The 179,693-nt window shown below is 48.8% G+C and carries 139 protein-coding genes, 1 tRNA gene, 5 rRNA genes and 7 pseudogenes (1 of these 152 running past the window's edge); 70 read left to right on the forward strand and 82 right to left on the reverse strand.

Features of this window, described 5'->3' with window-relative positions; translation table 11 throughout:
* Positions 1-1,046 carry the 5' portion of an NADP-dependent succinate-semialdehyde dehydrogenase gene (gene gabD, locus DYD62_RS18035; protein ID WP_115228777.1) on the reverse strand. It extends 409 nt beyond the left edge of the window, so the window shows 1,046 of its 1,455 coding nt (coding positions 1-1,046); its start codon is at positions 1,044-1,046; its stop codon lies beyond the left edge, outside the window.
* Between the two features lie 275 nt (positions 1,047-1,321).
* Here gabD and DYD62_RS18040 point away from each other — a divergent pair, with 275 nt between their 5' ends.
* On the forward strand, positions 1,322-2,470 hold the full coding sequence (locus DYD62_RS18040) for an IS481 family transposase (RefSeq protein ID WP_115228778.1): 1,149 nt from the start codon (positions 1,322-1,324) through the stop codon (positions 2,468-2,470).
* A gap of 361 nt (positions 2,471-2,831) precedes the next feature.
* Here DYD62_RS18040 and gabT read toward each other — a convergent pair whose 3' ends face one another.
* From gabT to DYD62_RS18055, 3 genes are all read right to left on the reverse strand, one after another.
* A complete protein-coding gene (gabT, locus tag DYD62_RS18045; protein ID WP_115228779.1) occupies positions 2,832-4,088 on the reverse strand; it encodes a 4-aminobutyrate--2-oxoglutarate transaminase in 1,257 nt (418 codons plus the stop codon).
* 186 nt (positions 4,089-4,274) lie between these two features.
* On the reverse strand, positions 4,275-5,684 hold the full coding sequence (locus tag DYD62_RS18050) for an aspartate aminotransferase family protein (protein WP_115228780.1): 1,410 nt from the start codon (positions 5,682-5,684) through the stop codon (positions 4,275-4,277).
* 199 nt (positions 5,685-5,883) lie between these two features.
* Positions 5,884-7,212, reverse strand: coding sequence for a glutamine synthetase family protein (locus tag DYD62_RS18055; protein WP_115228781.1), 1,329 nt, complete (start codon positions 7,210-7,212; stop codon positions 5,884-5,886).
* A gap of 136 nt (positions 7,213-7,348) precedes the next feature.
* On the opposite strand from DYD62_RS18055, the gene DYD62_RS18060 reads away from it, so the two are divergent.
* Positions 7,349-8,128: a type 1 glutamine amidotransferase gene (locus tag DYD62_RS18060; RefSeq protein WP_115228782.1), complete on the forward strand. Its 780-nt coding sequence runs from the start codon at positions 7,349-7,351 to the stop codon at positions 8,126-8,128.
* Positions 8,129-8,596: 468 nt separating this feature from the next.
* On the opposite strand, the gene DYD62_RS18065 is transcribed toward DYD62_RS18060, so the two are convergent.
* A complete protein-coding gene (locus DYD62_RS18065) occupies positions 8,597-9,349 on the reverse strand; it encodes a gamma-glutamyl-gamma-aminobutyrate hydrolase family protein (RefSeq protein WP_115228783.1) in 753 nt (250 codons plus the stop codon).
* A 256-nt stretch (positions 9,350-9,605) separates the two neighbouring features.
* Here DYD62_RS18065 and DYD62_RS18070 point away from each other — a divergent pair, with 256 nt between their 5' ends.
* Positions 9,606-10,151, forward strand: coding sequence for a cupin domain-containing protein (locus tag DYD62_RS18070; RefSeq protein WP_115228784.1), 546 nt, complete (start codon positions 9,606-9,608; stop codon positions 10,149-10,151).
* 25 nt (positions 10,152-10,176) lie between these two features.
* Here DYD62_RS18070 and DYD62_RS18075 read toward each other — a convergent pair whose 3' ends face one another.
* The gene (locus DYD62_RS18075; RefSeq protein ID WP_115228785.1) at positions 10,177-10,794 is read right to left on the reverse strand and encodes a LysE family transporter; all 618 of its coding nucleotides are present in this window, start codon (positions 10,792-10,794) and stop codon (positions 10,177-10,179) included.
* A 118-nt stretch (positions 10,795-10,912) separates the two neighbouring features.
* On the opposite strand from DYD62_RS18075, the gene DYD62_RS18080 reads away from it, so the two are divergent.
* Positions 10,913-11,827 carry a LysR substrate-binding domain-containing protein gene (locus DYD62_RS18080; RefSeq protein ID WP_115228786.1) on the forward strand — a complete coding sequence of 305 codons (915 nt, stop codon included), beginning with the start codon at positions 10,913-10,915 and terminating at the stop codon, positions 11,825-11,827.
* 38 nt (positions 11,828-11,865) lie between these two features.
* Here the strand turns inward: DYD62_RS18080 and arcC are convergent, their stop codons facing one another.
* The 4 genes from arcC to arcD form a co-directional block, all read right to left on the reverse strand.
* Positions 11,866-12,795, reverse strand: a complete 930-nt coding sequence (gene arcC, locus DYD62_RS18085) for a carbamate kinase (RefSeq protein ID WP_115228787.1) — start codon at positions 12,793-12,795, stop codon at positions 11,866-11,868.
* Between the two features lie 250 nt (positions 12,796-13,045).
* Positions 13,046-14,056 (reverse strand): ornithine carbamoyltransferase, encoded by a 1,011-nt coding sequence (locus tag DYD62_RS18090; protein ID WP_115228788.1) that lies wholly within the window; start codon positions 14,054-14,056, stop codon positions 13,046-13,048.
* Between the two features lie 475 nt (positions 14,057-14,531).
* Complete coding sequence (gene arcA / locus DYD62_RS18095; RefSeq protein ID WP_115228789.1) at positions 14,532-15,788, reverse strand: arginine deiminase; 1,257 nt, start codon at positions 15,786-15,788, stop codon at positions 14,532-14,534.
* A gap of 13 nt (positions 15,789-15,801) precedes the next feature.
* Positions 15,802-17,229 carry an arginine-ornithine antiporter gene (gene arcD / locus DYD62_RS18100; RefSeq protein ID WP_115228790.1) on the reverse strand — a complete coding sequence of 476 codons (1,428 nt, stop codon included), beginning with the start codon at positions 17,227-17,229 and terminating at the stop codon, positions 15,802-15,804.
* Between the two features lie 1,489 nt (positions 17,230-18,718).
* On the opposite strand from arcD, the gene vioA reads away from it, so the two are divergent.
* Genes vioA through vioE form a run of 5 tightly spaced genes read left to right on the forward strand, consistent with a single transcriptional unit; the run spans position 18,719 to position 26,088 of the window.
* A complete protein-coding gene (gene vioA / locus DYD62_RS18105; RefSeq protein WP_115228791.1) occupies positions 18,719-19,999 on the forward strand; it encodes a flavin-dependent violacein biosynthesis tryptophan-2 monooxygenase VioA in 1,281 nt (426 codons plus the stop codon).
* Positions 20,000-20,056: 57 nt separating this feature from the next.
* Positions 20,057-23,083 (forward strand): iminophenyl-pyruvate dimer synthase VioB, encoded by a 3,027-nt coding sequence (gene vioB, locus DYD62_RS18110; RefSeq protein WP_115228792.1) that lies wholly within the window; start codon positions 20,057-20,059, stop codon positions 23,081-23,083.
* A gap of 3 nt (positions 23,084-23,086) precedes the next feature.
* Positions 23,087-24,376: an NADP-dependent violacein biosynthesis oxygenase VioC gene (gene vioC, locus DYD62_RS18115; protein WP_115228793.1), complete on the forward strand. Its 1,290-nt coding sequence runs from the start codon at positions 23,087-23,089 to the stop codon at positions 24,374-24,376.
* Positions 24,376-25,506 (forward strand): flavin-dependent violacein biosynthesis monooxygenase VioD, encoded by a 1,131-nt coding sequence (gene vioD, locus DYD62_RS18120; RefSeq protein WP_115228794.1) that lies wholly within the window; start codon positions 24,376-24,378, stop codon positions 25,504-25,506. Before vioC ends, vioD begins: the two co-directional genes overlap by 1 nt.
* The gene (vioE, locus tag DYD62_RS18125) at positions 25,507-26,088 is read left to right on the forward strand and encodes a violacein biosynthesis enzyme VioE (RefSeq protein ID WP_115228795.1); all 582 of its coding nucleotides are present in this window, start codon (positions 25,507-25,509) and stop codon (positions 26,086-26,088) included. It abuts the gene before it with no gap.
* Positions 26,089-26,206: 118 nt separating this feature from the next.
* Here the strand turns inward: vioE and DYD62_RS18130 are convergent, their stop codons facing one another.
* Complete coding sequence (locus tag DYD62_RS18130; protein ID WP_207916769.1) at positions 26,207-27,517, reverse strand: MATE family efflux transporter; 1,311 nt, start codon at positions 27,515-27,517, stop codon at positions 26,207-26,209.
* 547 nt (positions 27,518-28,064) lie between these two features.
* Between DYD62_RS18130 and DYD62_RS18135 the strand changes: the two genes are divergently transcribed.
* Complete coding sequence (locus tag DYD62_RS18135) at positions 28,065-28,448, forward strand: DUF6394 family protein (protein WP_115228797.1); 384 nt, start codon at positions 28,065-28,067, stop codon at positions 28,446-28,448.
* 2 nt (positions 28,449-28,450) lie between these two features.
* Positions 28,451-30,154 carry a potassium channel family protein gene (locus tag DYD62_RS18140; protein WP_115228798.1) on the forward strand — a complete coding sequence of 568 codons (1,704 nt, stop codon included), beginning with the start codon at positions 28,451-28,453 and terminating at the stop codon, positions 30,152-30,154.
* A 387-nt stretch (positions 30,155-30,541) separates the two neighbouring features.
* On the opposite strand, the gene yaaA is transcribed toward DYD62_RS18140, so the two are convergent.
* The 8 genes from yaaA to DYD62_RS18180 all read right to left on the reverse strand — a co-directional run bounded on the left by yaaA (position 30,542) and on the right by DYD62_RS18180 (position 39,736).
* Complete coding sequence (yaaA, locus tag DYD62_RS18145; RefSeq protein ID WP_115228799.1) at positions 30,542-31,306, reverse strand: peroxide stress protein YaaA; 765 nt, start codon at positions 31,304-31,306, stop codon at positions 30,542-30,544.
* A gap of 174 nt (positions 31,307-31,480) precedes the next feature.
* On the reverse strand, positions 31,481-32,095 hold the full coding sequence (locus DYD62_RS18150; RefSeq protein WP_099397985.1) for a response regulator transcription factor: 615 nt from the start codon (positions 32,093-32,095) through the stop codon (positions 31,481-31,483).
* Positions 32,085-34,331 carry a PAS domain-containing sensor histidine kinase gene (locus DYD62_RS18155; RefSeq protein WP_115228800.1) on the reverse strand — a complete coding sequence of 749 codons (2,247 nt, stop codon included), beginning with the start codon at positions 34,329-34,331 and terminating at the stop codon, positions 32,085-32,087. Before DYD62_RS18155 ends, DYD62_RS18150 begins: the two co-directional genes overlap by 11 nt.
* A gap of 166 nt (positions 34,332-34,497) precedes the next feature.
* On the reverse strand, positions 34,498-35,070 hold the full coding sequence (locus DYD62_RS18160; protein ID WP_115228801.1) for a histidine phosphatase family protein: 573 nt from the start codon (positions 35,068-35,070) through the stop codon (positions 34,498-34,500).
* A 40-nt stretch (positions 35,071-35,110) separates the two neighbouring features.
* Positions 35,111-36,103 carry a 2-hydroxyacid dehydrogenase gene (locus DYD62_RS18165; RefSeq protein ID WP_115228802.1) on the reverse strand — a complete coding sequence of 331 codons (993 nt, stop codon included), beginning with the start codon at positions 36,101-36,103 and terminating at the stop codon, positions 35,111-35,113.
* 293 nt (positions 36,104-36,396) lie between these two features.
* Positions 36,397-36,654, reverse strand: a complete 258-nt coding sequence (locus DYD62_RS18170; protein WP_115228803.1) for a hypothetical protein — start codon at positions 36,652-36,654, stop codon at positions 36,397-36,399.
* A gap of 35 nt (positions 36,655-36,689) precedes the next feature.
* Positions 36,690-37,622, reverse strand: coding sequence for a complex I NDUFA9 subunit family protein (locus DYD62_RS18175; RefSeq protein WP_115228804.1), 933 nt, complete (start codon positions 37,620-37,622; stop codon positions 36,690-36,692).
* 215 nt (positions 37,623-37,837) lie between these two features.
* On the reverse strand, positions 37,838-39,736 hold the full coding sequence (locus tag DYD62_RS18180; protein ID WP_115228805.1) for a lytic transglycosylase domain-containing protein: 1,899 nt from the start codon (positions 39,734-39,736) through the stop codon (positions 37,838-37,840).
* 455 nt (positions 39,737-40,191) lie between these two features.
* On the opposite strand from DYD62_RS18180, the gene glyQ reads away from it, so the two are divergent.
* From glyQ to DYD62_RS18210, 6 genes are all read left to right on the forward strand, one after another.
* A complete protein-coding gene (glyQ, locus tag DYD62_RS18185) occupies positions 40,192-41,088 on the forward strand; it encodes a glycine--tRNA ligase subunit alpha (RefSeq protein WP_099399385.1) in 897 nt (298 codons plus the stop codon).
* 5 nt (positions 41,089-41,093) lie between these two features.
* Positions 41,094-41,576 (forward strand): surface-adhesin E family protein, encoded by a 483-nt coding sequence (locus tag DYD62_RS18190; RefSeq protein WP_132038732.1) that lies wholly within the window; start codon positions 41,094-41,096, stop codon positions 41,574-41,576.
* Positions 41,577-41,581: 5 nt separating this feature from the next.
* Positions 41,582-43,654, forward strand: a complete 2,073-nt coding sequence (gene glyS, locus DYD62_RS18195) for a glycine--tRNA ligase subunit beta (RefSeq protein WP_165928771.1) — start codon at positions 41,582-41,584, stop codon at positions 43,652-43,654.
* Between the two features lie 154 nt (positions 43,655-43,808).
* The gene (gene gmhB / locus DYD62_RS18200) at positions 43,809-44,357 is read left to right on the forward strand and encodes a D-glycero-beta-D-manno-heptose 1,7-bisphosphate 7-phosphatase (protein WP_115228807.1); all 549 of its coding nucleotides are present in this window, start codon (positions 43,809-43,811) and stop codon (positions 44,355-44,357) included.
* A complete protein-coding gene (locus tag DYD62_RS18205; protein WP_115228808.1) occupies positions 44,358-45,092 on the forward strand; it encodes a lysophospholipid acyltransferase family protein in 735 nt (244 codons plus the stop codon).
* A complete protein-coding gene (locus DYD62_RS18210) occupies positions 45,089-45,763 on the forward strand; it encodes a M48 family metallopeptidase (protein ID WP_115228809.1) in 675 nt (224 codons plus the stop codon). Before DYD62_RS18205 ends, DYD62_RS18210 begins: the two co-directional genes overlap by 4 nt.
* Positions 45,764-46,196: 433 nt before the next feature.
* On the opposite strand, the gene DYD62_RS18215 is transcribed toward DYD62_RS18210, so the two are convergent.
* The 4 genes from DYD62_RS18215 to DYD62_RS18230 all read right to left on the reverse strand — a co-directional run bounded on the left by DYD62_RS18215 (position 46,197) and on the right by DYD62_RS18230 (position 51,442).
* Positions 46,197-47,654 carry an NAD(P)H-hydrate dehydratase gene (locus DYD62_RS18215; protein ID WP_115228810.1) on the reverse strand — a complete coding sequence of 486 codons (1,458 nt, stop codon included), beginning with the start codon at positions 47,652-47,654 and terminating at the stop codon, positions 46,197-46,199.
* Complete coding sequence (locus tag DYD62_RS18220) at positions 47,651-48,391, reverse strand: flagellar brake protein (protein WP_115228811.1); 741 nt, start codon at positions 48,389-48,391, stop codon at positions 47,651-47,653. The genes DYD62_RS18215 and DYD62_RS18220 overlap by 4 nt, the downstream gene beginning before the upstream one ends.
* A gap of 152 nt (positions 48,392-48,543) precedes the next feature.
* Positions 48,544-49,125: a nucleotidyltransferase family protein gene (locus DYD62_RS18225; protein WP_115228812.1), complete on the reverse strand. Its 582-nt coding sequence runs from the start codon at positions 49,123-49,125 to the stop codon at positions 48,544-48,546.
* 13 nt (positions 49,126-49,138) lie between these two features.
* Positions 49,139-51,442: a penicillin-binding protein 1A gene (locus DYD62_RS18230; RefSeq protein WP_115228813.1), complete on the reverse strand. Its 2,304-nt coding sequence runs from the start codon at positions 51,440-51,442 to the stop codon at positions 49,139-49,141.
* A 302-nt stretch (positions 51,443-51,744) separates the two neighbouring features.
* Here DYD62_RS18230 and DYD62_RS18235 point away from each other — a divergent pair.
* The 7 genes and pseudogenes from DYD62_RS18235 to aroB all read left to right on the forward strand — a co-directional run.
* A pseudogene (locus DYD62_RS18235) lies at positions 51,745-52,674 on the forward strand (pilus assembly protein PilM); the annotation flags it as partial.
* A gap of 68 nt (positions 52,675-52,742) precedes the next feature.
* Positions 52,743-53,339, forward strand: coding sequence for a PilN domain-containing protein (locus DYD62_RS18240; protein ID WP_115228814.1), 597 nt, complete (start codon positions 52,743-52,745; stop codon positions 53,337-53,339).
* Between the two features lies 1 nt (position 53,340).
* The gene (locus tag DYD62_RS18245; protein ID WP_115228815.1) at positions 53,341-53,973 is read left to right on the forward strand and encodes a type IV pilus inner membrane component PilO; all 633 of its coding nucleotides are present in this window, start codon (positions 53,341-53,343) and stop codon (positions 53,971-53,973) included.
* The gene (locus DYD62_RS18250) at positions 53,970-54,515 is read left to right on the forward strand and encodes a pilus assembly protein PilP (protein ID WP_233702966.1); all 546 of its coding nucleotides are present in this window, start codon (positions 53,970-53,972) and stop codon (positions 54,513-54,515) included. The genes DYD62_RS18245 and DYD62_RS18250 overlap by 4 nt, the downstream gene beginning before the upstream one ends.
* Entirely contained in the window at positions 54,512-56,617 is a 2,106-nt protein-coding gene (locus tag DYD62_RS18255) for a type IV pilus secretin PilQ (protein WP_115228816.1), read from the forward strand. Before DYD62_RS18250 ends, DYD62_RS18255 begins: the two co-directional genes overlap by 4 nt.
* Before the next feature lie 64 nt (positions 56,618-56,681).
* Complete coding sequence (locus DYD62_RS18260; protein ID WP_115228817.1) at positions 56,682-57,218, forward strand: shikimate kinase; 537 nt, start codon at positions 56,682-56,684, stop codon at positions 57,216-57,218.
* 81 nt (positions 57,219-57,299) lie between these two features.
* A complete protein-coding gene (gene aroB, locus DYD62_RS18265; RefSeq protein WP_115228818.1) occupies positions 57,300-58,385 on the forward strand; it encodes a 3-dehydroquinate synthase in 1,086 nt (361 codons plus the stop codon).
* Between the two features lie 41 nt (positions 58,386-58,426).
* On the opposite strand, the gene DYD62_RS18270 is transcribed toward aroB, so the two are convergent.
* Positions 58,427-59,584, reverse strand: a complete 1,158-nt coding sequence (locus tag DYD62_RS18270; RefSeq protein ID WP_172476524.1) for a YihY family inner membrane protein — start codon at positions 59,582-59,584, stop codon at positions 58,427-58,429.
* Between the two features lie 126 nt (positions 59,585-59,710).
* Between DYD62_RS18270 and wrbA the strand changes: the two genes are divergently transcribed.
* A complete protein-coding gene (gene wrbA / locus DYD62_RS18275) occupies positions 59,711-60,307 on the forward strand; it encodes an NAD(P)H:quinone oxidoreductase (RefSeq protein ID WP_115228820.1) in 597 nt (198 codons plus the stop codon).
* On the forward strand, positions 60,304-60,675 hold the full coding sequence (locus DYD62_RS18280; RefSeq protein WP_115228821.1) for a DUF2069 domain-containing protein: 372 nt from the start codon (positions 60,304-60,306) through the stop codon (positions 60,673-60,675). The genes wrbA and DYD62_RS18280 overlap by 4 nt, the downstream gene beginning before the upstream one ends.
* A 180-nt stretch (positions 60,676-60,855) precedes the next feature.
* Here DYD62_RS18280 and DYD62_RS18285 read toward each other — a convergent pair whose 3' ends face one another.
* From DYD62_RS18285 to DYD62_RS18295, 3 genes are all read right to left on the reverse strand, one after another.
* Positions 60,856-62,640, reverse strand: coding sequence for a 2-isopropylmalate synthase (locus DYD62_RS18285; RefSeq protein WP_115228822.1), 1,785 nt, complete (start codon positions 62,638-62,640; stop codon positions 60,856-60,858).
* 185 nt (positions 62,641-62,825) lie between these two features.
* Positions 62,826-63,593, reverse strand: a complete 768-nt coding sequence (pssA, locus tag DYD62_RS18290) for a CDP-diacylglycerol--serine O-phosphatidyltransferase (protein ID WP_115228823.1) — start codon at positions 63,591-63,593, stop codon at positions 62,826-62,828.
* Between the two features lie 157 nt (positions 63,594-63,750).
* Positions 63,751-64,131 (reverse strand): DUF6697 family protein, encoded by a 381-nt coding sequence (locus tag DYD62_RS18295; protein ID WP_115228824.1) that lies wholly within the window; start codon positions 64,129-64,131, stop codon positions 63,751-63,753.
* Positions 64,132-64,372: 241 nt separating this feature from the next.
* Between DYD62_RS18295 and asd the strand changes: the two genes are divergently transcribed.
* Positions 64,373-65,212, forward strand: coding sequence for an archaetidylserine decarboxylase (gene asd, locus DYD62_RS18300; protein WP_115228825.1), 840 nt, complete (start codon positions 64,373-64,375; stop codon positions 65,210-65,212).
* A gap of 89 nt (positions 65,213-65,301) precedes the next feature.
* On the opposite strand, the gene DYD62_RS18305 is transcribed toward asd, so the two are convergent.
* The 4 genes from DYD62_RS18305 to ilvB are packed head-to-tail and all read right to left on the reverse strand — an operon-like array spanning position 65,302 to position 69,247.
* Positions 65,302-65,841, reverse strand: a complete 540-nt coding sequence (locus DYD62_RS18305) for a GNAT family N-acetyltransferase (RefSeq protein ID WP_115228826.1) — start codon at positions 65,839-65,841, stop codon at positions 65,302-65,304.
* A gap of 59 nt (positions 65,842-65,900) precedes the next feature.
* Complete coding sequence (gene ilvC / locus DYD62_RS18310; protein ID WP_115228827.1) at positions 65,901-66,917, reverse strand: ketol-acid reductoisomerase; 1,017 nt, start codon at positions 66,915-66,917, stop codon at positions 65,901-65,903.
* Between the two features lie 59 nt (positions 66,918-66,976).
* Positions 66,977-67,468 carry an acetolactate synthase small subunit gene (gene ilvN, locus DYD62_RS18315; protein WP_046351917.1) on the reverse strand — a complete coding sequence of 164 codons (492 nt, stop codon included), beginning with the start codon at positions 67,466-67,468 and terminating at the stop codon, positions 66,977-66,979.
* Positions 67,469-67,480: 12 nt separating this feature from the next.
* On the reverse strand, positions 67,481-69,247 hold the full coding sequence (gene ilvB / locus DYD62_RS18320; protein ID WP_115228828.1) for a biosynthetic-type acetolactate synthase large subunit: 1,767 nt from the start codon (positions 69,245-69,247) through the stop codon (positions 67,481-67,483).
* A 569-nt stretch (positions 69,248-69,816) separates the two neighbouring features.
* Between ilvB and DYD62_RS18325 the strand changes: the two genes are divergently transcribed.
* A complete protein-coding gene (locus DYD62_RS18325; RefSeq protein WP_099398863.1) occupies positions 69,817-70,341 on the forward strand; it encodes an RDD family protein in 525 nt (174 codons plus the stop codon).
* 20 nt (positions 70,342-70,361) lie between these two features.
* On the opposite strand, the gene lnt is transcribed toward DYD62_RS18325, so the two are convergent.
* The 12 genes from lnt to DYD62_RS18385 all read right to left on the reverse strand — a co-directional run bounded on the left by lnt (position 70,362) and on the right by DYD62_RS18385 (position 83,391).
* Positions 70,362-71,861: an apolipoprotein N-acyltransferase gene (lnt, locus tag DYD62_RS18330; protein WP_115228829.1), complete on the reverse strand. Its 1,500-nt coding sequence runs from the start codon at positions 71,859-71,861 to the stop codon at positions 70,362-70,364.
* Between the two features lie 324 nt (positions 71,862-72,185).
* Positions 72,186-73,052: a CorC family transporter gene (locus tag DYD62_RS18335; protein ID WP_115228830.1), complete on the reverse strand. Its 867-nt coding sequence runs from the start codon at positions 73,050-73,052 to the stop codon at positions 72,186-72,188.
* A 180-nt stretch (positions 73,053-73,232) separates the two neighbouring features.
* Positions 73,233-73,703: an rRNA maturation RNase YbeY gene (gene ybeY / locus DYD62_RS18340; protein ID WP_115228831.1), complete on the reverse strand. Its 471-nt coding sequence runs from the start codon at positions 73,701-73,703 to the stop codon at positions 73,233-73,235.
* Between the two features lie 121 nt (positions 73,704-73,824).
* Positions 73,825-74,625 carry a hypothetical protein gene (locus tag DYD62_RS18345; RefSeq protein WP_115228832.1) on the reverse strand — a complete coding sequence of 267 codons (801 nt, stop codon included), beginning with the start codon at positions 74,623-74,625 and terminating at the stop codon, positions 73,825-73,827.
* A gap of 464 nt (positions 74,626-75,089) precedes the next feature.
* The gene (locus tag DYD62_RS18350) at positions 75,090-76,061 is read right to left on the reverse strand and encodes a PhoH family protein (RefSeq protein WP_115228833.1); all 972 of its coding nucleotides are present in this window, start codon (positions 76,059-76,061) and stop codon (positions 75,090-75,092) included.
* A 64-nt stretch (positions 76,062-76,125) separates the two neighbouring features.
* Positions 76,126-76,743: a UPF0149 family protein gene (locus DYD62_RS18355; RefSeq protein ID WP_115228834.1), complete on the reverse strand. Its 618-nt coding sequence runs from the start codon at positions 76,741-76,743 to the stop codon at positions 76,126-76,128.
* A 224-nt stretch (positions 76,744-76,967) separates the two neighbouring features.
* Positions 76,968-78,302: a tRNA (N6-isopentenyl adenosine(37)-C2)-methylthiotransferase MiaB gene (gene miaB / locus DYD62_RS18360; protein WP_115228835.1), complete on the reverse strand. Its 1,335-nt coding sequence runs from the start codon at positions 78,300-78,302 to the stop codon at positions 76,968-76,970.
* Between the two features lie 110 nt (positions 78,303-78,412).
* Positions 78,413-78,739 carry a hypothetical protein gene (locus tag DYD62_RS18365; protein ID WP_115228836.1) on the reverse strand — a complete coding sequence of 109 codons (327 nt, stop codon included), beginning with the start codon at positions 78,737-78,739 and terminating at the stop codon, positions 78,413-78,415.
* A 230-nt stretch (positions 78,740-78,969) separates the two neighbouring features.
* Positions 78,970-80,118 carry a glycerate kinase gene (locus DYD62_RS18370; RefSeq protein ID WP_233702967.1) on the reverse strand — a complete coding sequence of 383 codons (1,149 nt, stop codon included), beginning with the start codon at positions 80,116-80,118 and terminating at the stop codon, positions 78,970-78,972.
* A 12-nt stretch (positions 80,119-80,130) separates the two neighbouring features.
* Positions 80,131-81,387: a GntP family permease gene (locus tag DYD62_RS18375; RefSeq protein WP_115228838.1), complete on the reverse strand. Its 1,257-nt coding sequence runs from the start codon at positions 81,385-81,387 to the stop codon at positions 80,131-80,133.
* A 149-nt stretch (positions 81,388-81,536) separates the two neighbouring features.
* Positions 81,537-82,682 carry a sugar diacid recognition domain-containing protein gene (locus DYD62_RS18380; protein WP_115228839.1) on the reverse strand — a complete coding sequence of 382 codons (1,146 nt, stop codon included), beginning with the start codon at positions 82,680-82,682 and terminating at the stop codon, positions 81,537-81,539.
* A 22-nt stretch (positions 82,683-82,704) separates the two neighbouring features.
* A complete protein-coding gene (locus DYD62_RS18385) occupies positions 82,705-83,391 on the reverse strand; it encodes an ArsR/SmtB family transcription factor (RefSeq protein WP_115228840.1) in 687 nt (228 codons plus the stop codon).
* Between the two features lie 177 nt (positions 83,392-83,568).
* Between DYD62_RS18385 and DYD62_RS18390 the strand changes: the two genes are divergently transcribed.
* From DYD62_RS18390 to DYD62_RS18410, 5 genes are all read left to right on the forward strand, one after another.
* Positions 83,569-84,699, forward strand: coding sequence for a cytochrome P450 (locus DYD62_RS18390; protein ID WP_115228841.1), 1,131 nt, complete (start codon positions 83,569-83,571; stop codon positions 84,697-84,699).
* Between the two features lie 99 nt (positions 84,700-84,798).
* Positions 84,799-85,137, forward strand: coding sequence for an antibiotic biosynthesis monooxygenase family protein (locus tag DYD62_RS18395; protein ID WP_115228842.1), 339 nt, complete (start codon positions 84,799-84,801; stop codon positions 85,135-85,137).
* A 116-nt stretch (positions 85,138-85,253) separates the two neighbouring features.
* Positions 85,254-86,405 (forward strand): macrolide transporter subunit MacA, encoded by a 1,152-nt coding sequence (gene macA / locus DYD62_RS18400; RefSeq protein WP_233702968.1) that lies wholly within the window; start codon positions 85,254-85,256, stop codon positions 86,403-86,405.
* Positions 86,406-86,407: 2 nt separating this feature from the next.
* Complete coding sequence (gene macB / locus DYD62_RS18405) at positions 86,408-88,360, forward strand: macrolide ABC transporter ATP-binding protein/permease MacB (RefSeq protein ID WP_115228843.1); 1,953 nt, start codon at positions 86,408-86,410, stop codon at positions 88,358-88,360.
* A 2-nt stretch (positions 88,361-88,362) separates the two neighbouring features.
* Complete coding sequence (locus DYD62_RS18410; protein ID WP_115228844.1) at positions 88,363-89,715, forward strand: efflux transporter outer membrane subunit; 1,353 nt, start codon at positions 88,363-88,365, stop codon at positions 89,713-89,715.
* A gap of 522 nt (positions 89,716-90,237) precedes the next feature.
* Here the strand turns inward: DYD62_RS18410 and DYD62_RS18415 are convergent.
* The 3 genes from DYD62_RS18415 to DYD62_RS18425 all read right to left on the reverse strand — a co-directional run bounded on the left by DYD62_RS18415 (position 90,238) and on the right by DYD62_RS18425 (position 94,436).
* Positions 90,238-91,941, reverse strand: a complete 1,704-nt coding sequence (locus DYD62_RS18415) for a methyl-accepting chemotaxis protein (RefSeq protein ID WP_115228845.1) — start codon at positions 91,939-91,941, stop codon at positions 90,238-90,240.
* A gap of 688 nt (positions 91,942-92,629) precedes the next feature.
* Positions 92,630-93,004, reverse strand: coding sequence for a hypothetical protein (locus DYD62_RS18420; RefSeq protein ID WP_115228846.1), 375 nt, complete (start codon positions 93,002-93,004; stop codon positions 92,630-92,632).
* A 199-nt stretch (positions 93,005-93,203) separates the two neighbouring features.
* A complete protein-coding gene (locus tag DYD62_RS18425) occupies positions 93,204-94,436 on the reverse strand; it encodes a TIGR03862 family flavoprotein (protein ID WP_115228847.1) in 1,233 nt (410 codons plus the stop codon).
* Between the two features lie 308 nt (positions 94,437-94,744).
* Here DYD62_RS18425 and DYD62_RS18430 point away from each other — a divergent pair, with 308 nt between their 5' ends.
* A complete protein-coding gene (locus tag DYD62_RS18430) occupies positions 94,745-95,650 on the forward strand; it encodes a prohibitin family protein (RefSeq protein ID WP_115228848.1) in 906 nt (301 codons plus the stop codon).
* Between the two features lie 9 nt (positions 95,651-95,659).
* Here the strand turns inward: DYD62_RS18430 and DYD62_RS18435 are convergent, their stop codons facing one another.
* From DYD62_RS18435 to DYD62_RS24480, 4 genes are all read right to left on the reverse strand, one after another.
* Positions 95,660-97,537 (reverse strand): flagellin N-terminal helical domain-containing protein, encoded by a 1,878-nt coding sequence (locus tag DYD62_RS18435; RefSeq protein WP_115228849.1) that lies wholly within the window; start codon positions 97,535-97,537, stop codon positions 95,660-95,662.
* Between the two features lie 348 nt (positions 97,538-97,885).
* Positions 97,886-99,409, reverse strand: coding sequence for an IS66 family transposase (tnpC, locus tag DYD62_RS18440; protein WP_115226546.1), 1,524 nt, complete (start codon positions 99,407-99,409; stop codon positions 97,886-97,888).
* Between the two features lie 59 nt (positions 99,410-99,468).
* Positions 99,469-99,861, reverse strand: a complete 393-nt coding sequence (gene tnpB, locus DYD62_RS18445; protein ID WP_207916847.1) for an IS66 family insertion sequence element accessory protein TnpB — start codon at positions 99,859-99,861, stop codon at positions 99,469-99,471.
* Positions 99,804-100,235, reverse strand: coding sequence for a transposase (locus DYD62_RS24480; RefSeq protein ID WP_115226548.1), 432 nt, complete (start codon positions 100,233-100,235; stop codon positions 99,804-99,806). Before DYD62_RS24480 ends, tnpB begins: the two co-directional genes overlap by 58 nt.
* A 244-nt stretch (positions 100,236-100,479) precedes the next feature.
* Here DYD62_RS24480 and DYD62_RS23695 point away from each other — a divergent pair, with 244 nt between their 5' ends.
* Positions 100,480-100,647 carry a hypothetical protein gene (locus tag DYD62_RS23695; RefSeq protein WP_165928793.1) on the forward strand — a complete coding sequence of 56 codons (168 nt, stop codon included), beginning with the start codon at positions 100,480-100,482 and terminating at the stop codon, positions 100,645-100,647.
* Positions 100,644-100,793, forward strand: a complete 150-nt coding sequence (locus DYD62_RS23700; protein WP_165928794.1) for a hypothetical protein — start codon at positions 100,644-100,646, stop codon at positions 100,791-100,793. Before DYD62_RS23695 ends, DYD62_RS23700 begins: the two co-directional genes overlap by 4 nt.
* A 206-nt stretch (positions 100,794-100,999) precedes the next feature.
* Here DYD62_RS23700 and DYD62_RS18455 read toward each other — a convergent pair whose 3' ends face one another.
* The 7 genes from DYD62_RS18455 to DYD62_RS18485 all read right to left on the reverse strand — a co-directional run bounded on the left by DYD62_RS18455 (position 101,000) and on the right by DYD62_RS18485 (position 109,521).
* Positions 101,000-102,679: an ATP-binding protein gene (locus tag DYD62_RS18455; RefSeq protein ID WP_115228945.1), complete on the reverse strand. Its 1,680-nt coding sequence runs from the start codon at positions 102,677-102,679 to the stop codon at positions 101,000-101,002.
* 19 nt (positions 102,680-102,698) lie between these two features.
* Positions 102,699-103,910 (reverse strand): DUF4297 family anti-phage-associated protein, encoded by a 1,212-nt coding sequence (locus DYD62_RS18460; protein WP_115228850.1) that lies wholly within the window; start codon positions 103,908-103,910, stop codon positions 102,699-102,701.
* Between the two features lie 94 nt (positions 103,911-104,004).
* A protein-coding gene (locus DYD62_RS18465; protein WP_115228851.1) for an IS3 family transposase occupies positions 104,005-105,092 on the reverse strand; the annotation gives its coding sequence in 2 pieces (ribosomal slippage) (positions 104,005-104,840 and positions 104,840-105,092; 1,089 coding nt in all).
* 1,213 nt (positions 105,093-106,305) lie between these two features.
* Positions 106,306-106,382, reverse strand: a tRNA-Met gene (locus DYD62_RS18470).
* A 78-nt stretch (positions 106,383-106,460) separates the two neighbouring features.
* A complete protein-coding gene (locus DYD62_RS18475; protein ID WP_115228852.1) occupies positions 106,461-107,789 on the reverse strand; it encodes an ATP-binding protein in 1,329 nt (442 codons plus the stop codon).
* Positions 107,782-108,315: a heme NO-binding domain-containing protein gene (locus DYD62_RS18480; protein ID WP_115228853.1), complete on the reverse strand. Its 534-nt coding sequence runs from the start codon at positions 108,313-108,315 to the stop codon at positions 107,782-107,784. The genes DYD62_RS18475 and DYD62_RS18480 overlap by 8 nt, the downstream gene beginning before the upstream one ends.
* Positions 108,316-108,363: 48 nt before the next feature.
* Complete coding sequence (locus DYD62_RS18485; RefSeq protein WP_115228854.1) at positions 108,364-109,521, reverse strand: class I SAM-dependent methyltransferase; 1,158 nt, start codon at positions 109,519-109,521, stop codon at positions 108,364-108,366.
* A 120-nt stretch (positions 109,522-109,641) separates the two neighbouring features.
* Here DYD62_RS18485 and DYD62_RS18490 point away from each other — a divergent pair, with 120 nt between their 5' ends.
* Positions 109,642-110,379: a pteridine reductase gene (locus DYD62_RS18490; RefSeq protein ID WP_115228855.1), complete on the forward strand. Its 738-nt coding sequence runs from the start codon at positions 109,642-109,644 to the stop codon at positions 110,377-110,379.
* Positions 110,380-110,438: 59 nt separating this feature from the next.
* Here DYD62_RS18490 and DYD62_RS24090 read toward each other — a convergent pair whose 3' ends face one another.
* Positions 110,439-110,876: a LysR substrate-binding domain-containing protein gene (locus tag DYD62_RS24090; RefSeq protein WP_233702978.1), complete on the reverse strand. Its 438-nt coding sequence runs from the start codon at positions 110,874-110,876 to the stop codon at positions 110,439-110,441.
* Positions 110,876-111,343 carry a LysR family transcriptional regulator gene (locus DYD62_RS24095; RefSeq protein ID WP_233702969.1) on the reverse strand — a complete coding sequence of 156 codons (468 nt, stop codon included), beginning with the start codon at positions 111,341-111,343 and terminating at the stop codon, positions 110,876-110,878. Before DYD62_RS24095 ends, DYD62_RS24090 begins: the two co-directional genes overlap by 1 nt.
* A gap of 122 nt (positions 111,344-111,465) precedes the next feature.
* Here DYD62_RS24095 and DYD62_RS18500 point away from each other — a divergent pair, with 122 nt between their 5' ends.
* The 9 genes and pseudogenes from DYD62_RS18500 to DYD62_RS18540 all read left to right on the forward strand — a co-directional run bounded on the left by DYD62_RS18500 (position 111,466) and on the right by DYD62_RS18540 (position 120,832).
* The gene (locus tag DYD62_RS18500; RefSeq protein WP_115228856.1) at positions 111,466-112,332 is read left to right on the forward strand and encodes a pirin family protein; all 867 of its coding nucleotides are present in this window, start codon (positions 111,466-111,468) and stop codon (positions 112,330-112,332) included.
* Between the two features lie 57 nt (positions 112,333-112,389).
* Positions 112,390-113,016, forward strand: coding sequence for an isochorismate family cysteine hydrolase YcaC (gene ycaC, locus DYD62_RS18505; RefSeq protein WP_115228857.1), 627 nt, complete (start codon positions 112,390-112,392; stop codon positions 113,014-113,016).
* Between the two features lie 61 nt (positions 113,017-113,077).
* The gene (locus tag DYD62_RS18510; protein ID WP_115228858.1) at positions 113,078-113,491 is read left to right on the forward strand and encodes an OsmC family protein; all 414 of its coding nucleotides are present in this window, start codon (positions 113,078-113,080) and stop codon (positions 113,489-113,491) included.
* Between the two features lie 68 nt (positions 113,492-113,559).
* Positions 113,560-114,646 (forward strand): annotated as a pseudogene (locus tag DYD62_RS18515) (IS3 family transposase).
* Positions 114,647-114,912: 266 nt separating this feature from the next.
* Positions 114,913-115,068, forward strand: a pseudogene (locus DYD62_RS18520) (tRNA 2-thiocytidine(32) synthetase TtcA); the annotation flags it as partial.
* A 76-nt stretch (positions 115,069-115,144) separates the two neighbouring features.
* Complete coding sequence (locus DYD62_RS18525) at positions 115,145-116,461, forward strand: tyrosine-type recombinase/integrase (protein WP_207916811.1); 1,317 nt, start codon at positions 115,145-115,147, stop codon at positions 116,459-116,461.
* Complete coding sequence (locus DYD62_RS18530; RefSeq protein WP_115228859.1) at positions 116,458-118,116, forward strand: hypothetical protein; 1,659 nt, start codon at positions 116,458-116,460, stop codon at positions 118,114-118,116. The genes DYD62_RS18525 and DYD62_RS18530 overlap by 4 nt, the downstream gene beginning before the upstream one ends.
* Positions 118,106-120,424, forward strand: a complete 2,319-nt coding sequence (locus DYD62_RS18535; protein ID WP_115228860.1) for a hypothetical protein — start codon at positions 118,106-118,108, stop codon at positions 120,422-120,424. The genes DYD62_RS18530 and DYD62_RS18535 overlap by 11 nt, the downstream gene beginning before the upstream one ends.
* On the forward strand, positions 120,425-120,832 hold the full coding sequence (locus DYD62_RS18540; RefSeq protein WP_115228861.1) for a hypothetical protein: 408 nt from the start codon (positions 120,425-120,427) through the stop codon (positions 120,830-120,832).
* A gap of 386 nt (positions 120,833-121,218) precedes the next feature.
* Here DYD62_RS18540 and DYD62_RS18545 read toward each other — a convergent pair whose 3' ends face one another.
* From DYD62_RS18545 to mblB, 3 genes are read right to left on the reverse strand one after another with little or no spacing between them, the layout of a single operon-like run.
* Positions 121,219-122,397 carry a patatin-like phospholipase family protein gene (locus DYD62_RS18545; protein WP_115228862.1) on the reverse strand — a complete coding sequence of 393 codons (1,179 nt, stop codon included), beginning with the start codon at positions 122,395-122,397 and terminating at the stop codon, positions 121,219-121,221.
* Positions 122,398-124,722 carry an anti-phage 6A-MBL system cap2_3 protein gene (cap2-3, locus tag DYD62_RS18550; protein ID WP_115228863.1) on the reverse strand — a complete coding sequence of 775 codons (2,325 nt, stop codon included), beginning with the start codon at positions 124,720-124,722 and terminating at the stop codon, positions 122,398-122,400.
* Positions 124,723-125,859, reverse strand: a complete 1,137-nt coding sequence (gene mblB / locus DYD62_RS18555; protein ID WP_115228864.1) for an anti-phage 6A-MBL system MBL-fold protein — start codon at positions 125,857-125,859, stop codon at positions 124,723-124,725. It lies immediately after the preceding gene.
* 121 nt (positions 125,860-125,980) lie between these two features.
* Between mblB and DYD62_RS18560 the strand changes: the two genes are divergently transcribed.
* From DYD62_RS18560 to DYD62_RS18570, 4 genes and pseudogenes are all read left to right on the forward strand, one after another.
* Positions 125,981-126,913 (forward strand): BrxR family transcriptional regulator, encoded by a 933-nt coding sequence (locus tag DYD62_RS18560; RefSeq protein ID WP_115228865.1) that lies wholly within the window; start codon positions 125,981-125,983, stop codon positions 126,911-126,913.
* 324 nt (positions 126,914-127,237) lie between these two features.
* Complete coding sequence (locus DYD62_RS18565; protein ID WP_115228866.1) at positions 127,238-128,185, forward strand: ComEC/Rec2 family competence protein; 948 nt, start codon at positions 127,238-127,240, stop codon at positions 128,183-128,185.
* 79 nt (positions 128,186-128,264) lie between these two features.
* On the forward strand, positions 128,265-128,507 hold the full coding sequence (locus DYD62_RS23485) for a hypothetical protein (protein ID WP_132038757.1): 243 nt from the start codon (positions 128,265-128,267) through the stop codon (positions 128,505-128,507).
* A 276-nt stretch (positions 128,508-128,783) separates the two neighbouring features.
* Positions 128,784-129,026 (forward strand): annotated as a pseudogene (locus tag DYD62_RS18570) (ATP-binding protein); the annotation flags it as partial.
* A 559-nt stretch (positions 129,027-129,585) separates the two neighbouring features.
* Here DYD62_RS18570 and DYD62_RS18575 read toward each other — a convergent pair.
* Positions 129,586-130,875, reverse strand: coding sequence for a Y-family DNA polymerase (locus tag DYD62_RS18575; RefSeq protein ID WP_207916813.1), 1,290 nt, complete (start codon positions 130,873-130,875; stop codon positions 129,586-129,588).
* Positions 130,854-131,303 carry a LexA family protein gene (locus tag DYD62_RS18580; protein ID WP_233702970.1) on the reverse strand — a complete coding sequence of 150 codons (450 nt, stop codon included), beginning with the start codon at positions 131,301-131,303 and terminating at the stop codon, positions 130,854-130,856. Before DYD62_RS18580 ends, DYD62_RS18575 begins: the two co-directional genes overlap by 22 nt.
* 55 nt (positions 131,304-131,358) lie before the next feature.
* Between DYD62_RS18580 and DYD62_RS18585 the strand changes: the two genes are divergently transcribed.
* From DYD62_RS18585 to DYD62_RS18595, 3 genes are all read left to right on the forward strand, one after another.
* A complete protein-coding gene (locus DYD62_RS18585; RefSeq protein WP_115228867.1) occupies positions 131,359-132,030 on the forward strand; it encodes an SOS response-associated peptidase in 672 nt (223 codons plus the stop codon).
* A 99-nt stretch (positions 132,031-132,129) separates the two neighbouring features.
* On the forward strand, positions 132,130-132,321 hold the full coding sequence (locus DYD62_RS23730; RefSeq protein ID WP_115228868.1) for a hypothetical protein: 192 nt from the start codon (positions 132,130-132,132) through the stop codon (positions 132,319-132,321).
* Between the two features lie 247 nt (positions 132,322-132,568).
* Entirely contained in the window at positions 132,569-132,799 is a 231-nt protein-coding gene (locus tag DYD62_RS18595; protein WP_115228869.1) for a type II toxin-antitoxin system Phd/YefM family antitoxin, read from the forward strand.
* Between the two features lie 760 nt (positions 132,800-133,559).
* Here the strand turns inward: DYD62_RS18595 and DYD62_RS18600 are convergent.
* The 4 genes from DYD62_RS18600 to DYD62_RS18615 form a co-directional block, all read right to left on the reverse strand.
* Positions 133,560-134,282 (reverse strand): hypothetical protein, encoded by a 723-nt coding sequence (locus DYD62_RS18600; RefSeq protein ID WP_115228870.1) that lies wholly within the window; start codon positions 134,280-134,282, stop codon positions 133,560-133,562.
* A gap of 197 nt (positions 134,283-134,479) precedes the next feature.
* A complete protein-coding gene (locus tag DYD62_RS18605) occupies positions 134,480-135,055 on the reverse strand; it encodes an Imm43 family immunity protein (RefSeq protein ID WP_115228871.1) in 576 nt (191 codons plus the stop codon).
* An 8-nt stretch (positions 135,056-135,063) separates the two neighbouring features.
* Positions 135,064-139,602: an RHS repeat-associated core domain-containing protein gene (locus DYD62_RS18610; protein ID WP_115228872.1), complete on the reverse strand. Its 4,539-nt coding sequence runs from the start codon at positions 139,600-139,602 to the stop codon at positions 135,064-135,066.
* 79 nt (positions 139,603-139,681) lie between these two features.
* Complete coding sequence (locus DYD62_RS18615) at positions 139,682-142,804, reverse strand: type VI secretion system Vgr family protein (protein ID WP_115228873.1); 3,123 nt, start codon at positions 142,802-142,804, stop codon at positions 139,682-139,684.
* Positions 142,805-143,088: 284 nt separating this feature from the next.
* Here DYD62_RS18615 and DYD62_RS24485 point away from each other — a divergent pair, with 284 nt between their 5' ends.
* Positions 143,089-143,298, forward strand: a complete 210-nt coding sequence (locus DYD62_RS24485) for a helix-turn-helix transcriptional regulator (RefSeq protein ID WP_207916815.1) — start codon at positions 143,089-143,091, stop codon at positions 143,296-143,298.
* A 252-nt stretch (positions 143,299-143,550) separates the two neighbouring features.
* Here the strand turns inward: DYD62_RS24485 and DYD62_RS18625 are convergent, their stop codons facing one another.
* Positions 143,551-144,030, reverse strand: coding sequence for an HAD domain-containing protein (locus DYD62_RS18625; RefSeq protein ID WP_207916817.1), 480 nt, complete (start codon positions 144,028-144,030; stop codon positions 143,551-143,553).
* 229 nt (positions 144,031-144,259) lie between these two features.
* On the opposite strand from DYD62_RS18625, the pseudogene DYD62_RS18630 reads away from it, so the two are divergent.
* Positions 144,260-144,574: pseudogene (locus DYD62_RS18630) on the forward strand (integrase core domain-containing protein); the annotation flags it as partial.
* A 72-nt stretch (positions 144,575-144,646) separates the two neighbouring features.
* Here the strand turns inward: DYD62_RS18630 and DYD62_RS18635 are convergent.
* The 11 genes from DYD62_RS18635 to DYD62_RS18680 form a co-directional block, all read right to left on the reverse strand.
* A complete protein-coding gene (locus DYD62_RS18635) occupies positions 144,647-145,534 on the reverse strand; it encodes a DUF6602 domain-containing protein (protein WP_115228874.1) in 888 nt (295 codons plus the stop codon).
* A gap of 426 nt (positions 145,535-145,960) precedes the next feature.
* The gene (locus DYD62_RS23490; RefSeq protein WP_147288280.1) at positions 145,961-146,107 is read right to left on the reverse strand and encodes a transposase; all 147 of its coding nucleotides are present in this window, start codon (positions 146,105-146,107) and stop codon (positions 145,961-145,963) included.
* 321 nt (positions 146,108-146,428) lie between these two features.
* The gene (locus DYD62_RS18640) at positions 146,429-147,136 is read right to left on the reverse strand and encodes a YgjP family zinc-dependent metalloprotease (protein WP_115228875.1); all 708 of its coding nucleotides are present in this window, start codon (positions 147,134-147,136) and stop codon (positions 146,429-146,431) included.
* A 1-nt stretch (position 147,137) separates the two neighbouring features.
* Entirely contained in the window at positions 147,138-150,431 is a 3,294-nt protein-coding gene (locus DYD62_RS18645; RefSeq protein ID WP_115228876.1) for a type I restriction endonuclease subunit R, read from the reverse strand.
* Positions 150,428-151,270 (reverse strand): OST-HTH/LOTUS domain-containing protein, encoded by an 843-nt coding sequence (locus DYD62_RS18650; protein WP_132038758.1) that lies wholly within the window; start codon positions 151,268-151,270, stop codon positions 150,428-150,430. Before DYD62_RS18650 ends, DYD62_RS18645 begins: the two co-directional genes overlap by 4 nt.
* A gap of 88 nt (positions 151,271-151,358) precedes the next feature.
* Complete coding sequence (locus DYD62_RS18655; protein WP_115228878.1) at positions 151,359-152,387, reverse strand: hypothetical protein; 1,029 nt, start codon at positions 152,385-152,387, stop codon at positions 151,359-151,361.
* A 58-nt stretch (positions 152,388-152,445) separates the two neighbouring features.
* The gene (locus tag DYD62_RS18660; protein ID WP_115228879.1) at positions 152,446-152,673 is read right to left on the reverse strand and encodes a hypothetical protein; all 228 of its coding nucleotides are present in this window, start codon (positions 152,671-152,673) and stop codon (positions 152,446-152,448) included.
* Positions 152,674-152,705: 32 nt separating this feature from the next.
* Positions 152,706-152,969: a hypothetical protein gene (locus tag DYD62_RS18665; RefSeq protein ID WP_115228880.1), complete on the reverse strand. Its 264-nt coding sequence runs from the start codon at positions 152,967-152,969 to the stop codon at positions 152,706-152,708.
* A 55-nt stretch (positions 152,970-153,024) separates the two neighbouring features.
* Positions 153,025-154,323: a restriction endonuclease subunit S gene (locus DYD62_RS18670; protein WP_115228881.1), complete on the reverse strand. Its 1,299-nt coding sequence runs from the start codon at positions 154,321-154,323 to the stop codon at positions 153,025-153,027.
* Between the two features lie 64 nt (positions 154,324-154,387).
* Entirely contained in the window at positions 154,388-156,001 is a 1,614-nt protein-coding gene (locus DYD62_RS18675) for a type I restriction-modification system subunit M (RefSeq protein ID WP_115228882.1), read from the reverse strand.
* Between the two features lie 306 nt (positions 156,002-156,307).
* The gene (locus tag DYD62_RS18680; RefSeq protein WP_115228883.1) at positions 156,308-156,799 is read right to left on the reverse strand and encodes a hypothetical protein; all 492 of its coding nucleotides are present in this window, start codon (positions 156,797-156,799) and stop codon (positions 156,308-156,310) included.
* Positions 156,800-156,983: 184 nt separating this feature from the next.
* Between DYD62_RS18680 and DYD62_RS18685 the strand changes: the two genes are divergently transcribed.
* Positions 156,984-157,229 (forward strand): helix-turn-helix domain-containing protein, encoded by a 246-nt coding sequence (locus DYD62_RS18685; RefSeq protein ID WP_115228884.1) that lies wholly within the window; start codon positions 156,984-156,986, stop codon positions 157,227-157,229.
* On the opposite strand, the pseudogene DYD62_RS24110 reads toward DYD62_RS18685, so the two are convergent.
* Positions 157,180-157,380, reverse strand: a pseudogene (locus tag DYD62_RS24110) (integrase core domain-containing protein); the annotation flags it as partial. The gene DYD62_RS18685 and the pseudogene DYD62_RS24110 sit on opposite strands and share 50 nt — an antisense overlap.
* 385 nt (positions 157,381-157,765) lie before the next feature.
* On the opposite strand from DYD62_RS24110, the gene ttcA (DYD62_RS18690) reads away from it, so the two are divergent.
* The 8 genes and pseudogenes from ttcA (DYD62_RS18690) (at position 157,766) to DYD62_RS18725 (ending at position 166,667) form a co-directional block, all read left to right on the forward strand.
* Positions 157,766-158,677, forward strand: coding sequence for a tRNA 2-thiocytidine(32) synthetase TtcA (gene ttcA / locus DYD62_RS18690; protein ID WP_207916819.1), 912 nt, complete (start codon positions 157,766-157,768; stop codon positions 158,675-158,677).
* A gap of 125 nt (positions 158,678-158,802) precedes the next feature.
* Positions 158,803-159,585: pseudogene (ttcA, locus tag DYD62_RS18695) on the forward strand (tRNA 2-thiocytidine(32) synthetase TtcA); the annotation flags it as partial.
* On the forward strand, positions 159,585-160,367 hold the full coding sequence (locus tag DYD62_RS18700) for a fused MFS/spermidine synthase (protein ID WP_115228887.1): 783 nt from the start codon (positions 159,585-159,587) through the stop codon (positions 160,365-160,367). The pseudogene ttcA (DYD62_RS18695) and the gene DYD62_RS18700, both read left to right, overlap by 1 nt.
* Positions 160,368-160,466: 99 nt before the next feature.
* The gene (locus DYD62_RS18705) at positions 160,467-160,982 is read left to right on the forward strand and encodes an RNA pyrophosphohydrolase (RefSeq protein ID WP_099399856.1); all 516 of its coding nucleotides are present in this window, start codon (positions 160,467-160,469) and stop codon (positions 160,980-160,982) included.
* A gap of 57 nt (positions 160,983-161,039) precedes the next feature.
* The gene (locus DYD62_RS18710) at positions 161,040-162,626 is read left to right on the forward strand and encodes a sensor histidine kinase (RefSeq protein ID WP_115228888.1); all 1,587 of its coding nucleotides are present in this window, start codon (positions 161,040-161,042) and stop codon (positions 162,624-162,626) included.
* A gap of 130 nt (positions 162,627-162,756) precedes the next feature.
* The gene (locus DYD62_RS18715; protein WP_115228889.1) at positions 162,757-164,106 is read left to right on the forward strand and encodes a sigma-54-dependent transcriptional regulator; all 1,350 of its coding nucleotides are present in this window, start codon (positions 162,757-162,759) and stop codon (positions 164,104-164,106) included.
* 54 nt (positions 164,107-164,160) lie between these two features.
* Positions 164,161-164,739 carry a 1,6-anhydro-N-acetylmuramyl-L-alanine amidase AmpD gene (ampD, locus tag DYD62_RS18720; RefSeq protein WP_207916821.1) on the forward strand — a complete coding sequence of 193 codons (579 nt, stop codon included), beginning with the start codon at positions 164,161-164,163 and terminating at the stop codon, positions 164,737-164,739.
* A 32-nt stretch (positions 164,740-164,771) separates the two neighbouring features.
* Positions 164,772-166,667 (forward strand): potassium transporter Kup, encoded by a 1,896-nt coding sequence (locus DYD62_RS18725; RefSeq protein WP_115228891.1) that lies wholly within the window; start codon positions 164,772-164,774, stop codon positions 166,665-166,667.
* Between the two features lie 81 nt (positions 166,668-166,748).
* Here DYD62_RS18725 and DYD62_RS18730 read toward each other — a convergent pair whose 3' ends face one another.
* Entirely contained in the window at positions 166,749-167,345 is a 597-nt protein-coding gene (locus tag DYD62_RS18730; protein ID WP_115228892.1) for a 6-pyruvoyl trahydropterin synthase family protein, read from the reverse strand.
* Positions 167,346-168,019: 674 nt separating this feature from the next.
* Between DYD62_RS18730 and DYD62_RS18735 the strand changes: the two genes are divergently transcribed.
* The 6 genes from DYD62_RS18735 to DYD62_RS18765 all read left to right on the forward strand — a co-directional run.
* Entirely contained in the window at positions 168,020-170,854 is a 2,835-nt protein-coding gene (locus DYD62_RS18735; protein ID WP_115228893.1) for a glycosyl hydrolase family 18 protein, read from the forward strand.
* Between the two features lie 389 nt (positions 170,855-171,243).
* A 16S ribosomal RNA gene (locus tag DYD62_RS18740) occupies positions 171,244-172,777 on the forward strand.
* A 304-nt stretch (positions 172,778-173,081) separates the two neighbouring features.
* A 23S ribosomal RNA gene (locus tag DYD62_RS18745) occupies positions 173,082-175,969 on the forward strand.
* A gap of 135 nt (positions 175,970-176,104) precedes the next feature.
* A 5S ribosomal RNA gene (rrf, locus tag DYD62_RS18750) occupies positions 176,105-176,218 on the forward strand.
* Between the two features lie 949 nt (positions 176,219-177,167).
* A 16S ribosomal RNA gene (locus DYD62_RS18760) occupies positions 177,168-178,701 on the forward strand.
* Positions 178,702-179,005: 304 nt separating this feature from the next.
* Positions 179,006-179,693 (forward strand): 23S ribosomal RNA (locus DYD62_RS18765); the annotation flags it as partial.

The raw sequence follows: 179,693 nt of genomic DNA on the forward strand, positions 1-179,693 counted from the left end.
TGCTCCAGCGCATCCTTGATATGTTCTTCTACTTTTTGCACGGCTTTGTCGTCGATCAGCGGGCCTTGGGTCACGCCTTCTGCTGTGCCAACGCCGACTTTGAGTTTGGCAACGGCTGCACTGAGTTTGGCGGCGAAGGCGTCGTAAACGCTGTCTTGCACATAGATGCGGTTGGCGCAAACGCAGGTTTGCCCGGCGTTACGAAATTTGGAGATCATCGCGCCTTCTACTGCGGCGTCCAGATCGGCGTCGTCAAACACCACAAACGGCGCATTGCCGCCCAATTCCAGCGAGACTTTTTTTACCGTGTCGGCGCATTCCCGCATCAGCAATTTGCCGATGTCGGTGGAGCCAGTAAAGCTGAGCTTGGCTACATCGGGGTTTCTAGTCAGCTCGCCACCAATCTGGCTGGCGGTGCCGGTAATCACATTAAATACGCCAGCGGGAATCCCCGCCTCTGCGGCTAATACGGCCAGAGCCAGCGCAGAAAAAGGCGTTTGTGTGGCGGGTTTTAGCACCATCGCGCAGCCTGCAGCCAGCGCAGGCCCAGCTTTCCGGGTAATCATGGCATTGGGGAAATTCCAAGGGGTGATGGCGGCGACTACGCCAATGGCTTGTTTGATGACCAGCAGGCGTTTGTCGGCTTGCGGCGCGGCAATGACATCGCCGTAAACGCGCTTGGCTTCTTCCGCAAACCACTCAATAAAGCTGGCCCCATAGGCAGTTTCACCGCGTGCCTCGGCCAGCGGCTTGCCTTGCTCGGCGCTTAAGATTTGAGCGAGGTCTTCCTGATTAGCCAGCATCAGCTCAAACCAGCGGCGCAAAATAGCGCTGCGCTCTTTGGCTGTTTTCTTTTGCCAGGCGGGCATGGCGAGTTTGGCGGCAGCAATGGCCTGAGCCGTTTCGGACGTGCCCATTTTGGGGATATGTCCGATGATCTCGCCTGTGGCGGGGTTAGTCACCGCGATTTTTTCCGCAGCATCCTGCCATTGGCCGTTGATATAGCAGGCTTGTTTTAACAGGGCAGGGTTGTTGAGGTGGAGCATGGGGTTTCCTTATTAGGGGTGGCACAGTAATCGTAGGGTGGCTTAGGCCGCCCTCAATGCTCATTAGGGTGCTGGTATATTCCGGCCGTAACCCGCCATGGCACTACAAAAAGATCTTTTTAGTGCCTTCGGCACGTTGATTTTGGAGCGGTTAGCCACCGCGGGGGCCTTCCTTTCTTGAACGGCTGTATAGACCATAGACATGGGTAACACTTGTACGAGGACATAGGTAACACTTTGGCGGTGTTTTTAACCGCTTGGGATGCCTACTTACCATGCCTTGGATGCCCGTGAATATCATGTCTATTCGCTCAGAATTTGTACTCCTTACACTGCAAGATAACTGTAATTTTAAAGCGCTTTGCCAGCGTTTCGGCATCTCAACTAAAACAGGTTACAAGTGGCGGCAGCGCTATCTGAATAACCCCCAAGAAGGTTTTCAAGATCGATCTCGCCGCCCCAAATCATCGCCAACACTGACCACCGCAGAGATTGAAGCCCTCGTTGTAGACCTGCGCCAGAAGCACCCTGTTTGGGGAGGGCGCAAACTCCATCGAAGACTGTTGGAGCTGGGCCATGTGGATGTTCCTGCGCCAAGCACCATCACCAATATTCTGCATCGCCATGGCTTAATTTGCGCCAAGGCGAGTGAGCAAGCCCAACACTGGCTACGTTTTGAGCATGATCAGCCGAATGCTTTATGGCAGATCGACTTCAAAGGGAACTTCAATACGGCTCAGCAAATGTGCTTTCCCCTCACTTTATTAGACGACCATTCTCGCTTTAATCTCACCTTAACTGCTTGTGGTCAAACCACGGCAGCCATTGTCCAGACTCACTTAACGGATGTATTTCTTCGCTATGGCTTGCCTGCTCGTATCAACGCTGACAACGGTTCTCCATGGGGAAGCCCCAGTGATGCCAGCCATGGCATCAGCCAGTTATCTATCTGGCTGATCTGCTTGGGTATCCATGTTAGCCATAGCCGCCCAGGGCATCCGCAAACTAATGGCAAAGAAGAACGCTTTCATCGCACGCTAAAAGCCGAAGTATTAAATGGCCGGGCATTTCGCGATTTAGCCCATGTTCAGCATGCATTTAACGACTGGCGCACGGTCTATAACGAGCAGCGCCCGCATGAAGCCTTAGGGCTAGCCACACCGATTACCCGCTATAAACCGAGCTTAATTGCCATGCCTTCTGCTTTGCCTGAAATTGAATACGGCCCCAACGATCAAGTCATTACTGTGGGCTGGGGCGGCGCAGTAAAATTACAAAATCATAAATTTAAAGTGTCTAGTGCCTTACATCGTTTACCTATTGCACTGCGTGCAGATAGTCTGAACGACGGGGTGTTTGACCTCTATTTTTGCCATCAGCACTTCGGAAGAATCGATTTGAATACCTTGCAGTTAAACAACTAAAATGTGTTACCCATGTGTCCGCACGTGTGTTACCTATGTCTCCGGTCTATACAAACGGCCAAGAAACGAAGCCAAAGAAGGCCGCCCCGATCAGCACGAAATCCCCTCACTGCGGACAATCGAGGTGGCGTCAATTCAACTCGCTTCGCTCAAACACGAATTGACGACGGCCCCACCCCGCTTGTTCCTCGCTTCGGCGTGCTTCAAGGGGAGATTTAAGCCCCGTACTGGGAATCGCGATATAAATCTATTTTTGCTGAGGTTGAAATGACTCCAAAGCCAATAAACAGCTCATTTCTAAATGGTTTTCTCCGTGAAACTCCGTGTTCTCTGGGGCCGAAGTGGTTAAAGATTTGGGTTTTCAGATCTTTGCTGCACTCTTGATCGCCATCTCAAGCATTCCTAAAGCCTCATCCAGCACGCTGTCTTCTATGGTGAGCGGGCAGAGGAAGCGGATGACGTTACCGTACATCCCGCAGCTGAGTAGGATCAAGCCTAAGTTTTGCGCTTGTGTTTTTACTCGGGTGGTGAATTCGGGGGATGGTTGGCCATTTTCGGTGAACTCCACCGCCACCATGGCCCCTAGGCCGCGGATATCGTGGATTTGCGGGGTGCTGGGTTTTAATCCTTCTAGGCAGGCTTTAATTTTGCTGCCTATCCTATTGGCGCGGGTGCAGAGCTGTTCTTCTTCGATAATTTCTAGTACCGCCAGTGCGGCGGCAATGCCGATCGGGCTGCCGCCGTAAGTGCCGCCAAGCCCACCGGGGGCGGCGGCGTCCATCAGCTCGGCACGGCCAATCACGCCGGAAAGAGGAAAGCCGCCGGCTAAGGATTTGGCCACGGTGATTAAATCTGGCTCAACGTCGAAATGCTCCATGGCAAATAATTTGCCAGTGCGGGCAAAGCCGGTTTGGATTTCGTCAGCGATCAGCACAATGCCGTGCTCATCGCAAGTTTGCCGCAAGCCCTGCATAAATTCGCGCGGAACGGGGTAAAAGCCGCCTTCGCCTTGTTCGGGTTCGATGATCATGGCGGCGATGCGTTTGGGGTCTACGCTGCTTTTAAACAGTGCTTTTAAGCAGGCCAATGCCGCGCTGCTGCTGATGTCGCCAGCTGGAAAAGGCGCGTGATAAATATCGGCAGGAAAGGGGCCGAAGCCGATTTTATAAGGGGCCACCTTGCCGGTGAGCGCCATGCCCAGCAGCGTTCTGCCATGAAAGCCGCCAGAAAAAGCGATCACCCCAGCTCGCCCCGTGGCCACGCGGGCAATTTTGATGGCGTTTTCAACGGCTTCTGCGCCTGTGGTGAGGAAAAAGCTTTTGCATGGGGCGCTGATGGGGGCAAGTTGGTTAAGCTTTTCTGCCAACGCCACATAGCTGGTGTAAGGCATGACCTGATAGCAGCTATGCGAAAAAGCCTCCAGCTGGGCGCTTACCGCAGCCTTGATTTTAGGGTGCAAATGGCCGGTATTGAGCACTGCAATGCCAGCGGCAAAGTCGATATAGCGTCGCCCGTCAATATCCCACACCTCGGCATTCTTCGCCTTGGCGATAAAAACCTGCGTGCTGATGCCTACACCACGTGGGGTTGCGGCAAGGCGGCGATCATTCCAGTCCATATATTCACCTGTGGGTAAGACGGTAAAAAAGGGGCAGAAATCTAAGCCTCCCCCTTTGTAAAAGGGGGATTGAGGGGGATTTGTTTTTGAATTAGCTTTGCTTTTTTATAAAAAGACGCAAAGCTAAATCCCTCCTAGCCCCCCTTTTTCAAAGGGGGGAACTCATTCGTTCTCATGTCTCTGTGTCTACAGATCTTTTCTTATCCCCAATTCCCGCGCATATTCATCAATGCATTGCTTGGCTAATCTGACGAATTCTTCTGCTTGTGAGCGGCTCATCACGAGTGGGGGGGCGGCGATCATGCTGTCGCCGGTGGCGCGCATGACTAGCTGGTTTTTCAGGCAGATATCACGGCAGCGCAGGGCCATGCTGCTGCCGTGCTCGAAACGCTTGCGGCTGGCTTTGTCTTCTACCAGAGTGAGGGCAAAGAAAAAGCCTAGGCTGCGTACGTCGTCTACCAGCGGGTGATGATCGAATGCGTCGTGCCAGAGCTGGGCAGCGTAGGGGGCAACGTCTTCATTCATGCGCTCGATAATGCGTTCTTTTTGCAGAATGCGGATATTGGTGGCGGCCACGGCGCAGGCGACGGGGTGGCCTGAGTAAGTAAAGCCGTGGTTAAAATCGCCGCCATCAATCAGCACTTTGGCCACGCTATCGTGGATTAAAACCCCGCCAATTGGGATATAGCCCGAGCTTAAGCCTTTGGCGATGGTCATCAGATGCGGGCGGATGCCGTAGTGTTGGCTGCCAAACCATGAGCCGGTGCGGCCAAAGCCGCAGATCACTTCGTCGGCAATGAGTAAAATTCCATACTGATCGCAAATGCGCTGGATTTCTGGCCAGTAGCTGGAGGGCGGAATAATAATCCCACCCGCGCCTTGCACCGGCTCGCCAATAAAGGCTGCGACGTTTTCAACGCCTAGCTCCAGAATTTTCTGCTCCAGCGCCCTTGCGGCTTTCAGGCCGTACTCCTTGGGGCTAAGCTCACCGCCATTGGCGTACCAATAGGGCTGTTCGATATGGGCAATACCGGGGATGGGTAAATCGCCTTGCTCGTGCATATAGTGCATACCGCCCAAGCTTGCCCCGCCTATGGTGGAGCCGTGATAGCCGTTTTCGCGGGCGATGATAGTTTTCTTTTGTGGCTGGCCGAGTGTGGCCCAGTAATGACGCACCATGCGGATAATGGTGTCGTTTCCTTCAGAGCCGGAATTAGTATAAAAAACGTGGTTAAAGCCTTCGGGGGCCACTTGCGCCAGCAGGCTGGATAGCTCGATTACCGGCGGGTGGGTGGTTTTAAAAAAGGTGTTGTAGAAGGGCAGCTGCAGCATTTGCTGGTAAGCCGCTTCGGCTAGCTCCTGCCTGCCATAGCCGATATTCACGCACCAAAGCCCGCTCATGGCGTCAAAAATTTTATTCCCGTCAGAATCAAATAAATAAATCCCCTCGGCATGGGTAATCACCCGCGATCCATGGGCGTTGAGCGCGGCGGTATCCGAGAAGGGGTGGATGTGGTGGGCAGCATCCAGCGCCTGGTATTGTGCCGTGCTCCGGCCAGGGCTGGAGTGGCCCGGGCTGATGGGATTTGGATTCATCGGGTGTCTCCTTGTTGCGGGGTCTTGTAGGGCGGGTGCAACCCGCCGTTTATATGCAATCAAAACTGTATTTTTATTAAGAGCCTTCGGCAAGCAGCTTCCCCCTTTGTAAAAGGGGGATTAAGGGGGATTTGCCTTTTAAAAATATGCAATGCGAAATCCCCCCAGCCCCCCTTTTGCAAAGGGGGGAATAAATGCATTAAACATGCAGCAGTAAATGCTTCCTTTCCCATGGGCTGATCACTCTGGCGTATTCCACGTATTCGGCTTCTTTTACCGCGCAATAGGCTTGGATAAAGGGCTCGCCTAGGACTGCGGCTATGGGTTTGCAATCGCTGAGGATTTGTGTGGCGGCATCCAGCCCCCGGGGGAAGGCGAAGGGCAGGGTGTAGGCGTCGCCGGTAAGGGGCTCGCTAGGGGCAAGCTGCTCTTCTATGCCCAGCCAGGCGCAGGCCAGTGTGGCGGCGAGGGCTAGGTAGGGGTTGCAATCCACGCCGGGCAGGCGGTTTTCTATACGGCGGGCCACGGGGTCGGAGTGCGGCACGCGGATGCCGCAGGTGCGGTTGTCAAAGCCCCATTGCACATTGATCGGCGCGGCGTAGTAGCGGGTCAGGCGGCGGTAGCTGTTTACAAAGGGGGCGAACAGCGCGATCACTTGCGGGAAGTATTTTTGCATGCCCGCTACCGATTGATAAAACACCTCACTGGGCGTGCCGTCCACATTTGAAAACACATTTTGGCCGCTGACTTCATCTATCACGCTCATATGAATATGCATGGCCGAGCCTGGCTCGTTTTCCATGGGTTTGGCCATAAAAGTGGCGTACATATTGTGGCGAATCGCGGCTTCTCGCACTGTGCGTTTAAATAGGAAAACCTGATCGGCCAGCTCCAGTGCATCACCGTGCAGAAAATTGATTTCCATCTGGCAAGCGCCAATTTCGTGGATCAGCGTGTCTATCTGCAGGCCTTGTGCATCGCAATAGTCGTAAACGTCTTCGAACAGGTCGTCATATTCATTGACTGCATCGACAGAATAGGCTTTTCGGCCTGTTTCCGGGCGGCCGGTGCGGCCCACGGGCGGTTGCAAGGGTAAATCCGGATCTCGGTTGATATCGACCAGATAAAACTCCATCTCAGGTGCAACGACTGGCTTCCAGCCACGGTCTTCGTAGAGCTTGAGCACGCGGCGCAGCACATAGCGGGGCGATAGCTCAACCGGTGTGCCGTCAAAATGAAAGCAATCATGAATCACCTGCGCTACCGGGTCTTTGGCCCAGGGAATAATGCGGATGGTGTTGGGATCCGGAATCAGCAGCATGTCGGGATCGGTGATGGGGGTGATGTGTTCGGCGTATTCACCGGTCACGGTTTGCACCAGTACGGTAACGGGCAGGCGCATGCCTTCGTCTTCGCTGAATTTTTCTTTGGGCACGATTTTGCCGCGGGCAATGCCGGTGAAATCGGGCGTGACACATTCAACTTCAGTGATTCGACGTTCTCGCAGCCAGTCGCTGATTAAGCTCATGGTTGACTCCGTGTTTGAGCACTTCGTTAAGCGGGCATTTTTATAGAAATTTAATAACTGCGCTGTGTGTTTTTACGTTTTCTTTCTTTGGGATTGCTTAGGCTTGATGTGTTGATTACTCCTTTGGAAATCCGTCGTGAAACCCATTGCAATCTGTCGTCATGAAGCTATTCAGGGGCCGGGTTATTTACAGGCTTTTTTAGAAAAGCATGCTATTCCTTACCGTGTATTTGCGATTGATGCGGGGGATACGCCTCCTCGTTGTGCTGCCGAATTTAGCGGCGTGGTGGTTTTAGGCTCCAATGCGGGGGTGAACGATGGTCTAGCCTGGATTAAAAGAGAGGAGGCTCTGCTTAAGGATGCTTTAAGGCTGGAGCGCCCGATTCTTGGCCATTGCTTTGGCGGGCAGCTGTTATCCAAAAGCCTGGGGGGCCAAGTACGTCGTAATACGGTGCCGCAAATCGGCTGGGGCAAGGTGCTGGTGACCAAGTTTGATGAGTCGCGCCACTGGATGGGAGAGAAGCGTGAGCTGGATATGTTTCACTGGCACTTCGATACCTTTGAAGTGCCGCGCGGCGCTAAGCGCACCCTGTTTGGCTATTACTGCATGAATAAAGGCTTTGCACTGGGCCCGCATCTGGGCTTGCAATCGCATCTGGAAGTTACGGCGCAAAGTATTCGCCAATGGTGCGCTGAGGACAGACAAGTGTTGCAGCAGTGGCAGGGGCAAAGCTCGGTGCAAAGCGAGGCGCAGATTCTGCATCATCTGGATGAAAAAGTAGCCGCCCTGCATCAAACTGCCGATCATGTTTATGAACAATGGTTGTGCGGTATTTCTGGTGTATTGCATGCACACTTTCGCCAGCCGAAACGCCCGCATGGTGGTGAGGGATGGCTGGAGGTTTTGAAGCGTTAGGTTTGTGGATAGCGGCATGGTGGTGGCTTTGTTGGGGTTGTATGTAGTTGCTTCGTCAAAAGTCCTTAGGGGTAAGCCACGTGCAGGCTAACTAAATTCAAAAAGCTTGTTTTAGTGCCTTCGGCACGTTGATTTAGGTGCGGGCGTCCCGCTGGACCTTCCTTTCTTGCGCGCCCAAGAAACGAAGCCAAAGAAGGCCGCCCCTAAAACACGACATCCCCTCGCTGCGGACAATCGAGCCGGCGTCAATTCAACTCGCTTCGCTCAAACACGAATTGACGACTACCCCGTCCCGCTTGTTCCTCTCTCGGCGTGTTTTCAGGGTGGGTAAAGGCCCCGTGCTGAGAGCATGGTTATTACATTTTTTCGTTGTTTGCAGATAAAAAATAAAGTGGTTAGTTCATATGGGATTTCACCCGCCCTACAAAATCATTTTGTGGTGGCTCAAGATGTTTTTTTTAATATCTGCTATTGATTCAGCATCCTTGCCAAGTGGCGTTTTTTGCAGGCTGCGCCAAAGCCTGCGAGCAGGGCGAGGGACAGCGGGTTGTTTTGGAATTTCCACTCTGGGTGCCATTGCACTGCAATTGCGAAGGCGGTGTTTTTGACGCTGAAGGCTTCGATCAGGCCATCGGGGGCGAGGGCTTCGGCTTGCAGTTTGTCGGCGAGCTTGGCAACGCCTTGGTGGTGCAGTGAATTCACTCTGGCGGTGCTCTGGCCATAGAGTTGCTCCAGCAGGCCTCCTGCTACCAGCTGAATATCGTGTGCTTCCTCGTACATTTCATCGGTGCTGCCGTCTTTTTCACGGTGATCCAGCATGCCGCTTTGCTGGTGGACGGCTTGCTCTAGCGTGCCGCCAAAGGCCACATTCATTTCCTGTGCTCCCCGGCAGATCCCAAATACTGGGATGTCCAGAGCCACTGCCGCACGGATCAGTGGCAGGGTGGTGGCGTCTCTTTGCGGGTCGTTAAAATCATCTTCTAAGAGCTTGCCGTGGTAGTGCTGTGGCTCGATATTGGATTGGCTTCCGGTCAGTAGCAGGCCATCAATGGTGCTTAATATTTGCGCAATTTGGCTGGCGTCCCCAAGGGCGGGAATCAGCAGTGGAATACCCCCCGCCGCCAGTGCCGCATGGATATATTTCTCACCCGCAAGGTGAAAAAAATGGCTGTCTTTTAACCACCAGCGACAGCATGGAATACCGATAACAGGCTGAGTCATAACAGGCCCCGGTTTACATGTGATGCACAGAGCGGGCACAGACGATGCCTGCCCTATATCGTTTTAAGCTTAGTTCGTTAATTATATTTGACAAGTTTTTGCGCATATTCGGGCTGTAATGATTTTCCTGTATGTGAAATGCTGCCTGGCAGGTCTGTTCTGTGATGCTGTAGTAAAAGTTAAAGGCCTTTCTGGCTAATTGGCCGTGTGTGGCATATTTTTACAGTGTGTTGATTATTTTGAACGGGCAGAGCCAATGGATGTTGGGGCAAGGCTTAAAGTAGTGCGGGGCCGGTTTGCTTTATCTCAGCGCGAATTAGCCAAGCGGGCGGGGATGACCAATGCCACTGTGTCTTTGATCGAGCAAAATCGGGTTAGCCCATCGATTAGCTCATTAAAAAAGCTGCTGGAAGGGTTTCCAATGTCTCTTGCTGAGTTTTTTACTTTTGAGCAAGAAAGCACCGTGCCCAGCTATATTTTTCCTGCTGGTACTCAGCCCAATTTAGGTAATGCGGCTGTGCAAATGCATTTAATTGGCTCAGGGGTTAGGGATAGGCAAATTGGCCTGCTGCGCGAGCAATATCAGCCGGGGGCCGATACCGGCAGTGAGATGCTGCAGCATGAGGGGCAGGAGTGTGGGGTGCTGGTCAGCGGCCAGATGGAGCTGACCATAGATGGCCAGGTACATCTTTTGCAAGCGGGGGACGGCTATTATTTCCCCAGCAACTTGCCGCATCGCTTCCGCAATATCGGTGATGGCGCTGCCGAAGTGATCAGCGCCAATACGCCGAGTTCTTTTTAAATTTGGGTGCAGAGACTTCTTGGGTTTAATGAGTGAGCGGGGTAAAGGCAAGCGCTGCTCCCAGCCCAAGCAGGGCACTGCCGATGATTTTATTGAGCAGGCTTTGCCCACTAATCATGGCGGATCTTAAGGTTGGGTGAGAGAAAAACAGCGCCACCAGCGAAAACCAAACGCCGTGCGCTAGAGACATAAATAAGCCATAGGCAATTTGCTGCGTCAGTGGGGTGCTTGGGTTGATAACTTGGGTGTAGGTGCTCACTACAAAAAGCGTGGTTTTAGGGTTAAGCGCATTAGTTAGAAAGCCGTTTCTTAATGCAGCAAAAGGGCTTAAACCCGTATCAGCGCTTAAATCTAAATTGAGCTTACTTTTGCTGGTAAAGGTTTTGTAGCCGATATAAATCAAGTAAAGAGCACCGGCTATTTTGATCACCGTAAACAATGCTGGCGATTGTGAAATGATTAGCCCCACTCCCAGCATGGTGTACATCACATGGATTTGTACGCCCAAGGCAATTCCTAGTGCGGCCAATAAACCGGCTTTTCGGCCATAGAGATAGCTGTTACGAGTGACCATTGCAAAATCAGCGCCGGGGCTGATAACGGCCAGAATGGTGATAAGAGCGACGGCAAAAATTTCATTCATAGACTAGGCCTAAAGAAAGTTGAAAGTCAGTTTTGTGATTTATTCCTCTATTTTGGCTGTCTTGTTGTTTCAGTAAAATCGATTTATGCTCATGAAAATACATGAGAAAAAGTCAACTATGAGCGCCAGAATCCCTTCACTCAATGCCTTGCGAGTCTTTGAGGCCGCAGCGCGTCATCTCAGCCTGATTCGTGCTTCAGAAGAGTTGTTTGTGACGCAGGGAGCGGTAAGCCGCCAGATTAAGCAGTTGGAAGAAAGCCTAGGTGTGTTGTTATTTGAGCGCCGTAATCGGGCGATTTTTTTGACCAGAGAAGGCGAGCTATTAAAAAACACCTGCCAGGAGATGCTGGCACAGCTGACACTTACATTGCAAAAACTCAAGGGAAATCCTTATGACAGACCCTTAGTGGTGTCGTGTGAGCCGACCATTGCCATGCGCTGGCTGATTCCTCGTTTAAGCGATTTTCATACTCGTTATCCGGCGATTCAGCTGCATTTATTTACGGCGGGTGGCGTGGTTGATTTTCAGGGTGGGCATATTGATTTAGCGATCAGGCGCAATGATTTCAACTGGGGAAAAGATTGTTACTCGGAAGAAATAGGGCAGGAAAAAGTGGGGCCGGTGTGCGTGCCTGAGCAGCTGCAAGGTGGGCAGATTCATCTTGAGCAGAGTCGCCTTTTACACACCCGTACTCGCCCAGATGCTTGGGCGCGTTGGGGTGTGCTGGCGCAGCAAGGGGTAACGAGTCATCAAAATTCATATTTTGAACATTTTTATTTAAGCCTGCAGGCTGCAACGGCAGGCCTAGGCGTGGCGATTGCTTCGGCCTATATGATAGAAGAAGAGCTAAAAAATGGCCGCCTGATTGCCCCCTATGGCTTGCTGCCCGATGGCTCCAGCTATGTTGTTTTGTCTGCAGAGCCCTTTGCTCAAGATGAACGGCGCTTGGTGTTTTTGGATTGGCTAAGGCAGGAGTTTCACAAATCAGATGAGATGTTGGCTTGTTTATTAGCGGGTATTGAGATGCCGTAACGCATTGCGCTACGGCTTGGGGGCTAAAAGAATTAATCTCAACGGTAGCTTAGTTCGGTTGCCTGTATTGAAACCCGCGTGCCTGCCGTGCCTTGCACAATGGCTTCGATATCATTGAGCGAACCGATGACCGCTACTTTGCCGGTATTGCGGGCAAATTCGCAGGCGGCTTGTACCTTGGGCCCCATCGAGCCTGCGGCAAAGCCGAGACGTTCTAATTCATCAGGATGGGCGCTGGCGATGGCTTTTTGGGTGGGTTTGCCATAGTCAATAAATGTGGCGCTGACATCGGTGGCAATCACCAGTAAGTCGGCGCTTAGCTCTTCTGCCAGTAAGGCGGAGCAGAGGTCTTTGTCGATAACCGCCTCAATGCCATGCAATTTTCCTTCTTTATCGTAGCAAGTTGGAATCCCGCCGCCACCCGCGCAAATTACGATGGTGCCTTGCTCCAGCAGCCATTTTACCGGGCGAATTTCAAAAATTCGTTTAGGCCTTGGGCTGGCCACCACACGGCGGAATTTGTCGCCATCAGGCGCAATTGACCAGCCTTTTTCGCTAGCCAGTCTGTTAGCGTCTTCTTTGCTGTAAACCGGGCCGATGGGCTTGGTCGGGTTTTTAAAAGCAGGGTCGGCAGCGTCAACTTCTACCTGGGTCAGAATGGTGGCGAAAGGCGTTTCGACGGGTAGCAGATTGCCCAGCTCCTGCTCAATCATATAGCCGATCATGCCCTCGGTTTCGGCGCCTAATACATCCAGCGGATAGGGGCTGACCTGGCTGTAGGCGGCGTTTTGTAAGGCGAGCAGCCCCACTTGCGGGCCATTGCCATGGGCGATAACCAGCTCATTATTTGGGGCAACGCGGGCGATTTGTTTGGCGGCAATGATGACGTTTTCACGCTGATTATCAGCACTCATGGCTTCGCCTCGACGAAGCAGAGCATTGCCACCCAAGGCGATGACGATACGCATAATAAATCCTTTATTGTTGTTTATACCGCAATTTTTAGTGCCTTCGGCACGTTGGTTTAGGAGCGGTAGCCACCGCTGGTATAAGTATCGGCACAACTTTTTGCCAACAATTGCATGCCACACCTCCCCCTTTTTCAAAGGGGGGAATGCGCACAGCAACCTTTGCAAATATTTATGCACCGCGGGGTCGTGTTCTCTGGTGCCGAAGTGGTTCAAGATTTGGGTTTTGCTATGCCCGCGTCAGGCAGAATCAGATATCCCCCAAGGTTGAAACCAGAATGGCTTTGATCGTGTGCATGCGGTTTTCTGCCTGCTCGAAGGCGATGTTGGCTGGGGATTCGAACACTTCTTCGGTGACTTCTACGCCGTTGGCGAGGAAGGGGTATTGTTCGGCGATTTGCTTGCCCATTTTGGTGTCGCTATTGTGAAAAGCAGGCAGGCAGTGCATAAATTTGGTGCGCGGGTTGCCGGAGGCTTTCATCATGGCACTGTTGACCTGATAGGGCAGCAGTTGTTTGATCCGCTCTGCCCATGCTTCAACCGGCTCGCCCATTGATACCCAGACATCGGTGTGGATAAAATCGACGCCTTTTACGGCTTCTAGCGGGTCTTCGGTTAGCGTGATGCGCGCGCCGGATTCAGTTGCAAATTGCTGGCACTGGGCGACGAAATCTTCGTGTGGCCAGAGTGCTTTGGGTGCTGCAACGCGCACATCCATACCCAGTTTTGCGCCGATCAGTAGCAGCGAATTGCCCATATTATTACGGGCGTCGCCTAGGTAGGCGTAGCTGATATCGTGCAGCGGCTTGTCGCTGTGTTCGCGCATGGTCAGCACATCGGCCAGCATTTGGGTGGGGTGATATTCGTCGGTCAGGCCGTTAAAGACCGGCACATCGGCAAAGGCGGCCAGCTCTTCAACAATTTCCTGGCTATAGCCACGATATTCGATGGCATCGTAAAGCCGCCCAAGCACGCGGGCGGTGTCTTTCATGCTTTCTTTGTGACCAATCTGTGATGAGCTTGGGTCGATATAGGTGACGTTTGCGCCCTGATCGTAAGCGGCTACTTCAAAGGAGCAGCGGGTGCGGGTAGAGGTTTTTTCAAAAATCAGCGCGATGTTTTTGCGTTTTAGATGCTGCTGTTCGGTTCCAGTGTATTTAGCGCGCTTCAGATCCCGGGATAAATCCAGCAGATAGCGCAGTTCACGTTGGGTGTGATGCATCAGGCTAAGCAGATTACGGTTATGCATATTGAAGGACATGATTTTCTCCAGCAAACGAAAGAAATACAAAAGAACCTGGCGGTATTGGGATTCCGCTGATTTCCTATGAGCAAAGCAAAAAAGATCGTTTAAGTGCCTTTGGCACGTTGGTTTAGGTGCGGGATTCCCCCGCGTGGGACTCCCTTTCTTGAACGGCCAAGAAAGGAAGCAAAACCGCAACCTCGAGAGCACGAAGGCTCCTTCTGCGGTCCAATCGAGTCGGCGGCGGGCGGGATCAGCTCGTTCCTCGCTCCCTGGCCGAAACCCCGCCCCGCTTGTTCCTCGCTACGGCGTGTTTCAAGGGGAGGGTAAAAGCCCCGTGCTACTAGCCGCGATGTGAATCCTAATTGCTGGGTTTTAAAATACTTAAAACTTACAAAACAATTTAATTCAAGCCTTGGTTTTCTCCGTGAAACTCCGTGTTCTCTGCGCCCTCCGTGGTTCAAGATTTGGGTTTTCTAAAAACTCCCAACAATCAGTAATCAACCGGATCACGAATAATTGGGCAGGTCATGCAGTGGCCACCGCCTCGGCCTCGGCCTAGTTCGGCGGAGCTGATGGTGATGACTTCTACGCCGGCTTTACGCAGCAGGGTGTTGGTGTGGATATTGCGGTCGTAAGCTAAGACCACCCCGGGTTGCAGGGCGACGACGTTGTTGCCGTCGTCCCATTGTTCGCGTTCGGCTTCGAATGAATTGCCGCCGGTTTGCACTACGCGCAGGGCAGGTAATTTGAGCGCTTCGGCAACAACATCCAGGAAGGGTTTACTTTCGCGGCGCAGGTCGATGCCGTTGGGTTTGCTTTCGTCCGGACGCAGGCTGAAGGCAACGATTTGTTTGACCACTTCAGGAAAGATGGTGACCAAATCTCGATCGCAGAAGCTAAATACGGTGTCGAGATGCATGGCAGAGCGGGATTTTGGCAGGGCGGCCACGATCACTCTTTCGGCAGCACCGGCTTTAAATAAAGACATCGCTACCTGGCCGATGGCTTGATGCGAGGTACGCTCGCCCATACCAATCAAGACTACACCGTTGCCAATTGGCATGACATCGCCGCCTTCCAGCGTGGCGCTGCCATGATCGACATCGGGGTCTCCCCACCAGACTTTGACATCGGCGGCGGCAAAATCGGGGTGAAACTTATAAATAGCAGTAACAAGCAGTGTTTCTTGTCGTCGTGCCGGCCAATACATCGGGTTGAGCGTTACGCCACCGTAAATCCAGCAGGTGGTATCACGGGTAAATTGGGTATTCGGCAGCGGTGGCAGGATAAAACTGGCATTGCCAAAGTTTTCACGGAAGATGCTCAGCACTTCAGATGGGGTTTCTACTGGCAAATCAGGAGCAACCACTCCGCCCATCAAGTATTCGGCCAGATGGCGGGGCTCTAATGAATCCAGCCAGCTGCGTACTTCATCTAGTAAACCAATCCCGACCAAATCTGCGGTGATTTTACGATCGAGTATCCATTTTTTGGCTTCAGGAATCGCCACGGTGGTGGTCAGCAGATTATGCATTTCTATCACGTCGACACCGCGTTCACGCATCTTGGATACGAAGTCAAAGTGATCACGCTTGGCTTGGCTTACCCACAGCACATCGTCAAATAATAAAGAATCACAGTTATTGGGGGTGAGCCGCATATGGGCCAGCCCTGGCGAGCAAACCATTACACGTCTTAACATGCCAACTTCAGAGTGAACGCCTAGTTTTAGATTTTCGGTACTCATCACATAGCTCCAGTTAAAGCTTTAGAAATCCGGTGTAAAGGCCGTAACTTGCCGCAATGGCCCCGATTACAGCGGCTGCAAAAATAAACTTTTCGATGGTGGTAAAAACAATCTGCCCGCTTTCTTTACGCGCCTTGGTATAAAGAATGGCGCCGGGTGCATACAGCAGGGCGGATAGCAGCAAGAATTGCACCCCTGCTGCGTAAATCAGCCACATGCTGTAGAGCGCAGCCACTACGGAAATAATTAAGTCTCTATTGCGATTGCCTCCATGCTCTGCATAGCCATCGCCCTTATAAGCCACCATCACGCCATAAGCGGTAGATAAGAAGTAGGGCACTAAAATCATCGAGGTGGCGAGCAGCAGCAGGCTGGTATAGGTGCTGGCGGCAAACAAAGTAATAATCAGAAAGAATTGCACTGCGCCGTTAGATAACCAAAGTGCATTGGCTGGCACGCCATTGGCGTTTTCTTTATGTAAGAAGCTGGGCATGGTCTGATCGCGGGAAGCAGAAAACAGAATCTCGGCGCAAAGCAATGTCCATGAAAGCAAAGCACCCAGTAGCGAAATCACCAGCCCTATCGAGATAAACACCGCACCCCAGTGGCCAACAATATGCTCCAGCACATAGGCCATGGATGGGTTTTTCAGCCCTGCTAATTCTGGCTGGCTCATCACCCCAAGTGACAATACATTCACCAGCACCAAGAGCAGCAGGGTACTGAGAAAACCAATCACGGTAGCGCGGCCTACATCTGCGCGTTTTTCGGCACGGGCAGAGTAAACACTTGCGCCTTCAATACCGATAAACACCCAAACGGTGACCAGCATCATATTGCGTACCTGATCCATCACGCTGCCCAGCTTGATATTGCCCCTGCCCCAAAAGTCGGTGGTGAACACATCCAGCTTAAAAGCCACGGCGGCCAAGATAATAAACATCAGTAGCGGCACAATCTTGGCCACAGTGGTGACCTGGTTAATAAACGCAGCCTCTTTTACCCCGCGCAATACTAAAAAGTGCACTGACCAAAGCAAAATGGATGCGCCGATGATGGCCGGTACGGTATTGCCATCGCCAAACATGGGGAAGAAATAACCCAATGTGCCAAACAGCAAAACAAAGTAGCTGACATTGCCCAGAAAGGCGCTAATCCAATAGCCCCACGCTGATGAAAACCCCATGTAATTACCAAAGCCTGCTTTGGCATAGGCATATACACCGGCGTCTAATTCTGGTTTTTGGTTGGCAAGGGTCTGAAATACAAAGGCCAGCATTAGCATCCCCACCGCCGTGATAGCCCAACCTATCAGCGTGGCTCCCGCACCGGCGCTTTGCGCCATATTTTGTGGCAGAGAAAAAATCCCCCCGCCAATCATTGATCCGACCACCATCGCGGTGAGCGCGGTCAGTCTTAGCTTATGGGACGATTGCGTCATGATTAGAGCCCTCGGTGCAAAATGAGATAAACGCTACTTTTACTGGCTTTACGCCCAATTTTGTAAGTAATGGAGATGCTGAAACAAAGGCATTCTCTATGTGTTGTAAGCTTGTTCTTTTTAGGTTTGAGCATGGTTCACAGCAGTAGGTGTTTGTAGTCTGTTCTTTTCTGACTACATGTTTTTTGATGAAAAACAAAATTGATATTCTTTGGCTGATTGATGTTTTCCCTGGAAAAATAAAATGCATAGCAATCATGGTCTTAGTGGTTTTGATCTGTTTTTATTGAAATGAAAAAATATTATTTTGCTTTGTTTTTATAAAAACAATTGAAATGCATTTGGTAAAAATTTTTACAAAACAGCGTATAAACAATGACTTAGCTATCATTTTTTGATTTTTGTTAATGGAAATGTAGCTGGGGATATTTTAAACGGCACCATGCAATACAGTGTTGTAGTTATTAGTAGCATCAATCTTTGAGAATAGACAATGTATAAGTGAATATGGGCATAGGTACTTTTACGTTGTTAATATCATTCGTGTAGTTTTGTATTTTTAGTTACGTATTTTTATGGATGACAAGAAAAAGCGGCTCTCTTCTTCTCCCCTGCAGGTAGGGCTGTATTAGTCATTTCCTGACAAGCATTCTGATGAAATTAGGGGTGTTTTTCTACGGATATTGTAAGTATTCGAAGGTCTGGTCGCTTATGAGACTTGCCTATGGAAGAGCGTATTTATAGCCTGATCGTGCGGGAATACTTTAAAAAGCCCGGGGCTTAGCTGCATTGAAATAAGCAAACTAGCCATTGGCTGGATATGGGGGCTGGCGTGCTGAAGTGAACAGCATGCGTGCTGCAGAATAAGCATGCTTTTTTGTCTGTGCTGTAAAAGCAGCATACAAAATGAAAATTTTCCGTTCAGGAAATGGGGCTCAGCCAAACAGCAGTAGTGAGTTGTAAATAGCTTTGGCATGGAGCAAAAGGTGTTTCTTTGTTTATAAACTGGCGTACTGGCTTATTTTTTGGGCAGTTTATACTCTTTTTGATGTAAATGCTTACGGCATAATTACAAATACTTTTGTTAATCTTTTGTTAAATTTTCGTTGTATTTACAACAAGTCCATTTCTTGTGTTTACAATCATCACGTTGTTGTTCTACATTCTCACTTCATTAGTTAATTCTAACGTAATAAAAGTGAAGCTTTGCCCGGAAATTTACACATTTGCACCAAGATGCAAAGTCAAATGAAATAAACCACAACCCATATTGGGTAAATAAAAGCCGCAATTTTTTTCGGCTGAGTGGTATTGCTGCGCCTGATGTTATTGCAATTATTGTTGCCAGAATATGAATGATCCAGATCATTGGACTTTGTACATATGACGTAATTGAATTTTAACATTTTCCTTTTGTGGCATAGCTCTGAGTATTTTATTAAATACGAAAGATAAATATTCCTTTTGATTTACATTGAGGTATTTGACTGTGTTAAACAACAAAGTAATCTCTATAGTAGGTGCCGGGATATCAGGGCTAAGCTGTGCTTTAAAATTAGCGGGTTCAAAGCTAAGCAAAGGCTATACGATACGCATTTTTGAAAACGGGGAAAGAACAGGGGGCAGGGCTCATTCAATTAAAGTGAATGATTTCAGCATAGACCTTGGAGCTGGGCGGTTTTCGCCTGTTTTGCATCCGAATGTTTCCAAACTTGTGAATGAGCTGGCAGAGAAAACAGAAGTTTTTCCTTTTACAAAAATTGTATGTCCTCATCCGCAGCACAATGGCTTAAAAGAAATACTCGCGCAATTAAAGCCAAAAATTGTCAGTAGTTACAATGAATCCTTTTTTCAATTTCTGTGCAATCATCTAGGAAATGAAAAATCCCATGCCATTATTAATGGCCTAGGTTATGACTCGCTGTATTTGCCCCAAATCTCACCTGAAATTGCATACGATATTATTGAAAAGCACCCGGAAATTCAGTGCTTTTCAGAAAATGCAGGTTATGAGTGGTTTAATCTAGTCGATGGTTTTGCTGCGCTGGTAAAAAGCTTATATGAAAGAGCTGCCATACTAGGGGTTGAGTTTCATTTCGAACATCAATTAGTTAGCCTGCAGACAAAATCAAATAGCACCTTGCTTGAATTTTCTGGCCGCGATCAGCAGGAAATCTGGCATAACAGCAACTACACTGTATTGGCGCTCCCGCCTACGGCTATGGCCTCGCTTGATCTGGATTTTCCTAGCCACTGGAGTGATTTTACCTACGGATCTATTCCCTTATTTAAAGGTTTTATATTCTTTGATCACCCCTGGTGGCAGGATTACGATTTAGAAAACAAAGTTACAATTATAGATAATCCATTAAGAAAATTATATTTCAAAAGTGATAAATATATATTCTTTTATACAGACAGTGCCTATGCAGATTTTTGGCATGAAGAAACAAAGAAAAGTGATGCTGAATATATAAATACGGTGATGAATTTAATTAGTATGGCATTAAATATTCCAATTAATGAACTGCCATGGCCGGTAGCAAATAAATTTAAATACTGGCCCAGTGGTGTTGAATTTGCCATAGAAACTTCGCCAGAACACCCCCCTGTTTTATCAAAAAATAATGGCACAATTATTGCCGCATCTGATGCATATACACCCCATTGTGGCTGGATGGAGGGCGGCATTCTTGCGGGCCGGAATGCGGCAGATTATCTGTTAAAGCAATTAGAAAAAACAGGAGTGGCAGAGGTGGAAATAAATTAATTTCACAGCTGCTGCTGGATATCCCTTTTTTTCATTTCTGACAGGTATATATATTTAATGAGCATTTTGAATTTTCCACGTATTCACTTTAAAGGTGCTGCACGGCTGAATGTTCCGACTGGGAATAGAAATATTGCCGGTACTTTAGATATTGCAAATAATCGTGTGTATCAGGATGGCGTACTGTTTGATTTAAAAAAGCACCCAAGTGAGTTTCATCGGTATTTAAGGCAATTGCCACCAAGATTTAATTTGCAGGGCTTGCCAGATGATGAGGGGGTTTTTAACCAGGCCGCTGGACATAATTTCATGGGAAACAACCATTTCTCATGGGAAAACACCCAGATTACCGCGTTGCAAACAGAGCCCGGGCAGCTGCTGGAAAAGGATTCATTGCTCGGTTGCAAGCTGGAGCTCTGGGGGCATTACAATGAATATTTGCGTACAACCTTTAACCGGGCTAGGTGGGTAGATATAGACCCAAGCCGCAATGATTCTTCTCAAATCTATGCAGGGCAGCTATGTATTAAAGAAGCGGCTGCTGCAGCCAATGCCCCCTGTTTATTTTCTTCAGATATTGATTGTGTGCACTCTGTACGCAGCTATGGTGAGAATCATATTCTGCAAAAACAGGCCCATTTTTTAGAGCCGGAGTTTTCTAAAACAAGAGTGTTTCAGTTTTCGGTAAGTAAAGACTCAGAGCAATTTAATCTTCAGCAACTATCGCTTAAATCCGAGTTTATTGAGTGTTTGCAGCAGGCATTAAAAAGAGATGATGTACTAGGGCTAAGTATTCAGTACAGCGTATTTAATATGTCTGCGCCACAGCAGCCAGATACACCGGTTTTTTATGATTTAAGCGGCACAATTGGCTTATGGCTGAAGCAGGATATGGCCACGTTTGCCAACGACAGGGTTTTATATCCTGATCAGCATCAGGGCTTTGGGCCTGTTGCAATTAAAATTCAGGGTGAATGGGCAAGTATCAGTATGCCTTGCAGCATTCCATTTACCAGCCGGGAGGCTCAATGTAGAGCGCCGCAGCTCACACATGCGCTGGGGCCAAAATATTCATTGGGCACATTAGAGCTAAGAGCAAAATCCGGAGTGCTGCTGGCCAGAGTGCCCGAATCGGTTTATCTGCCTTATTGGAAAACTGCCGGAGTGATTGATGTCCCTCTATTAAATTTTGCCACAGATGATTCATTAATACTGCGTGGTGAGGGGAATCAATGGGAAGAATCAGACTGGCTGATTCAGGCTGAGGAAAATATTATTTCTTTAGAGGCCCCGGACAAAAGAAATCATACTTTTTTCTCTAAAGAGCTGAAAATATTCAGTTATTACCGAGGCCAGCCCAAACAGAAAAAAGACATCAGTGTATTTATTGAAAATAAATCGATTGTCAGTACTTCTCAGCTCACCATCAGCAGTAATGAATGCGGAGTGGCTGCGCTGACTCTTACCAGCCAGGAACCAGGTGTCAGCGAAGTTTTTGTAGGTGATTACAGGGGGAAAATATTAGTCCGCGTGCTTTCTGATGATTGGGCACTTTTGGATATTCCAGATCACCAGGTGGATTACACTTTTCTTTATGAGCAGGTGATGAGCTATTACGAGCTTATTTACCCGTTTATGGCGGATAAAGTATTCAGCATGGCTGATCAGTGCAAATGTGAAACCTACGCGCGATTAATGTGGCAAATGTGTGATCCACTGAATCGTGATAAAAGTTATTACATGCCAAGTACCAGAGAAATGTCTTATGCAAAATCGATGCTGTTTCTCAAGTATTTAAGTAATGTTGAGGCGTCTGCTTTAAATGATCAAAAAAAATTATCTGTAGAAAAAAATATAAAAAATGGTGAAGTGAGCAGTAAAGAAGAATTAGTTCAGGTATTAAAGCAAGCCGTAAATTTAGAGCTTTCTATTATGCTGCAGTATATTTATGCAGCCTATTCCTTACCAAGCTATGCGGCTGGCGAGCAATTAGTGGCGAGTAAAAAATGGAGCGAAGAACAATTAGCTCTGGTTTGCGGTACAGCCGATCGAAGACAAAATTCTGGCTGGCGGGGCACGATTTTAGAAATTGCCCACGAAGAAATGATTCATTATTTAATTGTGAATAATTTACTGATGTCTTTGGGCGAGCCATTTTTCCCCGGTACGCCTTTATTTGGCTTAAAGGCAGCTGAAGAATTTGGCCTTGATACTGAGTTTTCTTTTGAGCCATTTTCTGAAAATGTGCTGGCAAGGTTTGTCCGGTTTGAATGGCCTCATTATTTCCCTTCTGCAGGAAAATCGATAGCCGATTTTTATGCCTTAATTCGCAGGGCATTTGCAAATATTCCTGATTTATTTAGCAGCGAATCAGCTAAAACAAGCGGTGAGCATCATTTGTTTCTTAATGAGCTGACGAACCGAAAATTCCCTGCTTATCAATTAGAAGTAAATAATCGAGAAACAGCGGTATTTGCTATTGATTTTGTTACCGAGCAGGGTGAAGGGGCTGCTGCAGACTCACCCCATTATGCCCAAAGCCATTTTAAGCGGCTGAGAGAAATATCGCGCACGCTGCTCGCTAGTGAAACGCCATTTGAGCCAGCCATTCCTGTTTTGAAAAATCCTGTATTAGATCCAACTCCGGGCTGCAATACGGTATTAAATCCGGAAGCCAGACAGCTTATGTTTTTATATAAGGGATGTCATGAGCTTACCTTTCATATGATGATTCAACACTTTGGACAAAAACCTTTAGGCAGCTTGCGCCGCTCAAGAGTAATGAATGCGGCTATTGATATTATGGCTGGCATATTAAGGCCATTGTCGGTGCAAATTATGTCCATACCCTCAGGTATTCCGGGTCGTAATGCCGGGCCACCTGTACCGCAGGCCATTCAATTTAATCCGATTGCTGATTTTCAGGCCGCTTGTGAGGCACTCGCCTTGCAATGCCGTGCGCTTGCTCAATACGCCAGAGAGATTAAAGGAATTAAACCAGCAGCGGCGTTAATTGAATTACTTGAGTTTTATGATAAGCAAATGATGGAACTTGCAACCGGAAAACTTTCACGGGAAGGCTGACAAATGAAAAAAATCATTATTGTGGGAGGTGGCTTAGCGGGTGGTTTAGCTGCCATTTATTTAGCCAGACGCGGTCACGATGTGCATGTTTTTGAAAAGCGTGGCGATCCATTTTTGGCTTATTCAGATTATATAGATCAGGTTAGCTCGCGGGCCATTGGTGTAAGTATGACGGTACGCGGGATTCAGGCCGTTTTAAATGCAGGCATTCCTAAGGAAGAGCTGGATTTATGTGGCATCCCTATTTCAGGAATGTCATTTTGTATTGCGGGTAAATTTAAAACCAGAGAATTAGCCCCTGTTGATTCATTATCTCCGCTTTCATTAAGCAGGGCAGATTTTCAGAAATTATTGAATAAGTATGCTGCAATCAATAATGTGCATTATCACTATGGCCAGCGCTGCCTAGAAGTGAATCTGGACGATAAAACAATCACTGTAAAAGATAATGAGGGGCTGATTGTTGAGCACAAAGGAGATTTGCTGATTGGTGCAGATGGTGCCCGCTCTGCTGTGCGGCAGGCCATGCAAAATAATTGCCGCAGATTTGAATACCAGCAATCATTTTTTAAACACGGCTATAAAACGCTAGTTATTCCTGATGCCAGCAAGTTAAATTTAAGAAAAGATTTAATCTATTTTTTTGGTATGGATTCCGGTGGTTTATTTGCCGGGCGGGCGGCCACTATTCCTGATGGCAGCATCAGCTTTGCCGTGTGCCTGCCTTACCAAGGAGATATTAGTTTACAAGCAAAAGACGCTACAACCATGGGGCGCTTTTTTGATAAGTATTATGCAATGCTGCCTGAAGAAACCAGAAAAGAAATGTTATCGCAGTTTATGGAAAAACCGAGTAATGATTTAATTAATGTTAAATCTTCTGTTTTTCATTATAAGCAGAATGCGCTGATATTAGGAGACTCTGCCCATGCTACTGCGCCATTTCTGGGGCAGGGAATGAATATGGCGTTGGAAGACGCTTATATTCTGGATGGATTATTTGAGAAATACGGTGAAGATTTTGCAAAAATGCTGCCTGAATTTACGCAGTTAAGAAAAGCAGAGGCCGATGCAATGCAGGATATGGCCATTAATAATTATGAAGTGTTGAGTAAGTCTGACCCCGTTTTCTTTATGCGCTCAAGATATACCCGTTATATGAGCACTAAATTCCCATCCAGCTATCCTCCGGATATGGCTGAAAAGCTTTATTTCACCTCGATGGCTTATAGCGAGCTAAGAGATATTCAGCAGAAGCAAAATGTTTGGTACAAACTAGGGAGAGTAAACTAATGAAAATTTTAGTCGTTGGAGCCGGGCCAGCGGGCCTTATGTTTGCCAGTCAGTTAAAGAAAATTAAACAAGACTGGGATATCGCCATTGTAGAAAAAAATACAGTGGATGAAATTGTAGGGTGGGGGGTCGTTTTACCCGGCAGGGCACCGCAGCATCCTGCAAATCCATTAAGTTATTTGTCAAATTATGAAGAGATTGACGCGCAGTATATTGATGAGTTTTGTCTTGTGCATCAGGGGGAGCATGCAAAGGCAAGCACAGGTATTACATTGTGTGGTGCAGAAAGACGCGCTTTAGTAGGGGCATTAAGAGCACTTTGCAGCGACTTGCATATTCCAATCAGCTATTCTTCGCCATTATTTGATGGAGAAGGCCTAGATACAGAGGCTTATGATTTAATCGTCATTGCCAATGGCATTAATAATATTTCTAATCATTTTAATGAAGCATTAACGCCAGATGTTGAGTTTGGTAAGAATCGTTATATGTGGTATGGCACACCACAAATCTTTGATTCAATGAATCTTATTTTTAAAGCAACAGAGCACGGCGTCTTTATTGCCCATGCTTATAAGTATTCCAGCACTATGAGTACTTTTGTGGTTGAGTGTAGTGAAGAAACTTATCACGCTGCGGGTATTGAATCTTTAACGGATGAAGAAGCAAAAGTATTGATTGCCAATATTTTTAGCGCAGAGCTTGAGCAGCAAGCGGTTGTTGTTCAGCCCGGTTTGCAATGGCGGAATTTTGTAACGCTTAGCCACAAAAAAGCATATGAAGGTCATTTAGTGCTGATCGGTGATGCATTGCAAACGGGGCATTTTTCTATTGGCCATGGCACAACAATGGCGGTGGTTGCGGCGCAAATGCTGGTAAAAGCGTTATATGATCACGATGTGCTTGATTCTGCCTTAGAAGATTTTAATGAGAAGGTTATTCCGCTTATGCAATTATTCAGCGGGCACGCGGGTATCAGCCGTACTTGGTTTGAAACGGCAGCAGAAAGAATGGATTTAAGTGCTGGCGAATTGGCAAAGAGTTTTGCAGAGCGTCGCGAGCAGCTGCCCCCTCTGCCTGCCGCTCTGGCTCAGGCGCTGGGTGCCGCGTTATCGCGTAAGGAAGCTTAAATGATTTCAGAAAAAATTGTACCGCCACGCTTACCCGAGCAATGGAGCAGCAGCTATATTTCTTACTGGCAACCCATGCTGAAAGATGACCAGATTACTTCCGGCATCTGCTGGTTTGATTATGAGCAAAACCGCTGCCGGATTGATGGTTTGTTTAATCCATGGTCTGAGGAAAAAACAGGCCATCGCCTTTGGATGTCAGAAATTGTGACGGCGAGCGAAGGTAAAACAAAGAAATCTAAAATTGCTTATTATCGGGAGCCGGCTGAGCGTGATACGGAATATGAAGCCGTTGTGCTAGATGATGATTCAGAAGTTTGCCATGAAGTTTTATTAACGCAGGATGTTTTACTGCAATATCAGGCCAGCTACGCAGGAAGTCAGAATTTGCTGGGCAGAGAAACCGAAGCGTGGACATTTACAAAGCCAGGTAAAGGACCTTCAACCTATTATTTTGTAAAAGGCACTAACCAACTGATCAGGATGGTGACGGGGGACCCTGCAGTACACGCATCTGTGCGTGATTTTCCCAATTTTACAACGCACGTTATTGCCGACGAAATATTTTCAGATATCGTTTAAACGGGTTTTTTAATTAAAAAGGCAGGGCAATGATTGCCCTGCCTTTTTTTATTGGATGAAAGGGCATCAGGTATTGATATGTGATGCCCCTCAAGATGGCCGCGATGATTAAATAAAATCAGTGCTCGCCTGATTTTATTGTTTTGGTCAGCTTCATTAAATAGCGGCTTGAGAATGTAAGTGCGATGGTTCCGCCAATAAAATCAGCAATTGGGAAAGAGATCCAGATACCCGTGCTGTGAAAAAATATGGGTAGTATAAAAATAAGCGGAATAAGCAGAATATAGGTTCTGGCCGCATCGAGCAGCATAGCGGGCAGTGCTTTTCCCATTCCCTGAAATAAGCCGCTGGACATCATGCATACTCCGGATGCAAGAATACCAAGAAAGCAAATAGCGGCGATCTTATTTCCTTCCGTAATTATTTCTTGGTTCTGTGTAAAGAGCTGTAACAGCCATTCAGTATTAAAGCAAAGTAGTGCCGTTACAATAAGCCCCCATGCGGTACTACAAATAAGAGCAGAAATATATGCCTTCTGCACTCTTTTAAATTGCCGCGCACCATAGTTAAATGCGGAAAGCGTTTGCAAAGCAATCATCATTCCAATAATTGGAAGAAATAAAAACATATAGCAGCGCATTAAAATACCGTGCGCGCTGATGAGTGTGGCGGATTGCTCTGGTATGACAATAGAAATAGAGTAAACCGATATGGCCATGATGATTGAAAAACCACCATGCGAGAGCAAAACAGGCATGCCAAAGCTAATAATATCGGTATAAATCTTTAATTTGGATATAAGATATTGTGGTTTAAATTTTGCGGCATTATCACCTTTGCGTTGCAGTTGTAATGCTAAAAGCAGGGCTAAGGCCATTGCACAGGCTGTAGCCCATGCTGCTCCTGCAACGCCCCATTTAAAAACAAAGATAAAGAGCGCATCAAAAACAATATTTAAAACAGACCCTGTCGATAATACCTGCATCATTGCTTTGGGGTTGCCTGATGCACGAAAACTTTCGGTGATCTGATTACTGATAAATCCAATCACAGAGAAAATAAGTACCGGAACCAGATAGCTATCTGCCTCAGGTATAAAATGATGGGGTACAGCTAATAAGGCATAAATGGCTGGCCTGAAAATTAAAAACAGGGCTGAAATAATAATGGCACTGCTGGCGGCAAGCAGGAGCGATGCAGAAAAAACGCGGGAAGCTTCTTCCTGCTGTTTTGCTCCTAAATGCCTTGAAATAATGGAGGCCATCCCACTGCCTTGCATGGTGCTAATTGCAAGCAGAAACATTTGAATTGGAAAAACGGCAGAAACGGCCCCCATTGCATGAGGTCCAATGCCGCGCGATATAAATAAACCATTTACAACGATATACATGCCATTTATGACCAGACCCACAATAGTGGGAAGTGCCATATATAAAAATTGCTGAAAAACAGGTGATTTTAAAAGTGGGGAGTCACTGTTTATATGCTTATTATCTATATACGCCAATTCCATAGACATGGTGGGCCTTTGTTGAGTATGTTTTATATCGGGGATAAAGCCTGGCTGGGGAATGGTGGCTTATCGATTATAAAAAGACGCACAGACTGTAGCTGTTTCTTATGTAAATACAATTACAGATAATAAAATATAAGAATGAAGTTGTCGTGAAATTTAATTAAATCGTTGCAAAAATGTAATTGTGTCCGGTGTAATTATTTTGTGTAAGTCTTTGCTTGTTTTAGTCAATATAGTTATATCGGTGCTATCCTTAAACAGACTTGTGTGTACGTGTTCTGTAAAACTAGGCCATCGCTTGCAGAGGCGTGTCGGCTTTGTGTGTGCAGACCTGTTTTGGGTATTTACTACTGAATAGTGTGAACTAAATATCTGGATATATTAAAAAGTAAAGATATACATTGTGATATATCTTCTATGATTTATCATGCCTTGATTACAGCCATGGGTTATATGTAGTATGAATATTGAAAAAGTAGTTTTTGGATTTTTTATCTTACTGGCATTTACGTTGAATTTTGGCTTTGTAATGGGGCAAATTGATGTGCCACATCAGCACGATGTATTTGAGCTATTTTGTGCCATGGTGGTCAGCTTTATTGCGACGGTCATTAAATTTGGTGACCGCACTCAAGTTGGGGCGCTGCATTTAGCTACCAGCTTGGTGGCTGATTTGCAATTAGTTGCGGCGGCTTTGGTATGGGGTAATGCCATGTATGTAAGCCAGGTTGGCATGACTCCGGGAGTGACTTCGATGGTGGTTTCTTTTTCTGCCGGTGCATTGGCCGCTAATGTGGTTTCGGTGGTCTTGCTGATTGGTGAAACCTTGCAGCATCGTCGCTGATTATGCCGAATATTTTTTTTATGGTGATGCGGCGCATGCGTGCGCCGATTATCACGCTGATTCTTATTTATTCAATTGCTGTTTTGGGCCTAGTGCTGATTCCCGGTGTGGATGATCAGGGACGCCCCTATCAAATGGGTTTTTTCCACGCTTTTTATTTCATCAGCTATACCGCTACCTCGATTGGTTTTGGTGAAACGCCTTATGCGTTTTCTTATTCTCAACGCCTGTGGGTTTTATGCTGTATTTATTTATCAGTTACGGGCTGGGCTTATAATTTAGGGGCCATTTTTACTTTATTTAATGATCAGGCGTTAAAGAAAGCAATTCAATACGCTCGGTTTAATAATAAAGTAAGACGTTTGCGTGAGCCCTTTTATTTAATCTGTGGTTATGGGCAAACGGGGCGTTTGCTCTGTAAAGTGCTCGATCGGATTAATATCCGCTTTGTGGTGATTGAGCTTAGAGAAGAGCGCGTTAATAATTTGGCCCTGGCAGATTTTCATTCCGACCCGGTTTTTTATGCGGGGGATGCTTCTAATCCTGAATTATTAAAAATTGCCGGAATTACCCATCCACGTTGCCGTGGCGTTTTAGCTATTACTGGTGATGAAAACGTTAATCTGGCGATTGCAATGGCGGCTTTTGTTTTGCAGCCCAATCTGGTATCGGTTTGCCGCTGCAAAAATAAGGCTGTGGCCGATAATATGCAGTCGTTTGGCGCAAATAAAGTTATTAATATGTTTAATGCGGTGGGGCAGCGCTTTCAGATGCTGCTGCATGCGCCGCATAGCTATCGCTTATGGAATCTGCTTTCTGATTTTCCTGGCCAGCCTATTGCAGCCTTAGTGCGCCCGCCATGCGGGCATTGGGTGGTAGTGGGCTATGGGCGATTTGGCATATCGATGCGGGCCGCCTTACTTAAAGAAGGCGCTACAGTAACGGTGATTGATCTGGAGCCTCAGCCAGACTTATTGCCGGAGCAATTTGTGCAGGCGCTGGGCGTAAATGCCGATGCATTAATTGCGGCAGGTATTGAGCACGCTTCTGGGCTGTTGGTTTGTCATGATCACGATATTAATAATCTGTCTGCGCTGGCAACGGCCAGAGCGATTAATCCCAAATTGTTTATTGTGGCAAGGCAGAATCTGCGCGATAACCATTTATTGTTTGAAGCCTTTAAGCCCGATATCACCTCAATTCGCAGCGAAATTGTGGCTCATGAATGTTTACGTGCGATTGAAACGCCTTTATTGGCGCAATTTCTGGATTTAATTAAAGAAGAAGATGAAGCATGGGCCAAGGCATTGTCTGATCAATTGGCTTTGTTATGCGATCATAAAGTGCCGGAAATATGGAGCATTACGCTGGATGCGAATAACACTGCAGCCGTGCACGCCTTTTTAGCCAATCCATCGCCTCCTTTACGCCTTGCCCACTGGATAAACAATCCTTTTGATCATGGCTACAAGCTGCAATGTCTGCCTTTGCTGCGTGTGCATGGTGACGAACTACAAGCATGGCCATCACTGGACACTCCACTGACTTTTGGTGATCAGCTGCTGTTTGCTGGGAATCGTGAAGCTCAGAGTGCCCATGTGGCGATGCAAGAAGCTACACATCTGCTGGACTTTGCCCGCACCGGCAAAACCGAGCCGCAAAGCTGGGTGTTTCGTAAATTGGCGGGGTGGCAGCAGGGGAAGTAAACCCAAGTCTTGAACCACGGAGGGCACGGAGAGCACGGAGTTTCACGGAGAAAAATAAGGTATGAATTAAGTTGTCTTGTGGGTTTGAGCTTTTTGAAATCCTACGATTTGTATTCAAATCGCGAATCAAAGCAAGGGGCTTAAATCACCCCTTGAAGCACGCCGAAGCGAGGAATAAGCGACTCGGGGTTTCGGAAAAGGGGTAGCGAGGCAGCGAGCGAGCAGCCTTTTTCGCCGAGGCGATTATCCGCAGTGAGGGGCCTTCGTGCTGGTCGGGGCGGCCTTCTTTGCTTCCTTTCTTGGCCGTTCAAGAAAGGGAGTCCCCAGCGGGGATACCGCACCTAAATCAACGTGCCGAGGCACTGAAAATATGATTACTGCACAATATCAATCCGCCAACTGCCGTCTAAATACCCAGCTCACGCCATTAGATGCATCAGCGTCAAAGGCATAGCCTTCGGCATTAAACGCTTTTAAATCGCTGGCCTGAGTGATGTTGTGCTCTGCTGCCCAGCGCACCATCAGGCCACGGGCGCGTTTGGCGTAGAAGCTGATGATTTTGTATTTGCCGTTTTTCCAGTCTTCAAATACCGGCGTAATAAGTGGGCAGTTTAAGAGCTTGGGTTTGACTGATTTAAAGTACTCGGTAGAGGCTAAATTCACGACAACTTTAGGCTTTGTTGCGTTAATCGCGGTGGTAATGGTTTCGCCCCAGAAAGCATAGAGATTATTGCCTGCTGCATTGGGCAGAGATGTGCCCATTTCTAGGCGATAGGGCTGAATTAAATCGAGCGGGCGCAGCAGGCCGTAAAGGCCGGATAAAATACGCAGATGCTGGCTGATATAGGCCAGCTCTTGCGGCGTCATTTGCCCCGCATTTAGTCCCTCGTACACATCGCCCATAAAGGCCAGCACGGCTTGCTTGGCGTTTTCCGGAGTGAAATCAGGATGCCATGCCTGATAGCGCCCTACATTGAGCACCGCTAGTGGATCGGATAATTTCATCAGGCTGGCAATTTGCGCAGGCGTTTGCTGCTTGAGCAAAGCAATCAGCTTGGCGGAATGATCCAGAAAATCAGGCCGGCTGAATTCTTTGGTGATGGGAGCAGTGGTGTAATCCAGCGTTTTGGCTGGAGAGAGCAGCATAAGCATGGCGGACTTTGATTGCGGGGTGATTGTTGAAAGTATAAAACCCAAACCTTAAACCACGGAGGAAGAACACTGAGGGGCACGGAGAAAAAATAGTACAGGGTTTTCTCCGTTGAACGCTGTGTTCTCAGTGTTCTCTGTGGTTCAAGATTTGGGTTTTTGTGAACCCCATGAAAATTAAGGCTCTACCCCGGATCCACGCAGCAGGGCGGCGAGTTCCATGGCGGTTTTGACTTGCATCTTTTCTAAAATCCGCGCGCGGTGAACTTCGACGGTTTTCATTGAGATGGATAAATCATCGGCAATTTGTTTGTTTAAACGGCCAGTCAGGATCAGCTTCATCACTTCGCGCTCGCGCGGGGTGAGGGTGCCAAGGCGCTTGGTGATTTGCATCTTCACTTGCCAAACGCCGCGCTTGGTGGCGTCGTTGGCGAGACAGCGCTCTACTAGATCAACGATATCGTTATCGTTAAATGGCTTTTCAACGAAATCAGTTGCGCCTTGTTTTAAAGCACCCACGGCCATGGGTACATCGCCGTGGCCGGTTAAAAACACCACGGGCGGGCAATAAGGATGCTCTTTGATTCGGTCAAATAGCTCTAAGCCACCCATGCCGGGCATACGCACGTCAAGCAGCAGGCAGCCGTAGCGCTCAGGCGTGTAATCAGCAAGCAGCGCTTCAGCGCTGGCATAGCTGTCAGCACGGTGATTGCGGGTGGAAAAAAGCCAGACGAGGGCATCGCGAATGGCGTCATCGTCATCAACGATTGCAATGCGGCGATCAGGGTTCATTTGCCTGGGTTTCCTCGGAAAACGGTACGGTGAAGATAAAGCGGCAACCGCCGCCAGGATTGTTTTCTGCCCAAAGACGGCCTTGGTGATATTCGATAATAGAGCGGCAAATATTCAGCCCCATTCCCATTCCGGTGTCTTTGGTGGTGTAAAACGGTTTAAACAATTGTTCCATTTGTTCAGAACTAATACCAGTGCCACGATCCGCAATGATAACTTGTAAGTAATCATGCTCCCTGCTCAGCATAATGGCCAGAGTACGCTGCGATGCAGGCGTATCGTTCATGGCTTCCATGGCATTGCGAATTAAATTGAATAATACCTGTTCCAGCATAATCGGATCGACATATAAAGGCGGTAAGTCGCCCGATTCTGAAATACTGATCTCTACCCCGCGCCGTACTGCCTCGTGCGATTGCAAATCCAGTACGGTATCTAGCAGGCCGGTAATGGTGCAGCGGCGGCGATGCGGAGCGCGGCGTTGTACAAATTCACGAATGCCGCGAATAATTTGCCCGGCCCTGCGGGCCTGTTCGCCCATTTTTTCGATGGCTTGGGATAATTGCTGCAAATTAGGCTGAGGATTGGCCAGAATATTGCGGCAGCCTGATGCATAGCTGGCAATCGCGCCCAAGGGCTGGTTCAGCTCGTGGGCAAGGCTGGAGGCCATTTCGCCCATCGAGATCAGCCGGCTGGTTTGTTGTAGTTTTTCATTTTGCAGACGCTCGCGCTCGGCGGCAGATTTCAGCGCGGTAATATCAGTGGCTACTTCAAGCCAGACATCTGAATCGTCTACCCATAGATTGTGGCGGCTTTTGATCTGAAACCAGCGTTTTTTGATTGGGTCATACCATTCTGAGTCGATTGGCGTATCAAAGCGGCGGGCGCTAAATGGCACGATACAGCAGCGGCCACGCCAGTCTGGCAGGTTAAATGAGCGATCAAACTGGCGGTTGCTCATCAGCAGCTCACCACTGTCGGCATCGCTCACGGCAACCGCCGTATCCAGCCCATCAAGCACGGTGACAAAACGCTGGTGCGAGGCTTGCAGCACTTCGCGTTCACGTTTTAGCTCGGTAATATCGTAGAGCGAGCCCATCCAGCCAATATGTCGCCCCGCGCCGTCGATCAGGCTGGAGCCATGCAGGCTGACATCAAAACGTTCGCCATTTTTGCGCATAAAGCGTACGGCTTGGCCGTTAGGATCGGCGCGGCCCAAGCGAATCGCATCAAAAGCGGCCTGACAGCGCTCAAGCTCTTCGGGCGGCCAGTAGGGCAGTGGTGGTTGCTGGCCAAGCAGCTCGTCGGCGCTAAAACCGGTCATTTCACAAAAAGCCCGGTTTACGTAGATCAGGCGTCCATCCTTATCCATCGCCCGCATCCCGCTGACCAGCGAGTCTTCCATCGCCTGGCGCAGCGCGGTTTCGGCGCGTAATTGCATTTCTGCCTGAGAGCGAACGCGCATCACGCGGTGCAAAAGTGCGGTAGATGCCAACATGCCAATGGCTAAAAACAGCAGCACCCAAGGCAGCGATTCAGTCAGTCTGTGGCGAGGTACATGGTAAAGCTCGGCTTGTATCGATAATCCCAAGGGCGGGGTATCGAGTGCAATGCGCGTACTTAGGCCGCTTGGATCAAGCTGGCGGCTGGATTTGGCTGCCAGCGTTACATAATTATGATTAAGCAGTAATACCTGATAGCGCTGTGCAATCCACCAAGGTACTTGCTGCTGTAAAAGCCGCTCAAAAGAAAAAGTGGCAATAATAAAATTGTGCCCGTCGGCGCTGGACACAGCATATTGGGCCAGTGGCGGCTGATCATGTTTTGCTGGCAGCGTGCTCCAGCCGCTTTCACCATTAAATGGCCGTACTTTTTGCTGGGGGGCAGACCACCAGATTTTGAAATCATCCTGATTTCTGACCACTAGGCTGACAATTTCTGGGCTGTTTTGAATTAAAGAAAAAGCGCGTGCCTGAAATAGCGCTGATTGCTTATTGTAATCGGTCACCGCAAGGGCATTGATGGCGTCGGTATTGGCGGTAATTTGTTGCTGAATAGCCTGCTTTTGCCAGAGCAAATCCTGCTCCAGCTGGTTACTGCGCTGTTTTTGATCGGCATCAGTGGTAAGCAGCAGCCAGCTGGCAAAAGCCAGCGTAAACAGCGCTGCAATCAGGCCGGGTAGCAGCTGAAGCCAGCGGCCAAGACGGGGAGACAAGGTGATAGGGTGCAGAGTCAATCTGGATAAGCCATGGTGTTACCCCGAAAAAGTCGGGCTGTGAAAGATTAATTATCCACGGTTGTCAGTAATTGTCTAGGAGAGCCTAAGTTTAGGGCTTGATATCGGTGTGAACTGATGGCGGTGGGTAATTGGGGCCTACTCATCCTCAACATATTTTGAGGAGTTAGTTTGCTGATATTGGGAGCCAATCGTGTTCCAGCTGGCGATGTTTTACATCAAAACAATAATAGTGTCCCTGCGATGGCTGATCTTCGCTACGGCTGATGGCTATGTTTTTGAGATGGCATTTATAGAGCGTGCCCACTGCGCCGTGGGCCACAATGGCAATGTTTTTTTCTGCACTCTTTTGAATGATGTGTTCTACCGCATTGATGATGCGTTGTTGCGCATCGCAAGCGCGCTCCCAGCCTTGAAAAGAGTTTTCTGGGTGGGCAAAAAATTGATCTGCTGCTGCTTCAAATTGCTCTTTTTGTAAGAAGCCAGTGGCAGTGCGATCGTTTTCCCCAAGGGCGCTTAATTTTTCTATTTTTATATCAATTGAAGCTGCGAGTATTGCTGCCGCTTCAATTGCTTTGGTTTCTTCACTGCTATAAATCGCCGTCAAAGAAGGGACAAATGCTTGCTGAAGAAAGGCGGTCATCCGCTCCCGCCCTTTTTCAGATAATGACCACTGGGTAACCGGAACATCTGGGGCAATTAGCACTTCAGGGTGGGTAATAAAGTAAACTTTTTGCACAGAGCACCTTTTGAAAGATGGGCGTTTGAAGCGATGCTTATTACTGCACCGGATTAATCAGCGGCTCGCCTCGGGAAAAAGCGCTGACTTCGCACAGTACCGTATCGGCGATATTTTCTAACGCTTCGTCGGTTAAAAAGCCTTGATGGGAAGTGATCATGACATTGGGGAAGGTGGTGAGCCTTGCCAGAACGTCGTCTTCTAATGCCGAGCCGGACAGGTCTTCAAAAAACACACCTTCTTCGTACTCGTAAACATCCAATCCCACACCGCCTACTTGGCCGCTTTTTAGTGCGTCGAGTAGGGCGCTGCTATCGATTAGGCTGCCTCGGCTGGTATTGATAATCACCGCACCTGGCTTCATGCCTGCCAGCGTATCGGCATTGATCATATGTTTGGTTTCATTGGTGAGCGGGGTGTGCAGCGAGATGATATCGGATTGCGCCAGTAGCTCGGGCAGCGAAACAAAGGTGCAGCCTAAAGCCGCTGCGCGCTCAGGGGATGGGTTGCGGTCAAATGCCAGCACTTTGCAGCCAAAACCATGAGCAATGGCAATGGTGGCTGCGCCAATTTTACCTGCGCCAACGATACCAAAAGTGCGGCCATGCAAGTTAAAACCAACTAGGCCATCCAGTGAGAAATTGCCTTCACGAATGCGGTTATAAGCGCGATGCGTTTTACGGCTTAGCGTGAGCAGCAGGGCAAAAACGTGCTCGGCTACGGCTTCGGGGGAATAAGCGGGAACGCGCGTTACGCTGATGCCATGTTTTGCGGCTGCGGCTAAATCGACGCCATTAAACCCTGCGCAACGTAGTGCGACTAGTTTCACGCCTAGCTTGGCAAGCTGTGCCAAGGTGGGGGCGTCGACTCGGTCATTTACAAAAGGGCAGACCACTTCAAAGCCAGATGCCAGTGCGGCGGTCTGGATATTTAAGCGGTCTTCAAAAAATACCAGCTCATGGCCATGGTGTTCATTGGCTTGGCTGAGCGTGGCTCGGTCGTATCGTTTGCTGTCAAAAACGGCGATGCGCATGGCTGTCCTGTTTATCTGTAACGTAGGAGCGGCTTTAGCCGCGAATGTTTTGATATGCAGCGCCTTTGCGGCTAAAGCCACTCCTACGAAAAACGTCACATTTTCTATGTTTTGTTTCAGTTGATAGGATTGGGTTTCACCAAGAGCGGTGCGCAAGAAAAACGACTTGCACGCCCTATGTAAAACCAGACTCTGCTTTAGCCCTAAGGTTGACTGGGGTGACTGCAAGTAGGGCTCAAGTGAGATTAGGGTCTAATTCATGCCCTGTTTTGCTACTCGGCAATCAGCAAGGCTTAGCCTTCTTTAAACATATGCGTATGGCTGCTGGTTAGGCTGCGGCCTTTCCAGTGAAAGTCGGTGATTTTGGCCGTGAGCACATCGGCCGCAGCGGCGCTGTCGGTCAGTAGCTGCACAAGAGCAAGGACGTTTTCACTATTGCTGTCGGTGATGGTGATTGAGCCAAAGTCGTTCAGGCCAATTTCATCAGTTAGCAGGCTGCGTACGTCTTCTGCGGAGGTTTCCGGTGGAAGGTTGCCGATTACAATTTGCATGGTTTTTACCCTTTAAACGATGGACAAAAAGGAACTTAATTTCTATGAGCTTGGCTGCGTAACTGATTATAGCGCTGCTGTTTGCCTGCTAAATAGAGAGGCGCAATCGCTTCCAGTGCCGTTGGCTGCCAGGCTAATTCCGGGGCAAAGCCAGCTGTATCAATATTATCAACCCGCAGTGAATCCAGATTGTCGTGACTTAACGGAGGATTGGGCAGCAGGCTCATTACACTAGCTTGCACCCGGGCCAGAAAGTTGGGTAAGGAAATAATTGGGCGACAAATGCCAATGGTTTGTGCTGTATAAGCGACTAGCTCTTTAAGTGTGTAGATCTTGGGGCCAACAAGGCTGAGCGTTTTGCCAATCAGTGTTTTATCTGTAACACCTAGGGCAAAAGCCCGGGTGACATCCTGCACCCATACGGGCTGAAATCGCGTCTCTGCACCCGCTAATGGCACAAAGGGGGCCATCTTCAGTAATGAGGCAAAAAGGTTGAGAAATTGGTCTTCCTGGCCAAATACCACCGAAGGGCGATAGATTGTCCAGTCGAGTACGCTGGCTTTAACACGGGCTTCGGCCTCGCCTTTGCTGCGCTGATACATGGACGGGCCATAAATATCTGCCCCTAAGGCGCTCATATGTAGATAGCGGTTTACATTTTGAGCGGTGCACTCAGCGATAATTCTTTCAGTAAGCGTGACATGGGCTTTTTTAAAACTCGCCTCATTGCCTTGCAAAATACCCACCAGATTAATCACCACATCCTGCCCGGCAATTAAGCGCGTGAGAGTGGCATCTTCATTGATATCTGCGCTGACTAAGCGGAGAAAGGGCAGGGGCAGCAAATCTTCACGGTTGTTTTCTTTATGGCGGGTGGGCAGGGTGACCGCATGCCCGGCTTTTGCTAGCCTGGCGGCCAGTTGTTTACCAATAAATCCACTTCCACCGATTAATAAGATTTTGGACATGCGCGTTTCTCTGTTTCGATATGGGGGTGTTGTGTTGCTACTGTAGCTGATGTTTTGCAGAGCTAAGCCTTGAACCACAGAGCGCACAGAGTTCCACAGAGAAATGCAATGATGGGGTGGTTTTCTCTGTGTGCTCGGTGTTCTCGTTTTACTCTGTGGTTTAAGGTTTAGCTCACCGTCAAGATAAGCTGAAGGATCTTGTTAATCGATAATAATCAAGGCGCATCCACTGCCTGACCACGTCCTGCTACTTTGGCGATGCGTTGCTTTAGCGGCAGCCCTTGGTCCCCAAAGGCGTGGGCGTAGTGAATCGCATTGGCCATGACTTTTTTAACGTAGTCGCGTGTTTCGTTAAATGGAATGGTTTCGATATAAATCACTCCATCCAATGCCTGGCTGGATTGCCATGCTCTTGCCCGGCCAGGGCCCGCGTTATAGCCGGCGGTGGCTAAAATTTGATTGTCGTCCAGCCGCTCCCATATATAGCGCAAATAGAAGGTGCCAAAGCTGATATTGGTCGTTAATTCATTCACGTCGGCCGGATTAAAGTGTTTTTTACCCATTTTGCTGGCGACCCATTTGGCCGTGCCGGGCATGAGTTGCATCAGGCCGCTGGCCCCGACGCCAGATCGTGCAATGCTGATAAAGCGGCTTTCTTGCCGCATCAGGCCGTAAACCCATGCCGGATCAATGCCTTCATTCTTGGCTGCGGGCTCAATCAAATCTAAATAAGGCGTTGGGTAGCGCAGCGAAAAATCATGCAGCTGACGGGTGCGCTCGGCGGAATAAATCGAGCGGTCATACCAGTTTTGCTTGCGCGCTAATTCGGCAGCGGCCAGCAATTGCTGGTCTGTTAAGCCTTTCATGGCCCAATTCCACTCGCGGATGGCTTCGATACGCCAATCCTGATCGATCAGGGCTAAAGCGCGCTGCACACCTGGCATGGCGCGGATTTGCTTGATTTCGGCATCGCTGGCCTTATAGCGGATATTGGCGGGCTCCATGCTGGGGCCGAGTTCTTCTCTGGCAAGCAGGCCGTAAAAATCATGGTTTTCTGCGGCTGCAGCCCAAAGCTGATTGGCTTCTATGGTTTTATTCTGGTTTTTCAGGATGCGTGCTTTCCAGTAAAGCCATGTACTGGTCTGTTGCTCTTGGGCTGGCAGGGCCTCGATACGGGCGAGGGCGGTTTCCCAATCAGAGAAACGCAGCGCGGCACGAATTGACCATGAACGATCTTCGCCGTCCATACCCAGCGTATCGCCTTTGCCTAACCAAGCAGAGGCTTGTTCATGTTGTTTTTTGGCGGCAATTAAACCAATTTGCTGCCATGCATAGCGTTGATCCGCCACTGGCAATTGTTTTTCTACGCCATTGAGCAGGCTGGCGGCTCGATCCGGATTTGTCCGTGCAATTCGGCCCAAGGCATAGATGGCTAATTCGCGGCCTGCTTGAGTCGATAAGGATAGTTTTGCAAATTGGTTTTCAGGATTAGCGGCGAGCGCGCTGATGTTTCTTGCTGTGAATTCGGCTGGGTTGCCAGCACGCGCGGCCAATTGGCGGGCAAGGTCGGTGCGATTGTCGGCTAGTGCCAGGCGGATACGCGCCCATGCATCGGCCTGGCTTAGCTCTTCATTGTTAAATAAGGCGTCAAATACAGGGTTGCACGCTTCACTTTGTGGCCTAGCAGAAAACCAGAGGGGTTTGGCGGCCGATAGCGGCGCTGCTTCATTGCTGGCGATGGCCGATTGCGCACGCAAACATTGCAATTCATTGTTTGGTGCGTCTGCTTTGGCGTATTCCAGATTAAAACTCGCCCAGCTTTTGCGACGACCCAGCTCTTTTAACCATTCGCCACGAAAGCGCTCTGCCAGTGGGCTGTTGTCATAGTTCTTTAAAAAGCTTTGTACATCGCTTTCGCTGATCGTGGTGAGCTGGCTGCTTAGCCAGTAATAGCGCGGATACATTTCTAATGCTTCGCCGTTGCTTGCATCGGCCATTTTTGCAATAGCAGGTAGATCTCGGCTTCGGGCGGCCTCACGCAGGGAAGATAAATCCAGCCGTGCATGTGCGCTGGCGGAAAGAGAGAGCGAGGCAATCAATAAAAGTTTTTTCATATTTTTTTCAGAGGTATGGGGCAGGCAAGCACAACTTCAAGCATAACTGAGCCTTGCGGGTATTCGTAGGTCAGTAATTGTAAAAGATGAAAATATTTATTTGTGTATGAGGGGCTGTTGACGTTTCATCCGCTTAAACAATAAAAACAGACCAAGAAAATACGGTGATATTTTTGGCAGTATTGCCGGGATATTTTGTGTAAATAGAGTAGGTGATTCAATCGTATCAATTGAAATGTGCTTTAAAGTGATGAACAGATGCAAATCAATTTGTTCCTCATCTAAAATAAGGAGTCAATCATCGCTGCAAAGGCAGGCGGAGCAGGCGCTCAGATCGTGAGTGCTGCCTAGCAGAGTGATTAATCATGCCTGATTTGCTTAATCCCTTTCTCCCGAGACAGGCTAAAAGCAAGTAGAATCAGGGCGTTTAAGAATAAAGAACTGAGAATGGGAATATGCTGACTTTCCAAGAAATTCTGCTCACGCTGCAAAACTATTGGGGCCGTAATGGCTGCGCACTGTTGCAGCCTTACGATATTGAAGTAGGTGCCGGTACATTTCATACCGCTACTTTTCTGCGCTCCCTAGGCCCGGAGCCTTGGAATGCGGCCTATGTGCAGCCTTCACGCCGCCCTAAAGACGGCCGTTATGGTGAAAATCCAAACCGTTTGCAACACTATTATCAGTTTCAGGTGGCTTTAAAGCCCTCGCCCGACAATATCCAGGATTTGTATCTGGGTAGCTTGCGCGAGCTGGGCATCGATACCAGTGTGCACGATATCCGCTTTGTAGAAGACGATTGGGAAAGCCCGAGCCTGGGTGCATGGGGCTTGGGTTGGGAAGTGTGGCTGAACGGGATGGAAGTCACCCAGTTCACTTATTTCCAACAGGTTGGCGGGATTGATTGCAAGCCGGTATTGGGCGAGATCACTTACGGCGTTGAACGCCTAGCTATGTATTTGCAAGGCGTGGAAAACGTTTACGACCTAGTCTGGACTGTTTATCCGAACGGCCAGAAGGTTACTTATGGCGATATTTACCATCAGAATGAAGTTGAGCAATCGACTTACAATTTTGAACACGCCAATGTGCCCTTGCTGCTCGATTTATTTAATAAATTTGAAAGCGAAGCCGCACGCCTGATGGAAGCCAATCTGGCGCTGCCAGGCTACGAAATGGTGATGAAGTGTTCGCATGTGTTTAATCTGCTGGATGCCCGCGGTGCGATTTCGGTGACTGAACGCGCTGCGTATATCGGGCGTGTGCGCACGCTTTCACGCCTCGTGGCCCGTGCTTATTACGATTCGCGCGAAGCATTGGGCTTCCCTATGTGCCAAGTTACACCGGCTTAGGGGGCATGATGATCCGCTATCTGTTGTTGATTACCCTCCTTGCTGGCTGTGGAAAATTTGAAGATGAGGTTTACGGCCCGCTTGAAGTTCCAAAAGAAGGCGACTGGCGCAGTTACGGCACGATGGCGGATTATGAAATGTTGGTCGATGTGAAATCGATTACGCATGACGATGATTACGCGCCAACCAAGTACACCTACGTCTGGTTGCAGCAGAAGTTTAATCAAGATCAGATTGATGAAACGACCAAAAAGAAATATCGCCTGAAGTATTCGCGCCATGCCATTGATTGCCCGTCAAAAAAAATGGCGGGTGTATTAAGCGATTTGCGCGATGCGGAAAACGAGCAGGTGGCCCGTTATGATATTCCGGGCTTTCAGTGGGAATTCGATGAGCCGCCAGCCAATAGCTTTGGCGGTGATTTTGTTCGCCAAGTTTGTAAAATCATGGCCGAGAAAGAAGCTAAAGCTAAATTAGAAGAGAATTAATCCCCATGTCCAATCCTATATCTCAAACACTGCTGATTGAAATTTTTACCGAAGAATTGCCTCCCAAAGCACTGCCAAAATTAGGCGCAGTGTTTGCGAGTGGTATTTTTGATGAATTAGCCAAGCTGGGTTTTGTGGCTAAAGATGCTGAAGTGGAATCGTTTGCCAGCCCGCGCCGCCTTGCTGTATCGATCGCTGATGTGCTGGCTGTGCAGCCGGATCAGGCCATCGAGCGCCGTGGCCCGGCGGTTGCTTCTGGTATGAAAGATGGCGTGCCAACGCCTGCCCTTGCAGGCTTTGCGCGCAGCTGCGGTGTGGATGTCTCGCAGCTTTCGCAAGGCTCAGATGGTAAGCAGGATGTGTATGTTTTTTCATCGGTAAAAACAGGCGAAGCGCTGACTAAAGTGTTGTCAGGCATTATTGCAGCCACGCTTAAAAAACTGCCCGCGCCAAAAATGATGCGCTGGGGCGATAGGGACGGCCAGTTTATTCGCCCTGTGCACGGCCTGGTTGCACTGCATGGCAGCGATATCGTGCCTGCTCAGGTCTTGCATCTGGAAGCGGGCCGCAGCACGCTGGGCCATCGTTTCTTATCCAGCGGTGAGATTGAGCTGGCAAATGCCGATGAATACGCAGCCCGCTTGTTTGATGATGGCTTTGTAGAGGCAAGCTTTGATGCACGCCGTGCACTGATTGCTGATCAGCTTAATAATGCCTGCCTTGAGCTGAATGCTCAGATTGCGCCTTCGGATGGTTTGCTGGACGAAGTCACTGCGCTGGTTGAATGGCCGGTGATTTACACCGGACATTTCGACGAGAAATTCCTGCAAGTGCCGCAAGAGTGCCTTATTTTATCGATGCAGCAGCATCAAAAATACTTCCCGCTGCTGGATCAGAATGGCAAATTACTGCCTGAATTCTTAGTGGTTTCTAATCTGGAAACCGCCGATCCAAGCCATATTATTCATGGTAACGAGCGTGTATTGCGTGCGCGTCTTTCGGATGCCGAGTTCTTCTTTGAGCAAGATAAAAAGAAGAAGCTTGAATCCCGCGTGCCGCAGCTGGCCAATGTGGTTTATCACAACAAGATCGGCAGCCAGCTTGAGCGCGTAGAGCGCCTGCAAAAAATTGCCGGTGCCATTGCGGTGAAGCTCAATGCCGATGTGGCCGATTGTAAACGTGCTGCTTACTTAGCTAAGGCCGATCTGATCGCCGATATGGTGGGTGAGTTCCCAGAGCTGCAAGGCGTAATGGGCATGTATTACGCCCGTATCGATGGCGAAAACGAAGCGGTTGCTAATGCGATTGAAGGCCATTACCACCCGCGTTTTGCTGGTGATACTTTGCCGGTTGGCGCGGTGGCTCAGGCTGTTTCGCTGGCGGATAAGCTGGAATCCATTGTTGGCATTTACGGTATTGGCCTGATTCCAACTGGCGATAAAGACCCGTTTGCCTTACGCCGCGCCGCGCTTGGTGTATTGCGTATGGTGCTGGATTTGCCGCTGGATCTGAAAGAATTGCTCAGTATTACTGCGGAAGCTTTCCCTGCGGGTGTGGTTGCAGAGGGCACGGTTGATGGCGTCTATGGCTTTATGCAAGATCGCCTGAAAAACTATCTGGCTGCTGATTACCCGGCTGCAGATATCGATGCTGTCTTGGCGCTGAACCCAACGCTGCTGAACGAAATGGTGATTCGCCTGCAAGCCGTCGCGGCGTTTAAAACCCTGCCAGAAGCGACTGCTTTGGCGGCGGCAAATAAGCGTATTCGCAATATCCTGAAAAAAGTCGAGGGCGATTTGCCTGAGCTGAATGCGGCTTTACTGAGTGATGAGGCTGAAATTGCCCTGCATGCTGAGTTATTAAAGCTGCAGCCTGTGGTGAGCAGTGCCCTAGCGAGCCAGAATTTTACCGGTGCGCTGAAAGCACTGAGCGCTTTAAAAGAGCCAGTAGATGCTTTCTTTGATTCAGTGATGGTTATGGCTGATGATTTAGCTGTACGTGGCAATCGCCAAGCCTTGCTCGCCGCGCTGGCCAGCCTGATGAACCGCGTGGCTGAGTTGTCTTTATTGGCTGAGTAAACGCAAAAAACGCTCAAAAGATCTGCAGACACTGAGTGCACGAAGTGAATAAAGCGGGTACACAGCGCTTAGGTATTCTCTGTGTACTCGGTGTTGTCCTCTGTGTCTGCGGCTCTTTGAGCTTTTTTGAAACAGGTTTAAAACGGAGTCGCGTATGAAGTTATTGATTCTCGACCGCGACGGCGTAATCAATGAAGACAGCCCGGATTACATCAAAACGCCGGAAGAATGGCTGCCGATTGCAGGCAGTTTAGAAGCCATCGGCGAGTTATCTCGCTCGGGCTGGACGATTGTGGTGGCAACTAATCAAAGCGCGATTGGCCGAAAAATGATTGCGGTGGACGCGCTCAACCGTATTCATGCCAAGATGCACCGGGCCATTGCTGGGCAGGGGGGGCATGTGGATGCGGTGTTTTTCTGTCCGCATGGACCAGATGCAGGCTGTGTTTGTCGTAAGCCTAATCCCGGCATGATTTTAGATATTTCCAGTCGTTTTCACATACCTTGCCCGCAATTGACGATGGTGGGCGATTCGCTGCGTGATTTACAAGCCATTGCGGCTGTTGGCGGTAAGCCTGTGCTGGTTCGCACCGGTAATGGCATTAAAACTGAACAGAAAGGCCTGATGCCCGAGGGTACACAGGTATTTGACGATTTGGCGGCATTTGCCGCGCATTTATTAGGCCCAGAGGGTGAAGATTAAATGATTTGGTTGCGCTCCATTCTGTATTGGCTTGCTGTTCCTGTAGTAACTCCCATTTTCTGTGTGATTGCAATTTTGATTCTGCCGCTGCCTCCTATGCTGCGTTACCGGATTATTCGTGGCTGGTCGTGGACAATGCTCAAGTGGCTTAAATTCACTTGTGGCCTGACTTATCGCGTGGAAGGCATTGAAAATCTGCCTGCAGACCCTGCTGTGGTGATGTGCAAGCATCAATCAGCATGGGAAACGCTGGCCTTGCAGCATGTGTTTCCACCACAAGTTTGGGTATTGAAAAAAGAACTGCTGAAATTGCCGATTTTTGGCTGGGGCCTAGCCACTTTATCGCCGATTGCGATCGATCGATCAAACCGTGCTGAGGCGCAAAAGCAGCTGATTGCTCAGGGTAAAGATCGCTTAGCTAAAGGCTTCTGGATTGTCATTTTCCCGGAAGGCACACGTGTTCCATCGGGTGGCTACAAGCCTTATAAGCAGGGCGGTGCGCGTTTGGCCGTTGATCTGGAAGTACCGATTGTGCCGGTGGCGCTTAATTCGGGCGAATTCTGGCCGAAAAATTCATTCCTGAAGTGGCCGGGTGAAATCACTATGGTGATTGGCAAGCCGATAGAGCCAGCTGGCCGCAGCCCACAAGAGCTGACTCAAGAAGTTGAAACGTGGATTGAGAATGAAATCCAGCGTTTTGGCGGCGTTGGCCCTTGTTACTCGCCTAAAAAATGACGGTGCATTCGCTGCGTTTGGCGGATCGCGAGTTACTATATCAGCTGGAGCGCAGCAGCCGCAGGCGCTCGATTGGTTTGAAAATCACCGCTAATGGTTTAACCGTGATTCTGCCCGCCCGCGCGCCTTTAAAAGAAGCTGAACGGGCCATTGAGAGCAAACTCAAGTGGATACTGGCTAGGCTTGCTATGCCAATAATGGCTCCTGCTCCGCTGGCGGTTGGCAGTAGTGTACTTTGGCAGGGCCAGGCTAAATTTGTGCAGCGCTGTGCTGGTCGTACTCGGCTGGAAGAAGATGTGCTGTATGTGTCAGAACAAACGCCTTTACCCGTGACGCTAACGCGCTTTTATCAGCGCAGCGCCAAGTCATATTTCTTGCAAAGGCTGGTGTATTGGAGCGAGGTCATGGGTCTTCAGCCGCGGCAGCTTTTTTTAAGCTCGGCTAAAAGCCGCTGGGGCAGTTGTACTGCCTTAGGGGATATTCGCCTGAACTGGCGCTTAATGCAGGCCCCGCCGCAAGTGATTGATTATGTGGTGATCCACGAGCTGGCGCATTTAAAAGAACTAAATCACTCCCCCCGCTTCTGGGCCATCGTCACCAGCGCCTGCCCTGATTGGAAAACGCATCGCTTATGGCTAAAGCAAAACGGCGCAATGCTGTTTGCGTGGTAGGGGGGTATTTTGTGCGCTGGGCAATGCAATACCAAAAATAATGCTTTTTAGTGCCTTCGTTACCTTGTTTTGGAGCGGTGGCCACCGTAGAGGGGCGTTCCTTTCTTGAACGTTCAAGAAACGAAGCCAAGCCGCAACTCCAAAAACACAAAACTACTCACTGCGAACTATCGAGTTGGCGGCTGTGGAGCTCGCTTCGTTCAGACAGTCTTCGCCGAAATCCCACCCCCGCTTGTTCCTCGCTTCGGCGTGCTTCAAAGTGAGATTTAAGCCCTGTGCTACGAGTCTCGATCAATGACAAATGACTGGGGTTGAAAACACTCACGCTCGAAAGAAACAACTTAATTCAAATCCTGATTTCCTCGGTGAAACTCCGTTTTCTCTGGGGTTAAAGTGTTTCAAAATTTGGGTTTTGCAACGAAATATCGAAGGTCTAATACGCCCCCAAAACCTGATTCAACGCCGCTCTGGCATAGCTTATTGTTTCACTTGCCGTTAAACCAATTCCATTGGGATGCGCTCTGCGCCAATCGTCCGCAGCGCGGCCGTGCAGCCAGCAGCCACTTTGCACTGCATCCAGCGGTTTAAGGCCCTGTGCTGCGAGGGCGGCAATGATGCCAGAGAGCACGTCGCCTTGCCCTGCGCTGGCAAGGGCTGCATTGCCGCTGGCGTTGATGCTCCAGCTTTGCCCGTCGCTGCATACCGAGCCCGCTCCTTTGAGCAAGACGGTGGCTTTATAGCGCTGTGCGAGGGTAAGTGCGGATTCGATTCTATTGGCTTGCACTGCCTGAGTGCTGGTATGCAGCAGCCTTGCTGCTTCTGCAGGGTGTGGTGTGATTATGCTGGGGGAGCTGCGCTCTTGCATGGCGGCAGTCAGCTCTGCTGAGCCGGCAAGTAAATTAAGTGCATCAGCATCAAGCAGCAGCGCTAGAGGGCTGGCAATGCTTTGCCGGAGTGTTGCAAGAGCAGCGGCGCTATTGCCAAGCCCGGGGCCGGTAAGCATAAAGCTGAGGGCAGGGTGCTGCAGGGCTTCTTCTGCAGAGTGCAGCATCAGTTCGGGCTGCACTGGGTCTGCGCTCAGCGTTTTATCCAGCAGGCCCAGTACCACGCGGCCTGCGCCTATATGCAGTGCGGCCCGTCCGGCTAGCAAGGTGGCACCTGACATGCCGCTGGCTCCGCCCATCACGCCGACTGTGCCGTAGCTGCCTTTATGGCTGTCTGGCCTGCGTAATAGCTGGCCCACGCTGACCGGGGCATGGTTTTGTAAATACCCGTCGGCTTCGGGATAGAGATGAGCTGGGATTTGCAAATCGTGCAGGCTGATTTCACCGCACACATCGCAGCCCCTAGCGGTAAACAGGCCAGGCTTGTGGCTGATAAAGCTCAGGGTATGAGTGGCGTGAATGACGGCTCCTGGCGCTGCACCACTATCCGCCATCAAGCCACTTGGGATATCTAGTGCAATAATCGGGCAGCCCAGTGCTTGTAGCCCGGCCATGATCTGGCCATCTGCTTCAGATGGTGCGCGATTCAGCCCAAGCCCAAACAGCCCGTCAATCGCCAGGTCGGCATGATCCGGTGTGGCAAGAATGGTTTGGCCGCCAGTGGCCTGCCATTTTGCAAAAGCATTTTTGGCGTCTGCCGTGATAGAAGGGCTGGTCAGCCTGAGCAAAATGGTTTTGCCTGCTTGCTGAAGCAGGCTGGCGGTGATTAATGCATCGCCACCATTATTGCCCGGCCCTGCCAGCACATAAATTATTTGTGCTGCGGGATAGTGTTTTAATATCCAGCTGGCGCTGGCTTCACCCGCTCTGTGCATCAGCGATAAACCGGCTGCAGCGCTTTCGGTTTGTCTTAGTTTCTGGCTAAAAAAGAGCGGGGAATTGATCATTCGCGTGAGATTCGCTGGCGTTCAATTTTATTAATAAAACGCTGAATAAGCGTTTGCATTTTTCCGGATAAATCAAAAAAACGGCAGCCTACCCGCTGTGTTTTAATGCCATTTCGCAGTGTTACATCAATCACAATGCAAACTTGCATATCCACTTCAACCACACCTATATCGAGTAGTTGTATGCGGCAATTGTGTAAGGTATCGCCCACGAGCATGGGCAAATCAGGAGATACCCCAAGCAGGCTTAAGCCACCAAGGCTGATATCTGTGACGGATAGCTCAGTATGCCCTCCGTCAAATGGAATAACACAGGCCACTTTTTGTGACATGGGGATATCCAGGCGATAAAAATCACGCCTTTGCATACGCAGAGTTTGGACCGGGCCACTGCTGCGAATCGCTGTGCGTCCTTCATAGGCGACGAGAACTGCATCGGGCAGCTCAAATTGCACTTTCACTTTATTTACAACGCCCACCAGCAGCATCCGGCCTTCTTTAATCAGCGCGGCATTGGTGACAATATCGTTACTGGCATCAAACAATAATTCATTGTCCGTAATGCTGAGCAGGGTACTGATTGCAAATGGCTCTCGTCTTCCTGCAGGGTAAAGGCAAATTATTTCACCGTTATCCAGTAATTGCTTAAGCAAATACTTTATTTCTATGCTGGCGCTGACGAGATAGGGCCCCGTATCTGATACAAAAACGGGCTCCAGCGTGGGAGGTTGTTGCATTGTGTTAATCAGTAAAAGAAAAGATAAGCTACTTTATATCATTGGCTGGGACTTAATCCTAGCTTGCTTTGCTATGCGCTTTAATGAATATGGTGTAAGTCATTCTATGGATTGACTATTGTTTAGGTCATAAATTAAGAGGCCTAGACGCTTTAGTTTGCGATAGACAGCAAGGCTTCCAGTTCATCCAGCCGCATTCGTTCTTCTTTTTGCCGCTCTGCATCACGGGGGCGTACATGTAAGCTGATTGGGCTGTCGTCAAACCAAAAAGAAAATGAAGGGTAATCTGCAAGCTGGCGGCCGTTGGCTGGCGGCAAAATATCGTAATCAATTTGCTGGTTGAGTAAGAAAATTTCAGCTGATTTAGGGTCATCTAAAAAGATAATTAAATTAATGTCGGAGTTTGCGCCAGCAACGCCGGATAAAACCGATCCTGTCAGGCAGGGGCGGAAATGGGCCAGAATACGCATCACTTTAAGTGCTTTTTGTCTCAGATTATTGAGGTGATTGCTGTGTTCTGGGTGGTAAACCGCCCTGTAATTGGCTAGGGCGGTTTCTATTTCCTGATTCGAGGGCATCATGCGCCCCTCGCTAATCCCTAGTTGTCTGGCGGCCTTTTTTTTGGCAAGGGCAAAGTCATGCAAAAGATCTTCAGCGATTAAGCGCGCCGCACGTTCGGCTATCCGGGCTCGCAAGACAGAAGACTGACGGTCGAGAACGTGCGGCTTGCTCATAGTTTAGGTGCCCCTAAAAGAGTAATTCCTTGATCTCATCCAGTGGTTGAGCGCTGCCCGCTCCGCCTCCTAATCCTAATTCTGGATTGGTTTGCAGATATTCGCTGAAGAAATATTCAGTGTATGCGCCACGCTCTGTCTGAATGGTTTGCGGCGTAACCCCTTCAGGTACCGGATAGCTCACATTGTCTACGCCTTTAAGCGCCTTACTCATGTAGTTTATCCAGATGGGGAGGGCTGCTACTCCGCCGTATTCCCTTGCGCCTAAAGAGCGGGGCTGATCAAAACCTACCCATGAAATCGCTACAAGGCCAGGCTGATAGCCTGCAAACCAGGCATCATTGGCATCATTGGTTGTACCGGTCTTACCCGCTAAGTCGCTTCTGCCCAGGATATTGGTTTTGGCTCCCGTACCCTGCGTGGCCACATCATGTAAGAGGCTATTCATTACAAAAGCGTTTCTGGCATCCAGGGTGCGCTGTGCGTTTTCCCCTGCAACTTCGGGCTGGGTCTTAGCAAGAACACGGCCCCGGCTGTCTTCAATCCGGTCCACAAAATATGAGCGTACGCGATAGCCTGTGTTGGCAAACACCGCATAGGCTTCAGCCATTTGTAGCGGGGTTACGCTACCCGCGCCCAAAGCCATTGTCAGATAAGCAGGGTGCTGTTTAGGATTAAAACCAAAGCGGCTGATATGTGCCTGCGCGTAATCCACACCTATCGCCTGCAATATGCGAATTGTGACCAGATTCCTAGAGCGGGTGAGCGCTGTACGTACACTCATCATGCCTTCAAACTTACCGTCACTATTTTTAGGCTCCCAGCTTTGCCCCCCTACCTGAGCAGGATCAATCACCAGTGGCGCATCGTTAATTTGTGTGGCGGGCGTAACACCGCGCTCTAGGGCTGCAGAATAAATAAATGGTTTGAAGCTGGAGCCGGGCTGGCGCCATGCCTGCGTCACATGATTAAAGCTGCTGCGGTTAAAATCAAAACCGCCAGCCAGCGCTCTAATTGCACCATTTTGTGGATCTAATGCAACAAATGCACCCTCGACCTGAGGAAGCTGAGTCAGGCTCCAGCCTTTATCTGTTTGCTTAATCCGTACAATCGCACCCGGGCGGATTCGGGTTGCCGGTGCGATTTTTTCTGACAGCATAGCGCGGGCAAAACGTAAGCCCTCGGCATTAATTTCAACTTGCTCACCGCCTTTTTTATAAACTTTTACTGACTGAAGGCTGGCACTTAATACGATGGCGGGTTGTAAATCACCTGAGTCTTTTTGCTCTGCAAGTGCTTCGTCCAGTAGCTCTTCTTTGCCCGGAAGAAGCACTTCAGGGGCAACAAACCCTTCTGGGCCGCGGTAGCCGTGGCGAACGTCGTAGTCAACCAAGCCTTGCCGTAAAGATTGATACGCCGTTTCCTGGCTGTCGCTCCGAAGGGTTGTGTAAACTTTGAAACCTTCTGTGTAAGTAGATTCCTTATAGCGCTCAACCATCATTTGCCGCACCATCTCGGCCAGATATTCGGCATGCACGGCGTATTCCTGCTGCGTGCGTTTCAGGACTAATGGCGCGTTTTGAGCGGTGGCATAATCGCTGTCGTTAATGAACTTTAATTCGTGCATACGGCGTAAAACGTATTGTTGTCTGAGCTGCGCACGTTTAGGGTTTACAACTGGATTGTAAGCGGAAGGGGCTTTAGGTAAGCCTGCCAGCATGGCCATTTCAGCTGGGCTAAGCTGTTTTAGCTCTTTGCCGTAATAAGTCTGTGCTGCAGAGGCAAAGCCATAAGCGCGCTGACCCAGATAAATTTGATTAAAGTACAGTTCAAGAATTTGATCTTTCGATAGATTGTGTTCAATCTTAAATGAAAGGAGGGCTTCGTTAAATTTTCGGGTAAATGTTTTTTCGTTAGACAAATAGAAGTTGCGGGCGACCTGCATGGTAATGGTACTTGCACCCGATTTTGATTGACCTGATGTGATATTGCTGATCATTGCTCTGAGTACGCCCAGATAGTCAATTCCGCCATGCTCATAAAAGCGCTCATCTTCAGCCGCTAAAATGGCTTGCTTCATGAGTAGAGGAACTTGCTCTATAGACGTAAAAGCCCGGCGCTCTTCGCCAAATTCACCAATGAGCACATTGTCGCTGGTGTAAATACGAAGTGGAATTTTAGGGCGATAGTCTGTGAGTGCTTCTAAGGAAGGCAGGCGCGGATAGGTAATCACCAGCGCAAAAGCGCCAAGGCCAGCAACAAGGATCATCAGGCTAATTAAAATGCCGCAAAAAATAAGTAGAAGGCGTTTGCTCATCGCTAAGGGTAGAAGATTGGAAGTGATGCTAATTTACGCGATTCTGAGCTTGTATGTTTGGCATTTATTTTCTGGCATCAAATAATTGAAAAAGCACTAATGTTAGTAATACGCTTGTATAAGAATGAGCTTCACTGTTCTTTCTTTACAGGGATAAGTCGCGCTGCTACGATCTAAAGTAGATTCGTAACAGTTGTTTTTAAGTGTTTTATTTAAAAAAGGAAAATGAGTTGAATCTCGATTTCCTCAAGCCCAAAGCACCTGCGCTGATTGGGGTTGATATTAGCTCTTCGTCCGTAAAAATGGTCGAGCTGAGCCTATCAGGAACAACCTACAGCCTTGATCGCTATGTGATTGAGCTCTTGCCAAAAGATGCCGTAACCGACGGTAATATCGCCAATATGGATGTGGTGGTGGAGGCCGTGCGGCGAGCATGGCGGCAAATGGGCTCTAAAATCAAGAATGTCTCGGTTGCCCTGCCTGCGGCAGCGGTGATTACTAAAAAAATTCTGGTGCCATCCGGGCTGACCGAGCGCGAGCTCGAGATGCAGGTTGAAACCGAAGCCAATCAGTACATTCCTTTTTCTCTTGATGAAGTGAATCTGGATTTCCAAGTGTTGGGTGTGTCTCCGGTCGCCCCTGATGAAGAGGAAGTTCTGATCGCGGCTGCTAAAAAAGAAAAGGTGGATGAGCGTGTTGCGGTGATTGAGGCCGCTGGTCTGCGCGCTGTGGTGTTGGATGTTGAATCCTATGCTACACAGGCCGCGTTTGAGCTGATGCAGCCACAACTGCCCAATAATGGTGAAAACCAGATTGTGGCCGTGGTGGATATTGGCGCCACAGCCATGCATATGAATATTTTCAAAGACGGCCAGTCTATTTACAGCCGTGATCAGGCTTATGCGGGCAATCAGCTTACGCAAGAAATTCAGCGCAAGTTTAATATGTCCAGCGATGAGGCTGAGCAGGCTAAAAAGCACGGCGGTTTGCCAGAAAACTACGAGCCAGAGGTGTTGCAGCCTTTTATTGATACGCTGGCTCTGGAAATTTCGCGCTCATTGCAGTTCTTCTATACATCCAGTAACTACAACTCAGTTGATCATATTTTGTTGGCGGGTGGTTGTAGTGCGATTTATGGTTTGGACGATGCGGTTTCGAGCCGCACCAATGTGAGTAGCGCAATGCGGGCCAACCCTTTCCAGGGAATGGCAACCGGTAAAGTACGTGGTAAGCAGGTGCAGCTTGATGCACCTTCGCTATTGATTGCCTGCGGACTGGCAATGCGGAGGTTTGACCCTTCATGATTCGGATTAATCTGCTTCCTCACCGTGAGCAAAAACGTGTTGCACGCCAGAGTCGCTATTTTGTTCTGCTGGGTATGGCGTGCCTAGCTGCCGTGGCTGTTATTGTTGCGGGCTATCTTTTTTATTCTGCGCGTATCGAAACACAAAATCAGCGCAATCAATTCCTGACGGATGAAAACACAAAGCTGGATCGTGAAATTTCTGAAATTGAGAAATTAAAAGCCGAAAAGCAGTCTTTATTAGATCGTAAAAAGATTGTAGAACGCTTGCAATCCGGCCGTTCAGAAACCGTTCTGGCAATGGATCAGCTTGTCCGTCAAACGCCGGAAGGCATTTATCTGAAAGAAGTGAAAGCCGTGAATGATCAGGTCACGCTGATTGGTTATGCGCAATCTAATGCACGCGTTTCTACTTTAATGCGTAATTTAAACGATTCAGACATCTTTGAGCAGCCTGTACTGATTGAAGTAAAAGCCGCTCAGGTCGGGAATCAAAAACTATCAGAATTTATGCTTACCGTTAAAGTGACCCGTACAACAGAAGAAGCGGTAAATGCCTCCGCTCCTGGCAAACGTAAACAGCAGGGTGGCTAAAATGACACTCGACGAACTACGGAATTTAGATCCTAAAGATGTTGGCAACTGGCCGATGGCAGCACAAATCGGCTTGATTATTCTGGTCTTTGTTGTGCTCATTTCCGGAGGCTACTTTTATGTTTGGGGTAGCCAGATGGAAGAGCTCGAAACAGGACGGGCGAAGGAAGAGCAATTAAAGAAAGATTTTATTGATAAGAAAAGCAAGGCGATTAACTTAGATGCCTATCGCCAGCAGTTGCAGGAAATTCAGCAGTCTTTTGGTGCATTGCTCAGGCAATTGCCAAATAAATCTGAAATGGAATCTCTGTTAACAGAAATCAATCAGGCAGGGGTTGGCCGGGGTTTGTTTTTTGAATTATTTAAACCGGGCTCTGAAGTGAAAACTTCTGAATTTGCTGAGTTACCGATTGATATTCGCATCTCGGGTAATTACCACGATTTGGCGGCTTTTGTTAGCGATGTTGCTCAGCTTTCCCGCATCGTTACTTTAAGTAATCTGCAGCTTGTATCAACTAAAGACCCTGAAGTGATTTCCATGCAGGCGATTGCTAAAACGTACCGCTCGCTTGATGAGGCAGAATTGCAAGCTATGCATCAGGCCGCTCTCGACGCTAAGAAGAAACAGAAATGAAAATCCGTCTTGGATCAATTAAGTCTATTCTGCTGATGACGATCGCTACTGCATCCTTAACTGCATGTTTTGGAGAGGAAAATAGTGATCTGAAAAGCTGGATGAAAGAAAGTAGCGAGGGTTTGCGTGGCAAAGTGGAAGCTTTGCCCGAGGCCAAGCCCTATGTTTCGTTTGAATATAAAGCCTTTGATTTAAGCGATCCATTTCGTGCCGCTAAAATGGAATTGGCTAAAAAAGGTACGGGTGGTGGCCTAGCTCCGAATACGAATCGTGCCAAAGAAATTTTGGAAAACTACGATTTAGAGAAATTACGCATGGTGGGGACTTTAACCCAAGGTAAAACTATTAATGGCTTAATCCATGCACCTGATGGCAATTTATATCGGGTAAAAGTAGGTAGTTATATGGGACAAAATTTCGGCATGGTCACTGCGGTGAAGGATACCGAAATTCAATTAAAAGAAATTGTTGAGGACAGCGGGGGTGATTGGGTGGAGCGCACTACCAGTTTATCCCTTGATGAAGCGGAGCAAAAAAAATGAAAATACTCAATGTCATCACGTCAGCTATCTTAAGCTTGGCGAGTGTTGCTGCCCTAGCTGCAAGTAGCATTACTGCGATCGATATCAGCAATGTTTCGGCGGATAAACAAATTATTCGTTTAAGTTTTGCCGGGCCTGCACCTGTGCCCACCAGTTTTTCTGTGAATACACCACCCCGCGTGGCTTTTGATTTTGCAGATACCAGCAATCAGGCCGGTAAAAGCTCGGTACAGGTTAATGGTGCGGCGCTCAGGTTAATCAGCCTTGCCGAAGGCTCCGGCCGCACTCGTGTTGTGCTGAATATGCAAAAGCAGGCGGCTTATCAGACAAGAGCGGAGGGCAATGATTTTTATATCACCGTGGATGGCACAAGCAGTGCGGTAACCGCCCAAGCGCGTACCACTCACTTTGCTGAGAGCAAAGCTCCGGAAGTTGCGAGTAAAAACAAGCGGGATAGTATTGAGAATATCGACTTTCGCCGTGGTAAAGATGGCGAAGGCAAGGTTGTGATCGATCTTTCCAGCCCGAATGTGGGTATTGATATCCGCCAGCAGGGCAAAATGCTTCTGGTGGATTTCAATAAAGCAGCCTTGCCTAAAAAGCTTGAGCGCCGTATGGATGTCACCGACTTTGGTACGCCTATTCAAAAGGTTGATTCCTATACTCAGGGCGAAACCACCAAAATGGTGATTGAGCCTAAAGGCAACTGGGAATACTCGGCTTATCAGACTGAAAACCGTTTTATTATTGAAGTTCGTGAAGTGAACGACGAGCGCAATAAGCAAGCCGGTATTAAGCCTGCATTTAAGGGTGAAAAGCTGTCGCTTAACTTCCAGAATGTTGAAATTCGCACTGTATTACAGGTGATTGCCGAATTCACCGGCCTGAATATCATTACCAGTGATACGGTGACAGGCAATTTAACGCTGCGTCTTAAAGATGTGCCATGGGATCAGGCGCTGGATATGATTTTGCAAGCCAAGGGTCTCGACCAGCGCAAGAATGGCAGCGTGCTTTGGGTGGCTCCGCGTGAAGAGCTGGCCAGTAAGGAAAAGCAAGAACTGGAAGCCAGAAAGCAAATTGATGAGTTAGAGCCTACTCGCACTGAAGCATTTCAGCTGCGTTATCAAAAGGCTGAAGACTTAAAGAAAATGCTGACCGATGATAAGCAGCAGATGCTGTCTAAGCGTGGCAGTATTGTGATTGATGCCCGTACTAATACGCTGTTTGTACAGGATATTTCTAGCAAATTAGAGCAAGTACGTTCAGTTATCGGCAAAATCGATGTGGCTGTGCGTCAAGTACAAATTGAAGCCCGCATTGTAGAAGCGAATGATGGTTTTAGTCGTGAGTTAGGGGTGAAGCTGGGCTGGGGTTCTAAAGGCCATCTGGGTAATACTGATTTAGGCCTGGGGAATAATTTAGACAATGCAGGAAAAGGGATTGGTGTTATTCCAAGTACTACTACCGGTACAGCCACTACACCTGTCAATAATATTCTGACGATGGGCAATAATGTGAACTTGCCTGCCATTGGTTCTGGTGTTGGTGCTCCAGGTACCTTTGCCCTGATTGCTGCAAATGCAAATTGGTTGCTGGGTCTGGAAATCAGTGCTCTGGCTGCGGATAATAAAGGTAAGATTATCTCCAGCCCGCGTCTTGTAACGGCTGACCAGGTGGAAGCTTCTATTGAAAGCGGGGAAGAGATTCCTTATCAGGAAAGCTCGCAAAATGGCGCAACAACCATTTCTTTCAAGAAAGCGACGCTGTCATTAAAGGTGACACCGCAAATTACGCCTGATGGCAATGTCATCATGAAGCTGAACGTCACTAAAGACAGCCGAGGCACAGTAACTTTGGGTATTCCATCTATTAATACCAAGCAGATCAATACCACTGTTCTGGTTGAAAATGGTGGCACGGTGGTGATTGGTGGTATCTACACCCAAGAAGCAGGCTCGGATGTGACCAAAGTGCCTTTGCTTGGCGATATTCCCTATCTGGGGCATTTATTTAAAAATACCTTGGAAAAAGACATTCGCCGTGAGTTGTTGATTTTCATTTCACCAAAAGTGATTCAGTCAGACCTGTCATTACGCTGATTTTGTAAATTTTTTAGTCAGATAAGCGGGGCGCAAATCGCGCCCCGCTCTGCTTTCCGATACAATGCTTGGCATGAAACTGCCAGGCAATTTTTTTCTGGTCGGCATGATGGGTGCCGGCAAAACCACCGTTGGACGAGCGCTTGCTAAAGTCAGCGGTAAGGTTTTCTATGATACGGATCACGAGATCGAATCACGTACCGGCGCGAAGATTCCTATCATCTTTGAAGTAGAAGGTGAGGCAGGATTTCGCCGTCGTGAGGTGGCCATGATCAAAGAGCTTTCCGCGCAAAAAAACATCGTCCTAGCAACGGGCGGAGGAGCCGTGTTAAACCCGGCCAACCGCGCGATACTGAGGCGTGAAGGCTTTGTGATTTATTTGCGAGCCAGCGTGGACGAGCTGTATTTGCGTACCTGCCACGATAAAAACCGCCCGTTATTGCAAACTGAAAATCCTAAACAACGTTTGCAAGAATTCTACGAAATTCGAGACCCCCTTTATTGTGAAGTCGCTGATCTGGTGATTGATACCAGCCGGCAGACTGTTCATTCTTTATTGCAGCTTTTGATGAAAGAGCTGGAGCTGTACGCCGATCGTTAACTGGCGAATAACAAAGATGCCTGCGCAGTTTTTAATAATGTGCGGGTAAATCACTTGCCCAACCTATAAAGCTGGAGCGCCATGCAGACCGTTAAACTAGACCTTGCCCACGCCCCTTACGATATTCATATCGCCCGTGATTTATTGACTCAGGTTGAGCTCATTAAACCCTTATTGCTTCAGCCCCGTGTGGTGATTGTGAGCAATGCAACGGTGGCACCACTCTATTTAAAATCTCTGCAAGATGCTTTAGAAGCCGCAGATATTCAATGTCACAGCATTATCTTGCCTGATGGTGAAGTTTATAAAACATCTGAAACGCTTAATCTAATCTTTGACGAGCTACTTACCGAGCGCTGCGAGCGTAAAACCACGCTGATTGCCTTGGGCGGGGGAGTCATTGGCGATATGACCGGCTTTGCAGCTGCGGTGTATCAGCGCGGTGTGCCGTTTATTCAGATTCCTACAACCCTTTTGGCGCAGGTGGATTCATCGGTCGGGGGCAAAACGGGGATTAATCATCCGCTTGGTAAAAATATGATTGGAGCGTTCTATCAGCCTAAGCTGGTTCTGGCTGATCTGGCGACGCTGGATACCCTGCCGCTGCGTGAGTTATCCGCAGGCTTGGCCGAAGTGATCAAATATGGCTTGATTGATGATTTGGCTTTCTTTGAATGGCTAGAGGCTAATATTGAGCGGCTGATGGCGCGTGAAACCGAAGCGCTTGCCTATGCGGTTGAACGCTGCTGCCAGAATAAAGCTCGCATTGTGGCTGGGGATGAAAAAGAGCAGGGCCAGCGTGCCTTGTTAAATCTGGGACATACCTTTGGCCATGCCATTGAATCAGGGCTGGGCTACGGCGTTTGGCTGCATGGTGAGGCGGTTGCGGTAGGCATGATGCTGGCCGCTTTCGCATCGCGTGAGCTGGATCAGATCAGCGATGATGATATTGCCCGTATTGAATCCCTGCTGAAAAAAGCAGGTTTGCCGGTGCAAGCACCACAGCTGGGTAATGAACGCTATTTAGATTTAATGGCGCAGGATAAGAAGGTTGATGCGGGCAAAATTAAGTTTGTACTGATGCGCTGCCTTGGTGAATCTTATATTGGCGAGCTAAACCGCGAAACGGTGATTGCGGCTCTGGATGCGGGCTGTAGTTCTGTATAAATAACTGAGGGCAGGATTAACCTGCCCTCAGTGATGTTGAATCAAGACAATATTGTTTCTGCTTTTTTTGCTGCATATTCTGCCAGCGACATTTCTAATACGCCCTTTAGCTCTTCATGGATTGTGCTTAGGCCCGCTTCCAGCCTGGCAGAGAGAGGCGTGACCATGGTTTCAAACACATCGCGCAAGGTGATGCGTTGCAGGTCTACTGCTAAAATCCATTCCCCGTCCCGCGTTGATTCCACCCAGTTCTTTAAGGCCATTTCTTCGAGTAAGGAATAGCTAGTATCCAGCCCCAGCTGTGTTTTACGCCGCAGTTTATCGATATGCAGTATCTCACCCCGGCTATGTGCTTCTGCTAAAACCAGCAGGAGGCGTATGGATTGTTCTAATCGGGTGCCCTGATTGCCTTCCCAGCGCCATGCAGAGGCATGCCAGTAGGAAAGGCAGGCAGAGAGCACTGCACCGCCTAAAATAATCACCCAGCTTACATAGAGCCACATCAAAAAGATGGGGAAGCTGGCGAATGCGCCGTAAATCAGCTTAAACGTGCCAAATTGCTGGATATACAACCCAAATCCACGTTTCATCAGCTCCAAAGCTGCCGCCACCACAAGGGCAGAGATAAAGGCGTGGCTGCGCGGTACATAGCAATTAGGTACGGCCAGGTAAAGTAGGGTGAGCGAGCCCAGCATTAAGAGCATCGGGCCTAGCTTAAGCAGCATCAGGTTCAGCAGGCTGGCATCGCTATGCAAGCCGGTTTGGGCGTAGAGCCATGAGGTCAGCGAGATGCTGATGCCGATAATCAGCGGGCCAAGGGTGAGCGCTGCCCAGTAAATAATGGTTCTTTGTAATAGCTTTCTGGGGCGCTTCACGCCCCATACTTCGTTAAATGTTTTCTCAATGGTAAAAATCAGTAGCAGCGCTGTTACCAAGAGACCAATCATCCCCATGGCTGTTAGTCGCTCGGCATTGTCTGAAAACTGCCGCATATACACGCTGATGACTTTGCCCGATGCATCCGGTACTAAATTGGTCAGCAGGAAAATTTTAAATTTACTGCTGTAGTCGCCAAACATGGGGAAAGCAGAAAAAAGCGAGAGCGCAATCGTCAGCAGGGGGATCAGTGCTAGCAGCGTGGTGTAAGTCAGGCTGCCTGCGGTTTGCAGGCAGCGATCGGCAACCAGTCTGCGGCCCACGAAGCGGGAAAAACCGAAGAGCCGTTGCAAAACACCAAGGTTAAATAGAGGGCTTAGAGTCACGGTTGTGCGATTAAATGAAGGATGAGCTTTATAATACCGCAGCCCCACTATTTTGGAATTGCAATGCCAGAGATCCTTGTCCTTTATTACAGCACACATGGTGCTACCCGTCAGATGGCGCAGCTGATTGCACGGGGGATTGAATCAGAGGGTGCAACTGCCCGAATCCGTACCGTGCCCCGTATTTCCACGGTTTGCGAGGCAGTAGAAGCCAGTGTGCCGGATGCTGGCGCACCCTATGTGGAGCTGGCCGATTTACAAGAGTGTATCGCCTTAGCGCTGGGCAGCCCTACCCGTTTTGGTAATATGGCCGCGCCAATGAAGTATTTTTGGGATTGTACGGTAGGTGATTGGCTGAAGGGATCGTTAATTGGCAAGCCTGCTTGCGTGTTTACCAGCTCTGGCTCAATGCACGGCGGCAATGAAGCAACCTTGCTCACCATGATGCTGCCACTGCTTCACCACGGTATGTTGATTGTGGGCACGCCTTATTCTGAAACCACTCTGAGTACCACCACCAGCGGTGGCACGCCCTATGGTCCCAGCCATGTGGCGGGCAGCGAATCTGATCAGCCCTTGTCTGCAGCAGAGAAACAGCTCTGCCTTGCTCAGGGTAAGCGGCTTGCACAAATTGCACTAAAACTGGTGGCCGCAGAATGAAAGATCAACGATTGATTACTTTTTCGCATTGGTTGTCTGTGGCCAGCCTTGTTGCGCTGATTGTGTTGTGTATCTCTTGGGAGTTGTGGCTTGCCCCGATGAAAGAGGGCGGCTCCTGGCTGGCATTGAAGGCGGTACTTTTGTTGCCGATGTTGATGGGAGTATTAAAGGGCCGTCGTTACACCTACCAATGGGGATCGATGTATATCCTGATCTGGTTTGTAGAAGGCGTGATGCGTGCTTGGGGGGATCAAGGCTTGTCGCAAATTCTGGCTGGGGTAGAAGTCGCGTTGGCGACGCTTTGCTTTGCAGGCTTTGCCGCATTTGCTTGGTTGACGCGGCCGTCTTTAGGAAACGCCACGGCATAAATACAAAAAGGCCAAAAACCAGAGGCTTATCTTTAGCTCTGGTTTTTGGCCATTTGGTTTGAGTGTCTGCCCGTCACAAGACTTATGGCCCTGTTGTAGCAGATTGAGGATGGCTTGAGTGAAGCGTCCCCGACGGCAGGGCTGATTGGCCCGCCGTATCCCGGTCTTGAGTTCTTATTTTTAAACTGGGCCCTGCGCGTTAATGCGCGTTTCCTTGTTATGCAATTTGTTCAGCGCCGAGATATACGCTTTGGCACTGGCAGCAATAATGTCGGTGTCTGCGCCCTGGCCATTGACGATACGGCCGGATTTTTCTAAGCGCACCGTTACTTCGCCCTGGCTATCTGTGCCTTGGGTAATCGCATTTACCGAGTAAAGCTGCAACTCTGCACCACTATTAGCCATGCTTTCAATGGCTTTAAATACGGCATCAACTGGGCCGGAGCCGCTGGATTCGCCGTGTTTCTCATGGCCATCTTCGCTCATAGCAATATGGGCTAATGGCATTTCACCGGTTTCAGAAATCACTTTCAGAGAAGTGAATTTAAAATGTTCCTGTTCAATGGCCACCATTTCGTCCGAAACCAGTGCGTGCAAGTCTTCGTCAAAAATCTCGCGTTTACGGTCGGCTAATTCTTTAAAGCGGGCAAAGGCGGCGTTGAGTGCTTCTTCGCTGGCCAAATCGATGCCTAATTCGTGTAATTTGGTTTTGAAGGCATTACGGCCAGACAGCTTGCCCAAAGTCAGGCGGTTAGTGCTCCAGCCTACCGATTCCGCGCTCATGATTTCATAGGTTTCGCGGTTTTTTAGCATGCCATCCTGGTGGATGCCTGATTCATGAGCAAAGGCATTCGCGCCCACAATCGCTTTATTCGGCTGCACCGGGTAGCCGGTAATGGTGGAAACCAGCTTGGAGGTTGGCACTATCTGAATAGGATCAATCTGGGTTTGCAGATTGAATAAATCCTTGCGGGTGCGCACTGCCATTACGACTTCTTCCAAGCTGGCATTCCCCGCACGCTCGCCAAGGCCGTTGATGGTGCATTCCACCTGGCGCGCACCGGCTTGCACCGCTGCCAAAGAATTCGCCACCGCCATGCCCAAATCGTTATGGCAGTGCGTGGACCAGATCACTTTATTGGAATTGGGTACACGGGCAATTAGCTCCCGCATCCTTTCCGCCCATACGGATGGAATGCTGTAGCCCACGGTATCTGGCACGTTAATGGTTTTGGCCCCGGCCTGAATCACCGCATCAAAAATACGGATCAGGAAATCCATGTCCGAGCGCACGGCGTCTTCGGCTGAGAATTCCACATCATCAGTGTATTCCAGCGCAATTTTGACGGCTTTGACTGCTGCATCCACCACCTGATCAGGCGTCATGCGCAGCTTGTGCTCCATATGAATGGGGCTGGTGGCAATAAAGGTATGAATACGGCCACGTTTGGCTGGTTTGATGGCTTCACCTGCGGCACGCACATCTTTTTCATTTGCGCGTGCCAAAGAACAGACGGTGGAGTGCTCAATAATGCTGGCAATGGCCTTGATGGCATCAGCATCGCCAGGGCTGGCCGCGGCAAAGCCTGCTTCAATAATATCTACACCCAGTTTTTCTAGCTGGCGGGCGATGCGGATTTTCTCTTCTTTAGTCATCGAAGCGCCGGGTGATTGCTCACCGTCACGCAAGGTGGTGTCGAAAATATACAAACGATCGCTCATGCCATTTCTCTCAGGTTTGGGTGCTGTGGCTGAAAAGTAATACTGAATATTGAAGCTTTTACCTTGATGAGCCGCTAGTTGTGCCAGCTTATTAGTGGCACTGAGCGGAATACTGCCGCGTTCACGCCATTTGTAAATGGCCGCACGTGAAATGACATCATCCGGAAACAGATTATTGAGCGCCTCACTTAATACGCTAGGTCCACCAAAATCAGCGATTAGACGTTCAATGTCTAATTCCACGGCTATCTCCTCAAGGTTTATGTACTAAAGATTAGCTTTGGCGTGACAATGTGTCAAACTATTTGCTTGGTTTTTTTAATGAAAGAGTATTTTTGTGGACAAAAATATATAAATTAGACATTTTGTCTATTTTTGAGGCGGGTGGGGATGGGGAGAATTGGGGGCGGAGTGCCCCCGAGTAGAGATTAGGCGTCAGGGAGTGCTGAGTCTGCTTTTTGCGGTTTTATCCAGCGATAAAGCCAATACACATAGCCGGAGATGCCGTAGCCAATAAACACACAAAACAGCATGAGTGGGGGTTTGGCGACGATCACCAACAAAATCAGCGTGGTAATGAGTAACGCAAAGAAAGGCACGGTTTTACGCATATGCAGCTCTTTAAAGCTCCAGAAGCGCACATTAGAAACCATAGTCAGCCCTGCAAACAGGGTAAAGATTAAAGCCAGATAGGGCAGGGCGCCGCTGATGGGGGTGAGTTCTTCTGCGTATTCATGGCTGATCCATACCAGACCCGCCACCATGGCCGCTGCTGCAGGGGATGGTAGGCCTTGAAACCAGCGCTTATCCACCACCTCAATATTGGCATTAAAGCGCGCCAGCCTCATTGCGGCTCCCGCGCAATAGATAAATGCGGTGATCCAGCCCAGCTTGCCAAAATCTCGCAACATCCATTCATAGGCCACCAGCGCAGGGGCCACACCGAAGCTCACCATATCGGAAAGCGAATCAAACTGTGCGCCAAATTCAGATTGCGTATGAGTTAAACGTGCAACCCGCCCATCCAGGCCATCAAGCACCATGGCAATAAAAATAGCGACTGCTGCCTGATCAAAATTCTTATTCATGGCCTGCACAATGGCGTAAAAGCCAGCGAACAGCGCGGCCAGGGTGAACAGATTGGGCAACAAATAAATGCCCTGACGGCGGAAATTGATCGGGCGTTTAGCTTGCATACACAAAAGTCCTGAAGACAGTGAGTAGCAATTGTAGCTGACGACTTGCCTGGTCGATAGCTTGCTTGAAGATTCACATTTGCAAGCGGGAATGATTGGGGGATGCAGAAGAGGCAAAGGCATTTAAGTTATGCCTCTGCCAAAGAGCGCGTTCTTTTCAGAATTTAATTTGTTGTTCCAGCTTTAATACCCGTTTAATCTGGCCTTTTGTCCAGGCGCTTTGCGCAGCATAGGGCGCGCAATCATCCGGATGGCTGGAGCAGGATACAACCCGGAAAAGCCCCTGATAAACCCAGCTATTACTGGTTTGTTTCAGAAAAACCGGGATAACCCCGCCTTGAATGGCCAATTGATCTGCGGCTGCTTTTTCAGGGAGCTTGGGGTTGCAAAGAATAATATTAGGAGCGCCGGGATTAAGATCAGGGCTTAAACAAGCGGCAACAACACGGCCATGCTTGCGTGGTAAATAGGAGTGTTTATTGCCACCGCACTCTGCGTGAATATCTTCACGGCTATACGACTTCCCCATTTCGAACATGGGAGCCTCCATCTAAGGTATTGATAAGTTATTGTTAACTTGGGCCGCAGCAACATGCCGGGACGACATCACAATATCTGTTTCAATTTAAAAACCGCATAAATCTAAAGGCTGTGGCTGCAAAAAAATCATCAAAATATAGAAAAACAGGCTTTTAAATTGAGACTTGAATGCAGCATGCCGGCCGCGTGCAACAGGGTCTGAGTTATAATTCCGGGTTTGATGATTACAGGGGCTCTACGTGTCAGAACGTCTGTTCGTTCTTATGCAACACCTTTTACCTAAGCGTTTGCTGACGCAGCTCTCAGGGGTGTTTGCAGGTCTTAAAGCGGGAGGGCTGACTCAGGCGGTGATTCGCTGGTTTATTGGCAAATATAAAGTCAATATGGCCGAGGCCGCAGAGGCCGATCCTGCCGCATTTGCCACATTCAATGAATTCTTTACCCGGGCATTAAAGCCCGGAGCACGGCCCATTCATGCAGCGCGTTTTGTCTGCCCTGTGGATGGCAGGATCAGCCAGCTTGGGCCGGTTAAAGCAGAGCAAATTTTCCAGGCCAAGGGCAAGGAATTCAGCGCAACGGCACTGCTGGGCGGCGATAGCAACTTGGCCAGGCCTTTTATTAATGGCAGCTTTGCCAATATCTACCTTAGCCCGCGTGATTACCACCGCATCCACATGCCTTGCGATGGGCGCCTGACGCAAATGATTTATGTGCCCGGCGAGCTGTTCTCGGTAAACCCCGTGACCGCCCGTGGCGTGGATGGCTTATTCGCCCGCAATGAGCGCGTGGTCTGCATGTTTGAATCCGACTTCGGCCCCTTTGCCCTGGTGTTGGTTGGTGCAACTATTGTCGGCAGCATGGCGACGGTCTGGCACGGCATTGTTAATCCGCCAAGAAGCAAGGCAGTCAGAAAATGGGATTATGCAGGTCAGAATATCGAGCTGAAAAAAGGCGAAGAAATGGGCCGTTTCCTGCTTGGCTCCACCGTGGTAATGCTGTTCCCTGAAGGCACTTGCCAGCTCAATGCCGATTGGGCGGCAGACCGCGCCGTACAATTGGGCGAGAAGATGGGCGATTGATGTACTGCTTTGGGGTGGGCCGTGGGATGGGTATCGCTTCGCTCTACTCATCCTAGGTGCTCCTGCTCCTGCAATTAGGGGGAGTGGTGTTAGTTGCCCAACCATTCCTCCCTCAATATTCCTCTATAAACAACATCCTCTAGCTTGCCCCATTTAATCGCTTGCTGGCGTAAAACCCCCTCTTGCTTAAGACCGATTTTTTCCATTACCCGCCCGGATGCCGGGTTTCTGGCCAGATGCTCTGCGTGGATGCGTTTTAGTTTTAGCTCGGTAAAGCCAAACGCCAGGATTGCATGGCCCGCCTCGCTGGCGTAGCCCATGCCCCAGAAGGGTTGGCCTATCCAGTAGCCGAGCTCGGCACGGTGCTCGGGCAAAATATCAAACAGGCTGATGGCACCTAGTAAGGTTTCATCTTTTTTGCTGCGGATGGCGAGGGCCAGCGTTTGTTTTACCTGCCATAAGCTGGCGTTGCTGGCGATCCAGCTTTCTGCTGCGCCATCGGGGTAGGGGTGAGAAATGGTGGCGGTGGTGTCTGCAATAGCAAAGTCACCCGCAAGCCTTTGCACGGCTGGTGCGTCGTCAAAGCTAAAGGGGCTAAGGATAAGGCGATCGGTTTCAAGTGTGGGCATTTTTGCTCCCAAAAAAAGCCAGCTCGAAAGCTGGCTTTTACGTCTTAAATCAAGGCCAATTAGTTCTTAGTTTGATCTACGATTTTATTCGCTTGAATCCAAGGCATCATGGCGCGCAGTTTTGTGCCGACTACTTCGATGCCATGCGCTGCATTGTTGCGGCGGTAAGCGGTCATCGATGGGTAGTTAGTTGCACCTTCAACGATGAATTTCTTTGCGTATTCGCCGTTTTGAATGTCTTTCAGCGCTTGGCGCATGGCTTTGCGGGATTCTTCGTTGATGACCTTAGGGCCAGTCACGTATTCGCCGTATTCTGCGTTGTTGGAGATCGAGTAGTTCATATTGGCGATACCGCCTTCGAACATCAGATCAACAATCAGTTTCAGCTCGTGCAGACACTCGAAGTAAGCCATTTCTGGCTCGTAACCGGCTTCAACCAAGGTTTCAAAGCCCATTTTAACCAGCTCAACCGCGCCGCCACATAATACGGCTTGCTCACCGAATAAGTCGGTTTCGGTTTCGTCTTTGAATGTGGTTTCGATAATACCAGTGCGACCACCACCTACGCCGGAAGCGTAAGACATGGCGATGTCGCGGGCTTTGCCCGATGCATCTTGGTAAATTGCAACCAAATCAGGCACGCCGCCGCCACGAACGAATTCGGAACGTACTGTGTGGCCTGGTGCTTTTGGCGCGATCATGATCACGTCGAGGTCTTTGCGTGGCACAACCTGGTTGTAATGAATCGCAAAACCGTGCGCAAAAGCCAGCGTTGCACCTTGCTTGATGTTTGGCTCGATTTCGTCTTTGTAGAGTTTTGACTGGAATTCATCCGGAGTCAGAATCATGACTACATCGGCTGAGGCAACCGCAGTGGCTACGTCAGTTACTTTTAAGCCGTGAGCTTCAGCTTTAGCAACAGTTGCAGAGCCTTTACGCAGGCCAACTACCACGTCAACGCCGGATTCTTTTAAGTTGCAAGCATGGGCATGGCCTTGCGAGCCGTAGCCAATGATGGCTACTTTTTTGGATTTGATGATGGAAAGATCACAGTCTTTATCGTAAGAAACTTTCATGGCTGAATTCCTGTCTTGGTGTTTGATTTTGATCTGAGCATGGCAAGGGCCACACTCAATTAAACTTTTAAAATACGCTCGCCACGGCCGATGCCAGAGGCGCCGGTGCGTACGGTTTCCAGAATGGCAGCCGGATCAAGTGCCTTGATAAAGGCATCCAGCTTTTCGCCTGTTCCGGTTAGCTCTACGGTATAGGCTTTTTCTGTGACGTCGATAATGCGGCCACGGAAAATATCCGCCATCCGCTTCATCTCGTCTCTTTCCTTGCCGGTCGCCCGTACTTTAATCAACATCAGTTCACGCTCGATGTGATCGGCCTCGTTCAGGTCGATCACTTTCACTACTTCTACCAGCTTGTTGAGCTGTTTGGTGATTTGTTCGATGACGTCTTCAGAGCCATGGGTGACGATGGTCATCCGGCTCATCGTGGTGTCTTCAGTGGTTTGCACTGTTAACGAGTCGATGTTGTAGCCACGCGCTGAAAACAAGCCGGTTACACGTGATAGTGCACCTGCTTCATTTTCGATCAGTACTGAAAGAATATGTCGCATTTTTATCTCCTCTCAGCACAGATTGCCGTAATCACGGTTATTTTCAAATGGCACCAATTGCATATCACGCATATGTGGTGGTAAATCCATCTGGCTTAGGCCTTTCCCGTTTTGAATCATCGGGAAGACATTTACTTCTCTGTCGGTAATAAAATCCATAAACACAAGGCGGTCTTTCAGCTTATCGCTAAAGGCTTCGCGCAGTGCCGGCTCTACATCCGACGGTTTTTCGATTTTCATACCCACATGGCCATAGGCTTCGGCCAGTTTTACAAAATCAGGCAGCGCATCCATGTAAGATTCGGAATAGCGATTGCCGTAAAAGAACTGCTGCCACTGGCGAACCATGCCCAGATAGCGGTTGTTCAGATTAATAATCTTGGTTGGAATATGGTATTGCTTGCAGGTTGAAAGCTCCTGGATATTCATCTGGATTGAGCCTTCGCCAGTAATACAAGCGACGATCGCATCCGGGTTCGCCAGTTGAGCGCCCATTGCCGCAGGCAGGCCAAAGCCCATTGTGCCAAGACCACCTGAGTTAATCCACTGACGCGGACGTTTAAACGGATAGTATTGCGCGGCAAACATCTGGTGCTGGCCTACGTCAGAAGTAATGATGGCCTCGCCACCAGTCACTTCCCACAGCTTTTGCACCACAAATTGCGGCTTGATCACCAGATCAGAAGGCTCGTACCAAAGGCTTTGCGGTTTACGCCACGCTTCAATCTGCTTCCACCAGTCTGCCAAAGCCTCGGCCTGTGGCTTGATGCCGGTTTCTTTCAGAATGCCGATCAGGTCGATCAATACATGTTTTACATCGCCTACAATCGGGACATCGACTCTAACGCGCTTGGCAATAGACGATGGATCGATGTCGATATGCACAATCTTTTTAGTTTGCGAAAGGAAGTGCTCTGGCGATGAAATAACACGGTCGTCAAAGCGTGCGCCGATCGCAATAATCACGTCACTATACTGCATCGCCATATTGGCTTCGTAAGTGCCGTGCATGCCCAGCATGCCAAGGAAATGAGGATCGGTGCCGTCCAGTGCGCCAAGGCCCATCAGGGTATTGGTGCAAGGCAGGTTGAGCATCTTCACCAGCTCGGTCACTTCTGCGCTGGCATTGCTTAAAATTGCGCCGCCGCCCACATAAATAAATGGACGCTTGGCTTCACCTAATAGCTGAGCCGCCTTCTTAATTTGCCCTGGATGGCCTTTAGTTGGCGGGGTGTAGCTGCGAATCGAAACCGATGCGGGATAAATAAACTCGGTGGTTTGAGCCGCAATATCTTTAGGCACATCGATCACAACCGGGCCAGGTCTGCCGGTTGTCGCAAGGTGAAACGCTTTTTTGATGGTTGGAGCAAGCTCACGAATATCTTTCACGAGGAAGTTGTGCTTCACGATAGGTCGCGAACAGCCCACCATATCGACTTCCTGGAAAGCATCCAAACCAATCGCATCGGTAGCAACCTGGCCGGAGAACACCACCATAGGGATTGAATCCATATAGGCAGTGGCAATGCCGGTAATGGCATTGGTGGCTCCCGGGCCGGATGTTACCAGCGCAACGCCCACTTTTTTGCTGGAGCGGGAGTAAGCATCGGCAGCATGCACGGCCGCTTGTTCGTGGCGAACCAGCACATGCTTAAAATAATCTTGTTTAAAGATTGCATCGTAAATAGATAGAACTGCGCCGCCAGGGTAGCCGAAAATAAATTCAACCCCTTCTTCCTGCAAGCAGCGCGTGATGATCTCTGCGCCCGAAATTTCCATGGGTATTCCCTAGGTCAGAACGATAGATAAACGGATGGAGCCAGTATGTGGCCATCCATTTGCAAATGATTTACCGGGTCTTCCGCCGCTATAAACAGGTTTGTGACCCATTTTGACGACCAGTGTGTGTCCGCTGGCGGTGACCTTTCGGCGCAGGCTGACTATGTAGAGTGCCGCCTGCATTATTGGCTGGATATTGCACTAGAAACTTACCGCACTGCGGTATAAATGGCAAGTTCTTCTAGTGATTTGCATATTGACTTTGTTAGTATCTCAGCCTTGATTTTCTTTTCTATCTGAAAAGAAAGTGTGCAACACGATTGCTTTGCTTGCCCTTTTGGGGGGTAAAGGTACTTCGCGGTTCTTGATAAGATTGCGAGCGTGCTGCTTAAGTGCTGTAAACGGGTTTCTTCAGTTTATTTATAGTATGAAAAGTGAACCAAACGTTTCATGTAAGCTAAATATTTTGCATATTTTATGATCGTTTGCTTAGTTTCAATAAAGTGCTAGGTGCATCGGCAGTAAAAAATGATGCACTTTATAAAAATGATGCAGTAAAAGGATGATTTGTGAAGATTACAACGGGGCCGGCAGGCTGGTGGCGGCGTATGTTTGCCTTTTTATACGAGCTTTTGCTGCTTATTGCGGTGGTTTTACTGGCAGGCGGAATATCCCAAGGGGTATTTCAATTGTTAACAGGCTTACCTGTTACGGCTCTGCCTGAGCATCTTTTGGCAAGTGCTCTGCATTTTACTTGGGTGATGTCGGTGGCTTTTGCTTATTGCGCGTGGTGCTGGCGCGGCGGGCAGACTTTAGCGATGCGCACATGGAGAATCTGCCTTGTAAAGAGCGATGGCAGCCCGCTTGGCTGGCGTGAGGTGGGTATCCGTTTTGCTGTGGTGGTGATTTGTACTCTGCCTTGCGCACCCTTCTGGATTTTTGCCCGCCATCATGCGGATTTACGCATCGTGGCGTGGCTGTTAACGGCTTTGTTTTTTCTGCCTTATTTATGGGCACTGCTGGATAAAGAACGCCGGTTTTTGCATGACAGGCTGGCGGGAACTCAGCTGTTGATCGCACCGCCTAGGGTTTAAGCTATGGATTGCGTGGGCAATCATGCCTGCGCAAAGCAGGCTTGTGCCTCGCGCCGCCTGAGTAAGCCCAATCCCAGCAATAAAGCACCAAGAGCAATCAGCAGCGGGTAATCGCCTCCCCAAGCATAGGGCGGCGTACCGCTGCGGTTTTGCGCGGTGCCTTCTAAAATGCCTGCTGTTCTTTCGGGCAATACTCCTTTATAACGCCCCTTCTCATCGATAATCGCCGTCAGCCCTGTATTGGTCGCTCGCAGCATATAGCGGCCGGTTTCTAAGGCGCGGGTCTGGCTCATTTGTGCGTGCTGAGCAGCCGCCCAAGAGCCATCAAACCATGCAAGGTTGGAAAGATTAACCAGCATGGTGGCTTCGGGCAGTGCGTTGATAATTTCCCGCCCAAACACGTCTTCGTAGCAGATATTTGCAGCAATCTGGCCGGATGCCAGCGAGAACGGAGCTTGTTTTACTGCGCCACGGCTAAAGCCAGAGAGCGGCATATCCATAAACTGATAAATCCAGTTAAAGAGCCACGGCAACGGAATAAACTCACCAAAAGGCACCAGATGCTGCTTTTTATACAGTGGTAATGCCGGGTCCGACATCACCGTGACGGCGTTGTAATACTCCGCCTCATGTTTGCCTAAAATCGGAATGCCCAGAATTAAATCAGCTTTGCGTGGCGCAACGGCATCGCGTAATAGTTGTGGATACCAATCTGGCACATCGCTGATAAACGAAGGTATGGCCGTTTCGGGCAAGACGACCAGCTGGCCGCGAGCTTTTTGGGTTAATTCCAGATAGCTTTTCAGGCTATCTAAATAAAAAGCATTATCCCATTTGATATCTTGCGAAATATTGCCTTGTACTAGACTCACCCTCACCGGCGCACCGATTTTTTTTGTCCATTCCAGCTGATTTAATCCCCAGCCTGCAATCCAGATGCTGGCCACAATGCCCCAGCCCTTCAGCCACTTCGGCTTGCTGACAATCACCGCAACGCAGAGGCACAGCAGCCAGCCCATCAGATAGACGCCGCCAATGGGCGCGTAGCCTGCAAGTGGCGTCATCGGGCTTTGCGAATAGCCGACGCTGGCCCAGGGGAAGCCTGTAAACAGCCAGCCGCGCAGCCATTCAGTCAGAATAAATACGGTAGGCAGCAGCAGCACACGCAGCCGTTCAGGGCAGGGCAGCTTTAGCGTCAGCCAGCCAGCTAATGCTGGAAATAGCGCCATATAGGCGGCCAGCACCAGAATCCCCCCTGCAGCCATGGGCGCAGGCATGCCGCCAAAGGTATTCAGACTGATGAAAATCCAGTGGATATTGGCGAGGAAAAATCCCAGCCCAAAACTAAAACCAAGCCATGCAGCGGCTTTGGGTGTTGTGGATTTCTGTATGGCAATGGTCAGCGCGGCCAGTGAAAGCCACATAATTGGGAATAAATACAGCGGGGCAAAAGAAAAAACACTGATCGCACCAAACAAGGCCAGCAGGAGGAGGGGCAGTAAGGGTTTAAGTTTTTGCATCTGCAACACGGCCTGTGACTGTTTGGGGTGGGGTGCTTCAAGGCATCAGTATCTACACACATTAGGTGGCATTTCAGTGCTATAGCTTCCCCCTTTATCAAAGGGGGATTGAGGGGGATTTGCTTTGGTGTAGCTTTGTTTGGTGCCTTTTGATCAAAATATGCAAATTCTAAATCCCCCCTAGCCCCCCTTTTTCAAAGGGGGGAACAAGTACAAAGACTTGTGTAGTTATTTATGGTTTCCAGGAGTAAGGCATAGAGCCGTAGGGCGGGTGCAAGCCGCGTATTTTTCAGCATGGCTCGCGGGTTTCACCCGTTCTACGTTTTATTCTTCAGCAGGCGTATCTGCCAGTTTTTCTATTAGCACAGAATAAATTCGGCGGCTGTCTGCGCGCAGGATCTGGAAGCGGTAGCCATCGAAAGCTACAATTTCGCCGCGTTTTGGCAGGTGGCCAAAGTGCTGGGTGATTAAGCCCGCTACCGTATCAAATTCCTGATCAGAGAACGCTGAGCCAATTTCTTCGTTCAGATCACTGATCTCGGTGAGGCCTTTAACACGCCAGTTGCCGCGCCTGTCCGGGATGATATTGTCTTCGGCTTCGTCGTAATCGAATTCGTCTTCGATATCACCAACAATTTGCTCCATCACATCTTCAATCGTGACTAAGCCAGCCACGCCGCCGTATTCATCGACCACAATCGCCATATGGTTGCGGTTATTGCGAAAGTCTTTGAGCAGCACATTCAGGCGTTTGGCTTCGGGGATATACACAGCGGGGCGCAGCATATCGCGTACGTCAAATTCCTCATCGCTGGCGTAATAGCGCAGCAGGTCTTTGGCCAGCAAAATGCCAAGTACTTTGTCCTTGCTGCCATCCACAACAGGAAAGCGCGAGTGGGCGGTTTCGATGACATAGGGGATAAATTTTGCGGGTGCATCATTGATATCGATGATGTCCATCTGGCTGCGCGGCACCATCACATCACGCACCTGCATATCGCCGACGTTCAGTACGCCCTCAATCATGCCCAATGCATCGGCATCAAGCAGCTGGCGCTCAAAAGCGGAGTGGAGAATTTCTACAAGCTGGCCTCGATCTTCAGGCTCTCGTAATAAAAAGTGGGTCAAGCGTTCAAGCCATGATGACTTGGGGGCATTCAATTTCGGTGATCCCGAGGGGTAATCATCCATTATGGCGTAAAGATCCAATGATAAAGATGCCCGAATGATACCGGAAGATCGTGCTTTTTGGGTTACAGCCGTGTTGGTTATAGTGGGATTGTTGTAGTGAGGCTCCTGATTTGTGCAGTTTCAGACCGCCATGTAGCAAGGGAGGTGGTTTACCGGGTAAGCCACCTTCCCTTTGTAAGTTTACTTTTCTTCTGAATAAGGATCGCTGATGCCTAAGCCTGCCAGCAGCCTAGTTTCGAGCGCTTCCATTTCAAGCGCTTCATCTTCTTCAAGATGATCATAGCCTTGCAAGTGCAGCACGCCATGAATGGTGAGATGGGCGTAGTGATCGTTCAGGCTGATATTTTGCTCTTGTGCTTCTTTTTCTACGACCTGCGCACAGAACACAATATCGCCCAGCAGCGGCAGGCCGGGTACATCGGGCATGTCTTCATCAAAAGTAAAAGTCAGCACATTGGTGGCGTAATCTTTACCACGGTAATCGCGGTTCAGCTGCTGGCCTTCTTCTGTGTCGACAATTCTGAAGGTGATTTCTGCTGAGGCCACATCAGGCAGCAGTGCGGCTTCTGCCCATGCCTGAAACTGGGCCGTGTCTGGCAGCCCAGTGGCGGTGCTTTCTACCTGATGGCAGATTTCTAAACGTTGCTTCATAAGTGATCTTTGTAAATGTTGTTGCTTAAGAATTTCACGATACTGGTTTGATGCAGCTTGCGGTACAACTACGTAAATGGGCTGATCCTAGTGCTTGTGACTTCAGATCAGCCTGTGTGAATTAACGCTCGGCACAACTGATGTACAACGCTTCTGGCCCCTTGCCTGCAAAACCTTCAGTCGATAACTCGCCATTTTTGCGTAAGCGTGCCACGCCAGCATTTTTCTGTTGTTTGGCTTTTTTAACCGCGGCCGTTAATGCGGTTTTGTCTGCATCGACCAGCATGGCCAGAAAAGGAATTTCACTTTCAAATAATATCGCGGATTGTACCGGCAAGCCCTGAAAGGTGTAGCCCGGCGTTACTTTGAGCTCGGTGCCAAAAACCTGATTTAGCTGCAAATTGGCCATTTGCGCTAGCCAGACGGGAATCCCGGCATTGTTAAATTCCAGATTTTGGCAATTAAACGTTTTTGCCAGTTTGGGATTCAAGGCAGGTTTATTGCTGGCCGCAGGCTTTGATGCAGCGCTGGCGCCGCCATACTGATAGAGGCCATTGAACATGACATCGCCCCAATTGCCAGCACAACCATCAACCTGCATCAATAAGCCATCTTTTGCGGGGGTGAGGTGCATCTGACAGTTACCTTCATTGAAAAGCCAGCCTTCACCTACTGCTTTGAGTTTTCCTTCGCCTGACCCCGAACGGCTACTGGTTCCGGCTGATTTGCCAGAAACTTCCAGTGAAAACTGGCCACTTTCTGTAATCACCAGGGTGCGTTCAAACAGTTTGTTATTGGCATTGTACTGCCCTGCTTTGGGTAGCGACTGGTTGTTGCCCCATGCGGGCAAACTCAGTGCCAGGCTGGCAAAAAGGGTGAGTGAAAGTTGGCGGAGGTTGTGGTGTTTGTGGGGCGTTTGCATTAGAAATATTCTCCAAAGTTAGACTTTTGTTTAAATATTCATGAGCGTGCAATTATTCTTAACTCGAGCAGATTCCGGGAAAACGGTGTGCCTGCAGGAAAAAACTGACAATCTGTTTCAGGTTGCTGTATTTAACAGCAAAAAATCCTGTCGCATTACTTTGTCGTGCTTGTATTGGGCAAGTTGTTGTAATTTCTACTTAATTTCGCTGTTTTTCATACACGACGCGCTATTGAGTAGGGGGGGCGGTTGATGGTTTTTAAATATTTGTAAGCATTGCAGCACCCTAGGACGGGTGATTTTTGCTTTGAGATAATGTGCAGCGTGGCGATAAAAGCGGACCCATATTACAGATGTTTGGGGCCTGCGAGAGCCAAGGAATGAAATGAAGTATCCAGCGCATTTATTCCTCAGCTTTTCTCTCTGGCCGGCCTGCAGATTTCAGGTTTTGAGAAAGCCCGATGCTATTCTTTACGCCTTGCCACTTCACGCTCCTGCGTTTTCTTTGCATAGGCGTTGACGATTTTTTGTACTAAGGGATGGCGAACCACGTCTTCGCTGGTGAAATGGTGCAGGGCGATGCCCTTGATGTCGGCGAGTACATCCTGTGCATCAATCAGGCCGGATTTCTGGTGCTTGGGCAGGTCGATTTGCGTCGGGTCGCCCGTGATCACTGCTTTTGAGCCAAAGCCAATACGGGTCAGAAACATCATCATTTGTTCCGGCGAGCTGTTTTGCGCTTCATCCAGAATAATAAAGCTGTTATTGAGCGTTCTGCCGCGCATAAAAGCCAGCGGGGCGATTTCGATAATGCCTTTTTCAAACAGCTTGGTGACTTTATCAAAACCCATTAAATCATAGAGCGCATCGTAAAGCGGGCGCAGGTATGGATCGATTTTCTGAACTAAATCACCGGGTAAAAAGCCGAGCTTTTCACCTGCTTCTACAGCCGGGCGTACTAAAACCAAGCGTTTAACCAAGTCTCGCTCTAGCGCATCAACCGCACAAGCGACAGCCAGATAGGTTTTACCTGTGCCGGCCGGGCCAATGCCAAAGGTAATGTCATGCTCCTGAATGGCTTTGATATAGATCGTTTGGCGGGGTGTTCTGCCACGTAAATCATGGCGCTTGGTGCGCAGCGGCGTGGTATTTTCTTCGATATAGGCCGGTGCAGTGCTTTGTGTGTGCTCGATAATGGAGAGTTGTAAATCATCCCTCTCCAAGGGCTGCTCAGCCATAGCGTAAAAATGCTCAAGCAGCGTAATCCCTTGCTGCAAGTTTTTGGCGCTGCCGCTGACACGAAACTGCTCATTGCGCCTGACGATGGTGATATCGAGCGCGGTTTCGATTTGTTTCAGGTTTTCGTCAAGAGCGCCACAAAGGTTGGCAAGGCGATGGTTATCAACAGGCGTGAAATGGATGATTTGGCTATTCAAAAGCGATTCACCGAGGGTAGATCAGAGAAGCGGGCACGACCGTGCCCGCGGCTGGTATAGCTTATTAGTGTTTTAGTTTTGGAACACCACGGCGATCAATCCAGAAATCGCGAATTTCCGGAATAATATCGACCAGCGATGCAGCTACTTCGTGCTCGAATTCGGCCATATCCTGCCCGTCGCTTTCCAGATTGGCGCGGCCTTCGTCGTCAGCGCAAACCAAAATCGGATAGACAAGCTGGGCGTATTCTTCGTCGTCCATCATTTCTTGCCAGGCATCCGGGTTCATTGAAGTACCCAGCGTAAAGCCATAGCACCATTGCTGTGAGATATCTTGGCCGCTTTCTTCATCTACATACACAATCGGGCTGAAAGCGTTTTCAGCATCGGCCAGCTCATCCATTAGCTGGTTATAGAGGCGCAGAATCAGGCCTTCAATTTTTTCTTTCTCTGCATTTGAAGCAAATTTCGGGCGCTCGCCATTTTCACCCCAAACTTGAGCAAACCATTCATCAGCAGGGATTTCTTCCGGGCCAACCAGTTGCGCGGTTAAAAAGCCATGCAGCATGGATAAATCCATTGCTTGCTCTGGGGCGGCATCAGATTCTAAAAAATCGGCCAATAGGTCGAGGTCGTCGTCGCTTAGTACGGCAAAAAGTTCAGCATCTTTTGGCGATAGCATGGTGTTTTCCTTGGGTAATGCGTATCAGGGTAAGGCAAGGCCTATATCCTAATACTTTTGGCGGGCGCGTTGATGACAATCGTCGCAGTAATTAATATCTTATAAGGCTTAGATGGGCTGACAAGCTGATTCAGCCCAATTCATAAAGATTAAGCAAAAATAAACAAGCGAAGGGCAGGAAGAAACAATTGTTTCTTCCTGTTGCGTGGCTGCTTATGGCCTGATTACTTCACCACAATTTCGCCTTTCAGGCTGTGCGGGAAGGTTTCGGTAATCAGCACTTCTACAAACTGATTGATCAGGCGCGGGTTGCCGGCAAAGTTCACAATGCGGTTGTTATCGGTGCGGCCAGCCAGCTCTTGCAGCTCAGGGTTTTTACGTGCCATGCCTTCTACCAGCACCCGTTGCACCGTGCCGATCATGTTTTTGTTGACGTCCAGTGCCAGCTCGTCGATGCGTGTTTGCAGGCGTCTGAGGCGGGTGAGTTTTAGCTCTTCAGGTACATCGTCCGGTAAATCGGCAGCGGGTGTACCCGGGCGGCGGCTGTAAACAAAGCTGAATGAGGCATCAAATCCCACATCGTTAATCAGCTTCATGGTGCGTTCAAAATCGTCTTCGGTTTCACCAGGAAAGCCCACAATAAAGTCGGAGCTGAGGCAAATATCCGGGCGGGCTTCTTTAAGCTTACGCACTAGTGATTTGAATTCCAGCGTGGTATAGCCGCGCTTCATATTCACCAGCACGCGATCCGATCCAGCCTGCACCGGCAAGTGCAGATGTGAAACAAGCTTAGGCAGGGTGCGGTAGCAATCCACAATGCGTTGGGTCATTTCACGCGGATGGCTGGTGGTATAGCGCATGCGCTCAATGCCAGGAATCTCGTGTACGTATTCCAGCAGGGTGGCAAAGTCAGCGACTTCGCCTTCTTCCATTGCGCCGCGGTAGGCATTGACGTTTTGCCCCAGCAGGGTGATTTCTTTTACGCCTTGCGCAGCAAGACCCGCTACTTCTGCCAGTACTTCTTCAAACGGGCGGCTGAATTCGGTGCCGCGGGTGTAAGGCACCACGCAGAACGAGCAATACTTGCTGCAACCTTCCATGATCGATACAAAAGCCGTTGCGCCTTCAACGCGCGCTGGCGGCATATTGTCGAATTTCTCAATCTCAGGGAAAGAAATATCCACCTGAGAAATACCGCTGCTGCGGCGTTCTGCAATTAAATCAGGCAGGCGGTGCAGGGTTTGCGGGCCAAACACCATATCCACATAAGGCGCACGTTTCACAATCGCCGCGCCTTCCTGCGACGCTACACAGCCGCCTACACCAATCAGCAAATTTGGATTTTTAAGCTTGAGCTCTCTTACCCGGCCCAGATCTGAGAACACCTTTTCCTGCGCTTTTTCGCGCACGCTGCAGGTGTTAAACAAAATTACATCGGCTTCTTCAACATTGTCGGTCTGCGTTAAGCCTTCGGACGCGTGTAGTACGTCGGCCATTTTGTCCGAATCGTATTCGTTCATCTGGCAACCGAAGGTCTTAATAAATACTTTCTTGCTCATTGATACATGCTCTGATTGTTAGTTTTACTTCAAATTCATTCTTTGACTTGCATTCGCTTTTCGGAAAGCTCAAAGGTAAGAATCGCCCTGTGGCGGGTACCTGAGATTCTTTATTCTGAGATGATCGTTTTCGGGCGGGCTTTTATGGTGGCGACTTCATCATTGGTAAGCAGCCAGATTCGCCAGATATTGCCGGAAGTTGCTTCAAACTGATACCAGACCGCGGCTTGTTGCGGGGTTTGATTCTGCATAATCAAGGCATTATTGGTACCGTAAATCCTGAGCCCAGGTGCGGTGCGGTAGAGCTTGCCATCAATTTTAATTTCGGGCAGCGCTGCAGCTTGCAGGTCCCCTAACTGACCTTGATTGGGCAGGATGCGAGCGGCGTAACTTTGGCTGCTGATGGCAAGCGCTAGCCAAAACAAGAACTTAGGCATGGGGATTCCCGCTGGTAAAACCCGCAATGCTAACAAGCTAGCGGGCGTATTGAAAGCTTAGACTGATTTACGTGAGTGTGAAAACTGGATTTATTGCGCGGATCAGGGATTTTTTGCGGGTAAATAAGAAATTTTCAGCAGCAGAGCTATGGCTGGAATGTCTGGATTTATGAGGAAATGGTGCTTCAGCGGGCTGGCCCGGTTGTGGCGGGCCAGCCCGCTGGCGCTTATCACTTAGGCAAACATTGCGCCAGCTTAATGGTGGCTGCGATGTTTCTGGCGCAGAGCCGTACATTGTCTGCGGCATGAGCAAGTGCATCTTCTATCGATACGGCGCGGTTAAGTACGCTGAATACGGCCTCAATGCCGTGCTGGTGCACCACGCCTACATCTGGGCTAAGGCAGCCAGCGATGCCAATTACGGGGATATCAAATACCTTGGCCATTTGAGCTACGCCCATAGGCGTTTTGCCGTGGATGGTTTGGCTATCCATGCGGCCCTCGCCGGTAATGACTAAATCTGCGCCTTGCAACAGAGCGGCAAACTGTACTGATTCCAGTACGATTTCTACGCCGGGGCGCAGGCTGGCATTTAAAAATGCCAGGGCCGCAGCGCCCATTCCACCCGCGGCACCCGCACCTTTGGCATGAGCCACTTCAATATCTAAGTCTTGGCTGATTTGCTTGGCGTAATGGGCAAGGCCTGCATCGAGCAGGGCGACCATTTCAGGTGTTGCACCTTTTTGCGGGCCAAAGATGGCGGCGGCTCCCTGCTCGCCAATCAGTGGGTTGTTTACATCGCAAGCCACTTCAAATTTGCAATCTTGAACTCGCTTATCAAGGTTGCTGAGGTCGATTTTTGCGAGTTGGGCTAAATCAGCGCCGCCAAAAGGCAGTGGTTTACCCGCTGCATTTAAAAACTGCCCGCCTAAAGCCTGCATCATGCCTACACCGCCATCCACCGTCGCGCTGCCGCCTATGCCCAGAATAATATGCCTTGCGCCATGGTCCAGCGCCGCCAGAATCAGCTCGCCAGTGCCATAGCTGGTGGTGAGCATGGGGTTACGTAATGCAGGTGGCACGAGGCTTAAGCCGCTGGCCGCCGCCATTTCGATAATCGCGGTATGGCCGTCGCCAGACAGGCCAAAAAACGCGGGCACGCATTCACCCAGCGGGCCGGTGACGGTTTGCAGAATAATCCGCCCGCCCGTGGCGGCGACCATGGCTTCAACCGTGCCTTCGCCGCCATCGGCCACCGGCACTTTTATATATTGCGCATCGGGCAGCACTTCTTTGAAACCCGCTTCAATCTGCGTGGCCACTTCAAGGGCGGAGAGGCTTTCTTTGTAGGAGTCGGGGGCTATTACAATTTTCATCATCAACTCCAATACTTAAAATTTGAACACACCAAAAATCAGCGTAGAGACAATCGTAATCGACAAACCGACGGCTGTTTCGTAAGGAATTACTTTCAGCCGCTCGGTAATGCTCATATTGACCGCACCGCCAGTGGCGTGGAAAAAACTACCGTGCGGCATATGGTCAAACACGGTTGAGCCTGCGTGGATCATGGCGGCTCCGGCCAGAGCAGGGACGGCCAGCTCAAGTAGGGTGCTGCTGAATACTTGCGATGCAACCACAGTGCCTGCGGTGGTGGAAGCGGTGGCCAAGGACATCAGCGCGCCGGATATCGGGGCCAGCATATAGGCGGGCAGGCCCGAGCTTTGCAGCGCTTCGATCAGCACGGTTTTAAGGCTGGATGCGCCGATAATCCCGGCCAAAGTACCCGTGCCCAGCAGCATAATCGCTACCGGAGCCATGCGGCCCAAGCCTGCTACGGCAAATTGATTGCTGTCTTTAAAGCGGCCCATCGCCAGCGCACCGAGTAAGCCGCCGAGGGGAAGGGCGAGCAGGGGGTCGATCACAATGCCAAACACGGGCCGGAGCGAGAGCAAAATAATCGCTACCAGCGGGGCAACAATGGCGGTGGCAAAGGAAGGCAGGGCCTTGCGGTCAAAAGCGACCACTTCGCTGGCCTCTACCTTGCTGCCTTTATTGACCAGTTTTTTTGCAATGAAATAGGCGACCACTAAGCCAACCAAGCCAGGCACTATCCCTGCCGCCATCACCGAGGTGAGCGGCACATGAAAAGCATCGGCTGCCGCAATTGCATTCGGGTTGGGCGACATCACATTGCCCGCCTTGCCGCCACCAATCATGGCTAGCAAAATCGCCATTTTGGATAGATCGGCCTGCCGCGCAATCGCGAGGGCAATCGGGGCGACGGTAATCACCGCCACATCAATGAATACGCCAACGGCGGTTAAAATCATGGTGGCGATGGCTAGGGCCAGCAGGGCGCGGGTTTCGCCCACTTTTTTGACGATGGTGTCGGCAATGCTGGCTGCTGCGCCTGATTCGATCAATACCCCTGCCAGCACACCGGCGGCCAGAATACGCATCACGGCGGGGATAATTCCTTTGGCTCCACCCATCATTAAATTGACGGTGCTGGATAAATCTACGCCACCGACAATCCCCCCCACTAAAGCGCCAACAATCATGCCGTAGGCGGGAGGCACTTTTCGTAAAATTAGAAAAATGGCAACAACGAGCGCACTGAGCGCGCCTAAAGTGCTGACTTCCATCGCTTGAAACTCCTGTTCAGGCTGGGTATTGCGGATAGCGGATGTTGAACAGGATAAACGCCCTGCAAGGGGATATCTTCATGCGGATGCATAAAAATAAGCCATTAAATCACTGTAATTTTTGGGGTTTATTACATTAGGGGTGATTTTTATGCAATTTGCAAAGCGGCATAGAGCAAAAATCGCTCGTCTGTTTTACTGAGGGTAAGGCCGGTGATGGCCTCAATCCGGCTGAGGCGATAATCCAGTGTGTTGCGGTGAATATGCAGAAACTGCGCTGTTTCTACGGGGCGGGTGTCGCAGGAAAACCATGCCGCCAGTGTTTTACGCAGCTGGCCGTTGCCATCTTGGCACTCAAGCTTTTTCAGCGGAATACGCAGTTGTGCGGCTTGCCAGCCTGAATTTAATCCGGCCAGCAGCACCGGCAAGCTTAAATCCTGATAAAAAAAGCAGGTCTGTTCCGGCTTGCGTGTTTTGCCGATTTTTAGGGTGGTGACCGCGCTTTGATAAGACAGCGCCACAGCATTTGCGGCGCTAAAATATTGCCCTAGTGCGATGCGCACCCCCAGCCTGCTTTTGCTGGCAACCCGTGTGAGTAAGTCATGTACCCGCAGCCGGTGCTCTTCTGGATTCCAGCGCCCCTGATGATCCAGTGCGGGTTTGAGCACCACTAATTCGGTTAAAGAAACGGTGGCAACCAAGTTATCGCGCTCTGGTGTACTCAGTAGGGTTTGCAGCTCTTGTAACTCGGCCAAAGCCGCATCAATACCCAGCGTGCCGCTGTCTACTTCAATCACCGCCACCACGCGCGGGCGCTGGATATCGACGCCCAGCTTTTGCGCCCAAGCTTCTAAGTCTGAATGCGGCGCGGCTTCGCCTTTGATGAGTTGCAAAACCAGCTCTTCGCGGTAGCGGGTATCACGCCCCAAGGCTTGAATCAGCCGTGCCTGCTCCAAGCTCATTTCCGCTGTCATCCTGACCAGCTCACCATAGTGGCGCACCGTATCGGGCTGGCCGGTGATGCCAACTACGCCCACAATTTGCCCAGCAAGGCGCAGCGGCAGATTCACACCGGGGCGCACACCATGCAACTGCTGCGCCATGGCGTCGTCAATTTCTACCGTGCGCTGCTGAGATAGCACCAGCAAAGCGCCTTCATGCTGCTTGCCCAGCCGCTCTGTATCGCCACTGCCGATTACCGTGCCCGAGGCATCGATCACATTCACATTGCTACCAATAATCGCCATGGTGCGATTGACGATTTCTTGTGCAAGAGCGGCATTGAGCAGAGACATAGCGGGCCTAGAGGTAAGGGGGTTATATCGTGATACTAAAAATATCTTTCATCGCATTTTGGCCTGCACGGCTGATTTGCAGGCGACGGCTGTCTAAATCTTGTTCTACCCAGCCACGCTTTTTGGCAAGTATTAGTAGCGCCGCGCCGAGTGCGCCACCCAGATGAGGGCTGCGTTCGCTCCAATCGAGGCAGGCGCAGGCAAAACGGCGACGTTTTTTTGCCAGCTCAGGCAAATCCACGCCAAGCTTACTGAAGGCCTGTTGGCCTTGCTCGCTTAAAACATATTGGGATGCATCGTCAGAGTCGGCGAGCAGCCAGCCCATGGCAAATAAGCGATCGTGTAATTGCACCGCCACCGATCCCGCCATATGGTCGTAGCAGGTGCGTGCCGCTTGCAAATAATGGGGCGTGTTAGGGCTCAATGGTGTTTTGGGCGTGTTTGAAATCAGCAGCAGCGCTTCCAGCGCCGATGCTACATCGTGATTATGCAGGCGGTAGTAGCGATGCCTGCCTTGGATCAGCATGCTAACCAGTTGCTCGGTTTTTAGCCGTGTTAAATGGGCACTGGCTGTGGATGCGCTCACTTCCCCAGCGATGGCCAGCTCGGTTGCGGTACGGGCTTTGCCATCGAGCAAGCTGCAAAGCATCCTAGCGCGAGCTGGTTCGGCAATGGCGGCGGCAACGCTGGCCAGGCGGGTGTCTTCCATGATTAGCTCCAGTGCGCGGTTAGGCTGGGCTGAACAGTCTTGGCTCGGGCTGGGTCGGCAATGGCGGCGGCAACGCTGGCTAGGCGGGTGTCTTCCATATTTCGCTCCGGAGCGAAGTAAGCGGTGCAGGCAATCTACACAATATCGCCATGATTAAACAAGCATGGATGGAATGCGATGCCCTCTGTAAGGATTCACCCGCTGGTTGCGGCAGCCCATGTACACCCTTATCCCTATTACGCAGCACTGCGAAATGAAGCGCCTGTTTTTTTTGATATGGAGCACAAAATATGGGTAGTGAGCAGGGCAGATTTGATTATGCAACTGATGCAAAGCCCGCATTGCGTGGTGCGTCCGCCCAAGGAGCCTGTGCCTGCTGCAATTGTAGGAACGCCAGCGGCTGAAATTTTTGCCCGCCTGATCCGGATGAATGAGGGGCAGGCACATCTGCCTTTAAAGCAGGCTATCCAGTGCAGCTTAGCTAGGCTTGATACGGCGTGTTTGCCGCAGCTGGTTAAAAAATGGCGCTCAGCGGAGTGCGATTTGTACGCGCTTTGCCATTTTGTGCCGGTGGCGGTATTGGCTGATTTACTTGGCTTTGCGCCTGATACTCGCCCCGAATTAATGGGCTGGATTGCCGATTTTGTGGCCTGCCTTTCTCCTTTAAGCAGCGAGGCAGATCTGGCTGGGGCAAGCGTGGCTGCTCAATGTTTATTGGCGCATTTCACTTTGCTATTGGAAGGTGACTTAGCTCAAGGAAGTGTGCTGGCAAATCTCGTGCAAGATTCAGAAGGGGCAGATCGCCAGGCCTTACTGGCTAATTTAATTGGCCTGCTTTCGCAAAGCTATGAAGCAACAGCGGGCCTGCTTGGCAATTGCCTGATTGCGCTGCAACAACATGGGATGTCGAATGATTTGCCACTGACTTCCTTTGTAGAGGAAGTGGCTCGCTTTGATCCATCCGTGCAAAACACTAGGCGTTTTGTGGTGCAAGACTTGGAAATTCACGGCCAGCAACTGCGAAAAGGCGATGCCGTGTTGCTGCTTCTAGCGGCTGCAAATCGTGATGCTGCCTTTAACGCAAAGGGCGATGATTTTGCACAAGGCCGTACCGATCGTCGCAGCTTGAGCTTCGGCCATGGCCGGCATAGCTGCCCCGGTCAGACGCTGGCAATCAAAATAACCACGGCTATTTTGAGCGATTATCTAGCGCAAGAGGGTATGGCAGACCCCTTGCAATGGAGATATCAAGCCTCAGCCAATGGGCGCATTCCTAGGTTTTTTAGTCATCAGGAAAAAGCGATTTAGCTTTCACTCCAAACTTGTTTTTCTCCGTGAAACGCCGTGTTCTTTGTGGTTCAAGATTTGGGTTTTACTGAGCAACATCTCTTATTAAAAGGACTCCCCATGATTGCTGTCATTTTTGAAGTTTGGCCTGCGCAAATGCAGGATTATTTAAATATTGCTGCCGGTTTACGCAGCGAATTGGCCCTGCAGGATGGTTTTATCTCGATAGAGCGTTTTAGCAGCCTGAGCGAGCCGAGTAAGCTGTTGTCTTTGTCTTTCTGGCGAGATGAAGCGGCGGTGAAAGCCTGGCGTTGTGGTGCGCAGCACAGAGCTGCGCAATCGCTTGGGCGTAAGGATGTTTTTGCAGATTACCGCCTGCGCGTGGCGGCGGTGACGCGGGATTATGGTTTGAATGAGCGCGATCAGGTGCCGGAGGATAGCTTGATTATGCACGGCTAAATGAAGGTGTTCTGTCGTAAATGTATGCAGCCTTGCTACTTTTTTACGACAGAGAATGCTTAAGTCGGGTGTTATGCTAGCCGTCTTGTTTTATTGACTGGCAGGAAGAAAACGCGATGGCTTGGAAGTTTAAACGTGGGTCCTGGTTGCGGATTGTGATGGTTTTGCTGATGCTGGCCGTGCTTGGCTGGGGCGTAAAGGCGATTTTCTTTCCAAGTAAGGCCGCCCCTCAGTACACCACGGCCAAGGTAGCAAAAGCAGATTTAGAAAATGCGGTGCTGGCGACGGGCACTTTGCAGGCTTTTCGCAAGGTGGATGTGGGTGCTCAGGTTTCTGGGCAGTTGCAAAAGCTGGAAGTGGAGTTGGGTGACAGGGTGAAAAAAGGCCAGCTCTTGGCAACCATCGACCCAAATCTGGCGCAAAACGAAGCGCTGAATGCCGAGGCTTCTTTGGAGGGCTTGCTCGCGCAAAGGCAATCGACGTTGCTGCAATTAGAGCAGGCCAAAATCGATTTAGCACGCCAGCAAACCCTGCTGAGCCGGGAGGCCGCATCGAAGCAGGCGGTAGAAGACACCAGCTTAAAGCAAAGAACGCTGCAATCTGATTTGGCACAGCGTGATGCCGATATTAAAAAAGCCAAGCTGACGCTTGATTCCGCGAAGACCCGCCTTGGCTACACCCGTATTCTTGCGCCAATTGATGGCGAAGTGGCGGCGATTACCACGCTGGAAGGCCAAACCGTGATTGCGGCTCAGCAAGCGCCTAATCTGCTGACATTGGCTGATTTAGACACCATTACCGTGAAAGCGCAGATTTCTGAAGCGGATGTGATGAAAGTCCACGCCGGACAAGCCGTTTATTTCACTACTCTGGGACAGCCGGATAAGCGCTATTACGGCAAGCTGCGGGCGATTCAGCCCACGCCAGAGAAAGTCAATAACGCGATTTTTTACAATGCGCTGTTTGAAGTGCCTAATCCAAGCCATGCCTTACGCCAGGATATGACTGCTCAGGTGGCGATTGTGCTTGAGCATGCAAAAAGTGTTTTAAGTATTCCTACTATTGCCCTAGGGGCTAAGGCCAAGGATGGCCGCTATACCGTGCGGGTGGTGGGCGCGGATGGTATTGCCGTCGACAGGCAGATCAAAACGGGGCTGAATAATAATGTACAGGTGCAAGTGCTGGCTGGTCTAAAAGAAGGCGATCTGGTGGTGACAGGTGATGCGGCCTTGGGTAAGTCAGAAATGTCTGTAACGGTTGGAGCATAGCCGTGCGTAAGCCTCTTTTAGAGCTCAGCCAAATTGTGCGCAGTTTTCCGGCTGGCGATGGTGAAGCGGTGGTGCTGGATCAGGTGAATCTTTGTATTCATGCCGGTGAAATGGTGGCGATTGTGGGCGCTTCCGGCTCAGGAAAATCCACCCTGATGAATATTCTGGGCTGCCTGGATAAGCCGACATCGGGCACTTATCTGGTGAATGGACGCGATGTATCTGATCTAGATAGTGACGAGCTGGCCGGGCTGCGGCGTGATCGTTTTGGCTTTATTTTTCAGCGCTATCACTTATTGCCGCATTTATCGGCGCAGGGCAATGTGGAAATGCCTGCGGTTTACTCCGGGCTGGCAAAGGATGCGCGGCAGGACAGAGCCAAAGCCTTGCTCCGCCGCCTTGGCTTAAGCGATAAATTGGAGCATCGCCCCAGCCAGCTTTCCGGAGGCCAGCAGCAGCGGGTCAGTATTGCCCGCGCATTGATGAATGGCGGTGAGGTTATTCTGGCTGACGAGCCAACCGGCGCGCTCGATAGTCATAGCGGCGAAGAGGTGATGAATATTCTGCGCGAGCTGCACGCGCAGGGCCACACCGTGATTATTGTTACCCACGATCATAAAGTAGCCGATTGCGCCGAACGCATTGTCGAGATTAGCGATGGCCGCATTATCAGCGATCGCAGCAAGCCGGTGGATGTGGTGGTGGAGGGCAAAATTGCGCCGCACGGGCAGGAAGTGAAATCGCTGAGAGTGGTATTAGATCGCTTTGCGGCGGCTTTAAATATGGCCTGGCGGGCGATGTCGGCCAATCGGATGCGTACCCTGCTCACCATGCTGGGGGTGGTGATTGGCATTACTTCGGTGGTGTCGATTGTGGCGATTGGCGAGGGCGCTAAACGTAAAATTCTGCAAAATATTGGTGAAATCGGCAGCAATACGATGAATATCTTCCCAGGTAAAGACTGGGGGGACGATAGGGCGGGCAGTTTGAGATCCTTGCTGCCGGGGGATATTACTGCGCTGCAAGCCATGCCCTTTATTGATAGCGTGACCCCGAGTACTAGCACTAATTTGCGCCTGCGCCACCGTGCTTTGGATGTCAGCAGCAATGTAAGTGGGGTGGGTGAGTATTATTTTCGGGTGAGTGGTTTAAAGCCCGCATTGGGGCGGTTTTTTAATAGCGAGGATGTGGCCACCCAATCGCAGCTGGTGGTGATTGATCACAATACCCTGCGAAAGTTATTCCCTAAGGGGGCGGATCCGCTGGGCAAGGTGATTTTAGTGGGCAATCTGCCTGCTACCGTGATTGGTGTGGCAGCAGAAAATAAGAGTGGCTTTGGCGGTGGCGGGCAATCTTTGCAAGTGTGGCTGCCCTTTACCACCACGGCCAACCGCCTGTTTGGCCAGCAGTATTTCAACAATATCACCGTGCGGGTAAAGGATGGCCAATCCTCTGCTGCGGCCGAGCAAAGCATAGAAAAACTGCTGACTTTGCGCCATGGCAGCAAGGATTTCTTTATCTACAACATGGATAGCATCGTTAAAAAAATCGAGCAGACCAGCCAGATGCTGGCGCTGTTGTTATCGATGATTGCGCTGATTTCCCTAGTGGTAGGTGGGATTGGTGTGATGAATATTATGCTGGTGTCGGTGACTGAGCGAACGCGTGAGATTGGCATTCGTATGGCCGTGGGTGCGCGGCAAAGCGATGTGATGCAGCAGTTTCTGACCGAATCGGTACTGGTTTGCCTGATTGGCGGCGTGATTGGCGTACTGCTCTCCTTAGGGATCGGTGCTTTGGTGCAGTTTTTTGTGCCAGATTGGAAAATGATTTTCTCTCTTGGCTCTTTTATCGCCGCCTTTATTTGCTCGACGTTAATTGGGGTGTTCTTTGGCTTTTTGCCTGCCCGTAATGCTGCGCGTTTAGATCCGATTGAAGCCCTGGCGCGAGAATAAAAATGAAAAAAATAATCTTATTATCAACGGTTTTACTCAGCGCCTGCGGCTCCTTACTTAGCCCAAGCCCTAGTGCACCTTTACCTGCTATGCCAGCCCATTGGGCGGAGCAAAATCAGTCCGCCAGCTTAAGTCAGGGCGCATGGTGGCTGGCTTTTCATGATGCTGAGCTGACCAAGCTGATCGACGATGCTCTGCAAAGTAATGCTGATTTATCCGTCGCGGCGATCAGATTACGTCGTGCCCATCTTAGGGAAGGCGTGAGCGAACATGCCGCCGCGCCGGTTTTGAGTGGTAGCGGTAGTGGTAGTGTGAACCGCAGTTTTGATCCGGTAGTGAACCGCCAGAGCTACAACCTGACGGCCACGGCCAGCTATGAGTTTGATCTGTGGGGGCGTCTGGCGAGTGACAGAGCCGCTGCCAGAGAAGAGCGTATTGCGACTGAGGCCGACAGGCAGGCGCTTAAATTATCCATCTCCACCTCGGTAGCCAGCCAGTATTGGGCGATTGCTTTACTAGATAAAAAGCTCGCCGCCAGTACGCTTAATGTGCAGCAGCTCAGACAAGCGTTAGCGATTGCACAGGCTAAAAATCAAGCTGGGGCATTGGCAAAAAGCGAGGCGCTGAGTGCTGAACAAAGCTTGCTGAGCGAAGAAGCCAATCACACCCAGCTTTTGCAGCAAAGGAAAGCTGCGTTTTATAACCTGAGTTTATTGTTCGACCGGCCACCGCAAAGCTTTACCTTGGCAGGAGCCAGCTTGCCGCAGGGCGATTTGCCCAGTATTTCCGCAGGTGTCCCTAGTGAAGTGCTGGGGCGACGCCCTGATTTGCAAGCGATGGAGGCCAGATTAAGGGTAAGTCTCGCGCAAATTGATGTGGCCAGAGCGGCGTTTTATCCCAGCTTTTCTCTGACCACCAGCTTAGGTGGCAGCAGCTCTGCTTTAGCCGAGTTATTTCAGAACCCGGTGGCAAGCGCAGGGCTGAATTTGGCACTGCCTTTTTTAGATTGGGAAAAGCATCAGCTGAATCTGGATATCAGCCGCAGCCAGTATGAAGAACAGCTTACTACATTCAGGCAGGGACTTTACAAGGCGCTGGCCGAAACCGAACAAGCGCTGGATGCCAGAGTACGCCTCGCCGAGCAAAACCAGCAATTAGCTCAATCCTTGCAGTTGGCGACGAAGCTAGATGGCATCGCTCAAGCGCGTTTTGAAGCGGGAGCAACAGACATCCAGCCTTGGCTAGACGCCGCAGCCCGCCGCCGCAGTGCCCAAACCAGCTTGCTGCAAAATCGCTTTGATCAGGCGAGTAATTTGCTGGCGATTTATAAGGCTTTGGGAGGGGCTGTGGAGTAGGGGCACTTCAGTGCTGCAGCCCCTTTTTCAAAGGCTCTTTCTTCGTTAAATATTGAAGCAGAGTTGAGTGGCTACTTACTCTTTTATAGGGTGCGCAAGTCGTTTTTCTTGCGCACCGCTTTTGCTAAGAAGCGGCATTGTGAATAAGCAAAAAGATCTTTTTAGTGCCTCTGACACGTTGATTTTGATGCGGGAATCCCCCGCGAGGGACTTACTTTCTTGAACGGCCAGAAATCCTCGTACGCAAAGAAGACCGCCCCGACCAGCATGAAGGCCCCTCACTGCGGACAGCGGTGGCTGCGGGACTCGCTTCGCTCAAACAGGATCAAAGAAACCCCGCCCTGCTTGTTCCTCGTGTCGCGGCTTCAAGGGGAGGATTTAAGCCCCGTGCAAAAAGCGCATTTATTGCATTCTCTGCTGTTTGCTAATAAAAAACCTTGATTTCAGTTTTCAACTGTTAATGCAGACATCGCCTTTTCAAAGGAGGGAACAAGCCCATTAAACGTGTGTTGATCTTATGCATCAAACCAAATGAAACTGCTGCATTTCTACGGATAGTGCCCTTGATAACTCGCGTAGGTGACGAGCGTTGCCAGCGGCTTTTTCTACTGCACTGCTGCTGGCAGAGGCGAGCTGAGAAACGCGATCGATATTATCGACCACTTTATTTGCCTCTTGCGATTGTCGGTGCAGCGAGCTGCTGATATCGCTGATTACGTCTCCCATTACCCCGGCATCAACACGGATAGTTTCGATGGCCGAGCCTGCCCGGCTGGCCAGCTCTACGCCTATTTCTACTTTGTTTACACCATTATTCATATGCACTGCTGTGTATTCGGTGCCTTCCTGAATTTTGCGCACCTTTTCGGTAATTTCCTGTGTGGAGCTGGCGGTGCGCTCGGCTAGTTTTCTTACTTCATCGGCAACGACGGCAAAGCCGCGTCCTTGCTCGCCCGCCCTTGCTGCCTCGATGGCCGCATTGAGGGCAAGCAAATTGGTTTGGTCGGCAATATCCCGGATGACTTGTACAATCACAGAGATTTGCTGGGCATGGCCGGTGAGCATGGCAACACTGCCAGAGGCTTCCTGCACGGTGGCGGCAATGGTTTTGATACTGTCTACTGTTTCACGGATCACCTGATCGCCACGGTTTAATGTTTGGCCGGAGGTCTTGGTCATGTCACTGGCATTGTTGGCGCTGCCCGATATTTGATTAATGCTGGCTACCAGCTGTTGCACGGTTTCCCGCATGGCGAGCATCGAGCTGGATTGGTTTTTAACTAAATCTTCTGCCTCATCAGAGGCATTGCCAATGGCATTTGCGCCTTGCTCTATTTCCTGGGCGGCATGTGAAACTTGCTGCATGATATGGCTGAGTTTGATTTGCATATCCCCCATGAGTGCCAGAAAGCTATCGGGAATACGCCCGCTCATTTCTATGCGGTGGGCAAAATCTCCTCCAGCCATATAGGAAATATGCTGTCTTGCCTCTTCTACTGTGCCACCTATCGTATTGCGCAGTGCCACAAAAGTGCGCCACAGCATAAATAGGGTCGAGACTCCCACTAGAATAAAGATGATTTTAGCGATGCCTGCGAGTTGGTTGGCATCAAGCACTGCCTTTGCTGTACGTGCCTCTAGCAGGGTGTAAAACTCGTCAATGGGCTGCATGATTTTGGCTTTATTGGCGTGATAAGTCTTGTCATGCATCATGGCCCTAGCCTTGGCGTAGCCCTCTTCTGCACCTTCCCCCGTTTTTTTGACGAGACCCATGGCTTCTACTTCGGTGTTTACCAAGCCATCAGAGTTCTTTTTGGCTTCAGTGAGCTTGCCAAACTCCTCGTCGGTGAAACCCAGCTCTTTCATCATTTCTAAGAGAGGGCGTTTTACTGCGGAGTCTGCCCTTGGTGCGCTGCCTGTGGCGGCCACAAAATCCCAATAGATACGGTTGTAGTTTTCTGGCCGTGCTTTTTCGCCATTACGGATCGCCAAAATATCCATATATTGCTTTTCATAAGCAGGATCACGCGAAACTACATAGGTGCGTGCCAGGCGGGTTAAATCATCAGAAGATTGTCGTAGTTCATCGGCCAGTAAATATGATTGGTAGCGTTGCAAATGGGCTTCGTCCACGCGCAGATGCAGACCGACATAGATGGCAAACAAGATGACGAGCGTGATTAAACAGCCGATAGATGCCATTAGATTTTTTTGGAAGGAAGACATTGCACACCACCATTTGGGGTTACTGTTCCTGCTTACTATGGTTGAGCGCTGATGACTAAAGGGCAGGATTTTTATTTTACTGACAGCAGGTCACCAGAGCGTAAAGTGACCTTACGCAGGTTTATTGCACTAAATGGCGTCATTGTTGGGTTTTAAGATTTTACTTACAAAAATAAGCTGTTTGAGTAAAAATTTTTTTGTAAGTTTTTAAAGCTGTTTTGCACAGAAAAAAGCAATCTGGCAAAGAGGTTTTGTGGAGGACGCTGCCGTCAGACAGAATATTGAGTAAGCATAAAATACGCCGTAAATTCAAAAAAATCAGCTTAGGTAGCAGAGTTTTTGCCCTAGCTAGGCTGGTTTTGCATGTAAATTGGGGCGCTGGCTCAATAAATAATGCGATTGAGTGGTGTTAGGCTAGGAAGTGTATTTTGAATCTGGTATCTCAGGCACAAGGTATTATTGCTTAAGCTTACATATAACAAATATTAAACACCAGCCAAAAATAAGCAGCTTGTGTCTTTGAATGGATAGCCTAGCAATGCCAAAAATAAGTGCTGTGCTTGTTGATGAACGGTAAGCACTATTCTTTTGCTATTTTAAAATGCCGCAGTATTCCTCTTAATCGTCTTCGATTAAATCGTACATTAACGCTGGCTATGCAATAGTGCAAAAGCAAAATGCAGTGATGCTACTTGTTTCTGCGGTGAGTGATCACTAAAGAAATGATTTTTGCCCGGTGATTATCTTTGGTGTCTTGCAGGCTATTGAGCACTATTTGCTCTGTTTTTTTATCGTCCTGATGATGGTTTCTTTCCATCATATCGCTGAGCATCAGTTGCTTTAGTTTTAAATAGTGCTCGTCGCATTGCTCAAGTATTTGTTCGGCAATATAGACGGGGGAGGCAATGAATTGAATTTTTTCAGTTAATTCGCTGCTGATACACTTTGTCCATTGAGCAATTGCCCCGCCGACAATGATTTGCCCATCATCTTGTTTTGCCTCTTCTGCCTGAGCAATTGATGAACAGAGTATAAATACACAGCAAATGGTCCTGATCTTCACGCTAAGCCTGCTCAATATGTGAATGGGTAATGCAATAGCGCAGGTATCTGTTTCTGCGCTATTGCATATGGCATATATCATAATCTTAAACAAGAAATACGACTATTGTCAGGATGTTGGCTGTGAATAGAAATAGGCGTATTTAGGTGTTCTGGAGTAATAAATGGGCCACTTGGATGATTGAGCTGGCCCATTGCATTTACTTCGTTTGATTCAGCCAGGCCAAAGCACCCAGCCCAGCCTGTCTGCCGCTGGCAAGGCAGGCCGTTATTAAATAGCCGCCGGTGGGTGCTTCCCAATCCAGCATCTCGCCCGCACAGAATACGCCGGGCATTTTTTCCAGCATCAGCTCCGTGCTCATTGCTTCAAAGCGCACGCCACCTGCACTACTGATGGCTTCATCAATTGGCCGCGTGGATAATAATTTGAGCGGCAGGCCTTTAATGGCAGCGGCCAGTTTATTCATATCGTTAAAATCGTTGCGGGAAATCTCTTCGCGCAGCAAGCCCGCTTTTACACCCTCAATGCCTAATTTTCGGCGCAAATGGCTGGCCATGGAGTCCGCACCGCGTGGGCGTTTTAGGTCTTCTAATACGCGCTCCAGCGATTTGCCTGGGGCCAGATCCAGCAGAATATCGGCGCTGCCATTGGCTTTGATTTCATCACGGATGGCGGCTGAAAAAGTGTAAATCAAGCTGCCTTCTACGCCACCCTTAGTCAGCACAAATTCACCTAGTTTACGCACGCCTTTAAATTCAATGGCGACAGCTTTCAGCGGCGTGCCGGCAAAGCGCTCGCTTAAGTGATCGCTCCAGCCAATATCAAAGCCACAATTGGCGGGTGTTAAAGGCTCGATCGCGATGCCTTGTTCTGCCAGCAGTGGCTGCCACAGGCCGTCGGAGCCTAACTTGGCCCAGCTTGCGCCGCCCAAGGCCAGAATGGTGGCGTCGCTGCTGTGGCTGATTTCGCCCTCTGGCGTTGCAAAACGCATCTCTCCTGCTTCATTCCAGCCCAGCCAGCGATGGCGCACATGAATGCGCACGCCGCTGCCGCGTAATCTGGAAATCCATGCGCGCAATAACGGCGCTGCTTTCATTTCTTTTGGAAAGACCCGGCCAGAGCTGCCCACAAAGGTTTCAATACCAAGGCTGTGAACCCATTCTTGCAAAGCTTCGTTGCCAAAGGCGGCCAGCATGGGCTGAAGCTCGTTGCTGCGCTTGCCATAGCGGCTTAAAAATGGCCCTGCAGCTTCGGAATGGGTGATATTTAAGCCGCCCACACCAGCCAGCAAAAATTTACGCCCTACTGATGGCATGGCGTCGAAAAGATCTACGTCTGCCCCGCCTTGGCTAAGGATTTCGGCGGCCATAAGGCCAGCAGGGCCGCCACCAATAATGGTGACAGATTTGCGGGGAGTAGAAGTAGTGGTCATGAAAGGGCCTTACGGTAAGGGCTCCCAAATCTGAGTGAGATGGGGCGGCAGAGCGGGCTAATGAGAAATGAGGCAGCCTGATTAAAAGCGGCTGCAGCTATCAGTGACATAGCATGAATGCGCTGCATTTTAGCAGATTAGCGCGCCATATATAGGCGGCATAAATTGACATTACTCTGGAGTCATTAGTGTTGTTTTTTTATTCTGTTTGTTGTGTGTAAGAAACCGTAAGCGTATAAAGGCGGCAAGCATGCTGTATTCATAAACGGCTGCGGGTTTTTTGTTGGATCACTCCTTTAAAAGAGCTAATGATGAACGGTATATTGCAGCATCTTCGAATTGTAATTGGGCTTGCTGTTGCGGTTTTAGTGTTTTTTTCTTTGCATATTTTTGTGGCCTCGGTTTCGGCCAATCATGTGGGGGTGGAGTTCAATCGGATTGATGGCAAGGTCGAGCCTGTACCCCTTTCCAGTGGCTGGCATTTGATCGGCATAGGTACCAGCGTGGTCGAGTTTCCAACTTTCACTCAAACCTACACCTGGACCAAATCCGCTTCGGAAGGCTCACCTACCGATGAATCAATGAATTTCCAAGTGGCTTCTGGCATTGTGATTAACGCCGATATCAGCATTTCATACAGCATCGATTCGGGCAAAGCGCCGGTTCTGTACCAAAAATACAAGCGCGGCTATGAAGAAATCACCAGCCAGATTATCCGTAATGGCATCCGTAATGCGCTGAATAATTACGGCAGCAAATATGATGCCGAAGGCTTGCTGGCCGGTGGAAAAATTAAGCTGGCCGAAGAAGTGCGCGCCAAAATTAATCATGAAATGAACACCTACGGCATCATGGTCGAGCAATTTGGCTTTGTGAACGAGCTACGCCTGCCATCCAATATCCAATCGGCCATCAATGCCAAGCTGCAAGCCACACAAGAAGCGTTAAGATCAGAAGCCATGCTGCGCAAAAATCTTGCTGATGCTGCAAATGCCGTGGCCGTTGCCAAAGGGCAGGCGGATGCAAAAATTGCCGAAGCGCAGGGTGATGCGCGGGCTTTGGAAGTGGTGGGGGAGGCGATCAAGAAATATGGCGCAGAAGCGGCTCAGCTTAAAAACCAGACTTTGTGGATAGAAAAGTGGAATGGTCAGCTGCCAACCACCAGCCTAGGAACAAATACAACCGCCATGATCGGTGTGGGTAAAGCCAATTAAAGCCTTAAGCTAAAGCGCGCCCTTCAGCAAAGCCATCACCATATAGGGCGTGGTGTTGGCCTGGGCCAGCATGGCCGTGCCCGCATATTGCAAAATGTGGGCGCGGGTAAGGATGCCGGTTTCGGCGGCAAAATCGGCATCCCATATCCGGCTTCGGGATGTGCTCAGGTTTGCCAGCGTGCTTTGCATGCCGGACACCGCCTGGATAAAACGGTTTTGATACGCACCTAATGTGCTGCGAGCACCGTTAACGATATCTAATGCACTATCTAGTGAGGCAATGGCTTTCTGTGCATTGGCTGCGGTTAATGTATTGAGAGAGGTAATCCCGGCGATGGTGGCAATCGCTGTTGCCGCAGTGATGCCCGCGCTTAATCCTGCGTTTTCAGGTGCTGCCCCAGCGACGCTCAGGCCCTCTTCACTCAAGCTAGAAATCGTGATCGTACCGCGATTGCTGGCCGCACTGCCGCTGCTGGTGGCGGCTCCCGTAATATTACGGCTTACTGATCCTGCCGTACTGGAAATACTGGTGCCTGATGCGCCTGGCGTGTTGTCATTTAAAACAACAGTACCTCCGCCATCTGAAACACTAAAGGCGCTGAGTGCGGCGGCCGTCAGCCCATTGCCCTGCGCCATCGCAATGGCGCTGCTGAGCGCTGATGAAACCGTTGCTGCATTATTGCTGGCCCCTGATATATTTAAATCAACATGGTTGGCATCCACTACAGCAGATCCTGACGCAGAATTACGCAGAGTAAAGCTAATGCCATTCACCGCAAACTGCGCACCCGCCCCAACATTAGCCGCAATATTAAAAGTGTTTTGAGCGGCTACAGCAGCCGTTCCCTGCGTGCCCACTGATCCTGCTGCCAAGCCTGTCTGGCTAAGAAACGCTGCTTTATTTGCCGCAGCAGCAGCGGCATTGGCTGCTGTACCACTCAGGCCAATATTAATATTGCGGCCATCTGCCGCGCTGATGGTGACTATCCCTGCGCTGGCGGTGGCGGTGACGCCTGTCTGCGCAGAAAAGCTGGCAATCGCATTGGCAAAATTAGTGCTCTGGCTGCTTGCATCCGTCCCCGCACTGACCGAGCCAATATCCACGCCATTGATGCTGAAGGCGGCAATCGTTGTGAATGAGCCGGGTGCAGCGGTGGTGATTTTTGTGGCATTGGCTTTGGCACTTACGCCAGAGGTGGTCGTGGTTTCATTGATTGCAGCAGCAATAGCAAAAGCACTGTCTGCAGATTGCCCTGCAGCAGCGCCTTGTGTTGACGCGCTCACCGATATTTTATTTAGTAATAAATCCCCTGTATTTAGCTGTGTGCTTATTGTTTCGCTCTTTAGCGTGGCCTCAAATGATGAGCCAGTACTGCCTAAATGCGATGTTTGCATATTGCCAATTGAAGCAATGCTGATTACATCTTCCTGATTTGCACCCACATAAAACGAATGTGAATTAAAGCTGCCATCTAATAAACGAATGCCATTGAATTGAGCAGAGCTGGCGATGCGTTGGATTTCTGCACTCAGCTGCTGAACTTCATCATTAATGAGTTTGCGATCTGTGCTTGAAACAGGTGCATTGGCCGCCTGAACAGACAGCTCACGCATACGCTGCAGGCTATCGCTGATCCCGCTCATCGCCCCGTCTGCAGTCTGCACCATCGAGATTCCATCATTGGCATTGCGGATCGCTTGGCTTGTGCCATTGATTTGTGAAGTCATACGGCTGCTGATGGCCAGCCCCGCAGCATCATCCTGTGCACGATTGATACGCAGGCCGGATGAAAGGCGATTTAAGGAAATAGCCAAAGCACTTTGCGACATACTCAGGCTGCGCTGAGTACTGATCGCCGTAAGGTTGGTATTCAGGCTTATCGCCATTTTCCTATCCTGATTCTCTCAGTGAAATGTCGCATAAAACCAAGCAAACACTGAACCGGGCAGAGCCATTCAATCGTTGTGATCAGGCCATCATAAACAAGCATCGTATTGAATCGTTTTTCCCTGATTTTCAACAGGAAAACCACCCAATCAACCTGCCGGATGGCTTGATATAAAAGACGAAATTAAAGCCATCGACATCCGCTATATCGGATGAAATACAGAGGACTTGAGTGCATTGTTTGGGGGGGGGGGGGCAGAATTAATGGAGCTAACATCCACAAGATGTTTCCCGCGAATCATGGTATGCGTCCAGCGTGTCCACCTAGTCGATCGCGTCGATTTGGATTAGCCGTGCAGCGGCAGTAATTCATCAATTCGGCTATTGGGCCAGGTGGGCAGTTTTTCCAAGGTAGCCTGCAGCCATTGCGATGGCTCTATCCCGTTGAGCTTGGCTGTGGCCAACAAACTTTGGATCGCTGCAGCGCGTTTGCCTGCACGTTCGCTACCGGCAAATAACCAATTCTTCTTGCCAATCGCAATGGGGCGGATGGCGTTCTCGATGGGATTGTTGTCAATCGGCAGATCGCCCGTTCCGGCATAGTGAATCAAAGCAGGCCAACGGCGTAGCGTGTAGTCAATGGCTTTGGCCAAGCCGCCACCATGGGCCACATTCGGGCGCAGTTTCAGTAGCCAATCATGCAAAGATTGCAGTTCGGACTGACTGTTTAGGGCGCGGCTTTGTGCGCGTTGGTCTGCGGTTTGATCTTTGGCCTGTTCTTCGATGGCGTACAGGCGCGCAATACGTTGCAAGGCTTCTGCCGCCACCGGATGCCCGCCCGCAGCATGCAGCTCGAAGAATTTACGTCGAGCGTGTGCCCAGCAGCCGAGTTCTCGCACGCCATTGGCGAACAAAGCTTTGTAGCCACTGTAATCATCAACCATCAGCGTGCCGCGCCAATGCTGCAAATAATGGGCGGCGTGTTGCCCACTACGGCTGATTTGATAGTCAAACACCACTATCGGTGGGCTGCCGCTCAAATCATTGCTGCGATACGCCCATAAATAGGCACGTTTGGTTTTGCCTTTACCGGGATCCAGCTGCTGCACCGGGGTTTCGTCCGCATGCAGGCTGGTTTGCTGGCGCAGTTTCTCACTCAGGCGGTCTGCGAGTGGTTGCAATGCCACTCCAATCCGGCCGATCCATTCACTCAAGGTGCTACGCGCCAGAATGACTTGTTGGCGCGCAGCAATTTGTTCGAGGCGGTACAGCGGTAAGTGATCGAGGTATTTGCTCACCGCCACCCAGGCTAATAAGCCCGGCGTCGCCATTCCGCCATCAATCACGGCGGGAGGGACTGGCGCTGCGGTGATGGTTTCGCACTGGCGGCAGGCATATTGCGGGCGGATGTGGCGCACCACAAAGAAACGGGCTGGTTCGATGTCCAGCTGTTCGCTCACGTCTTCGCCGATCTTAACCAATTTGGCTTGGCATTGCCCGCAAGTGCATTGCTCGGGTTCGTGCCGAACCTCGACGCGCTCCAGATGTTCGGGCAGTGGCTGACGACCCGCACGTGGGCGTGGTTTTAGGCGGGAAACGGGGGCATCGTTGCTGGCTGGCGTTTCATCCAGCTCAGCGGTGATGGCGGCCAGATCCTGATCCGCATCATCTTCAAACAGCTGCTTTTGCTCGACCGACAGGGCTTCGCTCTTGGTGCCAAAGCGGATGCGCTTTAAATGCGCCAGTTCTATGACCAGCTTCTGGTTTTTTAGCTCCAGAGATTGAATGTGCTGATCACGAGTTGCAAGTTGCGCCTGCAGCTGCGCCACCAAAGCCTGAGCCTCCGCCAGCGAGGGCGAATTTGTAGCCATAGTGGGATGATTGGGCGCGAGTGTCATACCCTTATTTTACTGGGCTCGAGCGATACCAGCTAGACCTGCCAATGACTTGGCGGCGTAGCGCACAAACGTTGCCAATCCACACCGCTGACGAGCCAATGCCATTGTTCTCTGGGCATTGTAAAAGTAGCCTCACCCAAAGTCGGCCAGTGGAAACGCCCAGAGTGTAAACGGCGCTGGCAGAGCCAGACGCCATTGCCATCCCAGATTAATAACTTCAGTCGCGAATGGGATCGATTGGTAAACCCATAGGCAGTGCCATCACAGGGTGAGCACCCCAGCGTTTGTTGCACCAGCAATGACAGACGTTCGATACTCCAGCGCATATCGACGGGCGTGACCAGCAAGAAGACCTGTTCGGGTTGAATCATCGCAACAAAGCCTGAATTAAAGCCAGACAGGCCTGCGCCTGATCGGCGGGCCATTCAACGCTTAAATCGCGTTGACCTTGGCGAAGGTGCAAACGAATTGGTGCAGATGCTGGCGTTGGCGTATCAGCGATTTGGATCGGTATGAAGGTCAATGCTGGTGAGGCTGGAGATACGTCACGAGAATTCGTTAACGACGAAGACTCTGGATCTGTACTGCGGCGCGCATCGGCCAACCATTTATGCACGATGTTATCGTTGAGGTCATATTGGCGCGCGATGGCTGCGACTGAAACACCGGGTTGGTGACAAGCCGCCAGCACAGCGGACTTAAACTCGGGGCTGTGCTTGCGACGAGACCTGCGGGGTGTTGATTGAAGTGGGAGTATAGCGTCCATGTGTCCACCTAAGTTTATCGTGGACACGATCATCCCAAGGAACGATAACGCTATTCAACGTGGGTCGGCTGGATGCTTACGAATCATGGGCCAATCAATTGCTGAAAGACCATGCTTTAAAGCGGGCAATAAGTTGCTGCTTGAAATGGGTGCACTCACCTCACCCCAGCCCAATACGGCAATGTCTCGCAGTCCAGGAAGTTGCCGGGGAGTGGCAGCTCTAACGTCGGGGTGTATGTGGTCAATCCGGCCATGCTGTACGGAGGAGGAGCGGAGGATGAATAACGTCCTTTCTGCCCAGCCAGAATGTAGCTTAAGCGAAACGCCACCGGCAGGCGCTGCGATACTGGCAGCGTTCCTGTCTGCGCCCGCTAAAGCCCTGCCACCTGCTCAATTAAAACCAGCCTTCTTTCTTCCCGACCACACAGCCGGGAGGTATGGATGATGTGGCGGCAAGTGCTGAATAATGTTGCGGACTTTTTAGCGTGTTCACAAGAGGACAAAGTGTTTCTGTTTGCCCAAATAGAAGACCCCGGCTTCTTGTCGGCTGTGCTGGCGATTGCGAAGGGCTACCAACTGGCTCCGGCCTAATCATTGGCAATGATAGAGTCGCCCATTTATTAATCCGCCTTCCCGGTGCTGGGGCCTTTGGGATAACGCATAAAGTAAGAAAACGGATGTAATACAGACCATAAACGTAAAAACCGTTCAGGCTAGAGCGGTTTTTTTATGACAATATCTTTTTATCAAAAGCTTCTAAAAATGGCTACTCGTTGTTCAATATAACGGAGCTGCCATTATTTGTACCATTCCGCTTTTATTTCCGAGATATTTATGTTTTTCCATTCCTCTTTCCAAAGCTCCCAATAAGGAATGTCATTTGACGAAGGGGAAGGTTTACATGGGTTTATCTGGATGATAGACGGTAAAATTATCGACTCACCAACCAAAAGAGCCTCTCCTTGCTTAAATGAGGCCATCTTATCAATCAAAGACCCCAATGAGTCCGGTAGTAGCTTCTTCACATATCCCTGATCTACTGGATTGGTGAGTCGCATCGCGATGAAGTTGTTACATTGAGAAAAAATAGTTTCCGAAATTTCAGAGGGCCGCTGGCTTGCTAGAAGTAGAGTAACCCCGTATTTTCGGCCTTCCTTTGCAATCCGTTCAATAGACATTTTAGAAGAACGGTACTTCGACAGTTCACTATTAGGAACGTATTTGTGAGCCTCTTCATATACTAAGAGTATTGGCACATCGTTGTTGATTTTCTCTTGTGGATCTTTTGCACACCGAAGGCGTTTATAGATATATCCATATTCAAATATCAACCGCGAAATCAGAGAAACTGTAATGCTCAGGACTTCAAATGGCACGCCACTTAGGTCAATAATAGTTACATTCGAGCCTTTTTCCTTAGAATAACCAAGCAATGTCTGAAGAGTTTCTTCGAACGTGATTGTCCTAGATTTATCCCCTAAGAAAAAATCAAGCCTGCTATCGTTAACCTTGCTTTCAAGCCGATTAACAAAATTCGTCAGCTTCCCGTAGAGGCTGCCTTGCGTTAATTTAGGTTTATCCTTCTTAGCACCAGATGCATATACCTCACCTGAGTCGATGAGCTCGATATTTTTTTCTTGGGCATACTTAAGCACTTCTTGAATATCAAATAAAATCGGCGAATCCAAATGAATTTTTTGTTTTTCCTCATCAGAACCTTTGAACTTATCTCGACGATCATTAATGATCGCCTCCTTGAAAATATTTCGCTGGTTGTGATCATTTGCTTCTGTATCAAGAAAGAACTCTTCTAATTCCTCGCTATTTAGCATCCAATACGGCAAAGTCAAATTGGAAATGTCGATAAAATTGGCATCAGGGAAGGCCGACTTGTACTCGGAATGGATATCGAAAATAATTATGTGTGAGTTATTGAGAGCGAACCCCTCTTTTTTTTCTTTGACCGCTTGTTGAATAATCGTTGCAAGAGTATGTGATTTTCCAGATCCGGTAGAACCAACAACTGCGATGTGCTTGTTAAAGAACTTATTCCCATTAATTGGTACATTCACTATTTGATTGGAAGCTAGTGTTGCAAAGCAGAAGCTTTCAGCAGAAGTGACAGAGTCCTCATAGATTTTCTTTATATCCGCAATTGTTGCAGGCTCGACTTTCTTCGGAGGAATCGCAAGTGAATCCCCTCCTCGTTCAAATTTTCCATCCCGTAGTATGCCAAGAGGAAAGGCCTCAATAATGTAATCCCGCTTTCCTGCGTCACTGACTGCTATCTGAAAATTTTCAATGATTGCTATCAGGGTTGCATTCTCATTGTCGGCAATTTTCAAATATGATCCGACCTTTAAGGACTCTTCTGCAACTTTGAAATTTTCAAGGTTATCTACGACGATTCGGACTTTATCAGGAAAGACAGCGATTACTTGTGCATTAATACTTTCTTCTTTATTTTTCATTTCCATTTTCATCTCATCTGATTAGTTAGATTATTGCTTTAATGTCGGAAAATAGTTCCACTTGGATCTTCACAAAGCCTACAGATGGATTAGTTGACTCGAAGTAGCTTTGGCCAAAATGGAATTGGAAAACTTTTCTAGTCTTTGTGATAGCACTTAGGGTTTCCTCTAGATTGCGTATTGAATTTAAAATTTTGGCCCTCACGCCATTATCATGAGAAGCCTTCTGCATTATTGAATGCACATTGAAGTCTGCATTTTGGTAATCGTGTCCGTCGATAAACTTAAACTCTTCCACATGTAGATCTTTTTTAAGTGCGAGCAATTCGTCATCTGAAATGCCATGAATATAAATGTAGGGACAAAAAGGTGCCGGGTCACGCTTGGATAGCTTCGACCATTTTTCTGAAAGTATATGAATGAGCTCTTTCAAATCATCACGCATATACATCTGTGGCTTTGTTTCTATGAGAAAGAAACGCTCAAAGGGGGAGATATTAAGTTCTGTAAAGTACTCTTTACGGAGCGCGGCCAAGTAAGCTTTCTTTCCTTTTCTCTGAACAAACCATTCGTTGAAAAGTACTCCCGACGTATCTAATTTTTTTAAAAACGCCTTTTTGGTGATCGTTCTATCTGCAGGGGCAGGCTGGATTGAGAGCTCTCGAATTATGGCAAGTGCATTGCTATAGAAATAAAATTCGGCGGAGAACTCCTTACAATTAAATGCAGTTTCTAACTCCCGAATAACCGCTCTATATTGAACGTCCAGCTCCTCCGCTTGAATATCCACTGTCAGCAGAGTTAGGAATTCGCCCAAGTCGGTGTCGTTAAGGTTTAGTTCATCATGATGGAGGTGCTTTTTCCCTTTATCTGTATAAGTTAGAAAATTATCTTTCAAGAACTTAACATCAATTCCTCCATCTAGTTTGTGTTGCCCAGATGCATAATGACCCCGGATGGCATACTTAACTTTAGGCTTTAATCCACCCTTCACTTCTTTAAAGTGGGATAGCATATACATCACAGCTTCTTTAATTACCGAATGGTTGTATTCAGTTTTTGCGTAATACTTACACTGAGTTGCAGTCAACTCAGTCGCGGTCCGAATATCAATGTCTTCAGTACACTCTATCTCTATAGAGTCATCAGGGTTTATAAGGCGCAATATACTTAAGATTGAAAGATCAAACTGGTAGAAATATCCTCGAATAGTGTCAACAGCACTTCTATCTTTCATTTTATCTCCCGCTTCTTGCAAAAAATTTCAATTCAGTATATCAATTCAGTAGATTGGTAATCCCCCCATTTTTAAGCTCAATTAAAAGTAGAGGCTAGGCATGTAATGCCAGTTTCTGTTTTGGGGTGATGCCACCCAATCCCATATGTGGGCGTTCGTTATTGTAACTCCAAAGCCATTGCGTTGCAGTTTCTTGCACTTCAGCAAGACTTTCAAAATCATCGCAAGCCAGCCATTCATAACGCACAGTTCGATTATAACGCTCGATATATGCATTTTGCTGCGGGTTGCCGGGCTGAATATAGGCCAATTCAATCGATTGTTGTTCTGCCCAATTTTTTAATATGTGACTAATGTATTCAGGGCCATCATCGGACCTGATTCGTTTGGGTTTACCACGCCATTCAATAATTTGATTCAGGCTGCGTATGACGCGTTCTGCTGGCAAAGAGAAATCGACTTCAATGCCCAATCCTTCCCGATTAAAATCATCAATCACATTGAATAAGCGAATGCTACGGCCATCGGCCAATTGATCGTGCATAAAATCCATCGACCACGTTTCATTTTTTGCTGCTGGCACTGCTAATGGCTCTGGCGTTTCGCGTTCTAAGCGCTTTTTAGGCTTAATCCGCAGGTTTAACTCTAAATCGCAGTAAATCCTGTAGACCCGCTTATGATTCCAGTGCTTTTTCTTGACGTTGCGCAGATGCAAAAAACAGAGACCAAAGCCCCAGTTTTTGTGTTCCTCTGTGAGCTGAACCAGAGAATCGGCGATTTTGGCGTTTTCGACATCCAACTTACGAATATAGCGATAGCAAGTCGTACTAATTGAAAAGCTGGTGCAAGCCGCACGAATAGACAATGCCTTGGTTTCAACGGCCCAGTGAGCCATCTCGCGACGCTGAGATGGCTTCACCACTTTTTTGATAGGGCTTCCTTGATGATGTCTGCCTGCATTTGGGCTTCGATATACATCTTTTTAAGGCGCTTGTTTTCGTCCTCCAGCTCTTTCATCCGCGTCATCATGGAAACGTCCATGCCGCCAAACTTGGCGCGCCACTTATAAAAAGAGGCAGAGCTCATGCCGTGCTCGCGGCACAAATCGGGGACGGTTGAACCGGCTTCGGCTTGCTTTAAAATCGCTATAATCTGGCTGTCGGAATAGCGTGCTGCTTTCATGTAGAGCTCCTCAAACACTGCGAGAAAATTCTACTTAAAAATGAGCTGGTTTTGTGGGGGGATTACCGATTAACACGGAGGGCGAACTTTAAAGTAGATTGTTGGTCAGTTTTGTGTAATTTATCCATGTTTGATTATGCCGCAGAGCTAGCAATGTTTAAGAGCGAGAATTTGCAATAATATTGAGCATTGGCGAATAGTTTTAGTGTCTGTAAGTCTATTAAAAGAGCAGAGTACAAAAAACTATTAGTACATACAATCATTGTAAAAATATAACCAATTGTTTTTAAATAAATTATTTTATTGCATCGTCCGTTTCTTATTAAACTGGTCGCACCGGTCATACCTTGGTTTTACATGGGCGGCCATAAAAAAACTTATAAAACAACGTGGTCACATCAAAAAAACACCCCAACCCTAACCCGACGTGCTGCCGTGGCGCACAAGGGGAATTCCTTCGCTCTGCATTTTTACTATTTGAATAGTATAAGAATTGAATTGTTTTATTGACGTACTGAAGAATTAAAAATCTTAATTTCAGGTGAAATATTTAGCTGCCAATCTTTAACCAGAGGCATGAGGCGAGGTGAAATCTTACTAAAGGGATGAGGGATATTGAGGGGCAAAATATCTTATTGATGCCGGTAGTCACCCGGCAAGGGGCAGGGCCTATAACTCTATTTTTAATTCGACCATGTACTTACGGTGTGACTGGTATGACAGCGCCGCTTTCGATTGGGTTTCGGTGCTATTGCATTTGATTCATTAGCGAAATGGCCACGTGTTGCAATCCACACCAGAAAAAGAGCCGGGGACCCTGGAGGTTTACATACCAGTACGGGGCTTAAGACTCGCCGTTTCATTTTGGTGGCTGCATATGAAGTAAGTAAATATGCAGGCGCATCGGTGGTACTTTAAGTACATGATCGTTCTTAAAATAGAGGCAGGTTATATGGTCTGGGTGGCAAACATGGACTTGCTGTCAAAAACCAAAATGCAGCGCGGGCATATTCCTGTCAGCCCTCAATAGCGCGATTTGAGGGAGGAATATCCCCTGAAAATAGATTGTTGGTATGTGGATTTGATACCAATAAATATACCAACAATGGTGACCCATTTTGCTGGCACTTGTGCGAAGGATGATAAATGCAAAAAGCCCCGCAATCGTTAGATTTGCGGGGCTTTTCTCTCTGGCGCTAACCAGAGAAGTATCTGGTGGCTATGGCGGGACTCGAACCTGCGACCCCAGCATTATGAGTGCTGTGCTCTAACCAACTGAGCTACATAGCCTTAAAGAGGGACGCATTATGGTGGCTTTTAATTGGGCTGTCAACACCCTTTGTGAGAATTTGGCGATATTTTGTTATTTTATTTTTTTGCACTTGGCTGCGGGGTGATGGCTCTGCTGATAGCGGCTTGAATTTGTTCAAAATTAAATGGTTTTGCGATGAAATCATCCATGCCGGCTTCAAGGCAGGCAGTGCGATCATCGATGAGTGAGTTTGCGGTAAGGGCAATGATCCACGGCTGGCCGTAGCATTCTGGTTGGGCGCGTATGGCGCGGCAGGCGCTTAGTCCGTCCAGAATGGGCATGGATAAATCCATCAGCACAACCGGGAAACGAATGATTTTTAGTATCTGCAGTGCTGCTTCGCCGTTGTCTACCACGGTGGCACGTGCACCGGCTTGCTCAATACAGCGCTGAGCTACAAATTGGTTGACGGCGTTGTCTTCGGCAATGAGCACATGTAAATCAGGGGGGAGTTGGGTGGGGGCGGCTTTGCTAGGCTGGGCAAGTGTGGTGCGATCGCTGCTTAGCAGTGGCAAATGAATTATAAAAACGCTGCCCGATCCGTACTCGCTTGTAAGCTGAATCTCGCCCCCCATCAGCTCGATGATACGCGAGACTATGGCCAGCCCTAGGCCGGTGCCTCCGTATTGGCGGGTAATTGAGCTGTCTGCTTGTGAGAAGGGCTTAAATAATGTGGTGAGCTGTTCTTGCCGGATGCCTATGCCACTATCGCTGATTTTAAGCGTCAGCGTTTGTTCCGATTGCTCTGCATGGATGGAAACGTAGCCATGGTCGGTAAATTTAATGGCGTTGCCTAAGAGGTTTTGTAAAATTTGCCTCAGGCGCAGTGGGTCACTTTTAATCCACTGTTCTACATTGCTGTTGATTTCTAATGTTAGCGACAGTTGTTTTTTGCTGGCGACAGGGTGGTAAAGCTTGACGATATCTTGCAGTAATTCTGGCAGGTTTACCGGGGTGGCTTCCAGCGCCATTTGGCTGGCTTCAAGCTTGGAGTAATCCAGAATTTCGTTGATCAGCGTTAAAAGGGAATCACCGCAGCGGCTGAGTGTGGCCAGCATACTGGCTTGGTCTTCGTTTAGCGGGCTGTGTTCCAATAATTGGGCAATGCCCAATATGCCATTCAGCGGCGTGCGAATTTCGTGGCCCATAATGGCCAAAAAGCTGCTTTTGGCTCGTGTGGCGGCCTGGCTGGCATCAAGGGCGGCTTCAAGCTGTTCTGTTCTTTGTGCAACTCGTGCTTCCAGCTGATCGGCTAGCCTTTGCAGGGTTTGGTTGGCGGTGTACAGATCCAGACTTTTGGCTTCGAGCAACGCTTCGGCCTCTTTGCGGGCCAATCTTTCTCTTTGGTTGCGTTTTTGTAGCCGCTGAAGTTCTTGCTCATTCATGGCGGCTTAATTTAAAAAGGTCGTAATCAGCGTGATTTTCTGTGGCTAGAGTAATGGGCTGGCCAAAATAGCGGATACAGCCTGTAAGCAGGCCTTGTGCAAAGTCGCCCATTTTGCGGGGTGAATCATATTTGAGGGTGAGGGCGTTGGGGCTTAAGCGCTCGGCGCTAAAGTGGGGTAATTCGGCATCGGGGTAAAGTTTGCGCACTTCGGCATGAATAATTTGCTCTATGCCTTGTAAAAAATCTAATGGATCTTCCACATGGGTAAAAAAAGAGGGGTAGAGCGCTACAAACCGGCCAAAAAGATGTTCACCAAAAATTTGTAAGAGCTTAGCAACGGGGAGCTGGGATTTTTCACTCAATGCGTTAACTAGGCTGATGATTTCGCTGTGTTGATAAGTGCCCACCGCCGTATAAATACCGCCGGATGGCAAATCAGTTTCATCCAGCAACTGATCTGCCATTGCATCGCCCCAGGTTTGTTCAACCAGCTCTAAAAACTCAGTAAAAATAATGCCTTTCATGAGGAGCGCTCCGCGGTTGTCTCTCCTCAATATAGGGGCAAATTTTACTTAAAGCTCGCCCGAGCGGTCTCGCCCACCCAGCCCCGGCGCTGTTTTGCCCTGTAGTTCTTTAGAGAAAGCGATCACTTTAAACAGCTCGCCCATTTCGGCATTGCTGGTTAGTTTTTGTAAGGCCGTCGACATTCTTAGGTATTCCACAGAGCCAACTTCCATTTGCGCGGCCCGGTTTAAAATGCCTGCATCAATCAGATAGCTGGCTTGCGAGGTGTAGCCTTCAAGGCTCAGGCCCGCCTGATCGGCGGCATTATAAATAGCAGAGAAATCAATGTGGCAGGTGATGTCTGTTAGGCCGGGTAAAAAGAAAGGATCGTGAATGCTGTGATGGCGGTAGTGGCCAATCAGCGTGCCCATACTGCGCTCTGGGTGATAAAACTCGGCAGCCGGAAAGCCATAATCAATCAGCAAAATCATGCCAAATTGCAGGCTTGCGGCCAGCGATTTAATAAAACCCTGCGCTTCCAGTTGAATCTCGGTGGTGTACTGTGGGATATGCGGGAAGGGCTCGCATGCGACTTCCAGGCGCAAATCTTCGATGCTGCGATGCTCAAACGCCAGATCATTGTCATTTTCAACCACACCGCATTGCAGCCAGTTATAGCCGTCAAAGCGCACCAGCTCGCAAGGCATTGCATCGAGCACTTCATTGCCGACCATGACGCCGACAAACTGCTTGGGCAGCTCATCCAGCCATTTGGCCTTGTGGGCCAGATGCGGCACAAGGGTTTGTAGTGTTTTGCGCTGGCGCTCGCGTAATTCACCTGATAGCTCCAGAATATAGTATTCGCTGGGTAAGGCTTCAAGGCGCTCTAATTCCAGTAAGATTTGCGCGGCAAGCTGGCCGGTACCCGCGCCAATTTCTAAAACATCACCACCACACTCTTGTAAAGCATGCGCCAGTGTATTGGCGATGCAGGTACCAAACAGCGGCGATATTTCCGGAGCGGTAACAAAATCGCCCGCTCCGCCAAATTTAGCCGCGCCGCCGCTGTAATAGCCAAGGCCAGGCGTGTACAGCGCCATACGCATATAGTCGGCAAAAGAAATCCAGCCTCCTGATTCCTTAATCTGTTGGCAAATATGTAAGATTAAGGCCTGGCTGGCTTGCAGCGCCTCATCAGATGGCGTTGGGAGTTGCGGATTAGTCATGAGGGCGGGAAAATCGCGGGCATAAAAACAATATTGTATGGGGCGGGGGGAGAATATGCAGCACAAAGTGGTATTGAGTGCCGTTGGTGCGGGAAATGAAGCATGGGGCAAGGGGTGAGTATGCAACACAAAGTCGTATTAATTACCGGCGGAGCCAAAAGGGTGGGGGCGGGGCTGGCCCGGTATCTGCACGCCCGTGGCTGGAACGTGCTGCTGCACTATCGTTCTTCTGTTATGGCGGCAAAGCAGCTGGCCGATGAGCTGAATGCCACTCGCCCGGCATCGGTTGCGCTGGTGCAATTAGATTTACTGGATACTACGCGCTTGCCAGAATTGGTATCTGCTGCGATTAGCGTATTTGGCCGCTTAGATGCGGTGGTCAATAACGCTTCATCTTTTTTTCCAACACCGATTGGTGAATTCAGCGAAATGGCATGGTTGGATTTGCTGGGATCTAATTTAAAGGCCCCCTTGTTTTTAGCGCAGGCCGCTGCCAGCGAGCTTAGAAAAACGGGCGGGGTGATTGTCTCAATCACCGATATCCACGCCGATCGTCCTTATAAAAACCACACTATCTATACCATTGCCAAGGCGGGCCTTGTGGCGATGACCAAGTCTTTAGCCAGAGACTTGGCTCCCGATGTACGCGTGAATGCTGTCGCCCCTGGTGCAAATATCTGGCCGGAGGGGGAGTCTGTGTTTGATGATGCCGAGCGTGAGCGCATCATCGATACCATTCCTCTGGCCCGCAACGGCAGCCCCGAAGATCTGGCTCAGGCGATTCACTTTTTGCTGGATGCGCCTTATTTAACCGGCGTTATCCTGCCGGTGGATGGCGGAAGGAGCGTGGTGTTGTAATGAGGAAGGAGGTTTGTATTCCACATATTGGAGGCTCTCAGCCTGAAGGCTGAAGAGGGCTAATCTTCGTTCAGCAGGGCAAAACACTGCGTCAGGTGATCAATCAAAGCGCGGACTGATGGCAGTAATCCGCGTCGGGATGGAAACACCGCATGAATGATTTCCTGCCTTGGGGCCCAGCCGGGGAGCAGCGGTATTAATGAGCCCTCTGCCAGTTGTTCACGCATCATCATGATGGGCAGTTGCACAATGCCAATGCCTGCTTGTGCGGCGTTTCTTAAGGCCATCATATCGTTGCAAATCAGCTTGGGGCGGTGATGAATTTCGGCTTTTGCGCCATCTGGCCCCAATAAGCACCAGATAAATTCTTGCTGTGGCACACCTAAGGCGAGGCTGGGCCAGGCTGATAAGTCTGCGGCAACCTCGGGCATCCCTTTTTCAGCCAGCAGTGCAGGGCTGGCTACTAAGCACTGTTTACGCTCACCCAATTTACGCATCACCAGATCACTATTCCTGATGGGGGCGGTAGCACCCGGATGGCTAAATCAATGCCTTCTTCGATGAGATCGACCCGGCGATTGGTAGCTTCTAATTGCACAGTCACGCGGCGGTGTTGAGCCATAAAGTCTGCAATCATCGGGCCAACGGTCACTTGCAGCAGGGCAATGGGGCAGCTCATCCGCACGACACCGCATGGCTCGGTCTGTGTTTGCTCAATCACGTCTTGCGCCGCTTCTGCCTCTACCAGCATGGCTTTGCAGTGCTCATAGTAAGTCTGACCCAGCTCGGTTACAGAAAATTGCCGTGTGGAGCGCTGAATTAGCCTTACTCCTAATCGCTCCTCAAGCATGGCAATCCGCCTGCTTAATTTGGATTTGGGAATGCTGAGTGCCCGCCCGGCAGGGGCAAAGCCACCATGATCTACAGCCTGCACATAGTAGTAAAGGTCATTTAAATCCTGCATATCTGCCTTGTCGTTCTAAAAATAGGACTATGAGTCTGAATTTTACGCTCTATTCAGCAAAACCTGCCCAGTTTATGCTTTCTGCATTGTTCAACTTTGGTCCAGCCAGCAAGGAGATTTACATGAAAAAGATTCTCGGCCTCTACAGCGCACCCCGTCAGCATTGGGTTGGTAATGGTTTTCCTGTGCGCTCTATGTTTTCTTATTCAAATCATGGCAAACATTTAAGCCCATTTTTACTCCTGGATTACGCTGGGCCAGCGGAGTTTCCTGCATCAGCCAAGCCTGCTGGTGTGGGTCAGCATCCGCACCGTGGTTTTGAAACGGTGACGATTGTTTATAAAGGCGAAGTGGCGCATCGGGATTCCACAGGCAATGGCGGCGTGATTGGCCCGGGTGATGTGCAATGGATGACCGCTGGCTCGGGTATTTTGCATGACGAGTTTCATTCTGAAGCGTTTACCCGCTCGGGCGGCGTATTGGAGATGGTTCAGCTTTGGGTCAATCTGCCTGCCAAAGACAAAATGACTGATCCGGGCTATCAAGCCATCGTTAATCAGCAGATTCCAACGCTTGCCTTGCCAGATGCAGCAGGCACGATGCGTGTGATTGCAGGCCAGTACGATGGAAAAACCGGCCCTGCTCGCACTTTTACCGCGATGAATGTCTTGGATTTACGCCTGAATCAGGGGGGCATCAGTGATTTGGCGATCCCAGAGGGCTGGAACGCGGGGCTCTTTGTGTTGCACGGCTCGATATCGGTCAATGGCAATACCGTGGCTAATGAAGCAGAAATGGTGCTGCTAGATCGTGAGGGGAGCAGCGTGGCGATCGAGGCCAATAGCGATGCCGTGGTGCTGTTGTTAAGTGGTGAGCCGATTGATGAGGCTGTCGTCGGGCACGGGCCGTTTGTGATGAATACACAGGAAGAAATCATTCAGGCCATGGCTGACTTCAATAGCGGCAAGTTTGGGCAAATGCCTGTTTAACTGCAGGGCTTATTTTTTAATGAATGAAAATAAATGATCAATTTTAAGGAAAACACCATGAGTACATCTTACGCACGCCTAGATAAAGACCAAGTTGCCGTTCTTTTGATCGATCATCAAGCAGGATTATTGTCTTTGGTGCGCGATATTGATCCGGATAAATTTAAAAATAATGTGCTGGCTTTGGCTGATCTGGCTAAGTATTTTAAGCTGCCAACTATCTTAACCACGAGCTTTGAAGATGGCCCTAATGGCCCGCTTGTTCCTGAGCTAAAAGAGATTTTTCCTGATGCGCCTTATATTGCCCGCCCCGGCCAGATTAACGCTTGGGATAACGAAGATTTTGTTACGGCGGTTAAGGCTACGGGCAAGAAGCAGTTGTTGATTGCAGGAGTTGTAACCGAGGTTTGCGTTGCATTCCCCGTGTTATCCGCCTTGGCTGAGGGTTATGAGGTGTTTGTTGTGGCAGATGCGTCTGGCACATTTAACGATATTACCCGTCAGGCGGCTTGGGATAGGATGTCTGCAGCAGGAGCGCAACTCACTACATGGTTTGGCGTGGCAGGTGAGCTACACCGTGACTGGCGTAATGATATTGATGGCTTGGGTGCTTTGTTCTCCAAGCATATTCCTGATTATCGTAATTTGATTTCAAGCTATAGCAAGGCTGCTGCAGCTAAGTAATCCGTAAAAAAGGGGGCATTTAATTGTGCCCTCTTAATCGTGCCGAAAAATGGGAGTTAATATGGATAGCTTGATCGCAGTTACGGCCAAGACGGGGAGTACGCCGTACACCATTTCAGTTTCAGACGAGTTGGGCCATCACTGGTTGGCAGATGAGCCTGTTCAAATGGGCGGGGCTAATGCCGGGCCTTCGCCGGTTCATCTGCTTTTGTCTAGCCTAGGTTCTTGTACTGCAATTACTTTGCAAATGTATGCCGAACGTAAGCAGTGGCCGCTTGCTGACGTGCATGTTGAGCTGCAGTTTAATCCTGATGGCAAGCCTGCTCCACAGCATAGTGTGATCAGCCGCAAGATCACCCTGACGGGGGATTTAAGTGCAGAGCAGCGTGGGCAATTGCTAAAAATCGCTAATGCCTGCCCGATACACAAATTGCTAACAGGCACGATTGAAATAAGCAGCAGCTTGAGCGAGTAATGGTAATCCCCCCACAAAACCAGCTCATTTTTAAGTAGAATTTTCTCGCAGTGTTTGAGGAGCTCTACATGAAAGCAGCACGCTATTCCGACAGCCAGATTATGGCGATTTTAAAGCAAGCCGAAGCCGGTTCAACCGTCCCCGATTTGTGCCGCGAGCACGGCATGAGCTCTGCCTCTTTTTATAAGTGGCGCGCCAAGTTTGGCGGCATGGACGTCTCCATGATGACGCGGATGAAAGAGCTGGAGGACGAAAACAAGCGCCTTAAAAAGATGTATATCGAAGCCCAAATGCAGGCAGACATCATTAAGGAAGCCATGTCAGAAATCCTCTGAAACATCTCAGCGTCGTGAGATGGCTCACTGGGCCGTTGAAACCAAGGCCTTGTCTATTCGTGCGGCTTGCACCAGCTTTTCAATTAGTACGACTTGCTATCGCTATATTCGTAAGTTGGATGTCGAAAACGCCAAAATCGCCGATTCTCTGGTTCAGCTCACAGAGGAACACAAAAACTGGGGCTTTGGTCTCTGCTTTTTGCATCTGCGCAACGTCAAGAAAAAGCACTGGAATCATAAGCGGGTCTACAGGATTTACTGCGATTTAGAGTTAAACCTGCGGATTAAGCCTAAAAAGCGCTTAGAACGCGAAACGCCAGAGCCATTAGCAGTGCCAGCAGCAAAAAATGAAACGTGGTCGATGGATTTTATGCACGATCAATTGGCCGATGGCCGTAGCATTCGCTTATTCAATGTGATTGATGATTTTAATCGGGAAGGATTGGGCATTGAAGTCGATTTCTCTTTGCCAGCAGAACGCGTCATACGCAGCCTGAATCAAATTATTGAATGGCGTGGTAAACCAAAACGAATCAGGTCTGATAATTGCCCTGAATACATTAGTCACATATTAAAAAATTGGGCAGAACAACAATCGATTGAATTGGCCTATATTCAGCCCGGCAACCCGCAGCAAAATGCGTATATTGAACGCTATAATCGCACCGTTCGATATGAATGGCTGGCTTGTGATGATTTTGAAAGTATTGCTGAAGTATAAGAAACCGCAACGCAATGGCTTTGGAGTTACAATAACGAGCGCCCACATATGGGATTGGGCGGCATCACCCCGAAACAAAAACTGGCATTACATGCCTAGCCTCTACTTTTAAGTGAGCTTAAAAATGGGGGGATTACCTAATCTCTTGGCTTACTCGGTATGCCTGCTAAAGCTGCCCTGAATCCGCATAGAATTAAAGGGCGGCGGATGGAGGGCTGGCTGCACTTGTTAGCGCTGGTGGTTAAGATTTATTGGGAAAAAATAGTACTGAATCTACGGTAATCCGTCTGAATCGGGTAAAATCCGCATTAATTCAAGAATCTACAGCAGGGCGCGATGCGCCCTGCTCTGCATTGGTGCCCCGTATGACTGATTCAACTCTTTCCGAAGCGGAAAAAAAACAGCAGTACAATTTTAATAAGCTCGCCAAACGCTTACGCCACAATGTGGGTGATGCAATCAATCATTTCAATATGATTGAGGATGGCGATAAGGTGATGGTGTGTCTGTCTGGTGGTAAAATGTAGCCAATAAGTTTTTTGTAATGGTTTTTTATTTGGTGTTCTGTTTTAAGTTGTTGATCTATTAATCGTTTTAATGGTTTCTGCTTTACATTTCGATGTTCTTGTCTATATTTGCAGTGTGCTGCTTATTGGACGATATGTTTTGCAAATAATCCGACTTAAAAAATATCAATTTCATAACAAATCTTTTGTTGCGATCGTTGATGATTGCGACTGCCCGCTCGACCCCTTTGTCAGCGCCTATCTATCTACTCTGGCAAGTCAATCATTTAATACGCAACTTAGAAAAGCCGTTGAGCTGACCTTTGTTCTCAAACAATTTGCTTCCAAATGTATAGATCTGCCAACGAGAATGGCGTCTGGGCAGTTTGTTAGTGAGAAGGAATACTTGCAATTCTATGATGCGAGTTGTCTTCAGAAGGATGCAATAGACAGTAATGTGGTATCGCTTCGACAAATCAGCGATAAAACATTGCGAAATATAATCTCAGCAAATCAAAAATGCATGGCGAAGGTATCCAATGAAACTCTACAGGGTCGGGTTCGGAGGTTTCGCGAGTACTGCACATGGCTATTTGAGCATTTTCATGATTTACATCGCGTTGATGAAGTCGTTTCCAATCGTTTTCATAGGCTAACTTCGAAAATAAAATTAGATGAAGAAGGGCTAGGCAGGAATCGATCGCAGAGAGTTGCAGACCCCATTGAGTCGGTTATTCCCGACGAAGTCTTCGCGCGACTTTTGGAAATGATATTGCCATCATCTCCCAATAATCCGTTTACGGGATCAAGAATTAGAAACTATTTACTTGTTTCCGTCCTGTATCAGACCGGAATAAGGCGAGGTGCTTTGGCAAAACTGAAAATCTCGGATTGCCATTTCTCAGGCTCATTTGACCAAATATCTATTTACCGATCCGGGGGCGATCCAACAGATCCAAGACTTGATAAGCCAAATCAAAAAACAAAAGCACATCTGGCGACGATTTCCTCTGTCCTAATGCGGCAGATCAAGCTCTATATTGACCAAGTTCGCGCCAATATTCCCCAACAACAACCTCATGATTTTATTTTCATTAGTGAAAAAGATTCGCGTGGAACGCTGGGTCAGCCAATTTCATTGAAGTCGATCAACACAATTTTTCAGAAGCTTTCTGATGCTCTTCAGTTTTACGTTCATCCACATTTGTTACGGCACAAATGGAATGAAATCTTCGACAAGCAGGGGGAAGCTCTGGCAATAGACCCCAAATTGCTTGAAGACATCCGTAAATACGCGATGGGTTGGTCAGAATCATCAGCTATGGCTCAGACCTATAACGACAAACGGTTGGCGAAAAAAGCTAAAGAGATATCTTTTGCCCATCAAAAAAAGGTGGATAGCCAATGATAGGTTTGAATAGTTTTTTAGCTGCAGGCTTGGCCCATAAACAGCCGTTATGGATGACTGCCAAGTCAGGGATGACGGTGAATGTGTTTGATCACGAATGGAGGATACTTCCGCATATGGGGAAGGGATGTACTATTTCGGTGGGATGGATACATGATTCCGTAATGCCAGTTGAAGATAAGAAATTGATTCTTGAAGTTTTAATTCAGTATGTACGAACAAAAAGTGCGAGTACAACTGTAGGTATCGTGCACAATACTAAGCCATTTTTAATGGATGGAACTCCAACACTGACCAGTCTCAGAACAGCATGGAGCGCGTTAAAAACAAACCAAAAAAAAGGGTTAAATCAATTTTTTGGGACTTTATCGAAGCTAGGCCACGTGAAATATGATGAATACCATAAATTTACAAGTAGCCATTTAGATAAAGAAAAGTCTAATTCTCTAGATCCATCTAAAGGGGCTCTCAGCGATATTGAGTTTGATTCTCTGGCTAAGGAGATCAACGCTAAGTTGCGAGCTTTTGATTGGTCAGTATCTCAGGAGATTTCGTTCTTTTTACGGAGCAGCTATGGATATGGAGAGTTGCGCAATAGCGTAAGTAACAAGCTAATGCTGTCCACTGCCAGGCGGCCAATTCAGCTTGCTATCCTGAAGTGGAGGGATCTGATCCCCGCCGGTGCGAGTTTTAACGATCCAAATATTAAAGAGTCAGATCAGATTGGTTCAACGGGAATTCAAACTCTTCAACTTCGCGTGTTCTACGCGAAAGAAACAGGTGGAAGCTCTCCTCGGGCATTTCCTGAGCGATACCCGCTTCATCTCTCAAATGATCTATCTACAGTCCTCATTAATTATAAAAAATTATATACGGCTGGCGTTACATTACATTTAAAGTCATGCGGGATAAATCTCGATCAGGTAGAACTTATTCGCGTAATGATGAATATGCCAATTTTATTGTCAAATGATCTGTTTAGTACGAAATTCGACTCATTAGAGATATTCAAGAGCATGTTCACCAATAGCTCAATGACATTTCATGTTGGCGAACAGGCCCCAACCAGGGCATTGAGGACAGTAAAGATAGTTTCTGATCGGCACCCTGGCTGTATTGCAACAAATAACAGAATTAGGCACACCATTTTAACAAGAGCGGCACAAGAGGGCTTGCCAGCAACACAACTGGCACAGATTACCGGCGTCACTGTACCTGCTGCAAGGCATTATATTGATATGGACTACCAATCAAGGCTGCTAATTGACCAGAACTATGTCGGGAATGAGTTTCTAAAGCAAGCTTTTAAAGGCGCTATTTCTTTAGTAGCCGCTGGCGAAGAGGTTGTTCTGGACCAGCAGTTTAATGATATTGGCGGAGTTAAATCTAAGGCGTCGTGCAGAAACTGTTCTGCGGAGCTGGGGCGTCCGTTGGCTTGCTATGGGTGCCCAAATTTTCGCCCGATTCTGGAGGCAGAGCACAGGGCTGTATTGCAGCTGGCCGAGGACAAATTGAGCATAAATAAGAGCGCGCTATTAAATCCGCTTCACACCCGAAGTATTGAAAAGTTACAAAGACAGATTAACTGGGTGAAACTCACCATCGATATTTGCGATGAAATACTATTAACAAAAAAGGGAATTAATGTTAAATAAATATCTTGATCGTCTTTATTTGTTAATTGCGGAATATCGCAAACAGACTCTTTCTCAATTTGAAGGCGCAGATGGCAAAAGGGCGGATTTTGACGATTTAATTTGGTTTTATATTGACCCAAATTCAGGTCGAAAAACACGATTTCTTTGTGGTCGTCATGGGGCAAAAGGTTCAGGTAATGCGGGCAATAAGCCTGAATTTGCCCTTCCATATCCATATAGTCATCTAGTCAAAGTGTGGATCATAGAGGTGATAAACGAGCCGATCTCAGTAGGTGAAAAACAGGCTCGTGTTTCTATTGCTAGAAAATTGCTGTCCGTTATGGAGGGCGAGCTCTACGCCCAAACAGACATGATTATCAGTGGTCAAAGCCTACCTGTTCTCTATGAAGATCGTTTACGGCCATTCATTACATTTTGTTTAGACAAAGGATTGGTGCGACAACCTGCGATTAAAGGCACCTTTATAAAGGACAGAAGGGACAGAACTGGAAATGCTGAGTTTGATAAGAATATTATGAAACTACCCCCAATTGAGTCCCTCATTGCATTGGGAAGCATTTTTACTAAGGTATTCAAGCATGTAAACGAAGATGGATCGGAGCATAAAGGTGAGCAGGTAAATATTACGGATGCCTGGATTGTTACCTTCGCATTGGCGGGTCTGGCATCCCCTAGTCGACTGTCTGCTGAAGTTCCTGTTCTACCAAAGCAGCGACTAAAAACCTATGCTGAGGGTGATGGAGAATCCGTTCATTACCTTGACTGGATAGGTAGTAAAGGTTTTCAGGATAATAAAACCCATGTGCTTGGGGCTTTGGCTGCTGAATTTGAAAAAGCAATTAATTTTTTCTTCATCAAATGCGAGCCTATAAGGATTTTGTCTAGATTTTATGAAAACCCACAACTAAGTCTGAATGCGCTGCTGGGTGATTTCAAGGTTGCCGAGGAGAGAAAAAAAGTCCATCTGAATTTCAATAAGCCTCCGAATCTTTTTACCTTAGGGTATGTACTTGGATTTTATGAAATAGAAGACTGTGTACCAATTCTTAAATCAGGTGTTGATCTTTCTAGTGTGCATTACGTTCAACGAGGTCAGTTTTTTGAAAATAAACCGATTAATGCCTTGACTTTAAGTGATCGGTTAAGCATGTCTTTGACACGAAAAAGTACTTTTTCCAGCCTACCTTTTTTATTTGGATACGAGAATCTTTCAAAGCGAATAGCAGATGATTTCTCAGGTGCGCTGACAGCTACTGTTGGTGAGATCCAAGATTGGTGGATCGAATTTTTTAAAAGAACGATCTTGCCTGAATTTCCAAATGCTTATACATCTAGCGAATCTAGTATTAGATTAGCAGACGCACTATTTTGTTTACGGGGGGATTGGGTTTATGCTAGGCACGGTGGGCGTGGATCTGGCGGCAAGGCGTTTCAAGCCTCTCTGTTTGCCTTAGTTCCCTTAAGTAGTTTGGGTTCGCTGGCAGGGGACAAACTAACGGGAACAAAATTAACCCTGTCAATTTTTGAAGATTATGGGTTTTCAAGAGAGCTTGCAATTCGTTCACACAGCCTGCGCCACTTTGGCAACACACTTGCAGATTTGAGTAATATTCCTCATGAAATCATAACTGCATGGTCGGGGAGGCGTAGCTCAGAACAAACGACAACGTACATCCATACCAGTCACGAAGAGCGGGCTGATCGAGTTCGCGTCATACTTAATAAGCCTGAAAATGATAGCCGGGAAATTCGAGTTGTTGCGCAAGAAGATCTAATTCAACGAATTAATATCCCTGCGAGCATTACATCCACAGGCATTTGCACACAGGACCTCAATGTGACGCCCTGTGATTATTTAAACGACCTTGTTTCTCAATGCTTTATGTGTCCTGAGGCTTGCTATATTGCGGGAGACGTTAAGGCGATTGAACTTTTTGAAAAGGATTGCTCGTACCAAAAGTTGAGGCTTGAGGCTGTCTCTATTGACCGTCGCTTGTCTGTATCGCAAGCGATGCAGCGTTGGTATGTTACCCATTCACGTAATACTTATATTTTGTCGCAATTACTTAATCTAATGAAAACCAGCCAAGAGGGAACTGTAATTCGCTTCTCAGCGAAAAAATATGAATTTTATTTGTCAAATCCGCAGACAAAGGCAATTAGTAATACACCATGTGTTTTGCCTGATTTTGATGGGCTCCTTCATGGGCTGATTGAGAATCGCTCCGAAGAGGAAGGATCAAATCCTAACCCTCAATTGCAGTCATTATTATCTTCCTTTGGTCTCTCTGAGGAGGGGACTTAAATGGCGGCACCGAAAATATCGGCACAGCAACAGCGAAAAATTGAGGTCATTTTAACGAAGTGGAATGGCAAACTTACATGGGATGCTTTGGTTGAGCGAATTAAACTTGAATTAGATCTTGAAACCACTCGGCAAACGTTGTGCACATATGCAGGCATCAATGTCTGCTTCAAAAAGAAAAAAGCGCAGTTTCGTGGTGTAACACTACCTTTGTATACATCGGTTACCGCTTCTGACATCAAATTGGTTGATCAGTTAGAGCATTTAAAGGCTGAAATTTCAATCTTGGAAAAAAATAATGCAGAACAGCTACGCCTGATTGAAAGAATATTCGCTAATGCAAAAGCTATTCCGAATTTAGATTTACGAGCTCTGATCAAGACTCGTCCGGAAGATATGAGCAAATAAAAAACTGAATAGCCCTTAGTTTTGTAGTCAGGTGACAGCTAAGGCCGATCTGTCGATATCGATCTTCGAAAAACGAAAGGCTGCAAACCATCTGGTTGCGGCCTTCATTATGTTTGGGTCAAGCAAGTGTTGTTCGGCCTAAGCGGACAAAAATCGTCGACAAAACAGGGGGCGATTCATACCGCAGACCCTTTGGTAATTGGCTTTGAGTCACACTGGGATGTAAATGTGGAATCGTTGGCAGTTTTTCTGGCGCTGCAAAGTATGCGTCCATCGCAGCCACATTGAATCGTAATCAAAGCGAGCAGGCCATGTTGGTCTGACCCAAACAAAACAGCCTCCGCGAAACCGGTGCGATTCACAGACCTCTGCGTGAGCCTCAAATATCAAGGTTCCTTCAGGCATACCTGAGACATTATTTCCATATTCCACTTCACCGTTTCGTAGCCATGCCTTGCAAGAAGATCAAAGTGAGATTCAGACATCAAACTAAGGTTTGTGTTATATGTAGAAGCGCTCTTAACTTCTTCCTGAGAGAGCCAATTTTGGGTTAACAGTCGATCGGCAATACTCTCACGACCTTTAGAAAACTGCCGAATGGACTGCACAGCATCAGCTCCTATCCCAACGAATGCGCCTAATGATGAGTTTTTTTGAAGGAAATTTACAAAAGCTCGCACACGCAGTGCACGGCTTTGATCCAATGCAATGTCTGCGATTCTCTTAAAACGGAAAGGGTTTAGAGGGTGTGGTATTACTGTTCGAGGAAGGGCAGCTCCGCCATCTGACACAACTAGATAGCGAACAGGTGATTTAAGTGAATCATCCGTTTTCAACTCCTGTCTGCCCACATCAAACAGCGGTTCCAACCCAAGATTGTCATACAATCCACCGTCATACAGGTGCAGGTTTTTGAATGGGACTTGATATATTTCAGCTTCTGCGGCTCCCCAATGTACGCGTTTTTTCCATTCGAAATTTTGACTTTTTAGTACCAAAGGGCCAATCCCGCCCGGAAAGGCCGCCGAAATCGCCATTGCCTTTGCTAAACTAAAACTACCGATATCCGCATATCCAAGTTCGTAGTCACCCATCGTTGCGGCCTTAAACCTGAAACGTCGCCCAGTCTCTCCGGTAGTACAATTGATAGACCAAACGGGTGAAGCCCCTAGACTACAAAGTGGAGCCTTTACATCCCATGCAGCCTCAATAGCTTGAGCGAGAACATTCGCGCGAGATAGCAAAAATCGCCAGTTTGTTGGAATAAAAAAAAGCTGAGTCAGTGCAGAACACTGTAAGGATTTCGATGTCAACACATGACGAAACTGTGGGAAAACGACGTTAAGGTACGCCGCCGAGCTAGGCCAACGATACTCGGCTAGCCGAAAAACCATGCCAACAAAAAGACTTCCTCCTGAAACAGATGACACATGAGTAACATCTTCTAACAGGCCATGCTCTGCAAGATAACGCATTACTCCAGCATGAAAAGCAGCTGCGCGGACCCCTCCGCCTGAAAGGGCCAGTCCAATATTTTTTTTCTCTACCGATGGAAACTCACTCATCTAGGCAGCCCCTTCGCCAAATGAAATCGTGACATCATTCTCACCGACAATAATCATCAATACAGGTACATCATCCATGGCCATAGTATTCGCAAGATAAGTGAGCAATTTAACATCCTCAGAACTTGGTCTTGCAGATGCAAACTTTGGATGGGAGTGCCATTCTCCGAGATAACCAACAATATTGGCCGTAAGTAATGCCGAGCGCTCAAGGGCATCCTTTAAACCATGAGCTCCTCTAACAAAGGTAGTTCCATTTTCCTCGCTATCAGTCGGAGCTGGCAGCACATCTACAACGTGAATTGCCTTTCGTTTTTGATCAAAATAACCAAGAACTACACCTCCAGTTTCATTAGGAAGCGAAATTTCACGGAACTCACGGAGCTTCTTAAGCAAACCGTCATCCCAAATAACACGCCATTTTCCAAATACATCTTCTCTCGACTTTTCTACCAGAACATTATCTACAGCTAATGCACCTGTTGCATCATCCATGCTCCACACACGAATTTGAGCCTCTGGCAGAGCAGTAAGAAAACGTACTTGCCTCGCTAGCATCGCACCGTGAAGCTGGATAACCTCCAGTGACAAAACCGCCGATAAATCACGGCAACCTGCCCCTACCCAATATGAGCCTTGATGGCCATCAAGATGCGATGGCCCCCAGTCGCGCTGAAGAATGGCGCGGTAATACTGCGCCTCAAGAGAACTTAAGCAGATGCTTTTATCTGAATTTTCAAGAAGTAGAACAGAGTCACGACCTGATGGTGTAAGAAACACTGAAACTGCACGTGGTCTATCAATCTGCTCAGACAAATCCCGAGGAGCCTCAAGTGTTGTGGTTGCATCAACAAGCAGTGACGCAGAAGAAAGAGCATTACAAACTTCAATATTCTCGAAGTCTGTAACCTTAGCTGAAATCGCTTTTGGCTTTGTACCAGTTGGCCAACTTAACTCCGCCATATTAACCGCCACATCAACCTTTGCCCATCCGATATGTAGGTCTTTCCCAATATGCCGAACAATATTGTGAGCATGCAAAATGTCATCATCGATATAGGACCAGTTTCCCCAACCCTCACGATGCCACAGCTCTGCCATAGTGCTGCCCAAAGCGCCAAGACCGGCAAGGACCCCTTTAAAATCAGTACCTTGATTGCCAATGCCAGATGCATGTCGTGCATCGGTTGCTGAAAAAGTGCATCTAACATCAACGGGTTCAATTGCTAATCCACGCCACGCGTCAATACTCTCAGTAGAAATACCCGCTAGAGCGGCTATGGCCGCTATTTGTGCTTCATTATTTAAATAAACGCGGCCATCTCTGCCATCAAAGTAAGCACCGCATGCAATCCCCAACTGGGCAAGATCTGCATCACGTACAATAAATCCAGAGACATCGATTCGTTCCGGTTCCGTATTCGCACTCCTTGCCATAGGAACCCTAAGCAGCAGCAAAGTATTTTTTGCGTGCGCGCTTTGACTAGGCAGTCCAGAAGTCGGTAAAACCTTTTTAGCGGCTTCAACTAAAGGGGAAAAAAGCTCAGAACCATAGCGAATCAACTGATCATGCAATGCACCCAACGTTACAGGATATCGCTCGATTTGAACGGAAACTATAGCCGGTAAAGTGACTAACAAAGTATCTAATCCAGTACTATCTCCTTGAACCGTGACGTCTTCTTTCGATTCAAATTCCCCACGCAATATTGTTCCATTACTTCTTGACCTAGCGACGGCCAATTGTAAAATTTCGCTATGCATTTCCGCGCGGGTAGCAAAATCAGCAGGTAAAACGATCTGAAATGGGGAGACGAAATGTAATCGTTCAAGCGGTTGGTCACTTCGATGCAAAGTTCCAAGAGCCGTTTCACGAAGCCACCAAAGAATTCGTTGCAAATGCGTTGCCGGTGTCCAAGTCCGCGCTACCGCACTCCATGGCTCAAAATACAAACAAAGCGATGATGGTGCGCCGTATGGGACACTATTTTGGTGTGGCGTAATAGGAAATTGTGCACGAAGTGCAAGTACTTCGTGATGAGTCAAGAGATCAGAACCATGCAACAACAATAATGGCTCACGATTTTTTATACCCACAGCATTGCGTGAGGGGACTGTGCCATCACAACATTCGACAACAATTCCATCAATTACATTGGTAGTGTCGCCAACCGCAGATTGGCGTTCAATTCGACGCAGCTCAACGACTTCGAAAGCGGGATGCCGAAAACACGCAGCTAGAAGTCGCCTGCTATCCTCGTACTCAAGTTTATTGGGATCAAGATCTGGAAGCACATCCCCCAAAGAGTAGTATTCGCCGCTCACTTAACCGGCTCTCGGTGCAGGCTTCGAAATAATAATGCTAGCCGCAGATACAGCTGATTGCGCCAAAGACAGACCATATGCATTGATCTTAAACTCCAACGGCTCTGGCTTCCTAGCGTTAGGCTCCTCCATCGTTACGAGAAATTTGGCACCCCCCGTTTTCTTCAAATAGCGCTGATAACATTTTTTTGCCTGAATATGCGGCGGCTGAGTTTGCTCACGCCCCTCCTTGGAATCAAGAATAGGCCAACTAGAACTCACGATATAAGCGCCATCTTTCCCTGCATTTAAAATTTCCTCAACCAAAGGCTTAGGTGTAGTCTCAAATTCACCCTTGTTATCGCTAAGTGCAAGGTAGCTGCAATGATGTGGAATATTATATAAGTCCCATGCAAGCCGATCCATGTTTCCATGATATTTGGTCGTTGTAACAATATCTTCAAGTACCGACCATTCAGAATCGCCAACAGCTAGATAATCATAGTTAACCCCGTTCTTGCGAAAGCGCACATTGAAAATGAGTGATGCGGCATTACGCAAGTCATCCCCTTCATCAACGTGTTTGATAAATGGGGAGTGACAGAAAAACTCAACCCCATCGTCCGTCAAGTTAAAGTCTGGCGCAAGTTGTCCTGCATCAGTAATCAGATGCCGCCTCGAGTCAAGCGTCAAACCATTATCGGCCAACCACTTTTTAAGCTCATCGGGCTTAGAAAAAACGCGAATTCCCTTACCCTCCTTCAAACGATAACGTGCCTCTTGCCGCCAAATAACAAACTCTGAAGACTGCTGATCATTCGTTCCAGTTTCAAGAATCATGGCCGCCGGAACCCACAATGTATCAATTTTAATGCGCCCGTCCCCTTGATACTTAGCCGCATGCTGCAACTCAAAAAACTCAGTACTATTTTCAATATGATCTGAATCGGCATGGGTGAAGGCTACCACGTCAAAATAATCGCGATCAGCATCCTTGAGCTCTCGCTTAAGGCGAGCCTTCAAATTAATTTCTGGCCCTTGGCCATCCTCGCTCTTCTGACGATGACGATAATCCATCAGGATGCGCTTACCATTTTCGAGAATGATTTGGCTGGTATCACCATTACCAACTGGGTAAAAAACTATTCGATGTGTCATTTTTTCTCTCAATTTGATTATGTAAAAGATGCCGCAATCACTCTCAGCCACAACAGTCTAGAAACTATACGCATATTTACTATGCTCGTATAGTTTTTATTCTTGTGCTACCATGATTTCTATGAAAGATACAGCCAAATCCCCGCTTACCGTCCCCTCTACAAAAGCAAACACACGCTGGGGACCGGATCGCCGACAAGCATTCATAGATTTCCGCCTCCAATGGGAAGGGCGCATCAACCGCAGCGACATCACAAGCTTCTTCGGAATTTCAGTACCGCAGGCGTCGCTTGATATCGCCAGCTATACAGAGCAGGCTCCACACAATCTCGCATACGACCGCAGCTCACGCGTCTACCAAGCAACAACGGACTTCCGCCCACTATATGAGGCGACGCACCCGCAGCAGTATTTAAATGAACTTTTAGCTGCGACCGGTGGAAGCTTTGAGCCTGAAGCAAGCTTCATTGGATGGCTGCCGCCAACAGGTTGTATCCCGCAACCGGGTCGCACAGTTACAGCAGACACCTTATCTGCCTTACTAAAAGCAATGAAAGAGGCAAAAGGACTAAAAGTTGTATATCAATCGATGTCAAAACCCGAACCAAGCTCTCGAACCATTTCACCGCATGCATTTGCGTATGATGGATTCCGATGGCATGTTCGTGCGTTCTGTCATAAACGCGAAGAATTCCTTGACTTCGTTCTGGGTAGAATTTTGGAGGTACAGGGATTTGAATCGGCACGTTGCACCGCAAATGAAGACCGAGAATGGTTTACCGAATTGACGCTAGTATTAGCGCCCCATCCAGAGTTATCAGCAGGTCAGCGACGTGTTATCGAGCTTGACTATGGAATGAATGATGGAGAGGTCGCACTACGCTGCCGCCAAGCACTACTCTTTTACACGCTCAAAAGGCTTGGTTTGGATAAGCTCCGCCTCGATCAACCTGAAGCTCAACAGATAGTACTCAAGAATGAAGCAGAGCTAGCCTCGTTTTTGGTTGGTACTAAAATTTCAATTGAACAAACATGTACATCCACAAGCGTTTAAGCTGCTTCGTATATTCAAATCAATGATAAAAACCTACCCGATTAAGCTAGGCAGATTTTCTCCTCCAGCAGTTGTAAAGCGTCTTTGTGAAATACACGCTTTTGTCACTCAGCTTTCTCCACAAAAGAAAGCACACATTCAACTCCATTTAGAGCCAAAGCATTCAGTGCAGGCACCGACATTATCTATTTTAAAGGTGCCCCACATTCTATTCACAGCCCAATTACATTATAAATTTATAATAGGGACTAGACAGGACATGCTGCTCATATCGGTTTAAACGCGAACCACCCTAAACCTTAACGGCAATATTGGAGCTTCCTCATGACCATTCAATCAATCAAGACTAGATTTCGCGCATATCAACTTGATTCAGCTGGATCTTCATTTTCGTACTTTAGTGGTGATGGATTTGAACTAATTGAAGGTCGCTACTGCGACGCGAATGAACAGAGCATCAGTCAAGAAATGAAGTCGTGCGGGGTTGATAAAATAAGTACTTTACACATTACCTCTTGGGATCAGGACCACTGTTCACCATCTCAAGTTCAACGAATCCTAGAGGATTTAAAACCAAGTAAAATTGAGTACCCAGGTTACGAGCCGCATACCGACAGTGGCAAAGAAAGCCTAAAAATCATTACCGCTTACAAGAAAAACAACTCAACACCACGCATAATTTCCGTGACACCAAAGTACATTCAAAGTTTAGAGTCCGCCTCCAGCTATGGCTATAAGAACGTCATTTATTGGCCAAAAGACATGGATGTTAAAAATGCAAACAACAACTCTACGGCGAAGCAATTTCGAAGCGGAAGCTTCAATGTGCTTAGTTTGGGCGACCTTGAGTCAGCACAAATTGCCTCTTACCTTAAAAGCACTCGCTCCATTAATTCAGAAGTAGATGTCATGATCATGGCACATCATGGTGCTGATAATGGGTTCACTAGCTCCTCTTTTCTAAAGAAAGTGAAACCTACACTAGCGATTGCTACTTCAAACTACGGAAATCAATACGATCACCCAAAACAAGAGATCCGGGAGCTTTTGCATAAAAACGAAGTGCGCCTATTTACAACAAAAACTGGAGACGTAATAGTCCAATCCATCGGTAACCACAAGGGTCAATTTGAAGTTATCAACCTCAAATCGGGAAGCACAGAGGTGTCTAGTCACTACACTGGCAATGCCAAGAAAGGGCAGTATCTAAAAAACAATGGGGATACCCTTCGAGATCGCCGAGCAACGCATAATACAGGGCCCAAGTGCTGAGAGCTCGTAGAAGGAAGCTCAGAAATTGGCGTATTACACCGAATTCAATAGCTTTAACCAATGTAACATGGGTAGAACAATGAACGAATGGATATTAGTTTTAACATTACATCTGATAAGCGCTCCTGGTGAGGTTCGCGACATTTCCCCTCAAATTGTCAGTGGCTTCACAAGCAAACAAAATTGTGAAAATGCTGCAGTCTCAATTTCTGAGCGGCTTATCGGCATTTCAGGAAAAGCACGTGAACGCCAAGGAATTCCAAGCAATACAAGCAAAAGCTCCCCAGCTATAAATTATGAATGTCTAAATATTAGAAAATAACATGCGCTCACATATATACAATCATGGCAATTATAAGAGCGCATCTATGAATCGCCCCACGATTTTTAGACGCTCCGATGTCTGCAAAGACCGAGGTGCTGACGTTCAGCATAGGGCTCTGTGCGGCGGCTTAATTTTCGTTACCTCCCACTCATGACAAAGCTTATTGAGTATCGGTAGTGGGTCGGGTGCGGTCCCGGCCTGTTCAAGCGCCAAAAGCTGGTCATCAGTTAGCAGAAACGTCGAAATCGGGTGGTAAGCGCCAAGCAGCCTTGGGGCTACCTGGCACTCCCTGCTTCAAGAGGCGCGTTGCTGTTTCATTAGCTTAGTCAACTGTACAAAAAGACAAGCCTGAGCATCACGACCAACCTGTCCTTTGGGGAATGGGTAACGGTCTTGGGGGATGCCAAGATGGCGATGCTAATGCTGGACCGGAGTACGCATCACTGTGACATACTGGAAACGGGCAATGATTCGTTCAGGTTAAAACAGCGCAAGAATGAGCAAAATCCGGACTAAATAACTGGAAAAATTTGAAATCAGGCAGGTGGAAAATATTGCACGCTGATTGACACCCCAGGTTTCTCCGGCGAAATACCGGAAGGTTACATAACCGGGGTGGCAACTATTGGATGCTGTTTACCCCGGAAACCTAGAAAGTTTTGCACGCTGATTAACATGGCATTTCTCTCCCCAAAACTTGCTCAGTTCGACCCCAAACACAATGCACCGAGGAATGAGCCCCCACCCTTGAGCAATGGGTCATTAATTCGGCGATAGTGCTTGGCTAACCCGACATTCAACCCGGACTCCGCAAAAGCGCGGAGCTGGTTAATTTTACGTTAGTGTCTGCAATGCAATGGCAAGCCTACATTGAAAAGCCGAGCATGAATTTCTGCTTTGGCCGAGGTGCAGACGCTCAGCATTGGATACTGAGTGGCCGCATAACTTTCGTTACCTGCCACTCATGACAAAGCTAGCTGATTGTCGGTAGTGGGCCGGTTGCTGCCCCTCAAGTACTGGATAAATTCAAATTTGAGGTTAACTTAGCATCATAATTTGCAATGATTAATCAGTCTCAAACTGCTTTTGCAACAGGAAGGTCTGTCCAGCGTGTAGTCCAATATGGCGATAAGGTTTTTTGCCGCATTTTCCAGCCCTGATTAAATCCTGCACTAGCCACTCGAATTGAGCCGCGCCCCCATTGTCGATTAATGTCATCCATTACTTTGTTGAGTGCGGCGCGTTTGATGGGGTCGGCGGTCTGTAGGAATAAATGACCTTGCAGCGCAGTGCGGGGTTGCAAGTCACAGAGCATCACGCCCGCTTTAGCGTAGGTAAAGCCCGTTCGGTAGATACGTTTAAGTACCCACAACGCGGCGCGAGTCAGTAGTAAGGTATCGTCGCTGGCTTGCGTGAGTGGAATCAGAATGTGCTGACTGTATTGCGGGTCTTTGGGGCGAAAGGGATTAGTGCGAATAAACACCGCCAAGCTGCTCGCCACTGAACCTTGCTTACGCAGTTTTTCAGCGGCACGTGCGATGTAGGTGCTGATGGCTTCACCCAGCTCTTGTTCGGTGTAGATGCCTTGGCCAAAGCTGCGAGAACACAGGATTTGCTGTTTATCCGGCGCAGATTCTTCGAGTTCAATACTCGGGGTGCCACGTAACTCATGCACTGTGCGTTGCACGACGATGCTATAGCGTTTTCGAATTTGCTCAGCGTTCGCTGCTCGCAAATCAGCAATGGTATGTATGCCTTCCTGCGCCAACCTTTCTGATATTTTGCGACCAATACCCCAGACTTCGCTTGCATCCATGGATTGCATTTGCTCAGTTTGTTGGCTTTCACTGAGTTTCTGCCATTCGCACACACCATCAAATGGAGCTTGTTTCTTGGCGATGTGATTGGCAAGTTTAGCGAGGGTTTTGGTCGGCGCAATCCCGACGCAAACGGGTAAGCCAGTCCATTGCAACACGGTTTGGCGGATGTCTTGCGCCAGTTCGGTATGGTCTTGTAATAGACCGTCAAAACTCAGAAAACACTCGTCAATGCTGTAAATCTCTTGGTTTGGGCTAAAGCGGCATAGTATCGTCATCACCCGATGGCTCATATCGGCATACAGCGCGTAATTGCTACTGCGCGCGATGATGCCTTCTTGCTGTGCGAAATCACGCAATTGATGCCAGGGCGCTCCCATCTTAATGCCCAATGCTTTTACTTCGGCACTTCGCGCCACCACACAACCATCATTATTTGATAACACCACCACAGGTTTGCCAACCAACTTAGGTTCAAACACCCGTTGGCACGACACGTAGAAATTGTTCACATCGACCAAGGTAATCATCGCGGCTTCACTATCCATGCCGTAACCACGCCCCAAATTGACAACTCTTGTTCATCACCAATCACAATGGGTGGATAGGCCGGATTCTCTGCAATCAACGCTAAGCGCTTGTTCCTGCAATACAGCCGCTTTACAGTAAAGTCATTATCAATCACCGCCACGACAATATCGCCATGCTTGGCGCTCAAGGCACGATCCACAATCAGCGTTGCGCCATCAGGAATCGAGTGCTCTGCTATTGGGCTGACCATGCTATCGCCTGAAACAGTGAAATAAAAAGTGGCTTCGGCATGCTGAACATAGCGCAAGTTTAAATCTACACGTTCTTCCGCCCAGTCTTCGGCAGGGGATGGAAAGCCTGCTGAAACAGACACGCCCATAAGGGGGATCAGCATTAATGGCGGCTCAAGCATAGCCGGAATCGGAGGGTGCAAATGTAGTGACATCGGATTATCCTGAAACCATCTGAATCAGAATATTATAGAACGAACGTTCTCTTTTATGTGCGTAAACTACATTCCAATTCCTAAACGGCTGGTACTTAGCCATTTTGCAGCAGCCGAGCCACAAGCCGACTGGCCTGAAGAAGTCTGGCAAGACTACGCTGCGCCGATGCTTGTGCACGGGCGGCAAGGGCGACAAGCTGTGGTGGCGAACTATGGCTTCTTGCCCAAAGTAAAACTTCCCCAAGGTGCACGCTACAGCACGATGAACGCCCGTGCTGAAACCATCGGCCAACTTAAGAGCTATCGAAATGCATGGCAACGCAGCCAACTATGTCTTGTGCCTATGTTGGGATTTTTTGAGCCATGTTATGAATCAGGCAAGGCGGTGAGACATCAAATCTGCCTACTGGATGATGAACCGTTTGCGGTGGCTGGATTATGGCGCGCATGGGAAGAAGGCAACGGGCGGCGCAGCTATTCGTTCACTCAAATCACCATCAACGCCGATGAACATCCGCTGATGAAACGAATGCACAAACCCGATGATGAAAAACGAAATCTGGTCATTATTCCTGAGGCCGATTACGACGCATGGCTAGGTTGCAAAAGCATTGAACTTGCACGGACTTTTTTGAAAAACTATCCCGCACAATTAATGTGTGCAGCGGAACAACCTGTGCCGAAAAAGCCATCGAAAAACTCGACACAGCAAATATCTCTGTTTTGAGAAAATATGCAACTTAGGTGTAGTTTTACAATATTAATTAAAATGCGCACGCTGGTCAGAACATACCTTAGAGTGGCATTTTTATTTGGAGTAAGGGCAATGGTAACGGCTAAAAGGTGGTGCACTACAATTCAAGAAGCTGACGATGGTAGCGGCGATGGCATCTTACTCTTTCCAGATGGCTTATTAGAAGAAATGGGTTGGGTCGAGGGAGATGTTCTCGATTGCCAAGTTCAAGGCGATGGTTCAGTGCAATTGCAAAAAACAGTTCCACTCTGCTCAGATGAATGAAAGCACCCTTATTTGGCAACCTGCCTCAACTGGGCAAAGTGTTAGTTTTTAAAACAACGGCTCTAAGAGCCATGCCGTTTAGAAACCTCATATTTTTTTCTGTGCCTTGCTCTATTGCATTGAAAAGAAACTCTCCACAGTGGAGAGCTTCTTTTCAATGTAAGCCCAATAACCCCTACATAGTTACATTTTACTTACACCCAAGACTACTATCCAATTGGGTGGATATATGACGGAGGTGAATGCCATGTTACAACAAGTTTCAAAATCTAAATTCAAGGCTCAGGCTTTAGAGTTTTTTCGGCTAATAGAGTCAAGCGGCGAGTCTGTGGTTATTACAGATCACGGAGTGCCAAAATTTGAGGTGCGCCCATACCTCTTACAAACTAAAAAACCTTTGGATGTGCTGTATGGCTCTGTTTTACATTTTGATTACCCTACAAATCCTGTCGCAGAAAATGACTGGGAGATAGCCTAGTGATCAATTTATTTACCGGAGCGGATAGTATTACTCTATTTTTATTTTTTATAGTTTGTTCCACAGCTTGCCGTGACTGGGTAATACCCCCATTTTTAAGCTCACTTAAAAGTAGAGGCTAGGCATGTAATGCCAGTTTTTGTTTTGGGGTGATGCCGCCCAACCTCATGTGTGGGCGCTAGTTATCGTATGTCCAAAGCCATTGCGTTTCGGTTTCTTGTACTTCAGCAAGGCTTTCAAAATAACATGCTGCTTTCATGTAAAACTCCTCAAATACTGCGATAAAATTCTACTTAAAAATGAGCGGGTTTTGTGGGGGGATTACCCTATGAACCCCTCCGACTTCCATCACGATACGCACTGATTTCGTTTCCTTATACCTTGCGCTTGGCAGTCTCCCTGCCACCGTGATGGATCTCCAGCACTGGGTAATTTAACTTCCAAAACATACCGCCCCTGTTACCCCGACAGCTCGCTGATGTGGCTTCCATTACCAACACACAGCACAACGGCCTTCCCTATACAGAGACAAAGTCGGCAACTGCAATGTTAACGAGGCTACTTCTAGGTCCACTTTCGTTACAGTCTGCCTCTTTGTCGTAAAGAACTCACGACCCTTGATTACTCAAACGCCGCTCTTTCGTACTACCGAGGCACATGAACAATTCCTCGGGCGGGACTTTAACCCGCTAGCTAAATTACTGTTACTGCGAACCTCTGACCCCAGTTATTATTGGTGCAGGCTCGGTGGATTGATGGGCTAGCGCACAAGCGTATCTACATGGTTAAGATGCATAATTCTGTTTAGCATATGGAGATACTCTTTATGGGAGCCAATGGCTTGCCCGATCACACAGGGCGGTAAGCTACCTTTGGTCTTTTCGATTGTACCTTCGTGTACTACACGCGGTCTCGCATAGCCACTAAAGTACCCGTTTGCTTGCAGGTCATGAAGTGCATCTAGCATGTCTGCATTCATTTTTATTCCGTAGCGATCAACCAGACGGTCAACTCGGTTTAGGCCTGAAGATATATTGGCACGAAAAATGTCGTTCCATGTTCCGCTGTCAGGAAATGTGTCGAACGTTTTTGGCCGAAGGGCAAGGCAAGTGTGTTGTGCCGCGTCAAGGGCGCTTTCATCCAGCATCATTTCGATGGTTATTTCTTTTTCGGGAACGTAGCCAATACCTTTGTACTCGCCATAGAGCGACTTAAATGGCTCCAATAGGCTGATAAGGCTTCTATCGATTTCTGTTGAGACGATCTTATCAATCTTCTTCTTATCCAGCTCTTCCGTTTGTTTTTGTTCGCGTTGTTGGTAAGTCGACACCCCTGAATAAATTAGCGAAAAGACAACTAGAGCAAGGGTAAAGCGACCGGGGGTAGTTAATTTTCGGGCTCCAGTCTGAGTTTTATCCCAAGTGGTGCCGACGATTGCCACAATTGCGGCTGCAAAAGCAAGAATGACCTGAATGTATTCCATTGGATCTCAAGTAAGAGGGCGATAACGTTGAAATTGAGCTTAATAACTGGGGTCAGAAAAAAATTAAGTCCTACTATGCTTAATACTCTCAAAGCCAAAGAAAGCGAATTTAACTTTACTCTGAACCTAGTTATTCTGCGAACCCCTGACCCCAGTTATTTTTCGTTATTTTGTATTTTGTGTACTTTAAATGTTTTCTAACTTTTCCATTTAAATTCAGACAAAGGAACGCTCTTGTAACCACGAATTTTGCTGGATAAGATTAAATCCATTAGTTTTTTTGATATTATTGGTTCAAATAAATTTACATCTTTCAAGAAAAACAAGTCCAAATGTAGTTCGGAAGTATTTCTCAAAGTTAATCTACTACAAGAGTCAACTCTCGCCCCTTCTTCATCTAATTCATAAATTGAATTTTCATAATCAAACAAATCCAGCCAATCAAAGAACTCTGTAAAATAATAAGTACCATAAATTTTATCGCCATTCTTAGAGTAAATTTCTGTAGGAATAGGGTTAATTTTGAGGCAGAGGTCAGGAGCAGAAAAAATGGCCAAAGCCTTTTCTGACATCACGAACCCAGAATTTACTGTGAATAAATCCAAGCTTACTTTTTTTGCATTTTTTGAAAGCGTTATTTTGCAAAAATTACCATCGGGAACAAATTTCGTTTGCCATAGATTTGAATAACAACCTAGATCAATGGGCGAAAATGAAGCATCACCATATAAAAATGGCGATGCTTCATCATGAGTTAAAACGTAAAAATCCATAATGGTTCTCACAGTGTGCAAGTGCTTCCTGTTGGGCGAGGGTCAGTGCTTTGTAATCGAATTTGATCTTTTTCTAAATCAGATTTCATTTTATTTTCAACGGAGTTAATTTTTCCTAACAAATCAGCATCGCTTAGTGTTGAAGGATCACCAATACTATCAAGACGCCGCTCTGCTAATTTGTAATATGAGGACAAATGATTGCCACTATGTAATGGCTTACCAGAACTTGATGAATCAGCTTGTCTTGTTGGTAATGCGACACCATTCTCATTGCGATTGATGTTGTAAATACCTCTTCGCTGTGCTTCTTTAATTACCCGATGTGATTCGAGATGCTCAGGAATTAAATGGTGACCTGCCCACCATTTTGGACAAGGGCGCCCTGCCTTACTCATGTTGTTCTTTACGGCTTTACCATTAGCCAAACCCATCGGGTCAACCCAACCTGTCGGATTCGGTGCATAAGCATGAGTATTAAATCCCCCCATCAACCCAATAGGATCACTACTAATAAACCGCCCAATCTCTGGATCGTAATAGCGATGGCGGTTGTAGTGCAAGCCGGATTCTTCGTCGAAGTATTGGCCTTGAAAGCGTATGGGGTTGTTGATTCCAGCTTCTTTTGCCGCTTCACTGATGACGACCTGCGCTTCGCCCCAAGCCTTGTACTCCGCGCTCCAAGCGATTTCACCGTTTTCATCGCTGAGTGTTTGCGGCGTGCCGAGGTGGTCTACGTGGTAGTAGGCCATTTTTTCGCTGTCATCATTGGCGGTAATGATCTGTGCCAGTGGGATAAAGCTGTTGGGCTCGAACAGGTAGTGGCGGGTGTGTTCGGCCGTTTTTTCCAGGGCGATGACGTCACCGTCCCAAATAAATTCTGTCTTGCCATGGGCGTTTTCTTTGCCGATGCGGCGGCCGAATACGTCGTAAAAGTATTTGGTTTCGCCTGCTGCATTGCTAATTTTTCTCAGGCGATTAAAGCCATCCCAGCTGTATTGGGTGGTTTGTTCGCCTTGCTGCTTTTCAATCAGATTGCTGCGGGCGTCGTACTTATAATGGGTTCCAGCGTATTGCTTCAATAAGTTGCCGAGCACAGCGGGCATGGTGGGTAAGCTGCTGCTGGTGCTATTGCCGGCTTGGTGTTTTGTATCGACTAAGTTACTGGCAGGGTCGAAGGCAAAAGTTTCTTTACCCAAGCGGCTGTTGGCGGCGATAAGGCGGCCTACCGGATCATATTGGTAGCTGATCTGGCCGCTGCGACTGTCGCTGATGCCCAGCAACTGGCCGACTGGATCGTATTTGTAGCTGCGGTGGCTGCTGGTTTTACCGCTGAGTGTTTGTTGGGTAATACGGCCCATTTTGTCGAAATGGGTATTGGCGGTCAGCTGATTACCCAGCGTGCGCTGGGTTTCGCGGTGCAGATCATCCCGCTCAAAGCTGGCGATTTCTTGTTTATTCCACAGCATGCCGTGCACATGGCCGCTGCCGTAAACCAGCCAGTCGGTGCGCTGGCCATCGGGTCGGATGCTGGCGATGCGGTTGCCCAGCTCATCGTATTCATGCTGCCAGTTGTATTGCTGTTGCTGGCCGAATAATTTGTATTCGTGGCGCTCTGTAATGAGGTTACCGACGGCATCAAAACCAAAATGGCATTCGCTGTATTGGTTTTTGGCGGCGTAAATCCGGCCCAATACGTCGTATCTAAAGCGCTCGCTGCTTTGGCCACTCTGCCTTGCTGTTAAGCGCCCGGTTTCATCATAGGCCAGAGTGGTGATTTTCCCCGCTTCGTCGATTTGCTGCAGGCGGCCCGTTGCTGTTTCGTATTGGTAGCGGGTGCGCTTATTGCCGAAGTCGGTTTCTTCCTGCAGGCGGCTGGCGGCATCGTAAGTAAAACGATAAGCCTCCTTATTTTCATTGATCAGGCTGAGCAGGCGGCCCAGCTTATCGTACTGATAATTCAGTGTTTGATTGGCGGCGTCTTGGCGGCTGGCGATGCGGCCTGCGCGGTCGTAATCAAACTGAGTTTTAGCTTGCAGTGCGTCGGTGTGGCTGAGTAAGCGGCCTTCGGCATCGTATTGCAGCAGGCTGAGCGTGCCGTCAGGGTTGACGACTTTAGCCAGCTGGCCATCGCTACCATAGTGATACTGGCTGGCATTGCCTGCGGCATCTTGCGCCACAATCAAGCGACCACGGGCATCGTATTGCCACAGGCTGGTTTTGCCAGAGCAGTCGGTATAGCTGCTGAGCTGGCCATTGGGCAGATAGGCCAGTTTTTTACTGCCGCCTTTGGCATCTTTAATCGCTACGGGCAGGCCCTGCGGGTTGTAGCTGTATTGGGTGCTATGGCCCAGCGGGTCAGTTTCTTTTGTGAGATTGCCTTGGGCATCGTATTCGCGCAGCCATTCATGGCCGCTTGGGTCAGTGATGCGGATTAGCTGGTCTTTATCGTCGTAGGCCATCAACACCCGAGTTTGATCCGGGCGGATATGTTCAATCAGGTTGTCTTTGTCGTCATAGATAAAGCTTTCAGCAGTGCCATCGGGGTGGATGTGTTTGGTCAGGTTTTTAGCTTCATCCCTGAAGGCCCATTCTTCTTTGCCATCGGGGTAAACCGTGCGATACACATAGCCGTCGATATCGAAGTAATAGTAAGTCTCTTGCGCCAGCGCATCGGTGGTGATGGTCAGGCGCAGATCAGGTACATATTCAAGTTGGATACTGTTGCTGCCATCATCGGCGTATTCACGAATGGCTCTGGATTTGGCATCTGTGCCATCCCACTCGATATTCTGGCCTCGACCGGTGCGGTCGGTGTAGCGGGTAATAAGATGGTGTTGGTATTGATACTGCCAGCGCTGCTGGTCTTCGTCGCTGGCACTTATCAAATCGCCCGCATCGTTGTACTGATAGCTGGCGAGTTGACGAGGGGGCGTGCTGGCCAAGCTAATGCTGCTGATTCTGTTGTGCGCATCATATTGAAGCAGCGCCCAAGGTGATTCGCTATTTCTAAGACGGCTCAGGCGGCCCTGAATATCATAATCGAGCACAATTTCATTACCTGCCCGGTCACGCAACATGGCCAGTAAATAGCTTTCGCCATGACGTTCAAAAATCTCAAGCAGCTCATGGCCATGCGCCACGGTAAGCAGTTTGTCGCTCAGTTGGCTGAGGGTTTGGCCTTCGCTGCGGTCTTGGTGGTGTTCCCCCACTTTTAAGCGAGGATAAGGGGTTTCTCGTCCTTGGTCGTCGATATACACCATGCCATCTTCGCTTAGATCAAAGCGGGTGTGGAATGGCGTCAGCCAGCGTGCACCCTGGCTACTTTGATCAAAACGGGCTAAGCGGGAGTTATAAGTACGGGCCCAAACAATAGGCATCACGCCTTCTAATACAAAATCAGTATGGCTGAAGCTTTCTTCACCAAGGGCAAAGCCAATCGAATTGGCGGTACCGCCAGTAATCGGGCAGCTTTTGCAGCTATTGGGGGCTTTTTCTGCTTTTTTAAGCCTGCGGGATTTTTCAAACTGCTGTTGGGAGACGCGGTATTTGGCTTCAGACTTCACCCCCGGCGTGGCGGAGCCATGGGTTTTATTGGTTTTTTTATGGGCCAGACGTTCTAGCAAGGTTTTGAGCAGATGGGCAATGCTGCCTTGTACTTTGTCATCGCCCAGATCTTTCATCTTGGCTTTCACCAGTGGTGAAATTTTATGCTCTAAGTGATCTGCAGCCTGCCATAGCCATTCTTTTTGCTCCTTAGCGAGCGCCAGCTGGCTAATGGTGTTGATGACTACATTTCTGGCGCTGGCATGAATTTCCAGCAGGGCATGGAAGATGCTGGTCTTAGTGGCCTTGGCATCACGGAAATTGGTGCCTTTGTTGTAAGCAACTCCCGCTGGAACCGCACGATACTTACCCAGCTCTCCACTCGATAGTTGCCTGAGGAATAAAGCAAACTGATCAATCAGGCCCAGGATAAACGTCGCCACGTTTTCCATAATCGGCTTAATGGCTTTGCTCAGATCTTGAACCGCCGTTTCTACGGTGGCTGCCACCCGCTGGTCAGCCATGATATGGCTGATAATGACTTCAACCACGGCAGAAGCCACTGCGCCTTTATTGGCAACCACCGATTGCTTCGCGACGGCAATCACTGGGCGCAAAGTCATACGCAGCGGTGCTAATCCCAATGGCACCGGAATCACGCCTATCGTATCTACCCCAATGCCAAACCAATCCATCAGGCCGGGTTCAGTTTGCTTTTGCGTTAACTCATACAAGCCAATAATCACATCGCTGGCCGCAATCAGATTGCCAACTACGGGAATACCCGCCAAAACCATTTGCAAATCATTCAGTGATAACTTGCCGCCCGTTAGCTCCTGAATCCACTTATCAAATTCCCCAACATTGCTTTGTACATCTTTAGACAATTGCGCATCCAGCGGCACTAGAGCGTATTGCTTCATCACATCGCGCACTAGCTCTCCGCGCTCGGTGTATTCGCCCTTTGTTTCTGCGGGGGTAGGATTAAGGTATGTGCCCATATTTTATTCAGCAATATTAAGCCTGGGTATGACGCCAGGTGGGGTTATAGGAGAGACGATGCTTATTGGGTGGTCAGGCTCAAAGTATTTTTTTTCTGGCTTGATCGAGTAAGGCCTGCGCTTGTTCCGCCTTGGCCTGTACTTGTTTCAGCTGATCCAGCCCTTGCTGGGCCTGAGCCTGCACTTGCTGAACTTGCGCCAAGCCTTGCTCTGCCTGTCCCAGCAGTGCTTTGGCGGGGGCGAGTTGTTCCGCGATCAATGGCGCAGCAGACTGAGTCGCCAACTGAGTCGCTTTAGCCCCAGCCGCAGGGATCAATCCTTCAAGCTGGCTTAAGGCTTGCGTCTCCTCGACTATTTTGTTGGCAGCTAAAGGCGCTTGGGGCCATTTAGGAATATCGAACTTACGTTCCTGATTTTTTGGTGCTCGCGGGTCCGCCTGAAAGGCAACACTGATTGCGCCCATAGGCAAGCCACTCACCAGCGCTTTGCCCTCAGCATCTAAAGCCCCTTCATGCTTGTTTCCATTGAGATCCAGCAAGGTGTACTTGCCGCTTTTAATCCCTTCCATGTTTTCATAGAAATGATGGAGCTGAATATCGCCTACGGCAGGTGCCTTGCCTGCAAATGCTGGTAAAGGTGGATTTAAACTCGCAGGCCCGCTCCAATCATGGCTGCCACCTTTAATACTGACTTTCCCAGGTGCATGCAGCTCGATTTTCCCGCCTTTGATGCGGATATAAGCGCCGCCGGCGGTGAGCAGGATTTCTTGTTTGGCGTTGAAGAGGCCCTTACCTTTGATGGCGGTGAATCTGGCGTTTTTGTCGGCGGTAATTTCGATGTCGTCGCTTTGCGCCTGCATTTGCAGCTGGCCTTTGGCGGCGATCAGCTTCATGGTGATTTTGTCTTTAATGCCGCCGGTAAACAGGCTGATGTGCTGGCCTACATTGTGAATCCAGCGGCGGCCGGTGCTTTGGTTGGTGTCGCGCTGGGCGATTTGATCCAGGTTGCTGCCTGCGCTGAGGGTCTGGCTTTGCGGGGTGGTGATCGCTACGCCGTCCTCGCCGTGCAGCAGGATGATTTTTTGCTGGCCTGCCTGCTCTTTAGATTTTGTCTTACCGTCTTTATCGGTGTTGCTGCCCGCTTCAAAGCTTTTGCTGGCGTGCACGTGGTGGTAAAGATGGCCGTGGCTGGCTTTGTCGCCGGGGCTGTTGTCGGGCTTGATGGTTTGTTCATCGTCTCCAGTTTCGATGCTGTCGGCGAGTTGTTTGGTGGCGTATTCGCCGAGGTTTTTTGCGGTTTCCAGGGCGGATTCCAGCTGGCTTTGGGCTGGGCTGCGGTCTAGCTGTTTGCCGGATGCGCCGCCTTTGGCTTCGGTGCTGATCAGTAAGCCGCTGGCGCGAATAGCACCTTGTTTGTCGGTGCGCAGCTCAAAGCCTTCGCCGCGTGGTTCGCCTTTTCCATCCGTGCGCGGGTGGATTAAGTAGCCAAGGTTGAGCTGAGTTTTGCCGTGCTCGCTGGATAATTTAGTGCGGACTTCGCCTTTTGTATCGTCAAACAGCAGCTCGCCGTATTGGCCGCCTTCATGTTCTTTGGTCTTGATGCCAGATAGTGTTTTGTTGGCAGGCAGTGCGCCTGCGCCGCTGAATGTTGGCACCGGGTGGCTGCCGTTATAGACCACGGCGGTGACGATGGGGCGGTCGATATCGCCTTCGATAAAGTCGACTAAAACTTCCTGGCCGATGCGCGGAATAAACTGGTGGCCAAAGCCTGCGCCCGCACTCGGCATAGATACACGTATCCAGCAGGATGATTTGTCATCCAGGTTTGCACCAAACTCCGGGTGCTCTGCGGCACGCTGCCAGTGGAACTGCACCTTGATCCGGCCTTGCTCGTCGGTATGCACCTCCGATCCGGCGGGGCCAACCACGGTGGCGGTTTGTACGCCAAAGCTTTTGGGTTTGCTCAGTGGCTCATGGGCAAAGGCGGGGGTAATCGGCTGGCCACGTCTTTGGGCGGTGAAATCGGCTTGGTAGGGCTTGGCATCTGCTGCGCCTGCAGCTAGCAGGCCTGGGGAAACTTGCAGTAGTTGCTGGGTAAGATCCACCGGCAGATTATTCTGCGCGGTGAATTTAAGCTCGGTAATGGCGAATTCGCGCTGCTCGGCCGCATCCCATTCGTGGGCGGGGTGGTCTTCTAATCTGAACCATTGGCCGGCTTGCAGGCTGCGCAAAGTGCCAGAGCCAGTAAACGATTTCTTTTGCCCGTCTAAGGCCTGCTGACGCAAGTTAGCGTAATGGCTTAGCCCTTCGGCATCGCTGGCGTAATAGTGCGTCTGGGCATCGTAATCTTCAAAGCTGGATTGAATTTGCTGCCCGCCATCGCCCTGGTCTACCGCGCTCTGATCGGCGGTGTGGCTGGTGTTGGCGGCTTTGTAATTAAAGCTGGCAAGCGATACCGAGCTGCTGCCTACCTGACGCAGGCTGTTCCACTCGGTAAGGGCATCGCTTTCTTCGGTGGCATCGGCGCGGTGAAAGCGCACCTGGCTGTCTTGCGCCTCGGGTACGGCAAAGGCATCGTCAAAGACAACGAGCTGAACCTGGGGATTGTCACCCGGCAGATGAGCAAAGCGCCACGCTAAGCCTTCCTCTTGCATCAGCCTCACTAAAAAGTCGTAATCAGATTCGCGGTATTGCAGGCAATAAGAGCGCGGGCCGTGCGTGCCGGATAATTTGAAATCCAGCGTTTGCACTGATGCAAACACAGGGTTTTTTGCCTGATGTTCGGCTAGCACCTGCTTCACGATATCCGGCACGGATAAATCCTGGAACACGCGGGAAGTGCGGCGGTAGCGGAGTAAGGCAAACGGTGGTTCTACCGTTAGCGCGTACTTTGCAAAGCCCCCATCAGATCCCAGCAACTGCGCTTGGGATATCACGCCACAGCGCTCAATCTCGCTGCCGTTCGCATCCGCTACAGATAAAACAATGGGCAGGCCCAGTAAGGATTTAAGCTCTAAGCGGCCATCGGGGGATAAGCAATCAATGCGATAAATAAAAGACTGATTAAGCCCTTCCGTGCCCGTTACCTGCTGTGGTAACAACTGATTACCCCAAGCTGCGCCATCGCCAATTTGCAATGAAATCAATCGCTGATCTTGTGAAAAAGCAGCCGCAAAAGAAGCAAGGAGCTGGTCGGGGCGCATGGGCATTCCACGATTTTAACAATCGCTCAGATTACCCGATGTTTTTCGTGCCTGCCAAAATTATTACAAACACTTTGACTTATTACCAATTTAACATACGTAACAAGTAAGTATTTGTACTTAGTTTACTTGAATTGAACCGGAAGAAGCCTGAGGGTGAGCTTTAAAACCACCATAAATCTACCATGGCCTCCATATAGAAGCCCCTCAAAGATTGCGAGAAAACTCTGCTTAAAAATGAGCTGGTTTTGTGAGGAGGGTTTACCAATCAAACACTACAGGAAATGGAGGCAATACTCAGAGAAAGACAAAAGCGGCTTTGCATAAATCGTAACTGGGAGCAAAAACTGGTTGCAGAAAGAGCGGGGATTAGCCTGCGAACGCTAAGAAACATAGAGTCAGGCAATGGATCATCATTAAATACTCTAATTAGAGTTTTACGAGTACTCGGTCGAAAACTGGTTGGAAACCATCGCCATAGTGGCAACGATTGACCCCTTGATGATAACAAGAGAGGCGACCCCGAGACAGCGTGCGAGTAAGCCCACGCAACAAGAAAATACCTTGATGTAGCGCACATTTTGCACCAATGCGAAATTTAATCCGACCTAGCCAACACGCAGTGCTTATTGGTGAAATGTGAAGCCGTAGTGCCCTTCATTGCCGTTAGTACTGAGGTCGTAGCATTTTCATTTCATAGGACATGTTACGTAGGCATAAATATAACTCTATTTTTACTGAAAACTTCATTTCATTTTTTTGTACAGCAGCTTAATTTTTTGCCGCAGTTCCTGCTGCTGCTCAAGAGCGCTGATTCCTTTTTCTGGCAAACAAAAAATCAGTTTGTCATCTGTAGCTGTCGCCGCTTTTATAGTTTTATGATCATCAAGTGCAAGCCAGTATTTAATTTTTCTAGTAGTAGCATCTTGCAGGATTTCAGCATATCTATCAGAGATAATGCATTCCACAACACCATAAAACCGCCATCCTATATTTCCCAAAAGCTTAATCAGAGTTTCGTCATCAAAAAGCCTGCGCCAATCGGATGAAACAATTATCCTGACTTCAGGATAATCCTCTAGTATTTCCTCAAGATGTTTTAGCCAACAAAATAAATTTGGGTTCTGACACAAGCGGCCGTTTTCATCGATTGCGGGTTCACCATCTGCATGCAAAACACCATCAAAATCCAGATATAAAAAAATGAATGAATTATTGTCCATCATTCGAAACCTATCAGCATTTGTACTAACCAATAAAATACGCTTTTGGATGAAAAATGACAAGATAACCTGATTGATGGGGGAGCCAAATGGCAAATCCCTAATATAAAAAAATTAAGCACAATATAAATTTCATTATAACTTTGACGAATCATTTTTTACTTAAACACACTAAAACCCAGTAACAGCCTGACTTTTCAAAGCTTAAATGTTAGTCTAACTTTGGTGCTGGGCAGTGAAATGGACGCAGCCTCAGGCAGGCTTAATCCGGCATTCAGATCGTGGTAGTCAGTATTGTTCGCATGGTTATCGGAAGCTGATTGAGCAGTTTGGTTTGCAGGCATCAATGTCGCGGCGTGGGAATTGCTACGACAATGCGCCGATGGAAAGCTTTTGGGGCAGTTTGACGAATGAGTTGGTGCACCATCACAGTTATGGCAGCCGGTTTGAGGCAGAAGTATCGATTCGGGAATATATCAATATTTTTTACAATCGCCAGCGGTCCCACACGCGCCTGGGCAATCTATCTCCGGCCGCGTTTGCATAAAAATTCAGCAGGAAAGCGGTCGGAGTTTGAGTGAAGTGTGTCTACGGTTGTTAGGACAGGTCATGTTTTATATTACTTGTTTTTAGAGATTAAGCCATTGCTATCAAATGTGATATCTGATTGCTCAGCCCAGAATATAATGTAATCTCCGCTATAGTAATCAGGTAAATTTATTTTTTTAATTGAATCTAATATAAACGTATACATCATTAATAGGAGGATAGAGTCCTCCGCTTCATAGATTAAAAAATCATCATAATATCGTAAAGAATCACCACGCGTAAAACGATGCATAATTTGATTCCAGACTTGATCGTCTTGTGTACTTTCTTTGAATGATATTTTCTTTAAAAATGAATTCTGCCTCGCTAATGTGTCATCATTGGCGTGTATATAAGCTGCTTCGTTTAATATAAAGATGGCATCGGGGTGATCGTAGCTGTGTAGTCGGCAGTTAAACTCAAAATCGTTCCACTCTTTACCTTGTTTGTAGCTGAAAATGGTTTTAAAAGGTTTGGTTTGGATGTCATGTGAGCAAGATATATCTAGATCATTTGCTATGTGATTGAACCTATTTTTATAAATTGTATCTATGGAGCTTAACTTTGAGAGTGCATCGTTTAGCTCTGTAGGGTTTAACGTTGATTTAACTTCAATAACACCATAGACTTCTTCAATTGGAAATAATCTTAGATCATTTTCTTCGTTTAAAATAAACCTTGGGCATGTTTCCTTGTTAAATAAAACGATATCACATTCTTTTGATATATCTCCCCCCTGATTAATAATGTATCCCTTGGAGACGCCAATTTTCTCAGGCAAGATAAGTTTAAGAAAATTGCGCACTTGCTGCTCTCTTGGCGCTCCAATCTCATCTGGTCGGCCTGTACTGCTCTCAAGAGCTTTTTTAAAATCACATAGTGTACGTTTGAATATTTGAGAAATTGAATGTTCTTTCATTAAGGGATACACCTGAAGCTTTAAGTTGATTAAGATTGATTATTTGAAACAGCCTGATTATGTCTCTTGCGCAGCCAAGCGCCCATATAGGCAAGGCTTGGCTATGAATAATGCATGCAGCATTCGTTGGATTAGGGAGCACAAATCAAAACGCCGATTAAATCGATACTACATTCCCGCCAAATAGCGACCTGCATATTTGCCGTATTTGAATGCAGGATAGGTGCCTGGTTGCACAGTTTTTAAATTACCCAGCATCACATTAAGCCATTTAAAGGCGTCAATTTCCGTACCGGCCTTACCTTTCGGGGCGGGGACTACCCAATATTTAAATCCTAATTGTCAAACCACTTCAAAACCAATCAAACCGTCAGAAGTCACTATGCTCCTCGATGTCAAAGCTGTTGCTGCCTAGGGTTTGAGCGCTTAGAACGAAAAGCCTAGCACCGGATCAAAGCGCAGCCGATGAGGATGAACATCACGCATTTCGGCCGCCACCACAAAAGCGACCTTATTTTCAGAACCACGCCCGCGCTTGCCTCCGTTACGCTCGCCCCAGATAAGTGTCATCAATCCGAATGTCTCCACTCAAGGGGCCGCTTGTCTCACGTTGCCGAATTTCCTCTATCAACTTATGTTTCAGCAACCATGTGGCTTTTCAAATAATTCCCAATTGCCGACGCAGCGATATCGGTTTTCAATTGCGCCACAAGATAAATAGCCAGAAACCACTTAGTCAAGGGGAGTTGCAACTGGTGCACCATGGTTCCTGCCAGTCAAACTGGTTTGGTGCGCACAATGACAACAATCCCTCACGCGGATTTTGCCGCAAACAAATGTGCAGGCAATTTGTCCATGGCACCTTGCCTACTGCGGCCTGTCACATATTCATACTTAGAAATCCTCGATGCCTGTCCGTTCTAGCTCTTCGTGATGTAGCTTCCAGCTCGGCATGTGCAGACTAACCAGCACCCAGAATGCCTTTGAGTGGCTTTTTTCCACCGTATGGCACAGCTCATGCACAATGATGTAGTCCTGTACCGCCGCAGAGAACTCCATAATGCGTGGGTGAAATTCGATGATGTTATTCGCATCGCAACTCGCCCAGCGGCCTTGGAAGAATTTGATGCGCCCTCCGTGCGATACCAAGCCTGTTTTCTTTTCCCAGTAGCGCAGCCGAGGCAATAACTTGCTATGAGCCCGCTCCATGTAAAAGCGGGTCAGGAATGGCGCTAGTTGCTCTGGCGTAATACTTGCACCTGTGGGGTTTTGAATCACAAATCGGGATGCCGTAAAACGTAAAGTTACACTTTTTACGTCAGGCTGATGATGCACCTCGGCGTAATAGCTGCGGCCTGCGTAGCGTAGTCGGCTGCCCGTAACAATCAATGCCTCAGTGGCTATTTGATTAACTTGTTGACGCTTCTCGCATATCCAACGGGCTCGCTGCCGTATCAACTGGGTTTGCTCTTCAAGCGAAGCATCAGGCCCACGTAACAGCACCAGCTCACCCCGTTCAACGGTAATGTAATGGCGCTTGAGTTCAGGCGCTAACTGAAAGCGCCATTCGATAACAGTCTGCCCGTATTGAAACTGCGGCATCTTAGTTCTTCAGTAAAATATCAAACAATTTATTGGCATGCTCACGCGCCACAGCACGCTCCCACCCCGCCAGCGGCATCAATAATCGACGCAATAAATCGCGAACTTCAGGATGAACATCACGCATCTGCTTCCAATTATGCGAAGCCAGGGTCTTGCTCAGCTCCTCATGCTCGAACACCTTGGTCGTGATGACTTTGGCAACGTCCTCGCTAAGCTCTTTAGCCAGATAGTGGTAGGCCGCCGTTTGCGCTGCATTTTCAAAGCCAGATTTATCCTTATCGCGTATTTGCTGCCCAAATAGTTCCAACTGCTCTAAAAACTGCGCCTGTGTAATACGGCCCGCTTTTTCTTCAAGTAGCAGTTTTTCCAGCTCTTCAGCCAGCTTGTCAAAAAACGCAGGGTCTTTATCCCGGCCCGACACTATCGTGTGCTTGAGCTGATTTTTCATTGTCAGAGCTTGGCTGCCTGCGTTTGCACCGCGCTTGAGGCGTGCCATATCGCTGGCATCCAAGATCGACACTTCATGCCCCAGCAGGCTTTTGGCGGGGCTTGCGGCAATATATTCATCCAGTAATTGCTGCAGTAGCGCCGACTCCAACTTGGTAATCCGCTCCTGATACGCATTGCCCGGCAATTTATCGCGCAGCATCAAGCGAATTTCGCCAAATAGCGTGAAATAGGGCTTGAACGGAATACCACGTACGTCGGGCAAAATGATGTCGAGTGAGCGATTAAATTGCTTCACCAGCGCGATAAATTCTTCGACTGAATCAAGACGGGTATCGGGGTCAAGAAACTGCTCGGCGTCGTCTTTATAATCTTCGCGCTGGGCAACAGGGTCATGCTTGCGCGGCAGCAGCTTTAAAATCCGCTCCAGCGTCGCCTGCGCTTTCGGGATTTCACTTTCTACGCCTTCCCAGACCTGTGATGGTTTGACTTCGCCGCCATAGATTTTCAGCGCATGGTCAAGGTGTTCGACCACACCGTGGTAATCAACGATATAACCCGCATTTTTTCCCGCCAGGGTGCGATTAACCCGCGCAATGGCTTGCAGCAGCGTATGTTCCTTCAGCGGTTTATCCAGATACATCGTACCCACAATCGGCGCATCCCAGCCCGTGAGCAACATATCCGATACGATAATCAGGCCAATATTATTTGCATGCACCTGCCCATCACGGCCTTTGCTTTCATCGCCATAGGGCAGCGGGAATAGCTTACTCACAAAGGTGCTAATTTCATCCGGCAAGATGGCGACAGGCGTTGTCTTAGCCTTGATTTCGCCCTTGATGCGTTCTTCAATCGAGGCAATCTCTGCAACGTCGACGCCGCGTTTTTCAGCCTCTTCAGCTTCGGTATGCCCAGTGCGTTTTGAGGTAATCCCTGCCAGCGAAATCACCACGCGGCTTTCAAATGTCGGCAAACCCGCCTTGGCACGCTCGGCCATTTTGGCGTCGAGCAAATCCTTATACGCAACGGCCATGTCGCGACCATCGCAAACCAGCATGGCCTTTAAGCCTTTGGCTTGCACATTAGCTAAAAAATGCTCGGTTAAATGCTCGGCTACTTTATCCAGGCGGTCTGCCGCCTCACGCCATTTTTGTAGCAAGGCTTTTTTCAGCGCGTACTGCCGAACTTCAGATTCATCGCCAAATTTTTCTTTAAACGCTTTGTCGAGGTCGCCATTGGCAGCCAGCTCAATCCACGCATCCAGATACTTAATCGGCAGCGTTGCCCCATCGGCTACTGCTTCGTGCAAACGGTATTCGTCGATGTATTCTCCCCCACCAAATTCACCTAGGGTGTGCTTGTCGTCTTGCAGCAGCGGCGTACCTGTAAAAGCGACAAACTTGGCATTGGGCACACTGGCGCGCATAAAGGCAGCCAAAAAGTCGTACTGACTACGGTGCGCCTCATCAACCAGCACATAAAAATTAGGCTTATTGCTCAGCACACGAAAGTTGATTTTCTCCCGCGCCACTTCAACCCACTGCGCCTTGAACAAGGCACCGCTGTCATTCACTTTGCCCAAATGGGCATTGGTCTGCTCAACCATATAAAAATCGTTTTCAACCCGAACCCTTACATGCCGGGCTGCAGATTCGCTCGGCTTTAGCTCAATACTCTCTTCAGGCGTATCAGGCCCGTCACGCTCTGCTTCGTCGTCTTTCTCTTGGAATTTATGCACCGTGCTGGTCAGCACGCTACCGTAATCATTCGACAAAATCTTGATAAGGCCGTCTACCGAACCCGCTTTCATCGTCTTGATGCCAATGGCGCAGAACGTCTCAAAAATCTGTTGGTCGAGGTCTTTGCGGTCGGTCAGCACCAGTACCGTTGGGTTATTCAAACCCAAGGAATCATTTCTTAAATAACGTGCCAGCAGCGCCATCGTCAGCGACTTGCCGCTACCCTGCGTATGCCATACCACGCCTCCAAGGGGCTTAGGAGCAGTCAGGCGCGCCACTGTTTTGCGAACCGCCCGCCATTGCTGATAGCGCGGCAATTTTTTCATTACCTTGCCATCGCGTACTTCAAACAGCACCAAATGGGTAATCAGCTCTAAAAATCGGCTAGGTTCAAACAGCGCCCATAGCAATTCATCTTGCTCGCTAGGTTCATCACCCAGCACTGCAATCACCTGTTGGCGCTCTGCCTCTTGCAAGCGGTAGCGAGCATAGTAATCAGGTTTAGTGGCGATGGCCGCATAACGGCCTTCGCGGCGATTAAGGCCCACCAGCACCTGGTTAAATACGAATTGCGGCGCAAAGCTACGCTGATACCCATCGAGCTGCCCCAGTGCTTCTTCCAGCCTATGGTGCGATGCTTTGCATTCAATCATCGCCAGCGGCAGGCCATTCACAAACAGCAGTAAGTCAGGGCGAAAAGCCTCACCCTCAGCATTAGCACCTACAAACTGCTCGACCACATGAAAATCATTATTTTTGGCAACACTCGCATCAAAAAAACGCACGCTTTTCATAAAGCCCAGCGCGTCTTTCACCTGAATATCGCTGCGGTGAACCACCTGCTCCCAAAATGCGCAGTTAGCGGGAATTAACTCATCATTCACCCGTTTTTTCAGCTCTATCACCGCAGCAGCCACACCCCCCGCTGATTCTGCCAGCCAAGGGTTTAACACAAGCAAACGCGCTTGCAATACATCCAACATAATGGGGGCCAAATGGCGCGGCTCAGGCTGAATGGTTTTGCCTGATAGATGCATATAGCCAAGCTTAACCAAACTGGCGATGGCAGGATTTTCGACGCCGATTTTTTCAGCTTGGCTCATTCAATACTCTCAGTGAGTGCTATTTCTTGTTGGTGGGTACGGTAAAACACGATGGTTTGATTGTCGGGCCATTTGCGCTCTCCTAAATCAAACAAATTAGTCGCTTTGATGAGTTGGTCCCAGTGCTTATAGCGATAGCGTTTAGGGAAGTCTTCAGGGTAATGTTTGCGGATGTAGTTGATTGCGTCGTTGAGCTTGGTCCAGCCCTCAGCCGCTAGTTTTTGTTCGGCCTCAAACAATGCCTTCACAACCGGCGTTTGCTCCCACATATGCTCGCGCCCACCCGATGGGTCCAGGCCACGAAAGAACCAATCTTTATACTCAGTTGAATTGAATAACTCGGCCAGTATTTTTCGGCTTTTATCCAGCGCGATAAGGCGCACCTTTAGCGCTTCGTGTTGAGCGCTAACCTGCGTATAACAATCATCCAGATAATCGGCAGCACTGGTCAGTGATGCTTCATTGTACAAATCAAACCGCTCAATAAAATGATGAACCAGCCCATTGCGCATTTCGACCATTTCACTGAGCTGTGCTTTAATTCTTTCATACTCCTCAGAACTCACCTCGACTGAAGAATTAAATCTCATCCTTATTTTTCCATCATCAGGCTCATCCTCAGCATCCGACTCAGGTACTTTTTCTTCACCCTCCGCCTTGGGTAGTAGCATCTTTCCACCCGTATATTGCTTTACTAATTGGCCGAGTGTTTTGTTGCGTACAGACTCTTTGTTGTCATCCAAGTTATGCCGAAAACCATTATCGGTTTGCACCACTTCAAAATTCGAATACGCCAATAGCGCCTTCAAGCCACGCTCATAATATTGCAACATCAGCATCACGCGCCCCAGCTTGCGCTGTATGTCGCGGTTTAAGTTGTGTAGGGGGTAAATGGGGCCGATGGGCATGATTTATTTTCTTTGCAAACTAGTGCATCACTCGGGTATTTGATGTAGCTGGCCATGACGTAACCAAAAAGCCCTTAGCCTCGTTTTCATACCATGCGATAACCTCTTTCAGCAAAGAATGCCCCTTCAATGCCGCATCTTTTGAACTTTGCATGAAGTGCGAGTGGTTTTTATTTCTATCCTGCTTCCTCACCGAGACATAGCCATGCACAGCCAGATTACGTTGTTTTCGCCATTCATCAACAGATTTGACCAACGCCAAATCATCATTCTTAAGATGAATCTGTTTTTTCTGAAACTCTTGCAGAACATCGTATAGAGAGTCTGATTTAGGCTTTACCTTTTTGGCATCTAAATAACTAAGGAATAGATTGGTAAACAAGCACTCCTGTAAAACAATCGCTTCCAAGTAAAACTTTTGCTCAATAGCAACACCGATACGCAACAAAGCATCACTTTTGGCAATCTCAACTGTTTTTAGCTCAGCAATTGCATCCTCAAAAGGCACTTCGCTCCTTTTGGACAATGCCAGCGCTTCAGTAAGTGAGTAGCCTAGCCTGTCTTTATTCTCTGCTGACCATTCTTTATGAAACTGCCAATGAGCATCATGGTAACCATGGATGAATTTGTGGACAAATACCCAGTCGGGGTTCACCCAAGACAGATAGGGCGAATCGTCTTGTGGTGGAAAGCCCACCATAGCCCCTATTTCGGCAACCCATTCTGCCTGATATTTAATCATGGTTTTCATATGAAATAGAGGTCGTTTTGGCGAGCAGTAATACGGGTGTTGTGGCGTCCAGCCAGGAACGTCATTGAACGTCAAGGCCTCATTGAACTCCTTGGCCGTCATCTCGCGTTGCATTATTTGGACCAGCAAGTCTCTAATGTGTTGTCTATCAGGATACTTAGAGCGGTCTTTGTTAAAGTCAAAATAGAAACACCAGAAAAGCAAAGAAACAAACTTTTCCAAGTCAAACCAACCATTTTTTGAATAAAACTCGTAGTTCTCTATATCGGCCCACAAAGCTTTTTCATCGCTATCCATTAATTACACCTAAAACATCACATTTAAAAAACAGGAAAGCCTGCACGTGTCTATCACGTCACCCCAAACTAAACGTCCCTTGTTTGCGCAGCTCGGTATAGCTGGCGGTGAAATCGCGTTTGTAGTTCGGCCCTAGCAACGTCAGCCCTGCTAATAGACCATCGCTGACCCTGCGGCCACCCCGCTTCATCAGGCCCATTTCGACGGCGACGGCGGCTTGGCCTTGCGTTAAGTCGCGCAGGCGCTCGGTCAGGCCCAGTACGCCGTAGGCCGCTTCGACAGTCATTGGCAGGCAAACCGAATTGCTGCGCGTGTCTTTTAGGTACACAAAGCGGCCAACTGCATGTCGGCAATCGCATCCAGCATTTCATCATCGAGCACCAGCCGCCGCATTTTTCTGCGCTGCGCGTTGGCGGCGCGGTAGCGAGTCAGCGCATCACGGTCCGCTGCATAGCGAGAGCGCGCCAGCACCAGCCATTGCGTGGCTCGCTGGCTAGCTCGTTCGTCCTCGCTTGGCAACGTATCCCAAAAAGCTATATACACGGCGATAAAACGATGCGCTATCACCGAATCAACAACCATTACGATGTATATCCACCAACGCTATGATTAATAATGGCCACAAGCCCATACCCATTTAAGCGACTTTCACCCGCCACTCACCCGTTAGCAGCTTTTGCATCAGGCCACGTTTCAGGGTTTGGTAGTGGGTTTGTTTGGTTCCAAGTACGTTCAGCTTCGCATCTGCACTTTCTAGAATGTCTGCAATCACATTTTGCTCAGCCATCGGCGGCGTAGGCACTAATAACTTTTTAAGATTGCCTGCATTGATATTTTGCTGCGCCCCACCTGCCGATTGGTGCAACATCAATTCTTTGCCTAGCGGCGAATTAAAATAGCGAGAGACAAAGTTAGCATTGACTAACCCATGCTTTGGTCGAGTAATCAACGTTGTGAATGTTTGAACATTGCCCATTCCAGCTGGAACTACACAAGAAACGCCTGGGTAACCTGTTCGCACAGTCAAAATATCGCCAGCTTTAACTCGCTTGTTTTTGTTCTTGGCATCAAACTCTTCCGAAATGTACAAAAGCTCAGAGGCATCAAGATAATCTTCTTTGATGTTCTGATTTCGTATCAGAGGTATGCCGTCAGGCACATAGTATTCTGTTGTTGATGTGGCAATACCCACGGTTACAGTCTCAGACAAAACCTCAAGGGGATAAACAGTCCAGCACGCAGGAATCTCGCCCAGCTCGGTTTGCTGAAATTCGGTGTGGGGGTGCCATTGGCCGTTGGCGTCTTGGGTGCCGACGCCTTGGCTGAACAGGGTTTGCATCAGGCCGCGCTTGAGCGTGTTGGTCGCATCAATCTGCCGCGCAATTACGTCCAGCTTGTCGTCCACCGTACCCAAAATCGCTGCGATTTTTTCTTGTTCGGGGAGCGTGGGAAGCCTAATAACAAAATCACGCAAAACCTCAAGACGAATTCCTTTAACCGTAGAGCCTGTCCCTGCTGCCTCAATTAACTCGGCGTTCGCTTGAAACCAGTAGAACAGATATTTTTTGCTCAAATCCGACTTTGGAAAAATTGCTTTCAAATCTTGATTGATTGCTACGTCGCAATTAAAAAAAGCTACTTTTCCCAAGGCCATTCGAGTCGGCGTTATCAATGTTCCCGCTGGGACAATACGCGTTGCACTAGCTTTGACCGCTGCTGCAGAAATGTAATCAACCGTTTTTGATAAACGAGTTCCAACAAAATCTTTAACACTCGCCCAAGGAATATCGCCATTCCAATATTCAGCGACTTCCTTTGAAGGCGTGCCACCACCAACGATAGTCTCGACACTTTCGCCTAAAGTTAATGCGCGCCAATCTTCAGGAATCCACCCAATCGCCGTTTCTTTATATCCCTCCTTGCCGACTACGCTCATTGGAATACCTCATAGGTATTACCTTGCAGGCCAAACTTAAAAATAGCTACAGACCGATACCGCATCACTTCACCTCATCCAGCAAACCCAGCTCAGCCAGATAGCTATTCAGGCGTTCGTCAATGGCGGCTTCGTCATCGGCCAGTGCGGCTAGCTGGGTCAGCGTGGCCGGTACATCCACCACGTCTTCCACTTCGCCGGTGTCGATATAGCGAGCGATATTCAGATTACCGTCATTGCCACGAATTTCGGTCAGCGGCACGACGCGGCAGTAATGGTCGACTTCGGTTTGCGATGTAAACGCGGCCTTGTGCGTAGTGCTGATGCGCTCGATATCTTGGTCACGCAGGCTGTTTTGCGCTTTGCCCTCAGCGAAATCGGCGCTGGCGTCGATGATGATGACTTTATCTTTCAGCGCGGCGGGTTTGGCTTTGTTCAACACCAACAGGCAGGCGGGAATGCCGGTGTTGTAAAACAGCGCGGATGGCAAGCCGATGATAGCTTCAATCAAATCGCCCTGATGGCCGCCGCTGGCTGCGTCCGTGCCAAACATCAAGCCTTCGCGGATTTTGCCTTCTTCACCGCTGCGGAACAGCACACCATGTGGCAGTACGACGCACATGCGGCCATTGTCTTTCAAGCTGGCGAGCATGTGCTGCACAAAGGCCAAATCGGCATAGCCACGCGGTGGCACGCCATAGACAAAGCGGCCATACGGGTCGCTAACCTGTTTGTAATTGGGCGACTTGGCTTTGACGCCATTTTCGCTTTCCGCTTCGGCGGCTAGCTCCAGCGGTGCCCACCATGCCTTGGCCGAAAATGGCGGGTTGGCAATCACGCGATCAAAAGTGCGCAGGTAAGTGCCATTCAAGTGCTTGGGGTCGACGAGCGTATCGCCCTTGGCAATGCCGTCGACGCTCATGTTGTGCAGGTAAAGATTAAGCTTGGCAATTGCCCACGTACCAAGGTTTTTCTCTTGGCCAAACAGCAGTACATTGGGCTTGCCCATCACCAAGCCATTGGGCTGTGCAGCAACGTGGTGCGCGCTTTCAACCAACATCCCGCCACTGCCGCAAGTGGGGTCATACACATGCTGCCCAGCCTGCGGGTCGAGAATGTTCACCAGTAATTGCACCACGCCCTTGGGCGTGTAGAACTCGCCGCCTTTTTTACCCGCGTCGTCGGCAAATTGCTTAATCAGGTATTCGTAAGCGTCGCCAAGCATATCGGCTTTATACAGGTCGTCGTTGCCGAGTTTGTATTGGTTAAAGTGGCGCAAGAGGCGCTGCAATACATGGTCGGACAACTTTTGCTTGTCGCCGTATTGGGTGGCGGTGAGCACGTATTGCAGCTCTGAGTTGTACCCCTCAATCGCGTGGAAGGCTTTATCCAGCACTTCGCCCAGGTTTTCGGTCTGGCTAATTAAAGAAGGCCAGCGGGCATCAATCGGAAATGCGCCGTGTTTTTCTTGCACTTCGTCCTCGGCATCTCTGCCTGACAAACCTTCCGCCGCCACTAAGGCACGCACGCGCTCTTCAAACACATCGTTAAAGCGTTTCAGAAACAAGAGGCCAAAAATATAGTTTTTGAAATCAGACGAATCAATCGAGCCGCGCAGAATATTGGCCGATTCCCACAGCCAGGATTCCAGGTTTTCTAACGTTAACTTTTCAGACATGGATCACTTTGCAGAATGTATAACAAGCCGCCCCGCGCAGCGCGCTGAGCGTAAAAATGGGTGGTCAGCACGATGCTGACGCGAAGGCGACATGTTAATGGATTGGGTGGTATACGGGGTGAAGATTAAAGGATTTTGTAACTTATCTTTGAGCAAACAATTGCACGAAGGATGGCTAGCATTGAATACTTCACTACCCGCCGTTTTCTTTTCGCTAAAGCTGACACCTAGGGGCTAGAGGGGTAGTTGCGAGAAGAGCGCTCGAGGACTCAAGCGCTTCTAGCTAAGCAATTTTGAAGGGAAGTTTTAGTTTGACTGCAGCCAGCCTGTTAGATGGCGAGCAGGGACGCAATGTTCTGTGTCTGAGCTTCGATTCTGATTTCTAACTATTATGTAATCTTTTGTCTGCTGAGCATGCAGCAGGACTGCGTATACAGCAGCTAAATCATAAGAATCACTCTGGGTTGTAACGCCCTCCAGAACGCAGACGACATGCTTGCCACAAACATTAAAGTTAGCAGCATACCCCTGTGAAACATCAAGCGTATCAAGAAGTCCGTCGTAAAAGCTGCGCACGTGACAATGTTGCGACATCGTATCGGAATAGACAAACATCTGATTTGTAATTTTATGGTAAACAGAAAACACATCTGGAGAGCCTATCAAGATACTGCCTGTCGCAACATAGAAGTTATACAACAGCTCACCGATAGAGAGCTCAGCTAGGCCATCAATAGAACTTTGGGGCAAGAGGTTCTTACCCTGCTCTGCTGAAAAGCTATTTTCTTGTTGATTCATTATGGGTCCTTAGAACTTATCTCAAACAGCGTATAAACGGCATTAGGGCCAGAAGGAAGGCTGCACTTAACTGACATAAATGCAATTTCTTGATATACGCATTGAATATTCGATTATAGAATAGTCTATTTTGGACTATTTTTAAACAACCTTCAAGCTATCGGCTATCCAAAAGGGACGGCTGATGCAAAAGACTATCTACACGACGGAATACGCAGCATTCCTTGAAGCACTTCGTCGCGCACGAGAACAATCTGGTCTGACCCAAATAGAATTTGCTGCCCGGCTGAACGTTACTCAATCGTTTGTGAGTAAGTGCGAGCGAGGAGAAAGGCGGCTAGATATTGTTGAACTCCGTCACTGGTGTACGGCGTTGGGTATTACACTAATTCAGTTTTCGTCAACCTACGACGAAATGTGTAAAAAATAGCCTTACTTAAATGCATGGTAACCCCTCTATTGTAAGCCCCAAGCCATTGCGTTGCTGTTTCTTGCACTTCAGTAAGACTTTCAAGATCATCGCAAGCCAGCTATTCATAACGCACAGTTCGGTTATAACGTTCAATATATGCATTCTCTTGTGACTTCAGCAGGCCTACCTTAAAGACTACGTCATCCCAATCAATGGTGGATTTATCTACCTAGAATTGCGGATTTTTCGCGACGTAACCAGTCGCGTATAGCGTTTTAGCCAGATCGGCAATCCTGAATTTACGCTCAGTGAGCTCTCAATCCCTTGCAAAACTACTAAGTCGTTATCGTTTAAATAATGCTGTGCCTTAAATTCCTCAACAGCTTGCGGGGCCCTCAGCATAGGGCACACATGTGGCGATTCAAAATGACTGCACGTATACATAAGGTCTGAGGGGGTAGTGGCCTATCAGGTAAGGAGTGCTCAGTGTTAAAATGGAGTTAATTTGTAAATTAACCTGCCCGCCAATGGCGATGTATAAGAGAGAAGTTTTAATGAGTAAAGCCGCAGAAATACGTAAAAACCTAATTCGAAGGCACGTTAGCAAAGCGATTGCTGACTTCGCCATGATCGAAGAAGGCGACAAAATTATGGCGTGCATATCGGGAGGCAAAGATTCTTTCGTTATGCTGGATACATTGCTGCATTTGCAGCGCGTAGCGCCGATTAATTTTGAAGTGGTCGCGGTGAATTTGGATCAGAAGCAACCCGGGTTTCCTGAGCATGTGCTGCCTGATTACTTTAACGAGAAAAGTATCGATTATTTCATCATCGATAAAGATACCTATTCAGTCGTAAAAGAAAAAGTTCCAGAAGGTAAAACAACGTGTTCGCTCTGCTCAAGACTTCGCCGAGGCACTCTGTATGGCTTTGCTGAAGAGATCGGCGCGACCAAGATTGCGCTTGGGCACCATATGGATGACATTGTGGAAACTTTGTTTTTGAATATGTTCTTCCAAGCCAAGCTTAAGGCAATGCCGCCCAAGCTACTTGCGGACGACAAGCGCAATATCGTGATTCGGCCCCTAGCTTATTGTCGTGAGAAGGATGTCGCTAAGGTCGCTGCTGATCTAAATGTACCTATCATTCCTTGTAATCTTTGCGGCTCTCAAGAAAATCTGCAGCGGAAAAAAATTAAACAGATGATTTCTGACTGGGATGCTCTTGGTTCTAACTATGTCGAGAATATTTTTCATAGCATCCAAAATATTAGTCCTTCGCAACTTGCCGATACGAATCAATTCGACTTCGTGAATTTGTCCGTTGATCGCTCTACTGAGAAGCAGGAACACGAATTCGGAGGGGTAGAGGTATCGGCTTGTAGTAGCACTCTCCCATTTGAGGGGAGTGCATCAAAATTTGTAAAGATTCATCCGGTTAAATTTGACGTTTTGGAGGCCAAATGACCCTTAATTTAGCTTCGGAAACGATTTTCTTTACGATCTTCTCGTGTTTCGTAAAGGTTTATTCGGATATATGCCTCGCTTTTGCTAGGTTTGTCTCGTTATTGCAGCGTTTTTATCGCCTATACGGGAAGGACAGCTATACCATGCTGGATATCTTACTGGGCTTGCAAAAATCTGCGCCGATTAATTTTAGTATCGTTGCGGTTAATCTGGATCAGAAGCAGCCGGGCTTTCCAGAGGAAATCTTGCCGACGTATCTGGCTGGCATTGGTGTTGATTACCGGATTATCGAAGAAGATACCTACAGCATCGTCACCCGGGTGATTGAAGAAGGCAAAACCACCTGTAGCCTGTGTTCACGGCTGCGCCGTGGCATTTTGTATCGCGTAGCGGAGGAGATTGGTGCGACTAAGATTGCGCTAGGCCATCATCGTGACGATATCCTCAGTACGCTCTTCTTAAATATGTTTTACGGTGGCAAGCTGAAAGGCATGCCGCCTAAGCTGGTGTCGGATAATGGTAAGCATGTGGTGATCCGCCCGCTGGCTTATTGTAAAGAAAAAGACATTATTCGTTACGCCGATGCCCGTGAATTTCCTATTATCCCTTGTAATTTATGCGGCTCTCAGCCCAATTTACAGCGGCAGATTATTGCCGACATGCTGCGCGATTGGGATAAGCGCTTCCCTGGCCGCCTAGAAACCATGTTTACCGCCATGTGCAATGTAGTGCCTTCGCATCTGGCAGATCCCAAGCGTTATGACTTTGCCAATATCAAGGCCGACGGCCAGCCGCGTGATGACGGCGATAAGGCTTTTGATAAGGAAGTATTTAGCGATCCGGCCCGCATTTCGATTATGGACAGCCGTAAGCCAGTCCAGGTTGAAGCTGCTTGTGGAGATGCATAATGCTGGGTAGACGCACTCCCCGCCGTGGTGGCGATGAAATTATGATCGATGTTTCTGAGTCGCAAGGTATTCGTAAACTGCATTTCGGTGCAGACGATACGCAAAGCGCGATGCGGGTATCTGATCCGAATGAAATGATTCTTTCCTATTCGCGCTGCATGTTTGGCTATTTATTATTTACCGAGCTGCCTAAAACAGCGCTTTTGATCGGCTTAGGTGGCGGATCGATTGCCAAATGGGTGCATCACAAGCTAGTCGATACTAAGCTGACCTGCGCCGAGCTGCACCCGCAGGTGATTTCGGTGGCGCGCTCAATGTTTTGTCTGCCGCCTGATGATGATCGACTTGAAGTGTTGTGCACAGATGGTGCTGCCTATGTCTACAATATGGCAGAGGATTCAAGCGATTTGATTATGATGGATGCTTACTCGGCGACAGGCATTGCAGAGCCGCTCGCCACCGTTGATTTTTTCAATGCGTGCAAGCAAAGGCTGACCAATAGTGGTGTGCTGGCGGTGAATTTATGGGGGGCCGATCGTCGCTTTAACCATTATTTAGAACGCCTTGGAGAAGTTTTTGAAGGGCGGGTGCTGTGTTTACCTGCAAGGCAGAAGGGAAACGTGATTGCTTTTGCTTTTTGTTCGGGGCAGGGCAACCCAACTTGGGACAAGCTGGCAGAGCGTGCCAAAGTGCTTGAAACCCAGCTGGGGCTTGAGTTCCCAGAGTTTGTGAGTGATCTGTCCCGGATGAATCCGCACAATGACAGAAAACTATTTATATAAATTCTGCGATTAACTTCCAGTTTGCGAGCAATACCTGTTTCCAAGCAGGGTAGGATGTGGAAAAATCGAGTTAACTAAGCAATTTACGCAGGTAAGGATATGCTCGATCGTGATGGCTATCGGCCTAACGTCGGCATCATCATCATCAACCGGCAAAACCAGGTGTTCTGGGGTAAACGAGTGCGAGAGCATTCGTGGCAGTTTCCGCAAGGCGGTATTAAACAGGGTGAAACACCCGAACAGGCGATGTATCGCGAGCTGATGGAAGAAGTCGGATTAGGCCCTCAGCATGTTGAAATCATTGGCCGCACAAGGGACTGGTTGAAGTACGATGTGCCGACAAACTGGGTTCGCCGCGAATGGCGCGGTACGTACCGGGGGCAGAAGCAAATTTGGTTTTTGCTTCGCCTGACAGGGCACGATTCTGATGTGTGCTTGCGCCGCACTACGCATCCGGAATTTGATGCGTGGCGCTGGACAGAATATTGGTCACCTCTGGATTCGGTGATTGAATTCAAGCGTACGGTGTATGAATCTGCCCTTTTTGAACTGACGCGTTTCTTTGAAGAAGCACCTGAGCGTGTGGCTCGCGCCATGCGTTTTTCAGGCCACTAGTGCTTACCCAACGCGGGCTAAGGTTTTTTCTTAGTCCGCGTATCTCCCTCCGCTCTCATGCCCAATACCTCCTCCGCTTTTCACACTGAAATGCATTGGCGCTCTTTAGCGCTGCTGAATGCTTTTCGCCTGCTTTCCAATATCGGCATTTTTTGCAGCGTACTCTGGCTGGCTTATAAGCCACTGAATGACGTCAGCAGCTGGTATTCATTTCTTGCCCTTGCCGGTGTGGATAGCTTTTTAGTCTTGTTATTTGCTTTAGGTATTCGCCATCGGCGGCCTGGTTTTGAAATACAGCTCAGTATTCAGGTGGCCACAGATGTGTTGTTTATTGTTGGCCTGATGCATTTATTTGGTGGCTTGCGCAGCGGCATTGGCACTTTGCTGCTGCCTTATCTGGCTGCGGCAGGGCTGATCTCGCGCGGGAGGATGACTTTATTTCATGCTGCAATGGCAAGTATTGCGCTGTTAAGCGAGCAAACCTGGCAAATCTGGCAGGGTAATGCGAGCGCCAGCGATTACCTACCGCCTGCTTTATTATGTGTGGCTTCTTTTGCGGTGGCGTGGCTGGCGCATCGTCTGGCCCGGTTTGCTCAGGCCAGTGAGGCTTTGGCTGAACAGCGTGGTGTTGATCTGGCTAATCTGGGCCAGCTTAATCAGCGTATTTTGCAAGATGTGTCTGATGGCGTATTGGTGGTGGATGCAAATGGTGTGATCCGCCAGTGTAATGAGCAGGCGATTCGCTTAGCGGGCATGCGCCCAGAAGGGGTGTTATTACATGCCATGCCGGTGATCGCGGTGGCGCTTGCCCGCTGGCGGACCAATCCCTCAGACAGCCCCAATTTAATTACGACGGCTTTAACCCGTAAAACACTCAGGCCGCGTTTTATTTCGCTTTCAAATGATTCACATGGCAATGTGCTGATTTATTTAGAAGACTTAGATAAATTACGCAGAGAGGCTCAGCAATTAAAACTGGCCGCGCTGGGGCGTTTAACGGCTAATTTGGCGCATGAAATTAGAAATCCTTTGAGTGCGATTACGCACGCGGCACAGTTATTGGGTGAAGAAGCTGAGGATAATGCGCTGATACAGCGTTTAACCCGCATTATTGATGATAATGGCCAGCGCTTAGAGCGTATGGTGAAAGATGTGTTGGAGCTTAATCGCCGTGATCGCGTGCAAATGGTGCAGATTAAGCTGGCAGACTGGCTGACTGTTTTTGTAGAGCAATTCAGTATGCAGGAGGAAATTCATGTTGAGCTGGCCTTAGAGTGCCCGGCTCATGCTGAAATTCGTTTTGATCCGGGGCATTTGCATCAGGTGATGTGGAATCTGTCCCGCAATGGCTGGCGTTATTGTGAAAAAAGGGCGGGCAGCCTGAGTTTTAAAGTATGGAGGGAAAACGAACATTGGGTTCTGGATGTGCGTAATGACGGGCCGCCAGTCGCAGCAGATGCGCAAACACAGCTGTTTGAGCCCTTTTTTACCACTGAAACCAAGGGCACCGGTTTGGGCTTATATATCGCGCGTGAAATTTGTGCTGCCAATGGTGCCGTACTGGAATACGTTGCACCGCCTGAGCCGGGGACATGTTTCCGGATTGTGTTTGGTTATACCTATGGACAAAAGAATTTAATTTAAGCGGGCTGTGTTCCCGCCCCGGGAAGGGATAACTTTCTCTTATCGGTAAAATGGGGTTCTGTCTTGGCTTAGTCGCTAGAGTCACTTTAGCATCTTAAAATTTGCAGCTGCTTGTGCGTCAGGAGTGGTAATGGCTAAAAAAACCAATAAAAACAGTAAGCGTGTATTGGTAGTAGATGATGAGCATGATTTGGCTGAGCTGCTTGAGCTTACGCTGATCAAAATGGGCTTAGAAGTTGATTGTGCCTATGGCGTTCAAGATGCATGTGCAAGGCTGGATAACGTAGCGTATGACCTGTGCCTGACGGATATGCGTATGCCAGATGGTGAAGGGCTGGAAATCATTCGCCATATTCAGGATAAGGAAATGGACGTGCCTGTGGCGGTGATTACCGCCTATGGCAGTACAGATAATGCCGTGGCCGCGCTCAAAGCGGGCGCATTTGATTATCTGGCTAAGCCGGTTGCCCTAGATCAGCTGCGCTTATTGGTGAAATCGGCCTTAGCGCTTGACGATATGCCTGCATCCCAGGCGAGTGACCGCCCTTTATTGGGTGAGTCAGCCGCGATGCAGCATGCCTTAGAGCTGATTGCTAAATTAGCCAAGAGCCAGGCGCCTGTTTATGTCACAGGGGAATCCGGCTCAGGCAAAGAGCGGGCAGCACGTCTGATTCATGCCAGCTCCAGCCGTGCCAAGCAGCCTTTTGTGGCAGTAAATTGCGGCGCTATCCCGGAAAACTTAATGGAAAGCGAGTTTTTCGGTCACAAGAAAGGCGCTTTTACCGGCGCAAATGAAGACCGGGATGGTTTTTTTCATGCCGCTAATAGCGGTACTTTGTTTTTAGATGAAGTGGCGGATCTTCCGCTTGCGATGCAGGTTAAATTATTGCGGGTCATTCAGGAACGCAAGGTAAGAAAACTTGGAGCCACCGTTGAGGAGGCGCTGGACGTGCGGATTATCTCTGCCACGCATCAAAGCCTGAGCCAGTGTGTGGAAGCGGGGCGCTTCAGGCAGGATTTATATTACCGGCTGAATGTGATTGAGCTGCGTATGCCCGCATTAAGGGAAATGGGTAGCGATGTTTTAGTGATTGCTCGGCATGTTTTAGCGCGGGTAGCTAAATTAAACGGGCAGAAATTACCTGATTTTGCGCCTGATGCCCTTACTGCACTGCAGCGTTATGATTTCCCCGGTAATGTGCGCGAGCTGGAAAACGTCCTAGAGCGAGCTTTGGCGCTAGCGGATGGCCATGCGATTACGGCGGCCGATTTACAGCTTAGCCTGAGCGATCATGAGGTAGAAGAAGGGCTGGATTTGGGGGATAAATTCCCCTTGCAGGATTACCTAGACCGGGTAGAAAAGCAGGTGATTTTAGAGGCGCTTGAAAAAACACGTTTTAATCGTACTCAGGCCGCTAAAATACTGGGCCTCACATTTCGCAGCCTGCGTTATCGCTTAGACCGGCTGGGGATTCAGTAATTGATGCGTTACCAAGCGCGCCCGACGGACTGTAAGCCGGATAAGGAAGTAAACATGCAATTTGATGCGCAAGGCTGGTGTAATCAGGCGCGTATTGTACCCAGCCCCAATTGCGATGCCCGCGCACCCGGGATGGCCGTGGATATGGTGGTGATTCACAATATTCATTTACCGCCGGGCCAGCCTTTTGGCGGGGATGATATTGAGCGCTTATTTACGAACTCTCTGGATACAGCTAAACATCCGTCATACGATGAGTTGTCTGAGTTGCGGGTGTCAGCGCATTTTCTGATTCGTCGCAATGGGGAGTTGTTGCAATTTGTACCCTGCTCAAAAAGGGCCTGGCATGCGGGTGTTTCCAGCTGGCAGGGCAGGGAGCGTTGTAATGATTTTTCGATAGGAATCGAGCTAGAAGGCTCTGATTTTGTGCCGTTTGAAGCCGCTCAGTATCAGAAGCTAAACGCGCTGCTGAAGGTTTTATCGGCACAATACCCATTAGAACATTTGCTGGGACACAGCCAGATTGCACCGGATAGAAAAAGCGATCCTGGGCCTTTTTTTGATTGGACTCGTATTGCACTGCCGCAAGATTTGTCCAAAAAGTCAGCTGTTTTGCAAAAGCCAGCGTTATAATCCGCCGACCTTCTGTTAGGCCACAATAAAATATGTCTTCAGCATCAAGTTTGGATCGCGATCCAAAAAAAATAGCCGGTTTGGCCATCGGAGCGATCGGTGTCGTTTATGGCGATATTGGTACCAGCCCGCTCTATACACTTAAAGAATGTTTTAACCACGCAGAACTGACTCTGTCTGCTTTTAATGTTCTGGGTATTTTATCCCTGATTTTTTGGGGTCTGATGCTGGTCGTGTCTTTGAAATACGTTGTTTTCATTTTGCGCGCGGATAACCGTGGCGAAGGCGGCGTGTTGTCTCTGATGGCTTTAGCACTACGCTCTGCTGCCCCGGGGTCAAGAAAATACGCGATCATTGTGGGCCTTGGCCTCTTTGGAGCTGCTTTGTTCTACGGTGACAGCATGATTACCCCTGCGGTATCGGTGCTTTCAGCCTTAGAAGGGATTGGAGTGATTTCGCATCAGCTGGATGCCTATATTATTCCTGTCACGATTATTGTCCTGATTGCATTGTTTATGATGCAGGCAAGGGGCACCGCCAGCATTGGGAAGCTGTTTGGCCCGGTCATGCTGGTCTGGTTTGCTATTCTTGCTGCGCTTGGTATTTGGAACATTATTAAATCCCCAGATGTGCTGGCTGCGATGAACCCAATTCATGCGGTGCATTTTTTTGCCGCTGAGCCCGGTTTGGCTTTTGTGTTGCTGGGTGCCGTGGTGCTGTCCCTGACAGGGGCTGAGGCGCTGTATGCAGATATGGGCCACTTTGGCCGGCCAGCTATCCGCTACGCATGGTTCTTACTGGTGCTGCCTGCTCTGGTTTTAAATTATTTTGGCCAAGGGGCTTTGCTTTTACACAGCCCGGAGGCCATTAAAAATCCATTTTTTCTGATGGCTCCCGCTTGGGCTTTAGCACCATTGGTGGTGCTGGCAACCTGCGCCACTGTGATTGCATCGCAAGCGGTGATATCGGGTGCGTATTCGATGACCAGCCAAGCAGTACAGCTTGGTTTCTGCCCCCGTATGGACATCCAGCATACGTCTGAGAATGAGATTGGCCAGATTTATATCCCACAAATTAACTGGTTTCTGCTGGTTTCAGTGATTTTGCTGGTGCTGGCGTTTCGCACTTCCAGCAATCTGGCTGCAGCCTATGGCTTTGCCGTGACCTGCACGATGGTCATTACCACCCTGCTGGCGTTTATTGTGTTGGGGCGTGATGCTTCCACGCTTAATCGTGTGCTGATCTGGTTTGTGCTCGCCTTTTTATTGGTGATTGATCTGGCCTTTTTCTCTGCCAACTTGCTCAAGCTGCACGAAGGCGGCTGGTTCCCGCTGATGATCGGGCTGATGGTGTTTGCTTTGCTGACAACATGGAAGTACGGCCGCAAGCTCTTGAGTGAGCGTATGCACGATGGTGAGCTGCCTCTGGCTGGTTTTGTAGAAGCACTGGAAGCAAGCCCGCCTCAGCGTGTAGAAGGCACGGCTATCTTTATGACGGCAAGTACCGATTCGGTGCCGCATGCTCTTCTGCATAATCTGAAACACAATAAAGTGCTGCACGAGCGTGTGGTGTTTATGACCGTGCTGACGACAGATATTCCTTATGTCGCAGCCAGAGAGCGGGTGGTGGTGCGTAAATTAGGTGAGAGCTTCTGTCAGATTATTGCTACTTACGGCTTTAAAGAAGAGCCAAGCGTGCCGGCTATTTTGGCCCAGGTAGAGCAATTACAGCCAGAGCTGGTGTTTGACAGCATGCAGACCTCTTATTTCCTTTCAAGAGAAACCATTGTCGAGGCCAAGTATCCTGCGATGAGCTGGTGGCGCAGAAATCTCTTTAGCATCATGAGCCGTAATGCAACGCGTGCGACTAACTTCTTTAAGATCCCGCCCAACCGGGTGGTTGAGATGGGAATGCAGGTAGAGATTTAAGTACTCTTTGCTTGCTCAAATCAAAAAAGCGCGGCCCATGGGTCGCGCTTTTTACTTGCTGCTGATTTGAGGCATCAATGCTTAGATTTCAACTTGCCTAGGTACTGCTGGGTTGATAAACCGCTGGCCGTCGAGCAGCTTTTTATACATTTCAGGATCTTTCCATTCTGCCTGGCACTGCTCTGAAAACACCACATCCTCTAAGCGAATAATGCCCATGCGCTCATTGATTGCATCGGCACGGAAAGCTTGCGCGTAGCCGGTATCGGTTTCGTGGGCGATGACAGAGTGAAGAGTGACATCGGCTTCGCCATTGGCCATTACTGTTTGCTGCAGTAACGCATCGATAATCACAAAAAACATACGGGCAAATTGCTCGGCAGATGGCGATACCGGCATGGCAATCCAGCGGGTAGAGAATTGCTTGCACAGGCGGATATATTCCGCGTCGTCTTTATCCCAAAAGCACACCGCGTGATCAAAGGCATCGACTACATCGCGGATCGTGCCTTTCATTAGGCCAAAGTCATAAACCATCTGGCCGTGATCAAGCGCATTCGCTTCCAGTAGCACTTCAACACGATAACTATGCCCATGAATCGAGCTGCGGCAGCGCTCGCTGGAGCAGTTGCGCACGATATGTGCATTTTCAAATTTAAACAGTTTACGAATTAGCATAATGAATGGCAGGTCAAAGAGTCAGTTCGGTTTCTATCAGATGCAGCGCAGATCAGCAAGGTATTGATCACAATCGCTTTTTGTATAGGTCCACTTGGGGGCTTTTTTTAAGTCCATTCATTAGAAATTGCTGATTTTTTTGTAAGACGTTTTGCCGGAAGGGTATTGCCCATCCGAAGCAACAGCTAACGAAAGAATTGGGAAAGTATTCCAAGTGTTTTATGGGGGATTAATGCGGGCTGCGGCAAGTGTTGTATCAAAAAAACCTCTTTTTTTCTGATTTAAACTACATGTAGTGTCGATGTATAACTACATTGCTTGAATGTCATTTCTTTCGTTGAGAGATTTTTTTGTTCGAATTATCGATAAAATTCAGATGGTTGTGTTTTTTTGTATTGGATGTTCTGAAAAGAAAAATTCTGCGCTGTGTAGTTTTTTTATATCTGGGCTGGGCTTGTTTGTTTTTCTGCTTGTGAAAGGAGAAGAGACTATTGACATGGTAAATACGCTAGTGGCTAATCTCAGTTACGTATCATTTAGTTGTTTTCAGAAGTACTCTGTAGATAGCTATCTTACGTAATTATTACAAAAATAATAGATCCGTATTTGCAGTATCAATACCACTTGATACTGACAGATAACGCCAATTCATAAGATGGATGGAGAGTTAAACTATGTCGCAATTTAGTCGCTTTATGCTGGCGGCCATTCCGGCCGCCTTTGTTGCAGCTCAGGCTTTTTCTGCACCCGCGTGGACGGCCTCCGGCACTTATACTGCCGGGCAGACCGTAAGCTATGCTGGGAAAGATTGGAAAGCTAAATGGTGGACGCAGGGCAATGTGCCAGGCGCAGAGCAGTGGGGGCCTTGGGAGTTGATTGCTGGTGGAACACCAACACCAGCTCCAACGCCGGTACCAACACCGGTACCAACACCCGTTCCCACTCCAGTACCAACACCCGTTCCAACACCGGTTCCAACACCAGCTCCAACACCGGTTCCAACACCAGCTCCAACACCGGTTCCAACTCCAGTACCAACTCCAGTACCAACACCTGCACCGACTCCAGCGGGCTGTTTTTTAGCATGGTCGTCAACCACCGCTTATTCGGGTGGACAAAGTGTGACCTATGCAGGGCGCAACTATAAAGCACAGTGGTGGACACAGGGCGATGTACCGTCCAGCAATGTAGGTGCAGGCAAGCCTTGGCTGGATCTGGGAGCTTGCGGTTCTACGCCAACACCAACACCAGTGCCGACACCGGTTCCAACACCGGTTCCAACGCCAGTACCGACACCTGTCCCAACACCGGTTCCAACACCAGTACCGACACCAGTACCAACGCCGGTTCCAACACCCGTTCCTACTCCAGCTCCAAGCGTTGCTTGTCAGCCTGAAGGTTTGGTTACTGACGTTGCAAATGTGCCTTACTGCGATGTGTACGATGTGAATGGTCGTGAGAAGCTGCCAAATAATATGAAGCGTCGTTCGATCGGCTACTTCACTAACTGGCGTAATTCAGGCCCGAACTCCTATCTGGCCGCCGATATCCCGTGGAATGACATTACCCACGTGAACTACGCCTTTGCTCATATCGATAGCAATTGGCAAGTTTCGGTAGGTAACACCGCAGATCCAAAGAACTCCGCAGTTGGTATAACGTTTGATGATAAAAAAGGTGATCCTAAATACGCGCTGGATAACAGCCTGCCGTACAAAGGTCACTTCAATATGCTGCACAAAAACGCGCCTAAGGGCGTGAAGCTGCTGTTGTCGGTGGGCGGCTGGGCAGAAACAGGGGGTTACTTTAACGATGCCGATGGTCGGACCGTCAGCGGTGGTTATTACGCGCTGACGAATGATGCGGCCACGGGTGCGGTTCGTCAGGACAGAATCGATATTTTTGCTAAGTCTGCAGTTGAGTTCCTTCAGAAGTATGGCTTTGATGGGATCGATCTAGATTACGAATACCCAACTTCTATGAATGATGCGGGTAATCCAGAAGACTGGAAAATCGGCAATGCGCACCGTGGTGAGTTGTGGAAAGGCTATATGGCCCTGACCAAAACACTGCGCACTGAGCTGGATAAAGCCTCCGCAGCAAAAGGTAAGTACTACATGCTGACGATTGCTTCGCCATCATCAGGCTATTTGCTGCGCGGTATGGAAGCCATGCAGGCCGTTAAGTATCTTGATTACGTCAATATGATGACTTATGACTTGCACGGCGCATGGAACCACTTCGTGGGCCACAATGCCGCTCTGTATGACACGGGTAAAGATAATGAAATCGCCGATGCCAAAATTTATTCCGGTGGCGATGCACATTATTACAACTCGCAAGGCTATCTGAATATTGATTGGGCTTATAAATACTTCCGCACCGCGCTTGCAGGTGGCCGTATCAATATCGGCCTGCCGTACTACACCCGTGGCTCGCAAAATGTAACGGGCGGCACCAATGGTCTGTGGGGTATTTCTGCTCTAGCCGATCAGAAAAAATGCTACCTCGGTACCGGTGGTAATTTAGGTCCTGATGCTTTGAGTGCAAAAGCGGGCGCACCTTGCGGCCTTGGCGCTCAGGGGATTGATAATCTGTGGTTTGACCGAGATGCAGATGGCAATGAAATGTACGCAGGGGTGAATCCACTGTGGCACGTAAATAATCTGCGAGATGGCCTGAGTGCACCTTACTTTACTCAGTACGGCCATGATCAAAGCCGCCCTGAAGCAAAAGTACGTGGCACTTATCAAGAAAACTACGATGATGTGGCGAAATCTTCCTGGTTATGGAACCCAACCACCAAAGTGTTCTTGTCCACGGAGAATGAGCAATCCTTTGCTGCCAAAGTTCAGTATGCAATTGATCAGGGCGCTGGCGGTATCATGTTCTGGGAAATGGCAGGGGATTACAGCAAGCCATCAGAAAATGGCTTGGGTTATTACTCTATGGGCAGCACGCTGACTAAGTTGGCTGCTACTAAAATGCGTGCTGCGGCTCCATATGGCATCAAAGCAGGGGATGAGAAGTTTGCTCAACCTGCTGAACTGCTAGATGTGGCTGTTGATATGGTTGGTTACAAGCCTAAAGGCGATGATAACTATCCACTCGCAATTGGCCTGAAGCTGAAAAACAACTCTAAAGTTGACCTGACCGGCGCGAAAGTAGCGTTTAACGTTGCACCATCAACACCACTGATTCCATCTGAAACGCAATACCTCAAGCCTAGCGATCCACCAGCAGGCAATGGTGTTGAAAACTTAGTGGATATATATAGTGGTGGAACATGGACTGCAGTTACGGCCGGCAGCAAATCAGGCAACGTCGGCGGTCTGCCAGATGGCTTCCATCGCTTAACGTATGCAATGAAAGAATCAGGCTGGGGCGTTGCAGACTTTAGCGCAGGCAAAACCATCACCATCGGCATGCGTGTGTTTATGCCGCTGACTGTACCAAGCAATATCACCATCACCCTGCCAAACGGCAAAGTGTATGGCATCAAACGCTGAGTTCCGCTTAATTTAAGCGTATTTAGCCAACAAAACCGCCACGAGTCTCTCGTGGCGGTTTTGTTTTGTACTCTGGATTCATGAATCGCCATAAATCAAAGCGTTTTATACTGTTACGCATAACACTACAAATCAAACACTTAGCCTATTGCTACGATTTTATTGCACGCTAGTGGTTGACGTCACAGGCCTAGGGCCGTATATTTCGGCCTCTCGCTGCAGCACACACAGCAACACGGTGATGTCACAGACGAGGCGATCTTTAAAAAAATACAGTCGATGAGTGTGAGTGCTTGATTCGGAAGCGAAACAAGTGCTTACATGAGTAAGGTGCATTCAGCGATGGATGTGCCGAATAAAGTAAGTCAGTAAGTACTAGCTTAGTGATTAAACTAAAGAGTTTGATCCTGGCTCAGATTGAACGCTGGCGGCATGCTTTACACATGCAAGTCGAACGGTAACAGGGTGCTTGCACCGCTGACGAGTGGCGAACGGGTGAGTAATATATCGGAACGTACCTAGTAATGGGGGATAACTATCCGAAAGGATAGCTAATACCGCATACGCCCTGAGGGGGAAAGAGGGGGATCGCAAGACCTCTCGTTATTAGAGCGGCCGATATCAGATTAGCTAGTTGGTGAGGTAAAGGCTCACCAAGGCCACGATCTGTAGCGGGTCTTAGAGGACGATCCGCCACACTGGAACTGAGACACGGTCCAGACTCCTACGGGAGGCAGCAGTGGGGAATCTTGGACAATGGGCGCAAGCCTGATCCAGCAATGCCGCGTGCGTGAAGAAGGCCTTCGGGTTGTAAAGCGCTTTTGTTCGGGAGGAAATCCTAGTGGCTAATATCCATTGGGGATGACAGTACCGGAAGAATAAGGACCGGCTAACTACGTGCCAGCAGCCGCGGTAATACGTAGGGTCCAAGCGTTAATCGGAATTACTGGGCGTAAAGGGTGCGCAGGTGGTTGATTAAGTGTGATGTGAAAGCCCCGGGCTCAACCTGGGAATTGCATTGCAAACTGGTCAACTAGAGTATGGCAGAGGGGGGTGGAATTCCGCGTGTAGCAGTGAAATGCGTAGAGATGCGGAGGAACACCGATGGCGAAGGCAACCCCCTGGGCTAATACTGACACTCATGCACGAAAGCGTGGGGAGCAAACAGGATTAGATACCCTGGTAGTCCACGCCCTAAACGATGTCTACTAGTTGTTGGGGAATTCGTTCCTTAGTAACGCAGCTAACGCGTGAAGTAGACCGCCTGGGGAGTACGGCCGCAAGGCTAAAACTCAAAGGAATTGACGGGGGCCCGCACAAGCGGTGGATGATGTGGATTAATTCGATGCAACGCGAAAAACCTTACCTAGCCTTGACATGTCAAGAATCCCTGAGAGATTGGGGAGTGCCGCAAGGAACTTGAACACAGGTGCTGCATGGCTGTCGTCAGCTCGTGTCGTGAGATGTTGGGTTAAGTCCCGCAACGAGCGCAACCCTTGTCCTTAGTTGCTACCATTTAGTTGGGCACTTTAAGGAGACTGCCGGTGACAAACCGGAGGAAGGTGGGGATGACGTCAAGTCCTCATGGCCCTTATGGCTAGGGCTTCACACGTCATACAATGGTCGGTACAGAGGGTTGCCAAGCCGCGAGGTGGAGCTAATCTCATAAAACCGATCGTAGTCCGGATTGGAGTCTGCAACTCGACTCCATGAAGTCGGAATCGCTAGTAATCGCGGATCAGCATGTCGCGGTGAATACGTTCCCGGGCCTTGTACACACCGCCCGTCACACCATGGGAATGGGTTTCACCAGAAGTAGGTAGGCTAACCGTAAGGAGGCCGCTTACCACGGTGGGATTCATGACTGGGGTGAAGTCGTAACAAGGTAGCCGTAGGGGAACCTGCGGCTGGATCACCTCCTTTCAAGAGAAGACTTTTGGATTGAGTACTCACACTCATCGACTGTAGGTTTAGGGATTGTTGATTAGGATTCAGAATTGATGTGATTTAATAAAGTCACATTTATTCTGGTTTCTAAAATCAGCAAGACAGTAACTTGATCTTTAAAAAAATAGAAGAAGTAATACTCAAATTTAGAAATAAATAAGGGTAGATTGTATCAAAATCGATTGTTCGAAGTCAGAACTGAATAATCGATGTCGCAAACAAAGCGAAATCAGATACTTCGAATTGTATTAACTTTGTTGATACGTGTTTGAGGTTATAGGATCAAGCGACTAAGTGCATCTGGTGGATGCCTTGGCGATGATAGGCGAAGAAGGACGCGTTAGCCTGCGAAAAGCACGGGGGAGCTGGCAAATAAGCATTGATCCCGTGATATCCGAATGGGGAAACCCGGCCCTTTTGGGTCATCCATGACTGAATACATAGGTCATGAGAAGCGAACTCGGCGAACTGAAACATCTAAGTAGCCGAAGGAAAAGAAATCAACCGAGATTCCCAAAGTAGTGGCGAGCGAAATGGGAAGAGCCTGCATGTGATAAATCAAACTTTAGTGGAACAGTCTGGAAAGTCTGGCGACAGTGGGTGATAGCCCCGTACACGAAAAAGATTGGTTGGTACTAAGCATGCGACAAGTAGGGCGGGACACGAGAAATCCTGTTTGAAGATGGGGGGACCATCCTCCAAGGCTAAATACTCATCATCGACCGATAGTGAACCAGTACCGTGAGGGAAAGGCGAAAAGAACCCCGGGAGGGGAGTGAAATAGAACCTGAAACCGGATGCATACAAACAGTGGGAGCCCTTGCAAAATGGGGTGACTGCGTACCTTTTGTATAATGGGTCAGCGACTTACGTTCAGTAGCAAGCTTAACCGAGTAGGGGAGGCGTAGGGAAACCGAGTCCGAATAGGGCGCATAGTTGCTGGGCGTAGACCCGAAACCAAGTGATCTATCCATGGCCAGGATGAAGGTGCGGTAACACGCACTGGAGGTCCGAACCCACTAATGTTGCAAAATTAGGGGATGAGCTGTGGATAGGGGTGAAAGGCTAAACAAACTTGGAAATAGCTGGTTCTCCTCGAAAACTATTTAGGTAGTGCCTCATGTATCACTGACGGGGGTAAAGCACTGTTATGGCTAGGGGGTCATCGCGACTTACCAAACCATGGCAAACTCTGAATACCGTCAAGTGCGAGCATGGGAGACAGACTGTGGGTGCTAACGTCCATGGTCAAGAGGGAAACAACCCAGATCGCCGTCTAAGGTCCCAAATAATCAGTTAAGTGGAAAACGAGGTGGGAAGGCATAGACAGCCAGGATGTTGGCTTAGAAGCAGCCATCATTTAAAGAAAGCGTAATAGCTCACTGGTCGAGTCGTCCTGCGCGGAAGATGTAACGGGCTCAAACTGATAACCGAAGACGCGAATATGCACGATGTGCATATGGTAGAGGAGCGTTCCGTAGGCCTGCGAAGGTGTCTTGAGAAGGATGCTGGAGGTATCGGAAGTGCGAATGCTGACATGAGTAGCGATAATGCGGGTGAAAAGCCCGCACACCGAAAACCCAAGGTTTCCTGCGCAACGTTCATCGGCGCAGGGTGAGTCGGCCCCTAAGGCGAGGCAGAAATGCGTAGTCGATGGACAACGGGTTAATATTCCCGTACCGATATAAAGTGCGATGGGGGACGGAGAAAGGTAGGTCAGCCCACTGTTGGAATAGTGGGTTTAAGCGAGTAGGCGTGTGGCTTAGGCAAATCCGGGCTGCTTTAACGCTGAGACGTGACGACGAAGTCTTCGGACTGAAGTGATTGATCCTATGCTTCCAAGAAAAGCCTCTAAGCTTCAGCTTATATTGACCGTACCGCAAACCGACACAGGTGGGTAGGAAGAGAATTCTAAGGTGCTTGAGAGAACTCAGGAGAAGGAACTCGGCAAATTATCACCGTAACTTCGGGAGAAGGTGAGCCCATATTAGGTGAAGGCCCTTGCGGCTGGAGCTGACATGGGTCGCAGAGAAATGGGGGCTGCGACTGTTTATCAAAAACACAGCACTCTGCAAAGTCGAAAGACGACGTATAGGGTGTGACGCCTGCCCGGTGCTGGAAGATTAAATGATGGGGTGCAAGCTCTTGACTGAAGTCCCAGTAAACGGCGGCCGTAACTATAACGGTCCTAAGGTAGCGAAATTCCTTGTCGGGTAAGTTCCGACCCGCACGAATGGCGTAACGATGGCCCTACTGTCTCCTCCTGAGACTCAGCGAAGTTGAAATGTTTGTGAAGATGCAATCTCCCCGCTGCTAGACGGAAAGACCCCGTGAACCTTTACTGTAGCTTTGCATTGGACTTTGAAGTGGTTTGTGTAGGATAGGTGGGAGACATTGAAGCATGGACGCTAGTCTGTGTGGAGTCGTCCTTGAAATACCACCCTGACCCCTTTGAGGTTCTAACCTTGGTCCGTTATCCGGATCGGGGACCGTGCATGGTAGGCAGTTTGACTGGGGCGGTCTCCTCCCAAATTGTAACGGAGGAGCTCGAAGGTCGCCTAGGTACGGTCGGACATCGTACTGATAGTGTAATGGCATAAGGCGGCTTAACTGCGAGACAGACAAGTCGAGCAGGTGCGAAAGCAGGACATAGTGATCCGGTGGTTCTGAATGGAAGGGCCATCGCTCAACGGATAAAAGGTACTCCGGGGATAACAGGCTGATTCCGCCCAAGAGTTCACATCGACGGCGGAGTTTGGCACCTCGATGTCGGCTCATCACATCCTGGGGCTGTAGCCGGTCCCAAGGGTATGGCTGTTCGCCATTTAAAGTGGTACGTGAGCTGGGTTCAAAACGTCGTGAGACAGTTTGGTCCCTATCTGCAGTGGGCGTTGGAAATTTGAGGGGGGCTGCTCCTAGTACGAGAGGACCGGAGTGGACAGATCTCTGGTGTACCGGTTGTCACGCCAGTGGCATCGCCGGGTAGCTAAATCTGGAAGAGATAAGCGCTGAAAGCATCTAAGCGCGAAACTCGCCTCAAGATGAGATTTCCCCAAGGCTTTAAGCCTTTTAAAGGGTCGTTCGAGACCAGGACGTTGATAGGTCGGGTGTGGAAGCGCAGTAATGCGTTAAGCTAACCGATACTAATTGCCCGTAAGGCTTGATCCTATAACCTGAAGCGCGTGTGTGCGACGGTATAATCTACCCAGATTAGAAAACTAGATTTGAAATGTAAGACATTACTTCTTCTATTGAACTGAACGCGTTGCAGAGTAGTAAGTGCAACGAGTTAACCCGTTAAAGTCTGGCGACCATAGCGAGGTGGTCCCACTCCTTCCCATCCCGAACAGGACAGTGAAACACCTTAGCGCCGATGATAGTGCAGATTACCTGTGTGAAAGTAGGTCATTGCCAGACACCCTAAGCCGTACCAAGACCCCCGTACTCGAAAGAGGCGGGGGTTTTGCTTTGCGCGGAAGAAATGCGCGCTGTAGCTTAACGATAAGCACCAGAGGTTTGCGTGTTGGGTTACGCGATAAACCGTATGTGTCCAGCGTGACAACCTGGTTGGGCGCTCTGATGTGAATTGGCCGCGTAGCGGTAGCAATTCATCAATCCGACTATTCGGCCAGATTGGCCGTTTTTCCAGCGTTTCTTTGAGCCACATTAAGGGCTCTAGTCATTCAGTTTATTAATCGGCGTCCAATACCACTCTGGTTTGTGCAGCTACTGGCGCTGCTGGACTGGACAACGCATTGCTGTGAAATACTTGAAACGGGAAATGATTTGTTCTGGTTTAAATAGCGAAAAACGGGAAAAAAACGGACTGCCAAACTGGCAACATTTGGACGCTGATTGACAGTCTGAAACACGCCATTGATTTCGACGTGTTCGTGGCTCCAAGGTTGGCAAGCCTCGCTAGGTGTAAAGGCCGGCGGAACAAGCTCTGCTTGCTGCCGGGAGCGATGACGCTGGACTTCCATTGTCTAACGAAACGATAAAGTTTCTAAATGCATGATTATTTCACGGAAATGAAAGTAATTTGGTTGCGGCGAGTCTTTGGCTTGAGTGTGTGTGGCTGAAATATAGAAAAATAGATTTACTTAAAATCAATCACTTAGCGACTTACTTCGTTTTATCTTGCTCAGGGTGTTGACCGAATGGGGCCCCGCCGGTATAGTTCGGCCTCTCGCTGCAGCACACACGGAAACGGAGTGATGCAGGTAGCGAGAACGATCTTTAAAAAAATACAGTCGATGAGTGTGAGTGCTTGATTCGGAAGCGAAACAAGTGCTTACATGAGTAAGGAGCAACCAGCGATGGTTGCTCTGAATAAAGTAAGCCAGTAAGTACTAGCTTAGCGATTAAACTAAAGAGTTTGATCCTGGCTCAGATTGAACGCTGGCGGCATGCTTTACACATGCAAGTCGAACGGTAACAGGGTGCTTGCACCGCTGACGAGTGGCGAACGGGTGAGTAATATATCGGAACGTACCTAGTAATGGGGGATAACTATCCGAAAGGATAGCTAATACCGCATACGCCCTGAGGGGGAAAGAGGGGGATCGCAAGACCTCTCGTTATTAGAGCGGCCGATATCAGATTAGCTAGTTGGTGAGGTAAAGGCTCACCAAGGCCACGATCTGTAGCGGGTCTTAGAGGACGATCCGCCACACTGGAACTGAGACACGGTCCAGACTCCTACGGGAGGCAGCAGTGGGGAATCTTGGACAATGGGCGCAAGCCTGATCCAGCAATGCCGCGTGCGTGAAGAAGGCCTTCGGGTTGTAAAGCGCTTTTGTTCGGGAGGAAATCCTAGTGGCTAATATCCATTGGGGATGACAGTACCGGAAGAATAAGGACCGGCTAACTACGTGCCAGCAGCCGCGGTAATACGTAGGGTCCAAGCGTTAATCGGAATTACTGGGCGTAAAGGGTGCGCAGGTGGTTGATTAAGTGTGATGTGAAAGCCCCGGGCTCAACCTGGGAATTGCATTGCAAACTGGTCAACTAGAGTATGGCAGAGGGGGGTGGAATTCCGCGTGTAGCAGTGAAATGCGTAGAGATGCGGAGGAACACCGATGGCGAAGGCAACCCCCTGGGCTAATACTGACACTCATGCACGAAAGCGTGGGGAGCAAACAGGATTAGATACCCTGGTAGTCCACGCCCTAAACGATGTCTACTAGTTGTTGGGGAATTCGTTCCTTAGTAACGCAGCTAACGCGTGAAGTAGACCGCCTGGGGAGTACGGCCGCAAGGCTAAAACTCAAAGGAATTGACGGGGGCCCGCACAAGCGGTGGATGATGTGGATTAATTCGATGCAACGCGAAAAACCTTACCTAGCCTTGACATGGTTGGAATCCCTGAGAGATTGGGGAGTGCCGCAAGGAACCAATACACAGGTGCTGCATGGCTGTCGTCAGCTCGTGTCGTGAGATGTTGGGTTAAGTCCCGCAACGAGCGCAACCCTTGTCCTTAGTTGCTACCATTTAGTTGGGCACTTTAAGGAGACTGCCGGTGACAAACCGGAGGAAGGTGGGGATGACGTCAAGTCCTCATGGCCCTTATGGCTAGGGCTTCACACGTCATACAATGGTCGGTACAGAGGGTTGCCAAGCCGCGAGGTGGAGCTAATCTCATAAAACCGATCGTAGTCCGGATTGGAGTCTGCAACTCGACTCCATGAAGTCGGAATCGCTAGTAATCGCGGATCAGCATGTCGCGGTGAATACGTTCCCGGGCCTTGTACACACCGCCCGTCACACCATGGGAATGGGTTTCACCAGAAGTAGGTAGGCTAACCGTAAGGAGGCCGCTTACCACGGTGGGATTCATGACTGGGGTGAAGTCGTAACAAGGTAGCCGTAGGGGAACCTGCGGCTGGATCACCTCCTTTCAAGAGAAGACTTTTGGATTGAGTACTCACACTCATCGACTGTAGGTTTAGGGATTGTTGATTAGGATTCAGAATTGATGTGATTTAATAAAGTCACATTTATTCTGGTTTCTAAAATCAGCAAGACAGTAACTTGATCTTTAAAAAAATAGAAGAAGTAATACTCAAATTTAGAAATAAATAAGGGTAGATTGTATCAAAATCGATTGTTCGAAGTCAGAACTGAATAATCGATGTCGCAAACAAAGCGAAATCAGATACTTCGAATTGTATTAACTTTGTTGATACGTGTTTGAGGTTATAGGATCAAGCGACTAAGTGCATCTGGTGGATGCCTTGGCGATGATAGGCGAAGAAGGACGCGTTAGCCTGCGAAAAGCACGGGGGAGCTGGCAAATAAGCATTGATCCCGTGATATCCGAATGGGGAAACCCGGCCCTTTTGGGTCATCCATGACTGAATACATAGGTCATGAGAAGCGAACTCGGCGAACTGAAACATCTAAGTAGCCGAAGGAAAAGAAATCAACCGAGATTCCCAAAGTAGTGGCGAGCGAAATGGGAAGAGCCTGCATGTGATAAATCAAACTTTATGGAACAGTCTGGAAAGTCTGGCGACAGTGGGTGATAGCCCCGTACACGAAAAAGATTGGTTGGTACTAAGCATGCGACAAGTAGGGCGGGACACGAGAAATCCTGTTTGAAGATGGGGGGACCATCCTCCAAGGCTAAATACTCATCATCGACCGATAGTGAACCAGTACCGTGAGGAAAGGCGAAAAGAACCCCGGAGGGGAGTGAAATAGAACCTGAAACCGGATGCATACAAACAGTGGGAGCCCTTGAAAAATGGGGTGACTGCGTACCTTTTGTATAATGGGTCAGCGACTTACGTTCAGTAGCAAGCTTAACCGAGTAGGGGAGGCGTAGGGAAACCGAGTCCGAATAGGGCGCATAGTTGCTGGGCGTAGACCCGAAACCAAGTGATCTATC

Source organism: Iodobacter fluviatilis, assembly GCF_900451195.1.
Taxonomy (GTDB): Bacteria; Pseudomonadota; Gammaproteobacteria; order Burkholderiales; family Chitinibacteraceae; genus Iodobacter; species Iodobacter fluviatilis.

Excerpts from the sequence above, each read along its gene's own strand:
- DYD62_RS18415 (WP_115228845.1), bottom strand. The coding sequence starts at position 91,941 with ATGTCTTCCTTCCAAAAAAATCTAATGGCATCTATCGGCTGTTTAATC.
- DYD62_RS18055 (WP_115228781.1), bottom strand. The coding sequence starts at position 7,212 with ATGAGCTTAATCAGCGACTGGCTGCGAGAACGTCGAATCACTGAAGTT.
- DYD62_RS18500 (WP_115228856.1), top strand. The coding sequence starts at position 111,466 with ATGAAAAAGATTCTCGGCCTCTACAGCGCACCCCGTCAGCATTGGGTT.
- mblB (WP_115228864.1), bottom strand. The coding sequence starts at position 125,859 with ATGACACATCGAATAGTTTTTTACCCAGTTGGTAATGGTGATACCAGC.
- DYD62_RS18715 (WP_115228889.1), top strand. The coding sequence starts at position 162,757 with ATGGCTAAAAAAACCAATAAAAACAGTAAGCGTGTATTGGTAGTAGAT.
- DYD62_RS18685 (WP_115228884.1), top strand. The coding sequence starts at position 156,984 with ATGCAAAAGACTATCTACACGACGGAATACGCAGCATTCCTTGAAGCA.
- DYD62_RS23730 (WP_115228868.1), top strand. The coding sequence starts at position 132,130 with ATGGTAACGGCTAAAAGGTGGTGCACTACAATTCAAGAAGCTGACGAT.
- DYD62_RS18135 (WP_115228797.1), top strand. The coding sequence starts at position 28,065 with ATGAATATTGAAAAAGTAGTTTTTGGATTTTTTATCTTACTGGCATTT.
- DYD62_RS18410 (WP_115228844.1), top strand. The coding sequence starts at position 88,363 with ATGAAAAAAATAATCTTATTATCAACGGTTTTACTCAGCGCCTGCGGC.
- DYD62_RS18090 (WP_115228788.1), bottom strand. The coding sequence starts at position 14,056 with ATGTCCTTCAATATGCATAACCGTAATCTGCTTAGCCTGATGCATCAC.
- DYD62_RS23695 (WP_165928793.1), top strand. The coding sequence starts at position 100,480 with ATGAATAACGTCCTTTCTGCCCAGCCAGAATGTAGCTTAAGCGAAACG.
- DYD62_RS18575 (WP_207916813.1), bottom strand. The coding sequence starts at position 130,875 with ATGGATAGTGAAGCCGCGATGATTACCTTGGTCGATGTGAACAATTTC.
- DYD62_RS18225 (WP_115228812.1), bottom strand. The coding sequence starts at position 49,125 with ATGAGCAAGCCGCACGTTCTCGACCGTCAGTCTTCTGTCTTGCGAGCC.
- lnt (WP_115228829.1), bottom strand. The coding sequence starts at position 71,861 with ATGCAAAAACTTAAACCCTTACTGCCCCTCCTCCTGCTGGCCTTGTTT.
- DYD62_RS23485 (WP_132038757.1), top strand. The coding sequence starts at position 128,265 with ATGAACGAATGGATATTAGTTTTAACATTACATCTGATAAGCGCTCCT.
- DYD62_RS18670 (WP_115228881.1), bottom strand. The coding sequence starts at position 154,323 with ATGAGCGTAGTCGGCAAGGAGGGATATAAAGAAACGGCGATTGGGTGG.
- DYD62_RS18305 (WP_115228826.1), bottom strand. The coding sequence starts at position 65,841 with ATGCCCACACTTGAAACCGATCGCCTTATCCTTAGCCCCTTTAGCTTT.
- DYD62_RS18565 (WP_115228866.1), top strand. The coding sequence starts at position 127,238 with ATGACCATTCAATCAATCAAGACTAGATTTCGCGCATATCAACTTGAT.
- DYD62_RS18260 (WP_115228817.1), top strand. The coding sequence starts at position 56,682 with ATGCTTGGCATGAAACTGCCAGGCAATTTTTTTCTGGTCGGCATGATG.
- DYD62_RS18385 (WP_115228840.1), bottom strand. The coding sequence starts at position 83,391 with ATGGAAGACACCCGCCTGGCCAGCGTTGCCGCCGCCATTGCCGAACCA.
- ilvN (WP_046351917.1), bottom strand. The coding sequence starts at position 67,468 with ATGCGACATATTCTTTCAGTACTGATCGAAAATGAAGCAGGTGCACTA.
- ybeY (WP_115228831.1), bottom strand. The coding sequence starts at position 73,703 with ATGAAGCAACGTTTAGAAATCTGCCATCAGGTAGAAAGCACCGCCACT.
- DYD62_RS18540 (WP_115228861.1), top strand. The coding sequence starts at position 120,425 with ATGGCGGCACCGAAAATATCGGCACAGCAACAGCGAAAAATTGAGGTC.
- macA (WP_233702968.1), top strand. The coding sequence starts at position 85,254 with ATGGCTTGGAAGTTTAAACGTGGGTCCTGGTTGCGGATTGTGATGGTT.
- glyS (WP_165928771.1), top strand. The coding sequence starts at position 41,582 with ATGTCCAATCCTATATCTCAAACACTGCTGATTGAAATTTTTACCGAA.
- DYD62_RS18050 (WP_115228780.1), bottom strand. The coding sequence starts at position 5,684 with ATGAATCCAAATCCCATCAGCCCGGGCCACTCCAGCCCTGGCCGGAGC.
- DYD62_RS18710 (WP_115228888.1), top strand. The coding sequence starts at position 161,040 with ATGCCCAATACCTCCTCCGCTTTTCACACTGAAATGCATTGGCGCTCT.
- DYD62_RS18665 (WP_115228880.1), bottom strand. The coding sequence starts at position 152,969 with ATGGTTGTTGATTCGGTGATAGCGCATCGTTTTATCGCCGTGTATATA.
- DYD62_RS18215 (WP_115228810.1), bottom strand. The coding sequence starts at position 47,654 with ATGATCAATTCCCCGCTCTTTTTTAGCCAGAAACTAAGACAAACCGAA.
- DYD62_RS18365 (WP_115228836.1), bottom strand. The coding sequence starts at position 78,739 with ATGCCTAAGTTCTTGTTTTGGCTAGCGCTTGCCATCAGCAGCCAAAGT.
- DYD62_RS18240 (WP_115228814.1), top strand. The coding sequence starts at position 52,743 with ATGATTCGGATTAATCTGCTTCCTCACCGTGAGCAAAAACGTGTTGCA.
- DYD62_RS18660 (WP_115228879.1), bottom strand. The coding sequence starts at position 152,673 with ATGACTGTCGAAGCGGCCTACGGCGTACTGGGCCTGACCGAGCGCCTG.
- DYD62_RS18635 (WP_115228874.1), bottom strand. The coding sequence starts at position 145,534 with ATGAAAGAACATTCAATTTCTCAAATATTCAAACGTACACTATGTGAT.
- DYD62_RS18255 (WP_115228816.1), top strand. The coding sequence starts at position 54,512 with ATGAAAATACTCAATGTCATCACGTCAGCTATCTTAAGCTTGGCGAGT.
- DYD62_RS18380 (WP_115228839.1), bottom strand. The coding sequence starts at position 82,682 with ATGTCTCTGCTCAATGCCGCTCTTGCACAAGAAATCGTCAATCGCACC.
- DYD62_RS18640 (WP_115228875.1), bottom strand. The coding sequence starts at position 147,136 with ATGCCGCAGTTTCAATACGGGCAGACTGTTATCGAATGGCGCTTTCAG.
- DYD62_RS18250 (WP_233702966.1), top strand. The coding sequence starts at position 53,970 with ATGAAAATCCGTCTTGGATCAATTAAGTCTATTCTGCTGATGACGATC.
- DYD62_RS18460 (WP_115228850.1), bottom strand. The coding sequence starts at position 103,910 with ATGAAAGATAGAAGTGCTGTTGACACTATTCGAGGATATTTCTACCAG.
- DYD62_RS18345 (WP_115228832.1), bottom strand. The coding sequence starts at position 74,625 with ATGCAAACGCCCCACAAACACCACAACCTCCGCCAACTTTCACTCACC.
- vioD (WP_115228794.1), top strand. The coding sequence starts at position 24,376 with ATGAAAATTTTAGTCGTTGGAGCCGGGCCAGCGGGCCTTATGTTTGCC.
- DYD62_RS18535 (WP_115228860.1), top strand. The coding sequence starts at position 118,106 with ATGTTAAATAAATATCTTGATCGTCTTTATTTGTTAATTGCGGAATAT.
- pssA (WP_115228823.1), bottom strand. The coding sequence starts at position 63,593 with ATGCAAGCTAAACGCCCGATCAATTTCCGCCGTCAGGGCATTTATTTG.
- DYD62_RS18375 (WP_115228838.1), bottom strand. The coding sequence starts at position 81,387 with ATGGAAGTCAGCACTTTAGGCGCGCTCAGTGCGCTCGTTGTTGCCATT.
- DYD62_RS18080 (WP_115228786.1), top strand. The coding sequence starts at position 10,913 with ATGAGCGCCAGAATCCCTTCACTCAATGCCTTGCGAGTCTTTGAGGCC.
- DYD62_RS18625 (WP_207916817.1), bottom strand. The coding sequence starts at position 144,030 with ATGATGGACAATAATTCATTCATTTTTTTATATCTGGATTTTGATGGT.
- DYD62_RS18725 (WP_115228891.1), top strand. The coding sequence starts at position 164,772 with ATGTCTTCAGCATCAAGTTTGGATCGCGATCCAAAAAAAATAGCCGGT.
- DYD62_RS18220 (WP_115228811.1), bottom strand. The coding sequence starts at position 48,391 with ATGCAACAACCTCCCACGCTGGAGCCCGTTTTTGTATCAGATACGGGG.
- DYD62_RS18545 (WP_115228862.1), bottom strand. The coding sequence starts at position 122,397 with ATGAGTGAGTTTCCATCGGTAGAGAAAAAAAATATTGGACTGGCCCTT.
- DYD62_RS18280 (WP_115228821.1), top strand. The coding sequence starts at position 60,304 with ATGAAAGATCAACGATTGATTACTTTTTCGCATTGGTTGTCTGTGGCC.
- tnpC (WP_115226546.1), bottom strand. The coding sequence starts at position 99,409 with ATGGCTACAAATTCGCCCTCGCTGGCGGAGGCTCAGGCTTTGGTGGCG.
- DYD62_RS18595 (WP_115228869.1), top strand. The coding sequence starts at position 132,569 with ATGTTACAACAAGTTTCAAAATCTAAATTCAAGGCTCAGGCTTTAGAG.
- DYD62_RS24480 (WP_115226548.1), bottom strand. The coding sequence starts at position 100,235 with ATGATCGTGTCCACGATAAACTTAGGTGGACACATGGACGCTATACTC.
- DYD62_RS18525 (WP_207916811.1), top strand. The coding sequence starts at position 115,145 with ATGGTTTCTGCTTTACATTTCGATGTTCTTGTCTATATTTGCAGTGTG.
- glyQ (WP_099399385.1), top strand. The coding sequence starts at position 40,192 with ATGCTGACTTTCCAAGAAATTCTGCTCACGCTGCAAAACTATTGGGGC.
- DYD62_RS18175 (WP_115228804.1), bottom strand. The coding sequence starts at position 37,622 with ATGTCCAAAATCTTATTAATCGGTGGAAGTGGATTTATTGGTAAACAA.
- DYD62_RS18295 (WP_115228824.1), bottom strand. The coding sequence starts at position 64,131 with ATGTTCGAAATGGGGAAGTCGTATAGCCGTGAAGATATTCACGCAGAG.
- DYD62_RS24095 (WP_233702969.1), bottom strand. The coding sequence starts at position 111,343 with ATGCAGGATTTAAATGACCTTTACTACTATGTGCAGGCTGTAGATCAT.
- DYD62_RS18230 (WP_115228813.1), bottom strand. The coding sequence starts at position 51,442 with ATGAGCAAACGCCTTCTACTTATTTTTTGCGGCATTTTAATTAGCCTG.
- vioE (WP_115228795.1), top strand. The coding sequence starts at position 25,507 with ATGATTTCAGAAAAAATTGTACCGCCACGCTTACCCGAGCAATGGAGC.
- DYD62_RS18650 (WP_132038758.1), bottom strand. The coding sequence starts at position 151,270 with ATGCTGATGTTGCAATATTATGAGCGTGGCTTGAAGGCGCTATTGGCG.
- gmhB (WP_115228807.1), top strand. The coding sequence starts at position 43,809 with ATGAAGTTATTGATTCTCGACCGCGACGGCGTAATCAATGAAGACAGC.
- DYD62_RS18675 (WP_115228882.1), bottom strand. The coding sequence starts at position 156,001 with ATGTCTGAAAAGTTAACGTTAGAAAACCTGGAATCCTGGCTGTGGGAA.
- arcC (WP_115228787.1), bottom strand. The coding sequence starts at position 12,795 with ATGCGTATCGTCATCGCCTTGGGTGGCAATGCTCTGCTTCGTCGAGGC.
- DYD62_RS18610 (WP_115228872.1), bottom strand. The coding sequence starts at position 139,602 with ATGGGCACATACCTTAATCCTACCCCCGCAGAAACAAAGGGCGAATAC.
- DYD62_RS18205 (WP_115228808.1), top strand. The coding sequence starts at position 44,358 with ATGATTTGGTTGCGCTCCATTCTGTATTGGCTTGCTGTTCCTGTAGTA.
- DYD62_RS18355 (WP_115228834.1), bottom strand. The coding sequence starts at position 76,743 with ATGCTATCGCCAAAAGATGCTGAACTTTTTGCCGTACTAAGCGACGAC.
- DYD62_RS18040 (WP_115228778.1), top strand. The coding sequence starts at position 1,322 with ATGCCTTGGATGCCCGTGAATATCATGTCTATTCGCTCAGAATTTGTA.
- DYD62_RS18435 (WP_115228849.1), bottom strand. The coding sequence starts at position 97,537 with ATGGCGATAAGCCTGAATACCAACCTTACGGCGATCAGTACTCAGCGC.
- aroB (WP_115228818.1), top strand. The coding sequence starts at position 57,300 with ATGCAGACCGTTAAACTAGACCTTGCCCACGCCCCTTACGATATTCAT.
- DYD62_RS18425 (WP_115228847.1), bottom strand. The coding sequence starts at position 94,436 with ATGACCACTACTTCTACTCCCCGCAAATCTGTCACCATTATTGGTGGC.
- DYD62_RS18600 (WP_115228870.1), bottom strand. The coding sequence starts at position 134,282 with ATGGAATACATTCAGGTCATTCTTGCTTTTGCAGCCGCAATTGTGGCA.
- gabT (WP_115228779.1), bottom strand. The coding sequence starts at position 4,088 with ATGGACTGGAATGATCGCCGCCTTGCCGCAACCCCACGTGGTGTAGGC.
- DYD62_RS18705 (WP_099399856.1), top strand. The coding sequence starts at position 160,467 with ATGCTCGATCGTGATGGCTATCGGCCTAACGTCGGCATCATCATCATC.
- DYD62_RS18170 (WP_115228803.1), bottom strand. The coding sequence starts at position 36,654 with ATGCAAATTGTAATCGGCAACCTTCCACCGGAAACCTCCGCAGAAGAC.
- DYD62_RS18070 (WP_115228784.1), top strand. The coding sequence starts at position 9,606 with ATGGATGTTGGGGCAAGGCTTAAAGTAGTGCGGGGCCGGTTTGCTTTA.
- DYD62_RS18680 (WP_115228883.1), bottom strand. The coding sequence starts at position 156,799 with ATGAATCAACAAGAAAATAGCTTTTCAGCAGAGCAGGGTAAGAACCTC.
- wrbA (WP_115228820.1), top strand. The coding sequence starts at position 59,711 with ATGCCAGAGATCCTTGTCCTTTATTACAGCACACATGGTGCTACCCGT.
- DYD62_RS18210 (WP_115228809.1), top strand. The coding sequence starts at position 45,089 with ATGACGGTGCATTCGCTGCGTTTGGCGGATCGCGAGTTACTATATCAG.
- DYD62_RS18190 (WP_132038732.1), top strand. The coding sequence starts at position 41,094 with ATGATGATCCGCTATCTGTTGTTGATTACCCTCCTTGCTGGCTGTGGA.
- DYD62_RS18455 (WP_115228945.1), bottom strand. The coding sequence starts at position 102,679 with ATGGAAATGAAAAATAAAGAAGAAAGTATTAATGCACAAGTAATCGCT.
- DYD62_RS18075 (WP_115228785.1), bottom strand. The coding sequence starts at position 10,794 with ATGAATGAAATTTTTGCCGTCGCTCTTATCACCATTCTGGCCGTTATC.
- ilvC (WP_115228827.1), bottom strand. The coding sequence starts at position 66,917 with ATGAAAGTTTCTTACGATAAAGACTGTGATCTTTCCATCATCAAATCC.
- DYD62_RS18585 (WP_115228867.1), top strand. The coding sequence starts at position 131,359 with ATGTGCGTAAACTACATTCCAATTCCTAAACGGCTGGTACTTAGCCAT.
- DYD62_RS18655 (WP_115228878.1), bottom strand. The coding sequence starts at position 152,387 with ATGGATAGCGATGAAAAAGCTTTGTGGGCCGATATAGAGAACTACGAG.
- DYD62_RS18615 (WP_115228873.1), bottom strand. The coding sequence starts at position 142,804 with ATGCGCCCCGACCAGCTCCTTGCTTCTTTTGCGGCTGCTTTTTCACAA.
- DYD62_RS18140 (WP_115228798.1), top strand. The coding sequence starts at position 28,451 with ATGCCGAATATTTTTTTTATGGTGATGCGGCGCATGCGTGCGCCGATT.
- ycaC (WP_115228857.1), top strand. The coding sequence starts at position 112,390 with ATGAGTACATCTTACGCACGCCTAGATAAAGACCAAGTTGCCGTTCTT.
- DYD62_RS18605 (WP_115228871.1), bottom strand. The coding sequence starts at position 135,055 with ATGGATTTTTACGTTTTAACTCATGATGAAGCATCGCCATTTTTATAT.
- DYD62_RS18475 (WP_115228852.1), bottom strand. The coding sequence starts at position 107,789 with ATGAATGAGCAAGAACTTCAGCGGCTACAAAAACGCAACCAAAGAGAA.
- DYD62_RS23700 (WP_165928794.1), top strand. The coding sequence starts at position 100,644 with ATGATGTGGCGGCAAGTGCTGAATAATGTTGCGGACTTTTTAGCGTGT.
- ampD (WP_207916821.1), top strand. The coding sequence starts at position 164,161 with ATGCAATTTGATGCGCAAGGCTGGTGTAATCAGGCGCGTATTGTACCC.
- DYD62_RS18245 (WP_115228815.1), top strand. The coding sequence starts at position 53,341 with ATGACACTCGACGAACTACGGAATTTAGATCCTAAAGATGTTGGCAAC.
- vioC (WP_115228793.1), top strand. The coding sequence starts at position 23,087 with ATGAAAAAAATCATTATTGTGGGAGGTGGCTTAGCGGGTGGTTTAGCT.
- DYD62_RS18530 (WP_115228859.1), top strand. The coding sequence starts at position 116,458 with ATGATAGGTTTGAATAGTTTTTTAGCTGCAGGCTTGGCCCATAAACAG.
- DYD62_RS18485 (WP_115228854.1), bottom strand. The coding sequence starts at position 109,521 with ATGACTAATCCGCAACTCCCAACGCCATCTGATGAGGCGCTGCAAGCC.
- DYD62_RS18490 (WP_115228855.1), top strand. The coding sequence starts at position 109,642 with ATGCAACACAAAGTCGTATTAATTACCGGCGGAGCCAAAAGGGTGGGG.
- tnpB (WP_207916847.1), bottom strand. The coding sequence starts at position 99,861 with ATGGCCCGCCGATCAGGCGCAGGCCTGTCTGGCTTTAATTCAGGCTTT.
- DYD62_RS18735 (WP_115228893.1), top strand. The coding sequence starts at position 168,020 with ATGTCGCAATTTAGTCGCTTTATGCTGGCGGCCATTCCGGCCGCCTTT.
- DYD62_RS18065 (WP_115228783.1), bottom strand. The coding sequence starts at position 9,349 with ATGACTCAGCCTGTTATCGGTATTCCATGCTGTCGCTGGTGGTTAAAA.
- ilvB (WP_115228828.1), bottom strand. The coding sequence starts at position 69,247 with ATGGAAATTTCGGGCGCAGAGATCATCACGCGCTGCTTGCAGGAAGAA.
- DYD62_RS18730 (WP_115228892.1), bottom strand. The coding sequence starts at position 167,345 with ATGCTAATTCGTAAACTGTTTAAATTTGAAAATGCACATATCGTGCGC.
- DYD62_RS24090 (WP_233702978.1), bottom strand. The coding sequence starts at position 110,876 with ATGCGTAAATTGGGTGAGCGTAAACAGTGCTTAGTAGCCAGCCCTGCA.
- DYD62_RS18480 (WP_115228853.1), bottom strand. The coding sequence starts at position 108,315 with ATGAAAGGCATTATTTTTACTGAGTTTTTAGAGCTGGTTGAACAAACC.
- DYD62_RS18395 (WP_115228842.1), top strand. The coding sequence starts at position 84,799 with ATGATTGCTGTCATTTTTGAAGTTTGGCCTGCGCAAATGCAGGATTAT.
- DYD62_RS24485 (WP_207916815.1), top strand. The coding sequence starts at position 143,089 with ATGGAGGCAATACTCAGAGAAAGACAAAAGCGGCTTTGCATAAATCGT.
- DYD62_RS18560 (WP_115228865.1), top strand. The coding sequence starts at position 125,981 with ATGAAAGATACAGCCAAATCCCCGCTTACCGTCCCCTCTACAAAAGCA.
- yaaA (WP_115228799.1), bottom strand. The coding sequence starts at position 31,306 with ATGCTTATGCTGCTCTCTCCAGCCAAAACGCTGGATTACACCACTGCT.
- arcD (WP_115228790.1), bottom strand. The coding sequence starts at position 17,229 with ATGACGCAATCGTCCCATAAGCTAAGACTGACCGCGCTCACCGCGATG.
- DYD62_RS18510 (WP_115228858.1), top strand. The coding sequence starts at position 113,078 with ATGGATAGCTTGATCGCAGTTACGGCCAAGACGGGGAGTACGCCGTAC.
- DYD62_RS18580 (WP_233702970.1), bottom strand. The coding sequence starts at position 131,303 with ATGTCACTACATTTGCACCCTCCGATTCCGGCTATGCTTGAGCCGCCA.
- DYD62_RS18390 (WP_115228841.1), top strand. The coding sequence starts at position 83,569 with ATGCCCTCTGTAAGGATTCACCCGCTGGTTGCGGCAGCCCATGTACAC.
- vioB (WP_115228792.1), top strand. The coding sequence starts at position 20,057 with ATGAGCATTTTGAATTTTCCACGTATTCACTTTAAAGGTGCTGCACGG.
- arcA (WP_115228789.1), bottom strand. The coding sequence starts at position 15,788 with ATGAGTACCGAAAATCTAAAACTAGGCGTTCACTCTGAAGTTGGCATG.
- DYD62_RS18150 (WP_099397985.1), bottom strand. The coding sequence starts at position 32,095 with ATGAACCCTGATCGCCGCATTGCAATCGTTGATGACGATGACGCCATT.
- DYD62_RS18130 (WP_207916769.1), bottom strand. The coding sequence starts at position 27,517 with ATGGCACTTCCCACTATTGTGGGTCTGGTCATAAATGGCATGTATATC.
- DYD62_RS18165 (WP_115228802.1), bottom strand. The coding sequence starts at position 36,103 with ATGCGCATCGCCGTTTTTGACAGCAAACGATACGACCGAGCCACGCTC.
- DYD62_RS18370 (WP_233702967.1), bottom strand. The coding sequence starts at position 80,118 with ATGATGAAAATTGTAATAGCCCCCGACTCCTACAAAGAAAGCCTCTCC.
- DYD62_RS18335 (WP_115228830.1), bottom strand. The coding sequence starts at position 73,052 with ATGGATGATTACCCCTCGGGATCACCGAAATTGAATGCCCCCAAGTCA.
- DYD62_RS18700 (WP_115228887.1), top strand. The coding sequence starts at position 159,585 with ATGCTGGGTAGACGCACTCCCCGCCGTGGTGGCGATGAAATTATGATC.
- DYD62_RS18645 (WP_115228876.1), bottom strand. The coding sequence starts at position 150,431 with ATGAGCCAAGCTGAAAAAATCGGCGTCGAAAATCCTGCCATCGCCAGT.
- ttcA (WP_207916819.1), top strand. The coding sequence starts at position 157,766 with ATGAGTAAAGCCGCAGAAATACGTAAAAACCTAATTCGAAGGCACGTT.
- DYD62_RS18430 (WP_115228848.1), top strand. The coding sequence starts at position 94,745 with ATGATGAACGGTATATTGCAGCATCTTCGAATTGTAATTGGGCTTGCT.
- miaB (WP_115228835.1), bottom strand. The coding sequence starts at position 78,302 with ATGAGCAAGAAAGTATTTATTAAGACCTTCGGTTGCCAGATGAACGAA.
- DYD62_RS18180 (WP_115228805.1), bottom strand. The coding sequence starts at position 39,736 with ATGAAAAAACTTTTATTGATTGCCTCGCTCTCTCTTTCCGCCAGCGCA.